Consider the following 230,686-nt stretch of genomic DNA (forward strand, 5'->3'; position numbering starts at 1 on the left):
TTTTCCGAAACGATTGTATACCCAAAAAGAACAGCAGTTTGACCTTTTGTATCAGCAATTCCAAGCACAGCTCACAGAGCTTACGGAGCGGAAAGAAAGGCAGCTGGAGCGGAATACGTACAGATTAACGGCGCTTCACCCTGAAACCCAGCTGAAACAGGCGAAAAAACGGTACGAAGAGCGATCAAATCAGCTGACGCGGAGCATGAATGTCCAGCTGAAGCAGCTTCATTCGCAGTTTCAGACGGTTCTTGGTAAACTGAATGCATTAAGTCCCCTTCAAGTTATGGAGAGAGGATACAGTCTGGCCTATAAAGACAAAGAGCTGATCAAAAGCGTTGATCAAGTGGAACAACATGATACGCTTGAAGTAAAGATGACAGACGGCGTTTTGACGTGTGAAGTATTGCAAAAGAGAGGCGAACGATAATGACAGAAACCAAAAAAAGTGAAGAGCTGACATTTGAAGAGGCGATGAAAGGCCTTGAAGGCATTGTCGCAAAGCTTGAAGAAGGCGACGTGCCGCTGGAGCAGGCGATTAATTATTTTCAGGAAGGAATGGCCCTTTCAAAAATGTGCCATGAAAAGCTTCAGCATGTCGAAAAACAAATGGACTTTATTTTAAAAGATAACGGAGAACTTGCGCCTTTCAGCGTTCAGGAGGAAGACGAAGGTGACAAATAAACTGGACGCATTTTTAGCATCGCGCAAACAACTGATTGAGCGGCATCTTTCCTTGTATACAGAACGGCTCGCCATGCCGGAAACCCTCAAAAAATCTATGCTGTATTCTTTGGAAGCGGGCGGAAAGAGGCTGCGCCCCCTCGTTGTCTTAGCCGTTTTGAATGCTTACGGAAAAGATGAAAAAGACGGGATTCCGGTCGGATGCGCTGTTGAAATGATTCATACGTATTCCTTAATCCATGATGATCTGCCTTGCATGGACGATGATGATTTGCGCCGGGGAAAGCCGACAAACCATAAAGTCTTCGGAGAAGCGGCAGCTGTATTGGCCGGAGACGGACTTCTGACAGAAAGCTTTAAATTAATCACATCACACGTGTCTGACGCGGTTTCAGCGGAAAAACGGCTCCGCCTCGTCGAGGAGCTGATCAAAGCGGCAGGAACGGAAGGAATGGTCGGCGGGCAGGCTGCCGACATGGAAGCGGAACAAAAGCAGGTAACGCTTGAGGAGCTGGAATCCATCCATGAGCGGAAAACGGCCAAGCTCCTCGGCTTTTCCGTGACGGCAGGCGCTATTTTGGCAGATGCGCCGGAGGATGAAATCGAAAAGCTTCGTCTGTTCAGCAGCCATATCGGCATCGGATTTCAAATCAGAGACGACATCCTTGATATTGAAGGGCATGAGGAGAAGATCGGCAAACCGGTCGGTTCAGACACGACGAATGAAAAGTCAACGTATCCGTCGCTTTTAACGCTTGAAGGTGCGAAAGAGAAGCTTTCGTATCATATCAGCGAGGCGAAACGGATCATCAGCGGCCTAGCTCTTCAGAAAGAACTGCTGCATGACCTCTGCGATTTAATAGCGGCGAGAGATCATTAAAACGATCCTGATTTGAAGGGGCTGCCGCTCCTATGGTAAAATGTAAGCAGTTTCGATGAAAATAAAAAGAGAGTCTTTTTCTTTTTTCAAAAAGACACTGTTTAATTTGCAGAAATTCATGCTGAAAGTGAGTTGATCCGCTTTGGATCTTTTATCAATACAGGACCCGTCATTTCTTAAAAAGATGTCAATTGAACAGCTGGAAGAGCTGGGTGAGGAAATCCGCAATTTTCTCATCACATCGCTGTCTGCCTCAGGCGGCCATATCGGGCCGAACCTCGGGGTTGTCGAGCTGACGATTGCGCTTCACAAAGAATTTGACAGTCCGAAAGATAAATTTTTATGGGATGTCGGACATCAGTCCTATGTTCATAAACTGTTAACCGGACGCGGCAAGGAGTTTGAAACCTTGCGCCAATATAAAGGGCTTTGCGGTTTCCCGAAACGCAGCGAAAGCGAACATGACGTATGGGAAACAGGCCACAGCTCAACATCGCTCTCCGGCGCGATGGGAATGGCTGCCGCCCGCGATATTAAAGGGACGAAAGAATATATCATTCCGATTATCGGGGATGGGGCTTTAACCGGAGGAATGGCGCTTGAAGCACTGAACCATATCGGTGATGAGAAAAAAGATATGATTGTCATCCTGAATGATAATGAGATGAGCATTGCGCCGAATGTCGGGGCGATTCATTCTATGCTCGGCCGGCTTCGCACGGCCGGCAAGTATCAATGGGTAAAAGACGAGCTGGAATATTTATTTAAGCGCATCCCGGCCGTCGGCGGAAAATTGGCCGCCACGGCTGAGCGGATAAAAGACAGCTTAAAATATATGCTTGTGTCAGGCATGTTTTTTGAAGAGCTGGGCTTTACGTATTTAGGCCCGGTAGACGGTCATTCCTACCACGAGCTGTTTGAAAACCTGCAATACGCCAAAAAAACAAAAGGCCCTGTCCTTTTACATGTCATCACGAAAAAGGGCAAAGGCTATAAACCGGCAGAGACGGACACAATCGGGACATGGCACGGGACCGGCCCGTACAAAATCAATACGGGTGATTTCGTCAAGCCGAAAGCCGCGGCGCCTTCATGGAGCGGGCTCGTCAGCGGCACCGTCCAGGAGCTGGCGCGCGAGGATGACAGAATTGTCGCGATTACACCGGCCATGCCGGTCGGTTCTAAGCTGGAAGGGTTTGCGAAAGAATTTCCAGAGCGCATGTTTGATGTCGGAATCGCAGAACAGCATGCGGCGACGATGGCCGCGGGAATGGCGCTTCAAGGCATGAAGCCGTTTCTCGCGATCTATTCGACCTTTTTGCAGCGGGCGTATGATCAGATCGTCCATGACATCTGCCGTCAAAACGCGAATGTATTTATCGGCATTGACCGCGCGGGTTTAGTCGGCGCTGACGGGGAGACGCATCAAGGCGTCTTTGACATTGCCTTTTTGCGTCATATACCGAACCTCGTTTTAATGATGCCGAAGGATGAAAATGAAGGCCGCCATATGGTCAATACAGCTCTTGCTTATGAGGAGGGTCCGATCGCGATGCGCTTCCCGCGCGGAAACGGGCTCGGCGTAAAGATGGATAAAGAGCTGAAAACCATTCCGATCGGAACATGGGAAGTGCTCCGTCCCGGAAAAGACGCGGTCATTTTAACATTCGGTACGACCATTGAAATGGCGCTGGAAGCGGCTGAAGAACTGCAAAAAGAAGGCCTGTCCGTGCGTGTCGTGAATGCGCGGTTCATAAAACCGATTGATAAACAAATGATGAAGGCGATTCTTAATGAAGGTCTGCCGATTTTAACGATTGAAGAAGCCGTGCTTGAAGGCGGATTCGGAAGCACGATTCTTGAATTCGCTCATGACCTCGGCATGTATCATACGCCGATTGACAGAATGGGCATTCCTGACCGGTTCATTGAGCACGGAAGCGTAACCGCGCTGCTTGAAGAAATCGGTCTCACAAAGGCTGAGGTTATGAACCGGATTAAACTGCTGATGCCGCCGAAGACACATAAAGGAATTGGATCATGACAGCAAAAAAAGAACGATTAGATGTACTTCTTGTAGAAAAAGGCCTTGCGGAAACGCGGGAAAAAGCGAAACGCGCCATTATGGCGGGCATCGTATACTCAAATGAAAACCGATTGGACAAACCGGGTGAAAAAATCGCCCGGGATCTTCCGTTAACGGTAAAAGGAAACCCTCTTAAATACGTCAGCAGAGGCGGATTAAAGCTTGAGAAAGCTCTTGAGGTGTTTCCCGTCTCAGTAAAAGGCAAAACAATGATTGATATCGGCTCGTCTACTGGAGGATTTACAGATTGCGCCCTTCAAAACGGCGCCGAACGTTCCTATGCAGTAGATGTCGGCTATAATCAGCTCGCTTGGAAGCTGAGAAAGGACGAGAGGGTCGTCGTCATGGAACGGACGAATTTCCGCTATTCCGAGCCTTCCGATTTCACTGAGGGTCTGCCGGAATTCGCGACGATTGATGTTTCTTTCATCTCACTCCGTCTTATTCTGCCGGTTTTAAAAACGCTGCTTGTGCCGGGAAGCGATTGTATCGCCCTGGTGAAGCCGCAATTTGAAGCCGGGCGTGAATCAGTCGGAAAAAAAGGCATTGTCAGAGATCCCGGCGTTCATGCTGACGTTCTCCGCCGTATGAATCAGTTTGCCGCTTCTGAAGGATATACAGTGAAAGGACTGTCCTTCTCACCGATTACAGGGGGAGACGGCAATATCGAGTTTCTGCTTCATTTGAAGTGGGAGGGAGAAGACGGAAACGGCGCTGAACTGCCGGAAGAAGATATTCTCCGTACCGTCCGTGAAGCACATGAAACATTAAAAGCCAAAAAGACAGATGTACCGGAATAATAGGGGGCTATTATTCCTTTTTTCTGCCATCATGTACTTTTTATCAAGAAGCGGTTAACATAATGACAAGAACAGCTTGAAAACAGAGGTGCTTACATGACAAAAGGCCAAAGGCATATAAAAATCAGAGAGCTTATTACAAGCCATGAGATTGAAACGCAGGATGACTTAGTTGACATGCTGAGAGAAGAAGGGTATAAGGTAACCCAGGCGACTGTTTCCAGGGACATTAAAGAACTGCATCTCGTAAAGGTGCCGACCAATAACGGTTCCTACAAATACAGCCTGCCGGCGGATCAGCGGTTCAACCCGCTGTCAAAACTGAAGCGTTCATTAATGGATGCGTTCGTAAAAATTGACTCAGCAAGCCACATGATCGTATTAAAAACGATGCCGGGGAATGCGCAGGCAATCGGCGCTTTGATGGATAATCTCGAATGGGAAGAAATCATGGGCACGATCTGCGGAGATGACACAATTTTAATCATCTGCAGGACGCCTGAAGATACGGAGGGCGTTCAAAGCCGTCTTTTGGAGCTGCTGTAGCGTAATTATCAGATAAAAGGTGGAATGCTGTTTGTTAGCTGAACTATCAATAAAAAACTTTGCCATTATAGAGGAACTGACGATTTCGTTTGAACGGGGGCTCACCGTCCTGACGGGAGAAACAGGGGCCGGCAAGTCAATTATTATAGACGCCGTTTCCCTGTTAGTCGGCGGCCGCGGGTCGTCTGAATTTGTCCGTTACGGTGAAACAAAGGCCGAGCTTGAAGGACTGTTTCTTTTGGACAGCGGCCATCCCGTTTTTGAGGTGTGCCGTGAGCAGGGAATAGACGCATCTGACGACATGATTGTCATGAGAAGAGACATTAATGCCGGGGGAAAAAGCGTCTGCCGTGTCAACGGTAAATTAGTAACGATTGCGGCTTTGAGGGAGATCGGCAGACTTTTATTAGATATTCACGGGCAGCATGACAACCAGCTGTTAATGGAAGATGACAAGCATTTAGAGCTTTTGGATAAATTTGCAGGTGCTGAGGCCGAATCAGCGCTTCAGGCATACCAAGAAGGCTACGACCGTTATATGAAGCTGCTCAAAAAAGTGAAGAAGCTGTCGGAAAGCGAACAGGAAATGGCGCATCGGTTAGATCTGATCCAATTTCAGCTTGAAGAAATCGAATCAGCGAAGCTTGAATTGAATGAAGACGAGCTTCTTCAAGAAGAGCGGAAGCAGATATCCAACTTTGAAAAAATTTATGAATCATTGCAAAATGCCTATAATGCGCTCCGCAGCGAACAGGGGGGGCTTGACTGGGTCGGAATGGCCTCTGCCCAGCTTGAAGACATTTCGGATATCAATGAACCGCTGCAAAAGCTGTCAGAAAGTGTGTCAAGTTCCTATTATCTGCTGGAGGATGCAACCTTTCAAATGCGCAATCTGCTGGATGATCTGGAGTATGACCCGGAACGGCTGAATTTTATTGAAACCCGTTTAAACGAGATTAAACAGCTGAAGCGTAAATACGGAGCGACGGTCGAAGACATTCTGGAATACGGCTCCAAAATAGAAGAGGAAATTGATCAAATCGAAAACCGCGACAGCCACCTTGAAGCGCTGAAGAAGGAGCTGGAGTCCGTCGGCAAAGATGTGGCCGTAGAAGCCGCCAATTTATCAAAAATCAGAAAAGCCTGGGCTAAAAAACTGGCGGAAGCAATTCATCAGGAATTAAAAAGCCTGTATATGGGCAAATCAACGTTTGATGCGGAATTCCTCGTGAAAACCGATCCGTCTGCCAGTGAAGCGCCGGTTGTCAACGGCCAGCCCGTGCAGCTTACCCAAAAGGGGATTGACCTTGTGAAATTTTTAATTTCAACGAACACCGGTGAGCCCTTAAAACCGCTGTCAAAGGTCGCATCCGGCGGCGAACTTTCAAGGGTGATGCTGGCGCTGAAGAGTATTTTTTCTTCTCAGCAGGATGTCACCTCCATCATCTTTGATGAAGTGGACACCGGCGTAAGCGGGCGGGTTGCCCAAGCCATCGCGGAAAAAATCCATAAAGTATCGACCGGTTCACAGGTGCTCTGCATTACACACCTGCCGCAGGTTGCCGCTATGGCGGATACGCACCTTTTGATCGCAAAAGAATTCAAAGACGGACGGACGACAACGCATGTCACGCCGCTTTCCAAGCAGGATAAGGTAGCGGAAATCGGCCGCATGATTGCGGGGGTTGAAGTGACCGATCTGACAAAACGGCATGCGCAAGAGCTTTTAAAACAGGCCGGACAGGTAAAATCGACAGGATAAGCTGCTGATACAGGCAGCTTATTTTTTTGTTCCATTTCTCTAACAGTGTATCCAATGTTTTTCTTCGTATGCCGGTTATAAATCAAGCGCAGGAAGGCAAAAGTATAGAGGTAGCAGAAAAAGAAAGTGGTGTGGGATAGGAGCGAGGAGAGTGAAGGAATGAATGCACGATAACATGAGGAAAGCAATAGGTGTAATTCTCCTTGTTTCTTTACTAAGTGTAGGCTTTTTTAAACCATTTAAAGAATATTTACTGATACCGTCAGAAATGAGCGTCTTTGAAAACCAGACACAAGCCGTTCCGGTCAATGCATCAATAAGCGCTGAAAAGGGCGAATTATCAGAAGCCTTTACGCTGAAAGAAGAGCACGGTCATGCAAACATAACAGGGCAAAAACAAGGCCGGTCAGAAGTAGTATATGATCTTGCCGGGTTCCCCATTAAAAAAACGAAAGTGCATGTCCTTCCTGAATTGAAGGTCATTCCGGGCGGACAGTCCATCGGTGTAAAACTGCATTCAGTCGGTGTTTTGGTCGTCGGCTTTCACCAGGTGATGACAAAGGATGGGAAAAAGTCTCCGGGAGAACAAGCGGGAATTGAATCTGGCGACATCATTATTAAAATGAACGGACATAAAATTGAAAAAATGAGCGACATCGCCCCGTTTATTCAAAAAGCGGGTAAGACCGGGGAATCTTTGGATTTATTGGTGAAACGCGATAAGCAAAAAATCAAGACAAAGCTGATTCCGACAAAGGACGAAGCTGAGGGAAAATATCGAATCGGCCTTTATATCCGTGATTCGGCAGCCGGCATCGGCACGATGACATTTTTTGAACCGAAAACAAAAAAATACGGCGCATTGGGCCACGTCATTTCTGATATGGATACGAAAAAACCGATTGTTGTGGAAGACGGCGAAATCGTCCGTTCAACTGTAACATCAATTGAAAAAGGAAAAGGCGGCAATCCCGGCGAAAAACTGGCAAGGTTTTCGTCAGAACGGAAAACGATCGGCGATATTAACCGCAACAGTCCGTTCGGCATTTTCGGGAAACTGCATCAGCCGATTAAAAACAACATCTCAGACAAAGCGCTTCCGATTGCTTTGTCAAATGAAGTAAAAAAAGGACCGGCGCAAATGCTGACGGTTATTGAAAACGATAAAGTAGAGACATTTGATATTGAAATCGTCAGCACCACTCCGCAAAAATTCCCGGCGACTAAGGGAATGGTGTTAAAAGTGACCGATCCGAAACTGCTGAAAAAAACCGGCGGAATCGTTCAGGGAATGAGCGGAAGCCCGATCATCCAAAACGGGAAGGTCGTCGGAGCCGTAACCCACGTGTTTGTCAATGATCCGACAAGCGGCTACGGCGTTCATATCGAATGGATGCTATCTGAAGCGGGTGTTGATGTTTATGGAAAAGACAAAGCAAGCTGACTGCCGGATCATCCGGCAGTTTTTTTATGTGCGCGTTCTTCACTTCTTTCCAGGATTCATGTAAAATAAGACATGAAGATTTTTCGACAAATTCACGTTTCCTGATTTGTCAAACTTAATTTTTAGTCGAAAAACCTAGAAAATGCTAGAAAAACAAAGATATACCACTATTATTGGTAAATATGGATTTTTTAAAAGGGGAAGTAGTGGTTTTGTCGAATGTATCATGTAGCAGTCAAATAGGTTGTGTCCTGTTAATACATTGGGGGAGGAAGAAACGTGGAGAAAATTAAAGTTTGTGTTGCTGATGATAATCGAGAGCTTGTAAGCCTGTTGAGTGAATATATAGAGGGACAGGATGATATGGAAGTAATCGGCGTTGCTTATAACGGACAGGAATGTCTTTCTTTGTTTAAAGATAAAAATCCCGATGTGCTCGTTTTAGATATTATTATGCCGCATCTGGACGGACTTGCGGTTTTGGAGCGGCTCCGTGAATCAGAGCTTGAGAAACAGCCGAACGTTATCATGCTGACGGCATTCGGTCAGGAAGACGTTACGAAAAAAGCCGTCGATTTAGGCGCGTCCTATTTCATCCTGAAGCCGTTTGATATGGAAAACCTTGTCGGCCATATCCGCCAGGTAAGCGGAAATGTCAGCAGCGTCACACACCGTGCGCCGTCTGCACAAAGCAGCATCATCCGCAGCCAGCCGGAGCCGAAACGGAAAAATCTCGATGCCAGCATTACAAGCATTATCCATGAGATCGGTGTGCCTGCCCATATTAAAGGCTATCTTTATTTGCGGGAAGCCATTTCCATGGTGTACAACGATATTGAACTCCTCGGCAGCATCACAAAAGTCCTTTATCCCGACATCGCCAAAAAATTCAACACGACCGCAAGCCGTGTAGAACGGGCCATCCGCCACGCGATTGAAGTCGCTTGGAGCAGGGGAAATATTGATTCCATTTCTTCACTGTTCGGGTATACCGTAAGCATGACAAAAGCAAAACCAACCAACTCAGAATTCATTGCGATGGTTGCTGATAAGCTGAGATTGGAGCATAAAGCTTCGTAACGCAAGCTTTATGGCAAGATGACGTTTTACGCCTTCTTTTCCGTGCATGAATGCGGAAGAGAAGGCGTTTTGAGTTTTTGATGACGAAGATCCCTCCGGCCCGAGGAACCTTGATGCCGCATAAAAGCGGGATTTACGGCATCTACACATATAACACGGGAGCTGATACTTTGATGATTTCGCCGTCTCTGATATAAAAGCGGGGGACGCGGCGGCTTAACACAGATACGACTTCGTAGTTAATCGTACCGAGCATTTCGGCAATTTCATCAACGGAAATCTCGGCTCCTTTTTGTTTGCCGTAAATGACGACTTCTTCACCTTGTTTGCCCTCACTATCACCCAAACTGACCATAATCATATCCATCGTCACTCTCCCCGCCACCGGCACTCTTCTGCCGCGGTGAAGAATAAACCCGCGGTTGGAAAGGGCGCGCGAGTAGCCGTCAGCATAGCCGATCGGAATTGTCGCAATGATTTCACCCGGTTCAGCGATATATGTGGCGCCATAACTGACGGTCCGGGGCTCTGTCACCATGGCTTTCACATAAGCGATACGCGCCTTTAAGCTGAGTGCGGGCGTGAGATCTACGAGGTTCAGCTCCTTAATATAAGCGGACGGGTATAATCCATATAAACCGATGCCTAAACGGATCATATCGGCGCTGAATTCGGGAAAAGCGATAGCGGCGGCTGTGTTGCACATATGGACAGTAGGCAGCGGGATGTCTTGATTTTTTAAAAAGCGGAGAAAGCTGATGAACTTTTCATGCTGCAGCATTGTCAATTCAGTATCAGGTTCATCCGCTGTTGAAAAATGGGTAAAGATCCCGTCCCACGACAGGTATGTACTCGACTTGAGCGCTTTTACAACTGCTAAAAGGTCTTCTTCTGTGCGTACACCCAGCCGGCCCATTCCGGTATCCACATTGATATGAATGGACAGCCGTTTCGAATCAGCTTCTTTTTCCAATATCTGATTTGCTTTTTTGACCCAGCTGACTTGAAACGCTGATAATGTTATATTCCAAACGGCAGATTTTTTCACACAGCTGAGAGCTGTAAAGCCGAGCACAAGGATAGGTGCTTTAATTCCCGCTCTCCGTAACACAATTCCCTCTTCAACGCTGGCAACTGCGAGCTCGCTCGCGCCGCTTTCCAGTGCCTGCCGCGCTACTTCCACAGAGCCGTGGCCATAGGCATTTGCTTTTACGACGGCCATAATCTTCGACTTCTTCGGAATATGGCGGCGGATCGCCCGTACATTCTTTTTGATCGCATCAAGGTCAACTTCAATCCAAACTTCCCGGCAAAGTTTTTTCATCGCGATTCCTTCTTTCCGTGATGAGATTCAGTACTGACGTGTTTTCATGCTTTCAATCTGCATTTTATTCACACTGATCTGAAATCATTCAAAACATGAGAAGGTGACCGCTGATGTTTAAAATCGAGTTTTCGGGAAATCAGTGCGCCTGCTTTAATTATGCAGTAAGGGCTGCATGGCAGCCCTTAAATTGACTTCACAATATTCTGATCTGAAAATTGGTGTTCAAACATTTTGGACTGGCTTACAGCATTGTTTTGAATGACAATGCCGATATTTCCCCCTCCGGCACCGAAAACGGTTTTTGATGCAGTCAGCGGACTGATGGATATGGCGCCGCCAACATTGACAACTCCGTTTCCTGATACGTTGTTTATCGTAATCGGGCAACCGCTCATTCTATTTTTTCTCCTTTCTCTCACAATCTACTATCTATATGTACGCTGTAATGTGAAATAAGATTAAACAAAACGGCAAAAAAAAACCGGCTGCTGTGAGCCGGAAAGGGAGGGAAATACAGATATCATAGTGTTTTCGTTACATTTTGATCAGAGAATTGCGAGTTTAGAGATTGAGACGTGCTGGATTGGTTTAATTGCAGAACAATCCCTGTATTTCCTCCTCCTGAGCCGTAGACGGTTTTTGATACGGTTAAAGGGCTTATCGAAAACGCACCGCCGACATTGACAACCCCGTTTCCGGAAAGACTGTTAATCGTAATAGGAAAACCAGCCATCATATACGGTCTCCTTTCTATTAATCTATTTACTATATGTACGCTGCGTATCAGAAATAGGAGTAAACAAAGCGGCAAAAAGTTATGAAACAAAAAAACTGCCGGACATCCGGCAGTTTTTTGATTACTTTTCAAACGGCACCCAGCCGCCTGTATTCTGGATCATTTCCCATAACGGTTCAGGAAGTCGGTATTTCTCAATTTCAGATGCTTTAATGGCTTTTTCGATTTCCTGTTCGCGGCCTTCTTTGACCAGCACCGCCCATTCAGGGTTAATTAAAATGACACGTCCCAGAGCCACCAGCGGAATCCCGCTTTCTAATACGGCGAGCGCTTCGTCCGCGGTATAGATGGAACCGACCGCCATCAGCGGCACTTTGTGGCCGACGCGTTCGTTTAATAAATCCATCCGTGTCCGTGAAGTATCCGCGCCGCGGCGGGCTTTGGAATTGACATCCATCAGTGAAATATGCAGATAATCCAAGTTTTCTTCCGCAAGCGCATCAACGAGCATGAATGTTTCTTTCATTGTAAGCCCCGGCGTTTCCGGCTCTTCCGGTGACAGGCGGTAGCCGAGAACAAATGGATGTTCAGCGTGTGCATCAATCGCCTGTTTGACAGCGTCAACGACTGCAAGCGGGAACGCAAGGCGCTTTTCATCGCTTCCGCCCCAGCGGTCTGTGCGCTGATTTGTTTTCGGAGAATAAAATTGTTGAATCAAGTATCCGTTTGCCCCGTGAATTTCAACACCGTCAAAGCCGGCTTCAATTGCTCTGCGTGTCGCTTCGCCGAATGCTTTTACAATGTGCTCAATCTCTTGTTCAGTGAGAGCCCGGGAAGTTTGTCTGCCGTCTTCTTCTGAACCGCTTGGGCTGACGACGTCGTTATTCGGCACGAGTTCAGGAGGGCATTCCAATCCGCCATGGTGAATCTGCACAACGGCTTTCGCTCCTTGAGACTGGATCGCTTGAGCGAGTTTTTTCAAGCCCGGAATGTGAGAATCATCATAGATGCCGGGCTGGCCGGGAAACGCTTTGCCGTCAGGCGTTACGTTTGCACATGCCGTAATGACCATGCCCATTTCTTTTGAACGGGGAGTAATGTAGCTCAATTCACGTTCGGAAATCGTTCCGTCATCGTTCGATGAATAGTGTGTCATCGGTGCAACGGAAATACGGTTTGGTATGGTAACGCCGCTTTCGAACGTAAAAGGTTCAAACAGCGGTTTATATGTTTGCTTCATGATTTCGCCTTCTTCCTTAAAAGTTTAACTCGTCCGTATTCTAGCTTATGTTTTAATTGTGTGCAATTATTTTGCTTGTTCTTCTTCCTGAGGGTTATGACCGGCCGAACCATTTAAACGACTGGAACGGTTTTCTCCGTTCCTTTTCAGGGTCTTTATACCCGCCTGAAATTTGATGGCCGATCGAGCTGAATATGACAGCGGCGGCGAATAGGAGAATGATTTTTTTCATATGCATATCTTCTTTCTTATCTTTTACAAGGTTATTTATAAGCATACGCTTGTGTGAAAAAACCGTCAAATTTGTTTTTTATTCTTTTTTCCACTTTCCTGCGGCGAATATCGTTCCGATCTGAATCACAACACTTAACAGAGCGCACACTGCCACAACTGTGTTGCTGTCCATAGAAGACACCCTCCTTTTTGTTAGGTTAATGTATCATATGACAGCTGTCTCTGTTTTGACAAAACTGTAATGCGGTGTTTCATATTTTTCAACAAAAAAGGGCGCTTTTTAGGCGCCTTTACTTTTTTTTCAGCCGATGCAAAGCGATTTGAACGGCGATGGCGTCATCCAGATAGCCGATCGGAAACATGTAATCCGGAATCACGTCTGTCGCTAAAATATAATACAGGAGCGCACTCCCTAGAATCGGGCGGTCTTCAGCCGGTGTTGATTCATCCATATATTGATGATGCATGTTTTTCAAGTGATCAATAAAAGGGCCGACACTTTCTTCATTATTCATTTTCTTTTGAAACTCATCACAAATCAGGCGATGGCCCTGCTGGGTTTTGGCATATTGTTCATATCTGGTCAGCTCGCGTTCAATTTGTTCACGGGAAAAAGGCTGATCAAACATCTCCGCCATGTTCAGCATATCCTGAATCGCGTGCATCGGATCTTGCGGCGCAGTCTCTTTTTCATGGCCGATGTCTATTCCTGACGCTTCAAGCAATTCCTCCAGCGGGGTGCGGAGGTGCTTTGAGAATTCCTGAAGATGCTTTAAGTTGGCCTTCTGCTTGCCGTTTATAATCCGGGAGATGGTGGCCGTATCAATGTTGGCTAATGCGCCGAGTTTTCTCATGGAGAGAGAGTGCTTATCAAGCAGTGATTTTAAAAGGGGGCCCAATGTCTTATGTTCATTTTCTGCCAAGGGTGTCACCTCGTTTCCGCCGGAATGATGATAATCAGTCAATAATTTTTGCAGAAAAGGTACCTTTTCTGTGCTGATGAATAGGATAGTGTAGATTGGAACAGCACAACATGTTGAAAAGACATCAAAGAATGGGGAGAACATAACATGGCTTGGTTATTGATTTTAGGTTTGGCAGTGTCCTCGAGCATTGATAATTTAGGAGTGGGGATGTCATACGGCATCAGAAAGATCAAAATATCGCACGCATCAAATACAATGATCGCTTTTATCTGTTTTTTATTCAGTTATATCGGAATTTATTTCGGCAAATGGATTTCAGCCGTTTTACCGGGCTTTTTCCCCGTTTTGCTGGCGGCTTTTATTTTATCTGTGATCGGCATCCGCATCATCCTGCTGGCTGTGCCGAGAAAAAAAGAAAATACAGCGCCTGCTGACACGTCTGGAAAAAAAGGCCGTTTCGCCGGTCTGCTGCAAAATCCGGAGACAGCGGATGCTGACGGTTCGGGAGAAATCGGTATACTGGAATCCATGGTTCTCGGGGTGGCCGTATCCGCAAATGCGCTGACCAACGGATTAAGCGCGGGCCTGATCGGGCTTTCTCCCGCTGCCATTTCCATCACTGCGGCGATCGGAAGCTTTCTGACCATATGGATCGGCTGCCTGCTCGGGAAAAAAGCTGCGTCACTTCGCATCGGTTCTTTCCATGTCGGACAGTTCAGCACGGTGCTGAGCGGAGTGATTATTCTCATCATTGCCGTCAATACGCTGCTCTTTTAAGTTGTCCCGTTCATTTTATGAAAAGCTCAAAATAAATATGAATCATTCTATTCGGGAGAGCGCATGACGGGCTCTCTTTTTTTGCCGATCTGTCATTTTTTCAAAATGAATAGAAAGTCGTTCGTTTCCGTTAAATTTTGCATATCCGGCCATCAGACAGAACCTTTTTCATAGACGGATCAGCTCGCTTTCTTTCTAAGTTCAGGTAATCAGCGGGTCAGAAAGCCTTTATTCCAAATATGGAAAATCGCTGGAGGGACGAAGGCGCCCTTTACAAATCCGCCATTCTGTACAAAGATAAAGCCGAATGAGAAAACGTGAGGTGATCTGTGTGAAGTCTGTCATCCTTCTGATCTTCACTGCATGGCTGCTATCAGGCTGCGAGTATACCGCTGAGGCGGATTCGGCGCCGTCATTTACACAGGAAGGAACATTTATAAAAGCCGCCGGAAACGATACGATCGCACTGGAAATTGACGGAGAGCGGCACGAGGTGAAGGTGCCTTTTGCTAAGCGGTTTGAATGTCAGCTTCTGCCTGAACATACGGCGGTGCAAATCACCTATAAAAAAGAGAGCAACGGACAATTACGGCTTGAAAAACTGAAAAAAGAAACAGATATGTGAAAAATGGGGAGGAAAAAACGTGGGCTTACTGACAAAAAGCGCTGCTGCATTCGGTGCCGCCCTGCTTCTGCTTGCGCCGTCCGCTTATGCAGCCGAACCTTTGCAAGGGAAGACCATCTATATTGATGCCGGACATGGCGGAGAAGACAGCGGGGCCGGGGGGAATGGACTGTTGGAGAAAAACATTAATTTAGCGGTGTCAAACAAGGTAGCCGCCAAATTGGAAGCAGAAGGTGCAACACCTGTTGCGTCAAGGACTGACGATACTTTTTTGAGTTTGGACGAGCGGGTGGCGAAAGCAAGCGCCAGCCAATCCGATTTATTCGTCAGCCTTCATACGAACTCAGCCGTATCGACAGCATCAGGTACAGAAACGTATTTTAATTCAACATATGAAGGAGCAGACAGCGAAAGGCTTGCTTCTGATATCCAACAGCAGCTTGTTTCGTCTCTAGAGATGAGGGACAGAGGTGTAAAAGAAGCCCCTTTTTATGTCATTACATATTCAAAAATGCCTAGCGTGCTGGCTGAATTAGGCTTTATCACAAATCCTCAAGATGCGGACAAGCTGAAGAACGCTAACGGGCAAGAACACGCCGCCGACGCCATTGTAAATGGAATCGAAACCTATTACAGCGGCCGATAATCGTAAAATATGTGTAAATAGCGCCCGCCTTACGTGCATAACGATTATAATAGAGAAAACCGATGACAAACACCTGAGGTGACACATATGACGACTATTTTTGCCCACCGGGGGGCGTCGGGCGACTATCCCGAAAATACGATGCCCGCGTTCACAAAAGCGATTGAGGACGGGGCGGACGGAATCGAACTTGACGTACAGATGACCAAAGACGGCCGTATCGTGGTCATTCACGATGAAACCCTTGACCGAACGACGTCTTTACAAGGATTTGTGAAAGATACGGCGTATGACAAAATCAGAACCGCCGATGCCGCCGGAAAATGGAAAGATTCTTTTAAAGGAGTCAGAATTCCGCTTTTGTCAGACGTGCTGCGTTTTGCGGAGCGCGCCGATTTTCTGATCAATATTGAGCTGAAAAACAGTGTATTCCGCTACGAGGGAATGGAAAAAGAAGTGATCAAAAAAGTCAGGTATTACGGATTGGAAAAGCGCGTTATTTTTTCTTCATTTAATCATGAGAGCCTTGCGCTTTGCCACGCCTTGGCGCCTGAGATTGAACGGGCGGTGCTGACGATGGATGTGCTGTACCGGCCTGAACAGTATCTCGCTTCAATCCCTGCTTCAGGTTATCATCCGAAGCTTGGTACGCCGGCGGTCAGCGCTGAAGCGATCAAACATCTAATAAAACACCAAGTGAAGCTCCGTCCGTTCACCGTTAATCGCCCGGAAGATATGAAGCAGCTGATGAAAGCGGGAGCAGACGCATTTTTTACCGATTATCCAAAGCTGGCTGTTTCTATAAAAGAAGAATGCCGCCATTAAGAAGACTGTTCAGAACAGTCTTTTTTTTATGGGCAGAAACCGGAGGGGCGATCATAACGTGATCAGGAGGTTCATATAGTGTAACAGGGCCTTTTATGTAAGCGTTATCTTATTTTATTGAAAGTGAGGCAAAAGTGTGGGGAAAACGGTTATCGTCAGTGCGGCAAGAACACCGTTCGGAAAATTCGGCGGTGCATTAAAAGAGGTAAAAGCAGCCGAGCTTGGCGGCATTGCCATAAAAGAAGCAATCAAGCGCGCCGGCATCGGTGAAAGCGAAGCAGAAGGAGCGGTGATGGGAATGGTCGTCCAAGCGGGTGCGGGGCAGATTCCGGCACGGCAGGCTGCAAGGTATGCCGGGCTTCCATGGTCCGTTCCGGCTGAAACCATTAATAAGGTTTGTGCATCGGGGCTCAGAGCCGTTACCTTCTGTGATCAAATCATCCGGGCGAATGATGCCGACGTGCTGATTGCAGGCGGAATGGAAAGCATGAGCAACATCCCGTACGCCATTCCGGCCGGCCGTTGGGGAATAAGAATGGGAGACGGGGTTTTTCAGGATTTAATGGTTCATGACGGGCTGACCTGTGCGTTCGATCAGGTGCATATGGCTGTCCACGGAAGCGCTGCGGCCGAAAAGTACGGCATTTCCCGAGATGAACAGGATCATTACGCTCTTTCAAGCCAGAAACGCGCGGCTGAGGCGGCTGAGACGGGCAAATTGCAAGAAGAAATCGTTCCGGTTACTTGGACCGGCAAAAAGGGCAAACAGCATACTGTTACGCAGGATGAGGGGCTGCGTCCTGATACAAGCCTTGAGCAGCTCGCAAAGCTTAAGCCTATTTTTACAGCCGGCGGAACGGTTACAGCGGGAAACGCTCCCGGTGTAAATGACGGCGCCGGAGCATTTGTGCTGATGTCAGAGGAAAAGGCCGCGAAGCAGCATGTCAGACCGCTCGCTGCGATACTTGGTTTTGCGTCTGTCGGACTGGAAGCGTCTGAGCTTGCCAGCGCACCGGGAGAAGCGATCAACAGGCTTTTGAAAAAAACCGGACTGTCCGTTGACGATATTGATTTGTTTGAAGTAAATGAAGCATTTGCGTCCGTCGTGCTCGTCAGCGAAAAAATTGCCGGATACAGCCGGGAGAAAGTGAATGTAAACGGAGGGGCGATCGCGTTCGGCCATCCGATCGGCGCAAGCGGCGCCAGAATCATCATGAGTTTGATATACGAATTAAAGCGGCGCGGGGGAGGTTTAGGCATAGCGGCTATATGCAGCGGAGCGGCCCAAGGAGACGCCGTCCTGCTCGAGGTGTACTGATATAACGAGGGGAGCGTCAGATGAAGATGAAAACAATCATGGTCGCAGGTGCGGGTCAGATGGGAGCAGGCATCGCGCAGACGGCTGCAGAAGCTGGGTTTTCCGTCATGTTATACGATGTGGAGCCGGAATCGGTGACAAAAGGCCTTTACCGCATAAAGACAAATCTGGAGAAAGATCAGGCGAAAGGACGCAAGACACGGCATGAAACAGAATCCGTTTTCAGCCGCATCTCCCCGGCAGCGCTCACAGAAGCGGGAGATGCTGATTTTGTAATAGAAGCCATTGCCGAAAACAAAACAGCAAAGACTGAATTACTCGGCACACTTGATGAAATGTGTCCCCCTCATACCATATTGGCAAGCAATACGTCTTCTCTTCCTATTACGGAGCTTGCTGCTGTCACAAAAAGACCTGACAAAGTAATCGGCATGCATTTTATGAATCCGGTTCCTGTCATGGAGCTTGTCGAGGTCATCAGAGGGCTTGCTACGTCGGAAGAAACGGCGGAAACAGTAAAGAAGCTTGCTGTCCGGATGAAAAAAACGCCTGTCGAAGTCAATGATTTTCCCGGCTTTATATCTAACCGTATATTAATGCCGATGATTAACGAGGCCGTTTATTGCCTTTACGAAGGGGCGGCTTCAAAGGAAGCGATTGATGAAGTGATGAAGCTCGGCATGCGTCACCCGATGGGGCCTTTAACATTAGCCGACTTCATCGGATTGGATACATGCCTTTCCATCATGGAGGTTCTCTATGCGGGGTTCGGAGATTCGAAATACCGCCCATGCCCGCTGCTCAGAAAATACGTCAGCGCCGGCTGGCTCGGCAAAAAAAGCGGGCGCGGTTTTTATGAGTACAACAGATGACATAAAAATCATGGGGGAGGCCTGCAGCCGTGCATTTTACAGAAGAGCACATCATGATGAGAAAAATGGTGCGCGATTTTGCACGCAAGGAAATCGCACCGATGGTTGAGATCATGGAAACAACCGATGAATTTCCGGACCGGCTGATTAAAAAAATGGGAGAAGCGGGGTTAATGGGCATCCCCGTCCCGGAAGCATACGGCGGAGCGGGGGCTGATACAACATCTTACATTTTAGCGATTCATGAAATATCAAAAGTCAGCGCAGCTGTCGGCGTCATTTTATCCGTCCACACATCGGTAGGGACAAACCCGATTCTCCATTTCGGGACAGAAGCCCAAAAACAAAGGTATATTCCAAAGCTGGCAGCGGGCGAATACGTCGGGGCTTTTGCGCTTACTGAGCCTCAATCCGGATCTGATGCGGGAAGCCTGAAAACAACGGCAGTGCGAAAAGGCGGTTCATATATTCTGAACGGTTCAAAAATCTTTATTACAAACGGCGGAGCGGCAGATCTGTATCTGACATTTGCCTTAACGGACCCGGATAAAGGGAGAAAGGGGATTTCCGCTTTTATCGTTGAAAAAAACACACCCGGCTTTTCTGTCGGAAAGAAAGAAAAAAAGCTCGGATTGTTAGGTTCCAATACCGTCGAATTGCAATTTGACCAAGCGGAAATTCCAATTGAAAACCGGCTCGGCGAAGAGGGCGAGGGTTTTTCAATCGCCATGAAAAACCTAGATGTCGGACGGATCGGCATAGCGGCTCAGGCGCTCGGAATTATCGAAGCGGCGCTCGGCTGCTCGGCGGAATACGCCAAAACCCGCAGCCAGTTCGGCAGGCCCATTGCCTCGAATCAGGCCGTTTCTTTTAAACTTTCTGACATGGCGACGAATGCGGAAGCTGCCAAACTATTAGTCTATCATGCCGCTGATCTGTATCAGCGCGGGCTTCCGTGCGGAAAAGAAGCATCGATGGCAAAGCAATTCGCGTCTGATGCGGCGATGAAAGCGGCAGTGGAGGCTGTGCAGATTCACGGCGGCTACGGCTATATGAAAGAGTATCCCGCGGAGCGTTTATTTCGGGATGCGAAGGTCACGCAAATCTATGAGGGCACCAATGAGATTCAAAGGCTGATTATTTCTAAGTATCTTCTTCAATAAAAAGCGCGGAAAAGGAGCGAAACCATGGAATCTTATTCTCCCGGTTTAGATGGCGTCATTGCGGTGGAAACGGGAATTTCTTTTTTGGATACACAGCAGGGCAGGATTTTAATCAAAGGCCATGATCTGATCGAGCTTTCTGAAACGGCCGGCTATATGGACATTGTCCACCTCTTATTGGAAGACAGACTTCCTGATGCGAAAGAGAAGGCGGCGCTTGAATATGACATCCGGCGCGGCGGAGACCTTCCCGAGGAAATCTTGCATATATGCCGTCTGCTGCCTGAACATACTCATCCGATGGACGGTCTGAGGACAGGCTTGTCCGCGCTTGGCGGCTTTGATAAGGATATTGATGACCGCACCTCTTCTGTAAATCGGCACCGTGTCCGCGGGCTGATAGGCAAAATGCCCAATCTGACCGTCAACAGCTATCGTGTCATAAACGGTCAGGAACCTTTAGCGCCTGTCGGAACCTTATCGTACAGCGCAAACTTTTTATATATGATTACCGGAAAAACGCCGTCCTCCTTGGAAGAAGAAATATTCGACAGGTCGCTTCTTTTATACAGTGAGCATGAATTGCCGAACTCAACATTTACGGCCCGTGTCATCGCTTCGACGCAATCGGATATTTACGGCGCTCTCACCGGAGCCGTCGCCTCGCTTAAGGGAAACCTTCACGGCGGAGCGAACGAAGCGGTTATGTACATGCTTGAAGAAGCGAAGGATACAGACGGGTTTATTCACTTGTTAACTCAGAAACTCGCAAACAAAGAAAAAATCATGGGCTTCGGCCACCGTGTCTACATGAAAAAAATGGACCCGAGGGCGCTCATGATGAAAGAAGCGCTGAAAAAGCTGTCTGATCTGTCAGGTGATTTCCGTCTTTATCACATGTGTGAAGCCGGCGAAACCGTCATGCGGGAGAAAAAAGGCCTTTATCCGAATTTAGATTACTACGCAGCGCCGGTCTATTACATGCTCGGCATTCCGATACCGCTGTACACGCCTATATTTTTCAGCGCACGAACCGTCGGCCTGTGCGCGCACGTCATTGAACAGCACAGCAGAAACCGGCTTTTCCGCCCGCGTGTCCGCTATACCGGAGCGCGCCTGTAAACAGACAAGAAAGGAAGATGAAAACATGACAGAAACCCGCCGAATGGACGCCGTGATCGAAGAGATTTCTGATTACGTGCTCCATCAGGAGATTGACAGTTCAGAAGCTTTCACTACGGCAGGACATGTGCTTCTTGATACGATAGGCTGCGGCATTTTGGCGCTCAGCTATCCCGAATGTACAAAGCTGCTCGGCCCGATTGTCCCGGGAACCACTGTGCCGAACGGCAGCAGGGTTCCGGGCACGCCTTTTGTATTAGACCCCGTCACGGCCGCCTTTAATATCGGATGCATCAACAGGTGGCTCGATTATAATGATACGTGGCTTGCGGCGGAATGGGGTCATCCGTCTGACAATCTCGGAGGCATATTGGCTTGTGCGGACTATATTTCCAGAGTGAGAATGTCTGAAGGGAAAGAACCGCTTACCGTACGCGATGTGCTTCGCGCAATGATCAAAGCGCACGAAATTCAAGGAATTCTCGCTTTAGAAAACAGTTTAAACAGAGTCGGACTTGACCATGTGCTCTTTGTGAAAGTGGCGACTGCGGCTGTTTGCGCCCACATGATGGGAGGCTCAAAAGCGGAAATCAATAACGCCGTATCTCACGCCTGGATTGATAATTCAAGCCTCAGAACGTACCGGCATGCGCCGAACACCGGATCGCGCAAATCATGGGCAGCCGGTGACGCGACGAGCAGAGGCGTGTATTTGGCCCTGGTGGCGCAAAAAGGTGAAATGGGGTACCCGACGGCGCTGACCGCACCGGTGTGGGGATTTCAAGACGTATTATTTAACCGGCAGGAAATAAAGCTTGCCCGCCCGCTTGGGTCCTATGTGATGGAGAATGTATTGTTTAAAGTATCCTATCCGGCTGAATTCCACGCCCAGACAGCGGCGGAATGCGCGGTCCGGCTCCATCCGCAGGTGAAAGACCGCATCGGGGAAATCGACAGGATCACGATTATGACGCATGAATCAGCAATCCGGATTATCGATAAAAAAGGGCCGCTTCACAATCCGGCAGACCGGGATCATTGCCTGCAGTACATTACGGCAATCGGGCTTCTTTTCGGAGATATAAAGGCAGATCATTATGAAGAGGAAACGGCGTCTGACCCGCGAATTGATACATTGCGGGGCAAAATGGAGGTGACGGAACACAAAGCGTACTCAAAGGATTACTTAGACCCGCATAAGCGATCCATCTCAAATGCCATACAGGTGCATTTCACAGACGGCACAGCTACGGAACGGATCGAATGTGAATACCCGCTCGGGCACCGGTTTCGCAGAAACGAAGCCGTACCGAATATTCTTGCCAAGTTTTCAGCAAACATCAGCACTCATTTTTCATTGAAGCAGCAGCGTAAAATAGAAGAAGCCTGCAGACATAGCGGACGGATGCAGCAGCTCAGCGTTATTGAATTTATGGACTTATTTCTCATATAAAATAGGAGGGTGGCAAACATGACGTGGATCGTCAGCAGGCAGTCGTCTCAAGAGGAGCTTGCAGAGCGGTTCCGTACGCTGATGACAGCGCCGGATATATTGCAGATCCCCGGCGCTCATGATGCGATGGCTGCTCTTATCGCCAAGAAAACGGGGTTTTCGGCTCTTTATTTATCAGGTGCGGCTTACACGGCGAGCAGGGGGCTGCCCGATTTAGGCATCATCACGTTGGCAGAAATGGCTGAACGGGTTAAAGATTTGGTACGCTCGTCTGATCTGCCCGTCCTAGTGGACATTGATACGGGTTTCGGAGGTATCCTGAATGCTGCCCGGACGGCGAAAGAAATGTATGAAGCGCGCGCAGCCGCCGTGCAGATGGAGGATCAGCGCCTGCCGAAAAAATGCGGGCATCTGAATGGGAAGCAGCTCGTGCCGATTGAAGAAATGGCGCAGAAAATCAAAGCGGTCAAGCAGGCCGCGCCGACTCTTCTCGTTGTTGCAAGGACAGACGCCAGACAGCAGGAAGGGCTGGAGGGCGCCATAAAAAGAGCGGACGCTTATATAAAAGCGGGGGCTGACGCTATTTTTCCGGAAGCGCTCCAATCAGAAAGCGAATTCAGAGCGTTTTCCAAACAAACCAGTGTGCCGGTTCTCGCAAATATGACCGAGTTCGGGAAAACGCCGTATTACAGTGCGGAAGAATTTTCCGATATGGGCTGTCACATGGTCATTTACCCGGTCACATCACTCAGAACGGCGGCAAAGGCTTTTGAGCGTATTTTCCGCCTTATAAAAGAAGAAGGCTCGCAAAAAGCGGGGCTTTCCGATATGCAGACGAGAAAAGAATTATATGAAACGATCGCTTATGATGACTATGAAGAACTGGATCAATCCATTGCCAAAACGATACTGCCGGACGACTGAAAAAGCCCTTTTTTACAAGGGCTTTTTTTACAGCTTTTTTTTCCTGAACCGCGGGCTGACTTGGTTGCGTTTCCGATCTCTGTACAGAATAAACCCGGCCAGAATATAAAGGCCGAATAAAAAAAACGCCAGTCCGGCAGCTCCCTGAAGAAAAAGGGACGGAAACGGGGCAAACACATGCCCGAATAATGCATCTCTCATCAGCTTAATGCCGAGCGCCGCGACAGCGCCGGGGAGGACGAGAATCAAAAGCGCAACAAGCCGGCTCATATTCAGAAAACCCCTTTACGATGTGATTTCCTTTATTGTCCAATCGAAAAAATATTTTGTCAAGAGATGAAAACATGGTAACATAGGGGTTGTGCAAATTATTGCAACGGAAAATACAGGTGTGCAAATTTTTTCATATAAAGGGGTATCGGGATGCAGAAGGTGCTGATTATAGGTGCTGGTAAAGGAGGCACGGCGCTCTTACAGATTTTGATGAAAACAAAGCTGATCCAAATTATTGCGGTGGTTGATCAAGATCCGGAGGCGCAAGGGCTGCAAGAAGCCCGGAAATATGGAATTGCAACCTCATCAGATTGGAAATCTTACATAACCGAAGATATAGATATCATCATCCATACAACGGGCGACAAAGCGGTCATGGATGAGCTGCTCCAACAGAAAAAAGAACAAACCATCGTCATGCCGGGAAAATTGGCGTACATGATGTTTCAGCTGATGGAGGAAAAACAGGAGCTTATTCAAATGCTGAAGTCCCAGACCTATAAGCATGACCGGATTTTTAATTCAACGCACGACGGCATGATTTTTATAGACGTCAATGAAACGATCATTTTATTTAATCAGATGGCTGAAAAAATGGTCGGTCAAAAACGGGAAGATGTCATCGGCCGCCAAATTAAAGACGTAGTGCCGAACACAAAACTGCCGCGGATTTTGGAAACGAGAGAGCCGGAGTATAACCAGAAGCAGCTCCTCGGAAAGCACCTTCAGATTGTCACGACAAGACTGCCGATCATTGATGAAGGCGGGAAGCTTCTCGGGGCGTTATGCGTGTTTAAAGACATCACGGACGCGGTTGAGCTGGCAGAAGAGGTCACGAACTTAAAACAAATCCGCACTATGCTTGAAGCGATTATTCAATCGTCAGACGAAGCCATTTCCGTCGTTGATGAAAACGGCATCGGAATGTTAATCAACAAAGCGTATACAAAAATGACCGGGCTGGCAGAAAGCGAAGTCATCGGAAAACCCGCCTCCACCGATATTTCGGAAGGGGAAAGCATGCATCTGAAAGTATTGGGGACAAGGCGGCCCGTACGGGGGGTAAGGATGAAAGTCGGCCCCAATAAAAAGGATGTCATTGTGAATGTTGCCCCCGTTATTGTCGACGGTATTTTAAAAGGCAGCGTCGGCGTCATTCACGATGTGTCAGAAATTAAAACGCTGACGGCTGAATTGAACCGGGCGCGCCAGATCATCCGCACGCTTGAAGCGAAATACACGTTTGATGACATTATCGGCACGAGTGAACAAATGCTGGTCGCCCTTGAACAGGCGAAGCTCGGGGCGAAAACGCCGGCGACGATTCTGCTGCGGGGAGAATCCGGCACCGGAAAAGAACTTTTCGCCCACGCCATCCATAATGAAAGCGACCGAAAATACAATAAATTCATCAGGGTCAATTGTGCGGCCCTGTCTGAATCACTGCTTGAATCCGAGCTTTTCGGCTATGAGGAAGGCGCGTTTACGGGCGCGAGGCGCGGGGGCAAAAAAGGGCTTTTTGAAGAAGCGAATAACGGCAGCATTTTCTTAGATGAAATCGGGGAGCTGACCCAAAGCACCCAGGCAAAGCTGCTCAGGGTTCTGCAGGAAAAAGAAATTATCAGAGTCGGCGGCGCTAAAGCGATTTCTGTCAATGTCAGAATTATCGCAGCGACAAATGTCAATATCGAAAAAGCCATGGCGGAAGGGACGTTCCGGGAAGACCTGTATTACCGGATTAACCGCTATCCGATCTCCATCCCGCCGCTTCGGCAGCGTAAAGAAGATATAGAAGCGCTGAGCATTAGGCTCATTGAAAAAATCAATCAGGATTACGGACGCAACGTAAAGGGACTCTCGCCCAACGCGCTGCGTGCTTTATCAGCCTACAGCTGGCCTGGAAACGTACGAGAGCTTGAAAATGTGCTCGGCCGGGCGATGATCTTTTTAGAGCCGAACATGGAGCGGATCGAACAGCAGCATCTGCCTGTTTTTGAAACAGAGCTGAATGAAAAAAACGGCGCCCAGAGTGATTTTCCGGATGTGGAAGGAGAAAAACTCTCTCAAGCCGTTGAAAAATTTGAAGCACATGTCATTCAAAAAACACTTGAAAAGCACAAATTCAACCGAACCAAAACGGCAAAAGCGCTTGGTGTCAGCATTCGGAATCTGTACTACAAAATGGACAAGTACGGCCTTGCAAATGACGGCATGCAATAAATTGCAGAAAAAGCGCAACCAGCTGCATGTTTTCTTAAAAAAAGGCCGTAATAACCCTCCTGCATATTTGGCACGGAACTTGCATTGATAAAAGCGGATTCGCACAAGGAAGGTGGTACAAAATGAAGCTGAGAGACCTAGTTGAAAAAGCCGCGGCAAAAAACGCAAAAACCATTGCAGTGGCCCACGCAGCAGATAAAGAAGTGATCCAAGCTGTCAAAATGGCGGCAGAACATTTATCGGCACGATTTTTACTGACGGGTGACAGTGAAAAGCTGAAAGAACTCCTGGCAAACGAGCCGAAGTTTAATGCTGAAATCGTCCACGCCGATTCACCCGAAGAATCTGCTGCAAAAGCAGTGCGAGCAGTGCGTGAACAAGAGGCTGATATTTTAATGAAAGGGAATCTGCCGAGCTCAACTCTTCTGAAATCAGTGTTAAACCGACAGGAAGGGCTGCGTTCAAAGAAGGTGTTATCACATGTAGCCGTTTTTGAGGTGCCGGACTATGACCGGCTGATGTATGTAACGGATTCGGCGCTGAACATTGCCCCGTCTCTTGAAGAGCTTCGGCATATTCTGCAAAATGCGGTTCATGTCGCGCATTCAGTAGGGAACCCTATGCCGAAAGCTGCAGTCCTTGCCGCAATTGAAACGGTTAACCCGAAAATGGAGGCGACGCTGAATGCCGCTGCAATCGTCCAAATGTGCAATAGAGGACAGATTACGGGCTGCATTGCGGACGGACCGCTCGCTTTGGATAATGCCGTATCCCAAGCGGCCGCGCTCCAAAAAGGAATTTCCGGAAGCGTTGCGGGCCAGGCGGATATTCTCTTGGTTCCTTCAATTGAGGCCGGAAATATGCTTTATAAGTCAATGATTTATTTTGCGAAAGCAAATGTTGCTGCCGTCATCGCCGGTGCGAAGGCGCCGATTGCATTAACGAGCAGAGCGGATACCGCAGAAAATAAACTGTATTCAATTGCGCTTGCGATTTGCGCATCACAAGAACAGTAGGAGGAACGAACCTATGGAAATTTTTAAATATATGGAGACTTATGATTACGAACAATTGGTATTCTGCCAAGATGAACAATCTGGATTAAAAGCGATCATCGCGATTCATGATACGACGCTCGGTCCTGCACTCGGCGGAACAAGAATGTGGACATATGACAGTGAAGAAGCTGCGATTGAAGATGCATTAAGACTCGCAAAAGGCATGACTTATAAAAATGCGGCTGCCGGGCTAAACCTGGGCGGCGGGAAAACCGTTATTATCGGGGACCCGCGCAAGGATAAGAATGAAGAAATGTTCCGCGCATTCGGCCGGTACATCCAAGGCTTAAACGGAAGATATATTACGGCGGAAGACGTCGGCACCACCGTTGAAGATATGGATATTATTCATGATGAAACAGACTATGTAACAGGGATTTCTCCTGCATTCGGTTCCTCAGGAAATCCGTCTCCGGTTACGGCGTACGGCGTATACAAAGGGATGAAAGCTGCCGCTAAAGCGGCGTTCGGCACTGATTCACTGGAAGGAAAAACAATTGCCGTGCAAGGCGTGGGAAATGTGGCTTACAATCTTTGCCGCCACCTTCACGAAGAAGGTGCTTCTCTAATCGTGACGGATATCAATAAAGAATCTGTTAAACGTGCCGTTGAGGACTTTGGCGCCCGTGCAGTCGATCCGGACGACATTTACTCACAGGCGTGCGATATTTATGCTCCGTGTGCTCTCGGTGCCGTCATTAACGATGACACGATTACACAGCTGAAGGCGAAAGTCATTGCGGGAGCGGCCAATAACCAGCTGAAAGAAACACGTCACGGCGATACCATTCATGAGATGGGAATCGTATACGCACCGGATTATGTCATCAATGCCGGCGGCGTCATCAATGTAGCAGATGAGCTTTACGGCTACAATGCAGAGCGGGCTTTGAAAAAGGTTGAAGGCATCTATGCAAACATTGAACGGGTGCTCGATATTTCCGCGCGTGACGGCATTCCGACATATTTAGCGGCTGACCGTCTTGCTGAGGAACGAATTGAGCGCATGCGCCGTTCAAGAAGCCAGTTTTTGCAAAACGGCCAAAGCATATTAAGCAGACGGTAGGAATTTGATCTGGAGGTATGAAAATGTTCGAACAGGAAAAACGCATTCTCATTCTGAATCCAGGCTCAACATCAACGAAAATCGGCGTCTTTCACAATGAACGCTGTATATTTGAAAAGACGCTGCGGCACCCCGAAGAAGAGCTGAAAACATTTAACAGCATTATCGACCAATACGAATTTCGAAAAATAAGCATACTTGAGTCTCTTCACGAACAGGGCATCAACATTTCAAAGTTTGATGCCGTTTGCGCCAGAGGCGGCCTGCTCAGACCGATTGAGGGCGGCACATATGAAGTGAATGACGCCATGATCACTGATTTGAAAAACGGCTACAACGGCCAGCATGCTTCCAATCTGGGCGGAATTATTGCCAGGGAAATTGCTGACGGACTAAATATCCCGGCATATATCGTCGATCCGGTCGTAGTGGATGAGATGACTCCGCTCGCTAAAGTATCAGGAATGCCTGAAATCAAGCGGAAAAGCATTTTTCATGCTTTAAACCAAAAAGCCGTTGCCCGTCAGGCGGCGGCGTCCCTCGGCAAGCGGTATGAACAGATGAAGATGATCGTCACCCACATGGGCGGCGGCATCACAGTCGGCGTTCATGACTGCGGAAGGGTGACGGATGTCAACAACGGGCTTCACGGTGAAGGACCTTTAAGTCCGGAACGTGCGGGAACCGTTCCGGCCGGAGATCTGGTGGAAATGTGTTTTTCCGGCAAATATTCAAAAGCCGATATGATGAAAAAACTTGTCGGCACCGGCGGACTGTCCGGCTACCTGGGAACAACGGACGCGTTGAAAGTGGAAAAACGAATTCAGGACGGAGATGAGCATGCAAGGCTCATTTATGATGCCATGGCTTATCAAGTAGCAAAAGAAATCGGGGCGGCAAGCGCCGTTTTAAAAGGAAAAGTAGACATTATCGTCCTGACGGGCGGTTTAGCGTACGGGAAACGTTTCGTATCCGCCATCAGATCGTACATAGATTGGATTTCGGATGTACTGGTGTACCCGGGAGAAAATGAACTGCAATCTCTCGCGCAAGGCGCGCTTCGGGTTTTAGCCGGTGAGGAGCAGGCAAAACAATATCAGATCGGCGAAGGAGTGAAAACAGATGGCGACTGAGTATGATGTGGTCATTCTGGGCGGCGGAACAGGCGGTTATGTCGCCGCCATCAGAGCGGCCCAGCTCGGCTTAAAAACGGCCGTTGTAGAAAAAGAAAAACTCGGCGGAACATGCCTGCATAAAGGATGTATTCCGAGTAAAGCGCTGTTAAGAAGCGCGGAAGTGTATCGGACCGCAAAGGAAGCGGCATCGTTCGGCATTGAAACGGAAGGTGTCTCCCTCCGTTTTGACAGTGTGCAAAAACGAAAGCAGGGAATCGTTGACCGGCTGGCCGGCGGTGTCGCCCACCTGATGAAAAAGGGGAAGATTGATGTATTCAACGGGTACGGACGTATGCTCGGCCCTTCCATCTTCTCACCTCTTCCAGGTACAGTTTCCGTTGAATACGCAAATGGCGAAGAAAACGACATGCTGATACCGAAACAATTGATTATCGCAACCGGTTCGAGACCGAAAATGCTGCCGGGTTTAGAAGCTGACGGTACATATATTCTGACGTCAGATGAAGCGCTTGAGCTTGAACGTCTGCCCCAATCTATGATGATCGTCGGCGGCGGTGTCATCGGTATTGAATGGGCATCCATGCTGAACGATTTCGGCGTCGATATCACTGTGATCGAATATGCGGACCGCATTTTGCCGACTGAGGACCGTGATATTTCAAGCGAAATGGAAAAACTGTTAACGAAAAAAGGGATTAAGATCGTGACGGGTGCGAAAGTGCTTCCGGATACATTGAAAAAAGCGGACGGTGTTTCAATTGACGCTGAAAAGAATGGAAAAAGCGAAACGTATTATGCAGAAAAAATGCTTGTTTCCATCGGCCGCCAGCCGAACATTGAAGGAATCGGCCTTGAAAACACGGACATTGTAACGGAAAACGGTTCTGTCGTCGTAAATGAAGCCGGACAGACGAAGGAATCGCATATTTATGCGATCGGTGATGTTGTCGGCGGACTGCAGCTTGCACATGTGGCATCCCGTGAAGGCATCATTGCCGTTGAACATATGGCGGGTCTTAATCCGGCGCCTCTTGATGCCGCTCTTGTGCCAAAATGCATTTATTCAAATCCGGAAGCGGCGAGTGTCGGTTTGACAGAAGAAGAAGCCGAACGCAAAGGACACGAACTTAAGATCGGAAAGTTTCCGTTCATGGCGATCGGAAAAGCGCTTGTTTACGGGGAAAGCGACGGCTTTGTCAAAATCGTCGCCGACCGGAACACAGATGATATTCTCGGCGTTCATATGATCGGTCCGCACGTCACCGATATGATCTCTGAAGCGGGGCTTGCCAAGGTGCTCGATGCGACGCCGTGGGAAATCGGCCAGTCCATACACCCGCACCCGTCGCTTTCAGAGGCGATTGGAGAAGCTGCACTAGCCGCAGACGGAAACGCGATTCATTTTTAAAAGGAAAGAAGGAGGGGTTTGAATGACTACAAACCGCCATCAAGCATTAGGGCTTTCTGACGCGGAAGCCGTTGAAATGTATAGAACCATGCTGTTAGCCAGAAAAATCGACGAAAGAATGTGGCTGTTAAACCGCTCGGGCAAAATTCCGTTCGTTATTTCATGTCAAGGGCAGGAAGCGGCACAAGTAGGCGCGGCCTATGCTTTAAACCGCGATACCGACTATGTGCTTCCTTACTACAGAGATATGGGGGTAGTGCTTGCATTCGGTATGACTGCAAAGGATTTGATGATGTCCGGTTTTGCGAAAGCGGCTGACCCGAACTCAGGCGGAAGGCAGATGCCGGGACACTTCGGTCAAAAGAAAAACAGAATCGTAACGGGCTCCTCTCCTGTTACGACGCAGGTCCCTCACGCAGTCGGGATCGCGCTTGCGGGACGCATGGATAAAAAGGATATCGTTTCTTTCGTGACCTTTGGAGAAGGCTCTTCCAATCAGGGAGATTTTCACGAAGGGGCGAACTTCGCCGCCGTGCATAAATTGCCGGTCATTTTCATGTGTGAAAACAATAAGTATGCCATTTCTGTCCCGTATGACAAACAGGTGGCCTGCGAGAATATCTCCGACCGGGCGGTAGGCTACGGTATGCCGGGCGTCACTGTTGACGGAAACGATCTGCTGGAAGTTTATCGAGTCGTGAAAGAAGCGCGCGAACGTGCGTCTAAAGGCGAAGGCCCTACATTAATCGAAACGGTTTCCTACCGTTTGACGCCGCATTCGAGTGACGACGACGACAGCAGCTACAGAGAACGCAAAGAAGTAGAAGAAGCAAAGAAACAAGATCCGCTTCTTATATACAAAACATACCTTCAAGAAGCCGGGCTTCTTAGTGAAGAAGAAGAAAAGACCATGCTGGATGACATCATGGCTATCGTAAACGAAGCGACAGACGAAGCGGAGAAAGCGCCATATGCATCTCCTGAATCAACGCTTGATCACGTTTATGCGAAGTAGGGAGGAATACTTATGTCTGTAATGTCTTATATTGACAGTATTAATGCAGCAATGAAAGAAGAAATGGAAAGAGATCCGCGTGTTTTTGTTCTCGGGGAAGACGTCGGGAGAAAAGGCGGCGTGTTTAAAGCCACGGCAGGTCTCTATGAGCAGTTCGGAGAAGAGCGGGTGATGGATACGCCGCTTGCGGAATCAGCGATTGCCGGCGTCGGTATCGGCGCCGCCATGTACGGCATGCGTCCGATCGCGGAGATGCAGTTTGCCGATTTCATTCTTCCTGCGGTCAACCAAATCATTTCAGAAGCGGCAAAAATCCGCTACCGTTCAAACAATGATTGGAGCTGTCCGATGGTCATCAGAGCGCCTTATGGCGGCGGCGTGCACGGGGCGTTGTATCATTCCCAATCTGTGGAGGCTATCTTTGCCAACCAGCCGGGCCTTAAAATTGTCATGCCTTCAACTCCTTATGATGCAAAAGGGCTGTTAAAAGCTGCTGTCCGTGACGAAGACCCCGTACTGTTTTTCGAGCATAAGCGGGCGTACCGCCTGATTAAAGGCGAAGTCCCTGCTGACGATTACGTCCTTCCGATCGGAAAGGCGGATATAAAACGCGAAGGCAGCGACATTACTGTCATTACGTACGGTTTATGCGTCCATTTCGCTCTGCAGGCTGCCGAGCGTCTTGAAAAAGACGGAATTTCCGCGCACATATTAGATTTGCGTACGGTCTATCCGTTAGATAAAGAAGCCATCATTGAAGCCGCATCTAAAACGGGTAAAGTATTGCTGATCACAGAAGATACGAAAGAAGGCGGCATTATGAGTGAAGTCGCCGCCATTATTTCTGAGAACTGCTTATTTGATTTAGACGCACCGATCAAGCGGCTTGCGGGTCCTGACGTTCCGGCGATGCCTTATGCGCCGGCAATGGAAAAATACTTCATGATGAATCCTGACAAAGCAGAAGCCGCGATGAGAGAATTAGCGGAGTTTTAAAGACGTAAGGAGGTTTTTGACATGGCGATTGAACAAATGGCTATGCCTCAGCTCGGAGAGAGCGTGACGGAAGGGACGATCAGCAAATGGCTGGTATCCCCGGGTGATCAAGTGAATAAATATGACCCCATCGCGGAGGTCATGACAGATAAAGTGAATGCGGAGGTGCCGTCTTCTTTTACCGGTACGATTACAGAACTAGTAGGGGAAGAAGGGCAGACTCTTGCAGTAGGCGAGATCATCTGCAAAATTGAAACAGAAGAAACGGCAGCCGAAGAGGCGCCGAAGCGGGAAGAAGTGCAAAATACCCCTGCAGACACCGATTCAAACCGTGCAGGTAAAGATCAGTCAAATAAAGCGCGATATTCGCCGGCTGTGCTCAGATTAGCGGGAGAACACGGCATTCAGCTTGAAGAAGTTGAAGGAACGGGTGCAGGCGGAAGAATTACGCGAAAAGACATTCAAAAGATCATTGATTCGGGAATGCAGCAGAAGACGGAAGCATCGGCACCGGCTGCCGTCCAAACAACACAACAAGCACCCAAACAGCAGCAAAAACAAGCGCCGGCACCAGCTCTGTCAGCCGGTGATATTGAAATTCCGGTTACAGGCGTCAGAAAAGCCATCGCAGCCAATATGCATAAAAGCAAAACAGAAATTCCGCATGCCTGGACGATGATGGAAGTCGACGTCACGAACATGACGGCGTACAGAAACAGCATGAAAGACTCGTTTAAACAAAAAGAAGGCTTCAATTTAACATTCTTCGCTTTCTTTGTTAAAGCGGCGGCGCAGGCTCTTAAAGAGTTCCCGCAAATGAACAGCATGTGGGCGGGGGACAAAATCGTCCAAAAGAAAGACATCAACATCTCCATTGCCGTTGCCACAGAAGATTCGCTGTTTGTTCCGGTTATTAAGCATGCTGATGAAAAAACGATTAAAGGCATAGCCAGAGAAATAACGGATCTTGCGAAAAAAGTGAGAGACGGAAGACTTGCCGCTGATGATATGCAGGGCGGCACCTTTACCGTCAATAACACGGGATCTTTCGGCTCGGTTCAGTCTATGGGCATTATCAATCATCCGCAGGCAGCCATTCTTCAGGTAGAATCAATCGTCAAACGTCCGGTTGTCATGAATAACGGGATGATTGCCGTGCGTGATATGGTTAATCTTTGCCTGTCTTTAGATCACAGAGTGCTTGACGGGCTCGTATGCGGCCGTTTCCTCGGACGCGTCAAAGAGATCTTAGAAAACATTGACGAAAATACTTCAGTCTATTAAAAAAAACTCCTTTTGCCCTGGCGGCAAAGGGAGTTTTTTCAGTTTCATTCTGAATCTTCGGGAACGAGCATAGTGAGATGATGTTTTTTCACTTCGATCGTGCAAGGCGCCTTTCCATATACCTCGCCGTCCGTATCCGCGTCCATCTCACGTCCGGTTTCGATTTCAATCCTGGAAGCCTGAATATACGAAAGCTCTCCTTTAAAATCATCAAATGAACCCTGCTCCATCGTCATCAGCTCCCGCAAAGCAGCAAGGCTTGTGCTGCGGCAGATTAACACATCGGCTAACCCGTCCTGAAGGCTGGCATCAGGCAGGGGTACTCTGTTTGTCCCGATAAAATGCCCGTTCATGACAAGCACCATAACGGCTTCGTCTTCTTTCACCTCACCGTCGATCGTCAATCTGACGGGAAAAGGGTTCGCGCTTGTCATCGTCCTTAAGGCGCTCGTGAAATAGCTGATTTTCCCGAGCAATGCTTTTTCTTTTTCATTAATATGGCTCGATGCTTCAGTGATCAGCCCGATCCCCCAGAAGTTCAAAAAATAGCCGTCATCCGATTTACAGACGTCTATCATTCGTTTATGCCCGGCTGCGAGCGCTTCAGCGGCTTTTTGAAGATTTTGCGGGATGCCGAGCGCCCGTGAAAAATCGTTGCACGTTCCCCCCGGCAAAATGCCGACAGCGGGTCTGTGATCAAGCTTGCTGATGCTGTTGATGCATTGATGCACCGTGCCGTCTCCGCCTAAAATGTATAAATGGTCAACCGAGCTGTCGAGATTTTCACAAAACTGACTGGCATCATCCTGATGTTTGGTCGGTTTAATCAAAAGCTCGTCAGCTGACTGGGCCAAAATGGGGACGACCGTGCCGAGGGTTTTATCAATCTGTTTTTGACCGGCGTTTCCGTTATAAATTAATACTGCTTTCCGTTGGCTCATACGACTGCTCCTTTATTTCAGACAATCTCTTTAACAAGTTTCCCGTTTTTAAAAGGTCATAAACTTACATCGAAAACATAAAAGGGACAAAAATCAATCGGAGATGAGCGGTGTCATTTGCCGATAGGGCAGGTTCCTTGCTATCATAAGAGAAGATGATCAAAAAGGAGAGGTCCCAGTTGAATATGGATTTTAATTTATTTATGAATGATGTCGTGCGTCAAGCCCGTCAGGAAATTACAGCCGCCGGGTATACGGAGCTGAAAACCGCTGAGGAAGTGGACGAAGCGCTTTCGAAAAAAGGAACGACACTTGTTATGGTCAATTCTGTCTGCGGATGCGCAGGCGGAATTGCAAGACCTGCGGCGTACCATTCCGTACATTATGATAAACGCCCGGATCAGCTTGTGACGGTTTTTGCCGGACAGGACAAAGAAGCGACAGCAAAAGCGAGAGAGTACTTTGAAGGCTACCCGCCGTCCTCTCCGTCCTTTGCGATTTTAAAAGACGGGAAAATCATGAAAATGGTGGAACGCCATGAAATTGAAGGGCATGAGCCTATGGCCGTCGTCACAAAACTGCAGGAAGCCTTTGAAGAATATTGTGAAGAAGTATAAGTAAAAAGGAAAACCCCGGAGCCGAGCGCTTGCGGGGTTTTTTTATATGGTGTTTGTATAAATATAAATATTTATGCACCGGCAATCAGCTGTCACTCATTCGAAAAACAATGACTATAATAAATAAAGAAAGGGAATTATATTTTTTGAAAATAGTATTGCATAACTAGTAAAAAGTGTTTAAAATACAGATTAACGAATAAATATTCAAGTTTAAGAGATAAGCAGATATGGGGGAAAATAATCATGAAGAAATGGCTGTTGGTATTGACTGCCGCATGTATCACCTTTGCGCTGTCCGCCTGCGGGTCAGGCAATTCAGGCTCAGAAGGCGGAAAGAACAAACTGATTATGGGTACATCGGCTGATTATAAACCGTTTGAATATAAAGACGGCGATCAGATCGTCGGATTTGACGTTGATCTGGCAAAAGCTCTGGGCAAAAAGACCGGCTATGACGTTGAGGTGCAGGACATGGACTTCAACAGTCTGATTACATCGCTGAAGTCTAAGCAGGTTGATATGATTTTATCAGGAATGACACCTACGCCGGAACGGAAAAAGCAAGTAGATTTCTCAGATATTTATTATACTGCTAACAATATGATCGTTACGAAAAAGGGCAGCAGCATTAAATCTCTGAATGATCTGAAAGGCAAAACCGTCGGTGTTCAGCTCGGCTCCATTCAAGAAGAAAAAGGCAAGAAGCTTGCTTCAAAATACGGTTTTCAGCTCGAAGACCGCAACCGCATTTCAGACTTAACGGAAGAGATTAAATCCGGACGTTTTGATGCCGCAATTATCGAAGACATCGTGGCACAGGGCTATTTCAGTTCAAATCATGATCTGCAGGGCTTTGTCTCAGCAGATGCGAAATCAGACGAATCGGGCTCCGCGATTGCGTTCCGCAAAGACAGTGATCTGACAGCGAAGTTTAATAAAGCGCTGAAAGAAATGGAGAAAAACGGAGAAATCGAAAAACTGAAGAAAAAATGGTTCACCAACGAGAAATAAAAGAAAGCTCAACTTTTCGTTGAGCTTTTTATCTTGAATATAGGTAAAGGAGATCACACGTATGAATTTGGATTTCTCAGCGACAATACCCCAAATTCCTTTTATATTGGAAGGCCTTGCCGTCACATTAAAAATTGTGCTCGTTTCAGCGGTCATCGGCCTTGTATTAGGCGTCATTCTCAGTCTGTTTAAAATCAGCACAATCAGTCCGCTGAAATGGATTGCGGATTTTTATACTTCAATTTTCCGCGGCACGCCGCTCGTGCTGCAGCTGATGATCATTTATTTCGGTATGCCGCAGCTTCTCGGGTTTCAGATCGACCAATTTTGGGCGGCGGTCACCGCCTTATCGCTCAATTCTGCCGCTTACGTCTCTGAAATTATCAGAGCGGGAATCAACGCGATTGACAAAGGACAAAAAGAGGCGGCCGTCGCTCTCGGCGTGCCGTACGGAAAAATGATGAAAGATCTGCTGCTGCCGCAGGCGTTCAAAAACATTTCTCCGGCCATTATTAACGAATTAATCACTTTGACGAAAGAATCAGCGATCGTCACGGTTATCGGTCTCGGCGATATTATGAGACGGGCCTACCAGTCCGGCGCCGCAACATACAACTATTTAGAGCCTCTTATTGTGGCGGGCTTAATCTATTACGTGCTCGTTTTGATCTTAGCATTCATCGGAAAAGGCGTAGAAAGGAAGCTGAAAGCCAATGATTAAGGTCGACAACCTTTCAAAATCATTCGGGAAACATGAAGTATTGAAAAACATTTCAACACAGATCCAAGAAGGTGAAGTCGTCGCCGTCATCGGGCCTTCCGGCTCGGGCAAATCAACGTTTCTGCGCTGCTTAAATCTGCTGGAAACCCCGAGCGGCGGAACGATTGCTATTAAAGAAAAAGAAATCACCGCCGCTAAAACGAATAAACTGAAAGTGCGGGAAAATATCGGTATGGTATTTCAGCATTTTCATCTGTTTCCTCATAAAACGGTGCTTGATAATATCACATACGCGCCGGTCAGTGTGAAGAAAGAGTCCAAAAAGGCGGCGGAAGAAAAGGCGTGCGCGCTCCTCGAAAAAGTCGGGCTGCTTGAAAAACGGAACGACTATCCGAACCGCTTGTCAGGCGGGCAGAAGCAGCGTGTCGCCATCGCGCGGGCGCTTGCTATGAATCCTGACATCATGCTGTTTGATGAACCGACCTCAGCCCTTGACCCGGAAATGGTCAAAGAAGTCCTTGAGGTAATGAAAGAGCTCGCGCAGACGGGCATGACGATGGTGATCGTCACGCACGAAATGGGGTTTGCCAAGGAAGTCGCAGACCGCGTATTATTCATGGATGAAGGCACAATAGTGGAAGACGGGCCGCCGGAAGAATTTTTTCTTTCTCCGAAGTCAAAAAGAGCACAGGACTTTTTAGAAAAAATATTATAAAATATAACTGTAAGAAAAGAAGAAGAATGCTCTTCTTCTTTTTTTTGAGAACGAAACAAACAGAATGGAGCAAGCAATGTTTAAAATCGGTTACCGCACACTAAAGACCGCACTTGGAACGGCGCTGGCCATTTATTTAGCCCAGCTGTTGCATCTGCAAAACTTCGCATCCGCAGGAATCATCACCATATTGTGCATCCAAATTACGCAAAAGCGGTCGCTTCAGGCCTCGTGGGCCCGATTTGCCGCCTGTTTATTGGCGATCGTCTTTTCATATGTCTTTTTCGGACTGATCGGCTATTATCCGTTTGTGATCGGAATATTGCTCGTGCTGTTCATTCCGACTACAGTCGTTTTAAAAATAAACGAGGGGATCGTCACCAGCTCAGTTATCATTCTTCATTTATATATGTCCGGCGGCATTACGCCGGCGTTTATCTGGAATGAGTTCCAGCTGATCACCGTAGGTATCGGCGTCGCGCTGTTAATGAATCTGTATATGCCGAGCCTCGACAGAAAACTTGCGGCGTACCGGAAAAAAATCGAGGACAACTTTGCCGTCATCTTCGCCGAAATCGAACGGTATTTGTTAACAGGTGAGCAAGATTGGACGGGGAAAGAAATACCGGAGACGCATCAGATGATTCAAGAGGCGAAAAACCTCGCGTACCGTGACGTGCAGAATCATATTTTGCGCCATGAAAATCTCTACTATCATTATTTTAAAATGAGACAGAAACAATTTGAAATTATCGAAAGGCTGCTGCCGAAGATTACCTCTGTTTCAATAACGGTGGAGCAGGGAAAAATGATTGCCCATTTTATCCATGAATTAAGGGAAGCCATTCATCCCGGCAATACCGCCCATAAATTTTTAAAAAGACTGGCGGAAATGAGAACGGAATTTGAAGAAATGCCGCTCCCGGCAACACGCGAGGAATTTGAAGCGCGGGCGGCTTTATTCCACCTGCTCGGTGAGATGGAACAATATCTCGTGATTAAAAGTTATTTCAAAGGCATCAAGCTGTAAAAAACATATGAATCATCGCATGAGTCCTCCTTTCATTGGTCATTCTAATGAAAAAAGGAGGGGAGCCCATGCGATTTTTTTTATTGTCAGCAATCCTGCTGCTGTCTCCGCTTTGGCCGCTTGGCGCGAATCCTTTGCCGGGTGACCCTTACATTATCGTCAATAAAACCACAAATGCGCTTGCGGTTGTGAAGGATAATCGAATAGAAGGCATTTATCAGGTGGCGACGGGAAAAACAGATGATCTGACGCCTGAAGGAGAATTTACGGTAACGGTCAAGGCTGTAAATCCGTATTACCGGAAGAAAAATGTAGAGGGAGGCGCGCCGGAAAATCCGCTCGGCGTCCGCTGGATCGGTTTTGATGCGAAAGGAACCGACGGCAGGATATACGGCATTCACGGGACAAACAGAGAAGAGCTGATCGGAGGGTTTGTATCAAATGGCTGCATCCGCATGAAAAACCGGGATGTCATCCATATTTTTCGGATTATCCCTCCCGGAACGAAAGTATTGATTACAAAAGAAAACCGCTCATTTGAGGACATTGCAAAAGAGCGGAAAGCCCTCATAAAAAAGCAGGAAACCCCCGTGCAATGAGGCGCCCGCTTTTTTACCGCAAATACATCATAATGCCTGAGAGGACTGTTGACAGTATAAATACGCCTAAAATGACGATGACAGCGCTTTTCATGAATTTCTGAGACATCGTTTCACTCCTTAAGATTACTGTCTATCATTTTAACGTGTTTTGCTTGTATGAACAAGCCATATCCTATGACAGAAAGCAGGTGGCCGCGCAATGAAAAAACTTGATCATATTGGTATTGCCGTCAGCTCTATTGATGCCGCAAGAGGATTTTATGAACGGATGCTGGGGCTTACGTATATAGGAGACGAGCTGGTAAACGGCCAAAATGTGAAAGTTGCTTTTTTAGAAGCGGGAAGCACAAAACTTGAGCTGATTGAGCCGCTGTCCGAAGCATCTCCCGTCAGCTCCTTTTTACAGAAAAGAGGCGAAGGGCTGCATCATTTGGCGTTCCGGTGCGCCGATCTTAAGGAAACGATCAAGGAGCTTGAATCAAGCCGCATGACTTTGACCAATCATGAACCGCAAAGCGGAGCGGGCGGGAAGAAGATCGCATTTCTCTCCCCGAAAGAGGCGAACGGGGTTTTGATTGAGCTTTGTGAAACAATTGAAAAAGGAGAAACTGGAAGATGAGCATGAGTGACCATATCAGACACTTAAACGAAAGACGTTCCTTTTTTACAAACGGCGGCGGTGCGGAAAGAAATGAAAAACAGCACAAAAAAGGCAAGCTGACGGCAAGAGAAAGAATTGCCTATTTATTGGATGAAGACAGTTTTTCAGAGCTTCAGCCGTTTGCCAAAAGCCGCATGCCCGAATGCCAACATGCTCCGGGAGACGGCGTCGTTACCGGATACGGCACAATTGACGGACGGCCCGTGTATTTATTTGCTCATGACTTTACCGTTCTCGGCGGGACGCTCGGTGAGACACATGCCGAAAAAATCGCTGCAGTGATGGATCTGGCGGCTAAAAATAAAACCCCGATCATCGGACTGAACGACTCAGGTGGTGCGAGAATTCAAGAGGGTGTGGTATCATTAAATGGCTACGGTCATATTTTTAGGCGGAACGTCCTTTACTCGGGAGTGATTCCGCAAATTTCTGTTATCCTCGGGCCATGTGCCGGCGGTGCTGTTTATTCACCCGCTCTGACGGATTTTGTGATTATGGCGGAACAGACGTCGCACATGTTTATTACAGGTCCTAAAGTCATTGAACAGGTGACGGGTGAACAGATTGACGCGGAAAGTTTAGGCGGTGCGGGAATACATAATGTGATAAGCGGAAATGCCCACTATTCCGCACGAACGGAAAAAGAGGCTCTTTCCGCGGTGAAAACCTTGCTTTCTTATCTCCCGCACGGCAGTCAGACGGCATTGCCCGTTAAAAAGGAAGACGCCAGACCGTTATTAAACACCCTCGTTCCCGCGGACAGTTCGAAACCTTACGATGTGTTACAGGTGATAAAAGAACTGGCGGATGACGGAACGTTTTTTGACATTCAGCCGTATTTTGCCAAAAACATTGCTGTCGGTTTTCTGAAGCTCGGACGTCGCACGGTCGGTTTTGTCGCAAACCAGCCGAAACATTTGGCGGGGAGCCTCACGATTGATGCCGCTGACAAAGCGTCGAGATTCATCCGTTTTTGCGACGCATTTCATATTCCGCTGTTAACGATCGCTGATGTTCCCGGATTTCTGCCGGGCCTTCAGCAGGAGCATGCGGGAATCATCCGTCACGGAGCAAAATTGCTGTATGCTTTTGCCGAAGCGGCGGTGCCGAAAGTGACGCTCATCATCAGAAAAGCTTACGGAGGCGCTTATGTCGCCATGAATTCGAAAGGGCTCGGAGCTGATCTTGTATTTGCCTGGCCCAATGCGGAAATTGCCGTGATGGGAGCAGAAGGCGCGGCATCGATTTTATACCGCAGAGACATACAGGCTTCTGACGATCCGGAAAAAACGAAGCGCGAAAAAAAAGCCATATATGAAAAGGAAAACGCCGGTCCGTATAAAGCGGCTGCCTGCGGTATGGTGGATGACATCATCCGGCCGGAAGACTCGAGGAAAAAATTGATACAGGCATTTGACATGCTTGCGCATAAGGAAGAGGAAAGACCGAAAAAAAAGCACGGTAATATACCGCTTTAAACGGAGGAACTGAAAATGGTAAACGAAAAACGCCTGCTTGAAGAATTTCTGGAACTTGTTCAAATTGATTCAGAAACAAAACACGAAGCGGAAATCAGCAAGGTGCTCAAACAAAAATTCACTGATTTAGGATTGAGCGTAAAAGAAGACGATACAAAAGAAGTGACGGGGCATGGAGCCGGCAACTTAATCTGTACGTTAAAGGGCACAAAAGATGCGGATACGATTTATTTCACATCGCATATGGACACTGTTGTTCCGGGAAAAGGCGTTAAGCCGATTGTGGAAGACGGCTATGTCAAAACCGACGGCACGACGATTCTAGGCGCTGATGATAAGACGGGCCTTGCCGCAATGTTTGAAGCCATTAAAGTGCTGAAAGAACAAAACATCGAGCACGGAACGATTGAGTTCATCATCACGGCCGGAGAAGAATCAGGATTAGTCGGAGCAAAAGCAATGGATCGTTCCGATATTACCGCGAAATACGGTTTTGCGCTTGATTCAGACGGAAAAGTCGGCAACATTATTGTAGCCGCACCGACACAAGCGAAAGTGAGAGCAACCATTTTCGGAGAAACGGCTCATGCGGGAGTAGAACCGGAAAAAGGCATCTCCGCGATTACAATCGCATCAAAAGCAATCTCAAAAATGCCGCTCGGCCGTATTGATGAAGAAACAACGGCTAATATCGGACGTTTTGAAGGAGGCACGCAAACCAATATCGTCTGCGATCAAGTTGATATTCTGGCAGAAGCGCGTTCGTTAGTGCCTGAAAAAATGGAAGCGCAAGTGCAGAAAATGAAGGAAGCTTTCGAATCTGCGGCAGCTGAGATGGGAGGCCGCGCAGAAGTGGACATCGCAGTCATGTATCCGGGTTTCAAATACCAGGACGGCGATCAGGTTGTGGAAGTCGCGAAAAAAGCGGCGGCAAAAATCGGCCGGCCGAGCGAACTTCAGACGAGCGGCGGCGGAAGTGACGCGAACATCATTGCCGGCCACGGCATTCCGACAGTCAACCTGTCAGTAGGTTATGAACAAATCCATACGAAAAATGAAAAAATGCCGATTGAAGAGCTCGTCAAAACGGCGGAAATGGTCGTTGCCATTATCGAAACAGCAGCCAACTAAAAACGAAGCACCCAATTCATTGGGTGCTTTTTTTCGTAAGATCCACATGAAAAAACCTGCCGGAATTCACACGGCAGGTTCAATATTATGATTTTGCGGGCTCCGCCTGAGCCGCAGCTTGTTTCTTTTTATGATGCGTCTGCTGTAAAAGCACGTTCTGCACTGTTAAAAACAGTCCGCTTGTAAACCAGTAAAGCGGAAGCGCAGCCGGTACGTTAAGTGAAAAAATGGTCATCATGACAGGGAAAATAAAGACCATGATTTTTGCTGACTGCATCGCGGCCGGATTTTGAGCGGCCGGTGAATATTTCTCGTTTAATTTTTGGGAAATATAAGCCTGTAAGAAATACATGGCGCCCGCGCACAGTGATACAAGAATATCAGAATGCCCTAAGCTGAACCACAGAAATGAGTGTGAAGCGATTTCCGGCGTTGAGCGGATGGCGTAATAAAAACCGATCAAAATCGGGAATTGCACCAGCATCGGAAGGCATCCCATTGCCATCGGATTCAGATTGTGCTCACGGTAAAGCTTCATCATTTCCATTTGCAGTTCTTTTTGTTTCTCCGCATCTTTCGTTTGTTTCATTTTAGCCTGAATGCTGTCGATCTGCGGTTTGATCACAGCCATTTTTTCCTGGAACACCCGCTGTTTCTTAAATTGGTTCACAAACAAAGGCAATACAACAATCCGGACGATAATCGTCACCAGAATAATCGACAGTCCGTACTCACCGTGGAACAGGCCCGCCACACCTTTTAAAAGTGCCGAAAACGGCTCAATCAGGTAATCGTGGAAAAACCCGATATTCCCGAGGCCTCCCGTCTGAGTCTGAGATGTCGCTGCAAAAGCCGAGCGGCCTGTACATAGTACGATAAAAAATAATCCGAATGCTATCCATTTTTGATATGTTTTAGACAATTATGTCTCCTCCTTTTTATCTTCACTTGCCGTTATAAAAGGAGGAAGGTGACATCTTCATCATCATTCGCCGGTGAATTCATGCGGATGACTTTACGTATCCAAGTTGTAATGCGATGATATATAATAATAAGAAAGTCTGTTCGGTTCAGCTGAACGACTGCTTGATGTTCATCTATTCGTTTCGTTCTCCAATGCTCGCCTGCGCGGCGCTCACGCAAAAGAAAAGCGATGCCGATCGCGGTCAGAGCGGGAAGAATAATTGTGAAAAAATCGACTAAAAATAAAAAGTCATTCATTGACTCAAGAATCATTTTATCACATCCATTCAGCTCTTATTTTACTACATATATATAAGGTTGTCTATGAAAGGAAAGGAGGCGCCGGGAGTGGCCGGAAAAGGGAGAATTATATTTCATATCGATATGAACAGTTTTTATGCTTCTGTGGAAATGGCGTATGATCCGTCTTTAAAGGGAAAACCTCTCGCCGTTGCCGGAAACGTGAAGGAACGGAGAGGAATCATCGTCACCTGCAGCTATGAAGCGAGAGCGCGGGGCGTAAAGACCACCATGCCGGTGTGGCAGGCGAAGCGCCTCTGTCCGGAACTTATCGTCGTTCCTCCGAATTTTGACCGCTACCGGAATTCGTCAAAAGAAATGTTCAGCATTCTGAGGGAGTATACGGATTTAGTCGAACCGGTTTCTATTGATGAAGGATACATGGATATTACGGACACGCCCCACGGACACAGGGCGTATGAGACAGCCGCAGACATTCAGGCAAGGCTGCAAAAAGAGCTTTTGCTTCCGTCAAGCATCGGCATCGCTCCGAATAAATTTCTCGCCAAGATGGCGTCTGATATGAAAAAACCGCTCGGCATCACCATTTTAAGAAAAAGAGAGCTGCCGTACATATTGTGGCCTCTCCCGATCGAAGAGATGCACGGTATAGGAACGAAAACTGCGGAAAAAATAAAAACGCTCGGCATCAAAACGATCGGTGATTTGGCAAAAGGAGATGAACGGGCGCTGAAAATGCTGCTCGGCATAAACGGGCCGAGGCTGAAGGATAAGGCGAACGGCATCCACCACGCAGAAGTCGATCCCGAACGGATTTATGAATTTAAAAGCGTCGGCAACTCATCCACCCTTTCGCATGATTCGGCTGACTGGGATGAATTAACCGGCGTGTTTGACCGGCTCGCGCTGTCTGTAAGCGAACGGCTTCAGCGTAAGGAGGTCATGGCCTGCCGGCTGTTCATCATGATCCGCTATGCGGATTGGAAAACGGTCACAAGAAGCATGACCCTCAGCAATCCGGCTGATCAGAAAAAAGACATCATGAATGCGGCGATGGAACTGTTTGACAAGCACTGGAACCAAAAACCGGTGAGGCTTCTCGGCATCACCGGAACGGAACTGGTCGAAAAACAGCAGGCGTATAAACAGCTTGACCTGTTTTCATTCAAGGAGGATGCAAAGGACGAGCCGATTGTTCAGATGATGAACGAGCTGAATGAAAAATACGGCCGACACATGATCCGAAAAGGCGCCGTCATGAAAAAAGAAGAAAGCAAAACAAGGGGAACGAGCTTTAACAGAGACTTTTTTCAGGATGAAAAGAAAAGGTGAATAACTTGAAAAAAGGGGTTATGTATGATAATTTCTTTAGTATAAATATCATTTTATTTTAATTTAAATTTTAAAATGGTTAAACGTTTGAAGAAGGGACGTTAGAATATGTCAAAACAACAAATCGGAGTTATCGGTCTTGCGGTAATGGGTAAAAATCTGGCTCTTAACATTGAAAGCCGGGGATTTTCTGTGTCTGTATACAACAGATCAAGCAGCAAAACGGAAGAGTTTTTAGAAGAGGCAAAAGGCAAAAATGTTGTCGGTACATACAGCATTGAGGAGTTTGTCCAGTCTCTTGAAACACCCCGCAAAATTTTATTAATGGTTAAAGCGGGAACTGCAACGGATGCGACGATTCAATCTCTTCTTCCTCATCTGGAAAAAGACGATATTTTGATTGACGGCGGAAATACATACTATAAAGATACACAGCGCCGGAACAAAGAGCTTGCCGAAAGCGGCATTCACTTTATCGGAACGGGTGTATCAGGCGGTGAAGAGGGAGCGCTTAAGGGGCCTTCTATTATGCCGGGCGGCCAAAAGGAAGCGCACGAACTCGTGAAGCCGATTTTGGAAGCCATTTCTGCTAAAGTGGACGGAGAAGCTTGTACGACATACATCGGCCCGGACGGAGCGGGGCACTATGTAAAAATGGTGCACAACGGTATCGAATACGGTGACATGCAGCTGATCTCTGAGTCATACTTCATTCTGAAACAGGTGCTCGGACTGTCTGCCGAAGAGCTTCATGAAGTATTCGCTGAGTGGAACAAAGGAGAGCTTGACAGCTATCTGATCGAAATCACGGCTGACATTTTCACTAAAAAAGATGAAGAAACGGGCAAACCGCTTGTTGATGTCATCCTTGATAAAGCAGGCCAAAAAGGAACGGGTAAATGGACAAGCCAAAGCGCTCTTGACTTAGGCGTGCCGCTTCCGATTATCACTGAATCTGTTTTTGCGCGTTTCATTTCCGCAATGAAAGAAGAGCGTGTGAAAGCAAGCAGCCTGTTGTCCGGACCTGACGTTAAGCCGGTCACTGAAAACAAAGAAGAGCTGATTGAAGCGGTCAGAAAAGCGCTCTTCATGAGTAAAATCTGTTCTTACGCACAAGGTTTCGCCCAAATGAAAGCTGCATCTGAAGAATATAACTGGGATCTGAAATACGGTGAAATCGCGATGATCTTCCGCGGCGGCTGTATCATCCGCGCGGCGTTCCTGCAAAAGATCAAAGATGCGTATGACCGTGAACCGGAGCTTGACAACCTGCTGTTAGACAGCTATTTCAAAAACATTGCAGAAAGCTACCAAGGCGCCCTTCGCCAAGTGATTTCACTTGCCGTAGCCCAAGGCGTGCCGGTACCTTCGTTCTCAAGCGCACTTGCATATTACGATAGCTACCGTACGGCAGTGCTTCCTGCAAACTTGATTCAAGCGCAGCGTGACTACTTCGGCGCGCATACGTACGAACGCACGGATAAAGAAGGCATTTTCCATACTGAATGGATGAAGTAATGAAGAAGCCCCCGCAATAACTGCGGGGGCTTTTCTGATATGTAAAAACCGCGGGCCTTATGAACAGCGCCGCGGTTTTTTAATTTCTTCTTATATATTCCACCAGTGAAGGCCGTCTTTTTCTAAGAGGTCGTCTGAAGCCTTAGGTCCCATTGATCCGGCTTCATAATTCGGGGAAAGGGTTTTGTCGGCTGCCCATGTTTCGGAAATCGCGTCGACGAAATTCCAAGAAAGCGCCACTTCGTCCCAATGGGCAAAGTTCGTTGCATCACCGAGCAGACAGTCGTGAATCAACTTTTCGTAAGCTTCCGGTGTGTTCATTTCGTCACTGCAGTTGCTGCAGTAGTCCAGCTTAATCGGCTGAGCATGTGCGGCTCCGCCTAATTTTTTAGCATTCAGATATAAAGTGATGCCTTCATCCGGCTGGATGTGGATGACAAGCAGGTTCGGATTTACATTCGTTTCATTGCCGTAATATAGGTTCATCGGAATGTCTTTAAATTGAACGACGATTTTCGTTGATTTTTCTTTCATCCGTTTCCCTGTTCGGATGTAAAACGGAACGCCGGCCCAGCGGAAGTTGTCGATTAACAGCTTTCCGGACACGAATGTTTCCGTATTGGAATCCGGTGCTACGTTTTGCTCATCTGTATAGCTCGGTACAGAGTTTCCGTTGATCGTTCCCGCTTGGTATTGTCCGCGGACGAAGTAATCGCCCACTTCATTTGGAGCGACAGGGCGGAGAGCTCTCAGCACCTTCACTTTTTCGCTGCGGATTTCTTCTGTGTTCAGTTTAATAGGCGGTTCCATTGCTAAGAGAGCGACCATTTGTAAAATGTGATTTTGAACCATATCGCGGAGTGCGCCTGATTTTTCATAATATCTCGCACGATCCTCAACGCCGAGATCTTCACTTGACGTAATCTGGATGTTTGAGATGTAGCGGTTATTCCAAAGCGGTTCAAACAACGCATTCGCAAAACGGATGACTTCGATGTTTTGAACCATTTGCTTGCCTAAGTAATGGTCGATCCGATAAATTTGATCTTCTGTGAAAGCTTCCCGTATTTCTTTGTTAAGCTCTTTCGCACTCGGCAGGTCATGGCCGAACGGTTTTTCAATTACGAGACGGGACCAGCCTTTTGTCGCTGTGACACCTTCATTTTTAAGCGATTTTGCGATTGTGCCGAAAAACTCAGGGGCCATTGCCAAGTAAAACATTCGGTTATTCGGGATTTCATATGTATGTTCAAGCTGATCAAGCAGGACATTCAGCTCCTGATAGGAACCCGGATTCGTTACATCAAACGGATGGTAATAAAAATGAGATGTGAAATCATCTATGTCTTTTTGCCCAGCCGAAGAAACAGACGTTTTAACGGTTTCACGGAGGTCCTCGTTTGACCAAGGTCTTCTTCCAACACCTACAACTGCAAACTCTTCACCAATCTGACCATTTTTATATAAACGGTGAATGGATGGGTAAAGTTTTCGTTTTGCCAAATCCCCTGTGGCACCAAATATTACAATTACTGCTTTTGGTTTGTCGTTTGTTTTCACTTAGAGTACCTCACTTTATCTGAAGCATGGTTTAAAACCCCGCATATTTCCTTCATTTTAAATCTAAAATTCGTTGAAAGCAAATGTTTCAGCCTGTTTTTTGAGGTTTACAGAAAAAAATTAATCAGGCCGGAGAAGCCCCGGGTGAATTCACATTTTCAGCCTGATCCTGTATCCTTAGTAGTACAAAGATCTAGGAGGAAGCATTGTGGAATTATTATTTTTAGGGACGGGGGCCGGCATGCCGGCAAAGGCGAGAAACGTAACGTCCGTCGCGCTGAAGCTTCTTGAAGAAAGGCGTTCCGTATGGCTGTTTGATTGCGGAGAAGCCACTCAGCATCAGATATTACATACAACAATCAAACCGAGGAAAATCGAAAAGATTTTCATCACCCATCTTCACGGTGACCATGTTTACGGTCTTCCGGGTCTGTTGGGAAGCCGGTCATTTCAGGGCGGTGAAGAAGAGCTGACGATTTACGGGCCAAAAGGCATAAAAGCATTTATTGAAACAAGCCTGAATGTGACGGCGACTCATTTGACGTATCCTCTTACCGTACATGAAATTGAAGAGGGAACGGTTTTTGAAGATGAGCAATTCATCGTTACCGCAACATCCGTCATTCACGGTGTAGAAGCGTTCGGCTACCGTGTACAGGAGAAAGATATTCCCGGTGCATTGCAGGCCGGCAGACTGAAGGAAATGAATATTCCACCCGGCCCCGTCTATCAGAAGATCAAAAAAGGCGAAACAGTCACGCTTGATGATGGAAGAATAATTGATGGACAGGATTTTTTGGAGCCGCCGAAAAAGGGGAGGATCGTCGCTTTTTCAGGGGATACCCGGGCATCAGAGCGGGTAACGGAGCTTGCGCGCAATGCCGATGTACTTGTTCATGAAGCGACGTTTGCTAAAGAAGATGCAAAGCTTGCGCATAATTACTATCATGCGACGACAGAACAAGCTGCACAAACGGCAAAAAAAGCAGGCGCCAAACAGCTGATCTTAACTCATATCAGCGCAAGGTATCAAGGCGAATCACCGATAGAGCGTCTGGAACATGAGGCGAAAGCGGTATTTGAAAACAGCAGGATCGCATTTGACTTCATGGAAGTCACAGTGGAACGCTCTTAAAAAATGGACGCTTGACATTTTGATTTGAGGGTATATAATAAAACGTAATTATTACGATTTGATCGAGAGGTGAAAATGATGCGTGTGAATGTAACATTGGCCTGCACAGAGACAGGGGACAGAAACTATATCACGACGAAGAACAAACGGACGAATCCGGATCGATTAGAAATGAAGAAGTATTCACCCCGGTTGAAAAAGTATACTTTACATCGTGAGACGAAGTAGATCACGATAAAAAAGCCATTGTGCTCCGGCACAATGGCTTTTGTTTTATGAGTTTACCGCCTGATAGGCCGGAGCATTCATTTGCTGGCGCGCCGCACACCAAACATCATAAATGGCAAGGTGGACGATATGCGGTTCATCGTGATGAATGGCGTGAGAACTGTTTTTGGCCTGAATCCATCCGCTTTGATAAGAGACATCGAGCATGCTTCTGTGCAGTTTCATCCATTCTTCATGAGCGTGCTTTAAGCGCTCATCACGCTCTCCCGATGATAAAATCAACAGCGGCATATCGCCGAAATGAATCTGCTGGTGCTTGATCTGCCGAAGGCTCGTCAAAAATTCCGCGTGTGATCCTTCTAATCTGAACTGCTTCAGGTAGGCCGCTTTCATTTCCGCGGGAAGAAGCGGAAGCACTTTCGTCTCCTGATCTTCAGAAACCGGGTCAAGGAGCACCATTCCGAGAATATCCCGTCGGTTTCGGCTCGCCCAAAGTCTGCTGATAATCGTGCCGTATGAATGCGAGACGACAAGGTAAGGAGGCTTGACGCCCGCCTTCAGCAGAAGGGCGTTTAATTCCTGTACCATGTGATCTGCCGTTCGCTTGTTTCTGCTTTGGCCGCTTTTGCCGATTCCGGCTCTGTCATATGTGAAAACCCCAAATTCTTCATCTATGTCAGTGAGTAATGGTGTCCATGTTTCAGAAGAAGTGCCGCAGCCGGCTTCAAAGACGATCGTCACTTCGCCGGCACCTTTACGGTGTTTTGTATAAAACGGACAGCCGTCAATCAGGTATGTCCTTTCCATCCATGCTGCTTTCATTGGAGTCATCCCCTCTAATTGGTTCTATAAGGAAGACGGAGATGCTTCGGCGATCGTTTCTCAAAAAATAAAAAAAAGAGACAGCCGATGATAAAAATTTCCGGCTGTCTCTTCTGTCACCATGCTCTGTCGTATTGAACCGGCGACGGTATTTCTGTATTCAGCTGCTTCGCTGCACTTCTTGCAAAATGCGGATCGCGCAGAAGTTCTCTCGCGACAAAAATGAGGTCAGCGCGGTTGTTTTGCAGAATTTCTTCGGCCATTGTCCCTGTCGTTATCAAACCGACGGCGCCTGTTGCGATTTCGGCCTGCTCACGGATTTTCTCCGCAAAGCTCACTTGATAGCCGGGGAAGACGTTAATATCAGCTTGAACGAGTGCGCCTGAGCTGCAATCAATCAGGTCGACTCCCTGCTCCTTCATCCACTTCGCAAAGCCGATATGATCGGCAATGTCCAGCCCCTTATCAGTATAATCAGATGCGGAAACACGGACAAATAGCGGTCCGTCCCAGACTTCCTTGACGGCTTCAATGGTCTCGCCTAAGAAGCGGTAGCGGTTTTCATGTGAGCCGCCGTATTCATCTGTACGGTGATTGGACAGCGGTGACAAAAATTCGTGCATTAAGTAGCCGTGTGCCGCATGAAGCTCGATAATGTCAAAGCCGGCTTTTTTCGCACGCGCCGCGGCCTGTTTGAATTCCTGAATGGTTTCTTTAATTTGTTCTATCGTCATTTCAGCCGGTGTTTTGGACTGCTCATCGAAAGGAATGGCTGAAGGAGCGTAAATGTCTCCGTCAAGCTCTGCTTTACGTCCCGCGTGCGCGAGCTGAATGCCGATTTTAGACCCTTGTGCTTTCACTTGTTCTGTCAGTTTGGCAAAGCCTTCGATATGATCGTCGCTCCAAATGCCCAAATCCTGATCGGTAATACGTCCCTGCGGATTAACGGCTGTCGCTTCAACGATAATCAGACCGACCTGACCGATTGCACGCGATATGTAGTGCGCCATATGAAAAGGCTGCAGTTTTCCGTCCTTTTCATGTGAGGAATACATGCACATCGGTGCCATAACAATACGGTTTTTGATCGTTACATCTTTAACGGTCCATGGTGTAAATAATTTTCTGGCCATTTATTTCGCCTCCCGGAATGTTTTTAGACATTGATTATAACAACTCATGATCATTCAGTCATATAAACTGCTCACAGCTGAACACATCGTTCTTATTGTTCTGAACGGGCATTTTTCTTATACACATCGGGGCCGTATCTTCATAACAGGGATCATATAGCAAATATAGATGAGAAACGCACCGATGACTGCGTGGCCTCCTTTGAACCAGTTTGTCAGGATGAAAATACTGCCTTGAAAACAAAAAGTCTGACCGTGACGGTGGTGAGCGGGGTTATTTTGATGTCGGGCTTTCGTCTGTTTATATAAAAAGGGCATCAACGGCACATGCTGTTGATGCTTTTTTTGAAATGCTAGGGTTTGGAGAGCACTTCAATTCCGACGTTGACCATTTTGTCCAGTCCCATAAAAGACAGGCAGATTTTGGCGCGTCTTTTTCTTTTATCGATCTTTTTAATAATGCCTTCCATTCCTTTAAGAGGTCCTGAGGCAACGGTTACTTTTGAATTTTCAATATAGACTTTTGAATAATCTACAGTGTCTCCTTCTCCGATCAGCCTGATAATAGGGAGGATTTCTTCATCCTTAATTGTCGTGAAATAGGTTTTACGCTCTTTGGAATAATATGCGCCGTTATTCACGATTCTGCATGAAATGGGGAGTTCTTTGATTTTATGAAATGTCCGCTCTGTCATCTTTGTTTTAAACAGCACATATCCCGGAAACATTTTTTTGAGTGCCTCGTATTTGATTCCGGCTTTTCGTTCTGTGACTTTTTTCTTGGGTATGATTGAGTAGAGAGCCTGCTCATCAAACTGCAGACGCAGAAATTTTTGCACTGCTTCTTCTTTTCCCGACTCTACAAAAAGTGCGTACCATTTCATGACTGGATCCTCCTTAGAATAATAAGAAATTATTATACAAAGAAAGTATTTAATGGATAGTATTTAAAGTGATTAAAAATTTTTCTAATTCGTCTTTTTTTTACATAATATATGAAAATGAAAAATAAGTATAGACCCAATTGACAGAGAAGCGATGAATTTTCTTTGACATGAAAAGGGTTCAGGGAATTGTCTGACATTTTATCCGCCGAACATAAAACTGTGGAATAAATGTCAGAAAATAACGAAAAAAGGTCTTGACATTATTATCTATAAATTGATATTATTCTCTTTAAATAGCAACTATTTGTTAAATTTATTAAATTGATGTAAAGCACCTATTAAATTTCAATCGCTGTTTCGGCACGTTGAAGAGGAAATAGGGATTATAAAAATGATTGCAGTGTATATATCTACATATACATGATAAGGGAGAAGTGTGCCGTCATGGCTGTTTTCGGGCATATTGGCACTGCAGCTTGTCATGAGAAACATTCAGTAAACAAGTAATATGTTTTAATATAAATTATGTCAGAAAAGGAAAACACAATGCGTTTGCGATTTTTAAACCTGTGCTGAATCGCAAACGCGTTTGTGTTTTTATTTTTATGCCGGTGTTTACACCAGTCAATATATGAATATAAGAGACGTTTTTGTATGGAGAACCACATGTGATGTACAAAATTGGCGATGCGGAAAGGATGAGGATAAGATGCTTACGTTTGTTTTCCCGGGGCAGGGTTCTCAATTTAAAGGAATGGGAGCCGGACTGTTTGATGAATTTCAAGATCTGACACGTCAGGCTGATGACATATTAGGCTACTCTATAGAAGAATTGTGTCTGGAGGATCCGAATCACCAGCTGGGGAAAACGCAATTTACCCAGCCGGCGTTATATACGGTGAGTGCACTCAGTTATTTAAAGAAAATGAAAGAGTCCGGCAGAGAGCCTGATTACGCCGCAGGGCACAGTTTAGGAGAATATAATGCGTTATTTGCGGCCGGCTGCTTTGATTTTGAGACCGGTTTGCAGCTTGTAAAAAAAAGAGGGGAGCTCATGAGCAAGGCAGCTCCCGGAGGCATGGCGGCGGTTTTGGGGTTTACGGCTGAACAAGTAAAAGAGGTTCTATCCGATTATCATCTGACCGGCATTGATATCGCTAACCACAATTCACCTTCGCAAATTGTGATCGCCGGAACGAAACAAGACATTGAAAAAGCGGGCCCCGTCTTTGAAAAAGCCGGCGTGAGAATGTACCTTCCTTTAAATGTGAGCGGCGCCTTCCATTCCCGCTATATGAAAGATGCTGAAAAAGAGTTTGCAGATTATTTAGAAGAAACGGCGTTTTTGCCTCTTCGTTTTCCGGTGATCTCAAATCTTCATGCCGCACCTTATAAGAATGACGAAATCAAAACAAATCTGACTTTGCAAATGACCAATCAGGTAAAGTGGACGGACACGATACGCCGTCTGATGGGAATTGAAAATAATGAAATTGCAGAAGTCGGGCCCGGGGAAGTGCTGACAAAACTGACGCGGCAGATTAAAAAAGATGCCGTCCCATTACCTATGCCGAAAGAAGAGTCTGATACTGCTGATGTTAAAGCATCGGCAGCTGATTCACAAAAAACGGCGGGAATGAGATTAGGGAACGAAGATTTTAAAAAAGATTATAACATCCAATATGCTTACATGACGGGCTCCATGTACAGGGGAATTGCTTCGGAACAGATGGTCATTAAAGCGGCAAAAGCGGGAATGCTGGGCTTTTACGGAACGGGCGGATTGAGTATCGAACGGATCGGACAGGCCATCGGAACCATCAGATCTGCACTGCGGCAAGGGGAAACATTCGGAATGAACCTTCTTCATCATATGATGTCACCTGACAAGGAAGTCAGAATGATAGATTTATATTTGAAAAACGGCATTCATCTTATTGAAGCATCGGCATTTATGGGCATAACCCCCGCTCTCGTTATATACAGAGCAAAGGGATTAAGCAGGAATCATGACGGATCGGTGTCAGTTCAAAACAGAATCATCGCGAAAGTATCCCGGCCTGAAGTCGCTGAGGCCTTTCTGAATCCGGCTCCGGCTCATATGCTGGAAAGACTTGTGTCTGACAATCGGCTGACAGCCGGGGAAGCGGCGCTTGCAAAAGAAATTCCGATGGCTGATGACATTTGCGTTGAAGCGGATTCAGGAGGGCATACCGACCAAGGGATTCCGTATACATTAATGCCTGCCATGATCAGACTCAGAGACCGCATGATGGAGAAGCACGGGTATGCGAAAAAAGTAAGAATCGGCGCAGCCGGCGGAATCGGCACTCCGGAAGCGGCTGCTGCCGCGTTTCTGCTCGGCGCCGAATTTATCGGAACCGGTTCTATTAATCAATGCACGGTCGAAGCCGGGACAAGTGATTCAGTGAAAGATCTGCTTCAGGAAGCGAACGTGCAGGATACGTCATACGCTCCCGCGGGAGATATGTTTGAAGCGGGAGCAAGGGTGCAGGTGCTGAAAAAAGGCCTGTTTTTCCCGGCCAGAGCCAATAAACTCTTTGACTTGTACAGACAATACAATTCTTTAGATGAAATAGATGAAAAAACGAAAACATTAATTGAAGATAAGTATTTCCAGCGCAGTTTTGAAGAAGTGTATGAGCAGTTGAAACATGATAAATCTCCTGAACAGATCGCCAAAGCTGAACAGAATCCGAAACACAAAATGGCGATGGTATTTAAATGGTATTTTTCCCATACGACGAGGCTCGCTCTGGAAGGAAAAAGCGAAAGTAAAATAGATTACCAAATTCATTGCGGCCCTGCACTCGGCGCATTTAATCAATGGGTGAAAGGAACCCCGCTTGAAAATTGGAGAAACAGGCATGTCGATTTGATCGGCAAACAGCTCATGGAAGAAACAGCCGGCCTTCTTGCGCAAAGGCTGGTATCGATTACAGGCTGAGTATGACCGGACATTACATTTTTTCTGCGGAGGACAGACCATGCTGATTGAAAATCATGAATTAACGATGAGCCATGTCGGGTTAGGGAATTTGAATGAGTACGCGCTGCTGCTGTTATTCGGCAACGCACACAGTCACCATTTAACGGACGGAACGGGATTCCGGCCTGATCAGATGGCCGATCACCAAGGGCTGATTTTGTATCCGGCTTATTTTATGACACATCTCAAAGTTCCTTCAGATAAGCCTCTTGATCAGTACCGATTATGGGACGAGGTTTCCGTCGGGGTCGATATCTCCCGGTTTGGAGAAACCATATTAGAATCTGATTATTTGTTCGGGCCGAAAGGAGCGGTCAGCTCTGATAAAAGCGAGTGGGACCCCGGGCGGTTTCCTTCTATGAAAGCCAATAGTTTAATTGTCGTCGACGTCACACAAACAGAAGGTTCGACCCGCAAAGTCTCAGCGCCTAAGGCTGAATGCATTGCGGAACTTTCTAAGTTAGCCAAGCCGCCTTACGCGCTGATGCGGTCAAAGAAAATCAGAACGGACGCTTTCGGTATGAAGCCGGGCAACCTCAAAACAGCAGACCCCGTTTCATATCGGGTTCCTGTTGATCAGGATGCTGCGCCGGGGCATGCCATGGTGTTTGCGAAATTCAGCAAGATAATGGATGCGGCGGAATTTGAATGGATGACGCGCCGGTCGAAGCCGGGTTTTCCGGTTTCAATCGCGCGGCATTTATTTTTGCTTGAAAGAGAGACGTATTATTACGGAAATTGTTTTGCAGATGAAGAGCTTGATATTTATATGACGGGACACATTGAAGAATGCGATCCCGACTTTCACGGTGAGTCCCTCGGTATGATCTCAGTGGCGAAAATCAGCTATCAGATTGAAGTCTATATGAAAAGAAATCATACATTGCTGGCCATTTCCAAGGTGGATAAGCTGCTGGCGGTGCCGACCTCTTCACAAGATCATATTCCGGATTATAAACGGGTCATCAGAAGTTTATAAAATGAAGAATGGAGCTGAAAGCAAATGGAACAAACCAAGGAAATGAAGCAGATCATCGCTCAAATCATCCAGGATATTCAAGAACAGCAGTCATATCGGGCCGTTGAAGCGGGAGATAATGTGAGAGTCATAGAGGATCTGGGCTTCTCATCACTGGATATCGCTCAATTAGTCGCACAGATGGAGATGGAAACCGGAGTAGATCCTTTTTCACAAGGAGAAACAATTTCCAGCATTACAACCGTCGGCAGCATTTGTGATATTTATCAAAAATATATGGACAGTGCTCAATCATGAAAACAGAAAGCGGGAGAGATATCAGCTGGGTGACTGATAAGCTTAGGGAAACGCAAGACAGTGAGTTTCTCATTTTTAAAGGGCAGACTTTTACGTATGATGATTTGCTGACACGAATTAGCTTTTTTCAGAAAGAACTTGAACAAAACGGAATACGTGAAGGAGAATGTGTGGCGCTTATCGGGGATTATTCCCCGAACGCCATTTTTTTGCTGCTGGCGCTTCTGTTTAACCGAAATATCGTTGTCCCTCTCAGCAATGAATCAAGGGAAAAGCATCTCGATATGTTTGAAGACGCGAAAGTGAATCAAATCATTGAAATAAATGAAAATGACAGCTGGACGCTTCGTGAAGGTTCTAAAAGCGCCTCTCACCCTCTGCTTGATGACCTGCGAGAGAGAGGGGAGTCAGGCATTATTATTTTCACATCGGGAACCTCCGGCAAAAGCAAAGCATCCGTGTTAAGCGCCGGCCGGCTGCTTGAAAAATACAAAATGGCGAAGAGAAAACCGCTGCGTACGCTCATTTTTCTGAAATTGGATCATATAGGCGGCATTAATACGCTGTTTGCGATTCTGTTTAACGGGGGAACGATCGTCACATCAGACAGCAGAACGCCGGAGTCCGTTTATCAGGCGGTCGACAAACATGCTGTCCAAGTACTCCCCGCCACCCCGACCTTTTTAAACATGCTGCTGATGTCCAATGCGGATGCCGGCTATAACCTCTCTTCACTCCAGCTGATCACTTACGGCACAGAACCGATGCCCCTATCAACGCTGCGCGGCATTCATCGGCTGTTTCCGGGTGTACGGCTGAAACAAACATACGGATTAACTGAACTGGGTATATTCTCAACGAAATCAAAAGACAGCCAATCCACTTGGATGAAAGTAGGCGGTGCCGGAACAGAGACCAAAATTACCGGAGGCACGCTTTGGGTCCGTTCTGAGTCGGCGATGCTCGGCTATTTAAATGCACCGTCACCTTTCGATGAAGACGGCTGGTACGACACCGGTGACCAGGTGGAAACAGACGGCGAATATATAAGAATTCTCGGAAGAAAGAGTGAAATCATTAATGTGGGCGGAGAGAAAGTTTTTCCGGCAGAGGTGGAAAGCGTTTTTCTGGAGATACCGAATGTCCGGGACGTTCTCATAACGGGCAGAAAAAATCCGATTACGGGCGAGATTGTCGCGGCAGAGGCCGTACTTGAAAAAGAGGAAGATATCAAATCTTTCAGAAAGCGGGCCGTAGCTCATTGCAGACAGAAGCTGCAGCCATATCAGATACCGCAGATCATTTCTGTTACAGATCGGAAACTGTCTAATGACCGATTTAAAAAAATAAGAAACGTGTAAAACAGGAGGTACATATGAATAACGGAAAAGTAGCGGTAGTCAGCGGAGGAAGCCGGGGACTCGGAAAATCGATTGTACAGGCGCTTTTGGATGAGGATTACAAAGTAGCCGCTTTCAGCCGCAGTGAATCTGATTTTATTAACACATTGAGAGAGAGTGAAAAGTACCGCGGCCGCTTTTATTGGGAAGCGGCGGATGCGGCGGATGATGCCGCCATGAAACAGTTTGTTCTTCAAGTATACCGCAAGTTTTCCAGAATAGACGGCTTGGTCAATAACGCCGGTTTGAACCTTGATCAGCTGCTGCCCCTGACCAATGATGAAGACATTGACCGCATCCTTAATCTGAATATCGGTTCAGTCATCAAGCTGACCCGAAATGTTTCCCGGGTCATGCTGAAACAAAATTCCGGATCAATCGTTAACATAAGCTCCATTATCGGCTCAAGAGGATTTAAAGGCACTTCTGTCTACAGCGCATCCAAAGCGGCTCTTGACGGCTTGACGAGAAGCCTGGCCAGAGAGCTCGGGTCCAAAGGAATCCGTGTCAATTCACTTGCGCCCGGTTTTGTGGACACCGATATGACGAAAAATATGCCGGAAAAACAAAAATCGCAGATTATCAGAAGGACGCCGATGGGGCGTTTAGGCGAAACAGACGATATGACCGGACTCGTTCGTTTCCTGCTTTCTCCTGAATCGTCCTTTATGACCGGACAGACAATGGCAATAGACGGCGGATTAACTTGTTAAAGCACAGAAAAATTCTTTTGTACAAGGGATGGTATCCTCATGAAATGTATTAACGAATTTTTAAGAACGGTAATAGCGCAAAAGCTGGGTGCCGAGGTGACCGAAGCAGAAGATAAAACCGCTTTTTTTACTCTTGGCGTGACGTCTCTCATCAGTGAAGAAATCATGACCATATTGCATAAAGAATTTACCGGCCTTTCTGAAACGCTGCTGTTTGAATATCCGAACATTGAGAAATTGAGTGAGTTTTTAAGTGCGCAGAAACGAAACCCCGAAAGCGTTCTTGAATTCAAAGAAACGGAGCCTGATACGGGAAGCCGGCAGGAAGAAGAATTGCTTCCTGTACAGGCGGCTGAAAAGGTGCCTGAACCGGGAACGGACAGGAGCTCTGATATTGCGGTTATCGGAATGAGCGGGATGTTTCCGAAAGCGGAAAACCAGCATGATTTTTGGAACAATTTAATGGAAAATAAAGATTGTGTCTCCGAAATCCCTGAGGACAGATGGGACAGCTCTTATTACTCGGAAGAGAAAACAGCAGAATACGCGTCATACAGTAAATGGGGAGGTTTTATTGATCATCCGGATCAATTTGACCCGCTGTTTTTTTCTGTTTCCCCGTGGGAAGCTGATTTAATGGACCCTCAGCAAAAATTGTATGTCACGTGCTGCTGGGAAGCAATGGAGGATGCCGGTTACGGGAACCCGGCGGCGAGGCCGACGGATCAAATCGGTGTATTCGCCGGAGTGACTTGGAATGAATATTCATTAATTGCACACGAAGAAGGTTTCCTCAAAGGTCAGTATAAAGGCCCCGGCTCCTTATATTGGGGCATTCCGAACCGGGTTTCTTATTTCCTTGATCTCCATGGGCCGAGCATCGCTGTTGATACGGCGTGTTCTTCATCGCTTGTCGCCGTCCATCAGGCTTGTCAGGCCATTATGTCGGGCGACTGTGAAATGGCGCTTGCCGGAGGCGTCAACCTCAGCTTACATCCGCAAAAATACATGTTTTTAAGCCAATCGCATTTCCTGTCTTCTGAAGGAAAATGCCGCAGTTTCGGTGAAGGCGGGGACGGTTACGTGCCCGGCGAAGGCGCGGGAGCCGTTTTATTAAAACCATTGAAAAAAGCGATTGCGGACAACGACCACATCTACGGTGTCATTAAGGGGTCCGCCACTAATCACGGCGGTAAAACGACCGGGTATACGGTGCCGAATCCGGAAGCGCACCGGGACCTGATTTTATCCGCTATAAACAGAGCCGCGGTAAGTCCGGCGGATATCAGCTACATTGAAGCTCACGGAACCGGCACAGCACTCGGCGATCCGATTGAGATACGCGGTCTGTCTATGGCATTTGATAAACAGACCGATGAGAAAAATTACTGCGGAATCGGCTCGGTGAAATCCAATATCGGACATTTGGAAGCGGCTGCAGGGATCGCCGGTTTAATCAAGGTGCTTTTAAGCATGAAACATGAAACGCTTCCCGCCAGTCTGCACTCCGAGGAACTGAACCGCAAGATTTCTTTTTCTGATTCGCCATTTTATGTCGTCCGAAACAACCGGCCGTGGCCGGCTGAAGGAGATAAACCGAGAATCGCCGCAATCAGTTCATTCGGCGCAGGAGGCTCTAATGCTCATCTGATCGTAGGTGCTTATCAGCCAAAACGGCAAGCGGACGGGAATACTGAGCAAAAACCGCATGCGGTCGTACTAAGCGCACATTCCGAACAACAGCTGAAAGAATATGCCGGGAAATTATGCTCTTTTCTTGCCCGATTGGAAAACCCGCCTTCTGCCGGGGGATACAGCCTGGAAAATATCGCTGCCACCCTATTGTCAGGCAGAGAGCCTTTCTCCTTCCGGCTTGCTGTCATTGCATCATCCCTTTCTGAGCTGAAACAGCGATTGAACAGATTTGTAAGCGGTCACAAAGACGGAAGGTATATTTACTTCGGAAAAGCGTCATCTGGGCGGCCGGACGTTTCAGGCCAATCCGTTTCAGATCCTGAGAAATTTGCCGCGCTGTGGGTGAAAGGCTTTCAAGATTGCAAAAAGCCGGAAACGCCGTATCAGAAAGTTCCGCTTCCTACGTATCCGTTTTTAAAGGAAACGTCCTGGCTGACCGATCAAAAAAAGCGGTATACAAAAAAGCCCCAAAAGACCAAAAGGCGTGAAGCGCTGCATCCTCTGCTTGATGAGAATGTTTCATCCGCCCGGAAAGGGACGTTTCAAAAGATATTTTCCAAGGATGAATATTTCTTTAAAGATCATTTAGTGAACGAAAAATATGTGCTTCCCGGAGTCTGTCATCTGGAAATGGCGGTATACGGCGCGGGATTGTGGGGAGAACGCCCGGTCGTCTCTCTTCAAAGTGTGTGGTACATGGAGCCGATTGTGACAGGGACAGACCCAACATCCGTCATGGTAGAGTTTGAAGCAGAAAAAGAGCGTATAAGCTATGTCATTAAAGAAAAAGGAGCGGCCGGCATCCTCTTTTCGCAAGGAGAAGTGATTTGTAAAGAAAAAGGAGCGCCTTTTGAGGCCCCGGTCTTTCAGCTCCCGGCGCCATTTACGGAGAGAACGGAGCCGAAAGACATCTATCACTCGTTCTCTGAGGCGGGAATCGTGCAAAAGGACAGTTTTCAGGTCATCCGCGAATTCTCTTATACAGAAAGGAAAGCACTGGCCAAATTAACGCTCCCGTCACACTTGGAAGCCGATTTTAAACAGTACATCCTACACCCGTCCTTAATGGATGGCGCTGTTCAAACTGCAATGGCGCATGTGCTGCAATTTCAAAAAGAGCCTGCGCTTATCGTACCGTTTTCCTTCGGAGAAATACAGCTGCTTGAACCGTTAGCGAAAACCGTATTTGTGCATGCGGAAGTAAAAGCGGCCTCCGTTCACCAATTTGATCTGCATATTTGTGATGAGCGCGGCGTGCTGTTGGCGGCAGTGAAAGATTTTATCATAAAAGAGGTGCAGGAAAGCGCCGGGTTTAACCAAAAAGCCGGCGTCACGCCGAAGAAAAGCCGTGAAACGGAATTGCTTATGACACCGGTTTGGAACACCGTCACCATTCCGGAAACCGGCATGTCTTTCATGCGTGAAGAAAAAATAATCGTCATCGGGGCCGGGCCTGATTTTCAGCAGGCTTTGAAAGAGATGTATTCCGATGTCCGTTTTCCGGACATCACTTCTTTGGACAGCGCGGAACAAATGGCTGAAACACTGAAAGCGCAAGGCTCTTTTCAACACATGATATGGGCGGCACCGGATCATCCCATTCCATCCGTTTATGATGCGGATACGGCCGGCGGACAGGAGCACGGGGTCATGCAGCTTTTCCGGCTGGTAAAAGCGCTTCTGCTTCTGAATTTTGACACGGAACAACTATCATTGACAATCTGCACGTTTCAAGCACAGCCGATTCATGAACATGATGAGGTCAATCCGAGTCATGCAAGCATACACGGATTAGCGGGATCGCTCGCAAAAGAATACACCAATTGGAGCATCCGGCCTCTTGATTTGGAATCTCAAAGGGGAGACCGGCATCTTCCTGATGTCTTTTCTTTACCGGCGGACCCCGAGGGAAATCCGTGGGTCTTTCGTGCAGGTCAGTGGCACCGCCAGCAATTGGCCGTCTGCCAGCATCATGCAGATGAGCCTTCGTTATACCGGCACGGCGGGGTTTATGTGATTATCGGCGGAGCAGGCGGAATAGGAGAAGTATGGACTGAATATATGATTCAGACCTATCAGGCGAAAATTGTCTGGATCGGGAGACGGAAAAAAGATACACAGATTGAAAGAAAGCTGAAAAGACTTGCGGCAATAGGTCCCGCACCGCAATATTTCAGCGCGGATGCTGCGGATTATGATTCTCTCAAGCGGGCGTATGACACCATTGTGAAGGAAAATGGACAGGTCCTCGGAATCATTCATTCCGCCATCGTGTTATCAGACAGAAGCTTTGCCAATATGGAAGAGGATCAGTTCCGCGCTTCACTTTCTGCAAAAACTGATGTCAGCTTGCAGATTGCCCGGGTAGCTGAAGGGGAACCCCTGGATTTCTTGCTGTTTTTCTCTTCGATGATGTCGTTTCAAAAAGCGCCGGGACAGAGCAATTATGCCGCCGGGTGCACGTTTAAAGACGCTTTTGCTAAGCGGATCTCACAGAAAGCGCCGTATGCCGTAAAAGTTGTCAATTGGGGCTTTTGGGGAAGTGTCGGCATTGTCGCTTCAGAACAATACCGGAAACGGATGGAGCGGGACGGAATCGCTTCTATTGAGGCGCCCGAAGCGATGAAAACGCTGGAAACCCTGCTTTCCGGACCTCATGACCAGCTGGCGCTGATCAAAATGACAGATCCGGTTTTTATGAAAGACGATCTGAAAGAACAAGTAACGGTTTATCCGGAAAAGATTCCTCCCGCACTCGGACAATTAGCGGTTAACATCATGCAGAATAACGAAGCTGAGCGGTTAAAAGCATCAAGTGTAATGAGCTGCATGAGAGAGATGGAGTCCCTCATTGAAAAAATGCTTGTATCAACCCTTTATGAGATGGGCGCAAGGCTTGATGAGACTTTGCCGTTATTTCAATCAGCTGCCGGCATAACGGAACAATACAGCAGATGGCTGAAAGAGAGCTTTGTCTTCCTGACTGAATTAGCGCTTGTTCCGGAAAAAACGGATCTAGGGCAGATGTGGGAGGAATGGGAGCGGAAAAAAGAGACTTGGCTGCGCCAGAAAGACATGAGGGCGCATGTCAGATTGGCAGAAGAGACATTGCGTGTGCTTCCAGACATTTTAACCGGTAAGCTTCCGGCAACGGAAGTGATGTTCCCTGACTCCTCCTTCCGTCTTGTGGAAGGCATTTACCGCGATAATATCATTTCTGATTTTTTCAATGACAAGCTTGCTGACACATTGATTGCAGTTTTGCGGGAACGTCTGGAAAAAGACCCGCAGGCGAAAATCCGCATTTTAGAAATCGGGGCCGGAACGGGCGGGACGAGCGCCGCGGTCATGAGAAAATTGAAACCGTATGAAGCGCATATTGCCGAATATTGTTTCACGGATATTTCTAAAGCATTTCTTTTACATGCAGAAGACATATTCGGTCCGGAATATCCTTATGTCACTTATAAAATATTCAACGCTGAGCAGCCGGTATCAACAGAAGCGCCGGACATCGGCACGTATGACGCAGTGATCGCTACCAATGTGCTTCATGCGACAAAAAATATACGCTCTACGCTGCGCCATGCGAAAGCAATGCTGCAGAAAAACGGCCAGCTGTTTATAAATGAGATCAACAGCCGTACCATATTCAACCATGTGACGTTCGGCCTTCTTGAAGGCTGGTGGCTGTATGAAGATCATGATTTACGGATTCCGGGCTGTCCGGGGGTTGAGCCGGCCGGCTGGACGGAAGCGCTTTCGCTTGAAGGATTCGTCCATCCTCTGTTTCCGGCCGAAGCCGCACACGACTTAGGCCAGCAGATTATAGCGGCTGAAAGTGACGGAATGGTCAGGCTTGCCCTCCCGCAGGCGTCAGAAGAAAAACCGGAGCGCCGTCCGTATGACGCAGATGGTCTTTCGGATGATACCTTGCATTTCAGCTTGAGAGAAAAAAGCGTTGAACTGATGAAGAAGTTAATCGGTGAAGCGCTTAAAGTGCCGGCGCATCGTCTTTTATCCCATGAACCGTTAACCGCATACGGATTGGATTCCATACTGGTCGTCAGACTGACCAATGCGTTAAAAGACGTCTTCGGTTCTGTCAGCAGCACTTTGTTTTTTGAATATCAAACCATTGATGAGCTTGCTGATTACTTTCTGTCTTCCCGTAAAGAAGCGCTCGAGCGGCAATTAGGGAATGGACGGGCTCATTCCGATAACGCCGGACGGGTGGAGGTTCCCGCGGAAAGCGCCGCGCCGATTCCAAACGTAAGAGAACGGGGCATCACATATCTGACGGAATTAATAGGAAAAACGCTGAAGATTCCGAGCGGGAGAATGGATCCGTCGGTTTCCTTAACCGCATACGGTTTGGATTCTATTCTGGTCGTCACGCTCACAAATGCCTTTCGTAACGTGTTTGACCAAATGACCAGCACCCTCTTTTTTGAATATCAGACGATAGAAGAAATCGCGGATTACCTGCTTCTTTCTCAGCGGGGAGCATTTATGAAAGCGATGGGTGTGCGTGAGGAGCAGCTGTCTGATCACACAGATAACCTGAATGTAAAACAAAACAAGATTCCTCAAAACGAGGAAGGCAGCAGGACAAACGGAGATCCCTATATCCAGGATATCGCTGTCATCGGTCTGTCAGGCCGGTATCCGGGCGCCGATCACGTTGATGAGCTGTGGGAAAATGTAAAAGCCGGCAGGCATTCTATTACTGAAGTGCCGAAAGATCGCTGGGACTGGAAAACGTTTTATAACGAGGAACGCGGAAAATGGGGGTCCATTTATTCAAAATGGGGCGGTTTTCTCGATGACATTGATAAATTTGATCCGCTGTTTTTCCGTATATCTCCCGCGGAAGCTGAAAGGATGGATCCGCAGGAAAGGTTGTTTCTGCAGACTGCTTATTCAAGCATTGAAGATGCGGGGTACACCCCGGCCACGCTTTGTGACAGCCGGAAAATCGGAGTCTTTGTCGGTGTGATGAACAGCAATTACCCGACAGTTCCCAGCGACTGGTCTATCGCAAACAGAGTATCGTTTTTGTTCAATTTTCAAGGGCCGAGTATGGCTGTGGATACAGCATGCTCTTCTTCTTTAACAGCTGTCCATCTCGCCGCAGAAAGCCTGCGGAGCGGAATGAGTGAAACAGCGATTGCCGGCGGAGTCAATCTTATCGTTGATCCGGCCCACTATGAGCGGCTGTCCGCTTTTTCAATGCTGTCTCCCGGTGATAAATGCAAATCTTTCGGAGACAGTGCGGACGGTTTTGTTGACGGTGAAGGAGTAGGGGCGATTGTGTTAAAGCCGCTTGCTCAAGCGGAGAAAGACGGCGATCATATTTACGGTGTTATCAAAGGAAGCATGCTGAACGCAGCAGGCAGGACAAACGCTTATATGGTGCCGAATCCGAAAGCGCAGTTTGATCTGATCGCAGAGACGTTAAAACGGACAGACATTCACCCGAGAACGGTCAGTTACTTGGAAGCCCACGGAACGGGCACTGCGCTCGGTGATCCGATTGAAATCGACGGGTTAACGAAAGCTTTTCGCCTGACAACAGAAGACAGTCAGTTTTGTTCCATCGGTTCAATTAAATCAAATATCGGACATTTAGAAAGCGCTGCCGGGATTGCGGGGATCACCAAACTGCTTTTGCAATTGAAACATAAGAGGATTGCCCCTTCATTGCATGCGGCGGAATTGAATCCGAATATTGAGTTTGAGCACACTCCGTTTTTCGTACAGCAAAAAGAAACGGAATGGAAACGCCCTGTCTTGAATATCACGGGTGAAATGAAGGAATATCCGCGAATTGCCGGTATTTCCTCGTTTGGAGCAGGAGGTTCAAACGCACATGTCATCATTCAGGAATATGTGCCGTCTGACAGCCTGAAACCAATGGAAAACGCGTCTGTTTCTCCGCAAAAACCGGCTGTTATTATTTTATCAGCGCGAAATGAGCAGCAATTGACAGAGCGCGCCCGCCAGCTTCTGGATGATGTCATAAGAAAAAAACGTTCTGACGGGGATTTGACCAAGATCGCTTACACGCTTCAGGCGGGAAGAGAACCGATGGCTGAGCGGCTTGCATTTACGGCCGAGTCGATAGAAGAACTGAAAATGAAGCTTATGAGTTTCTCAAACGATCATAATATCGAACATGCTCATATCTGGCGGGGCAGGACAGCCAAACATCATTCATTGGCGGCTTCGCTCACTTCTGATGAAGATATGGCGCTTACCATAAATGCCTGGCTGAAAAAAGGGAAATACGCAAAGCTGCTTGACCTTTGGGTTAAAGGACTTGACGTCGATTGGTCAGCTCTTTATCAGCGTAACCCGGGCCGCATCAGTCTCCCGGCCTACCCTTTTGCCAAAGACCGATATTGGGTCACAAAAGCTGATGTGTCACTTGATAAAACAGGCTCTGCGGAAAGTGAGAAAGCAGCCAGACTTCACCCGCTGCTCCATGCGAATACATCGACCTTTACCGCCCAACGCTTTACTTCTGTTTTTTCAGGGCGTGAACCGTTTTTTGCCGATCATATCGTCAATGGAAAACCGGTGCTTCCGGGCGCGGCTGCTTTAGAAATGGCCCGGGCCGCCGTTACGCTTGCCGCTGAAGACTTGCCGGGCGGGAAAGCGGGTGTCCGGCTCAAACAGATCGTTTGGCTCCGTCCGGTGACGGCGCTTTCTGAAGGAGTGACGCTTCATGTAAAGCTTCAGCCGGAAGAAAACGGAGACATCGCTTTTGAAGCGTATGCCGAAGGAGAAGAGCCGCTTGTCTTTTTCCAGGGAAAGGCTGTGCTCGAAGAGACGGAGCGTGCTCCGGTACTCGATGTGGAAGCGGTTCAGGCGCGCTGCTGTGGCCGGCGCATGTCAAAGGCTGAGTGCTATGAAGCATTCGACAGCCTCGGCATCACCTACGGACCGTCTCATCAGGCGCTTGACGCCGTCTATGCCGGGAGCGGAGAAGTGCTCGCGAAGCTCACTCTTCCGCCGTCCGCCCGCGAAGAAAAGGAGCCGTTCATCCTGCATCCGAGCATGCTGGACGCCGCCCTTCAGGCTTCTATCGGTCTCGTGCTCTCAGACGGTTCCGCGTCCGGACGGCCGTTCCTGCCGTTTGCCCTGCAGGATATGCAGGTATTTTCTCCGTGCCGTGAGACGATGTGGGCGGTGCTTTCCTCAGCGGACGGCGCCTATCATATTGAGCTGTGTGATGAAAACGGCGCGGTATGTGTCCGATTGACGGGACTCACCGCCCGTTTTCTGGAAGAGGAAACGGAGGAAAAACAGCTCTTGCTTCAGCCAAAGTGGCAGGAATCACCGCCGGGTGAAGGCGGACAAGAAGAGTCTTTCAGATACGTGACGCTGTATGGCGGAATGAATGCGGAAGACATCAGGGGCGCCGTATGTGCGGCTGACGGCGAAGGTCCGCTTGAGGACCGTTATGACGCCTGCGCGGCGGAGCTGTCAGCGATCGTCACCCGTCTTATCAAAGAAAAACAGAAGAAAAAAACGCTGATCCAGCTTCTTGTCCCCGACAGGGGGGAAGACAATGTATTGGCGGGGCTGGCCGCTTTCCTGAAAACGGCTCACCTTGAACATCCGAAGCTGTACGGCCAAGTCATCCAAGCCGATCCGGCCGAGGCAGCATCATCGCTTCTTGCCAAACTGAAAGAAAACCGGGCGCATCCTGAACAAGCGGAAATCCGTTATGAAGACGGCAAACGTCTCGTCAGAAACTGGCGTCATCTGCCGGCCTCTCAAAGCGGCGCCGTTCCGTGGAAAGACGAAGGGGTTTACCTCCTCACCGGGGGAGCGGGCGGCATCGGACTGATTTTCGCTGAAGAAATAGCCTCCCGTGTCAAAAACGCCGTCCTCGTATTAACGGGAAGAGCGGAAGTGCTTGATGAAGACCGCTCCGCCCGCTTACGGCGCTTGGAAGCGTCGGGTGCCCGCGTATTGTATCAACCAGTTGACGTGACAGACAGGGCGGCGGTCATCGCCCTCGTCCGCGGCATACAGGAGGAGCACGGAACACTCGACGGGATCATTCACGGCGCCGGCGTGATCGCTGACAACTACATTCTGAACCAGACAGAAAATGAACGGAAGACCGTCATGGCGCCGAAAGTGAAAGGGCTTATCAATCTTGATGAAGCAGCGAAAGATGTGCGGCTGGACTTTTTCATTCTGTTTTCTTCCTTGGCGGGAGGCATGGGAAATCCGGGGCAGGCCGGTTATGCGGCCGCCAACGCATTTATGGATGTTTATGCAGCCCGCCGAAACCGTCTCGTGCGGGACAACAAGCGGAGCGGGCAGACCCTGTCCGTCAACTGGCCGCTTTGGGAAGAAGGCGGTATGCACGTGGACAAAGAGACAGAACGGCTGATGTATGAACAGACCGGAATGAAAGCCATGCGATCGGCCTCAGGCATCCAAGCGCTTTATGCCGCTTTTGCCTCCGGAGAACACCAGGTCATGGTGGCAGAGGGCGACGAAAAACGGATTCGAAAAAACCTGATGCCTGAAGCGCCGGAACCGTCCCGCAGCATTCATGTGTCAAGGAAGACGCACGTCCATCTGCCAAATAAAGTACAAGCAGAACTCAAACATATGATATCAGGCATTCTGAAGGTGAAAGAAGAAGAAATAGATGCTGAATCAGAGATGAGAGATTATGGCTTTGATTCGGTTTCATTCACGCAGTTTGCAAATGAACTAAATAAAATGTATGGGCTTGAACTGACACCGGCCGTGTTTTTTGAATACCCGACAGTCTTTCGTTTTGCCCAATACTTGCTGGCGGAACATCCGGATACATTCGGCTCACAGGCAGAAACAGAAACGGAGAAACCGGTTGTGCGTAAAAAAATGAAGACGGAGCCATTCTCGATTCCGTCCCGCCTTCCTAAAACAAAAACCGCAGCTGCACCTGAAGAGCCCGTGGCGATAATCGGAATCAGCTGTGCATTTCCAATGGCTGAAAATCCGGAAATGTTTTGGGAGAATTTAGCCGGAGAAAAGGACTGCATTTCTGAAATACCGCCGGAGCGCTGGGACTGGAGACAGTATTACGGAGATCCGCAGAAAGATAAAAATGCGAGCAATGTAAAGTGGGGCGGCTTCATTGATGAAACCGCTCAATTTGATCCTTTATTTTTCGGTATTTCTCCGCATGAAGCCGAAATGATGGATCCTCAGCAAAGACTTTTAATGATGCATGTATGGAAAGCGATTGAAGATGCCGGCTGCTCTGCCAAAAGCCTGTCAGGTACAAATACAGGCATTTTTGCAGGCACGACAAACAGCGGTTACGCTCAGGAAGCTTCAAAGTTCCATATAGAGATTGAGGGTTCTTCCGCCGCCGGAACGGTTCCGTCAATCGGCCCGAACCGCATGAGCTATTTTCTGAATATACATGGGCCGAGCGAACCGATTGAAACCGCCTGTTCAAGCTCATTGGTCGCTGTTCACCGTGCGGTCAGGGCAATTCAGGCCAGAGACTGCAGCATCGCGATTGCAGGAGGCGTCAATGCTATTGTGTCGCCGGATATGCATATCAGCTTTAATAAAGCGGGAATGCTCAGTGAAGACGGGCGCTGCAAAACATTTTCCGATCAAGCGGACGGGTATGTCAGAGCTGAAGGTGCCGGCATGATTGTTTTGAAAACATTATCCGATGCGGAACGTGACGGCGACCGTATTTATGCCGTTATTCGCGGAACGGCGGAAAATCATGGCGGAAGGGCGGCTTCTCTTACATCGCCGAATCCGAAAGCACAGACAGAAGTCATGATAAAAGCTTATCAGCAAGCGAACATCGACCCCCGTACAGTGAGTTATATTGAAGCCCACGGCACGGGAACGGCGCTCGGAGATCCGATAGAAATCAACGGACTCAAAGCGGCTTTTGCAGCGCTTTATCAGAAAGCCGGAGTAACGGCACCCGATCAGCCTCATTGCGGCCTCGGTTCCGTCAAAACGAATATCGGCCACACAGAGCTTGCCGCCGGCATGGCCGGTCTTTTAAAAATTATTTTGCAGATGCAGCACAAAACGCTCGTTAAAAGTCTGCATTGTGAAACCGTTAATCCGTATATCAGCCTCGACGGCAGCCCGTTTTATTTCGTCCGCGACACTCAGCCGTGGAAAGCGGCGACTGATGAGAGCGGAAATGAACTGCCGCGGAGAGCGGGTGTCAGCTCGTTCGGATTTGGCGGTGTCAACGCTCATGTCGTGCTCGAAGAATATGTTTCTCCTGTTGAAGAGAAACAATGGACGGCCGGTGAACTTCAGCCGTCCTTATTCATTCTCTCGGCAAAGACGGCGGAACAGCTGAAGGAACGTGCGGAACAGCTGCGCAGATATTTGGAAAAGTCACATTCAGCTGACGGAGCTCTTGCGGGTATCGCTTATACGCTTCAGCTTGGCCGGGATGAAATGGAAGAGCGCCTTGCCGTCATTGCTGAAACAAAAGAAGAGCTTACGAACGCGCTGAATGATTTCCTCAGCGGCAAGGAAACGGGGCAGAATTTCTTTACAGGCCGGAACAAAGCGATGAAACAGCTGTTTACAGAGATGACGGACAACGCAGAAATGAGCGGGACCGTAGATCAATGGATTGAAGCAGGAAAGTATGCAATGCTTGCAAAATTATGGGTGCAAGGTTTACATGTCGACTGGAATAAATTATATCCGGACGAAAGGCCAAAAAAAGTCAGCCTGCCCGTCTATCCTTTTGCGAAAACACATTGCTGGATACCGCACAGTGCGCAGCATATAAGGCACCGGGAGACTTACGAGACTGATACGTCCCCGCTTGAGACTTATGAGCGCCTGCTTGATGAATTGGAGAAAAACGAAATAAGCATAGAAGCCGCTGTAAAAAGAACGATCGGTTTTTACAGGGATTAGCGTAATGGAGGAAACCATATGAAAGAGTTTCTGCACCGGGTTTTTTCTGACGTCAAAAATAAAAAAATGACAAAACAGGATGCGATCGGCATTTTGCGCGATTATGATATGCGGATGGGACTTCGCCAAGCGGCTTCCCTTCATCCGCTTGCTCAGCAGCATATTTCCAATGAAACGGGACAGGGATTCTCGGCAGCTTTCAGCGGCCGGGAATTTTTTCTCGCTGATGTTTCTTTACAGCATAAAAAGCTTATGCCTGGAGAACTTCTTTTGGAAATGGCGAGAGCTGCGGCTGTTTTGACAGTAAAGGAGACTGCGGCTGTCCGGCTGAGGAATATTGTGTGGTCAAAGCCCATTCTGACTGAGGCTGAGCCGTTCCATATCGAAATCAGGCTGATACCCGCAGAGGGTGAAGCCAAAAGGTTTGAGATTTATAATCCATTTTCTGCCGATTCCAGTCATCATGATGTGTACAGCCAAGGGACGATTCAGCCAGTTGATGCTCCGCCTGGCATGCTGGATATCAGCCGCTTGAAGGAAAACAGCGGTTCCCTGATGGATCAGCAGCAAATTGAAGCCATCACTCAGAACGATACTGTTCAATACAGTGAGCACATGAAAGGAATTGAGCGTATTTACGCCTCAGCAGGACGGATGCTGGCAGACATATCAATTCCATTGACAAACCAAAAAGAATCCTCCCGATTCGGCCTCCCTCCCTGTGTGATACAAAGTGTGACAGAGGCATGCGCGCTGCTTGGCGGCAAAGAATATAAAACGCTCGCCCCGGTTTCATTGGACGAGCTTTTGTTTTATGAATCTTGTCCTGACAGGGTATGGGCCGAGATACAAGAGAAGGCGGGGAGCTTTTATATTGATTTATGTGACGAAGAAGGAAAAATATGGGCTTCCCTGTCGGGGTTGAAGCTGCAGCCTGTCATCAAGGCGGGCGCTCCCGAAAAAACCAATGCCGAACACCACAGTGAACGTTTGTATGAACAAACGCTTCTTCAGCTCAAAACGCTTTTTGCCCTGACTACAAAAATGGCTGTTTCCAACATAGACACTGAAGAGCCGCTGGAAACCTACGGAATCGACTCAGTTACTGTGACGAAATTGAACCGCGAATTGTCTCTGCTTTTCGGTGACCTTTCCAAAACGGTTTTTTACGAATATAAGACACTGGGCTCCCTGGCAGCTCACTTTGTCACGGATTATCCAAAAGAATGCCGAAAATGGACAAATGATGATGAGCACCGTTCAGGCATATCAGAACAGGTTTTGGCAAATGAAGATTTTCCGGTGCTTCCGTCGTTTATCAAGCGAAAGAAACGGCCTTCTTTTTCCAATGAGAACCAGACAAAAGAAGGGATTGCGATTATCGGAGTCAGCGGATGTTATCCGCAAGCTGAAACACTTGAAGAGTACTGGGATAACTTGGCAGCCGGAAAAGACTGTGTGACGGAAATTCCCGAAGAGCGGTGGGAAAAGGACAAATACTATAACCCTGATCCCGAAGCGGCCGTGAAAGCAGGGAAAAGTTACAGTAAGCGGGGCGGGTTTCTGAAAGATGCCGCTTTCTTTGATCCGCTGTTTTTTCAAATTTCACCCCGTGATGCTTTGAATATGGACCCGCAGGAGCGTCTCTTTATTGAAATGTGCTGGCAAGTACTGGAGGATGCCGGTTATACGAAGGAACAGCTTGAGAATCTGTATAACGGCCGGGTCGGCGTTTTTGCTGGCATTACGAAAAACGGGTACGGAATGTACTGGAAAAACGGCGGCACCCTGCAGCCGAAAACGTCGTTCAGTTCAGCGGCCAACAGAGTTTCCTATTTTCTTAATCTGAAAGGGCCGAGCATGCCGGTTGATACGATGTGCTCGTCTTCGCTGACTGCAATTCATGAAGCGTGTGAAAACATCCTTCGCGGCGAATGTGACATGGCGATTGCCGGCGGTGTGAATGTGTATACGCATCCTTCGGCTTATGCGGAGCTCAGCGCCTATCGAATGCTTTCAAAAGACGGAACGTGCAAAAGTTTCGGTGAAGGCGGAGACGGATTTGTTCCCGGTGAAGGCGTCGGGGCCGTGCTGTTAAAGCCGCTGTCAAAAGCGATGGCTGATAAGGACCATATTTACGGGGTGATTCGCGGCACTCATATCAATCACGGCGGCAGAACAAACGGGTATACAGTGCCGAGTCCGAGCGCCCAGGCTGACGTGATTTCCGGCGCGCTTGAAAAATCAGGAATACATCCGCGGATGATAAGCTGTATCGAAGCCCACGGCACGGGCACTGAACTCGGAGATCCGATCGAAATTGACGGTTTGACCCGCGCATTTCAAACGAAAACGTCAGATAAAGGCTTTTGCGCCATCAGTTCAGTTAAATCCAATATCGGGCATTTGGAAGCTGCGGCAGGCATTGCCGGTGTAACGAAACTGCTGCTCCAGTTTCAAAAACGCAAGCTGGCCCCCTCTTTACATTGCCGGAAATTGAATCCGAATATTGCATTCGACCGGACGCCGTTTGTGGTGCAGCGTGAATTGGCAGACTGGAAACGGCCGGTCATTGAGGAAAACGGAGCGCAGAAAGAGATTTCGAGAATCGCGGGAATCTCTTCTTTTGGCGCGGGCGGGGCAAATGCCCACATATTGATAGAAGAATATATTGAACCTGATAGGGAGATTTCTAAGCCATTCACAGATGAAGACCCCGCAGTCATTTTATTATCCGCCAAACAGGAGGCCAGCCTGAAGCGGCGGGCGCAGCAGCTTCTTCAAGCGATCAGAAAAAATGACGTCACAGACCGCAGCCTCCGGGATGCGGCTTACACCCTTCAAACCGGAAGAGAAGCGATGGAAGAACGTGCGGCGTTTATTGTGACGTCGACGGAGCAGTTAGCGGAAAAACTGCAGCGTTTTATTGACGGCGGGACAGACGGCTGCTTCAGGGGAAAAAGCAAACAGTATAAAGACATTCTAGCCGTTTTTAAGGATGAAGATATGCAGGAAGCCGTCCGTAAATGGATGAAAAGAAAAAAATTCGCGAAGCTTCTGGAACTTTGGGTAAAAGGGCTGAAGATTGATTGGTCAGAGCTTTATAACAGCAGCCTGCCGCACCGCATCAGCCTTCCCGGTTATCCATTTATAAAGGATCGTTATTGGCCGGACGATGCAGCGCCGGACAATGTTCGTGATGCCGAAACACATGCTGAAACATTTCGTGAAATCCGCTTTTTACAGAAAAGCTGGGCAGAAAGCAGCCGTGTTCCGGCTAAGGAAGTGCGGGGCGTCATCGGAATAGCTGCTGATCACCAGACAGGAAATTTGGCCGTTGAGCTGTCCCGTTATTTCCACGAGTCTGAAATCATTGACGCTGCATCATCGGAAATATCCGGGGACGCGGCCCGGTTTGGCGGTCTGATTGATGTGACCGGATGCGGGATGGAAATCAAGCATGATGACGGCTGGATTCATCGTCTGCAGTCTCTCATTGACAACAGAAACCGCGGCCGAAAGCTTCAGCTGCTTTGTGTAACAAAGGGGCTTGTACCTTTTGCAAATGAAACGATAAATCTCTCAGGTGCAAAAAAGGCCGGATTGTACCGGATGCTCCAAAGTGAGTATAAGGATATCCGCTCGCGGCATATGGATGCAGAACGGACTGCCGAAGATCCTGAGCTGGCAAACCAGATCGCAGAGGAGTTTTTTCGCGATTCTGAAGACATCGAAGTGTGTTACCGAAACGGTGTGCGCTATCATGCGCGGTTAAAGGAAACAAACAGCTTAGCTGAAAAAGAATTTTCATTTCCGAAAGACCATGTGCTCTGGATCACCGGAGGGACCCGGGGGCTCGGATATTTATTCGCCCGGCATTTTGCCGAACGTTACGGAGTCACGAAACTCGTGCTTACCGGAAAAGAAACAATGCCTCCGAAAGCGGAGTGGGATGACCATACCAAACGGAATTCCCCGTTTTCCGATAAAGTGAGGAGAATCAGAGAGCTCGAACAAAAAGGTGTCCGAACGGAAGTGCTGTCTGTATCTTCCGGCCCTGAATATGAGCAGGCCGTCAGCCGGGTGAAAGAGAAGATGGGGCCGATAGGAGGCGTGATACACGCAGCGGGAGCCGTAGATCTCGATCATCCCGCCTTTATCCGCAAAACAAAAGAGCAGATGATGCCCGTGCTTGAACCTAAAACAGACGGACTGGACCTTTTGTATCAAGCGCTGCACAAGGAGCCTCTCCGGTTTTTTGCGCTGTTTTCTTCAGTGTCCGGCGTGATGCCGGAATTAGGAGCGGGACAAAGCGATTATGCCATGGCTAACGCCTATATGGATTATTTTGCGGCCGCAAAAGGTTTTCCGGTGCTGAGCATCCAATGGCCGAGCTGGAAAGAAACGGGTATGGGCGAATCAAAAAGCCGGGTCTATCAGAAAAGCGGTTTAAAGAGCATCACTGACAGAGAAGGACTGAGCCTGTTTGATGCCATTATGGCAGGCGATTGCGGATCTGTTATTATGCCGGCCGTCATTCACCCGGAAAAATGGGAGCCTGACCGTCTGCTGCTTTCATCCGGGCTTACTGAAACAAAGCAGCAGGAACAGGCCGATACAGAAAGCGTTGAGGAATGGCTGACGGGCATTTGCTGCCGGGAATTAAGACTGGAGCCGTCAAGATTTGAATCTGATACACCTTTTCAAGATTACGGAGCCGATTCCATCATGCTTGCCCAAGTGTCCAGAGCGATCGGAAAGAGGATCAAAGCTGACCTTGACCCGGCGGTGCTGTATGAATACCCTACGGTTGCTGCGCTGGCGGGATGGCTTGAAACAGCATATCCGGAAATCAAAGCTGCCGTTTCAAAACCGGTGCAGCCTGTAATCCCGTACGTTCCCAAACAAACAGCAGCCGCTGTCATTCAGCCTTCTGGTGCTGCAGCGGCGCAAGACATCGCTGTTGTCGGAATGTCCTGCCGTTTTCCGGGAGCTGAATCAATTGAAGCTTATTGGAAGCTGTTGTCTGAAGGAACGTCGGCCATTCAAAGGGTGCCGAAAGAACGCTGGAAAACGGAGAAGGCGGATTATGCGGGCCTTTTAAAAAATGTAACGCATTTTGACCCGGAGTTTTTCCTTATTCCCGAAGAAGACATCAAGGCAATGGATATCCAGTCCTTTCTTATATTAGAAGAGGCGCTCCATCTGTTCAGAGACAGCGGTTACTCTTTACAAGAAATGAAAGGCAGGTCAGCCGGTGTCTATTTAGGAGGACGCGGCGGCAGTATGCCTGACGAAAACCGTCTGAAGCATGCAAAAAATCCGATAGTCGCCGCCGGCCCGAATTACTTAGCGGCTAATCTTTCTCAATTCTTTGATTTGAAGGGACCGAGTCTCGTTTTGGATACGGCCTGTTCTTCAGCGCTTGTCGGTATGAATATGGCGATACAGGCGCTTTCTTGCGGCGAAATCGACTCAGCGGTGGTCGGGGGAGTCAGTCTGCTGGAATCCGGTCAAACCCACCGGATGTTCGAACTTCGCAATCTGTTAAGCGAAGAGCCTGCGTTTCATATTTTTGACCGCCGCACCGGCGGCATCGTATTGGGAGAAGGCGTCGGAATGGTGTATTTAAAAACAGCGGCCCAGGCTGTAAAAGACGGGGACCGGATTCATGCGGTCATTAAAGGCATTTCCGTAAACAATGACGGCAGAACCGCGGGGCCTGCCACACCGAATATACAGGCGCAAAAAGAAGTGATGGCCAAGGCGCTTGCCAAAAGCGGCAGAAAAGCGGAGGATATCAGCTACATTGAAGCAAACGGTTCAGGCTCTGAAGTAACAGACCTTTTGGAACTGAGGGCGATTGAAGCGGTGTACCGTATGCAAAACAGCGCGCCTTGCGAGTTGGGGTCGATGAAGCCGAATATCGGACACCCGTTATGCGCTGAAGGGATTGCCGGATTCATTAAAACAGTGCTTATGCTCTCGCGCCGAATGCGTGTGCCTTTCCTTTCGGGCAAAGAGCCGATGACGCATTACGATTTGTCCGCCTCGCCGTTTTATTTTTCGCACGCTCTGCGTGAATGGACGGATTCACCGCGGATTGCCGCTGTCAGCAGCTTCGCTGACGGCGGGACGAATGCCCATGTCATAGTGGAAGCTTGGGAGCAAAAGGCGTATACCCCGGTTAGAAAGCCTTTGCCGAGACAGGAATTAAAACGCCGGCCCATTCGTCCGGACAAAGCCGAAAGCCTGCATGAAAGCGCACATAAGTCCCGCCCGAATACGTTTTGGAAACAAATGAAGACTTACTGATTGCGCTGAAAATTGAACGTCGATATGGAGGAAGTTCATATGCAAGAGCAGCTTCTTATTAACAATCAGCACCCCGTTCTGAAACATCATAAAGCCTATGGAAAGGAACTGCTGCCGGGTCTGGCTTATATTGACCTGATCTATCAGACTTTCAGAGAAAACGGTTTTTTTCATGCCGGCCTTGAACTCAGGCACTTATCGATTTTTCACCCTTTAGCTCCTGAACAGGGAGAATCAATCCTGCTTTCCGTTGATTGTACAGTGAGCGGCGAAGGGCAGTGGAAGGTGGAGGTGAAAGGGCAAAAACAAGGTGACGAAGCAGCAGGGACAAAGGTATATGCCGCGGCGCACATGCATTCCGTCAAGCCCGCCGGCTTCCAAGAGAGCGTCCGGATGGATGCCGTAAAACAAACGGCGGCAGAAATACCGCTTGAGGACATTTACGCGGAATGCAGGGATCAAGAACTGGTTCATTCAGGAATGATGAAAGGCTGCGGAAGCGTCTACCAAACTGAAAAAGAGATTTATATTGATCTGTCGGTGCAAAAGGATCAGCTGGAACATGCAGAAGAGGCGATGTTTCATCCCGCATTGATAGATGCGAGCAGCATCGGCTCCAATGTATATCTCGCTCCTTTGACGAGAGAGGAGGGGCAATTATTTCTGCCGCTGTTTTATGAATCGTTTTATTGCGCCGAATTGCTGCAGACGACATGTATCACCAAGATAAAAAAAGAATCCGTCACCCGTAAGAAAGATCTCGTTTACGTAACAATGGAGTTTTTCAATGAGGAAGGCAGAAAAGTCGGCGAACTGAAAAACTTCGCCAATAAACTGGTGAGGGACCCGGAACTGATCAATCAGAAACGGCAAAAGAAAGAACCTGACGGGCGGAATGCCGTCCCGGCTCCGCAAGCGGAACCCCGCTCTGCGGAGGCTTCCGCCGGCCTTACTGAACAGTGCATCGTTTATTTAAAAGAATTGCTTGCCGCCCGATTGAACAAACCTGTGAAAGAGATTGACCCGGATATCGGCTACTATGAAATGGGGCTGGATTCTCCGGGGCTGTTGGACATGGTAAAGGAAATTGAACGAAAAATCGGAACGCAGCTTCTGCCGACGCTGTTATTTGAATACACGACAATCACGGAATTGGCGGTGTATTTGTGCGAACATTACGGAGCCGGTTTCGGCCATGCTCAAAGCGGACATTCAAATGCTGAACCTTTGCACCGGGAAAAAAAGAGGACGACCCAAATCCGCGTGAAAAAATCGGCGTCAGCCGGAACGCAGAATGGAGATATTGCCATCGTCGGGATGGCGGGACGGTACCCCGGCGCCAAAAATCTTCGTGAATTCTGGGCAAATTTAAAAAATGGCGAAAACAGCGTAACGGAAGTGCCTCGTTCCCGCTGGGATACGAGGAAATATGAGCATTTGCGATCGCCGTCCGGCAAGCCGATTTCCAAATGGGGCGGTTTTATAGACGATCCGGATTGTTTTGATGCGAAATTTTTCCGGATTTCTCCGCGGGAGGCAGAAGCTAAAGATCCGCAAGAACGATTGTTTTTAGAAACATGCTGGGAAACGATTGAGGATGCGGGCTACACCCCGGAAACAATCGTTCAGCCGAAAGGGCCGAATAAGAGAATGAACGTCGGTGTGTTTGCCGGGGTGATGCATTTGGATTATTCTCTCGTCGGCGCTGAAGCTGCAGCCAAAGGGCTGGTCTTTCCTTATCCCTTGAACTATGCGCCGATCGCAAACCGGGTTTCATATTTTTGCAATTTTCACGGGCCGAGCATGGCGGTTGACACGGTGTGTTCGTCATCTCTGACGGCCGTCCATATGGCGGCGGAAAGTCTGAGACGCGGTGAATGTGAAGCAGCTCTTGCCGGGGGCGTCAATTTATCATTGCACCCGACAAAATATATCACATACGGCTTGATGGATATGCATTCGAGTGACGGGCTGTGCCGCACGTTCGGCGAAGGCGGCACAGGCTATGTCTCAGCTGACGGCATCGGGGCCGTGCTGCTGAAGCCGCTTCACAAAGCCGAAGAAGATAAGGATCATATTTATGCGGTGATAAAAGGCAGCGCCGTCAATCACGTGGGAACCGTCAGCGGGATTACCGTGCCGAGCCCCGTGGCGCAGGGGGATATGATAGCTGAATGCTTTGAAAAAACGGGGATCGATCCCCGGACGATTTCTTATGTGGAAGCGCATGGAACCGGAACTTCTTTAGGAGATCCGATTGAAATACAAGGTCTTGTTAAAGCTTACCGCACGTTTACGGAGGATCGGCAATTTTGTGCGATCGGTTCCGTTAAATCGAATATCGGACATGCGGAATCAGCCGCCGGGATCAGCGGGCTTCATAAAACGGTTTTGCAGCTGTTTCACAAAACGCTTGTCCCTTCTTTGCACTCAGAGACGATTAATCCGTATCTTCGTTTAGAGGACTCGCCATTTTACGTGCAGCAAAAAACCGAGTCATGGAAAAAGCCGGCGTATACAGAGAACGGCAGTAAACATTCCTGTCCGAGACGCGCAGGCATCAGTTCATTCGGGGCGACGGGTTCAAACGTTCATCTCATTTTAGAAGAGTACAGGCCTAAAAACGCCGGCATTACGGAGAATCAAGAGAGACCGTATATCGTGCCTCTATCAGCGAAAAATCCGGAGCGGCTGAAGGAATACGCTGCCCGCCTGCTGATATTTCTCAAAGATAAAGCGCTTGAAGGAAGCGGTCCGCTTCATAACAAAATAGATACAATGCAAAATCAGCTGGAAAATGCGTTGCGGGGTGTTCTGGCGGAAGTTCTGCATGTAGCGGCCGGCTCGGTAGATGGTGAACACGATTGGAAGGAATTCGGCTTGGATGTCATGCAGCTGACTCAGTTTTCTGAGCTGATGACGGATCAATACGGGCTGGAAATAAACATGACTGATCTCATACAGCATACTTCCGTCCGGACTTTAGCAGAATGTCTTACAAAAGATGAGAAACATAAGAATATTCTTTCCGGTCTTTTCGGTCAGTCCGGCTTAGATAAGCAGCCTGATGAACCTTTTTCCCTGCGGTCACTGGCGTATACGCTGCAAACGGGACGGCTGGAAATGGAAGAACGGCTTGTTTTTTTAGTGAACGATCAAGCGGACCTGATCAGGAAATTAACCGAATTTACAGAACGAAAACGGCAGATTGACGGCTGCTTTCAAGGGCGGTCTGGTAGCGGAACGGAAATCAGGGGTTTCCTGAATGATGATCAGGATACGGAGGAGCTGATCCGAAAATGGATGGACAGCGGCACTTACAAAAAACTTGCGGAGCTGTGGTCAAAAGGATTTGAGATAGACTGGACGCGGCTGTATCAGGAGGAGAAACCGCGCAGGATGAGTCTGCCGACGTATCCGTTTGCAAAGGAACAATATTGGATACCGGAGCCCGATCATCCCGTTACTTCCGTAAATACAGAAAGCAGGCTTCACCCGCTGCTTCACCGCAATACATCAGATTTGTTAGAACAAAAATTCAGCACGGTACTGAACGGAGATGAATTCTTCTTAGCCGATCATATCGTCCGAAACAAGCGTGTTCTTCCCGGGGCGGCTTATCTTGAAATGGCGAGAGCCGCGGCTGAACTGGCTGCCGCGCCGTTAGCCGCTGAATACACGGCTAAAACCGGCATTTCGCTGCGGTATATCAGCTGGATACGCCAGGCCGTTCATAAAAAAGAGCCGCTGCGAATGACGACAGGGCTTTCCTTGGAGAATAACGGCAATGTTTCATTTCAAGTGTACAGCAATGAAAACGATTCAGACATTTATTGTGAAGGCAGTGCTGTGATTGAGCCGCTGTCTGAGGCGCCGGTCTTGCATATTGAACAGCTGAAAGCGCGATGCCGCAAAAAAGTGCTGTCAAAAGAAGACTGCTATGCGGCGTTTGCAAAGGCGGAAATTGTATACGGACCTTCACATCAAGGAATTGATCACATTTATCGCGGGGAAAAAGCAGCCTTGGCTAAATTGGTGCTCCCTGCTTCCGTTTCTGATGAGGCCGAACAGTTTGTGCTCCATCCTAGTCTGATTGATTCCGCTTTTCAGGCGGCCATCGGCGTTATGAATGAAGATCAAGCGGGTTATCCGGAGCAGCCGTTAATGCCTTTTGAATTGCATGAACTGACCGTTTTTCATCCTTGCAGTCCAAACATGTGGGCGGCCGTGTTTGTGACGCATGAAACACCGGCCGTGCGAAGAATGGACATTGATATATGTGATGAACGCGGCAAGGTGTGTGTAAGGATAAAAGGGTTTTCTGCCCGGATGGCCGAAAGTGCGCCGCCCGTAACCGATAATAAGCAATACGATCTGCCGGGTGACCTTACTGGAGCCGTCAAACTGATGCAGGTATGGGACGCGGAACCGATAGACAACCAAACCGGCTTCCCCATTTCTGAAGCAAAAGCTCTCATTATAGGCGGTACAGACGGGCAGGCCGACGCGGTTTTACGATTGTTTCCTAAAGCTGTCCGATTTGACAGCAGCCAAAGTGCTTCCGTTGAAGTGATATCTGATCGGCTCCGCCGTCTCGGTGAGATTCAGCATATGATCTGGTTTGCCCCTCAGCCAGCTGATTCTTACATCCATGATCAAAAAAGCGGGGTGCTGCAAATTTTCAGAGCGGCCAAAGCTCTTATCGGTCTCGGGTATGGAAAAGAGCAGCTCGGGATTACGGTGATTACGCACCAAGCACAGCCTATCACCCAATATGATGAGGCGCGTCCCGCTCATTCCAGTGTGCACGGTTTTGTCGGGTCTCTCGCTAAAGAACATCCGAGCTGGCACATCCGTCTGGTCGATCTTGAGGACGGAGGGGATTTCCCCGCAGAAGACATATTCAGCCTGCCCCGCGACCGTACGGGTAAAGCATGGGTGCGCAGACATCAGGAATGGTACCGGCCTCAATTGCTTCCGGTCCAAAGCGAGCCGTCTGAAAGTGTTCCTTACCGCTATGGAGGCGTATATGTCATCATCGGCGGTGCGGGAGGCATCGGCGAGGTTTGGACAGATTATATGGTGACGACGTATAAAGCCCGAATCGTCTGGATCGGGAGGCGGCCGCTGGACAGCCGGATACGCCAAAAAATAGACCGGTACCGGCCATCAGGCCCGGCTCCCGAATATATATCCGCAGATGCTTCTGATCTTCCATCGCTTCAGCGCGCCTATGAACAGATTAAAAACACATACGGCACCATCAGCGGCGTCGTTCATTCAGCGATGGTATTTGCGAATGAAAGCGTAAAAGATATGGAAGAATCACAGTTTCACGCCGGCCTTAAGGCGAAAGTGGATATTTCCGTCAACATTGCCGAAGTATTTGCGAAAGAGTCTTTGGACTTTATTCTCTTTTTCTCTTCGGTTATTTCATATATTAAGAATCCGAATCAAAGTCATTATGCGGCGGGGTGCACATTTAAAGACGCATTTGCCCATGAGCTTTCCGGACGGCTGTCATGCCGGGTCAAAGTGATGAACTGGGGTTATTGGGAGCGGGCTGACAATCACATTTCTGAAGAGTTTGACAGACTGAGCCAAATCGGTCTAGGGCTGATCAGCCGGGCGGAAGGGATGCAGGCGCTGGAAACTTTGCTGACGCAGCCGATCTCCCGTATGGGACTGATGAAGCTGACCAAGCCGATTCCGATCGAGGGAATGAACCCTCATGAATTTGTGACTATCTGATTGCCTGTCAAAATGACGGAGCAAATTTAATTTTCTTAGGAGGATAAGGTTTTGGGTAAGGGAGACAAACAAAAAGACCGTACACAGTTATCCTTAAGAACAGAAATAAGCAATCAAATGAAAGAATTGAATCGGCTTTTGCTGCAAGTGCTGCGGGTGACGCTGCGTTCAATGGGTCTGACCGGCGAAGCGCGGGCGGCTTCCTGTCTGCCTTTATATGAGCGCTGGCTGGAAGAAAGCATCCGTCTTTTAGACAGCGATCTTAACAGCGGTGAAACGGCCGCGGTTTGGGAAGAGTGGCATAAGAAGAAAAACGAATGGCTGAAAGATCCGGATATGAAAGCGCAGGCTCTGCTGGCGGATACCGTCATTCAAGCTTTGCCTGACATTTTAACAGGCAAAATAAAAGCGACTGACGTGATGTTTCCCGATTCTTCAATGGAGCTTGTTGAAGGAATCTATAAGCATAACATTCTCGCTGATTATTACAACGATGTGCTGGCAAATGAAGCGTGTATGTATGTGGAAAATGTAATTAAAAACAATCCTGATGCAAACATCCGTCTGCTGGAGATCGGAGCGGGCACCGGCGGAACGAGCAGCACACTGTTTAAAAAGCTCCGCCCCTATCAAAATCATATTCAGGAATACTGTTATACTGACTTGTCAAAAGCTTTTTTAATGCATGCCGAAAAGGAATACGGCGCGGACAATCCGTATTTGACGTATCAGCTGTTTAATGTGGAGAAGCCTGCGGCGGGCCAGGGATTACATCTGAGAACCTACGATATCGCTATTGCCGCAAACGTGCTGCATGCCACCAAAAATATCCGGAAAACCTTACGGACGGCAAAAGCCGTATTGAAAAAGGACGGTTTGCTGCTCGTTAATGAACTGGGCGGGCATACGACGTTTACACATGTTACATTCGGCTTATTAGAGGGCTGGTGGCTGTACGAAGACGAGGCGCTGCGGATTCCGGGGTGCCCCGGTCTTTATCCGGAAACATGGAAATCCGTTTTAATGGCTGAAGGCTTTCATTCCATTCAATTTCCGGCTGAAAACGAACGTCTGCACACCCAGCAGATTATCACGGCGAAAAGCAACGGGGTCATCAGGCAGAGCAGGGAAGCTTACACCGCGCAAAAGCGCCAATCAAACGTACCGCAAACATCCTCTGATCGTCAGCTCCCCATCAAACAAGCGGGAGAGGGGCTTTCGGAAAAGACAGCGGCTTTTCTGATAAGGGCTGCGGCAAAAGTATTAAAAATGCCGGCAGAAGAGATAAATCCGCTGGCTCCTCTGGATGAATACGGCATTGACTCTATTCTGATCGTTCAGCTGACGAATGAGCTGCGGGATCTCGTCCCTGATATCAGCAGCACGCTGTTTTTTGAATACCGGACGATAGAAGAGCTTGCCGCATACTTGACTGAAACGAAGGAGCGCGAACTGCATGCGCAATTTTCTGAAGAAGTCCGTCATACTGAAGCGGTATCATCCGGCTCTTTGCTTGAAAAAAGCACAGAGTACCTGAAACAGATCGTCAGCACCATCTTAAAGATGCCGATTGAGGACGTTCAAGCCCATACGCCCCTTGAAGAATACGGAATCGATTCCATCTTAATCGTACAGCTGACCAACCGCTTGCGGGAAGACGTCCCTGATATCAGCAGCACATTATTCTTCGAGTATCCGACAATCGGCGGATTAGCGGAATATCTCGTCAGCTCAAGACAGGAAGATATGGCTGGGATTTTCAAGACAAATAAAGAAGCCGAAAAGACGCCGCACACTTTACAGAAAAAGCAAAGCCGCAAAAAAAGCGCCGGATTGACGAAGCGCCAAGCGGCATCTTTTTCTGAAAAAGCGCCGCCCGCTTCCGAGCCGCCGTCAAAACACCTTGAAGTGGCAATTGTCGGTCTTGCCGGGAGGTACCCCGGAGCTGAAAATGTTAATGAGTTCTGGGAACGGTTAAAGACCGGTGAACACGGAATCACCGAAATTCCGAAAGACCGCTGGGATTGGCGGGACTACTATGATGAGACAAAAGGGAAGGAAGGCCGGATGTATACAAAGTGGGGCGGCTTTTTAACAGATATTGATAAATTTGACCCGCTGTTTTTTAAAATCTCCCCGAAAGAAGCGGAGCGCATGGATCCGCAGGAGAGACTGTTTCTGGAAACCGCTTATGCGGCCCTTGAGGATGCCGGATATACCCCTGATTCACTATGCGCCGGTAAAAAGGTTGGCGTCTTTGCGGGTGTCATGAACGGCAACTATCCGACAGGGGCCCACTACCACTTTATCCCGAACCGCGTATCCTATGTGTTTGATTTTCACGGTCCGAGCATTGCGGTGGATACCGCATGCTCCTCATCCTTAACCGCCATTCATCTCGCCGCAGAAAGCATCAGAACAGGTGCATCTGAATGCGCGATTGCCGGCGGCGTAAATCTGATTACAGATCCGGTTCATTATATCGGACTTTCTTCTATGAGAATGCTGTCACCGTCAAACGCGTGCAAAGCGTTCGGTGATAAGGCTGACGGGTTTGTTGACGGAGAGGGCGTCGGCTGTATCGTGTTAAAGCCGTTGAAGAAGGCTGTTGCAGATCATGATCATATATACGGTGTCATTAAAGGAAGCGCTCTGAACGCCGGCGGCAAAACGAACGGGTTCACCGTTCCGAATCCGAATGCACAAGGGGAAGTGATCGCAGAGGCTATGGAGCGGGCAGGGATTGACCCGAGAGCAATCAGCTATCTGGAAGCCCACGGCACCGGCACTTCTTTAGGAGATCCGATTGAGATCGCAGGGTTAACCAAGGCTTTCCGCCGCTATACGGATGCAGCGCAATTTTGTTCCATCGGTTCTGTTAAATCCAATATCGGACACCTGGAAAGTGCGGCGGGTGTTGCTGCGGTCACTAAAATTCTTCTTCAGATGAAACACGGATATCTGGTGCCGTCGCTGCACTCAAAGCAGCTGAATCCGGAAATTGATTTTGAAACTTCTCCTTTTATCGTGCAGCAGGAAACGGCGGAATGGAGACGGCCGGTCATAGAATCTGAAGGAGTAACACAGGAATATCCGAGAATCGCGGGTACATCTTCTTTCGGAGCGGGCGGAGCGAATGCCCACCTGCTGATAGAAGAGTATGAACCGGCTGAAATGACTTCGGCAGACTCCGGCCGTCCGGCGCTTTTTGTTTTATCGGCAAAAGATAAAGACCGCTTGCGCGAGAGGGCTCTGTTGCTGTCGGATGCCGCCGGAAACGGAACAATTACAGATGCAAATCTGCTTGACGCGGCATTTACCCTTCAAGTCGGCAGAGTCCCGATGGAAGAACGGCTGGCGATGACAGCAGACTCTGTTTCTGAATTGGAACAGAAGCTGACTGCTTTTCTGAATAATGCTGGTTCCGTAAGCGGGGTGTTTACAGGCCAGGGTGATGATGCTGTCACAGAGACGGAAGGCACAGTCAGTGATTGGATGGAAAAACGTCAATTTGACAGTCTTTTGAATGCCTGGGTTCACGGAGCCCCCGTCGATTGGGCATCTTTATATAAAGGCGCGCTGCCGCATCGTATCAGTCTGCCGTCTTATCCATTTGCAAAAGAAAGCTACTGGATGAAGCGGGAAGAACCAAAAACAGGAACAACTGAATATGTGCATCCTCTTCTGCATGAAAATACGTCAACCTTGGCGGAGCAAAGCTATCATACATCTTTTACAGGCCGGGAACACGTTTTCCAGAATGTGAAAGGGGAGCGGGTTCTGTCGGCAGCCGTTTATTTAGAAATGGCGCTAGCAGCTTATCATCATGCGGCAGACAGCTCTGAAGAAAAAGAGATATGGATCCGAACGGCGGCATGGACTGACCCGATTACCGGAGGACATCAAGGTGCGGGCGTCAATCTCTCCCTTTTGTCTGAAGACGAGGAAGGCATCCATTATGAAATATACAGTGACGTAGAGAAGCTGCATCATTATGGAATCGTCGGACAAGGGAACATACAGCCATCCCGCGTGCTTGATATTGTCTCCTTACAAAAAGACTGCCGCCCGCTGTCATTCGATTATGAAACACCAGGCACATCAGGTGTAACCATCAGTAAGGAGTTCCGCACCGTTGAAAAGCTTTATGCGGGAGAAAATGCGGTTTGGGCGAAGCTTGCTCTTATAGATGAAAGCGGCGGCCGTAATCCGGGATATCATATACCGCCGGAATTTTTGGACGCAGCTTTTCATGTCCTGGCAAAAACGGAGCCGTCAGTCCATATCGTGCCTGAAGCAGTTGAAGAACTGCGCGTCATGCGTCCGTGTTCATCGGGCATGTGGATGTATATTAATAAAAAGAATCAAACCGGCTGTGACATTCAATTTTGTGATGAAACCGGCATTGTCTGCGCAGAAATCAAAGGGGTGAGAATGAGACAGCCGTCTCAGCAGGATCACGGGCAAGAGGAACAATCCGAGATGATGATATTTGAAGAAATGTGGACTCAGCAGCCTCTGATGAAATCCATTCATGAAGAGCTGAAAACGGTCATCTGTTTACTTACGGGAGAAGCTGCCAGAAAGCATGCTTATCGGTCTTTACAATCCCTTTATCCGGGAACCGGCGTGTTTTTTATTTCACAGGGTGAGGAAACTCAAAAGCTTTCAAACACGCATTATCAAATTAAAATCACTGATGGACAAGCATATCAAGAAACGTTTCGGCATATTGAAACGGCTGCTGGCAAAGCGGATGCCGTTTTATATGGATGGCCGCTTGAAGATGAAAAGGCCGTGAAAGACTATTCTATTCTCTATCATGTGATCCGCGCAGCTGCTTCTTTGCGTTCTAAACCGAGGCGAATCCTTCTTTCCGCTCAGTGCGGGACCGGTACCGATATCAGTTACGCCGAGTCATGGATCGGGCTGGAACGGTCGCTGAAACTGATCCTGCCGGAGACGGATACGGCCGCGGTTTATTTTGGACAAAAAGAACTGTTTGAAAAGCTGATCCATAACACATGTGAAGAGCTTCACAGCGAGTCGTTCCGCAGTGTCATGTACAGCGGGGAAATCCGTCACGTCATGGAAATGAAGCAGACGGATATTGCCCCTGTTGAGAAGCGTGTGATAAAAAGCGGAAAAACGTACTTGATTACCGGCGGATGCGGGGGATTAGGCTTGTTATTTGCCAGGTATTTTGCTGAAAAAGGATCGGTTACGCTCATTTTGACGGGGAGATCAGCGGCAGGCGGCCCGGTGCTGAACAAGATCAAGAGATTGGAAGAATCAGGCGCCAAGGTGTTTTACGTGCAGGCGGATGCCGCAGATCAGGCTCAGATGGAGAAAGGTTTGCAAGAAGCGAAAGAGAAAGGATGCGGGCCGATTCACGGTGTCATTCACGCTGCAGGTCTTCAAGGCACTGAAAGCATTCTGGAGAAAGATCTGCAAACCTTTCAGCAAGTCTTATCGCCAAAAGCGGACGGCACCGCAGTGTTAGATCAGGTTCTGTCACGGGAGCCGCTTGACTTCTTCTGTTGTTTCTCTTCTTCTTCAGCGATTTTAGGAGACTTCGGTTCTTGTGACTACGCAATGGGGAACCGCTTCCAAATGGCTTTTGTCCGTCATCGGGATAAACTTGTGAGCCTCGGACTCAGAAGCGGCAAGTCACTTGCCATCAATTGGCCGCTTTGGAAAGAAGGAGGGATGCATGTCGGCACGGCGGAAAGCACCGATATGTATTTAAAATCAAGCGGACAGCGTTATTTATACACAGAGGAAGGACTCGAAGCTTTTGAAACATTGTTAGTCCAGCCGTCCAGCCAGTATCTCGTCCTGGCCGGTTTTCCGTCGAGGGCCAAACGCTTCCTGCAGATAGATCAAGGCGAACGGCCGATTTCGGGTTCTGTAAACCGGAACGTCCCGTTTTCAGGAAGGCGGAGTGAAATGAAAGGCTTTACACTGGAAGAATGCGTAAGCTGGGATGTGAAGGAACTGGCGGCGGGGCTTTTGAAAATAGACAAGAACAGACTGACGGACGCTGACAATCTGGCTGATTTCGGCTTTGATTCTATCAGTTTGGCGGAATTCGCCTCTTCTTTGTCCGCTCATTACGGAATTGAAGTGACACCGGCCCTGTTTTTCGGACATTCCACACTGGAGAAGGTCGTCCGCTATTTTCTGACGGAACACAAGTCCGTCATGGAGCATGTCTATGAAGAAAAGAAACCTGAATCCGCAGATCAATCTGTCTTTGAAAAGGCAGGAACGGAAAAGCGAAAGAAGCAGAAGGGAAGAAATAAGCTGAACGCCGGAACCGAGGGCATTCAGGCAGGTGATTCCATTGCCATTATTGGCATGAGCGGCCGATTTCCTCAGGCGCGCACGGCGGACGAGCTCTGGGACATTCTGTTTCAGGAAAAGGACGTTGTCGCACCGGTCGCAAAAAAAGGCTTCACAAGTTCAAAATGGAAACTCGGCGCTGTACCGGGGGCGGACGAATTCGACCCTTTATTTTTTGAAATATCGCCGAGGGAAGCTGAAACGATGGATCCGAAGCAGCGGCTGCTTCTTCAGGAAGCATGGAGGGCCCTTGAGGACGCCGGCTACGGCGCCAGTCATATCAGGCAGCAGACGATCGGTATGTTTGTGGGGGCGGAAGAAGGAGATTATCACCTTTTAACACGGGACAAAGGCAATGTCACGTCTCATCATAACGGTATTTTGGCGGCGCGGCTGGCTTATCACTTGAATTTGTCAGGTCCTGTGATGGCGATAAATACTGCATGTTCTTCGGGGCTCGTTTCTGTCCATCAGGCGGTATTAAGCCTGCAGAATAAAGAGTGCACAACAGCTGTTGCGGCCGGGGTGAATATCATGAATACCCCGGACTTTTTTGAAACGATAGATAAAGCCGGAATGCTGTCGGAAAACGGGAAATGCTTCGCGTTTGATAAAAGGGCTGACGGCATGGTTCCGGGGGAAGCGGCCGCGGCGGTTGTTCTTAAGCCGCTGAGAGAGGCGGAAGCGGATGGTGATCCGATTTACGGGGTGATTCGGGCGAGCGGCATCAATTATGATGGGAAAACAAACGGAATTACCGCTCCGAGCGGCGTCGCGCAGACCCGGCTGCTTACTTCCGTATATGACCGGGGCCGTATCAACCCTGAAGATATCGAATATATCGTCACACACGGCACGGGGACAAAACTCGGTGATCCGGTGGAAATTAACGCGCTTTATGACGCGTTTTCTGCCTATACAAACAAAGAAGCATTTTGCGCGCTCACATCAATTAAAACCAATATCGGCCACACGTTTGCCGCGTCAGGCATTGTCAGTTTGATCAGTCTTTTACAGGCGTTCTCCCGTGAAATGATTCCCGCCAGTCTGCATTGCAGCGGGGAAAACCGCTATATCAGCTGGGAGAAGAGTCCTTTTTATGTGAATAAAACGGGTAAACCGTGGCCTTCTCTGCCGGATAAAAACCGAATGGGGGCAGTCAGCGCATTCGGGATGAGCGGAACAAACGCCCATGTCGTTATGGAAAGCTATAAGCGCAGCGTTTCACCTCATCGGGATGCCCCTGCATATTTACTGACTTTGTCTGCAAAAACAAAGGATGCCCTTCAGGAAAAAATCGAAGATATGATCACTTGGGCGGAAAATGGCGGACTGAAAGAAAATGATCTAGCCCAGCTCAGCTATACGTTGCTAAAAGGACGGCATCACTTTAACCATCGCGCCGCCATCGTGGTTCAAGATGCTGATGACGCAGTGTATGTATGGAAGGAGGCAAAGCTTAATGAACATCACCCTTATGCGTTTTCGGGAAAAGTACCGCAGCACTTTGCAGGCCGTCAGCACATTCAGGAGCACATAATAGAAGTGCTCGGCAAGTGCAGCGCCTCATATTCTGACCATAGAAAATATCAGGAGCTGTTATGCGTGCTGGCAGATTTTTATTGTCAAGGTTATGAAATCGAAGGGGACTTGCTTTATGGCGGACCTTTGCCGCGAATCGGCAATCTGCCGGGCTACCCGTTTGCCAGGCAGACGTATTGGGCGTCCGATCTTCAGAGAGAGCTAGAAAGCCGGACTTCAGCTGAACGTGAAAAGCTTCACCCGCTGCTCCATGCGAATACATCGACCTTTACCGCCCAGCGCTTTACTTCTGTTTTCTCAGGGCGTGAACCGTTTTTTGCCGATCATATCGTCAATGGAAAACCGGTGCTTCCGGGCGCGGCTGCTTTAGAAATGGCCCGGGCCGCCGTTACGCTTGCCGCTGAAGACTTGCCGGGCGGGAAAGCGGGTGTCCGGCTCAAACAGATCGTTTGGCTCCGTCCGGTGACGGCGCTTTCTGAAGGAGTGACGCTTCATGTAAAGCTTCAGCCGGAAGAAAACGGAGACATCGCTTTTGAAGCGTATGCCGAAGGAGAAGAGCCGCTTGTCTTTTTCCAGGGAAAGGCCGTGCTCGAAGAGACGGAGCGTGCTCCTGTACTCGATGTGGAAGCGGTTCAGACGCGCTGCTGTGGCCGGTGCATGTCAAAGGCTGAGTGCTATGAAGCATTCGACAGCCTCGGCATTACCTACGGACCGTCTCATCAGGCGCTTGACGCCGTCTATGCCGGGAGCGGAGAAGTGCTCGCAAAGCTCACTCTTCCGCCGTCCGTCCGCGAAGAAAAGGAGCCGTTCATCCTGCATCCGAGCATGCTGGACGCCGCCCTTCAGGCTTCTATCGGTCTCGTGCTCTCAGACGGTTCCGCGTCCGGACAGCCGTTTCTGCCGTTTGCCCTGCAGGATATGCAGGTGTTTTCTCCGTGCCGGGAGACGATGTGGGCGGTGCTTTCCTCAGCGGACGGCGCCTATCATATTGAGCTGTGTGATGAAAACGGCGCGGTATGTGTCCGATTGACGGGACTCACCGCCCGTTTTCTGGAAGAGGAAACGGGGGAAAAACCGCTCTTGCTTCAGCCAAAGTGGCAGGAATCACCGCCGGGTGAAGGCGGACAAGAAGAGTCTTTCAGATACGTGACGCTGTATGGCGGAATGAATGCGGAAGACATCAGGGGCGCCGTATGTGCGGCTGACGGCGAAGGTCCGCTTGAGGACCGTTATGACGCCTGCGCGGCGGAGCTGTCAGCGATCGTCACCCGTCTTATCAAAGAAAAACAGAAGAAAAAAACGCTGATCCAGCTTCTTGTCCCCGACAGGGGGGAAGACAATGTATTGGCGGGGCTGGCCGCTTTCCTGAAAACGGCTCACCTTGAACATCCGAAGCTGTACGGCCAAGTCATCCAAGCCGATCCGGCCGAGGCAGCATCATCGCTTCTTGCCAAACTGAAAGAAAACCGGGCGCATCCTGAACAAGCGGAAATCCGTTATGAAGATGGCAAACGTCTCGTCAGAAACTGGCGTCATCTGCCGGCCTCTCAAAGCGGCGCCGTTCCGTGGAAAGACGAAGGGGTTTACCTCCTCACCGGGGGAGCGGGCGGCATCGGACTGATTTTCGCTGAAGAAATAGCCTCCCGCGTCAAAAATGCCGTCCTCGTATTAACGGGAAGGGCGGAAGCGCTTGATGAAGACCGCTCCGCCCGCTTACGGCGCTTGGAAGCGTCGGGTGCCCGCGTATTGTATCAACCGGTTGACGTGACAGACAGGGCGGCGGTCATCGCCCTCGTCCGCGGCATACAGGAGGAGCACGGAACACTCGACGGGATCATTCACGGCGCCGGCGTGATCGCTGACAACTACATTCTGAACCAGACAGAAAACGAACGGAAGACCGTCATGGCGCCGAAAGTGAAAGGGCTTATCAATCTTGATGAAGCAGCGAAAGATGTGCGGCTGGACTTTTTCATTCTGTTTTCTTCCTTGGCGGGAGGCATGGGAAATCCGGGGCAGGCCGGTTATGCGGCCGCCAACGCATTTATGGATGTTTATGCAGCCCGCCGAAACCGTCTCGTGCGGGACAACAAGCGGAGCGGGCAGACCCTGTCCGTCAACTGGCCGCTTTGGGAAGAAGGCGGTATGCGCGTGGACAAAGAGACCGAACGGCTGATGTATGAACAGACCGGAATGAAAGCCATGCGATCGGCTTCAGGCATCCAAGCGCTTTATGCCGCTTTTGCCTCCGGAGAACACCAGGTCATGGTGGCGGAGGGCGACGAAAAACGGATTCGCAGCCATATTTTCGATCTGGGCGACGAACAAAGCGCCGCCGGACAAGCTGCGGCAGAGACAGATGCAAGAGATCTGAAAGATAGGGTTCAAGAGAAACTAAAGCGGCATGTATCAGATCTTTTAAAGGTAAGCATTAAAGATATTGAGGCTGACAGCGAACTGACGGAATACGGATTTGATTCGATCATCTTCACTGAATTTACAAATCTATTAAATCGGTCTTACCAGCTTGAGCTCAGCCCGACTATCTTCTTTGAATTTCCGACATTGCGCAAACTGAGCGGCCATTTGATATCAGAATGGAAAGAAGCATTCAGCGGCTTAGAAAGAGAGAGTTTAAAAACCTCCCCAAAAGCCGGAAAAAGAAAAGCTGAAGCTCGGGCGGCCGTTCATGTCAAGCGGGCAACGCCCGTATCCGTAAAAGGAAAATCAGAAGAAAAAACCGAACCGATAGCCATTATCGGAATCAGCGGTATTTTTCCGCAAGCGAAAGACATAGATGAATTCTGGACACGTTTATCAAAAGGAGAGCATTGCATCACAGAAATTCCCCGAGATCGCTGGGATTGGCGTGAATATTACGGCGATCCGGCAGCGGATGCAAATAAAACGTCAATTAAATGGGGCGGTTTTATAGATGGAATCGCCGGGTTTGACCCGCTGTTTTTCGGGATATCTCCGAAAGAAGCTGAAATGATGGATCCTCAGCAGCGTCTATTAATGATGTATGTGTGGAAAGCCATTGAAGACGCGGGGTACTCAGCAAAACGGATTGCCGCAACAAAAACCGGCATTTTCACCGGCACATTGGGAAGCGGATATCAAACCTTAATCAATAAGGCGGGTCTTCCTGTCGAGGGGTATACGATGACCGGAATCGTGCCGTCCGTCGGGCCGAACCGGATGAGTTATTTTCTTGATATTCACGGGCCGAGCGAGCCGGTAGAAACCGCTTGTTCAAGCTCTTTAGTCGCCATTCACCGAGCGGTAAAAGCCATTGAAACGGGAGATTGTGATATGGCGGTCGCAGGGGGCGTCAACACGATCGTCACACCTGAAGGGCATATCGGTTTTCAAAAAGCAGGCATGCTCAGTGAAGACGGGCGCTGCAAAACATTTTCTGACCAGGCTGACGGTTATGTCAGAAGGAGAGGGTGCCGGCATGATTGTCTTGAAAAAGCTTTCAGAGGCTGAGCATGACAGGGATCACATCTACGGTCTCATCCGCGGTACAGCGGAAAATCACGGCGGACGCTCAGCATCACTTACCGCGCCGAACCCGCAGGCTCAGACGGATGTGCTGAAAAGCGCTTATCGAAAAGCCGGTATTCACCCGTCAACGATCACTTATATAGAAGCGCACGGAACCGGAACGGCACTCGGAGATCCGATTGAAATCAATGCATTGAAAAAAGCTTTCCAAACAGACGGGGCTCCGGGCGGGTATTGCGGGATAGGCTCAGTGAAGACAAATATCGGACATTTGGAGCTCGCAGCAGGCATTGCGGGCGTTATCAAAGTATTGATGCAGCTGAAACATCGGACGCTCGCCAAAAGTCTGCATTGCGAGACCATCAATCCCCATATCAAATTGAAGGACAGTCCGTTTTACATTGTGACAGAAACAAAGGAGTGGGAAGCGCTGCGTGATGAAAACGGCCGGGTCCTGCCCCGCCGGGCGGGTGTAAGCTCATTCGGTTTCGGAGGAGTCAATGCGCATATTGTTATTGAAGAATACATGGGCAAAAGTGAGACGGAACAGCCGGAAACCCGTGAGAAAGCGTCATCTCTTTTTGTTTTGTCGGCTAAAAATGAAGAGCGGCTGAAAGAAAGAGCGCGTCTCCTTCGCGATTTTATCAAAAACGGATCATCCCGCCATATCGATCTTGCAGATGCCGCATACACACTGCAGACCGGACGGGACGCGATGGAAGCGAGGCTGGGAATCATTGCAGACTCCGCAGAGGAACTGACTGAAAAACTGAACGCGTTTCTGATGGGAAAAAACAGCGAAGATATCATCAGCGGCCGTAAAAAACGCGAGAATAACACGATCTCCATGTTCTCAGACGATGAAGACGCTGCTGACCTCGTCAGCGCCTGGATTGAGAAAAAGAAATACAAGAAAGTGCTGCGGCTCTGGGCAAACGGATTTGATACGGATTGGGAGCAGCTGTATACGGACAGTAAGCCGCGCCGCATCAGCCTGCCCTCCTATCCGTTCAGAGCAGACCGCTATTGGGTGCCGAAACAGGAGCGGCTGCCGCTTTCGAATCAAAAAACAGTATTATTGCAGAAAACATGGGAGCCTTGCGAGGCAGTGTCTTCATCCGAGCCATTCAGCAAATTAGCGCTCATCGTCTCCGAGGATACAAAAGACCTTGCCGCCGAGGTGAAAAAACAGCTGAATGATGCTGACATTGTGCAGGAAAATCAGCTCATCTCTTTCTTACAGGATCCGAATGCGGCCCTCTATTCCGGGTTTATTGACTTCACCGGCTGCGGCTCCCGGCAAAAGCGGAAGGACATCAGCTGGGCGGCATCGCTGCAGCAGCTGATTGAATACGGCCGCGGACAAGAAAACATGAAAATGCTTTATCTTACAAAAGGGCTTGAATCTTTCAAAAATAAGGCTGCCGCTATGCATGGTATTGAAAAAGCGGGGCTTTATCGCATGCTGCGGCATGAATACAGCCATATTCTCACCTGTCACGCCGATATTGATCCTGAAGAGCCGCTGGAGCAGACAGCCGCTTTTATTAAAAAAGAAATTGAATCAGACTTAACGGAGTCTGCTGTTTGCTACAGGGACGGCATGCGCTTCAGCTATGTTCTTCGGCAGACTGATCAGATTGAACCAGAAGCCGTGCAAACAGACCGGACTGTGTTTCCAAAAGACGCCGTCCTGATGATAACCGGAGGAACGCGCGGACTCGGCGCTTTATGCGCCAAGCATTTCGTTTCCGCATACGGTGTGAAGAAACTGCTTCTGACAGGCAGAAAGGAGCTGCCGCCGAAAACCGAGTGGGATCTTGAGCAAACAGACCCTGTTGTTTTGGAAAAAATACAGCTTATCCGGCAGCTGGAATCACAAGGCGTAAAAGTGTGCGTCTCAGCAGTTGATCTGACGGATAAGCAGGCCGTCGGACGGCTTATAAAAGAGGTAACCTCAACGCTCGGACCTGTCGGAGGCATTCTGCATTGCGCGGGAATTGCGGACCGTGAAAACCCTGCTTTTCTCCGCAAATCCAAAGACAGTATCGCTCGGGTGCTCGCCCCGAAAGCAGACGGCCTCCACGGTCTGTATGAGAGTGTAAAGGATGATGCGCCGGCATTTTTCGTCCTGTTTTCATCTGTCTCAGCAGCCGTCCCGATTCTTGCGGCGGGTCAGAGCGATTATGCGATGGCTAATTCTTATATGGACTATTTTGCAGAAAACAATGAGAGCGGCATCATTAGCATACAATGGCCGGCATGGGATGAGACGGGCATGAGCAGGGATACAAAAAGCGGAATGTATCAGCAAACGGGATTGCTGCGGCACTCTGACGCGGAAGGTCTCAAGATGCTTGATTACATTTTAAGAGAAAGACCCGGAGCTGTCGTGCTGCCGGCACAAGTGAAACATGATTGGGACATCAAATCGCTGGAAAACGCCAAGCCAGCCGCCCATAAAGGAATGAGAACAGCTGCCAAACCTCCTGAAACAAAAAAACGGGAACATAACCGGATTGATATTCAATCTTGGCTGAAGTCGCTTTTGGCAAAAGAGCTGAGTATCGATGAAACGCATATGGATATCGATGTGCCTTTTCAGGAATACGGAATGGATTCTATCTTTCTGGCGCAAGTGCTGACAAAGATTGATCAAAAACTGCCGTCTGTTTCAATTGATCCGACTGTCCTTCTGGAACACCCTACTATAGAACAGCTCGCGGATTATTTAGCCGCACATTGTCCGGAAGCTTTTTCGGCAGATGCAGCGGTTCCCGCGGAGAAGTTCCCTTTGCAGAAGACGCCGAAACGGAGCAAAAAAACGGCAGATAAGCCCGGGAAACGGGGAAAGGTGGCGATAATCGGCATGGCCTGTCATTTTCCGAAAGCGGGGGATATAAAAGAATTTTGGAAGAATCTCCGCAGCGGAACGGATGCCGTCACTGAAGTTCCGTCGGACAGATGGAATGCCGGGGAACACTATCAGCCGGGTGAATATCAAGAAGGAAAAAGCATCAGTAAATGGGGCGGTTTTATTCACGATATTGATCAATTTGACCCGGGGTATTTTAATATTTCAGAAACGCTGGCACCGATGATAGATCCGCTGCAAAGGCAGTGGCTCGAAGTGAGCGCGGAAGCTTTGGCCGATGCCGGTTATAAAAAAGAGGATCTCTGGGGCCGCCGTATCGGCGTTTTTGCCGGTGCAAGGGCAGGTGCGTTTCATCAGAAATTTCAATATTTGCAAAAAGACGCGATTATCGGCGCGGGGCAAAATTTTATTACCGCACATATGGCGCACATTTATAACTTTACAGGGCCCAACCTGGTCGTAGATACGGCCTGCTCCAGTTCGCTTACGGCAATTCATTTGGCCGTGCAGGCTATTCAAAATGGAGAAGCGGAGGCGGCTTTTGCGGGCGGGGTTGACATTTTGCTTGATGAAAAACCTTTTCTCACAATGAGCGCGGCGAGAATCTTATCGCCAAATGGCCGTTCAAAATCTTTCGATGCCGATGCGGACGGAACAGGAATCGGAGAGGGCTGCGGCGTGCTGATGCTGAAGCCGCTCGAAAAAGCGATAGAAGACGGAGATAAAATATACGGCGTTATTGACGGATCTGCGATAAATAATGACGGCAGCACAATGGGCGTGACGACGCCGAATCCCCGGGCGCAGCAGGACTTGATTGAGCAGGCGGTTCAATCGGCGGAAATCGATCCGGACACCATGACGTACGTAGAGACGCACGGAACCGGTACGTTGATCGGCGACCCGATTGAATTAAAAGGATTAACCAATGTCTTGTCTGCTTATTCCGATGAAAAACAATTTTGCGGTGTAGGAAGCGTCAAAAGCAATATCGGCCACTTGCTGAGTGCGGCGGGCGCGGCGGGAATCATCAAAGTTTTGCTGGCGATTGCCAATGAAGAACTGCCGCCGACTTTGCATTGCCATAAACCGAACCCCCGCTTTCAATTTAATGATTCGCCGCTTTATCCTGTGCTTGAGCTGAAGCGGTGGAACGGAAAAAAAGAGATACTCAGGGCCGGGGTCAGCGCGTTCGGCTTGGGCGGGAATAACGCTCATATTATTGTCAGCAACGAAGGAATTCCGAAAGAACGAAAAGCGGCCATGGAACCGAAAGGCGGCCAGACAGTATACCGAAAACAGCGGTATTGGCCTGAAAAAGCACAGTTATCCGAAGCGGAAGAAAATGAGGCGGGCACAGAAGCAATGTTTGAAATAAGCGAGGTGTGATAGATTGGCAGTTGCTACCGATCAGGTCAAAACGTTCCTGCAGAAAATCAGCCATACGAATTATATCGTCCGGGATCATCGCGTTCATCAAATCCGCGTCCTCCCGGGCGTGACTTTAATAGATATGCTGTATCGGCTCGCCGCCGGGTATCTCGGTGAACGGCCTATAGAATTAAGACAGATTATTTTTAAGCAGCCTGTTGTAACATCTGAAGAGTTTGATAAACACCTGTATGTCACCTTTACGCCGGCGCGTGACAGCTGGAAAGTTGAGATCACAAGCGAAAAAGCAAAAAACGGCACACCGCTTGGCGGAAAACGGGATGAGAATATGGAATGTCAGCTTTATTTGCAAAAAAACACACCCTGGGCAAAAGAGCTGAATATTGAAGCATTCATGAAAAACGCAAGCCGAAAATGGGACATGCATGACATTTACGGAATTGCAAGAAGAAGCCATATTGAGCATGGCGAGTTTATGAAAAATGAAGGGGCCGTTTATCAGCTTCAGGATAAAGAAGAATTAATGGAGCTCAGTCTGAGTGATTTGGCTGAAGGATTCCGGGAGAAATTTAAGGCGCATCCGGCTTTTTTAGATGCGTCCACCCTTGCCGGCTCTTCCTTTGCATTGTCGGCCCAAAAGCAGAATGACACACCTTATATTCCTTTTATGATCAATCGTTTTTGCATATATCAGCCGTTTCCGAAAACGATTTATACTTATTCTGCGAAAAACAGCCGCACTGAAAGCGGCGCATCAGATAGCGAACCTGATTTTTATTCCGCTGACTTCACGATTTACGACAGGGCAGGGAACGTATTGGCTGAATGTGAGAAACTGACAGTAAAAAGGGTCAGACAAGCGAATATGATTACCCATCTGATAGACAAAGAGAAGCCGCCTCAGCAGAACAGAAGCGGCCATGGAGAGCTCGAAAGTCCTGTTGTCGCAGAAGACGTGTCTGAACAACAAACGCCGGAACAAAACATGGTGACTTACATAAAGTCGGAAATCGCCAGGTTGATCAATCGTCCGGCACAGGATATTGATGTGCGGAAAGGCTTTTATGATATGGGGCTTGACTCGGCGCATTTGCTGAAGCTTGTAAAGATATTAGAGCAGACTTTTCAGCAGCAGTTTTATCCGACACTGCTTTTTGAATATTCATCTGTCCGCCGCCTTGCGGATTACCTTATCAATGAAGCGGGCTGTGTGCTGAAAGATTCGGCCGAAGAACGGCATACATCAGACGCTGACATTGCTGATGAGGTTCTGTTTTTTGAACCCGCCTGGAAAGATCAGCCGCTGGAAACGGCGGTGCGGAACGGGCAAAAACACACCCGTCATCTCATTATCGCTGCCGATGCAGGACCCCGTCTCACCGATGAACTCGGCACATATTGCCCGGAAGCGGAAGTGATAGAACTAAAAAGGGAGCATGAGGTTGCAGATGAGCAGTTTGAAGCAGATGCCGAGCGCATATTTCGTATGCTCAAACGGGAACTGACAAACCATCCGAAAGAACATACACTGATTCAGCTTGTATGCGCCGCTGAGAATGGAGCGGCATTGTCTTCCGCTCTCGGGGCTATGCTGAAAACGGCACATCTTGAAAATCCGGCTTTTCGCACTCAGGTGATCACCTTCTGTAACAAGAATGAGAGATTGCCAAGTGAGACGGCCGCAATCATTAGAACAGAAGCAGACTGCTCTTATACGGGCTGCACAGACATTCGGTATAAAGACAATATGCGGCAGATCAGATTGTTCGAACGTATTGAGAAACCGGGCGGGCAGACACAGTCTCCTTGGAAACAAAACGGCGTATATGTCATTACAGGAGGCCTCGGCGGTCTTGGATTTCTGCTTGCCCGTCACCTTGCAGAAAAAGAAAAGGTGAAGCTGGCACTCATCGGCCGTTCGCCGGAACAGTCTGAGAAGATCAGCAGACTGAAAGCATCGGGCGCAGAAGTTCTTTACGTTCAAGCGGACATCGGCAGCAAAGCCGAAACAGAGCGGGCATTTGCTCTGATTACAGAAACTTTCGGCCGGCTGACGGGCATTTTTCATTGCGCCGGTGTTTTAAAAGATCAATTTATCATCCAAAAAGACAGTTCTGACTTGAAGCGGGTGTTCCTGCCGAAAATCAGCGGCCTGATTCATACGGACGAAGCTTCACGGCATGAACCGCTTGAATTTTTCGCCGTATTTTCCTCATTCTCGGCGTTGACCGGAAATGCGGGCCAGACAGATTACGCCGCAGCGAACGCTTTTATGGATGAATATATGAAATATCGCGATTGCAAAGCGGAAAAAGGCGAACGGGCCGGGGCTTCTATGACGATCAACTGGCCGCTTTGGGAAGATGGCGGCATGCAGGTTGACAGCTTGATGAAAGAGATCATGAATGATGCAACTGGCACCAGCCCGATTCCGGCCTGGGAAGGGATGGCTTCACTTGAATATATGCTGCGTCTCGGCAAGCTGCAATCCGTTATTTTATACGGGAAGGAGCCGGCTGTAACTGAAAGCATGGCCCGATTGGTTCCGATGGCAGACAAGAACCGCTCTTCATTATCCCATGCAGCTGTCAAGAGAAGAAGCCGAAAACAAGAGAGACACACAGAAGAGCACGATATTGCGGTCATCGGATTGGCGGGAAGATACCCGCAGGCGGGAAGCATCGATGAATTTTACCAAAATCTGCGCTCAGGTAAAGACTGCATCACAACAATGCCGAAAGACAGATGGAAAGGTTATCCTTTCACATATGAAGCAGATCAGTTCTATCGTTACGGAGGATTTTTAGATCGCATAGACTGCTTTGATCCGCTGTTTTTCAATCTGACTCCGCGCCAGGCTGAAATGATGGACCCGCAGGCACGGCTTTTTTTAGAGACGTCTTGGGAAGCTTGTGAAGATGCCGGTTTTTATCAGGACAGAACGGCGCGCGGTCTATCTTCACAAAAGAGAAAACGCGTCGGGGTATTCGCAGGTGTGTTTTGGAGCCATTATGAGCTGTTCGGCGCTGAAATCACACAGCGGGGCACACCGCTGTCTATGGGCGTGACGCCTGCCTCTGTTCCGAATATCGTGTCTCACTGCCTGAACTTTACAGGACCGTCAATGGCTGTTGATACGATGTGCTCTTCTTCGCTCACATCCATACATTTGGCATGTGAAAGCATTAAAAGGGGAGAGTGCGAATTCGCCATTGCCGGCGGTGTTAATGCGGTCACACATCCGCATAAATATGCGTTTTTGGCGAATGCCGGATTTCTGTCTTCAGAAGGCGTCTGCAAAAGCTTCGCCGCCGGCGGTGACGGCTATGTGCCGGGAGAAGGCGTCGGCGCGGTGTTGCTGACAACCGTTCAAGAAGCGGAAAGAATGGGCTGTCCGATATATGGCGTCATAAAAGGATCCGCTTTAAACCATGTCGGAAAAACATCCGGTTTGACAGTGCCAGATCCGGCATCACAGGCGGAAGTCATTACAGATTCTTTTCAGAGTGCCGGCGTTGATCCGGAGACACTGAGCTATATTGAAGCCCACGGAACAGGCACGTCTCTGGGTGATCCGATTGAAATTGAAGGGCTGAGCCGCGCATTCCGCAAATGGACAAACAAGAAGCGGTTTTGCGCCATCGGCTCTGCCAAATCAAATATCGGCCATTTAGAAGGAGCCGCCGGAATCGCCGGATTAACAAAGGTGCTTTTGCAGTTGAAGCATGGAGAAATCTTTCCGTCATTGCACGCGGACACGCTGAATCCCCATATTCCATTTTCGGACACGCCGTTTTATGTGGCGGACCGGCTGGTAGAATGGGAACGGCCGTTACATCCTGACCAGCCGAGAAGAGCGGGTTTAAGTTCTTTTGGCGCCAGCGGGAGCAATGCCCATTTTGTCATAGAAGAATATCTGCCGCCGCAGGCTGAAAAGAAATCGGTGAGTATACGGGAAGACGAGCCGGTTCTGTTTCTGCTTTCGGCAAAAAATGAAGAACGCCTATTGGAATATGTAAAACGGTATGACCGCTTTTTACGGGAAAAAGAAGTCGACCTTAAAGACCTGGCCTACACGCTTCAAGCTGGCAGAGAAGCGATGCCTGAACGGCTGGCATTTATCGTTACATCCGTTTGCGGCCTGCAAGCGAAACTGAAGGATGTGCTTGAACGGAAAACAGAAATTGAAGGGTGTTTCCGCGGACGTGCTCAAGATGATATGTCATCAAGTGGAATGGCCGAGCTTTTGAAAAACAAGCAATATTCCGGATTGCTCACTGAGTGGACAAAAGGAGCCGCCGTTGATTGGAGCCAGTTATACGAAGAGAAGCCGAAACGGGTCAGCCTTCCTGTATATCCGTTCGCGAAGGAGCGGTATTGGGTGCCTGTGCCTGCGGATATCCGGAAACAGACAGACGAACCGGCGGAAAACCAAAAGATCATTCTTCAAAAAGACTGGAAGCAGCAAGATCCGGCGGAATCTAAAGCATTATCAGGAACAGTAATGATACTTGCAACTGATAAGACGAGCCAATTGGCCGATGCTCTTTTTAAAGGAAACGGCCATATTGAAACGATCCGCTTCATCCATCAGGCAAAAGACGGCGCCGATTATTACGCTGCTGCATCGGGGCGAAACCTTTACGGCAGAGTGCGGGAGTCTCTTAAAAACAAACAGATACTCGGGGTCATCGACATAACCGCATATGATGCGGAATATGAACGGCAGGAAGAGATAGAACACGGAAAGCTTGCCTTTTTACAGCAGGCTCTTGAATCATTCCGTCATAGAGGCGCTGTGTTCAGCCAAGTGACACACCGCCTCCAGCCTTTCAAGGAAAGTAAACCTCTGATGCAAGGGGCGAAAACGGCGGGGCTGTACCGGATGCTGGGCGCTGAGTATACCAACATCCATTCTTTTACGATAGATAGCGATTGTGAGATTGAGCATACAGAAGAATTAAGCAGACAGATTGAGACTGAATTTTTACAGCCGCGGGCCAAAAGCGGCAGTGAATGCTGCTACAGGCTGAATCGCCGTTATGTGCCGTTTCTGAAGCAGGGTATGAATGTTTCGGCGGCGCCTGAGCTTTCCTATTCGTCTGATGATGTGCTGTTAATAACGGGCGGATCGCGCGGGATCGGCGCAATTGCGGCGGAGCATGCCGTTTCACGCGGATGCAGGAAACTGGTCATCATGGGGCGGGAGCTGCTTCCCGATTCCTCAGAGTGGGCAGACATGAAAAAGGCCGGCATACTCCCGGAAAAAGCCGAGCGGATGCAGAGGTTAGCTGAGCGGGGCGCGGAGATCCGTTATTACAGCGTTTCTCTTACGGATCAAAAGGGCCTCCGGAAAATGACGGACAGCATCCGCGGCACGATGGGACCGATTACCGGCGTTTTTCATTGCGCGGGTGCAATGGGAGAACACCCCGCTTTTTATAACAAAACCGAAACGGAAATCGAAAGCGTTTGCGCGCCGAAAGTAACAGGGCTTCGCGGTCTCTATGAAGCCGTTCAGAATGAGCCGCTGTCGTTTTTTATTTTGTTCTCATCCGTTTCGGGGCAGATCCCTTCGCTTGCTGCGGGGCAAAGTGACTACGCGATGGCTAATTCATTTATGGACTCTTTTGCAAATCATCAAGCAGGTAAAGGGAACGTGTTTGTTAAAGCCGTTCAATGGCCCATCTGGAAAGAAACCGGCATGGCTGAAGGCCTGCCGGAAACACCTGCTTATCAAAAATCAGGACTTTCCAGGCTGTCTCCCGAAGACGGACTGAAGTTTTTAGATTACATCATATTAAACGGACAAAGCTGCGGAATTCCTTGTGTTCCCGAAGACAGTGAGGCTGATTTTGGTGATCTTTTGAAGGTGAAGAAATCTGAAGCTCCCGTGAAAAAAAGCATTTCCAGTGACCAAAAGGTGAAGGATACGATTCGCCAATGGGTGCGCACCGTTTTCAGCGAAGAACTGAAAATGACGGATGAGCAGATAAAAGATGATATGCCGTTTGATGAATACGGGATTGACTCAATACTCTTTGCGGAATTGGTTCAATCATTGCAAAAACGGATCAGCATAAAGTTAACACCGTCCTTAATGCTTCAATATCAAACGATTACAGAAATGGTTGACTATTTCGCAGTGCATCATGAAGCCGATTTTGTGACAAAAGAAAAAGGTTTCGTTCAAGACAGGGACCTCCAGCCTGATTTAACCGCCTCCGCTGAAGAGAGAACATCCATGAAGCCGAAAGCGGATACCGAAGACGTTATTGCCGTCGTCGGCATGTCCTGCCGTTTTCCGGGGGCGGGCGGAACGGATGCTTTTTGGGAGCTGCTGATGAAAGGGAACACCGCCATCCGGCCTGTCCCCGCATCGCGCTGGCATGCAACAGCACATACAAAGGATTATGCGGGGTGGATAGATGATATCGACATGTTTGATGCGGGCTTTTTCGGCATCTCTGAAAAAGACGCGGCAATTATGGACCCGCAGGCGCGGATCATATTAGAAGAAGCGGTTCATTCCGTTTATGATGCCGGGTACGGCCAAAAGGATTTGTCGGGCCGGAAAGTCGGCGTGTACATCGGCGGCAGGGCGCAGCCTTCAGCCGGTATGGAACATATCCTGCAGGCGCCTAACCCGATTTTGGGAGCGGGGCAAAACTATTTGGCGGCCAATATTTCACGATTTTTTAATGTCACAGGGCCGAGCCTTGTCGTGGATACAGCATGTTCCTCAGGTCTGATCGGGCTGTCCTTTGCAAAAGATGCCCTTTTGGCCGGAAGGATTGACGCGGCCTTAGTCGGTTCAGTGAGTCTGCTCTTATCTCCGTCCGCGCACCGGTTATTCGGAGCGCGCCATATTTTAAATGAGAACGGCGTGTTTCATATATTCGACCGTGAATCAGCGGGAGAAGTGCTCGGAGAAGGAGCGGGGGCGGTGTTTATCAAGCGATTGAGCGATGCGGTGCGGGACGGAGACCGCATTTACGGCGTCATAAAAGCCGTCTCGGTAAACAATGACGGCCGGACGCTCGGTCCCGGTTCACCGAATATAAGAGCGCAGAGAGACGTCATTCAAACTGCGCTTAATATGGCGGAAAAGTCGCCCGAAGACATTGGATATATAGAAGTGAACGGAGGCGGTTCCCCAATCGTTGATTCAGTGGAAATCAAGGCGCTCTCAGATGTCTATCAGCTGAACCGGAAAACGCTTCTGCCCTGCCGGATCGGATCGGTGAAACCGAATGTAGGGCATTTGCTTCTGTCTTCAGGTCTTGCGGGCTTCATCCGATGTGTGCTGAGCGTCTACCATAAGCGGATTCCGCCTTTCTTATCAGCGCGTGAGCCATTTGAACATTATGACTTTGAAGCGTCGCGTATTCATTTTAATCGTGAACCCGTTGATTGGCATTCAGAGAAGAAACCCCGCGTCGCAGCTCAGAGTTCATTTCCTGACGGCGGGACAAATGCTCATATCCTCGTTGAAGAATACAGAGGTGAAAGGCAGCGGGAACATCACCGAACGCCCCAGCCGCCGGAATTCAGAAAAAAACACTACCCGCTTTTGGGCGGCTGGAACAGCACGGAGAATGAAGCGGAAAAAACAAGTAATGAAAAAACGGATATTGCGGATCTTTTAAAGAGATATGAGAAAAAAGCAGAGACAAGCACTGCACCTGCAGACTCGTTTTGGCAGGTGACAACGTGACGTTTTTAAAAGGGGACTAACCATGAAAAAAACAGTGAATCTGCGCCTGACGGCAGAACATCCCATTATGAAAAACCATCTTGTTCACGGAGAATCTGTCATGCCCGGTCTGGCCTATATTGATATGCTGTATCAGCTGGCAAAGCAATGCCTTGATCTTTCATTCCGTTCCATCTGTCTGAAAAGGGTGACCATTTATCATCCTTTATCAGTGAAACGGTCAGAGCCGCTTGATGTGAGTGTCATATTCAGTAAAGAAAAGGAGTTCTGGACTGCCTCGATTTGCGGGGCGGATTCCGGGACGGTTTTCTTATCAGCGGAGGTGCATGAAGGAGTCTTCTCATCAGATAGGCGCCTTGACGCAGGGGAGAAAAAACAACAAGCCGCACTTCCGTCAGTCTCTTTGCATACAGTTTACGAAGCCGCGAGAAGCCGCGGACTGTCGCATGACGGGCTGATGAAATCGGAGGGAGAGATCTATGCAAATGAAGAGGAATGTTTCCTTGATATTCGGCAGTCTGATTCATGCCAGGAAAATCTCCCCGGCGCTCTCTTTCACCCCGCGCTGATGGACGGTGCCGCCATGGCCTCCGGCGTATTGCAGACAGCTGCAGGCGCCGGTTTGTTTTTACCGATTTATTATGAGTCGTTTATTGCCGCTGAGACCGTTACGGAGCGCTGTTACGCGGTGATTTCGAAAAAATCCGGCACACCTTCAGAAATGGTGAAAATGGATATTGATTTTTACAACCCCAGCGGTGTGCATATTGCTTCACTGCTCGGCCTGACAGCCAAAAAGGTGCGGACAGACCGGCAGCTGATACCAGGCGTTCAGCAGATGGAGGAAACCTTATACCGCATTTTCTCGACATACGCAGGCCGTCCTGTCACAAGAAATGATGCGCACACCGTGTTTTTTGAATTAGGGCTTGAATCGTCACAGCTTCTGGCCATTATTAAAGACATCGAAGGGGCGTTTGATCTGCGGCTGAATCCGACTCTGTTATTTGAGTGCAGCAGCATATCCGAACTGCTTGAAGACATAAAAACAAAAGGAACAGATGAATCTTCCGGCCTTGTCGCGGATGCAGCACCGGTTTCTGAAACGCAATCGGGCAGTCAGACATTTACCTTCTATGAACATGAAGCATTCCTTCAGGATCATCTGGTTTTCGGCAAACCGGCACTGATGGGTGCAGTGTATCCGTGTCTGGTGCTTGAAGCATCCGGAGCGTCTCATTCCGGCACGTATCCCGCCGAGCTGAAAGATATCCGTTTTACGGGAGGGCCCGTCACCCTGGAGCCGGGAGAGGCCGCACAGATTGACATTTCATTTACGGCAGAAAAGAGTGCCGAACGCTTTACCGCAAGCTGCACTGTCTCCGGTAAAGAAAGCCGGAAGACATGTGCCGAAGGAGAAATAAGCAGATATACAGAGGCACTCATAAAAAAATCATATGACGTTGAACAAATGAAGTCGCATGCACAAAAGGTGGCGCCGGATGTCATTTCCCGTCTGTACGATTCGGTTGCCGACTTCACGATAGGCTCGATGCTGAAAACGGTAACGGCGGGATACAAAATGAGTGAGAGCTCTTTTTTATTGCAGCTGGACTTATCAGGAAAAAAAGAAAAAGGCGATCTGCATCACTTTGCATTTGACCCGCTTATATTGAATTCTTGTTATATGTCGCTCGGTGAAGAAGAGTTGCAGCTGAAAAAGCGGATTCACGTCCCGCTCATGATTGAGAGGCTGACGCTTTACGGACCTGTCATGTCTGATACCGTCTATGTGGTGAATACAATCAAACATAAAAAAGACGGGTTTCTCTCATTTGATGCCGCAGTCCTCAGTCATACAGGGGAACAGCTGGCGGAATTGAAAAATGCGTCTGTGAAAGAAGTGCTTCAGCCAAATCGGCTTGAAAATGCGTCTTTTGCCCCGTCCGGGAATCAAAGCCGTCAGAAAACGAAAGGAAACCCGCTGGATATTGCCGTTGTCGGAATTTCCGGCAAGTATCCGCAGGCAGATGATATCGATGCGTTTTGGGATAATCTCAAACAAGGAAAGGATTGTATTGCCGAAATTCCGAAAGACCGCTGGAAATGGGAACATTACTTTTCCGAGGACCGGACGGCGCCGGGAGCGATCTACAGCAAATGGGGCGGATTCATTGACGGGATCGCCGATTTTGATCCTGAGTTCTTTAAGATTTCCCCACGTGAAGCGGAACACCTTGATCCTCAGGAACGGCTGTTTTTAATGCATGCGTGGATGGCCATGGAGGATGCGGGATATACGAGGACATCACCTGAACTGGGCCGTCAGGTAGGTGTGTATGCCGGTGTCATGTATCAGGAATACCCGCTATTCGCGGCTGAAGCGGGAGTGAAAGGACGGCATATCGGGCTCCCAGGCGGGATTTCATCCATTGCTAACCGTGTCTCCTATTTTTGTGATTTTCAAGGGCCGAGCATTTCGGTCGATACGATGTGTTCAGGTTCGCTGACTTCTTTGTACATGGCGTGCCGGGATCTGCGGGATCATCGGATTCGCGCGGCGCTTGCCGGCGGAGTGAATCTCACCGTTCATCCTAACAAGTACTTCATGCTGAGCCAGGGGCAGTTCATCTCATCTAAAGGACACTGCGGGAGTTTCGGCGCCGGGGGTGACGGCTATATTCCGGCAGAAGGGGTCGGAGTGCTGCTTCTTAAACGTTTAGAAGACGCCGTACAAGACGGAGACCGGATTTACGGCGTCATTAAAGGAGCTGCCATTAATCATGGCGGGAGAGCGAGCGGTTACACCGTACCGAATCCCAAGGCGCAAAGCGAAGTCATTTCTCAAGCTTTACAGGAAGCGGGGGTATCCCCGGGCCAGATCAGCTATGTGGAAGCGCACGGGACAGGGACGAAATTAGGCGATCCGATTGAAATCCGGGCTTTAACCGATACATTCGGTGATGTTCCTGAAACATGTCTCATCGGGTCTGTCAAATCAAATATCGGACATGGGGAATCTGCAGCAGGCATCGCTGCTGTCACAAAAGTGCTGCTGCAGATGAAGCACAAAAAAATCGTCCCATCTTTGCATGCAGATATTTTAAATCCGAATATCCAATTTGATGAAGGACCGTTTTCCGTCTGCCATGAATTAACAGATTGGAAACGGATTTCAGCAGGCGGAGAAGAACAGCCGCTCAGGGCGGGGATCAGCAGCTTTGGTGCGGGCGGTTCTAACGCGCATATCATTATTGAAGAATATGAGGCTCCTGTAAAACAAGCAATCAGCAGCCAAGGGCCGGCTGTCATTCTGCTGTCTGCAAAAAATGGGGAGCGTTTGACAGAATATGCGGAGCGCCTTCTTGCTTTTCTTCAAAAGAAGCATACGGATAAGCCGGACTTATTTGATGTCGCATATACTTTACAAGCGGGGCGGGAAGCGATGGATGAGCGGCTGGCTCTCATTGCGGACTCCCTTAAGGAGCTGGAGGACAAGCTCAGATCGTACTTGGAAAATGAAAACGCACCGCATCTTTACAGGGGGCGGGCGAAGCGAAATCATGAGACAGTGGCTGTGTTTGAATCTGATGAAGATTTGCAGGAAGCCATGGTCAAATGGCTGAAAAAGAGAAAGTACGGTCATTTGCTGAACATGTGGGTGCAGGGAGTCGATGTGGACTGGAACTTGTTATATTCGGGACAAAAACCCCGGAGAATCAGCCTTCCCGCCTATCCGTTTGCAAAGGTCAGATGCTGGATTCAAGATGAAGCCGAGGCGGTTCCAAAAAGGGATGACGGCAAAACGGTGATCCATCCGCTGCTTCATGAAAACACATCCGATCTTTGGGAGCTGAAATTCACCTCTGTTTTTACCGGACGGGAATTCTTTTTCACTGATCACACAGTCAATGGGCAGAAGGTGCTCCCGGGAGCCGCCGTGATCGAAATGGTCAGGGCGGCCGTTGAGCGTGCCGCATACGCTGTGCCGGACGGACGTAAAGGAATGTATTTGAAAGATCTCATATGGATGAGGCCTGTTGTTCATAAGGGGACAGATGTAGAAGTCCATATCAGCCTTATCCTTAAGGAAAATGAAGACATTGAATTTACGATTTACAGCCTATCGGAAAAACCTGGGGGAGAACGGATTTTATACAGTAAAGGCACCGCGGTATCAGGAGAGATAGCAGCGGTTCCGTCAGTTCACTTAGAGGGCTGGCTGTCCGGCTGCAGCCAATCGGTTATGACGTCTGATGAGGTTTATCAGGCTTTCCGGCATGCGGGTATGATATACGGGCCGAGCCATCAAGGAATTGATCAGCTGATGATCGGAGAGAGGGGTGCTGCAGCCCGGCTGTCGCTGCCGGAAACGGCAGACAGTACCGCCGATCAGTTTGTCATCCATCCGAGCCTTCTAGATGCCGCGTTTCAGGCGTCACTGGGTGCCGATTCAGATACTGCCGGAGACACTCCGATGCTGCCGTTTTCCCTGCGGCAGGCAGAAATATTTCAGCCGACTCAGAAAACGATGTGGGCGCTTGTCCGCAAACAGAGCGATCGGTCAGGTAACGGAGCGCTGACGCTGGATATTGATTTATGTGATGAAAACGGCGCTGTTTGTATGAGATTGACAGGCTTCTCCTGCCGGCCTGTCCGGCAGACAAACCAAACCGAAAGCAAACGGCAGGAAATTCAGACGGCGATGCTTGCCCCTGTTTGGGACAAAACTTTCTTTTCTCTGGAAGAAAATCGAGCGGTTGATCAGGAACAATTGCTGATCATCGGTAAGCCGGGAAATACCATAAAGGCTGCGGCAAAAATGTGGCCCCGCGCCCATCTGGAGGAGACGCCGGATCATTCAAGTGAGCAAACATTACGTGAATTGACAGCCGGGTATCAGGATATCCGCCATTTCTTATGGATTGCGCCCGATCGTTTCGCACCCGCATCCGTCAGTCAGGAAATGCTTGATGAGCAGGAGAATGGGGTGATTCAATGTTTCCGTTTCATCAAAGCGCTGCTGTCACTCGGGTATGGAAACCGAAACATCAGCTTTACGGCGGTCACCCGGCAGACACAGTCCGTGTATCTGGGTGATCTGCCGCAGCCTGAGCATGCAGGCGTACACGGTTTGATCGGTTCATTGGCAAAAGAATATCCGAACTGGGACATCAGGCTGATTGATGCAGAAGAAGGCAGTGATTCGTCTGAGATGAAAAACATCTGGAGCCTTCCTCCAGATCCGGACGGAAATGCTGCCGCGTACCGTAACGGAGCTTGGCACAAGCAAAAAACAGTCCGGGTGCTGACAAGTTCCGCTCCGCGTATGTCGTACAGAGAAGGCGGCGTTTATGCTGTCATCGGCGGAGCGGGCGGCATCGGAGAAGCATGGAGCAAATACATGATCACCCGTTACAAGGCACGGATGATATGGATCGGCAGGCGGCCGAAGGATCAGGAGATTCAGAGCAAAATAGACAGGCTGGCGCTATCAGGCCCCGCGCCGCATTATATACAGGCTGATGCTCAAGATGCGGCCGCGCTTAAAGCGGCCGTCCGTTCCGTAAGAGAGCAGTACGGCAATATAACGGGAGTCATCCATTCCGCGATAACGCTTGCCGACAAAAGTATGGCGAATATGGATGAAGCTTCTTTCAGAAACGCTTTTTCAGCTAAGGTGAATACGAGCGTCCGAATGATCGAAGCTTTTAAGGGAGAACCGCTTGATTTTGTGCTGTTTTTCTCATCCGTTAATTCTTTCACAAAAAATGCCGGGCAAAGCAACTATGCGGCAGGGTGTACATTTCAAGACGCCTTTGCCCGCCATATCGCTTCCTTTGTTGATTGTGAAGTGAAAGTCATGAATTGGGGATATTGGGGCAGTCTGGGCGTTGTCTCAGACCCATCTTACAGAAAACGGATGGAGGCGTCAGGGATCGGTTCTATTGAACCCGATGAAGCAATGGAGGCGCTGGAAGTCTTACTATCAGAACCGTTCAGCCAAGCGGCATTCATCAAAGCTGCTCCGCATGGCTTAGCCGCACTGACGAATCAAGATGCAATAACGGTTGTATCCGGCCCGGAGCCTTCATTTATGGAAAGCGTTAAGCGGCAAAATCCGGATCGGAATGAACGGCTTGAGACTTTAAAACGAGAAATGGAGTTGCGCATATGAACAGCCTTCTTTGCAAACTGCTATTTTACCAATTACAATCACTCGGTTTTTTCAGCGAGCCTGTCACCACAGCTGCAGCATCCATGCGGAACGCCGGCGTGATCGGAACATACGGCAAATGGCTGGAAGAAAGCCTGAATCTATTAAAAGAAAACGGATATATCGCGTATGACGGATACACGATCACTCTTCTCACGGATCAGCGTCCGGACGGCCACACAGTCTGGAACGAGTGGAATGCCCATAAACGCCTGCTTCCAAATGGGGAGCTTGCGCAAGCTGAATTGGCCGAGGCGACGATAAAAGCGATGCCTTCAATTTTAAAAGGGGAACGTCCGGCTACGGATATCGTATTTCCCGATTCATCAATGCGGCTCGTTGAAGGTGTTTATAAGCATAATCCCGTTGCGGATTATTTTAATGAAGTGTTAGCAGATTCCGCGGCCGCTTACCTGAAAGCCTATCTTACAGAACACCCCGATGCCGGCATCAGGCTGATAGAAGTAGGGGCCGGGACGGGCGGAACGAGCGCCATGCTGTTTACAAAACTGCAACCATTTGCAAGACAAATTGCGGAATATTGTTATACGGACGTTTCTAAAGCTTTTTTAATGCATGCCGAACAGGAATACGGACCTGATGTGCCGTATTTGACAACAGCCTTGTTTAATGCGGAGGAGCCTTGCGAATCACAAAATATCAAAACGGGTGTTTACGATATTGTCATCGCCGCCAATGTGCTTCACGCCACAAAAAATATCGGTTTGACACTGCGCCGTCTGAAAGCGCTCCTGAAATACAACGGGATGATTCTGATAAACGAAATCAGCGATCGTTCTGTTTTTACCCATTTAACCTTCGGGCTGCTTGACGGCTGGTGGTCCTATGAGGATGCTGAGCTTCGGATTCCGGGAAGTCCCGGCTTATATCCAAAATCGTGGGAGCGTGTGCTGCATTCGGAAGGATACAGAGCGGTTTGTTTCCCTGCTGAAACGGCTCATGATTTAGGTCAGCAGATTATCGCAGCTGAGAGTGACGGACTCGTCCGGATGCAAGGGATCAGAGACGGCAGAAAGCCATACGCCGCCCCGGCCGAAGTTTTCCGAAAGCCCGCACAGCCTGTTTCCCGCAGCCGCGCGCCAGAGGAGCATCAAGCTGTTAAGGCTGATGGGGAATCGGTCGCTTCCCATGTCCGCTCTGTCATCAAAACAAGTATTGCCGATGTATTAAAAATGAAAGAAGAGGATATTCAGGAAGAACTGAATTTCTCAGAATACGGCATTGATTCCATTTTAGCCGTCAATGTGATTAACGAGATTAATAAGCGATTGAATCTTACACTGCAGACAACGATTTTATTTGATTACTATCATGTGAAACTGCTGACCGGTTATATCTCGGCAGAATATGAAACCACCATAGCCTCATCTTTGGAGACCGAAAGAGCGAAAATCCGTCCGGCGCTTCAGGAAGAACGGCCTGCTGAAAAACCTTTGCAGACGGAAAGAAAAGAAAACGGTTATCAGAAACCGAAACAAGAACGTATGCCGCCTTCTTTCGCAAAGTCCGATGACTCGGGAATGTTCCGGATTGTGATTGACCGTCCGGGCGGCATTGAAGATCTGACGATTGCCCGCAGTGAAGTGCCCAAGACAAAAGATGACGAAGTTCAAATAGCCGTCCGCGCCTTTTCTTTAAACTTCGGAGACTTGCTTTGTGTCAGAGGGCTGTACCCGACGATGCCGCCTTATCCATTCACTCCCGGATTTGAAGCAAGCGGCGTCGTGATCAAGACAGGGAGGCATGTAACATCCATCATTCCAGGTGATGAAGTGATTGTCGGCATGGGAGAGGAATTTGGATCTCAGGCGAATCTCATCACATGTAAAGAACATCAAGTCTATCATAAACCGGTCCGGCTGACCTTTGAAGAAGCATGCGCTCTTCCCACCGTGGCGGTGACAATGATAGACGCCTTCCGGAAAGCCGGACTTAAAAAAGGCGAAAAAATATTAATTCAGACCGCGACGGGAGGAACGGGGCTGATCGCGGTGCAAATGGCCCGGCATATCGGCGCGGAAATATATGCCACGGCCGGATCACAGAAAAAAATTGAGTATTTGCATTCGCTCGGGATCCGCAATACCATTTGCTATTTAGAAGAAGACTTTGAAACGGAAATCATGCGAATGACCGGCGGCCGCGGGGTGGACGTAGTCATTAATACCCTGGCCGGTGATGCCATGCAAAAAGGAATGAATTGCCTGGCGCCTGGCGGAAGATATATCGAAATTGCCATGACTGCGCTGAAATCCGCTAAATCAGTCGACTTGTCCGTCCTTCATAACAATCAATCGTTTCACAGCGTGGATTTGCGGAAGCTGTCCCTTCAAAATCCGGATCAGGTCAAGGACTATCAATTGGAACTGCAGCGGCTGGCGGAAGAGGGAGTCATTCAGCCTGTCATCTCAAAAATCTTTTCCTTTGAAGACATAAAAGAAGCGTATCACTGTCTGGATGACCGCGGAAATATCGGGAAAATCGTCATCAGTGTTTCTGAACCGTATCAAAGGACGTACCGCCCCAAACAAAAGGATCCGGCCGATACAGTAAAATCAGCAGCTGTGTTACCTGAAAAAGAACCGATCGCGATTATCGGGATGAGCGGGCGGTTTGCTGAATCGGAGAATGTCCATGAGCTTTGGGAAAACTTAGCCGCCGGACGGGATCTGATTAAAAAAGCAGACAGATGGGATGTCTCTGACAGCCAATGCCAGTATGGCAGTTTTATAGAGGGCATTGAATGTTTTGACCCCGTTTTCTTTAATATATCGGGACGTGAAGCGACCTATATGGACCCTCAGCAGAGGCTGTTTTTGGAAGAAACATGGAAAGCGCTTGAAGATGCGGGATATGCGGGAGACTCGGTAAAAGGCCGGGAATGCGGCGTGTATGCCGGCTCCTGCGGCGGAGATTACCAGGCCATTTTTAAACAGCAGGGGCCCGCGCAGGCTTTTTGGGGCAATCATAATTCTGTCACTCCGGCAAGGATCGCCTATCACCTTAATTTACAAGGTCCGGCGATCACTGTTGATACAGCATGTTCCAGTTCGCTGACAGCCATTCATTTGGCATGTCAGGGGCTCTGGACGAAAGAAACGGAAATGGCGGTGGCGGGCGGGGTTTTCATTCAATCCACTCCCGCTTTTTATCAGTCGTCAAATAAGGCGAATATGCTGTCACCGACCGGGCGCTGCCATACGTTTGATCAAAGCGCGGACGGCTTCGTGCCGGGTGAAGGCGTGGGAGCCGTGGTGCTGAAACGTCTTAGCGACGCCGTTAGTGACGGAGATCATGTGTACGGCGTCATAAAAGGCTCTGCAATGAATCAGGACGGCACTACAAACGGAATAACCGCTCCAAGCGCGCTTTCTCAAGAACGATTGGAGCGGCATGTCTATGATACTTTTCACATTGATCCGGAAACCATTCAAATGGTGGAAGCTCACGGAACAGGCACTGCACTGGGCGACCCGATCGAATTCGGCGCCTTAACGCGCGCTTTCCGCCGCTATACGGATAAAAAAGAATATTGCGCCATCGGCTCTGTGAAAACCAATCTCGGACATGCCGCTGCGGCCGCGGGGATGGCCGGACTGTTTAAAATCCTGCTGTCGCTGAAGCATCGGCAGATTCCGGCATCCCTGCATTTTCATCAAGCCAATCAGCATATTCAAATTGCGGACAGTCCGTTTTTTGTTAATGAAAAGCTGATACCGTGGGAACGGCATCCGGATGCACCGCGCAGAGCCGCCATCAGTTCATTCGGATTCAGCGGAACAAATGCCCATCTTGTTATTGAAGAGGCGCCGCAAACCGTGCGCCGGTCACCGGCAAAACCGGCCTGCCTCATTCCTTTATCTGCGCGGACAGAGCGTCAGCTGGAAATTCAGGCAGAACGTCTGCTGGATGTTCTCAGCAAGAACAAAGATAGCGATCTGGGAAATATAAGTTATACCCTCCTCCTCGGCAGAAAGCATCTGCATCACCGGTTTGCCTGTATCGTAAGCAGCGCGGACGAATTGAAGCGGGTATTATCGGAGTGGCTTGTAAAAAGAGAGCTTCCGAGTGTGTTTGTGTCCAATTTGAAGGATCAGAAGCCGGCAGAAGAAGCCGGAATGAAAACATTCGGAATGGAGTGCATTGAACAGTGCCGCTCGGCGGCTTCGCCCGCACAGTACAGAGAAAGCCTGGCACATATCGCTGACCTTTTTTGCAGAGGATATGACCTTCCTTTTACACGGCTTTTTGATGGAGGGCAATATTATAAAACGCCGCTGCCTGCCTACCCGTTTTTAAAAGAAAGGTATTGGGCGGCTGATATAAACAGTTCTTTATCAGGTCAAGCCATGAAAAAGTCTGAAACGCAAACCGTTCTCCCGTCTTCGCCACAGCCTGAACATGAAGGACTGATTTCTCTGAGTCCTTTAACTGAGATCGAAATGACAGCGTTTGAACCGGAGACATTGCAAAAACCGATCGTGTTACAGCCTTTGGATTGTACTGGTTCTGTCCAGCAGCCAGAAAAAGCCGTTTCCGAAGACAATAGAACATTGCTTGAAGAATTGAGGATAAGCCTGGCAGATATTTTATTTTTGTCACCGGAAGATATTGATGCTGAAGAGCCTTTCATCGATATGGGGCTTGACTCCATTATCGGGGTTGAATGGATACAAACAGTAAATAAAACGTACCACACTGAGATTACAGCCAATAAGGTGTATGAACACCCGACGCTTGGGGAGCTTGCGGAATATATAGCGGGGCAAATAAAGAAACCCGAGTATGCTGAAGCGGAGGAAACATCGGTACGTCCGCAAATCCCGGAAGCAGAAACTCCCCTTGCCGGCATCTCTGACGGCACTTTGCGCAAAGAGCTCAAAGAAAGCCTTGCGGACATCCTGTTTCTGAAGCCGGAAGATATTGATGAGCATGAGGCATTCATTGATATGGGGCTGGATTCTATTATCGGTGTGGAATGGGTTCAGTCCATTAATAAAACCTATCAAGCGTCTATTACGGCAAATCTGGTCTATGAATATCCGACAATCGCAAAATTAGCCGGGTATCTGACCGGTTCTGTCCAAAAAGACACTGAGGAAGCACATGGGGAACATACGAAACAAAACGATATATCAGAAGAGACAGATGATCAAGAACCGCCCGAGCTGATCTGTCTTAACCCGGAAGGAAAGGGAAGACCGATTTTCTGGTTTCATTCCGCGCTGGGGGCAGTGGAGCTGTACCAGCCTCTTGCCGAACGGACCGGGCGTCCTTTTTACGGAATTCAGGCAAGAGGGTGGATGACAGACCGGGAACCGATCCGCGGCATAAAACACATGGCGGAATATTACGTTAAGCTCATACGTACCGTGCAGTCCCGGGGTCCTTACGATGTAGGCGGCTATTCATTAGGGGGCATGCTTGCTTATGAAGTCACCCGGCAATTGCAGCTGGCGGGAGAGACCGTTGAATCAATCGTCATGCTCGACTCCTTTGACGCGGCGGGTGCGCGGGAAATAAACATTCCTGATGAATTATTTGATAAAAATATGATGCTGCAGACGGTGAACATGGCTTTATTTGCACCAATTTATCAACATCCGGAACGCATTTCTGAAACCTTGATTCACCGTGATGAACTAGATGCCGATCTTCATGAAGACATATTTTTAGAGCAATTAATTGCAAAAGCCAAACAGAAGGGGTTAACGAAGACGGACGCGTTGGTGAAAAATCTGATCAGGCAGAATATAAACGTTCAGGACGCTTACGAAATCACTGATTACGAACTCCTGCCGCTTCCGGATCCAAACGGGGTGACATGCTATTATTTCCGAAATAAAAACGGTATTTTCTTGGGCGAGCTTGATCCGTATTTTACGATCAGGGCCGATATTTTATCTGCTGATTTCGTCAACTACTGGAGCCAGTGGGAAGAGCATATGACAAATATCGCCATCATGGATGTGTCAGTATCCAACCATATGACGTTATTGGCTGAAGACAGCGCAGCTGAAACGATTTCTGAATTTTGCGTCGTTTTATATTCGGCAGACGGAATGACAGAACACAGCTTCCTGCAGCTGCAGGAAAAGATAATGAACGTGCATGGTGAGATGCAAAAGCAGCCCGCCAAAACAAGACCGTAAATTCACATATCCGCCCGCCGGGTTTACTGCCGTAAGCTTTGGCGGGTCTTTTCAAATCTTAATCACATCTTGGAGGAATGAAAATGACCAGTTTAACAAAAATCAGACAGCAGCAGCCGTACAAGTGGTACCAAACGATGAGAGAAACCTCTCCCGTTCATTACAATGAAAAGGAAGATTGCTGGGAAATCTTCACCTATGATGAAGTGAAGCGGGTGATTTCTGACTACAGTCATTTTTCTTCCGATCATAAATACTTAAGTGCGGACAAGCAGGAAAAAATGATCCGGCATATTAACAAAGACAGCCTTTTGAAAATGGACCCGCCTGAACACACCGTCTTCAGAAAATTGGTCAATCAGCCGTTCATGCCGAAATCGGTTGAGACTCTTACACCGCGTATAGCCGCTATCGCTGATGACCTGCTTCAGGCCGTCCGTTCAAAAGGCAGGATGGACATTATTGAAGATTACGCATTTCCGCTTCCGATTATCGTGATCGCAGAGCTTTTAGGATTTCCTCCGAAAGACAGGGATATCTTTAAAAGCTGGGTCGACCAAAGCCAGAATGTAAAAGATGAAAAGAAAATGAATGAAGTGCAAAAGCAGATGATCGGATACTTCATGCAGTTTATTTTACAGCGGAGAAAACAGCCGGAAAATGATTTAATCAGCCATTTAATTTCAGCTGATTTAGACGGAGAGCCGCTGTCAGACAAGCAATTAATCGGTTTTTGCGGCTTGTTGATCGTCGCGGGGCACGTAACGACGGAAAATGTGATCGGAAATTCATTTCTCAGTCTCAAGGAGTTTCCGCATATTCTGCCCCGGCTGCTTGAAAATAAGGCGTTCCTCCCTGACTTTATTGAGGAAGTCATCCGTCTCAGACCTTCCATTCAGCGGGTAACCCGCTATACTGCGATTGAGAGCGAGATTGGCGGAAAAACGATTCCGGCCGGAGAAAAAGTGTATGCGTGGATTGGATCGGCGAACAGAGATGAAAAGAAGTTTGAAAATGCCGATCAAATTGATTTGGGACGAAAGCCGAATCAGCATCTGTCATTCGGTCAGGGCAGCCATTATTGTTTAGGAGCGCCGCTGGCCCGGATTGAAGCGAACATTGCGCTTTCTCACTTTTTTGAACAGATGCCCGCATGGCGTTTTACTGAGGATCAAGAGCCGAATCTGGTTCCGAGCCCTGTATTTCACGGCGTTGACAGGCTGCTTGTTGAGTTTTGAGCGAAAAAATAAAAGAGGCTTCACGTGAAGCCTCTTTACTCTGGGGGCTTGGAGAAATGAATGTAGGAATCGAAGCAATGAACGTGTTTGGCGGAACCGCGTATGTAGACGTCATGGAGCTTGCGGAACATCGGAATCTGGATAAAAAAAGGTTTGAGAACCTGCTGATGAAAGAAAAAGTGGTGGCGCTTCCGTTTGAAGATCCGATTACGTTCGCCGTAAATGCCGCAAAACCGATTATCGACTCTCTGTCAGAAGAGGAACGGAATCAGATTGAAATGGTCATTACCTGTACGGAATCCGGGATTGATTTTGGCAAATCCATCAGTACATACGTCCATGATTATTTGCAGCTGAAGCGGAATTGCCGGTTATTTGAGGTGAAACAGGCTTGCTATTCTTTAACGGCCGGGTTTCAAATGGGCGTGAATTTCATCTTATCGCAAACATCACCGGGAGCGAAAGCGCTCATCATCGGAACGGATATTTCCCGTTTTTTAGTGGCTGAAGGCGGTGACGCGTTGACGGAGGAATGGTCCTATGCCGAACCGAGTGCGGGGGCGGGAGCTGTGGCGCTTTTAGTCAGCAGCACCCCTCATGTCTTTTTGCTTGATCAAGGCGCAAGCGGGTATTACGGGTATGAAGTCATGGATACCTGCCGCCCGATTCCGGATAGTGAAGCGGGGGATGCTGATCTGTCGCTCATGTCTTATTTGGACTGCTGTGAAAAATCATTTCAGGAATACCGAAAGCGTGTGAGCGGGGCGGATTATAAGAGTACATTTCAATACCTTTCTTTTCATACTCCGTTTGGCGGAATGGTAAAAGGAGCGCATCGGACGATGATGAGAAAATTGGCAAAGACTAAGCCGCAAGACATTGAAGCTGATTTTCAGCAACGCGTGCTGCCTGGGATTCAATACTGTCAGCGCGTAGGCAACATCATGGGAGCCACCGTATTTTTATCTCTTGCCAGCACGATTGATAACGGCTCTTTTGAAACGCCGAAACGCGTTGGCTGTTTTTCATACGGTTCGGGCTGCTGCTCTGAATTTTACAGCGGCGTCGTTATGCCGCAAAGCCGGACACGGCAGAATCAATTTCAGATCAGCCGGCATTTGGATGAACGCGTCCGTTTATCGATGGCTGATTATGATCGGCTGCTCCAAGACAGCGGCATCGTAAAATTCGGCACAAGAAATGCCGCGCCCGCAGCAGACATCCCGAATGCGCATCAAGGAAAAACGCGATTGGTGCTGACTGAAATAAAAGAGTTTCACAGAAAGTATGAATGGATGACCTAATATCAGAAACACTCAGAGCCGGAAAGGCTTGAATATTTTTTAAGAAGCGGAGAATAAACATGAATCCAATGATTGATGTACAGGAAACAGAACCGGGCATTGTGCAGGTCACAATGCAGGATACGGCCGGGAAAAACGGGCTGTCAGAAGAGTTTGTAAGAGAGCTGCACCGGGTATTCCAAGACATCAATGCCCATCCGTCCTATAAAACCGTCCTTCTGACGGGTTACGGAAATTATTTCTGCACGGGAGGAACGCAGGAGGGGCTTTTGACCATTCAGAGCGGAAAGCTCCAATTTACAGATTTAAAGCTTCACAGTCTTTTATTGGATTGCAGGATTCCCGTGATTTCCGTCATGCAGGGGCATGCGATCGGAGCCGGCTTCACGATCGGTCTGAGCTCGGATTTCGTGATTTTAAGCAGAGAGAGTTTTTATTCTTGTAATTATATGAAGTACGGATTTACACCGGGAATGGGCGCGACGTATATTGTGCCTGAAAAACTGGGAATTGTCCTCGGGGAAGAAATGCTGTTTACGGCCGCGAATTTCAGCGGCGCTGCTCTGGAAAAAAGGGGAGTTCCGTTTGAAGTGCTGCCGAAAAAAGACGTCCTTCAAAGAGGCCGCGAATTGGCCCGGCTGCTGGCGGATAAACCGAGAGCCTCACTGGTTGCGCTGAAAACCAATGTGACCGCACGGATCAAAAGAGAGCTGACAAAAGCGGTTGAGGAAGAGGTGAACATGCACGAAGCTACATTCCATCTTCCTGAAGTAAAAGAGAGAATCAGCCGCTTATACGGCAGTTAAACAGAATGAAAAAAGCATGGGAAGCCCCCATGCTTTATGATTGGTCCGTCTTTTGCAGCACGGAGCCTGCGAATTGTTCTTTAATTTCGGCGCTTCGGGCTGCGGTTTCTGTAATGCAGTGAATGATGGCTTCTTCAAAGCGGCGCTCGTTTAATGCGCGAAGGCCTGCCTCGGTTGTGCCGCCAGGGCTTGTGATTTCCTTGCGCAGGCGCTCAGGGCGTTTGCTGCTTTTTCTGAGCATTTCCGTCGCCCCGGCCATGGTTTGTAAAATCAGCTCTTTTGCCTTTTCTTCCGGCAGACCGACTTGAAGGGCGGCTTTTTCCATCGCTTCGACATACCGGTACACATAGGCGGGGCCGCTTCCGGCGATGGCTGTGACGGCATCAAGGTGTTTTTCTTCAAAGAGCGTCGCTTCTCCGATTGTTTCCAGCAGCTCTTTTGCCGTCCGGATTTCTGCCTCACTCGCCTCAGAGCTTGCGGAAAAACCGGTCGCCGATTGCTGAATGGCCGCTGATGTATTCGGCATCGCGCGGATGATGGTGAGCTTTCTGCCGAAATATTGCTGAATGGTGTGAATCGTCAGCCCTGCGATGACAGAAATCACAAGCTGATCTTTCACGTATTCGCGAATGTTTTCAATGCTTTCTGCCGCATCTTTCGGTTTAAAGGCGAGAACGATAATGTCGGTCTTGCTGAAAAACTCTTCTTTATCCCGGCACGGTTTCACTCCGTACGTTTTATGGAGCTCTTCAAGCCGGCTGTCATTTGACCGGTTTGTCATGTATATATGCCCGGGGGCCGTCAGTCCGCTTTGCAGCAGTCCGTTCACCATTGCTTCCGCCATTGATCCGGCTCCGATAAACCCGATTTTCTTCATATAAATCCTCCTTCTTTCCAAAACACAAAAAAACCTTCCCGTCAAAAAGGACGAAAAGGTTTCGCGGTACCACCTTACATTAGCACGAATCAGCCGTGCTCAGCTCAAATCCCGTAACGAGGGGATACGTTTAGGTTTTCCTAACCGCTCTGAGGGCAGGTTCTGTAAACAAGAGGGCCGCAATGTCTTTCAGCCGGGGACATTGCTCTCTGCTGCCGTTGTTTATATACTAGTTCCTCGTCATCGCGTTCCGTGTTTTCTAGTTTGTTGTTCATTATGCTATGCGGCAGAGCGGGATGTCAATCTTTTTTTCTGATATACGGCAATAATGACACAGGGAAGAGAAAAGGCTAAAATATGAGTATTCAGGAATGAAAAGAACGAAGGAGCGTAAATATGGCAGCGAGAAAGATCATTCCGATACGTGTACCGACTCCGTTTGCAGTCGGCGACGTTATCGTTTATTTAGTAAAAGATGAAGCCTTAACCCTCATTGATTGCGGCCCGAATACAAAGGAAGCGGCTGAATCGCTCTTCATGCAGCTTAAAGAACACGGTGTTTCTGCGGCGGATATAGATCAGGTGGTGCTCACTCATCATCACGCAGATCATTCGGGTTTGCTGCACCTTTTTTCCGATGATACGGAAGTAATCGGGCATCCGCTGAATGACAGGTATATTACTCAGAACCAGTCGTATATCGCCCGGCAGGAGGATTTTTTTCTGTCGCTTATGACAGAGATGGGCGTTCCTCTGACATATGAAGACATACATAAAACAGTTAAGCTGTCATACTTATTTTCTGCAAACCGTCCGTTAACAAAAACAGTGGGCGAAGGCGGAAAAATTGACGGGCTGGACGGCTGGACGGTGCTCGAAATCCCGGGGCATGCCGCTTCTCACATTGCGCTTTATCATGAAAAAAACGGTGAAATGTTCAGCGGCGATCTGCTTTTGTCCAACAGCTCCACAAATCCGATTTTAGAGGCTCCGGAAAAGGGGAGCGTGCGCACGTCTCCGATGCTGGACTATTTGAAATCAATGAAGCGGCTGTATGATATCAACCCGTCCCTTTTATATCCGGGACACGGAGAGCTGCTGAAAGACGTTAGGTCTGCTGCTGACAGGCGGCTCGAAAAACAGCGAAACCGGGCGGAATATGTGCTGCACCTGCTGTCAGAGGAAACGCTGACGGCTTTCCAAGTATGCCGGCGGCTGTTTCCGGCTGTGTACGAAAATGAATTGTTTTTAACGATGTCAGAAACGATCGGCCATCTTGACGTGCTGGCTGCAAAAGGGAAGGCCGAATCCTTTCAGTCGGGAAATACTCTGATGTTTAAAGCTGTGAAGGGGTGAAGGTAATGGGCAGATTAACGGATAAGCGGATTTGGATCACCGGGGCATCCGGCGGACTCGGAGAACGGCTTGCATATTCCTGCGCGGCAGAAGGGGCTCATGTTTTTTTATCCGCAAGGCGGGAGGACCGCTTGCAGGAAGTAAAAAAAACGATTACTTCGCGGGGCGGACAGTGTGATGTCATTCCGTTTGACGTCCGGCATGCAGAAGAGGCTGAAAACGTAAGGCGTTTGATCGGTCATGTTGACGTATTAATCAATAACGCCGGGTTCGGCATTTTTGAAACTGCCGCTGATGCATCTTTGAATGATATGAAGGCGATGTTTGAAGTCAATGTATTCGGATTAATTGCCTGTACGAAAGCCTGTCTTCCGGTGATGCTTCACGCCAAAAGCGGCCATATTATCAATATCGCTTCACAGGCCGGCAAACTGGCGACGCCGAAATCAAGCCTTTATTCCGCTACGAAACACGCCGTTTTAGGGTATTCCAATGCGCTGCGGCTCGAGCTGGCCGGTTCGGGTGTAGCTGTGACAACGGTTAATCCCGGCCCGATCAAAACAGACTTCTTTACAATTGCAGATAAAGAGGGCGGTTATGTGAAAAGCGTCGGCAGATGGATGCTTGATGCCGACCATGTGGCAGAGCGCATTACGTCCGTGATTTTGACGGATAAACGGGAAATGAATCTTCCGCGATGGATGAGTTTCGGGACGAAGCTGTATCAGCTTTTCCCATCGTTTACAGAAAAACTGGCCGGCCGCGCATTAAAGAAAAAGTAACAAGGGGGAGACAGCAAATGTCCGATCGGGATATACGCACGGCATTGATGGAAGAGCCTTTAGTCAGACAAATGGCGGAGGCGCGGGAAGTATTTTGGATCAACCCGCATAAAACCGATGATCCCGTAAAACATGGCGCTGAATGGGAAAAGGAGATTGCCGAAGCGGAAGAAAGGCTGCGCCGGTTTGCGCCTTATATCGCATCGGCTTTTCCGGAGACGGAAGAGGCGGGGGGTCTCATTGAATCTCCGCTTGTCTTGATTAATGAAATGAAGAAGCGTCTGGAACACAGCGCCGCTCAGGCTTTTCCCGGACGCCTGCTTTTGAAGTGCGACCATGAACTTCCGATTTCCGGTTCCATTAAAGCGCGCGGCGGGATTTACGAAGTGCTGAAGCATGCCGAAGATCTCGCGGTAAAAGCGGGAATGCTCTCAGCAGACGACGATTACAGCATATTGACTGAGGAACGGTTTACCGCTTTTTTCTCGAAATATTCTATAGCCGTGGGTTCTACGGGCAATTTAGGTTTGAGTATCGGCATAATCGGCGCGAAGCTCGGTTTTTGTGTGACCGTGCATATGTCGAGTGACGCCAAGCAGTGGAAAAAAGAGCTGCTCCGGGAAAAAGGGGTTCGGGTCATCGAATACGAAGCAGACTACAGTCTGGCTGTCAAAGAAGGGCGCATTCAGGCGGAGCAGGACCCTTATTGTTATTTTATTGATGATGAGCATTCCCGGGATCTGTTTTTAGGGTATGCAGTTGCGGGAAGCCGTGTAAAAAAGCAGCTGGATCAAATGAACATTAAGCCTGCTGCAGATGAGCCGCTTTTCGTCTATCTGCCCTGCGGGGTCGGAGGAGGACCGGGCGGCGTCGCGCTTGCCCTAAAGCTGATCTATGGCGAGCATGTCCATATTTTTTTCGGTGAGCCGACGCATTCACCGTGTATGCTGTTAGGCCTGTTTTCCGGCTTGCATGACGGAATCAGCGTGCAGGATATCGGTCTTGATAATCAAACGGCCGCCGACGGACTTGCGGTGGGAAGGCCGTCCGGACTGGCCGGCCCTCTGATGGAACCTATACTCAGCGGCTGTTATACCGCCGATGACGGCACGCTTTTTTCGCTGCTCTATCAATTAAGAGCCGCCGAGAATAAGAGCCTTGAGCCTTCTGCCCTCGCCGGCATGGCAGGAGCTGTCAAGTTCGTTCAGACTGAAGCGGGAAACCGTTACATAAAAGAGCGGGGGCTTGAGATGGAAAATGCCGTGCACCTTGTGTGGAGCACTGGCGGGAGCATGGTTCCGGAGAAGGAAATGGAAGAGTACAGCAAGCTCGGTTCCTCATTTGCGAAAAAAATGGGCAGACAGTGAAGCGGTTTTCCGTTACAATCTTTGTAAGCGTTTGTTTTTTTACCGGAAAGCCATACAGAGAGATTGGTGTGAATTGTGAAAAGTAAAGAATTGAACTTACATACATTGTACACGCAGCACAGCCGCGAGTCTTGGGCCGGATTCGGCGGTCATCTTTCCATTGCCGTTTCAGAAGAAGAAGCCAAGGCCGTAGAGGGGCTGAATGACTACCTATCGGTGGAAGAAGTAGAAACGATTTATATTCCGCTTGTGCGCCTGCTCCATCTTCATGTCACGTCTGCTGCAAGACGGAATCAGCATGTCAACGTGTTTTTGAAGCATCCGCATTCAGCGAAAATCCCGTTTATCATCGGAATCGCGGGCAGCGTCGCCGTCGGCAAAAGCACCACCGCAAGAATTTTGCAAAAGCTTCTTTCCCGTCTGCCTGACAGGCCGAATGTGAGCCTGGTGACAACGGACGGTTTCTTGTATCCGACGGCGGAATTAAAAAGGAAAAACCTTCTGTCCAGAAAGGGATTCCCGGAAAGTTACGACGTGAAGGCGCTGCTTGAGTTTCTGAATGATATAAAATCAGGGAAAGAGAGAGTGGAGGCGCCCGTATATTCCCATCTTACCTATGACAGGGAAGAGGGCGCCGTCGAAGTGGTCGAAGGTGCGGATATCGTTATTATCGAAGGAATCAACGTCTTGCAGTCGCCGACCTTAGAGGACGACAGGGAAGATCCGCGGATTTTTGTATCGGATTTCTTTGATTTTTCAATTTATGTGGATGCCGAAGAAAGCCGGATTTTTACGTGGTATTTGGAGCGTTTCCGTCTTTTGAGGGAAACCGCTTTTCAGGACCCGGCCTCTTATTTTCATAAATTTAAGGATTTATCTGATGCAGAAGCGGATACCATGGCCGCCTCCATTTGGGAGAGCGTCAACCGTCCGAATCTGTATGAAAATATTCTGCCGACAAAATTCAGGTCGGATTTGATTTTGAGAAAAGGTGACGGCCATAAAGTTGAAGAGGTGCTGGTAAGGCGTGTGTGATGTGAGGAGGAAGCGAATATGATGATGCATCATATTGAATTGTATGTATCTGACTTGAAAGCCTCCGCCCGGTTTTGGGGATGGTTTTTAGGTGAGCTCGGTTATACGGAATTTCAAAATTGGGACTCCGGCATCAGCTGGAAAAACGCAGGATTTTATGTTGTGCTTGTCCAGACAAAGGAGCGTTTTTTAACACCGGAGTACCACAGATGCCGGGTCGGGCTGAACCATCTGGCTTTTCATGCCGCATCAAGAGAGCAGGTTGACGAGATGACAGAAAAGCTGCTTGCCAGAGGATGCCCCGTGCTTTACAGAGACCGCCATCCATATGCAGGCGGAAGCACGCATTACGCCGTATTCACGGAAGACCCGGATCGGATAAAGGTAGAGCTGGCTGCTCCTGCCTCTGATTCTGAATGAACTATGCCTTTTCGTTTTTTTCTTCGCGCAGCGCGTCGAGTTTCTTTTCGATTCTGTCCAATTGTATGCGGCGCTTGTTCAAGCTTCTGAATACATATATCACGGCAAACAGGAAAACCGCGGCTGCGGCGAATGAAATCAATTGAAAAATGACATCACCGATGTTCATCTTTTTACCTCCGTGTGCGGCGGGCTTCCTCAGCCCGTCGTTTTTCATTTTAGTGTCTCTCTAGCCTTGTTTTTTTCTGAGTATGAACAGTTTCTGCATGTGGCTTATGATCACCTTTGCAACCGCATATCCCGGAATGGCCAGCAGCATGCCGGCAATACCTGAGAATTTGCCGGCGGCAAGCAGAAGAAAAATAATGGTCAGCGGGTGAATGTCCAGCTTCCGGCCCATAATTTGCGGGGAAATCAGCTGGCTTTCAAGCTGCTGGACAATGACGACAACCGTAATCACAAGCACTGCCTGCGTCGGTGAGTCGAACAATCCGACAATGACTCCGGGAAATGTGCCGATCCAAGGCCCGATAAACGGAATCAGGTTTGTCACCATGGCGAACGCGCCCAGAACGAGCGGATAATCGAGCCCGATTATGAAATAGCCGATCGTGACGAGAACGCCGACACAGAAACTGACGAGCAGCTGCCCTTGTATGTATGAACTGAGAGCCTCATCCATGTCCTGAAGGATTTGTTTTCCTTCCTTTTGATGTTTTTCCGGAAGAAGCCGGAGCAGCCGCCGGGGCGCTTTATTTCCTTCTTTTAACATATAATACAGCGCAAACGGAATAATGGCGGCGGTGATGGCGGCATTGGCAGCCGCACCGGCCAGGCTGCTGAGAGAATCAGCGATTGAACCGGAATAATTTGCGGCTTTGTCTGCTAATTTTTTGAAGGAATCCTCATGCTGAAGCCGGGAAAACCATTTACTGTCCTGGAGATGCCCGATCCAATTTTCAGCTTTTTCGGAAAGCTCGGGAATGTGATCTGTGAAGGCTGTAAACTGTTTTTGAACGGCAGGGCCCGCCGTGTAAAGGAAGAGGACAAAAAGGCCGGCTGTTCCCGCATAAATCGCTAAAATCGCGATTCCTTCGGGCAACTTTAATTTCGCATGCAGCACTTTGACGAGCGGGCGGCACAAATAGTAAAGGACGCCCGATAATACAATGGGCGGAAACAAGGTTTTAACCGTAATCACAACAGGCTGGAACAAAAAGTCTATTAATGTTCCGAGATAAATGATGAGAAATAACAGAAGAACGGCATAGCCGATCTTGAAATAAGGCCCGACAGGCATATTCTGCACCACGCAATCTTTAAGGGTTTACTCTCGATCGTTTCCCTTATCGCCCGGCGCATAAACGTCCCTGTCAGGAGAACTGCCCCTGATTGGTGACATAATCGTAGATAATATCTTCTACATGGGCATGGAGGTCCTCATCGGGTTCTTCGTTCCTTCTTTCTTCCAAAGCTTTTTTTAAACTCTGTTTTTCATAGGGGCTCAGCGGATCTGTCGACACATTCCGTCCATACTGGCGGAGGGCCTGTCCCAGCATTTTTTCTATAAATTGATCCATCGTATATTCTCCTATTCTTATCATTCATCTTTATTCTACTAAATATCATGTGATCCTCCCACTCTTCTATCATATTTTCTGTCAGGACGATTTAGGCTCTTTTATTCCAGTTCAGCTGAGAGAATAAGATGAAACGGCAGCGTTAACGCATCTTCATCGTTTATGATTTTTAAACGTTTTTCGTCATGCTTCACTTGTTTTACCCATCCCCAAAACCGGCGGGGGCCGTGTGCGGAAGCGTAGGTGACTGAGATGGCCCTGTCTTCTTCAATCGACGCCGCAATGATGCGGTTCATGTCGTTCATTTGCTCTTCGCTCAGTTCCGGCGGCCGGAATTCCCGTTCTTTTCGTTTCTTTGCAAGCAGCTGCTCCCGATGTTCGGGGAGCATCATCCGGCTTGATTCCCACATGACATTATACCCGGGTGTTAATTTGTTCGGATTCATGTATATCACCTCAATTATTTGTAATGCCCGCCGATTTTTTCAGCCCGGTGAAAGGCTTGGCCGGCCTCTGTCAGCGACGCGGCATGGAGGAGCGACGCCGGGCCGTACCGTTCATGGATATCATCCAATACTTTGCCGAGACTGATCTTTTTTTCCTGGGCATCGAACAGGCTCAGCTGAACATAATCACAGGGCTCCAGCTGGGAAAGGGAGACGCCGGCGCTGCGGACGGGCTCCCCGTTCCAATGCTCTTTAAAGAGCTTGACCGCCGTTTTAAAAATATCCATTCCGAAATTGGTCGGAGAGACGAGCTTTCTCTGTCTGTGAAAACCTGAAGGGAAATCAAAATCGGCGCCCCTGATGCTGACTGAAACCGTATGGCCGATGTATTGTTTAAAACGGGCGCGGCGGGCCACTTCTTCGCTTAACTCCAGCAATACGACTTTGATATCCTCAAAGCGGCTGTAGTCTCTCGGAAGGGTCATGTTATGGCCGATCGCTTTTTGCCGGCTGTGCGTGTTGACGGTGACCGGAGAGGGATCGATGCCGCGGGCTGTCCGCTGAAGCAATTCGCCGTTAATGCCCCAGCGCTTTTTCAGCAGTTCGGGAGGATGTGCGGCAAGCCCGCCGATTGTGCTGATGCCCATCCGCCTTAAATGATGCTCCATCCGTTTTCCGATGCCGAATAATTTTCCGACCGGCAGCGGCCACAGATCCTGCCTGATATTTGACATATCCAATCTGTGAATGCCGGATGCGTTTTTTTTGGCAAAATGGTCGCAAGCCATTTTCGCAAGCGCCTTATTCGGCCCGATGCCGACACGGGCATAAATACCGAATTCACGCATAATCGCTTGTTGAATGTTTTTGGCGATTGTAAAAGGATCACCGAACAGCCGCCTGCTCCCGGTCACGTCGAGAAACTGCTCATCGATGGAGTAGGGTTCTACAAGATCGGTATACCGCTCGAACAGCTCGGTAATCATAACGGAGACATCAATATACCGCTGCATCCGCGGACGGACGATAACGGCGTCTGGACATTTGGCCTGCGCTTCCCCCAGCCGTTCAGCGTTTTTTACGCCGTATCGTTTGGCGAGCGGACAAGCCGCAAGCACGACGCCGCTGCGTCTTTCGGGATCTCCCGAGACAATGACGGGCCGGTTTTTAAGATGAGGCGCTTCCGCTTTTTCCACAGACGCATAAAACGATTGCATATCAACAAGAAGAATATCAGCCATAAAAAAACCTCCGGGAACGTTTGTTCTGTTTTTCATTTTACCCGAACAATGACCGCGTTTATACTGGTAAATCATTCCCCGGTTGGAAGACGGGCTGATTCGTCCGCTTGAAAAGAAATCATTTACAATTGCAAACAACCCACATATAATTTTTTATATTCCAATGAAAGAAGCTGACATTCATTTTGCCGGACGAAAAGGAGAGTCAATCGATTATGGATATTCGAACAATTACCTCTGAAGACTATGAAATGGTTACGTCTGTTTTGAATGAATGGTGGGGCGGCAGGCAGATGAAAGACAAACTGCCGCGCTTGTTTTTTGAACATTTTCAGGACACAAGCTTTATTACGTTCGGGCCGGAGGGAATGACCGGTTTTTTAATCGGGTTTCAGTCACAATCAGACCCTGAGACGGCATATATTCATTTTTCCGGTGTGCATCCGGATTTCAGAAAAATGCAAATTGGAAAACAGCTCTATGACCGATTTATGGAGACGGTGAAAGAAAGGGGCTGCACAAAAGTCAATTGCGTGACGGCGCCTGTCAATAAAGTATCAATCGCCTATCATACAAAGTTAGGCTTTGAAGCTGAAAAAGGAACCAAAACCGTAAACGGAATCCCTGTTTTTGCGAATTATGACGGTCCGGGCCAGGATCGGATTCTGTTTGTGAAATACATATAGAGGAGGCTGAAAATGGGCTTTTTAGCTGACACGCCCAAACCGCCTTATGATGCGGTCATTTTTTCATCAATCAAGAGAGAATATGATGAGGAATATGAACAAACGGCAGAGCGCATCACGGTTTCCTGCTGGGACAGCATGGATGCGATTAAACGGTGGAAAGACCGGGCGGCAAAACAAAAAGGAAAAAGCGCCTGGAATGAAGCGTACGCGGTCCGCATGACGAGGACGGAGCCGCAGCGGATGTTTGTGTCAAAAGGAGCGGAAGATTGATTGCATTTTTACAGCATAAAGAAGAACAGACGGCGCGGGAAATTGCGGCGGTTCAGCGCTGCTCTTATCAAAAAGAAGCCGAGCTGATCGGCTTTTTCGGCATTCCCGGGCTGCATGAAACAGCCGAAGACATACAGCGGTCCCAGGAGACGTTTGCCGGTTTCAGAGTAAAAGATCGGCTCGCAGGCGTCATTTCGTATGAAAAAAAGGGATATGATCTCGTTATATGCCGGCTGACGGTGCACCCGTCCGGCTTTCGGAAAGGAATCGGACGGGCGCTCATTCAATTTGTGTTAGACGAGAACCGGGACGCCCAAAAAATAGAGACGGCTACCGCCAGCCAAAACGTTCCGGCAGTCTCTCTCTATTTAAAAGCAGGGTTCACGGAAGCCGGACAGACTGAGACGCCGGAAGGGCTGACTCTCTCATTTTTTCATCTTTATCCGAAGAGAAAAGCGGAAGTAATTCCGCACCAGCCGGAATGGAAAGAGATGTTTGAAAGAGAAAAGGCGAATTTGATCCGAATCTTCGGCCGCGCACTCCATTCGGTCAGCCACATCGGCAGCACCTCCATCCCCGGGATGGCCGCAAAACCCGTCATTGATATACTGGCGGAGGTTAATGATATTTCGGATGCTGACCGATTCAGTCCGCAGCTGGAAGCACTCGGCTATGAGGCGAAAGGGGAAAACGGGATAGAAGGCCGGCGTTTCTTTCAAAAAGGCGGCAACAGGCGCACACACCACGTTCACATATACGAAACAGGCCATCCGGACGCGGGGCGTCATCTGCTGTTCCGGGATTACCTCACCGCAAAGCCTGAAAAAGCGGCTCAATACATGAAGCTGAAAAAGCGGCTCGCTGAGACATACCCGTACGATATGGCAAAGTATACTGAAGGGAAAAAGGACTGGATCAAGGCGGCTGAACAAGAGGCAAAGGACTAAGGAGAGCGGGCTGCTGTAAAGAAAGCAGAAACAATGCATACAGCGGTCCGGTATGCTACAATGGCGAAAATGAAAAACGGAGGATCACCTATGCAAATACATGTGACGGATGCGGCGAAACACACGCTTTTGCAGGCAATGGACGCCAACCCGGAGAAAAAAGCGCAGCTCCGCTATGACGCAGAAGGCTGCGGGTGCGCGGTCAGCGGCGTGCCGGCCATCTGGCTGGCGGACGAATTAACGGGACAATGCGAACGCATTGAAACCAACGGACTTCCGCTTTACATCCAGACCTCTCAAAAAGTGTTTTTTGACGAGGAAATGACAATCGATTACAATGAAAAGGCAAAAACGCTCGTCTTAAAGAGCCCGGCAGAAATGCTGAGCCCGAGAATGAGCATATTAGTAAAGCAGGGAGAAACTGAAAGTGAATCAAAAGCTGAAAGCCATTAAACAGACGGCACAGCATAAAACGTGGGTATCCTTTTTGAACAACAATCATCCGTACAGTCTGCTGCACTGGTCCATCGGGGGCGCTGAATCCGTACAAAAGGATGTCTGGCTGCTTCAGGATGAGATGACCTTCAAAGCGCAGGAGTTTACGACAATCGACCTCGCCATTGACTGGATCGGAGAAAATATGGACGGGATTACCGACGTTTTATGACGGGAAAGCGAAAGAACCAGTATACGTTCTTTCGCTTTTTTACGTTTGCGTTACGGTATCTAAAAAGGTTTGCAAGGCTTGCCGGTAGCTCTCCGGATTTTTGGTGTACGACATGGCATGCCCGCCCGATTCGGCCAGATACAGCATCTTCGGGCCGCGTTTTCTGCGGTGCAGCATTTCGGAGGAAGCGGGAGGTATATAATCATCCTCCTTACTGTGGATAAACAGAATGGGCTGCCGGATGCGGCTGATAACCGATAAAGGCGAGACATCACGGATGCGGTATCCTTCTCTCACCAGCAAAAAGAAATCAGCCAAAGGCAGCAGCGGCCACCGAGGCAGCCGGAATTCCCGCTTCAGTCTGTAGGCTAACTGATCGTGAAAACTTGCGAACGGACAGTCCGCAATATAAAAATCAGCGCCGTCTCCATTCTGATGATCTCCCGCGTATAATAAGGCCGTCACCGCTCCCATTGATTCGCCGTGGACACCGATTTGACCGCCGTCCCCGGTTTTGTTTCTCACCCAATTCACGGCTTCTTCCAAATCATCTTTTTCAAAATAACCGTAGCTCGTTGTTCGGCCGCCGCTTTTTCCGTGCCGGCGGTGGTCATACACGAGCACATTCCAGCCTAAATCCAGAAACAAATCCATGTATTTCAATGAATTAAACAAATTGACGGTAACACCGTGACAAATAATCATCGTGTTTGCCGTATGATGCGGGGCGATGTAAAAGCCTTTGATCTCATACCCGTGGCGTGACAAGATGACAGCCTCTTCTTTTTCCATGGCCTGAAAGGAATCAAATACCCCACGCCAGTCTGCCGTTTCTCTTTTCATGATGTCTTCATCCGTCTTTTTCTTCATAAACATGATCAGATTCGTAAAAGCAAATCCGGCGGCCAAAAAGACAGCGCAAGCCGAACCGAACACCGCCAGCCATTTTTTCACGCAGGCACCCTCCTTTAATATGCCGGCCTCCGGCGCTCCATGGTACACTTGCTTCACCATTATTCAGATACGGGGGTATAATGATGAAAAAGCAGCTGCCTAAAGAAAAACACAGCTTAAAAGACAATCTGGAGGAAGATCTGAAGGCCAGGCTTTTGCAAATGAAAAGTGAGCTGAAGGAAGAAGACGAGAAAAAACAAGCGCAGCAAAAGGCGGAACAAATCAGAAAACGAAAAGAAAAAGAAAAAAATAAAAGCTTTGAAGAGCTGCTGAATGAAAGCAGTCTCGATTGGCACAAATATAAATAAACCGGCATCTGACAAGGTGCCGGTTTTATTGTTTAAGAACGATGGGCTTCGTATACGTCCTGTTTTGTATGGTATTGCAGGGCTTTGATTTCCTGACTGCTTAAACGCCGGGCCTCTAGAGCCGAACAGTTTTCTCTCAGCTGCTCCGGCGAGCTTGCTCCGGTGATGACAGAAGCGACGGCCGGCTGTGAAAGCAAGTATTGAAGAGAAAGCTCCGTCATGCTCAGATCAGGCACGGCAGCGTTAATCGCTTTTTTAGTTTCTGCCAGTTCTTCAAAAGAATATGTTAAATAGCCGTTCTCTTTTACGCTTGCGGCCGCTTGATCGAGCGGTTTTTCCGTAAGAAGCCCTTTAGCGACAGGCCCTCTGGCGACGACGCTGATTCCGTTCTCCTCTAAAAGGGGAAGCCACTCCTCGGGACGCCGGTCCAGCAGGCTGTATTGCATCATAATGCTTGTGATATTTGATTTTTTCACATATTCTTTAATGACATTCGGACGAATCGAGGAAATGCCGTAATACCGGATGACACCTTCCTGTTTTAAGTCCTCGAACGCTTCGATCGTTTCATCAATCTGATCCTCCATCGTGCCGCCATGCAGCTGATAAAGGTCGATATAGTCCGTTTTTAGCCGGCGCAGACTGTTTTTGACCGCTTCTTTTATGTATCCTTTGGAAGCGTCCCAATGCCAGCCATCTTTCTCATCATTCCAGCGGTTTCCGGCTTTCGTGGCTAAAATGATGTCGTGTCTGCGGTTTTTGACGGCCTCCCCGACGATTTCCTCATTTCTGCCGAAATCATAAAGATCAGCGGTATCTAAATAATTGATTCCAAGCTCGATCGCTTCATCCAAAATAGACAGCGCCTTAGCTTTATCCGTGCCGAGCGACATACAGCCGAGCCCGATTTCGCTTATTTCTAAATCAGAACGTCCCAATTTGCGTTTTCTCATCATTTTGCTCCTTTTTATGGTCTTTTATTGACCGTAATATAAAGGCGCGAAGTTTTCAACTGTTAAGGCCCGGTGATCCAATCTCCGACATAGCGGAATGTCCGTCCGTACTCTTTCAATTTAGCCCGCACTTCCCAAGCCTTTCCGACCAATACGATGCTCTTATCCTTCCGGTACACCTTCAATCGAAAAGCACCTCCCTCTTATGCATGTATGATAAAATATATGAGGCATAATAGAGAGACAGAACGGGAGATGACATGATGAAACATTTAGAAGAAAAAACACTTGCGAAGAAAAAGCTGTATGACGGGAAAGTCATAGATCTTTACTTAGAGGATGTAGAGCTCCCGAACGGAAAAACAAGCAAGCGGGAAATCGTCAAACATCCGGGAGCGGTGGCTGTGCTTGCGGTGACCGAAGAAGGAAAAATCATTTTGGTGAATCAGTTCAGAAAGCCGCTGGAACGGACAATCGTTGAAATTCCGGCCGGCAAGCTGGAAAAAGGAGAAGAGCCCGAACATACCGCATTAAGAGAGCTCGAAGAAGAAACGGGATATACGGCGGAAACCTTGACGAAAATCACCGCTTTTTATACATCACCGGGATTTGCTGATGAAATCGTGCACCTCTTTCTTGCTGAAGGGCTTTCGTTGCTTGAAGAAAAGCGAGAACTGGATGAGGATGAATTTGTCGAAGTGATGCAGGTCACGCTTAAAGAGGCCGTGAAGCTGGTTGAATCCCGCCAGGTGTATGACGCTAAAACGGCATACGCGATTCAGTATCTCCAGCTGAAAGAAGCGCTGAAGGAAAAATGATGAAAACCGTTTATGCGGATCTGCATATTCATATCGGGCGCACCTATACGGGGAGACCGGTCAAAATCACCGGGGCTAAAACATTGACGCTGCAGCGGATTTTGGAAGAAGCAAGCGAGGGGAAGGGAATTGAACTATTGGGCATCATCGACTGCCATTCCCCGGAAGTCATGGAAGAAATCGAGCACGGAATTGATGAAGGCAGATACCGTGAGCTGAAAGAAGGCGGCATCCGGTATCGGAATACGACGCTTCTGTTGGGCAGTGAGCTTGAAATTTATGATCACACATGCCGCGGGCCGATTCACGTTCTCGTCTTTATGCCGGCTCTTGCCGAAATGAAGATGTTTTCTGAGTGGCTCGCAAAAAGGCTTAAAAATATCCATCTCAGTTCCCAGCGCATTTACGAGACCGGTTTGAATCTTCAAAAGAAAACAAAGGAATTGGGCGGGCTGTTTATCCCCGCCCATATGTTCACCCCGCATAAAAGCCTGTACGGAAAAGGGGTCAGATCTTCTTTGACAGAAGTTTTCGACCCGGCGCTTATTGACGCGGCGGAACTCGGATTAAGCTGCGACACTGACATGGCTTCACGGGTAACGGAACTTGATCCGTATACATTTTTAACAAATTCTGATGCGCATTCCTTAGGAAAAATCGGCAGAGAATATAATGAAATGCTTCTGAAGGAAGCGAACTTTACGGAATTTTCGCTGGCTCTAAAAGGGAAGGGCGGAAGAAAAATCACGGCGAATTACGGACTGAACCCGAAGCTCGGGAAGTATTACAGGACGGCTTGCGACCGCTGCGGCAGCCCGGCTGAAAAAGGAGCTTTAAAATGTACGGAATGCGGCGGGAAAACAATGACAAAAGGGGTCAGTGAACGGCTGGAGGAACTGAGCGGACCGAAAAAAAGCCGCGTGCCGCGGCCTCCGTATATTCATCAAATCCCTCTGCAGTTCATTCCCGGAGTCGGACCGAAAACATTGGAAAAACTAAAGCGGACTTTCGGGACGGAAATGGCGATTCTTCATCAGGCAGAAGAAGAGGACTTGGCACGCGTCGTGCAGCCTAAAATAGCGGCTGTCATTCATAAAGCGCGCACCGGGCAGCTCGCCCTTGAGGCCGGAGGCGGAGGAACGTACGGCCGAATCAAGCCGTAAAGCCGGTTTTTAGCGGAGTTCCTCCTGTACCTTTTTTTTCGTACGGACAAACGCAATCAATTCGATGATTTCATCCTGATTAAGCGGCTCCCCGTCAACGGTCAGTGTGCCGCGACCTTGTGCGGCTTTTGTTAATTCGATGGTCTGGGCAAACGGCTCCGCCTTTTTTTCAGTGCGCCCCAGTAAATCGTCGCACGTCGTGTCAAACAGATCGGCAAGCGTGCCCAGCGCTTCGAATGACGGGCGCCGGTAGCCTGATTCATACCCGGCGTATGTGCTTTTTGCGATGCCGAGCCGGTCAGCCGTATATTGAAGAGACCAATTTTTCTTTTTTCTCAGTTCAGTTAAACGATCTAAATTCATATTCAAAACCGCTCCTTTTCACTTGAGCAAAATTATATCATATCGATGTGTAAAAGTGTACGCGAATTGAATAATAATCACTTGATTAATTTCATTCGTCTGTCTATAATTTGATTAAAAGTATGCGAAAAGCGAATGCTTAAACATCTTGAGAAATGATGAAGAGGTGCAGGGTATGAAAAAATTATTGCTGTTAACAACCGGAGGAACAATTGCCTCAGTCGAAGGAGAAAACGGGCTTGCACCCGGGGTAAAAGCAGACGAATTGTTAACCTACGTATCAAAACTTGATAACGATTACACGATGGAGACCCATTCGTTAATGAACATCGACAGCACCAATATGCAGCCTGAATACTGGGTCCAAATAGCTGATGCTGTCAAAGAAAAATATGACGCGTACGACGGGTTCGTCATCACGCACGGCACAGACACAATGGCTTATACATCAGCGGCGCTGTCTTATATGCTTCAGCATGCCGATAAACCGATCGTCATTACGGGTTCGCAAATCCCGATTACATTTCAAAAAACCGATGCCAAAAAAAATATTACGGACGCGATCCGCTTCGCATGTGAAGGGGTGGGCGGCGTATACGTCGTATTTGACGGCAGAGTCATTCAAGGCACCCGCGCCATTAAATTAAGAACGAAAAGCTATGACGCATTTGAGAGCATTAACTACCCGTATATCGCGTTTATTACCGAAAACGGAATTGAATACAACAAACACGTGCACATGCCAAAGGACGACGCCTTTACGGTGAACACTTCACTTTGCACGGACGTGTGCCTGCTCAAGCTTCATCCGGGGCTTAAACCGGAAATGTTTGACGCGTTAAAGGGTATGTACAAAGGAATCGTCATTGAAAGCTACGGCAGCGGCGGCGTGCCGTTTGAAGGAAGAGACATTCTCGCCAAAGTCAATGAAATGATTGAAAGCGGCATTGTCGTTGTCATTACGACACAATGTCTTGAAGAAGGAGAAGACATGAGTGTCTATGAAGTCGGACGGAGAGTCAATCAAGATCTCATCATCCGTTCAAGAAATATGAACACAGAAGCCATCGTTCCGAAATTAATGTGGGCGCTCGGCCAGTCTCACAATTTGGCTGAAGTCAAAAACATAATGGAGACACCGATCGCAGACGACGTTGTACTGTAAAAAAGACCACCATCAAAGAGAAAGTAGGGTTTTAGCATGACAAACGCGCAAAAAGAATATCGTCAGGAAAAAGATTTCCTCGGAGAAAAACAAATTGAAGCTGATGTGTATTACGGAATCCAAACGCTGCGCGCGAAAGAAAACTTTCCGATTACCGGCTACCGCATCCATGAAGAAATGATTAATGCGCTCGCAATCGTCAAAAAAGCGGCGGCGCTTGCCAATATGGATGTAAAGCGCCTCTATGAAGGAATCGGCAACGCGATTGTCCAGGCCGCAGACGAGATTCTTGAAGGTAAATGGCATGACCAATTCATCGTCGATCCGATCCAAGGGGGAGCCGGAACGTCCATGAACATGAATGCCAACGAAGTAATCGGCAACAGAGCGCTTGAAATCATGGGACATAAAAAAGGTGAATACATTCATCTCAGCCCGAACACACATGTCAATATGTCACAATCGACAAACGATGTGTTTCCGACGGCGATTCATATTTCTACCTTAAAACTTCTGGATAAGCTCCTTGATACAATGGCGCATATGCTGAGTGTCTTTAAAGATAAAGCGAAACAATTTGATTCTGTCATTAAAATGGGACGCACACACCTTCAGGACGCTGTGCCGATCCGTCTCGGACAGGAATTTGAAGCATACAGCCGCGTGCTTGAGCGTGATATAAAGCGAATTAAACAATCCCGCCAGCATCTGTATGAAGTAAACATGGGAGCAACGGCTGTAGGTACGGGACTTAACGCTGATCCGCGCTACATAGAACAGGTTGTAAAGCACCTGGCTGACATCAGCGGACTGCCTCTTGTCGGCGCCGGCCATTTGGTTGATGCCACACAAAACACTGATGCTTATACGGAAGTTTCAGCCGCGTTGAAGGTATGCATGATGAATATGTCTAAAATCGCCAACGATCTGCGCTTAATGGCCTCAGGTCCGCGCGCGGGACTTGCGGAAATTTCACTGCCCGCCCGTCAGCCGGGATCATCCATTATGCCGGGGAAAGTCAACCCTGTAATGGCAGAGCTGATTAACCAAATCGCCTTCCAGGTCATTGGGAATGACAATACAATCTGCCTCGCTTCAGAAGCGGGCCAGCTGGAGCTTAACGTAATGGAGCCGGTGCTCGTATTTAACCTGCTTCAATCTATCAGTATTATGAACAACGGTTTCCGATCATTTACCGATCATTGTCTGGCGGGGATTGAAGCCAACGAAAAACGCCTGAAGCAATACGTGGAAAAAAGCGTCGGCGTTATTACAGCGGTCAACCCGCACCTTGGATATGAGGCAGCTGCGCGAATTGCCCGTGAAGCAATCATGACGGGGCAATCTGTAAGAGATCTCTGTCTCCAAAACGATGTACTGACAGAAGAAGAATTGGATATCATTTTGAATCCGTATGAAATGACAAAACCGGGGATTGCCGGAAAAGATCTTTTAGAAAAATAAATTTTGAAGCAACAACAGCCGCCTTTTCACGTTTTTCAGTGAATAGGCGGTTGCCATACAAAGGGATGAGGAAGTATAGTATAATTTGTTATATCATTTGATGAAAGCGTTTTAGCTTTTTCTTCTAGGGGGATTTTTTTGTGAAAGAGGTCAGATTGCCAAATTTATTGGAAATTATTATCTTATTATTCGGGTTTTTAGCGCTTGTTTTGTCATTCACAGTGTTTTTAGACCTGCCGATCCAGCTTGCTCTCTTTATATCCTGGTTTATCGCTATTATTCTCGGAATCAGGCTGGGATATTCATATAAAGACTTGCAGTCCTCCATTGTCACCGGGATATCAAACGGTCTTGAAGCCGTTCTGATTCTAGTTTCGGTCGGTGCCCTTATCGGGACATGGATTGCCGGCGGCGTTGTGCCGACGTTAATTTATTATGGTTTAGAGTTTATTAATCCTCATGTGTTCCTGCTTGCTACATTGGTTATTTGTTCCGTTATGTCCGTTGCGACCGGGACGTCCTGGGGAACCGTGGGAACGGCGGGAATCGCCATGATTGCCATCGGAGAGGGAATGGGCATACCGCTTCCAATCGTAGCGGGGGCCGTTTTGTCCGGCGCTTACTTCGGGGACAAGCTTTCACCGCTGTCTGACAGTACGGTGCTTGCCTCCACGCTTTCTAAGGTGGATGTGCTGTCACACGTCAGAGCGATGATGTATCTGTCCATTCCGTCCTATATCATTACGGCCATTCTTTTTACCGTAACGGGATTTATATACGGCGGAAAAAATATTGATCTTGATAAAGTGGAATTTTTAAAGTCTGCATTGCAGAAAACGTTTGATATTCATATATGGATGCTTATCCCGGCGGTTGTCGTCGTCGTCCTTCTGATTTTGAAAAAGCCGTCTATGCCCGTCATCGTCATCGGTGCCTTGCTTGGCGCCATCTGGGCTTCTGTTTTTCAGGGAATGAATTTTGCCAGTGCCCTCGCGACTGCTTACAATGGTTTTTCCATTAAAACGGACGTCGAATTTTTAAATGGCCTGTTAAACCGCGGAGGCATCACCGGCATGCTGGATACGTTGGTCGTTATTCTTTTCGGTCTCGGTTTTGGAGGAATTCTCGAGAAGCTCGGCGTATTAAAAGTGATTGTCTCAACTTTTGAGAAAAAACTGACCACACCGGGAAATGTAACGCTTTCGACGCTGATCGTCGCCCTTTTAGCAAACATTTTCGGCTGTGCGATGTATGTGTCATTGATACTGACGCCGAAAATTATGGAGAACAGTTATGATAAACTGAAACTTGACAGAAGAATTTTATCCCGGAATGCCGAGGTGGGCGGCACGCTTACTTCAGGGATGGTGCCATGGTCTGACAACGGCATCTATATGGCCGGCATTCTCGGCGTCTCAACGTTTTCTTATCTGCCGTTCATGTGGCTCAGTTTTGTATCTATCGGACTGGCCATATTGTACGGATACACGGGTAAATTCATTTGGTACACGAAAGAAAAATCCTTGCAATCTCAAAAACTGGGTTAGGGGGTTATTTTATGATTACAAAGCATATGATTCGGACGTTAATGATAGAAACGCCGACTGTTCCCGGAAATCTGGGAAAAGTGGCAACGGCCATCGGAGTGATGGGCGGAGATATCGGAGAAGTTGAAACCGTTAAAGTCGGCCCGAACTACACCATGCGCAACATTACGGTGCAGGCCGAAAATGATGAGCAGCTGCAGGAAATCATTCAAGCCATTGAAGCTCTCGGTGAAGGCATCCGGCTTCATACCGTCTCAGATGAAGTGCTCTCTGCTCATGAAGGCGGAAAAATTCAGATGAAAAGCAAAATGCCGATCCGGACACTGGCTGAGCTTGGCCGTGTTTATACGCCGGGCGTGGCCGATGTGTGCAGACTGATCGAAAGCGAGCCTGAAAAAGCATCCATCTATACGACCATCAGCAATTCTGTCGCCATTGTCACCGACGGAACGGCGATTCTCGGTCTCGGCAACATCGGCTCTGTCGCCGGAATGCCCGTAATGGAAGGGAAGGCAGCGCTTTTTGACCAGCTGGCAGGCATCAGCGGTATTCCGATTTTGCTCGACACTTCTGATCCGGAAGAAATCATCCGCACGGTAAAACATATTTCTCCGGGATTCAGCGGAATTCTGCTTGAAGATATCGGTTCGCCTCACTGCTTTGACATTGAAGACCGCCTGAAGGAAGAATTGGACATTCCGGTTATGCACGACGACCAGCACGGCACGGCGGTCGTCACTCTCGCCGCCGCCATTTCCGCTTGTAAAAGCGCAGGTCTTGATTTAAAAGAAGCGAAAGTCGGCCAGATCGGTCTAGGCGCGGCGGGCGTCGCCATCTGCCGCATGTTTATGGCATACGGAGTCAAAGCGGTCTGCGGAACGGACAAGTCAGAAGAAGCAATGAACCGCCTCGCTCAATACGGAGGTCAGCCGCTTGAAAGCATTAAAGATTTAATGGACACGTGTGACATTGTGATCAGCACCACAGGAGTTCCGGGGCTCATTAAAAAAGAGGATGTCAGAAAAGGACAAGTTATTCTGGCCTTATCTAATCCGAAGCCGGAGATTGAACCGGAAGAGGCGCTGCAGGCCGGAGCCGCTTATGCAGCCGACGGCCGTTCAGTCAATAATGTTCTCGGCTTCCCGGGTATTTTCCGCGGCGCGCTGAACGCCAAAAGCAAGAAAATTGACCATGGAATGCTTGTGGCGGCCGCTGAAGCCATCGCTTCTTGTACGAAACACGGTGATCTTGTGCCTCAGCCTTTGGACGCGGACGTGCATCAGGCCGTATCGGCAGCTGTAGAGCGGGCCGCGGCGGGAAAATAAATAACGCTCACAGCACCGGATATGTATCCGGTGCTTTTTTTATCATGAATAGGAAGCGGAATTCTTTGGCAGGCTAACAAATAGCAAAAGACGGAATAAAGAGGTGTCAATGTGGATTATTTTCCGCTGATCCATACAAATATTTGGGATGCTGTGATCGGCGTGCCGGTCGTCTTATGCGTCACACAGCTGATCAAAGTGTTCTGCAGGGTTCCAGGCATATTCGTTCCCACGATTGCCCTTGTTGTCGGAAATATTGTGTCTATCGTTTTCGGTCACCACGAACACGTGTATGAGGGGAGTTTTATGGGATTCTTTTACGGATACGCCGCAATGGGGAGTTTTTCATCTGCCAAAACATCTCTGCGCGCCTACAGGAAGAAACATGAGCCGTATTCATGAACACACCTGGATTTTTTTGTTATGATAGAGAAAAGGCAAAAAAGGAGCGATCGGCACATGGCGAAAAGCAAAGCGAAAAAAATGCGGGAGCATCTCAGAAGAAACGGGATGCGTGACGCAGTCTTATCAAGGGGGGCGGCGCCGTCCTTCAGCACGCATGAAAGAGTGACAAAAACCAAAAAAGACAGGCTGGAGAGAATAAAGCATAAAAAAAGGAATCCCCATGATCACAAGAGTGATGGCGGGGATTCTTTTTTTTGCCGGAATCTCGGAGCCTTTCTATGATTTCTCTGTCATGTTTTCTCTTTTCTTTCATACAATCTACTAAATCAAGTCAATAGATTAGCGGGAGGAAAGCGGTATGAGGAAACAATCGTACAAAGAACTGTTTTTTCGCCATATGAAGGATCATCTGTCACTTTATATATTTGTGTTTGTCTTGTTTTTAATGGGTGTCATTTTCGGCGCGATCATTGTCAACAGCATGACAATCACGCAGAAAGAAGATTTGTATTACTATTTAAGCAAATTCTTCGGACAGCTGTCTGACGGAAAACATGCCGGCGCCTCAGACATGTTTTGGCAGGCCGTCTTTCATGATGTAAAATATTTGGGGCTGATGTGGATTCTGGGTATTTCCGTAATCGGTCTCCCGGTGATTTTCATCATGGTGTTTTTGAAAGGAATCGTCGTCGGTTTTACGGTCGGATTTTTAGTGAATCAAATGGGGATGAACGGATTTTTCCTGTCCTTCATCTCGGTGCTGCCGCAAAACATCGTTCTCATTCCGGCATACCTTATCATGGGGACATGCTCTATCGCTTTTTCGCTGAAACTGATCCGGCAGCTGTTTGTCAAACGAAGCCTCCACGATACGCCGATCCAATGGTTCGGACGCTACGCCTTCGTGCTGATTCTCATCATTTTCTTCTCGGTCATCGCTTCACTGCTGGAAGCGTATGTGTCTCCGCTGTTTATGGAAAAGCTTTCATCACGGATCTTTTAGAATGATTATCATAAAATAATACTTTTATTTATCAGTTTATAATAATTATAGTTGGAACTCTGCGCGTATTTTGTTATAATGAGTCATGGAATGCGGCGTAGGAGGGAAAGACATGGAAAACCGTATTGATCGAATTAAAAAGCAGCTGCACTCGTCAAGCTACAAGCTTACGCCACAGCGTGAAGCAACGGTAAGAGTGCTGCTTGAAAATGAAGAAGACCATTTAAGCGCAGAAGATGTATACCTCCTCGTAAAAGAGAAATCTCCTGAAATTGGTCTCGCTACAGTATATCGTACATTAGAATTATTAACAGAATTAAAAGTCGTTGATAAAATTAACTTCGGGGACGGCGTATCCCGCTACGACCTTCGCAAAGAGGGCGCGGCCCACTTCCATCATCATCTGGTGTGCATGGAGTGCGGAGCCGTCGATGAAATTGAAGAAGATCTGCTTGAAGACGTTGAAGAAGTGATTGAACGTGATTGGAAATTTAAAATTAAAGATCATAGATTGACTTTTCACGGAATCTGCCACCGCTGCGGCGGGAATGAAACAGAATAAAAGCCTATGAACCTTTTCTGCCAGGAAAGGGTTTTTTGCTGTTTTTATGTATAAAAGCCTTTGAAATTGGCATAAGGTGTACTAACAGCCGCCAAAGAAAGGATCGATCGAAAGATGGGCAGATTCCTAAAAACAGCCGCGGATACGATCAAAGTGTTTATTCTGTTCACAGGTTTTACCGCGCTGTTCTATTATGCTATGATATGGGTGAATTCAGAGTATGAAAACTATCATCGGTACGATAAACCGGAAGGCTCCGCCGTCAAAGTGGCCAAAACGGAACATGAGGAGAAGGACGGCTGGTTCGGCCGGTTGATCTTTTTTTACCAAAACGGGGAGTAGATCAAGAGTGAAGGATCAAATTAAGGATTTCATCCATTATGTGAGGGTTGAAAGAGGGCTGTCCCAAAATACGATGATGTCCTATGAGCGTGATCTGAAAAGTTATTCTCTCTTCTTAACTGAAACCCTTCAGATCACTTCTTGGAATGATGTGACCCGTCTTCATATTATTCAATATTTAAAGCATTTGAAGGATTCGGGGAAATCAGGGAAGACGTCTGCCAGGCATTTGGCGTCAATCCGGTCTTTTCATCAATTTCTGTTAAGGGAGAAAGCCGCGGATAAAGATCCTTCGGTACATATTGAAACACAAAAAACAGAGCGGGCCCTCCCAAAAGTGCTGGCGCTGAACGAAGTAGAGCGGTTATTGGACACGCCTAAGCTTGACAGCCCGTTCGGTCTCAGGGATAAAGCCATGCTCGAATTGCTGTATGCAACCGGCATCAGGGTCAGCGAGATGATTGAGCTGAAATTATCTGACGTTCATTTGACGATGGGATTTGTCCGCTGCTTCGGAAAAGGCCGGAAAGAGCGGATTGTGCCGATCGGTGAAGCCGCCTCCCATGCGATCGAAGCATACATCGAAAAAGCCAGAGGGAAATTATTAAAGAAAAATGTGACCGAAGCGCTTTTTCTGAATCATCACGGCAGGCAGATCAGCCGTCAGGGATTTTGGAAAAACCTGAAGAAAATCGTCCTTGAGGCAGGCATTAAAAAAGAACTGACACCGCACACGCTCCGGCACTCTTTTGCAACGCACCTGCTTGAAAACGGGGCGGACCTGCGCGCCGTACAAGAGATGCTCGGACATGCCGATATTTCCACGACGCAAATTTACACGCATGTGACGAAAACAAGGCTGAAGGACGTGTACAAGCAGTATCATCCGCGCGCCTAGGAGCCGCTGGCAAAGGTGCCGCGGCTTTTTTCTGTCGGATTGGCGGAATACAGAGAAGGTTCTTATTATTTGAATAGGCATTGTCAACAAGAATGTAAACGGTTTATACTTGAGTTGTCTGACCTCTGTAAGCTAAAATGGACAGATGGAAGAAAAGGAGGCTTTTATGATGTCTGAATACAAATATAAACGTGTGTTTTTGATCGTAATGGATTCGGTCGGAATCGGTGAAGCGCCGGACGCCGCCGATTTTAATGATATAGGCGCAAATACGCTCGGACATATCGCAGAGCACATGAACGGTTTACATATGCCCCATATGGCACAGCTCGGTCTCGGACTAATCGGAGACATTAAGGGTGTGGAAAAAACGGAGCAGCCTCTGGCGTACTACGGTAAAATGCAGGAGGCGTCAAACGGAAAAGATACGATGACGGGGCACTGGGAGATTATGGGCCTCTACATTGAAAAACCGTTTAAAGTATTCCCGGAAGGATTTCCGGATGAGCTTCTTCAGGAACTTGAAAAGCGTTCCGGACGCAAAATCATCGGGAATAAGCCGGCTTCAGGGACGGCGATTCTGGACGAGCTTGGAAAAGAACATATGGAAACGGGTGCGCTGATCGTTTATACATCAGCAGATTCCGTTTTGCAGATTGCGGCTCACGAAGATGTCGTTCCGCTTGACGAGCTGTACAGCATCTGTGAAACAGCCAGAGAACTGACGCTTGATCCGAAGTACATGGTCGGCCGGATTATCGCAAGACCGTTCATCGGAGAACCGGGCAGCTTCAAACGCACGCCGAACCGCCATGATTATGCGCTCAAACCGTTCGGCCGCACGGTAATGAACGGAATGAAACACAGCGGATTAGACGTCATTTCCATCGGTAAAATTTCTGATATTTACGACGGAGAAGGCATCACATCTTCCCGCCGCACGGTATCTAACATGGACGGCATGGACAAAGTGATTGAAACGCTCGGTGAAGATTTTACGGGCCTGAGCTTTGCCAACCTCGTTGATTTTGATGCGCTGTACGGACACCGCCGTGATCCGGAAGGGTACGGAAAAGCGCTTGAGGAATTCGACGCAAGGCTTCCGGAAGTGTTTGAAAAAATGAAAGAGGACGATCTGCTCATCATCACGGCGGATCACGGCAATGATCCTGTCCATCACGGGACGGATCACACGCGGGAGTATGTGCCGCTTCTTGTCTACAGCAAAAAGCATAAACACACTGAACAGCTGCCGCTTGCGGATACATTTGCCGATATCGGCGCCACCATTGCGGATAATTTCAAAACGGAAAAGCCGGAATACGGAAAAAGCTTTTTATCAAGATTACAGTAGGGGGACTTTTTTTGAAACAAAAGATCGAACGTGCTGCTGCATTTATTAAAGAACACGTGAAAGAAACACCGAAGATCGGTCTGATTTTAGGTTCAGGGCTCGGCGTATTGGCTGATGAAATTGAAGGAGCCGTCAAGCTTACATATGAAACGATCCCTGATTTTCCGGTCTCAACGGTAGAAGGCCATGCCGGCCAGCTTGTGATGGGAACGCTTGAAGGTGTGCAGGTCATCGCGATGCAGGGCCGCTTTCATTATTATGAAGGCTACTCAATGGATCAGGTAACGTTCCCGGTCCGCGTGATGAAGGCGCTCGGCATTGAATCTCTCATCGTGACGAACGCAGCGGGCGGTATCAACACTGACTTCCGCGCCGGTGATCTGATGATTATTACCGACCATATCAACTTTACGGGCACCAACCCGCTAATCGGTCCGAACGAAGCGGAATTCGGAGCCAGATTCCCGGACATGTCAGAAGCCTATGACAAAGAGCTTTCAGGCTTGGCTGAAAAAACGGCGGCTGAGCTTGGCATCGCTGTTCAAAAAGGTGTGTACACGGCTGTTACGGGGCCATCTTACGAAACGCCGGCTGAAGTCCGGTTTTTAAGAACGATGGGGTCTGACGCTGTCGGAATGTCGACCGTGCCGGAAGTCATCGTCGCCAACCACGCGGGAATGCGCGTGCTCGGCATCTCGTGCATTTCCAACGCGGCAGCCGGCATTCTTGACCAGCCGTTATCCCATGATGAAGTAATGGAAATGACGGAAAAAGTAAAAGGCGGCTTTTTGAAGCTTGTAAAAGCCGTAGTCGCACGATCTCAAAACTAAATCAGCATAGATCAGCTGTTTCTTCGGAAGCAGCTGTTTTTTTATGTCCTCAAAACGAAACATTTTCCATATGAGGCGTATAAAACCACCGGGCTTGGAAAAAATAAAAAGGATTATGAAATGGAGGGCTTTGGAGATGAAACGTCTTATATCCACTTTGTTGATTGGCATTTTAATAACCGCATCAGCACCGTCCGCTTTTGCAAAGCCGGACGGAAAACATACATCGGAGCTCGCTCATGAAGCCAAAAGCGCCGTGCTGATTGAACGCGATACGGGAAACATTCTTTACAACAAGAACAGCCGGGAGCGTCTGGCGCCGGCGAGCATGACAAAAATCATGACCATGCTTTTAATTATGGAAGCGCTTGACAAAGGAAACATTAAGATGAGCGATAAAGTCAGGACGAGTGAGCATGCCGCATCCATGGGCGGATCGCAGATTTTCCTCGAACCCGGTGAGGAAATGACGGTAAAAGAAATGCTCAAAGGAATTGCGATAGCTTCCGGAAATGACGCATCCGTCGCGATGGCAGAGTATATCGCCGGTTCGGAAGAGGATTTCGTCAATCAGATGAACAAAAAAGCAAAAGAATTGGGATTGAAAGATACCTCCTTCAAAAACCCGACGGGATTGCCTGAAAAAGGCCACTACAGCTCTGCTTATGACATGGCGAAAATGGCGAAGGAATTATTGAAGTATGATAAAATCACTCAATTTACGGGAACGTATGAAGATTATTTAAGAGAAAACACAGACAAAAAGTTCTGGCTCGTCAATACAAACCGGCTGATCAAATTTTATCCGGGTGTTGACGGCGTGAAAACGGGTTTTACAGGCGAAGCAAAGTATTGTTTAACCGCCACCGCTAAAAAAGGAAATATGAGGGTCATCGCAGTCGTTTTCGGAGCCAGCACTCCGAAAGAAAGAAATGCCCAAGTGACAAAAATGCTTGATTATGCCTTCAGCCAGTTCAAAACACACCCGCTGTATAAACGGAATCAAATCATCGGAACGGTAAAAGTGAAAAAAGGAAAACAGAAATTGATCAAGCTGACCACATCTGAACCGATTTCCCTCCTAGCCAAAAAGGGAGAGAACATGGACAAAGTAAAAAAAGAAGTGAAAATCAACAGCAATATAACGGCCCCGGTTAAAAAAGGGGAGGTGCTAGGCAGCCTCGTGCTGAAAAAAGACGGAAAAGTGCTCGTTGAAAGCCCGGTTACGGCAAAAGACGACATGGAAAAAGCGGGTTTTCTCACTTTTCTGAAGCGGACGATGGGAGATTGGACAAAATTTAAATAATCGTGGCGAACGGTCACTAGTTTTGTCATAGTGAAGGAATTGCTTTCCCGAAAATCGAAACACTCATTATCCGATCATATCAAGGAGGAATGAGCATGAGCCTTGGAATTGACTTGCATGTCAAAGAATCCGTGCTTTGTATTCGATTAACTGGTGAACTCGATCACCATACGGCAGAATCATTAAAACAAAAGGTTGCTGAATCGCTGGAGGCTGACGGCATCCGTCACATCGTGCTGAACCTTGAAGATCTTTCCTTCATGGACAGCTCCGGCCTCGGCGTGATTTTAGGACGTTATAAACAAATTAAACAGCTCGGCGGAGAAATGGTCGTGTGCGCGATTTCGCCTGCGGTGAGACGTCTGTTTGACATGTCGGGCCTGTTTAAAATCATCAGGTTCGAACAATCAGAACAAAAAGCGCTTTTAACGCTGGGGGTGGCATCATGAAAAACGAGATGCATCTTGAATTTTCAGCCCTCAGTCAGAATGAATCGTTTGCGCGTGTAGCGGTTGCTTCTTTTATCGCGCAGCTCGACCCGACGATGGACGAGCTGACAGAAATCAAAACCGTCGTATCAGAAGCGGTAACAAACGCAATCATCCACGGCTATGAAGAAAACTGCGACGGAAAGGTGTACATCTCCGTTACCCTAAAGGATCATGTCGTCTATCTGACCATACGTGACGAAGGCCTCGGGATCACGGATCTTGAGGAAGCGCGCCAGCCGCTCTTTACGACAAAACCCGAGCTTGAGCGCTCCGGAATGGGCTTTACCATTATGGAAAACTTCATGGATGATGTCTCGATTGATTCCTCGCCGGAGATGGGGACGACGATACGCTTAACAAAACACCTATCAAAAAGCAAAGCGCTTTGTAATTAAGGAGATTTGTTATGGATGTGGAGGTTAAGAAAAACAGCAAAAACGCGCAGCTCAAGGACCATGAAGTCAAAGAATTGATCAAAAAGAGCCAAGAGGGCGACCAGCAGGCAAGAGACCTCCTCATAGAAAAAAACATGCGTCTTGTATGGTCCGTCGTGCAAAGGTTCTTAAACAGGGGCTATGAGCCGGACGATCTGTTTCAGATCGGCTGTATCGGGTTGTTAAAATCCGTTGATAAATTCGATTTGTCCTATGATGTCCGTTTTTCAACTTATGCCGTGCCGATGATTATCGGAGAAATCCAGCGCTTCATCCGGGATGACGGAACCGTCAAAGTATCAAGATCTTTAAAAGAGCTCGGCAATAAAATCCGCCGGGCGAAAGATGAACTGTCAAAAACATACGGAAGAGTGCCGACCGTCCAGGAAATCGCTGACCACCTGGAGATTGACGCGGAGGACGTGGTGCTTGCGCAGGAAGCGGTGCGGGCGCCTTCGTCCATTCATGAAACAGTGTATGAAAATGACGGAGACCCGATCACCCTGCTCGATCAGATCGCCGATCATTCAGAAGAGAAATGGTTTGACAAAATCGCTCTCAAGGAAGCGATCAGTGATTTGGAAGAACGGGAAAAGCTCATTGTCTATCTGAGGTATTACAAGGATCAGACGCAGTCGGAAGTAGCCGAACGGCTCGGGATTTCACAAGTTCAGGTATCGAGGCTGGAGAAAAAAATATTGAAGCAGATTAAAGTGCAGATGGATCATACGGAAAGCTGACCTTTTACAGGCCGGCTTTTTTTATTTGCGCCTGAATGGTAATTTATGGTCTTTTGCCGCTGATGAATGAGAACAAAAGTGAACCACATACTACATATATAACCACCCGAAAGATGGTGATGCAAGATGGAAAGACGAATATTTCTCAGACTTCGCCACCGCGTGAAGGCTCATACCGGAGATATCATTACAGTCGGTGACGCCGCCCAGATCGCAGGACAGCAAAAGCTGAAAAAAAAACTGTCGGCACTGCCGCTGTATCAGATCACGAAAAAAGACAAAAATATCGTCGTGCTGGACATCATAAAAGTGCTGAAGGCCATTCATACCGCTTTTCCCGCTCTTGATGTGCAGACCGTCGGCGGCGCTGAAACGATAGTGGAAATCCATTACCAGAAAAAGCAGCTGTCAGCCGTTTTGTTCGTCGGTGTCTGGCTGCTGCTTTTTATCGGTTCATGTCTCGCCATTATGAATTTTCATGAAGATGTCAGCATGAGAGAAGTTCATATCGCCTTATATGAAATCATAACGGGCAGGCGCAATGAGTATCCGTACCTGCTTCAGATTCCGTACAGCATCGGCCTCGGTCTCGGGATGATCGTCTTTTTTAATCACATCTTTAAAAAACGCCTGAATGAAGAGCCAAGCCCGCTGGAGGTCGAGATGTTTAATTATCAGCTTGATCTCGATCATTATGTCGCAATACACGAAAACGAAGAGACGATGAAAGATCTGCATGATCGTTAGCATTCTTTTCGTTATGTTTGTCGGGCTTGGCGGCGGGCTGACCGTGGGAGCGGGCTTTGTGGCTTTTTTAACCGTTATGGGAATCATCCCCCGCCTTATGCAGCTGACAAAAACCATGCGCTTTGTACAGGCCTACGAAGGAGCTGTTATTTCCGGGGCGGTGTTCGGCGGCTGGGAAACCTTAAATATGAATCATTTTTTTTTATCTGAATGGCTTGCCGTTCCGGTCGGACTTCTGGCCGGCATGTTTGTCGGCATGCTGGCCGCGGCGCTTACAGAAGTGCTGAACGTGCTTCCCATTCTTGCCAAACGGATCGGTTTCGGGAGCAAAATCATCATTTTGCTGATGGCTATCGTGTTCGGCAAAATAGCCGGCTCATTATTTCATTGGCTGTATTTTATCCATCATTCATAAGGAGGAACAGACGTGACAAACTTAAAAGAAAATTACAAAACAAAAGTGAAAGACTATCAGCCGAAACCGCCATACGTCTGGAATTGTGTCAAAGCCTTTCTGATCGGCGGTTTGATTTGTCTGATCGGGCAGGCTCTTCAAGACTTTTACATCCATTTTTTTAATTTTAATGAAAAAACAGCGGGAAACCCGACGTCCGCCACTCTTATTTTAATTTCCGCCCTCTTGACCGGATTCGGCATTTATGACAGGCTCGGTCAGTTTGCCGGAGCGGGTTCAGCCGTGCCGGTGACGGGATTTGCAAACAGTATGACAAGCGCGGCTCTGGAACACAGAAGTGAAGGGCTTGTGCTCGGTGTAGCGACAAACATGTTTAAACTGGCGGGAAACGTCATTGTATTCGGCGTCGTGGCGGCCTATATCGTAGGGCTGATACGGTTTGCTTGTGAAAAACTGTTTTCATAGGAGGAGAAAAAATGAAATTGACCGGAAAGCAAACCTGGGTGTTTGAAAACCCGTTATTTATAAATGCGGCGGGAACGGCAGCCGGACCGAAAGAAAAAGACGGCCCGCTCGGCTCGCTGTTTGATAAAACATACGATGAAATGCATTGCAATCAGAAAAACTGGGAAATGGCGGAACGTCAATTAATGGAAGATGCCATCAACTCCGCTTTGCAAAAACAGAATTTGAAAAAGAGCGACATCGATTTGCTACTCGCAGGCGATCTTTTAAATCAAAATGTGACGGCCAATTACGTCGCAAGACATCTGAAAATTCCGTTCCTCTGCCTGTTCGGCGCCTGCTCGACGTCAATGGAAACGGTCGCCGTCGCATCCGCGCTTATTGACGGCGGTTTTGCGAACCGGGCGATTGCAGCGACGAGCAGCCATAATGCGACGGCTGAAAGACAATTCCGTAATCCGACGGAGTATGGCGGGCAAAAACCGGATACCGCCACTTCAACGGTCACGGGGGGCGGGGCGGTCATCATCAGCCAAAACCCTTCTGATATCCGGATTACAAGCGCGACAGTAGGAAAAGTAAGCGACCTCGGAATTACAGACCCGTTTGATATGGGATCAGCCATGGCGCCCGCTGCCGCCGATACAATCAAACAGCACCTGAAGGATTTGAACCGCACGGCGGATGATTACGATCTGATTTTAACGGGAGACCTTTCAGGCGTAGGCTCGCCGATCTTAAAAGATTTGCTTAAGGAAGAAGGCTATCCCGCGGGAACGAAACACGATGACTGCGGTCTTCTCATCTATACGCCGGATCAGCAGGTGTTTGCGGGCGGAAGCGGCTGCGCCTGCTCCGCGCTCGTTACGTACACACATATCTTTAATCAACTGAAATCGGGCTCTCTTAACAGGGTTCTCGTTGTCGCGACAGGAGCGCTTTTAAGTCCGACAATGATTCAGCAGAAGGAAACCATTCCGACCATCGCCCACGGTGTGGTATTTGAGCGAGCGGGAGGTGCATCATAAATGGAATATCTGATGGCTTTTGTTTGCGGAGGAATCATATGCATTATCGGTCAGCTGCTGCTGGACATTTTTAAGCTGACACCCGCCCATGTGATGACAACCTTTGTCGTCATCGGCACCTTATTAGACGGGTTCGGAATTTATGATAAATTTATCGAATTCGCAGGCGCGGGCGCGACGGTTCCCATCGTCAGCTTCGGGCACAGCTTATTGCACGGCGCCATGCATCAGGCTCACGAGCATGGATTTATCGGGATCGCCATGGGGATTTTTGAACTTACTTCCGCCGGTATATCTTCAGCGATTTTATTCGCATTTCTTGTAGCCGTTATTTTTAAACCGAAAGGATAATGCCTGATGACGAAACGGAAGGTCATTCTTGTGACAGACGGGGACGTATACGCCGCCAAAACAATTGAATATGCCGCGGAAAAAGCAGGCGGACGATGTATTTCCCAATCAAAAGGCAATCCGTCAACCAGAACCGGTCCGGAACTCGTTCAGCTGATTAAAGCCGCGCCGCATGACCCGGTGTTTGTCATGTTTGACGATTCCGGCCTGCAAGGGGAAGGGCCGGGCGAAACGGCGCTGAAATATGTCGCCTCACATCAAGACATTGAAGTGCTTGGGGTAATTGCGGTCGCTTCTAAAACCCATCAGGCTGAATGGACAAAAGTCGATGTCTCCATTGACCGTGATGGAGAAGTGACGGAGTTTGGCGTCGATAAAACCGGAATGAGAGAAATGGACGAGCACAGAATGAACGGAGATACGGTGTATTGTCTTGACAAACTGGACGTTCCCCTCATTGTGGGCATCGGCGATATAGGAAAAATGGGAAGAAAAGATGACATATCCAAAGGCTCGCCGATCACGATGAAGGCTGTCGAATTCATTTTAGAAAGGAGCGAATATCATGCCGGAAAAACCGGAAAACATGATAAAGGTATACCGGGATCCTAGAAAAAATGAACAATTTTTTAAAGACCGCGTCGGTATGGGGACGAGCTACGATATCGGAGTCCGCAAAGTTCAAGTATTAGACCGGGAAGTCCAGATTTACTTTGTCAATGGGTTAACCGATACATTGTTTATCATTCATTTAATAGAACAGCTCGTCGATGTCAATAATTATGACGAGAACGCGGATGAAGCGCTTGATGTTGTTGAAAACAGGCTTGTGAACCAGCAGGTCCAAAAAGTCAAAACGCTCGACGAAGCGACGGATCAAGTGCTTTCCGGACTTGTGGCCGTTATCGTAGAAGACGCCGGTTTCGCCTTCGTCGTTGACGTCAGAAATTACCCCGGACGCACACCCGAAGAACCGGATACAGAGAAGGTCGTTCGCGGGGCCAGAGACGGATTTATCGAAAGTATCGTCATTAACACAGCGTTAATCAGAAGAAGGATCAGAGACGAAAGGCTCCGCGTCAAAATTACGAAAGTCGGCGAGCGTTCTAAAACGGATCTTGCCATTGTGTATATAGAGGACATCGCGGATCCGGACCTTGTCAGCATCGTCGAAAACGAAGTGAATGCGATTGACATTGACGGACTGACGATGGCTGATAAAACAGTGGAAGAATTTATCGTCAAACAAGGCTACAACCCGTTTCCGATGGTCAGATACACGGAGCGTCCTGATGTGGCCGCCAATCATATTTTAGAAGGGCACGTCATTATCGTCGTCGATACGTCACCGAGCGTGATCATAACGCCCACAACGATTTTTCACCACGTTCAGCATGCGGAAGAATACAGACAGGCGCCTTCTGTCGGAACATTTTTAAGATGGATCAGGTTTTTCGGTATTATCGCTTCAACTGTTCTGCTTCCGATCTGGTTCCTCTTTGTTCTCGACCCGTCACTTCTGCCTGAAAGATTGGATTTTATCGGCTTAAATAAAAATACGCACATTCCGATCATTCTGCAGATCTTTCTGGCTGATTTGGGGATTGAGTTTCTCAGGATGGCCGCGATCCATACGCCGACCGCTTTATCGACTGCTATGGGCCTGATAGCGGCGGTGCTGATCGGACAAATTGCCATAGCGGTGGGGCTGTTTTCCGCCGAAGTGATTCTGTACGTATCGATCGCCGCCATCGGATCATTTACCACGCCGAGCTATGAACTCAGCCTCGCCAATAAAATGATACGTCTCATCTTAATGGTGCTCGTGGCCATTTTTAAAGTAAAAGGCTTTGTTATCGGCTTTACATTGCTGCTGATTTTAATGGCGGGTATCCGCTCGTTTCATACGCCGTATTTATGGCCGTTTTTACCGTTTAACGGAAAGGCGCTGTGGCAGGTGCTTGTCAGGACGACAGTGCCGGGAGCGAAAGTCAGACCGAGCATTGTTCACCCGAAAGACCGTCAAAGACAGCCAAGCGGTTCATAATCGCATTGAAACCGACAGAAGATTATGATATTGTATGTCTTAACTTATGCGGGACTTGTATAAGGACAGCTCAAAAAAAGCTGTCCTTTTCACCCATATGCGGATCAGAAAGAGGGAATGAGCATTGTTCTTACATGGCACAAGCAGACAAAACAAACTAGGTCATCTGGAAATCGGAGGTGTGGATGCCCTGTATTTAGCGGAGCATTACGGCACGCCTCTTTATGTTTATGACGTGGCTTTAATACGTGAGCGCGCTAAAAGCTTTAAACAGGCATTCATTGACGCGGATTTAAAAGCGCAGGTCGCATACGCGAGCAAGGCGTTTTCCTCTGTTGCAATGATACAGCTTGCTGAGCAGGAGGGGCTCTCACTGGACGTTGTATCCGGCGGAGAGCTGTTTACGGCGGTTTCGGCTGGTTTTCCGGCTGACCGGATTCATTTTCACGGCAATAACAAAAGCAGAGAAGAATTAAAAATGGCGCTCGATCATCAAATCGGCTGCATCGTCGTTGATAATTTTTATGAAATATCCTTACTCGCGGAACTGTGCAGCAAATCAGGGCGCACCATGGATGTGCTTCTGCGGATCACCCCGGGAGTAGAGGCGCATACGCATGATTATATTACGACCGGACAGGAAGATTCCAAATTCGGCTTTGATCTGCATAACGGGCAAATAGAAAAGGCGATAGAGCAAGTGCTGCAGTCAGAACATATCCATCTTCTCGGCGTTCACTGCCACATCGGATCACAAATTTTTGATACGGCGGGGTTTGTGCTGGCCGCAGAAAAAATCTTTGCAAAACTGAGTGAATGGAGAGAATCTTTCGGCTTCGTTTCTGAAGTGCTGAATTTAGGGGGCGGCTTCGGCATCCGCTACACGGAAGAGGATGAACCTCTTCATCCTGCCGTCTACGTTGAAAAAATAATCGAAGCGGTAAAAGAAAACGCAGCGCTGCATGCTTTTGACATTCCGGAAATATGGATTGAACCGGGGCGCTCGCTCGTCGGCGACGCCGGAACGACGCTTTATACCATCGGCTCGCAAAAAGAAGTCCCCGGCACCCGTAAATATGCAGCGGTTGACGGAGGAATGAGCGACAATATCCGTCCTGCGCTTTATCAGGCCAAATATGAAGCCGTTTCGGCAAACAGAATCGGAGAACACCACGACACGACGGTGTCCATCGCAGGTAAGTGCTGTGAAAGCGGAGATATGCTCATCTGGGATATAGATCTTCCGGAAGTGAAAGAAGGCGATCTTCTCGCCGTCTTCTGCACAGGAGCATACGGGTACAGCATGGCTAACAACTACAACCGCATTCCGCGGCCTGCCGTCGTATTTGTGGAAGACGGCGAAGCGCATCTTGTCATTAAAAGGGAAACCTATGAAGACATCGTAAAGCTGGATCTGCCGTTTAAGACGGGGGTCAAACAATAAATAAAAAAAGAGACCGGGACAATGGAGTCCGGTCTCTTTTTTGTCTCAGCTGTTTGAAGAAGCTGATCCGCTGTCTCCTGTAAATACAGACACGATCGCATTCCAAATTGAAGCGAAGAAATCAATGACTTTTTGAATAAAGCTTTTGCCTTCATCGGATTGAATGAACTTTGTGATTTTGTCTTTTGCCTTATCGAGCTGATTGCCGACTTGGCCCCAATCAATCTTGGCATTTTTCATTTTATTAAACAATGAAACTAACTGGTCTTTTTGAGCGTCAGTCAGTGTAATGTTAAGGTTTGATGCCGCATCATCGACTTTTTTCCCGATTCCTTCTTTTGTATCGGGCACACCGTTTTTCGCGAAATCGTCTTTAATGTTTGCGATAAGCGCGGAGGCGTTTTTATCTCCGATTTTTTCCCCGAGATTTGAAGTTGTGACAAGCTCTTGGTTGGCGACCTGTTTTACGTCTTCTGAAATCGCTTTGTCTGATGAAACTTCATACGCTTTAATGATTCCCGTCAATGCGGCGGTTCCTGATACCTCAAACGGCGCCGTCACGTATACTTTTGCATCTTTCACGCCTGCTGTCATCAGGGCGTTTAAGTACATCTCATCCGTAATGGAATCAATATTATGGGTTTGGACGTCAAGTCCGGACCCTTTCTTTTCCACCGTGATGGATGATGAAGAAATGGCTCTTGTGCCGATTTGGGCATTCGATATATATTTTCCCAGATATTCATGTTCTTCTTTATTAGTGACCGTCACCTTTGTCGCGTTATCAGGGACATTTAATTCGTCAAGCACTTTCTGACGGTCTGCGTTTGACAGATCTGCCCCCAGTGTGACGATAACATCTCCGACTGCGGCATCGGCCAGGCTGATTTTCGGTATTGTGCACAATACTGCGGCCGCCGCCAGCAATCCAATCCACATTTTTTTCAAAGCGGTTAACCTCCTTCTTTTCACAAATGCCGTTTTGAAGCGGTTTGTGAGGGACTGCGTGAAGCAGTTCCGTTACATAGACGGCTGTGAAGCTGTTCTGGTTTCATTTTCTTTCTTTGGAAGCGGGGAGATTCGTTTTCCGGCTGAAGGTGTGGTATAATAGCCGCGAAAAGAAGAGCAGACGCATCTTCCTTCAAAAGAATATCAAAAAGAAAGCCGGCTTACAATTGAAATTCATATTGAAGAAGGCTTTGACAAAAAACATATGGAAGTAGGAATGAGAATGAAAACTGGTTACATCGAAATGGAGAACGGCAGCAGAATCGAATTTGAACTTTACCCGAATGAAGCGCCTAATACAGTCGCTAACTTTGAAAACCTGGCGAATACAGGCTTCTACGACGGCGTTATTTTCCACCGCGTGATTCCGGGCTTTGTCAGCCAAGGCGGAGATCCGACTGGGACAGGCATGGGCGGAAGCGGAAAAACGATCAAATGTGAAACAGAAGGCAATCCGCATAAACACGAAGCCGGTTCTTTATCAATGGCGCATGCCGGTAAAGACACGGGTTCAAGCCAATTCTTCATCGTACATGAGCCGCAGCCGCATTTAAACGGCGTTCATACTGTATTCGGAAAAGTGACAAGCGGTTTAGAGCATGCGAAAAACATGTCTAACGGAGACAAAATGAAAGAAGTCCGTGTAGAAGGTTAATGACGGAAAAACCCGCCTTTTGGAGGCGGGTTTTTTTATGTATATGAAAATTCTCATGTGTAAATCATGAAAAAATACATATATGAACTTCCGCGGTCACTCTGGTATAGTGTAAAAGACCGATTACAACAATGAAAAGAGGTAAAAACGTTGGTTCAATTGGCAACCGTTTTATTTGTCATTATCATTATCGCACTTATCTTTTGGTTCAGATTAAAAAAGGGAAACAGGCCGATTAAAGGCGGCGGCTTCGGCATCATTCTCCCGCTTTTGATTATCGCCGTCATTTTTTCATTGAGCATCAGCCAGCTCATGAATATCCCGGGAAAGCCGTTTCATCTTCCCGCTGTTTGGGAGCTCGCCATCGCCGGGCTGTTAGGCGCGGTATTTGGCGCCATCATGCTGTCGCAAACCGCATATGAAATCCGGGAAGACGGCTTTGTGTACTCTAAGCGGAATAAAAACTTTAAATATGTCATTATCGCGATTATTGCGATCCGTATCGTGCTCAGTCAATATTTCAAAAACATTGACGCGACGGAATTTGCCGTTTTAACAATGGAGCTTGCTTTTGTGTATTTGTGCATTTGGCGGATCGGAAGCTTCGTAAAATACCGTAAAATCAGCAGATCCGGCTTATAAAATGAAAAAAATGGATGAGGTGCGGGGCTTATTTGCCCTCTGTGCAGGGATTCATGGTAAAATAAAAACGACCATGGCTAATGGGAGGAAATCACTTGAAATCAGAAAAAGAAAAAACTTCTAAAAAAAGCGCCGTACTTGATTGGGCGAAAGCCATTATCATCGCTGTCGTTCTCGCATTGCTCATCCGCAACTTTTTATTTGCTCCTTATCTCGTTGACGGAAGATCAATGGAACCGACGCTGCATGACCGCGAGAGAATCTTTGTTAATATGACGGTCAAATACATAAGCGACTTCAAACGCGGCCAGATCGTCGTTCTGAACGGAGAAAATGAACACTATGTCAAACGGATTATCGGACTTCCCGGCGACACGGTGCAAATGAAAAACGACCAGCTGTACATCAACGGCAAAAAAGTGTCCGAACCGTATTTAGCGGCAAACAAGAAAAAAGCGAAGCAAGACGGCTATGACCGGCTGACGGAAGACTTCGGCCCGGTGAAAGTGCCGGACGACAAATATTTCGTCATGGGTGATAACCGCAGAGAATCTATGGACAGCCGCAACGGCCTCGGTCTTTTTACGAAAAAACAAATCGCGGGCACATCAAAATTCGTCTTCTTCCCGTTTAACGAAATCCGCAAGACGAAATAAAACGTACGGCAGTTTTCTTTATAAGAAAACTGCTTTTTTTATATAAATTAATCTCCCTACCCACAAAAACAGAACATAAATTCGTATAACTATTTAATAGATAGAAAGTTTTACAGATACATGAAACATCTTCCCTTGACGAAACGTTATATGAATAACTCACGCAGGGAAGAACGGTTTTCTATTCATGAAAAAAAGGAATATGACATAGTAATGAATAGATTGATACGGGCTGGAGGTAGAAAAATGGGAAGTATTAAAACAAAAGCAGCCATTTTACTTGTACTGCTGCTGTTATTGGCGGGCGGTTTTATGGTCATAAACGATATTGAGCTGAAAGACGTGCCGACGGCTATCGGACAAACCCTGTCTCAGGAAAAAGAAGAATATACAGTGAAAACATATAAAATTACGAAAATAGAAGGAACCGAATACCACGGCACGGCAGCAAACGGCACAAAAATCATTTTTAACGGCGACAAGCTGAAGCAGGATCTCTCCGATGTGAAAAAAGGAGATAAGATTAAAGCGTATTTCAGCAAATCAAACCGGATTGACGGCTTATTGAAGGTTGTTAAAGTAAACGAATAAGTAAAGGCGCCTTTTTTGGAAAAAGGGCGCTTTTTATTTTTCTGAAAAATCAGGTGCAAATTCATTGCGCCTGCCGCAAAGGATGTTATAATAGCGGATAAGGACAAAAAAATATTGATTGTATCCTTCGGGGCTGGGTGAAAATCCCGACCGGCGGTAATAAGGCGTTTTGCGCTTTACAGCCCGTGACCCGTATGCATTTGTATACGGTGGATTCAGTGAAAAGCTGAAGCCGACAGTGAAAGTCTGGATGGGAGAAGGATGAGAGAAGCTATGCAAAAAATAATCTTACTGTATAGTCTTATTTCCTATGGATTAAAACTGGCAAAGCCCCGAACTGTGTAAACATTCGGGGCTTTTTTGACGCCAAATTGCGTGGAAGAAGGGAGGGATAACGATGGAAGAATATTATATGAATACGGCAATAGAGCTTGCCAGACGCGGTGAAGGGCAGACGCAGTCCAATCCCCTTGTCGGTGCTGTCGTCGTCAAAAACGGCCAGATCGTCGGAATGGGCGCCCATTTGCAATACGGAGAAGCCCATGCGGAAGTGCACGCGATCAATATGGCAGGCAGTCATGCAAAAGACGCAGATATGTATGTGACGCTGGAGCCTTGCAGCCATTACGGAAAAACACCGCCATGCGCCGAACTGATGATAAAGTCGGGGATAAAAAGGGTATTTGTCGCTATGACGGATCCAAATCCGCTAGTCGCCGGAAAAGGCATCAGAATGCTGGAAGCAGCGGGCATCGAAGTGAAAACCGGAATTCTCAGGCAGCAGGCAGAAGAGCTGAATAAAATGTTTCTTCACTTCATGAGGACCGGACTTCCGTATGTCACCTTGAAAGCGGCCGCAAGCCTTGACGGGAAAACAGCGACTGAAACCGGTGACAGCAAATGGATTACTTCAGAGGCGGCAAGGCTTGATGCCCAGCAATACAGGAAATCGCATCAAAGCATTCTTGTCGGAGCAGGCACAGTCAAAGCCGATAATCCGAGCCTGACCTGCAGGCTGCCCGGTGCGGTCAAGCAGCCGGTCAGAGTCATTCTCGATACAAAGCTGACCATTCCGGAAACGGCAAATGTGGTCACTGACGGCGCCGCGCCGACATGGATATTTACGGCCAAAGACGCTGACGTGCAAAAGAAAGAGCGGCTGACCGCACTCGGAATAAAAGTCTTTTCGCTTGAAACAGACCGCATTCACATTCCTGAGGTGCTCAGCATTCTCGCTGAAAACGGCATAATGTCCGTTTATGTGGAAGGCGGCGCATCCGTACACGGAAGTTTTGTCAAGGAAGGCTGTTTCGAGGAGCTTCATTTCTATTTCGCCCCTAAATTAATCGGAGGAACGCTTGCTCCCAGCTTGATCTCCGGTGAAGGTTTTCAATCAATGAAAGATGTCCCCCATTTACAATTCACACAAATCACCCAAATCGGGCCGGATATAAAACTAACGGCCATACCTAAAGAAGGAAAGGATGGTGACGATGTTTACAGGAATCGTTGAAGAAACAGGCACGATCCAAGCAATCAAAAAGACAGGCCTTTCCATGGCATTAACCATCGCCGCTTCAAAAGTGACAAGCGATGTGAAACTTGGCGACAGCATCGCGGTAAACGGCATCTGCCTGACCGTAACCGGATTTTCTGATAAACAATTTACGGTTGATGTCATGCCGGAAACCGTAAAAGCCACTTCGCTGAACGGTTTGTCAAAAGGCAGCAAAGTCAATCTGGAAAGAGCGATGTCCGCCAATGGACGCTTCGGCGGCCACTTTGTATCCGGGCATGTGGACGGAACGGCGGAAATTACCCGGATTGAGAAAAAAAGCAACGCGGTTTATTACGATCTAAAACTTTCGCCCGAATTGACGAAAACGCTCGTCTTGAAAGGTTCGATTACGGTAGATGGCGTGAGCCTGACAATTTTCGGTTTATCAGACGAAAGCGTGACGGTATCCGTTATTCCGCATACCATTTCAGAAACGATTTTTCAGACGAAAACAGTCGGCTCGACCGTAAATATTGAGTGTGACATGATCGGCAAATACTTATACCGCTTTTTGCACAAAACAGAACAAACGAAAAGCAATCAAACGATCACAGAAGCTTTTTTAAGCGAGAACGGCTTTTAGAAAGGAAGATCAATATGTTTCATCCAATAGAAGAGGCGTTAGATGCGCTGAAAAAAGGTGAAGTCATCATCGTTGTCGATGATGAAGACAGAGAAAACGAAGGAGATTTCGTAGCGCTCGCTGAGCATGCCACACCCGAAGTGGTCAATTTTATGGCGACCCATGGGAGGGGCCTGATCTGCACGCCGCTTTCTGAAGATATTGCCGGCCGGCTGGATCTTCACCCGATGGTCGATCATAATACGGACTCACATGAAACCGCGTTTACGGTCAGCATTGACCACAGACTGACAAAAACAGGCATCAGCGCTCAAGAACGTTCTTTTACGATTCAGGCGCTGTTGAATGAGGAATCTGTGTCTGACGATTTTCAGCGTCCGGGCCACATTTTTCCCTTAATCGCAAAAAAAGGAGGCGTCCTGAAGCGGGCGGGCCACACGGAAGCAGCCGTTGACCTTGCAAAAGCATGCGGCTCTCAAGGAGCGGGCGTCATTTGTGAAATTATGAATGAAGACGGCACAATGGCCAGAGTGCCTGAGTTATCAGAAATCGCCAAACGCCACCGGCTGAAAATGATTACGATAAAAGACTTAATAGAATACCGCTACAACATTACGACACTTGTGAACCGAGAAGTTGACATTACGCTGCCGACTGATTTCGGCACGTTCCGGGTTTACGGATATACAAACGAGGTTGACGGAAAAGAACACCTCGCCTTTGTTATGGGTGATGTCCCGTTTAGCAGCGAACCCGTTCTTGTCAGAGTGCACTCAGAATGCCTGACGGGCGATGTGTTTGCATCCCACCGCTGTGATTGCGGGCCTCAGCTTCATGCCGCGCTTGCGCAAATTGCCGAAGAAGGCCGAGGCGTCTTATTGTATTTGCGTCAGGAAGGAAGAGGAATCGGTTTAATCAATAAGCTGAAAGCGTACCGATTGCAGGAAGAGGGGTATGACACAGTTGAAGCGAACGAAGCGCTCGGCTTTCTGCCTGACCTGCGCAACTACGGGATCGGTGCCCAGATTCTCCGCGATTTGGGGGTTCAGCATATGAAACTTTTAACCAATAACCCCCGGAAAATCGCCGGCCTTGAAGGATACGGACTGAGCATTTCAGAACGGGTGCCGCTTCAAATGGAAGCGGGTGAGCATAACAGGAATTATTTACAAACCAAAATGAACAAACTCGGACACTTGCTTCATTTCTAAAAACAAATCTCACAAAAAAGGATGGATAACATATGAATATCATACAAGGAAACTTAGTAGGAACAGGACTTAAAATCGGAATCGTCGTCGGCAGATTTAATGAATTTATTACGAGCAAGCTGCTAAGCGGAGCGGAAGATACATTGCTTCGCCACGGTGTAGAATCAAATGACATTGACGTTGCTTGGGTGCCGGGAGCGTTTGAAATCCCGTTTGCGGCAAAAAAAATGGCGGAAACGAAAAAATACGATGCGGTTATTACACTCGGCACGGTGATCAGAGGAGCGACAACGCATTATGACTATGTCTGCAACGAAGCGGCAAAAGGCATCGCTCAAGCGGGCGCGGCGACGGGCGTCCCGGTTATCTTCGGTATCGTAACGACTGAAACCATTGAGCAGGCGATCGAACGCGCCGGAACAAAAGCCGGAAATAAGGGAGCGGATTGCGCAGTATCCGCCATTGAAATGGCGAATCTAAACCGTTCATTTGAATAATTTGTTGAAAAGCGTTTAAAACAGCGGCGAAAATGATATAATGTGAGGAAACGGATCGCCTTTATTCATCCGTTTGCTAGGACATGAATGGACATTTTGGATATAGAGGGGTTTTTATGTTAATTCGTTATAAAAAATCGTTTGAAAAGATTGCAATGGGTCTTCTGTCATTTATGCCGAATGAAAAAGATCTCAAGCAGCTTCAGCAGACAATAAAGGACTATGAAACGGATACTGGCCGCCAGCTCTTTCTTTGGAAAGAGGATGAAGATATCGTCGGAGCGATCGGAGTCGAAAAAAAAGACTCAGAGGTTGAAATCCGCCATATCAGCGTGAATCCTTCTCACCGCCATCAAGGAATCGGAAAGCAAATGATGGACGCCTTAAAACGTCTGTTCAAAACGGAGGCACTCGTTCCGAATGAATTAACGCAAAGCTTTTTTGAACGCTGTCAACATCAAAAAGATCAGGATATTTCATATAATAACTGACAAATGCTCCCGGAATCTTCACGGTTTCGGGAGCTGTTTTTATGAGAAAAAGCAGGGCTGTCCGTCAGCCTCTGCTTTTTTTTCTTCTCTCCATTTCCCGTTCGCGTTCCTTAATGACATCCGTCCTGTCCCGCAGGCGGTGTTTATGAATAAGAAAGGTATCTGATACGCCGGCCTGCCCCCATGTATAGCCTTTGCGGCGGCATTCGGCAAGACACGCTTCTTTCAGAGTGTCATCTGTAATCGGCAGCATAACACTTTTGTACGGCCGGCCGGCTTTTATATCGTCTGACAGCGATTCTATCAGCTCTATCAGCTTTGGATGGCTGAGGCCGAGAGAGCTGACAGCCTGTTTTTCAGCTCTCAGAATGCGTAAGCTGTTGGCGATCAGCCGTTTTGCCCCGGCTTCATTTCCCCTCCGCTGGTGATACAGAGCGACGGCTAGCTGAATCAGGCCGACCCAATGAATGCTCCGCTCCTCAGGCGGGCTTTCTTTCCAATATTCCTCTAACAGTTCATGACACTCAAAATAATCTCTTGATGCGTGAAATTCGGCCAAAAAGCCGATATAAGCTTTTGGATACAAGCCGCTTCCTCCTTTTGCTAAAACCAGTGTACCACAGCGTTATGAAAAGGAAAAAAAGAGCGGCTTGGTGTCTGAAACGTGAAGAACTAGCAGATATAAGATGCCCCTACGACAATAAGCAAAATAAACAGAACGACAATTAATGCAAAACCTCCGCCGAAACAAGCTCCGCCCATCTGAAATCAGCCTCCCTTTGTTTCATGTTTACACGGCTATCATATGTGCATCCGCCTTTAAAGGTATAGGCGTATACCTTCTTTTTCAGTATTTTCTAAATAACGAAGCACAATTAGAAAAGTATTGGACGAGAGCATTTCGGTGGATTATACTAAAGGATAGCCAGTTTTTCCGGCAATGAGAGTGATATTGAAAATGGTGAGATAATGGTAGAATATCAAGTGAAAATTGATACGTTTGAAGGCCCATTGGACCTGCTGCTTCATCTGATTAACCGTCTTGAAATCGACATATACGACATACCCGTGGCAACCATTACTGAACAATATTTATTATATGTACATACAATGCAAGTGCTTGAACTTGATGTCGCCAGTGAGTATCTGGTCATGGCGGCGACGCTTCTCAGCATTAAAAGCAGAATGCTGCTTCCGAAACAAGAGGAAGAGCTGTTTGAAGATGAAATGCTTGAAGAGGAAGACCCTCGGGACGAGCTGATTGAAAAGCTGATTGAGTATAGAAAATATAAAACCGCTGCGAATGATTTAAAAGAGCGGGAAGAAGAAAGACAAAAGTCATTTACAAAGCCGCCGAGTGATTTAAGTGAGTATGCAAAAGAAATCAAACAGACGGAGCAGAGGCTGTCGGTGACCGTTTATGACATGATCGGTGCGTTTCAAAAGGTGCTTCAGCGTAAAAAAATCTCGCGGCCGAAAGAAACGACCATTACAAGACAGGAAATACCGATTGAAGACAGAATGAACGAAATCGTAAAAAGCTTAAAGACGGCGGGAAGAAGAATCAACTTTACGGAACTTTTTCCTTCTCGGCAAAAAGACCATCTCGTCGTGACGTTTTTAGCCGTTCTGGAGCTGATGAAAAATCAGCAGATTATCATCGAACAGGAAGAAAACTTTTCAGATATATACATTACGGGGAGTGAATCCATTCATGGCGCTTGATATCGTGAATTGGAAAGCGATTGTGGAGGCCCTGCTGTACGCGGCGGGTGATGAAGGGCTGACCAAAAAGCAATTGGTGACGGTGCTTGAAATAGAAGAAGCGGAACTGGCCGGAATCATGGAAGAAGTGGCCGCCCAGTACAAGGAAGACGGCAGGGGCATTGAGCTGACCGAATATGCGGATACGTATATGCTTGCAACGAAAAAAGAATTCGTGCCTTATTTGAAAAAATTAATCGAGGTGCCGTCAAAGGGACTGTCACAGGCTTCTTTAGAAGTGCTGGCGATCGTTTCATACAAGCAGCCGATCACACGGGCGGAAATTGAAGATATTCGGGGCGTGAAGTCTGAGCGGATTCTGCACAGTCTCGTGTCAAAAGCGCTGCTGTGTGAGGTGGGACGCGCCGACGGTCCCGGCCGGGCGATTTTATACGGCACGACCCCGGTATTTCTTGAACAATTCGGCTTAAAAACACTGGACGAGCTTCCGCCTCTTCCTGAAAATGCGGAAGAAGACGTTCTCCAGGAGGAAGCTGACTTATTCTTTGAAAACTTCAACCAAACTTTTGAGGATATTAAATAATAACGGTTTTTCATCATACGATAATAGGGAAAGGCCATTGATGAATAACGCAAATTGACGAAGTACAAGAGAGGAAGGAAACGGACGGAAATGGGAAATTCGATTGTGAGGGCCCATACTGAAGAAACTGGTGAATTTTTAGCCGAGGTTGTCACGATGGTCAACAGTTATTTAAATCATACGACATTACCGGAAATGCAGGCTTCTGGAAAGGCGGATGAGGCATACTGCCGCGACGTGCTCAGTGTGCTGAGAAGGATGACCGTCTTTTGCGAAGGCGCCCAGGAAGCCTGCCGCCGGCTCTTAATGCAGGAGCCGTTTCATGAGACGAGAGCGGAAAAAACGCTGTATAAAGTGTATCATCAGTGCGTGGAAGAATTTTTCATGCCGAAAAAGGATACGTGGTACGAAAACAGCCGCGCCGCTTATACAGGCCAAAGTGCGATTGAATTTTATCAGCATGTGCCCGATTCGCTGCGGAGCCTTCTGCTTTCACTGAGCAGTGAGTTTCTGCGCATGCGTGAAGAATTGGCGCAATATGAAGCATCAGGCTCGAATATGGTATCATCCAGATAAAAAAACTCTCCCAAAGGGAGAGTTTTTTTACGTAAAAGAGATGCAATTGGTATTCATAAGTCATGGACATGCGCATAAACTTGTACAAACCCACAACAAGGACGTGAGCATTCATGCGCTTTCTCAAAAAAGCTGCCGTATTTCTTTTGATTTTTGTTATTTTGTTTTCCATTACAGACGGAAATACGGCACATGCCCAAATACATGTCAGCGCAAAAAGCGCGATTATAATCGACGGTGCATCAGGCAGGGTGTTGTTTGCTAAGGACGAACACCATAAGCGGCGGATCGCGAGCATTACGAAAATCATGACGGCGGTGCTGGCGATTGAATCAGGGAAGATGGAAGAGACTGTGACGGTTTCGCCGAATGCCGTAAAAACGGAAGGCTCGGCCATTTATCTTCAGCCTGGACAGAAAGTAAAACTGAAGGACCTCGTTTACGGGCTTATGCTGAGGTCAGGAAATGACGCCGCTGCGGCCATTGCTGAATATGTCGGCGGAAGTCTTGACGGCTTTGTATTTATGATGAACCACAAAGCCGAGCAAATCGGAATGGAAAATACAAAATTTCAAAACCCGCACGGGCTGGACGATCATGAAAATTTATATTCAACGGCGTATGATATGGCGCTTTTGACTAAATACGCGATGAAGATCAAGGAATACCGGACTGTTTCGGGCACCAAAGTGTATAAAGCGGAAACGATGGACCGGGTATGGAAAAATAAAAACAAGCTTCTGACAGGGCTTTATCGTTACAGTACAGGCGGAAAAACAGGGTACACAAAAATCGCGAAACGGACGCTCGTTTCGACGGCTTCAAAAGACGGCACGGATCTTATCGCAGTCACCATAAATGATCCGGATGACTGGGATGACCATATGAATATGTTTAATTATGTCTTTGAGCACTATAAAACCTATATCGTCGCCAAAAAAGGCGGCATCCCGAAGCTGAAAAAGACGTTTTACGGAAAACACGCTTTTATTTCCCGGGATGTCAAGTATTTGTTAAAAGAGGATGAGATCGATGATGTGAAAATCAGCACAACCTTAATAAAACCGAAAAAAGCCTGGAAAAAGGATGCTTCTCTCATTCCTGATGTCGTCGGCCGGATGACTGTTATGCATGATGGGAAAGTGATCGCCAAGGTCCCCGTCTATTATGAAAACGAGCACCTTAAAAAACCGAAAAAGCATTTCATTGAAACGTTTACGAGCCTGTTTATGAGCGCGGCGGGCGGTTCAGCATGGTCAATTTAATCTGGGTCTGTCTGACGGTAATCGGACTGGTCTTTGCGATGTTTAACGGAACCTTGCAGGATGTGAATGAAGCAGTTTTTAAAGGAGCGAAAGAAGCGGTTACGATCTCGTTCGGATTAATGAGCGTCCTCGTGTTCTGGCTCGGCCTGATGAAAATAGCTGAGCAGTCCGGCCTTTTGGATATATTCAGCAAAATGTGCCGTCCGTTTATTTCTAAGCTGTTTCCTGATATCCCCCCTGATCATCCGGCAATGGGGTATATCTTATCAAATCTCATGGCAAACTTTTTCGGATTGGGAAACGCGGCGACGCCCCTCGGCATTAAAGCCATGGAGCAGATGAAAAAGCTGAACGGAGGCAAGTCTGAGGCCAGCCGTTCCATGATTACCTTTTTGGCGGTAAATACTTCAAGCATTACCTTGATACCGACAACCGTCATTGCCGTCCGCATGGCTTATTCGGCGAAATCACCGACCGATATCGTCGGACCGACCATCTTAGCGACTTTAATTTCGGGTATCGGCGCGATTTTCATTGACCGCTACTTCTGGTACCGCCGCAAAAGAAAAGGGAGGTAAGCGAATGGAAATGGTGAATTGGCTGTCTTTAGCCATGATTCCGATTATTATCGCCGGTATATTAATATACGGCACGATCAAAAAAGTGCCGACTTATGAATCATTCGTTGAAGGCGGAAAAGAAGGAATTGAGATTGCGTTTTCCATCATTCCGTATTTGGTCGGGATGCTTGTGGCGATAACCGTATTCCGGGCCTCGGGCGCGCTTGATTTTGTCATGGGGCTGTGCAAGCCTTTCTTTACGGCGCTCGGCATTCCCGCAGAGGTCGTGCCGCTTGCTCTGATCCGTCCGATTTCGGGTACGGCGGCGCTCGGCATGACGACGGATTTGATCGCCGTGTACGGGCCTGATTCATTTATCGGCAGACTGGCCTCGGTCATGCAAGGATCGACTGACACGACGCTGTATGTCCTGACTGTGTATTTTGGGGCGGTCGGCATCAAAAAAATGGGGGATGCTTTAAAGGTTGGTCTTCTTGCTGATTTGATCGGGGTGGTTGCATCAATCATCATAGTTACGTTATTATTTGGAAGCGCCTGATTGAGGCGCTTTTTATATATCAGAATAATGCTCCTTGAAAAAGCTTGTTTGTTCAAGGGGAAAAAAGTAAGATTATACTTGAGGTGAACGACATGGAAAGACTGCAAAAAGTTATTGCTCATGCCGGCGTGGCATCACGCAGAAAGGCAGAAGAGCTGATAAAAGAAGGAAAAGTAAAGGTGAATGGAAAAGTAATAACAGAGCTCGGCGTAAAAGTGACCGGTTCTGATCAGATTGAAGTAAACGGATTAAAGGTGGAGCGGGAAGAACCCGTGTACTTTCTGCTTTATAAACCGAGAGGAGTGATCTCAGCTTCTGATGACGATAAAGGGCGGAAAGTGGTAACCGACTTTTTCAAAGAAGTGCCGCAGCGTATTTATCCGATCGGCAGACTTGATTATGATACGAGCGGTCTTTTATTACTGACAAATGACGGCGAGTTTGCCAACAAACTCATGCACCCGAAATACGAAATTGATAAGACGTACGTCGCCAAAGTAAAGGGGATTCCTTCCAAGGAACTTCTGCGGAAGCTTGAGCGCGGCATTCAGCTTGAAGAAGGCAAGACAGCGCCGGCCAGAGCGAAAATGCTTTCTCTGGACAAAAGAAAGCAGACGAGCATTATTCAGCTGACAATTCATGAAGGACGGAACAGACAGGTCCGCCGCATGTTTGAGGCGATCGGTCATGACGTGCTGAAGCTCAAACGTGAAGAATACGCCTTTTTAGATTTAAGAGGCCTTCACACAGGAGACGCAAGAGAATTGACGCCGCATGAGGTGAAAAGGCTGCGGGCTTTAGCTGAACACGGCAAAAACGCTTTCTAATTTTCACATAACCTTCAAAAATTACAAAACGCGAAGATGATATAATTGAATGGATTTGCAGGCAGGGGAGGGGAGCAGTGTACAATGAACAAAAAACGGCGGCGTTTATTCATTCGGACCGGCATCCTTCTCATCTTACTCTGCGCGCTCGGATATACGGTCTATAATGCTGTTTACTCAAACGGCGAGCGTATATCTGAGGGGTCCAAAGCCCCGAATTTCGCGCTGAAAGATACAGAGGGCAGACTCATAGAACTGAGTCAGTTAAAAGGAAAAGGTGTTTTTCTGAATTTCTGGGGAACGTGGTGCGAGCCGTGCAAGCAGGAATTTCCCTATATGGAGAATCAATACAAGCATTTTAAAGACCTCGGTGTCGAGGTGATTGCGGTAAATGTCGGCGAATCAAAAATTGCAGTACATAATTTTATGAAAACATACGGCGTCAATTTCCCTGTTGCGCTTGATACTGACCGGCAAGTGCTGGACGCGTACGGCGTATCGCCTATCCCGACGACATTTTTGATCAATCCCGACGGAAAAGTCGTGAAAGTGGTGACCGGCACGATGACAGAACGCATGGTTCATGACTATATGAATTTAATTAAGCCGGAGGCGTCTTCATGAAAAAGGTCAAATGTGAATGCGGACACGTGAATCCAGCCGGGACGGTATTGTGCGAGTCATGCGGAAAGCCGCTTGATGATCAAAAGTCGCCGCTTGCCGATATGCGGTACGACGGCAGCGCAAGACGTTCGCAAACATATAACAAAACAATTGTAGATAAGGTATGGAATTTCTTTTCTTCCGTTAAAGTCGGAATATGGCTGATCGTCATTACTCTGGCGGCGTCGGCATTCGGCACGGTTTTTCCGCAGGAAGCTTATCTGCCGCCGGGCGCTCAGCCGGATACATACTATGAACAGCAGTACGGCACAATCGGCCAATTGTATTATCTGCTGGGGTTTCATCACCTGTACGGCTCATGGTGGTATATGCTTTTGATCGCATCAATCGGCGTATCACTTGTCATCTGCAGCCTGGATCGGGTGATTCCGTTGTACAGGGCGCTGAAAAACCAAGGCGTTCAGCGGAATTCGGTCTTTTTAAGGCGGCAGCGTCTATACAGCCGGACAGAAACTGAGCTGAGCGGAGATACGGCTGATGGCATCAGAACACGATTGAAAAAAAAGCATTATAGAGTGCGGGAACAAGAGGGAAGTATTCTCGCAGAAAAGGGCCGTTTTTCAAGGTGGGGCCCCTACGTTAATCATATCGGCCTGATCATTTTTCTGATTGGGGCCATGCTGAGATTCGTTCCGGGGATGTACGTCGATGAAACGCTCTGGGTCCGTGAAGGCGAAACCGCCCAGATTCCCGGCACCGACGGCCAATATTACTTAAAAAACAACCGGTTCACCATGGAGACGTATAATAAAAACACTGAGAAAAAAGTATTCGCCGATGCCATTGACAGAGCCGGAAACGGCAAAGTCGCAAAATCCTTCACAACGGATGCGGTTTTGTACAAGAGGGAGGGCGACATCGTATTCGGTGAAAAGCCAAAGCTTAAAAGAGTCAAAGAAAACGATATCCGCGTCAATGAACCGCTGCGGTTTGACTCCTATTCTGTGTATCAGGTGGACTATAAAGAAAACCAGCTCGATCAGATGGTATTCCAGCTGATCGACCAAAAAACAAAACGGTCATTCGGCAAACTGAAGATCAATCTTCTTGATCCCGACACGGACTATGATCTTGGTAACGGTTACAAAGTGCAGATCGCCAGTTATCTTCCCGATTTTTATTTTAATAAGGACGGAGAACCGAGCACGAAAACAAAGGTCCCAAACAATCCGGCTTTCGTCTTTAAAGTCACGGCTCCTGACAAGCCGAAAGGGGAGAAAAGCTTTGTTGCGATTCAGCAGACTGTTGAAGGTTCCGCAAATAACAAGTACAAATTAAAATTCGACCATGTGGAAACGAAAAACATTACAGGCCTCACCGTCAGAAAAGATTTAACCTTATGGGTGCTTGCCGTCGGCGGCGCGATCTTTATGATCGGCGTCATTCAAGGGATGTACTGGCAGCATAGAAGGATCTGGATCAAAACCGGTGACAGCGAAGTGCTTGTGGCAGGACATACGAACAAAAACTGGTTCGGTTTAAAAAAGGATATCGGATATGTTCTTAGCGGGACGGAGATTAAAGAACCGGCCGATCAAAAAGAACTGGTCAAAAATCAGGCCTAATGAAAAAGGAGTGGTGTCATGGCGGAGCTGAGCGCAAATTTTCTTTATGCTGCCTTTTTGATTTATTTAATTGCCGTCCCGGTTTTCGGCGGCGCCATCCGGGGAACAAAAGGCGCAAAGGACGGGAAGGGCCGCTGGTCGGCTATCGGAATCACGTTAACCATTGTCGGATTTCTATGCCATCTCGCCTACTTCATTGCGAGATGGTCGGCAAGCGGGCATGCGCCTGTCAGCAATATGTTTGAATTTACAACGTCATTCGGCATGATGCTTGTTCTCGCTTTTATTATTATTTACTTTATTTACAGACTGCCGTCTTTAGGCATGTTCACATTGTCTGTCGCGCTTTTGCTGATCGCGTACGCAAGCATGTTTCCCGCTGATATTACGCCGCTTATTCCGTCATTGCAGAGCAATTGGCTGTACATTCACGTCACGACGGCGGCGCTCGGGCAGGCAATTCTTGCGATCAGCTTTGTAGCCGGTGTCATTTTCCTGTTAAAGCATGTCGACCAGTCCAGACCGGGCAAAAAAACGTTCTGGCTCGAGGTCATCATGTTTATTATTGTGACGACGGTGGCATTTATCGCTGCGACGTCGGCATTCCGGCTGGCGGACTATAAAGCCGAATTTAATTGGGTGGATAAAAAAGACGCCAAAAGCGTCATGATATATGATATGCCTGCGCTTGTCGGCCCGCATGAGGGAGAACTGCTTACAGAAGGCGCGATGAAGCCGTTTATTGAGCTGCCGGCTATTTTTTCAGGCAGAAAGGTCAATACGGTGATCTGGTCGTTTGGCGCGGGTCTCGTCTTATACGGCGCCCTCAGACTGATATTCAGAAAGAGAATCAGTGCTCTTTTAAGCCCGCTCGTCAAAAATGTGAATCTGGACTTGGTAGATGAAGTCGGCTACCGCGCGGTTTCTATCGGCTTTCCGGTATTTACGCTCGGCGCGCTTGTGTTTGCGATGATCTGGGCTCAGCTTGCATGGACGCGTTTTTGGGGCTGGGACCCGAAAGAAGTATGGGCGCTGATCACCTTTTTATTTTACGCAGCGTACTTGCACTTGCGGCTGTCGAGAGGCTGGCATGGCGAAAAGTCCGCGTGGCTTGCCGTCATCGGTTTCGCCATTATTATGTTTAACTTAATTTTTGTGAATCTCGTGCTTGCCGGACTTCATTCGTACGCATAGAGCCGAAAGCCGATACAGTTCTCAAGCAGCCGTGCAGTTTGTTAAAATGATAGTAACAGAAGGAAAGCAGGGGGAAAACGATGGATCAAACAAATGAAACTAAAATATTAGTAGTAGATGATGAAGCCAGAATTCGACGCCTTTTAAGAATGTACCTTGAACGGGAAAACTATGTGATTGAAGAAGCGGAAAACGGCGATGAGGCCATTAAAATGGGGCTGGCCTCAGATTATGATCTGGTGCTTTTGGATTTAATGATGCCGGGAACGGACGGAATAGAAGTATGCCGGCAGCTCAGAGAAAAAAAAGCAACGCCGATTATCATGCTGACGGCAAAAGGGGAAGAAGCCAACCGCGTCCAGGGGTTTGAAGCAGGCACGGACGATTATATCGTGAAGCCTTTCAGCCCGAGAGAAGTGGTGCTCCGGGTAAAGGCGCTCTTAAGAAGAGCTTCCCAAACATCCTATCTGACAGCCAATACGCCGACAAAAAATGTGCTCGTCTTTTCGCATCTTTCCATCGATCACGATGCTCACAGAGTGACCGCGGACGGCACAGAGGTGAGCCTGACGCCGAAGGAATATGAACTGCTGTACTTTCTGGCAAAAACGCCTGACAAAGTGTATGACAGAGAAAAACTTTTAAAAGAAGTGTGGCAGTATGAATTCTTCGGTGATCTCAGAACGGTTGACACCCATGTCAAACGGCTCCGTGAAAAATTAAATAAAGTATCCCCGGGAGCGGCGAAAAAAATCGTCACCGTATGGGGAGTCGGATACAAATTTGAGGTAGGCGCTGAATGAAGTTTTGGAAAAGCGTAGTAGGAAAGCTTTGGTTTACCATTCTTTCACTCGTATTAATTGTTTTATTTATTTTAACGGTGCTGCTTCTGGAGTTTATAGAAAATTACCACGTAGAAGAAGCAGAAAAAGATTTAACGCAGCTTGCCGATAAAATTGCGGTCATTATAGAAAATCATGAAGACCAGCCGCTTGCCAGATCCATCACGTGGGAGCTGGCGGACAATTTAACGAGTATCGCGATCATTCAGGACGATAAGCATGTCTGGTATTCGCCCAATGACGATAATCATTTATCCTCTATTACATTGGAACAGATCAAACACGACCGGGATCTGCACAAGGCGCTGACAGACCGAAAAAAAGTAAGCAAACGCGCGGTGCCCAACAATGCCGGTTCCGATAACGAACGGCTGATCGTCGGAGTGCCGTATGAAAAAGACGGCAAAAAAGGCATGGTCTTTTTATCTCAGTCGCTGCTTGCCGTCAAAGATACGACGAAACATACGACACGCTATATTTTTCTTGCGGCGGGCATCGCCATTGTCTTGACAACGTTTTTCGCCTTCTTCTTGTCCAGCAGGGTGACGTACCCGCTTCGGAAAATGCGGGAAGGCGCCCAGGATTTGGCGAAAGGAAAGTTTGATACAAAGATTCCGATTCTTACTCAAGATGAAATCGGGGAGCTTGCCATCGCCTTTAATCAGATGGGCCGGCAGCTCAATTTTCATATCAACGCGCTGAATCAGGAAAAAGAACAGCTGTCCAATATTTTAAGCAGTATGGCAGACGGAGTTATCACCATTAATATCGACGGCACCATTTTGGTGACAAACCCGCCGGCTGAACGCTTTCTGCAGGCCTGGTATTATGAGCAGAATATGAATATTAAAGAAGGAGACAATCTTCCGCCTGAGGCGAAAGAGCTTTTCCAAAATGCCGTGAGCACAGAAAAAGAGCAAATGATTGAGATGACGCTTCAAGGAAGGTCATGGGTTTTATTAATGTCGCCTCTTTATGCGGAATCACACGTCCGCGGCGCCGTAGCCGTGCTCCGTGATATGACCGAAGAGCGCAGGCTTGATAAGCTGCGTGAAGATTTCATTGCCAATGTCAGTCACGAACTCAGGACCCCGATTTCTATGCTGCAGGGATACAGCGAAGCAATAGTGGACGACATTGCAAGCACCGAAGAGGAGAAAAAAGAAATCGCACAGATCATTTATGATGAATCTCTTCGCATGGGCCGGCTCGTCAATGATTTGCTGGATTTGGCCAGAATGGAATCCGGACATACGGGCCTGCATTATGAGACGGTGAATCTGCATGAATTTCTGGAGAAGATCTCCCGGAAATTCTCCGGTGTAGCGAAAGAAAAAGAGGTTTCGCTCACAGAAGATATTGCCGTGTCTCAGCCGGAGTGTGTTTTTGACGAAGACAAAATGGAGCAGGTGTTTACCAACCTTATAGATAATGCGCTGCGTCACACAGAGTCAGGCGGAAACGTTCATATCGCGGTTCAGACCGTGAAAGACGGTTTGAAAATCGATATTAAAGATTCCGGCTCGGGAATACCTGAAGAGGACCTGCCTTTTATTTTTGAACGTTTTTATAAAGCGGACAAGGCGAGAACAAGGGGCAGGGCAGGAACCGGACTCGGACTTGCCATCGTAAAAAATATCGTGGAAGCCCACGGCGGCTCAATTGCGGTGCACAGCAGCATTGACAAAGGAACGACATTTACATTTTATATTCCGACAAAAGTGCAGGATGGCGTCTGAAATTGACGAACAATCTTGTTCCATACGAAACACCCGCAGAACATGCGGGTGTTTTTGTTTATTTCTCCTTTAAAAATTTAAGAATATGTTAATATAAATTCCCTTCCAAATTCCAGTTTCTCGTAATATAGTTGTAATGTAACTTTTCAACGCATTTTTACGACAAAAAAGTGAACGGAGGGGCTTCCCATGGAAGAAACCTTTCAGATATTATATGATTCATACCATCAAGATTTATACCAATTTTTATTTTATATGGTGAAAGATAAGACTCAGGCTGAGGATCTGGCGCAGGAAGTGTATATCCGCGTCTTGAATTCTTATCATACTTTTGAAGGAAGAAGCAGTGAAAAAACATGGCTGTTGTCCATCGCGCGCCATGTGGCGATTGACTGGTTCCGCAAGCAGCAGACGATCAGACAGCGTATTATGGGTACGTTTGATTGGGATACACAAGATGTCAGAGATCAGCATTTGCTTCCGGACGAACTCGCCGTACAGCATGAAAATGTCCGGGAAATTTATACTGCGCTTGATCACTGCACTATAGATCAAAGAGCTGTTATTATCCTGAGATTTATTCAGGGATATTCCATTCAGGAAACAGCCGCCGCTCTTGGCTTCTCGGAAAGCAAAGTCAAAACGACCCAACACAGAGGGCTCAAAATACTTCGGAAACAGATGGAGCTTTTGAGGGAGGAGCTAATGGATGATGAAGTCATATTGGAACGAAGAAAGGGTAGAGGAGTTGTTAAGACAACTTCCGGCGGTTAGAGATCATCGTTCACCAGAGGCCATTTACCGGAATGTTGAAACGGGTAGACAGGACAGAAAAAAACCGGTCCGAAGCTGGGTTGGCCCCGCCGCCGCCGGCATCTGCGCATTGTGCATCGCTCTGATTATATCTCCTCACCTGATGACAAAAAACGAATCTGCCGGTGATCTTACAGCTGACAGCGGTCAAGCTGAAAAAGCCAGTCAGTCAGCTGCTGTCAAGCCGGATCAGAAGACGTTTGTCGTTTCTAACGAAAACAAAAACAATTACATTACTTTGGCGTTTGCCGATTCAGATACATCCGCCGTCATTCCGGTCAGTTTTGAAAAAAAGAAGCCTGACGAATCGGTTTCAGAGGCATTCTCTGATGCAGAAAACTTAGAAGTGCCCGAATCTTTCCTCTCTGTTCCTCAGCTTTTGGACGGTGTGCAAGTAACCGCGGTTAAGAAAGATTTGCTTGTGCAGGTAAACGGACGGCTTTCAATCGAATCAGCTGCCGAAGCTGATTTATTGAAAAAGATGCTGGAAGAGACTTTGACCTGGAGTCCTTACGAGCGGATAAAATTGACAAAGATTCAAAACGGAGACGGTCAGGATTTTTTTAAAGCTTCCGGCCTTTCGGCTGAGATGTCCGTACATAAGCAGGCCAACCGGGCGTATTTTTCTTATCGCGACAGTCTGGGACAAGAGTATCTCATTCCGTCTGAACAAACCTATTATTCAGTTTATCAGGCCATTGACGGGATGAAAACAACAGACGGAGACTCACAGACCGCGAGCATTATAGAAGCAGATGCGATTGCATCGGTATCGGAAAGGGAAAGCGGCGAGCAGCTGCGGATCCAGTTGTCCGAAAAACATAAAGTTGAAGATTCGTTGGAAGGCATTTTAATGATTGAAGGGCTTCTGTTAACTGCGAAGGAATTCGGTTATTCTGAGGTGCTGTTCACACATGCGCATACAAAGAAAATCGGCAATTATGATGTGACAAAACCGATCGCTGTGCCCGCCGCGCCTAATCCGCTTCCGAACCATTAAATGTGAAAAACCCAAAACATATGAATGTTTTGGGTTTTTTGTTTGTTACGGAAGGTCAATCAATTTAACTGAGACAATATCCTGAATTGAAGTCAGCTCATTGACGACTTTGTCATCTAAATGTTTATCAAAAGAAAGCATCATAATGGCTTCTCCGCCTTTTTCTTTACGGCCTACCTGCATGGTAGCGATATTGATATCGTTATCGCCGAGGATGCGTCCGACGCGTCCGATTACACCGGTCGTATCCTGATGCTGGATATAAACGAGGTGGCCGGCAGGATTTAAGTCAATATTAAAGCCGTTCAGTTCAACGATTCGTTCACCGAAGTGAGGGATATACGTAGCTGTTAACGTAAAGGTGCTCCGGTCACCGGTCACTTTTACGCTGATGCAGTTATCATATCCTGTTTCATTGGAGGAAATCTTTTCGCTGAAGCTGATTCCGCGTTCTTTTGCTACACCGCCGGCGTTCACTTCATTGACAGTTGAGTCTACACGCGGTTTTAAGAAGCCGGACAGCAGACTTTTTGTAATAAATGATGTTTCAAGTTTCGCGATAGTGCCTTCATATTGAATGGCAACATCCTTGACGGGTTCTTTCATACATTGTGACACGAGACTTCCGATTTTATCGGCAATTTGGTGATAAGGCTGAATTTTTTTGAATTCATCCTTCGTCATCGCAGGCAGATTGATCGCCGACATGACAGGCAGACCTTTAGCAAACTGCAGCACTTCTTCAGAAACCTGCGCCGCGACATTCAGCTGTGCTTCTTTCGTTGATGCGCCTAAGTGAGGTGTGGCGATCACTAACGGATGATCTGGGAGTTTTGACTCAACAGGAGGCTCCACTTCAAACACATCAAGCGCAGCGCCTGCGACATGCCCGCTTTCCAGCGCTTCCAAAAGCGCAGCTTCATCAATAATCCCGCCTCTTGCACAGTTGACCAGGCGGACGCCTTTTTTTGTTTTGGCAATGGTTTCTCTGTTAAGCAGACCTTTTGTTTCCTTTGTTAAAGGCGTGTGAACGGTAATGATATCCGCGCTTTCAAGCACTTCTTCGAATGTCCGGCTGTTCACGCCGATTTTGCCGGCTCTCTCCTCGGTTAAGAACGGATCGAATACATGGACAGTCATACCGAATGCTCTGGCGCGCTGGGCGATTTCGCTTCCGATCCGGCCCAGACCGATAATACCTAAAGTCTTTCCGTAAAGTTCCGCTCCGACAAAAGCCGTCCGGTTCCATTCCCTTGATTTGACTGAAATATTGGCTTGCGGAATGTGTCTCATTAATGAAGAAATCATCGCGAATGTATGCTCTGCCGTTGAAATGGTGTTTCCGTTCGGCGCATTAATCACGATAACTCCATGTTTTGTGGCCTCATCAATGTCGATGTTGTCTACGCCGACACCGGCTCTGCCGACGATTTTTAAAGAAGTCATCTTTTTAAACAATTCTTCGGTTACTTTTGTGGCACTGCGGACTAACAGGGCATCAAAGGTATGTAATTCATCTTCTGCATCCGCGACGTTTTTTTGAACAATTTCTATAAAGTCTGATTCCATCAGCGGCTTTAAGCCGTCATTGCTCATCTTATCTGAGACCAAAACTCGAAACATTGTTAGATTTCCTCCTAGTTTAGCTGACTAAATATCTGATAATTTATCATATTCTTAATTGAGTGTCAATGTGTATTGACGCAGTAAAGGAGAAAAGGAAGCCGATAATTCAGTTAAAATGGGCTTTATCAATATTTTATATAAAATTGAGCAGTTCTCTATACAATTACAATTTGATCATATATAATGTGAATAAATTCATAAGATCAATCTTCGGGGCAGGGTGAAATTCCCTACCGGCGGTGATGAGCGTCATGCTCTAAGCCCGCGAGCTGCTTCGGCGGCAGGATCCGGTGAGATTCCGGAGCCGACAGTATAGTCTGGATGGGAGAAGATGGAGGTTCAGCAGACGTTTTGATGCTTATATCAAACGTTTCTTTGCCAAGCCTTAGTAAGCTCCCGCTTTTTAATAAAAGCGGTTTTTTTATTGAGGTGCAAAAGAACCTTTCCTCTTTTCGAGAGATTTGATCGAAAAGGAGAGAGCATTGTGAAAGTAAAAAAATTAGTTGTCATCAGTATGCTTAGCAGCATTGCGTTTGTGCTTATGCTGTTAAATTTCCCGTTTCCGGGTCTGCCGGATTACTTGAAAATTGATTTCAGTGACGTTCCTGCAATTATTGCCATTTTGGTTTACGGGCCTGCGGCGGGGATTGCGGTTGAAGCGATTAAAAATATTCTGCAGTATATCATTCAAGGAAGCATGGCCGGCGTGCCTGTCGGGCAGGCAGCCAATTTTATCGCGGGGACGCTGTTTATTCTGCCGACGGCGTTTATGTTTAAAAAGCTCAAATCTGCTAAAGGACTTGCAGTGAGCCTGCTGGCCGGAACCGCAGCAATGACCGTGCTGATGAGTATTTTGAACTACATTCTCATCCTGCCTGCGTATACTTGGTTTTTACATTCACCGGCATTGTCAAACAGCCAATTAAAAACGGCGGTTGTGGCAGGAATTCTGCCGTTTAACATTGTAAAAGGCGTTATCATCACCATCGTCTTTACATTCATCTTTACGAAGCTTAAACCTTGGATTGAACAAAAACGCAGCATCCAGACACAATAACCGCTCCAAAGCGTCCGCTCTGTAAAACACAGGCCGGGCGCTTTTTTGATTGTTTGATCACGCAAAAAAATAAGACTCCGGCCGATAACAGCCGGAGTCTTATTCAAGAACTAAAAGCTCCTCTCACGGGGAGGGCTTTTTTATTCGTATTTCAGCGGGTCGCCTTCGAACGGCTCATCCGCAACTTTGATTGAATCAGTAGGGCATCCTTCAAATGCGTCAATCATATCTTCTTCCAGCACTTCCGGAACTTCGACGACACCTTTATTTTCGTCAAGTGTAACGAATGCAATGCCTTCATCATCATAATCATAAATGTCTGGTGCTGCAGCTCCGCAGGCGCCGCATGCAATACACGTATCTTTATCTACGATTGTGTACTTTGCCATGAAAAAAAACCTCCCAGATTGTTCGTGTTGGAACAAATGGTTTACCTTATATATTTTTTAAATATAACACCTATTCCTCTTACTTATTGTAATGATGTTAGTGTCAAATTTCAACAGAAAAATGATTGAGAATGCTTATCACATAAGGGATTCTCTTTAGCACTTCCCCCCAAAAGATGACTTTAAACGTCAAATTTATATGAAAATCTGTTAAAATAAAAAGAACCAAAAAACGAAACTTGTCACAGAAGGAATGTAGGTGTGTTTAGATTGGCGATAAACTACTTTGATACCGTGGTTCTCGACTGTCTGGACAAAATAGACGGCGAACGGACTCCGAGTGCTGTGTTTCATTTATTAAAAGGAAAAAAGTCGTCTCAAACCATTCAGGATGCCGGCTTATTTCAGATTGCTAAATATTTCGGCATGGCTTCTCAGTGTGAACGCGGCGACATTGCGGATTCTATGCATAAACTCGCCGGGGACTCATACATTACAGCCGGAAAAGAAGAGGGAACGTGTAAAGTGACTGCACGCGGCGTTCAAAAGCTCGAACGGGCATTTGCCGAGCGGCCTTGGCCGAAGCATTGTCACGGCGCGAATTATCAAACGCCGGCCGTTACCTTGTGGAAGCGGCTTTCCCTGCTCATTCAAGTCCTGTCAAACAAAGAGCGCCAATGCAGTCAATATATCCCGGTTACAAACGATGTGCAGGCGCTGAGATGGGTCAAACGGTTCATGCGCAAAAACAGAGACGCCAAAGAGCTCTCCGTTCAAATGCATGACGCGCTGTTTCAGCTTCTGCAAGGCGTAAGTGAACGGCAAGCCCTTATTTTTGTCTATTCTTTAACATCTTTCGACAGAATCGGCAAAACGAATAAGCAGCTCGCTTCTCAGCTGAGCGAAGATGAATGGTATGTGTCCGTCCAGTTTTGGGGAGCGGTACATTATGTTATTCAATCGCTTCCGCAATGTGCACATCCGGCTCTAGGCGAGCTGTTGTCCGATTTGCGGGCGGAAAGCGCGCTGACACAGTCTGCCAGAAAAACCTTGGAGCTTTTGGAAAAAGGGTTTCCGATTGAAAGGATCGCCGCGGTCAGAAATTTAAAAACCGCCACCATCGAAGATCATATCGTAGAAATATCACTGCATCAGCCTGCATTTTTTATAGAACAGTACATTTCTGAAGAGGACCAGCGTATGATAACGGCATTTGCAAAACAGCATCAAACGAATAAAATTAAACGGATTCGCGAAGGAATGCAGATGCGCTTCAGCTATTTTCAGATCAGGCTCGCGCTGGCAAAGACGGTGAAACAGCATGACTGAGCTCCATAAAGCTTTATACCGGTATTTTGGTTTGCATTCGTTTAAAAAAGGGCAGGAAGAGATTATGACTAGCGTGCTCCAAAAAAAGGATACGATCGCCATGCTTCCGACCGGCGGGGGAAAATCATTATGCTATCAGCTTCCCGGTTACATAATGGACGGACTCGTGCTGATTATTTCGCCGCTCCTTTCATTAATGGAAGATCAGGTGCAGCAGCTGAAAGCGAAAGGAGAAAAACGGGTTGCGGCATTAAACAGCATGCTGAATGCTGCCGAGCGGCATTTTATTCTCAGCAACATCAGCAGGTACAAATTTCTTTATATGTCCCCTGAAGCCCTCTCGTCACCTTATGTGCTGAACCGTTTGAAAAACGTCCCGGTCAGTTTGTTTGTCATTGATGAGGCTCATTGCATATCAGAATGGGGGCATGATTTCAGGCCTGATTATTCAAAGCTCGGGCCCTTCAGGCAAGCACTCGGCAAGCCGCCTGTATTGGCGCTGACCGCAACAGCGACAAAAGAAACGCTCAGTGATGTGACGGAGGTTCTCGGACTTGAGCATGCAGTGCGCCATCTATATTCTGTCAACCGGCCGAATATTCTTTTGACGGTTGAACATTTGGCTGATAATGCCGAAAAAATTAGCAGGATTATTGAGCTTGCCGAAAAGCTTGAAGGCCCGGGCATCGTGTATTGTCCGACCAGAAAGTGGGCGGAAGAGCTTGCGGCTGAGCTGAACGAAAAAACGGGAAAGCGGACGGATTATTATCATGGAGGGATGGATACAGGCGACAGAATTTTAATCCAGCAGCAATTTATCCATAACCAGCTTGATTGCATTTGCTGCACCAATGCGTTCGGCATGGGTGTGGACAAGTCTGATATCCGCTTTGTCATTCACTTTTATCCTCCCCAAACGGCTGAGGCCTTTATGCAGGAAATCGGCAGAGCGGGACGCGACGGCAGCCCTAGTGTCAGTATTTTGCTGAGAGCGCCTGGCGATACAGAGCTTCAGCAGCAGATTATTCAGACAGAAAGCTTGTCTGATTATGATCTGGAAGGCATTCTGGCCATCATCCGGGACGCCGGTACGAGCGATGAGCGAAAGCTTCGGGACGTTCTTATAAGTAAGGGCGTTCAGGAAACGCAGGCGCGAACGGCCATCCACCTGTATCTGCAGGGAAAAACCACAAAAGAGCAGCTGCAGGAAGAACTGACATATCGCGTGGAAAAGAAGCTGCATAAAATGAACCGCTTTTCGGCGTTATTGGAGCGGAAAGAATGTATAAGAAAAGCGCTGTTGGCTTACTTTGATGAATCGTATGAGCCTGAAGATCAAACAGGACAATGCTGCAGCAGCTGCGGAGTTGATCTGGCCCCGTACGAGCAAAAAGGAGAACGGAAAAACATGGAGCGGTTTGAAGATTGGAAGATGGAATTAGGCCGGATTTTCGGTTTAGAGTCTGCGGGTGAGTTGAGCTGAGACGGCAAAGCGAATTGATCCATCAGCTCTCAGACCGTGAGATTGTCATACAGCTTTATGTTACCCAATTGCTCATATTGGCGGCTTCAGCGGTTATTGGCTTTTTCTTTTTCACTGATGTTCACGATTTTTTAAAGCTTTGGCATATACGTGACGATAAAATCATATGGTACGGTGTAACTCTTGCCGTCCTTGTCATTTTTGCCGATCTGGCGGTGATGAAATGGTGTCCTTCGCATTTATATGATGACGGCGGTATTAATACACTGCTTTTTAAGAACAGGCCGGTTTTGCACATTTTGTTTTTGACGCTTCTCATTTCGTTCAGCGAAGAGATTTTATTCAGAGGCGTCCTGCAGACACATATCGGTTTATGGGCCGCCAGCTTGATTTTCACCGTGCTTCATTTCAGATACTTGGCGAAGTGGCTTCTGTTTATTATGGTTGCGGGCATCAGTCTTTTGCTGGGACTTATTTATGAATGGACCGGCAATTTATTCGTTCCGGTTACAGCGCATTTTATTATTGATGCGGTATTTGCCTGTCAAATCCGTTTTCAATATGTGAGGAGGGGTTTGCATGACGGAAATGTCAAGAGTTGAAAGAAGAAAAGCTCAGCTGCGTGCCGAGCAGCAGGTTGCCGCGGCCGCGGATGAACAAATTGAATATCTTGAAGACAGCCTCCCGACAAGACAATCTGTAAAAGAGGAGCGTAAAAAAAAGGAAGAGCAGGTGAAGGAAAAAACCAAAACAAAAACACCGCTGTTCACTTTCCTGACCGTTCTGTTTATTATTGTGACAATCGGTGTCTTTTTCGGTCTTCTGTATATGACGAACAGCAGCAGATTTGACCCGAAGGATTATGAAGATGTCTTCATAGATCACAGTGAAAGCGCGCCTGCCGTTACTCCGAAAGCGGACGTTCAGAAAGAAACATCCGAAACGGCTCTTTTAAAAGAGCCGGAAAAAAAGTCTGAGGCCAAAGAAAAAAAAGAAACGGCCGCATCTGAAAAAACGAAAAAAAAACCGATTGAAAAAACACCGAAAAAAACGGAAACGGCTTCAGAATAACAGGTGGTGAAGCCGACAGAAACCGAATATGCGGAGGCCAAACAGCAGTCTCCGCCGGCTGTCCGTGAAAAAGCGGTTCCGGCTGCCGGCAGTGATCAAGCCGGAACCGCCCGGCAAAAAGTGCGGACCGTCCAGCATACTGTACAGCCGAAAGAAACGCTTTACCGCATTTCAATGAAATATTATAAAAGCCGGGCGGGCGAAGAAAAAATCCGCAGCTACAACGGGTTAAACGGAAACGACGTGTATACCGGCCAGGTTCTGAACATTCCGCTGTCCGAATAAATACATATTTTCACCGCGGCTTTCATATAGTGTACCAATGAAAACGGACAAGGTGTGAAGCGCATGGATTCTTTATGGAAGCAATTAGACCGATTTGCTGACGGACCGACGAAACAAATGCTTCAGGCACTGGTTAAAAGGAAATTAAAATACGAAAATTATGCCGCGCAATGCCGAAGATGGCAGTGGGCGTCCCTCGTTTGCTTTTCCCTGATGTGCGTACTGCTGATTTTTAAAAGCTTTAATGCCCCCCAAGCTTCTCCGCAGCTGATTCTGCAGGAAATATTAGGCCATACGGTTTATTTGTGCTGGATTATGGCTTCCGCTTTTGCGTATTGCACTTCTTATTATTTTAAAAAAAAGGAAGAAAAAGCTGAGGGAGAATTTCATAAACTGAGATGTGAAATTATCCAAAAAAGCACGGATTTATGGCCTCAGCCGGAAAAATGGCGGGCGAGAGAATCCGTTTTTCACTTGATGAAACATCGGTATGATATCAATCTTTATTTTGAAAGCAAATAAAAAGAGGCGTTTTCCGGAAAGGATAGAAACGTCTTTTTTTGTTTGTCCGTCTAATGTAAGACAATGACAGAATGGAGAGTGCATTTTATGAAGCTTACAGCGGGAATTCTCGGTTCATTGGCAGGAGCGGCTGCAGTTATGGCGGCCGTCATGTACAAAACGGCAAACGGCAGCCATCTGAAAACACATACATTTACGCTTGATAAAATGAAAGGGATGGAGCCGCTCACCATCTTCTTTATATCTGACGTGCACCGCCGTTTAATTGATGAAAAGCTTCTCTGGGAAGCATCGGTCTATAAGCCGGATGCGGTTTTACTCGGCGGTGATTTGGCGGAGGGCGGAGTTCCTTACGCCAGAATTGAAGAAAACATCAAGCGTCTGACGGCTCTTGCGCCTGTCATTTATGTGTGGGGAAATAATGATTACGAGGTCAGCCAGCAAAAATTGCTCTCTCTTTTACGGGCATATAAAGTGATCCCGCTGAGAAATGAATCGGTTCAGTTTGCTTATAAAGGGGAAACCGTTACGATCTGCGGCGTGGATGATATCCGGATGATGATGGATGATTACGAATCTGCGGTCAGACATACGGATGCAAACCAAGTAAATCTCCTGCTTTGCCATAACCCGGAAATCCATGAGCAGATGAATGAGTCTGACGGAATTGATGCCGTGTTCAGCGGCCATACGCACGGCGGCCAAATCCGTTTCGGCCGGTTCGGGCCGTATGAGTTGGGCGGGACGGGCACGGTAAAAAAAGCGCATTACCTGATCAGCAACGGCTACGGCACGACAAAAGTTCCGCTGAGGCTCGGAGCGAAACCGGAGACGCATATCATTACGCTGTGCGGCCCTGATGAGCCGTTTTCCTGAGACAAACCCGGCCGTTCCGATAAAAAACGGCATTCTGCTTGTCTTCCCGCTGTACACGGTGTAAACTGATAACAAATTAAGAACCTATGACTCATTTATTCATATACTGTGTTATATGATTTGTGTGCAAGAAGAGGCAGGAGGGAACATTATGCGGCTTGAGCGTCTGAACTATAATAAGATTAAAATCTTTTTAACCCTCGACGATCTCACTGATCGGGGATTGACAAAAGAAGACCTCTGGAAGGACTCGTTTAAAGTCCACCAGTTATTTAAAGATATGATGAATGAAGCAAATACAGAGCTCGGCTTTGAAGCGAATGGTCCGATCGCGGTGGAAGTATATTCTCTTCAGGCACAAGGCATGGTTGTGATTGTAACGAAAAATCATGACGCGGACGCAGAAGATGACGAATATGACGATGATTATATCGAGATGCAGGTCAAACTTGACGAAAGCCCGGATATTATTTATCAGTTCCATTCGTTTGAAGATATCATTCAGCTTGCCGGGAGCCTTCATCGCATCGGGATTACCGGCGGAACCGTCTACCACTATGAGAACCAATACTATGTAAGTCTTGAAGATCTCGGCTCCCGTTCTGCCGAAGGCGTTGTCTCGGTGCTGGCCGAATACGGGCATCCGGCGACAATCACGATCTACAGGCTCCATGAATACGGAAAACTCATCATGGACGGCAATGCTGTAGAGACCATCCAGAAACATTTTTCATAAAAAAGATGAAACGGCTGCTGTTTTCAGCGGCCGTTTTTTTTTGAGCGAAATTATGGAAAAAATCATTGTCTTTCTCCTATGCACGGAGATATTGAAGGTGTATACTAGTCACTGAAAGGGAGCATGAGAGAAACAGAAGATTTTAGGAGGTTAACTCAAATGGCAGCCGATCGATTCACCGGTCATAATGAAGAAGACAAACATGATGTATTAAAATCAACCCAAACCGTAATACATAAAGCTCTGGAAAAATTGGGGTATCCAGAAGAAGTGTATGAACTGCTGAAAGAGCCGCTCAGGTTATTAACGGTTAAAATTCCGGTTCGGATGGATGACGGGTCTGTGAAAATATTTACAGGCTATCGTGCGCAGCACAATGATTCCGTAGGTCCGACAAAAGGCGGTATTCGTTTTCACCCGAATGTAACTGAAAAAGAGGTGAAAGCACTTTCTATCTGGATGAGTTTAAAATGCGGCATTATTGATCTTCCTTATGGCGGTGGTAAAGGCGGAATTGTTTGTGATCCGAGAAATATGTCATTCAGAGAGCTTGAAAGACTGAGCAGAGGATACGTCAGAGCAATCAGCCAGATTGTCGGACCGACTAAAGACGTCCCGGCGCCTGACGTATTTACAAACTCGCAGATTATGGCTTGGATGATGGATGAATATTCACGAATTGATGAATTTAACTCACCCGGCTTTATTACGGGAAAACCGCTTGTACTCGGCGGATCCCACGGCAGGGAATCAGCTACGGCAAAAGGCGTCACCATCTGCATTAAAGAAGCGGCCAAGAAAAAAGGCCTCGATATTCAGAACGCGCGCGTCGTCGTACAAGGTTTCGGAAACGCGGGCAGCTATCTGGCAAAATTTATGCATGACGCCGGCGCGAAAGTTGTCGGAATTTCTGACGCGTACGGAGGTCTTTACGATCCGGACGGTCTTGATATTGATTATCTGCTTGACCGCAGAGACAGCTTCGGCACAGTGACGAAGCTCTTCAATGACACCATTACGAATCAGGAGCTGCTTGAGCTTGACTGTGATATACTGGTCCCGGCAGCGATCGAAAACCAAATTACAGAAGAAAACGCTGACCGCATCAAAGCGAAAATCGTAGTAGAAGCGGCAAACGGACCGACGACACTGGAAGGAACGAAAATCCTGACAGACAAAGGAACGCTGCTGGTTCCCGATGTTCTGGCGAGTGCCGGCGGTGTAACGGTTTCTTATTTCGAATGGGTTCAAAATAACCAGGGCTTCTACTGGAGTGAAGAAGAAGTCGAAGAAAAACTGGAAAATATGATGGTAAAATCGTTTAATAATATTTATGAAATGTCCCAAAACCGCCGGATTGACATGAGGCTTGCGGCTTATATGGTCGGCGTGCGGAAAATGGCGGAGGCTTCGCGTTTCAGAGGCTGGATATAAACCAATCGTTTGCATAAACAAAAAAAATCTCCTATGATAATATAGGAGATTTTTTATATGAGTGGAAACTTATGATGGAAATGCCAAATCGCAGGAGTTGAAGGACATGACAGAAGAAAAAGCAATTATAATAGGCGGAGGTCCTTGCGGATTATCGGCGGCTATACATCTGAAGCAAATTGGCGTAAACGCCCTTGTGATTGAAAAAGGAAATGTCGTAAACAGCATTTATCACTATCCGACACATCAAACTTTTTTCAGTTCAAGTGAAAAACTGGAGATCGGCGATGTCGCCTTTATAACGGAAAACAGAAAACCGGTCCGAATACAGGCTCTCTCGTATTACAGAGAGGTTGTCAGAAGAAAAGAGCTTCGTGTAAACGCCTTTGAAACGGTGGAGCGAGTGACCAAACAAGAAGACGGCCGTTTTCTTGTCGAAACGTCAAAAGACCGCTATCTCACTCCGTTTTGTATTATCGCGACAGGATATTATGATCATCCGAATTATATGAACATACCGGGTGAAGAGCTTCCTAAGGTATTTCATTACTTTAAAGAAGGCCATCCTTATTTTGATAAGGATGTCGCGGTGATCGGCGGGAAAAACTCAAGTGTAGATGCGGCTTTGGAATTGGTGAAGTCTGGCGCGCGCGTTACGGTGCTCTACAGAGGAAACGAGTACTCCCCGAGCATCAAGCCGTGGATTCTGCCTGAGTTTGAGGCCCTCGTCAGAAACGGAACAATCCGGATGGAATTCGGCGCTTGTCTTGAAGAGGTGACGGAAGATGAGATCATTTTCCGCTCCGGCAGGAATGAGACGGTCAGGCTGAAAAACGATTTCGTATTTGCCATGACAGGATATCATCCCGATCACGGATTTCTTGAAAAAATCGGTGTGCAGATTGATGCAGAATCAGGCCGGCCGTTTTTCCGGGAAGAAACGATGGAAACAAATGTTGATGGTGTTTTTATTGCCGGGGTTATTGCAGCGGGAAATAACGCCAATGAAATTTTTATCGAGAACGGCCGTTTTCACGGCGGCTTGATCGCAAACGAAATTTCAAAACGGCTGGGTGCAGAGAGCATATGATCATTCATATGCTCTTTTTTAGAAATTGGAAGATGTAAAAATATAAACAACATGGTACGATAGATATAGGAATATACAGGAAAGAGGTTGCCTGATGTTTGCAATCATCTCTGCAGGAATTGCTCCCGGCATTGCGCTGTTAAGTTATTTTTATTTAAAAGATCAATATGATAATGAACCCGTACATATGGTGCTGAGGTCTTTTTTTCTCGGAGTTGTACTTGTGTTTCCGACCATGTTCATCCAGTATGTTCTTGAAAAAGAGCATGTAGGGGGAGGAAGCTTTTTCGTTTCGTTTTTGTCTTCGGGCTTCTTGGAAGAGTCGGTGAAATGGTTTGTTCTGATGATCAGTGTGTACCCGCATGCTCATTTTGATGAGCATTATGACGGAATCGTTTACGGGGCAAGTGTGTCATTAGGCTTTGCGACGCTTGAAAATATCCTTTATTTATTCGGCCACGGTGTTGAGCATGCTTTCATAAGGGCGATTCTGCCGGTCTCCTGCCACGCGCTGATCGGGGTGATCATGGGGTTTTATCTTGGAAAAGCCCGCTTTTCGCAGAAAAAAGCCCGTGTGAAGTGGCTAGTGATTTCACTGGTTGTGCCTTCATGTCTGCATGGTTCTTACGATTTTATTCTTACCGCCCTCAATCATTGGGTATATTATATGCTGCCGTTTATGCTGTTTTTATGGTGGTTCGGGCTGAGGAAGGCAAAAAAAGCACGTTCCGTCAATATAATCCAAGTATGAAGAAACCGCGCGCCGCGTGCGGTTTCTTTTTTATGCCTTGACAGGGGATAAGAAGGAAACGTGCATAAAAATAACCTCGTGACAGACAATACGGGTACACTTTAAATTTTGCTGGAGGAGGCTTGAAAAGATGAAGTGTAAAGGAGCGCTTATGGCTTGTCTTATTCTATTTTCATTCGCCGCCGCTATCTTCGATCATGAAACGGCCCATGCGTTTTCAAATCAAGTGATTCAAAGAGGCGCAACGGGTGATGATGTTATAGAATTGCAGGCCCGTCTGCAATATAACGGATTTTATAACGGGAAAATCGATGGTGTTTACGGCTGGACGACATACTGGGCCGTACGGAATTTTCAGGAGAAATTCGGCATGAAGCCGGTTGACGGCCTCGTCGGCGCGAAAACCAAGCAGGTGCTGATTTCAAAATCAAAATACTACCGCGAATATGTAATGGAGCAGATTCAAAAAGGAAATACGTTCACCCATTATGGCAACGTTCCTTTAAAAAACCAAACGAAACCGTCTGCCGGCGCGCAGAAACCTGCTGGAACGAATAAGCCCGCTCAAAAACCGCAAAACAATACAGGCGGTCAGTCAAATCAAAAGCAAAATACGACAGCGGCCAATATGCCGGGCGGTTTCTCAAACAACGACATCAATCTTCTGGCGCAGGCTGTGTACGGGGAAGCGCGCGGTGAGCCGTTTGAAGGACAGGTTGCCATCGCCGCTGTTATTTTAAACCGTATTAAAAGCCCGTTATTTCCGAATACGGTGGCCGGCGTCATTTTCGAACCGCTCGCGTTTACCGCTGTTGCCGACGGCCAAATATATATGCAGCCGAATGAAAGAGCAAAAGAAGCGGTTCTTGATGCGATTAACGGCTGGGACCCTTCTGAAAACGCGCTTTATTATTTCAATCCTGATACGGCGACAAGCAAATGGATTTGGGGACGTCCGCAGATTAAACAGATCGGAAAACACATTTTCTGTGAGTAAAAGTACGAAAAATGAGGTGTTAACATGATTAGAGGAATCATTATCGCTGTTCTCGGTGTCGCGATCGCCGCAACCGGGTATTGGGGATATAAAGAGCATCAGGAAAAAGATGCGGTCCTTCTGCATGCGGAAAATAATTATCAGAGGGCATTTCATGAACTGACGTACCATGTAGATCAGCTTCACGACAAAATCGGGACGACGCTTGCTATGAACAGTAAAAAATCTCTGTCTCCGGCGCTCATTGATGTATGGAGAATAACATCTGAAGCTCATAACAATGTGAGCCAGCTGCCGCTGACTCTCATGCCTTTTAATAAGACGGAGGAGTTTTTATCCAATATAGGAGATTTCAGCTATAAAACATCCGTCCGGGATTTAGATCAAAAACCGCTTGATAAGAAAGAATATACAACACTGAACAGCCTGTACAAACAGGCGGAGAACATTCAAAACCAGCTGCGCAGCGTTCAGCATCTCGTCATGAGCAAAAATCTGCGGTGGATGGATGTTGAGATGGCGCTCGCCTCTGACAAAAAACAAAGCGATAATACGATCGTCGACAGCTTTAAAACAGTCGAAAAAAATGTAGGCGCTTTTTCTGAAGACAGCACCAGTCCTACGTTTACAAGCGCAAACACAGAACGAAAAGGTTTTACGCATCTGAAAGGAAAACAAATTACGGAAAAAGAAGCGGTTAAAATCGCGCAACGGTTTGCGCCTGATCATAATTATTCCATTAAAGTGGTCAAAAGCGGCCGGAAGACGAATCGGGACGTATACAGCATCCGCATGAAAGACGCCGACAGCAAGTCTTTTATCTATATGGATATTACCCAAAAAGGCGGACATCCGGTCTATTTAATTCAAAAGCGGGCCGTGAAGAAACAAAAGATCAGCCTAAATGAAGCATCTAACCGGGCCGTCGCGTTTTTAAAGAAAAACGGTTATGAAACAAAAAATCTCGAAATTGATGAAAGCGCGCAATATAACAACATCGGCGTCTTCTCTTTTATTCCCGTTGAGAAAAACGTCCGTATTTATCCGGAAGCCATCCGGATGAAGGTGGCGCTGGATGACGGTGAAGTTGTCGGCTTCTCCGCGCGTGATTATTTGGCGGCGCACCGCACGAGAACAATTCCGGCTCCGGCTTTATCGGCTGATGAAGCGAAAGCGAAGCTGAATAAAAATGTTGAAGTCCGGGAGACGCGGCAGGCACTGATCACGAATGAACTCGGCCAGGAAGTGCTTTGCTATGAAATGCTCGGGACGATCGGGAAAGACACATATCAAATGTTCATCAATGCGGACGACGGAAAAGAAGAAAAAATAGAAAAATTAAAAAGTGCAGAACCTATATACAAAGACCTATAAAAATAAAGGAGGAAAGGACTAAAAGTCTTTTCCTTTTTTTCATTACATGCTTTAATAAAAGCATAAATAATGAAAGAGTGAAGGCCCATGATAGCTGTCGGAGATTATATTTGGATTGAATACATAGAGAACAATGAGTTCAAAAAAGCGAGGAGCAAAGCAGTCAGTATTGAAAGCGGTGAACTGTACATCTCATATCCCGTCGATCTGGATACGGGACGGACGGTCTTTTTGCACAAAGGGTTGGAGATAACAGCTGAATGTATGGGGAACGGCCAAGTGCCTTATCAATTTAAAACCATAATCAAAGGAAAGAAAAAAGATCCCATCCCGATGATCGGACTGGATATTCCCCCTAAGGAAGAAATGAAGCGGATTCAAAGACGCCGGTACGTCCGTGCAGACGCTGTATTGGATGTAGCCGTCAAAATGGAAGCGGAAAAAAACGCCTTTCAAACAGTTTCTTCTAATATGAGCGCCGGCGGAATTGCAGTTGTGCTGCCTGAACATATTTCCGCGGAACCGGGTGAAAAGCTGTATGTTTCGTTCACTCTCTCCGAAAAGGAAAATCCAGCGGATATAACGGCCGAGGCCGTTACCCAGCGGGTTTTTTATGATGAAAAGGCGGCGAAACGAAAAATGACGCTTGAATTTACAGACATCGACCCCGCGTCTCAGCAGCATATACTCCGATACTGTATGCGCGTGCAGCTGCAGCAGAGAAGAAACCGTCTGCCGGAATAAACTGCAGCGCACTTTTCCATACTAATCCTAATGGAGGTGCGCGTGTATGAAAACATTTGAACGTCTGCTGGTCAAATTGGTCTGCATTCAGCTCGTTATTTTGGGCGCGGTACAGTTTTTGCTTCATTATCAGCCTATTGAACCTTATATTTCGAAAGCTGTGAAATATGAAGGAGTGGATAAAATGGAGAAAAAAGAATGGATTGAAACGGTAAAGCGGTAAATCGTCTCAATTTTTTCGCCCCTTTTCGGACAGTTCATGATACAATCCATAGAGGAGTAAAGAGCAAGGAGAGAGATTATGGACAAGAAATTATCAATTGCAATCGACGGTCCGGCGGCTGCCGGAAAAAGCACCGTTGCTAAAATAGTGGCTGAGAAAAAATCATATGTGTACATTGACACGGGAGCGATGTATCGTGCCATTACATATACGGCGCTCAAGCAAAATGCCGATTTAACGGATGAAGCCGCGCTCACAGAGCTTTTGAAGCGTACGGAAATTGAGCTTGTATCCGCTCCGGAAGGACAAATCGTTCTGGTAAACGGAGAAGATATGACAGAAGAAATCCGAAAAGACGAAGTCAGCAACCAAGTATCAATCGCCGCCAAGCATAAAGGCGTCAGAGAAGAAATGGTGAAAAGACAGCAGCAGCTCGGAGAAAAGGGCGGCGTCGTCATGGACGGACGTGATATCGGAACTCACGTGCTGCCTGATGCGGAAGTGAAGATTTTCCTTTTGGCGTCCGTAGAAGAAAGAGCGAAGCGCCGATATGAAGAGAATAAGAAAAAGGGCTATGACGTGAATTACGAGACGCTCATTGAAGAAATTGCAAGACGCGATAAACTCGATTCAGAGAGGGAAGTTTCCCCGCTGCGCAAAGCGGACGACGCGGTGGAAATCGATACGACGTCACTGAGCATTCCTGAGGTCGCAGGAAAAATTCTGGAGATCGTTGAACAGAAATCACGTTAACATCGGGCGGAGCTCATTTTAATTTTTTTCAAAAGACAAGATGTTATTGCTTGACAAACCAGTCCTTTTATTAGAAGTTAATACTAATAAAACTTTTTATTGATCATTCAAAATCTTTTTTTGGATGATTCTTTAATACATATTCGGCTGAAAAGCGGACATTCACATGTTCAGCTTTCAAACCGTTTTAATTAAGCTGTGTAGGTTTGGACCAAGGAGGTTATTCAAATGACAGAGGAAATGAATCAAATTGATGTTCAAGTGCCAGAGGTTGGAGATGTAGTAAAAGGGATTGTGACAAAGGTAGAGGACAAGCATGTAGATGTCGAAATTATCAATGTCAAACAATCCGGGATCATTCCAATCAGTGAATTATCAAGTCTTCATGTAGAGAAAGCATCGGATGTCGTAAAAGTTGACGACGAGCTTGACCTGAAAGTAACAAAAGTGGAAGACGATGCTTTGATTTTATCTAAACGTGCCGTTGATGCTGACCGCGCTTGGGAAGACCTTGAAAAAAAATTCGAAACAAAAGAAGTGTTTGAAGCTGAAGTGAAAGATGTGGTGAAAGGCGGTCTCGTCGTTGATATCGGCGTTCGCGGCTTTATTCCCGCATCACTTGTCGAAGCTCATTTCGTCGAGGATTTCACTGACTATAAAGGGAAAACTCTCTCTCTTATCGTCGTTGAACTTGACCGTGATAAAAACCGTGTGATTCTTTCACACCGGGCTGTAGTGGAAAAAGAACAGACAGCCAAAAAGCACGATTTTCTCCAAACGCTTGAAGTTGGAAGCGTGCTTGAAGGAAAAGTGCAGCGCCTGACTGATTTCGGCGCGTTTGTCGACATCGGCGGAATCGACGGGCTTGTTCATATTTCGCAGCTGTCTCATTCACACGTCGAAAAACCGTCTGACGTCGTAGAAGAGGGACAGGACGTAAAAGTGAAAGTATTGTCCGTAGACCGCGATAACGAGCGTATTTCTTTATCTATTAAAGAAACGCTGCCGGGACCTTGGAGCCAGATCGGCGAAAAGGTGAAGCAGGGAGATGTGCTTGAAGGAAAAGTGCAGCGCCTTGTAAGCTTCGGCGCCTTTGTGGAAATTCTTCCCGGCGTGGAAGGACTTGTGCACATTTCGCAAATTTCCAATAAACATATCGGAACGCCGCATGAAGTGCTTGAAGAAGGACAGACTGTTAAAGTGAAAGTCCTTGACGTTAACGAAAGCGAAGAACGCATCTCCTTAAGCATGCGTGAGCTTGAAGAAGCGCCGAAAGCCGATCAGGAAGACTTCCGTCAATACCAGGCGAAAGAAGAGCCGAGCACAGGCTTCCAGCTTGGCGATTTAATCGGGGACAAGCTTAATAAATTAAAATAAATTGGTGATAAAACGTGACACGAGCAGAACGCAAAAGAGAACATATAAATCATGCGCTGTCTACCGGTCAAAGCCGGGAAACGGGGTTTGATGATATTACGTTTGTTCATGTCAGCCTGCCAGACCTTGCATTGGAAAAAGTGGATATCTCAACGAAAATCGGCGGACTCACAAGCAGTTCGCCGATTTTTATCAATGCGATGACAGGCGGCGGCGGACAGCTTACATACGAAATTAACAGGTCACTGGCAAGAGCCGCGCACAAATCCGGCATGCCGCTGGCTGTCGGTTCGCAAATGTCGGCACTGAAAGATCCCGCTGAACGATATTCCTACGAAATCGTCAGAAAAGAGAATCCGGACGGGTTAATATTTGCGAATTTAGGCAGCGAGGCGGACGCCGAGCAGGCGAAAAGGGCAGTTGATATGATTGAAGCAGACGCCCTCCAGATTCATTTGAATGTGATTCAGGAGATCGTCATGCCCGAGGGAGACAGAAGCTTTACGGGCGCCCTCAGCCGCATTGAGCGGATTGCCGAAGGAGCGGGAGTGCCCGTTTTTGTCAAAGAAGTCGGCTTCGGCATGAGCAGGGAATCGGCTCGGCGGTTATTTGATGCCGGGGCGGCGGCTGTTGATGCCGGCGGATACGGCGGAACAAATTTCTCTAAAATTGAAAATCTGCGCAGAGAGAAGGCGCTTCAATTTTTTAACACGTGGGGAATTTCTACAGCCGCAAGTTTAGCGGAAATCCGTTCGCTTTCCGCTGATCAATCCGTTATCGCATCCGGAGGGCTGCAAAGTGCGCTGGATGTCGCCAAATCGATTGCTCTCGGCGCATGCTGCGCGGGAATGGCGGGCACTTTCCTGAAAGCTCTCACCTCAAAAGGAGAAGAGGGTCTTTTGAACGAGATGACGGCGCTTTTACAAGAGCTGAAAATGATTATGACCGTCCTTGGGTGTCAAACGGTCGCCCAATTGCAAAAGGCGCCTTTGGTCATAAAAGGTGACACACATCACTGGCTTTCTGAACGGGGAATTGACACATCCCGTTTCAGCAGACGTTAAAAGGCATGCGGACCCGCATGCCTTTTTTGCTTTACGATTTTCTTTTTCGGAATTCCCCGTTTTGCTCGAGGCTTGTCGCTCCTTTATGGTGAATCGAATCGTCGCGGTCCGATTCCACCCGGCGGGAGGCTTTCAGTTTTTTCTCCTGTCTGTCTTTTCCCATCATCATCCGCTCCTTTCAGGATAATTGGTTTAAAAAATGCGTTCCCGCTCCATACTGATCAAAGGAGGAGCGATTTATGGAACCGTTTTATTATTACTGGTCGATGTGGTTTTTATGGATACTTGCGACTTTTATTTTTGCCAAAACGAAAAGCCGTTTTTACGTATCAGTCTTTATTTTGACTAATATGATGGCAAGCATACATCAGATGACCGCTTATTTTACACTGAACGCGGCATATGTCATGTTTTTTGCTGCGGCATTTGTTTACGCGGGGAGCCTCGGCATGCATAAGCGGCTCCGTAATGTCCTGATTCATCTGACGGCTGCTGCAGCGTACGGCTTTATCTTTCTTTTTGCATTATATGATCCCGTTTGGTTTATCATAAAACCTGAGTGGGCGGCTGTCATACTGCTTACCGTTATCGCGGTTTCTGTTGAGGGGCGATTTCCTGAGAGGCTTTGTCTTTTTGTTCTCGGCATGTGCCAGGGAGAGTTATTGTATTCGGCGGTCATTCACAAAATTGCAGGCGCGGCAGCCGTCGGCGGCTATCAATGGCTTTCAGGCTGCTCGGCGGGAGTGATTCTGCTTATCGGGCTGACTACCTATGAACAGCTTGCCGCACGCATCAGCCAAAAAAGCAAAAAGCAGGGCAAAGGGGCCACCAAAATGTCTTGAAAACGGACGGAGACTGTTGTATGAATGCGAAACATTTCGAAGAATACATTGTGATCTCGGTGAAAACTGATATAATAAATGAGTTAAGCCCTTCTGTTTGAAGGGTTCTTTTCATAGCGAAGATGATTTTAATAACCGGTTGAACAATTTTTGTGAAAATGTAAGCGGCTGGATTGAAAGGAAGGGTACTATGGGTAAACCTGTCGTAGCCATTGTCGGAAGACCGAATGTGGGAAAATCCACAATCTTTAACCGGATTGCGGGTGAAAGAATTTCAATAGTAGAAGATACCCCGGGAGTGACGCGGGACCGGATATACAGTTCGGCGGAATGGCTGAATTATGATTTTAACCTGATTGACACGGGCGGAATTGACATCGGAGACGAACCGTTTCTGACACAGATCCGCCAGCAGGCCGAAATCGCCATGGACGAGGCTGATGTGATCATCTTTATGGTGAACGGCCGCGAAGGTGTGACGTCTGCAGATGAAGAAGTGGCAAAAATATTGTACCGGACGAAAAAACCGGTCGTATTAGCCGTTAATAAATTAGATAATACCGAAATGAGAGCGAACATCTATGACTTTTACGCGCTCGGTTTTGGAGAGCCTTATCCGATTTCCGGTACTCACGGTTTGGGATTGGGAGATTTGCTCGATGCTTGTGCCGAGCATTTTAAAAACATTCCCGAAACGAAGTATAATGATGATGTCGTTCAATTCTGCCTGATCGGCCGTCCGAATGTCGGAAAATCCTCTCTTGTCAATGCGATGCTCGGCGAAGAGCGGGTTATCGTGAGCAACGTGGCGGGAACGACGAGAGACGCTGTAGATACGGCATTCACTTATAACCAGCAGGAATTTGTGATTGTTGACACGGCGGGCATGAGAAAAAAGGGAAAAGTATATGAAACAACAGAAAAATACAGCGTGCTTCGGGCATTAAAAGCCATTGACCGCTCAGACGTCGTCGGCGTGGTACTGAACGCTGAAGAAGGCATCCTTGAGCAGGACAAGCGGATCGCCGGATATGCCCATGAAGCAGGAAAAGCCGTCGTCATCGTCGTAAACAAATGGGATGCCGTTGATAAGGACGAACGCACGATGAAAGAATTTGAACAGAATATACGAGAGCATTTCCAATTTCTCGACTATGCGCCGGTACTGTTCATGTCGGCACTGACGACAAAGCGGATTCATACACTCATGCCTGCGATTATTAAAGCGAGTGAAAACCACTCTCTCCGCGTGCAGACAAATGTCTTAAATGACGTCATCATGGATGCGGTCGCCATGAATCCGACTCCGACGCACAATGGCTCCCGTCTGAAAATTTATTATGCGACTCAAGTTGCTGTTAAACCGCCGAGCTTCGTTGTTTTTGTCAACGATCCGGAACTGATGCATTTTTCTTATGAACGCTTTTTAGAAAACCGAATCCGTGATGCTTTCGGATTTGAAGGTACGCCAATTAAAATATTTGCAAGAGCAAGAAAATAAAAAGGTGTGATACAGAGATGAAAAAAGTGGCAATGCTTGGAGCGGGAAGCTGGGGCACTGCACTTTCTTTAGTGCTGGCTGATAACGGACATCAGGTCATGATGTGGGGACACCGAGCCGAATTGATCGATCAAATCAACGGACTGCATGAAAACAAAGATTATCTGCCGGGGGTGGAGCTGTCAAGCTCTATCATCGGCACAGCTGATTTAAGCGAGGCTTTAAAAGGAGCTGACTTCATCATTGTGGCAGTTCCGACAAAAGCCATTCGGGAAGTGCTGAAAAAGGCTCTGCCTTACATCCCGAAACAGTCGATTTTTGTTCATGTCAGCAAAGGAATTGAGCCGGATTCGCTTCTCCGCATTTCTGAATTAATGGAAGAGGAGCTGCCTGAGGAGTACAGAAAAGACATCGTCGTGCTTTCAGGGCCTAGCCACGCTGAGGAAGTCGGATTGAGACACCCGACGACTGTTACATCATCTTCAAAAAATATCGAGGCTGCAGAAGCGGTTCAGGATCTATTTATGAACCAGCATTTCCGTGTCTATACCAATCCGGATATGATCGGTGTTGAAATAGGGGGAGCGTTAAAGAACATCATCGCTCTGGCAGCGGGAATTACAGACGGATTGGGATACGGAGATAACGCAAAAGCGGCCCTGATCACCCGCGGTCTTGCTGAAATCGCCAGACTCGGCACAAAGATGGGCGGAAATCCTCTCACCTTTTCCGGCCTGACTGGCGTAGGCGACTTAATCGTGACGTGTACGAGCGTCCATTCCCGCAATTGGCGCGCCGGCAACCTGCTCGGCAAAGGGTACAAGCTGGAGGCTGTCCTTGACAAGATGGGAATGGTTGTGGAAGGCGTGCGGACGACGAAAGCGGCATATCAGCTTTCTCAAAAATACCAAGTGAAAATGCCGATTACAGAGGCGCTTCACCAAGTGTTATTTAACGGGCAGAAGGTAGAAACAGCCGTAGAATCCTTAATGGCCAGAGTGAAAACCCATGAGATGGAAGACTTGGTCAACACATTCGAAAACCGGGTGAAGTGACAATAACTTGCCGTCTGCATATTCTGAAATGATGAAAGTCCAAAACGCAGAACTCTCCGGCTGAAATCGCTTAAAACATTTGCTGATTTAGGCAGAAGAGGATGCAGACGTACGCATCTACGCATACTATAGCATCGAAGTCCAAGAGAGTGTATCTCAGACGTATAGGTGAATATAGTCAACTTGACTGAAGCAAAGTCCCCCTCTTTGCTTCAGTTTTTTTGTTTTTTCAATAGATGGAAAACCTGTTGATCTTTTCAACATTTGTATATTAAAATGAAATATAACGCTTACAATGATTGGACGGGGGGCACGGACGTGAGTGTGGCATTGATGAAAATGTGGTTTGCGCTTGGTGCTATGGGATTAATGTTTGTTGCGGTGGCCTCTATTTATGTCAGCAGGTACAAAGTGAAAAACAAGCTGATCAAAGCAGCAGTTTCTTCGCTCGCTTATGCCTGCATGGTCATCTCGGGATTGATCGTGTTAATGGTCGTTTTCAGCGGGCCTGTCAATGAATAAGCAAAAAAGGGGGCGCGGCATGCATAAGATAAAAATGGCCGTCATAACGGCATTTGCGGTGCTTCTGCTGTCCGGCTGTCTGTATCCTGAAGCGGAAAAAACCGAAAATAAAGTATCTTACAAGCATCAGCTTCAGCAGGTTCAAGCGGCAGTGGATGAGTTTAAAAAGGCGAACGGCGGACTTCTGCCGATTCAGACAAAAGATATGAAAACACCGATCTATCAAAAATATCCGATAGATTTTAAGCGGCTCGCGCCCAGATATATAGAGGAGCCGCCGGCATCAGCTTTTGAAAGCGGAGGAATGTACCAATACGTGCTTGTCGATGTGGAAAATAAGCCGACCGTGAAGCTGATCGATCTCCAAATGGCGGAGGCAATCCGCGACATGAAGCTGCGTGTTAAAATGTATCAGGAAAAACATACATATCCGCCCTATGAGGACGCCGTTTCAAAAGGGCTGTTCACTTTAAATAAAAAAAAGCTCGGCATGAAAGACACTCCTTCAGTCAAAAGTCCGGTTTCAGGCACGTCTCTTCCGCTTTTAATCGGCGCTGACGGAGAAATCTATGCCGACTATCGCGTCGATCTCGCCCGCTGCCTGAAAGAAAACAAAAAGAAAATCAGACCGGGCGCGGAAATTCAGGATATTTTATGGAAAGAGACGCCTTTCGTCCCGGCCTTTTCAGTCACATACACCGTAAATGAAAAACAGGAACCCGTTTTTTTAGAAAGTAAAACGAAACAGGAATGAACCTTTCTCCCGCGCATACAAATAGGGAGAAAGGTTTTTTTGATTCCGATAGAAAAGATTGCCTGAAAATTTTCTAAAGATGTCATATTGAAATAGGACAACGTCATACACATATAGTGTCCTGTATTTGATTGAAGAATGGTGAATGAAAAATGATAAGGATAGGAAGTCCGGGAGGGGATCACTTGGAAAAGGTCGATATTTTCAAGGATATCGCTGAACGAACAGGAGGCGATATATACTTAGGAGTCGTCGGCGCTGTCCGTACAGGGAAATCTACATTTATTAAAAAATTTATGGAGCTTGTGGTGCTCCCGAATATCAGCAATGAAGCCGACCGAGCGCGGGCGCAGGATGAGCTTCCGCAAAGCGCAGCAGGAAAAACGATTATGACCACAGAACCCAAATTTGTTCCGAATCAAGCCATGTCCGTACATGTGGCGGAAGGGCTTGACGTCAATATCCGTCTTGTGGATTGTGTGGGATACACGGTTCCCGGTGCGAAGGGATATGAAGATGAAAACGGCCCAAGAATGATCAATACACCATGGTACGAAGAACCGATTCCCTTTCATGAAGCGGCGGAGATCGGTACGAGAAAAGTCATCCAGGAACATTCCACAATCGGGGTCGTCATTACGACGGACGGCTCAATCGGTGATATTGCGCGGGGCGATTATGTAGAAGCGGAAGAAAGAGTCATTGACGAGCTGAAGGAAGTCGGCAAACCGTTTATTATGGTCATCAACTCGGTGAAGCCGTACCACCCGGAAACAGAAGCGCTCAGAGCTGAATTAAGCGCGAAATATGATATCCCCGTTCTCGCCATGAGTGTTGAAAGCATGAGGGAAACAGATGTGTTAAGCGTTCTCAGAGAAGCGCTTTACGAGTTCCCTGTGCTGGAAGTGAATGTCAACCTTCCGAGCTGGGTCATGGTGCTGAAAGAAAATCACTGGCTCAGAGAGAGTTACCAGGAATCAGTGAAAGAAACCGTAAAAGATATCAAACGACTGCGCGACGTCGACCGGGTTGTCGGCCACTTCAGTGAATTTGAGTTTATTGAAAGCGCCGGATTGGCCGGAATTGAACTTGGCCAGGGTGTCGCAGAAATTGATTTATACGCGCCGGATCATTTATACGACCAGATTTTAAAAGAAGTAGTGGGCGTCGAAATCCGCGGGAAAGACCACCTGCTTGAATTAATGCAGGACTTCGCCCACGCGAAAAAGGAATATGATCAGGTTTCAGACGCGCTGAAAATGGTGAAACAGACCGGCTACGGCATTGCAGCCCCGGCCTTAACGGATATGAGCCTTGATGAGCCGGAAATCATCAGACAGGGATCAAGATTCGGAGTAAGGCTGAAAGCGGTCGCCCCGTCCATTCATATGATCAAAGTGGATGTGGAAAGTGAATTCGCGCCGATCATCGGGACGGAAAAGCAAAGCGAAGAGCTTGTCCGCTACTTAATGCAGGACTTTGAGGATGATCCGCTTTCGATCTGGAACTCCGATATTTTCGGAAGATCATTGAGCTCGATCGTAAGAGAGGGAATCTCGGCGAAACTGTCGCTTATGCCGGAAAATGCGAGATATAAACTGAAAGAAACGCTTGAGAGAATTATAAACGAAGGTTCAGGCGGCCTGATCGCCATTATTTTGTAAGCTGAAGGACCTCTTCCTGAAACGGGGGGTCTTTTTTTGTCTTTTTAGATACTGGAAATCAATCAAGGATTAGGAGGAAAAAAGCAAAAAAAGGAATATTTGTTCGGTAAAACACGCGAAAACCTTGACGAGCAAGGGATTGGGGCTTTAAAATGCTTGATATGGCTTTTTATATGTGTTACTCTACTTACAGAAAATCTTCACTTTGTTGGACAAACATTCCTCAAAGTGTCTGTTTTCTTTTGAAAAGCCGTTTACTTGTCTGTTCTTCCCTGCTTTGATTTTTTATTAAGACAGGTTTAGAATCAGGCTGAACTGTGAAGAAATGATAATAAACTGCTGAATTGATACCCTTTTGGGAGGAGGTGAAAGGCATGAACAAGACAGAACTAATCAATGCGGTTGCAGAAGCAAGCGAATTGTCTAAAAAAGACGCTACAAAAGCAGTTGATTCTGTTTTTGATACGATTTTAGATGCACTTAAAAATGGTGATAAAATCCAACTGATCGGTTTCGGTAACTTTGAGGTGCGCGAGCGTTCTGCACGTAAAGGACGTAACCCGCAAACAGGTGAAGAGATCGAAATCCCTGCAAGCAAGGTACCTGCTTTCAAACCAGGTAAAGCTCTTAAAGACGCTGTTGCAGGAAAATAATTGTGAATATAGATCGTGTATGCATCTGATACATACACTTTGTTTCTTCACAGAAAAGCCCCTTGATAAAGGGGCTTTTCATATTTAAGCAGCCTCGGTCTCCGGGCAGGACTTTCGTTTTGCTTTTGGCGCGCCAAATGTGCTAGAATCGAAATTAAATGTATTCAATGGTGGAGGACACAGACAATGAAAGAAGTTAATAAAGAACAGATTGAACAGGCAGTTCGCCAGATTTTAGAGGCGATAGGAGAAGACCCGGACCGGGAAGGTCTTTTAGATACACCGAAACGTGTGGCGAAAATGTACGCGGAAGTATTCTCGGGGTTAAATGAAGACCCGAAAGAGCATTTCAAAACCGTTTTCGGCGAGGACCACGAGGAGCTTGTTCTTGTAAAAGATATCGCGTTTCATTCTATGTGTGAACATCATCTTGTTCCTTTTTACGGAAAAGCGCATATTGCCTACATTCCGCGCGGCGGTAAAGTGACAGGCCTGAGTAAATTGGCGCGTGCAGTGGAAGCCGTTTCAAAACGCCCGCAGCTGCAGGAGCGCATTACTTCAACGATTGCAGAAAGCATCGTAGACACCTTAGATCCCCACGGCGTCATGGTTGTCGTTGAAGCTGAGCATATGTGCATGACGATGAGAGGCGTAAGAAAGCCGGGGGCAAAAACGGTAACTTCCGCTGTAAGAGGTATTTTTAAAGATGACGCTGCGGCGCGTTCCGAAGTGTTAGAACATATTAAACGTGCGGATTAATTATGATAGAGGGTGCAGATATGAATTCAAAGCATTCAAGTGATTTTGTCGTCATTAAAGCGGTCGAGGACGGTGTGAACGTCATCGGTTTAACAAGAGGAACGGATACGAAATTCCACCATTCTGAAAAGCTGGACAAAGGTGAAGTGATTATCGCTCAGTTTACAGAGCATACTTCAGCCATCAAAGTGAGAGGCAACGCCCTCATCCAGACCGCTTACGGAGAAATGAACAGCGAAAAAAAATAAGCCGGCTGTTTCCCGCTTTTGCCAAATGCCCGCAAACGGCGGGAGAATACAGCCAATTTCTTTTTTTTATGCTATAATGATACCTGCGTATAATAATGACGAGTAAATCTCATACATATTAGAATAAATGTGAATTTGGGGACAAGGGTGATATTTTTGCAAGACATCTACGGAACTTTAGCGAATTTAAATACGAAATTAAAACAAAAGCTGTCTCATCCTTATTTAGCGAAACATATTTCTGCGCCGAAAATCGATGAGGATAAGCTTCTTCTTTTTCACGCTTTGTTTGAAGAGGCGGACATTAAGAACAACGACAGAGAAAATTACATAGTAACTGCGATGCTTGTCCAAAGCGCCCTTGATACCCACGATGAAGTGACAACAGCCAGAGCGTTAAAGCGAGACGAAAATAAAAACCGGCAGCTCACCGTGCTTGCCGGCGACTATTTCAGCGGACTGTATTATTCGCTTTTATCTGAAATGAAGGATATCTATATGATCCGGACGCTCGCTACGGCAATTAAAGAAATCAATGAGCATAAAATCCGTCTGTACGATCGGTCTGTCAATGACTTGAACCAATTGATCGAAAGCATGGCGATTGTGGAAGCGGCCCTGTTTAACAGAGTGTCAGACCACTTTAATCTTCCGCGCTGGAAAGAGCTGGCGAGTGATTTTTTTGTGTATAAGCGGCTGATGAACGGCAATGCTATATTTCTCGATGTCATCGGCAATATTGTAAAGTCAGGGAAATCAAAGGCTGAAATACTGGAAGAAAGCTTCCGAAAGGCGAAACAAAGCATTGAAACGCTGCTGCCGCTCAATTCACCAATCCAAAATCTAATGCTGAACCGGCTTAAAGCGATCAGCCAAGACAAAACATATCATCAGAAAGTGGAAGAAGGGTAATCAACATGCAGGAGTCAAAAGAACAGCGCGTACACGGCGTGTTTGAAAAAATCTATAAAAATTATGACCAAATGAACTCTGTCATCAGTTTTCAGCAGCATAAAAAATGGCGCGACAAAACGATGCAGATCATGAATGTGCAAGAAGGCGCAAAAGCGCTTGACGTCTGCTGCGGGACGGCTGACTGGACGATTGCCCTCGCAGAAGCTGCCGGAAAAAGCGGCGAAATCAAAGGGCTGGATTTCAGCAAAAATATGCTGAGCATCGGCGAGAAAAAAGTAAAAGAGGGCGGTTACAGCCAAATTGAGCTTTTGCACGGAAACGCAATGGAGCTTCCTTTCGCTGATGATTCTTTTGATTTTGTCACCATCGGCTTCGGACTCCGGAACGTTCCCGACTATCTGACCGTGCTGAAAGAAATGCGGCGCGTCGTCAAACCGGGCGGACAGGTCGTATGCCTGGAAACATCCCAGCCGGAAATGATCGGTTTCAGACAGGCATATTTCCTTTATTTTAAATACATCATGCCTTTCTTCGGAAAAATGTTTGCGAAGAGCTATAAAGAATATTCTTGGCTTCAAGAATCAGCAAGAGAATTTCCCGGTATGAAAGAGCTTGCGCGTCTGTTTGAAGAAGCGGGCCTGACGAATGTCAAATACCATTCGTTTACCGGCGGAGTGGCCGCTACGCATATCGGCTGGAAATGATGAATATACAGATGTTTGGGTGAATGATATGAAATTTAAAATGGCCTATTCTTTTTTAAATGATGATATTGATGTGATCGAAAGGGAGCTTGAGCAGACGGTACGGTCTGACTATCCCTTGCTGAGTGAAGCCGGGCTCCATCTGCTTCAGGCAGGAGGCAAGCGGATCCGCCCTGTTTTCGTATTGCTTTCCGGCATGTTCGGCGACTATGACATTAATAAAATAAAATATGTTGCGGTGACGCTGGAAATGATTCATATGGCGTCCCTCGTGCATGACGACGTCATTGATGACGCCGAGCTGCGGAGAGGAAAACCGACCATTAAAGCCAAATGGGACAACCGCATCGCCATGTATACCGGTGATTATATGCTTGCGGGCTCGCTTGAGATGATGACGAGACTGGATGAGCCGAAAGCCCACCGGATCCTGTCCAAAACCATCGTAGAAGTATGCCTCGGAGAAATTGAACAGATCAAAGATAAATATAATATGGAACAAAACCTCAGAACCTATTTACGCCGCATCAAACGGAAAACGGCGCTTCTTATCGCCGTCAGCTGCCAGCTCGGCGCCATCGCTTCGGGAGCTGATGAAAAGATTCATAAAGCATTATATTGGTTTGGTTATTACGTGGGCATGTCCTACCAGATTATTGATGATATCCTTGATTTCACTTCAACGGAAGAGGAGCTGGGAAAACCGGTCGGAGGAGATCTGCTGCAAGGAAATGTCACTCTGCCCGTTTTGTACGCGCTGCGTCAGCCTGAATTGAAAAATCAGCTGAAATTAATTAACAGCGAAACAACACAGGAGCAGCTCGCACCCATTATTGAAAATATTAAACGCACAGATGCGATTGAAAAATCAATGGCCGTCAGTGATAGATACTTAAAAAAAGCGTTTGAAAAGCTGAATACGCTGCCGAGAGGACGTGCGCGTTCATCCTTGGCCGCCATTGCCAAATATATCGGCAAACGGAAATTTTAAATCCTTTTACGAACAAGATGTGAACATTCTCCGCCCTGGATTGATTAATTGTCAGAAAGATGTTACGATTTCGGTGTGCAACTTGAAAGCCTATACATAATGATGGGGTGGAGAATCTTATGGAAAAAACTTTTATCATGGTAAAACCGGACGGCGTACAGCGCCAGCTGATCGGAGAGATTTTATCGAGATTTGAGCGTAAGGGCTTACAATTGGCAGGAGCCAAGCTGATGCAAGTTTCAGAACAGATGGCTGAAAACCATTATGCTGAACATAAAGGGAAACCGTTTTTCGGTGAGCTTGTGGAATTCATTACATCAGGACCCGTATTTGCAATGGTATGGGAAGGGGAAAATGTAGTAGAGATCACAAGACAGCTGATCGGAAAAACAAACCCGAAAGACGCACTGCCAGGCACGATTCGCGGTGACTACGGCATGTTTGTCGGCAAAAATATCATTCACGGTTCAGACTCCTTAGAAAGCGCTGAACGGGAAATTGACATTTTCTTTAAACAGGAAGAGCTTGTACCGTATCAAAAATTAATGGCCGACTGGGTGTACTAAGCCGTCAGCCTTTCTTTTTCTCTTGTTATGAAAAGGTTTACATATTTTAAGAAAGACAGAGGCTGCGCTGCCCTGTCTTTTCATTTCTCACAAATCAGCCTGCGGGCTGATTTTTTTATTGAAATCGTACAAATTAGAAAGAAAACAGGCTATACTAGGACAAAAGACAGCGAGATTGGGAGAGAAGCAATGGAGCCTTACGACATTTTTATCACCAAGTGGAAGAAAATAACCGGTGTTGATTTATCTTTATACAAAGAAGCACAAATGAAAAGGCGGCTGACGTCCCTTTATGAAAAAAAGGGATTCAAAGATTTTCAGGAATTTGCCGCCGCTTTGGAGAAAGACAAGCTTTTATTAAATGAAACATTGGACAGGATGACAATCAATGTTTCTGAATTTTACCGAAATTATAAACGATGGGAAGTTCTTGAAACCTCAATTCTTCCGTTAATAAAGCATAACAAACCGTTAAAAATATGGAGTGCGGCCTGTTCAACGGGGGAGGAACCCTATACCTTGGCCATGATTCTCAATCAGCAGGCGGGTTTGGCCGGATTTGATATATTGGCGACAGATATTGATGAAAAGGCGCTCGGCAAAGCCAAGCGGGGCATCTATCAGGAGCGGTCCCTGCAAGAGGTGCCGGCTTCCATAAAAAGCCGCTATTTCACCAAGCAGGCTGACAACAGCTATCAAGTAAAACAAGAGATTCAGAAAAACATCCGGTTTAAGCGGCATAACCTGCTTGCCGACAGCTATGAACAGGATTTTGATCTGATCGTCTGCCGCAATGTTTTTATTTATTTTACTGAAAAAGCGAAAGAAGAGCTGTATGTGAAAATGGCGGGCAGCCTGAAAAAGAACGGAATTCTGTTTGTCGGAAGCACAGAACAAATTTTCAGCCCGGAAAAATTCGGCCTTGAAAGCACTGATACATTTTTTTATCAAAAAAGATAGAAGACATTTTATGAAAACTTGTGTTATAGTTTTACTTAAAAGCGTTAATGTGATGAAGGGAGAAGAACGAAATGAGATACTTAACAGCCGGAGAATCACACGGTCCGCAGCTGACGACCATTATAGAAGGTGTGCCTGCGGGGCTTTATATAACTGAGGAAGATATTAATTTTGAGCTTGCCAGACGCCAAAAAGGGCACGGGCGCGGACGGCGCATGCAGATTGAAACGGACAGAGCGAAGATTACGAGCGGCGTGCGGCATGCCCGGACACTCGGTTCACCCATTGCGCTCGTTGTAGAAAATAAAGACTGGACCCACTGGACAAAAATCATGGGTGCCGCACCGATTACAGAAGAAGAAGAAAGTGAAATGAAACGCCAGATTTCAAGACCGAGACCGGGGCACGCGGATTTAAACGGCGCCATTAAGTACAATCACCGCGATATGAGAAATGTGTTAGAACGATCTTCCGCGCGTGAGACAACGGTTCGCGTGGCTGCCGGAGCCGTCGCTAAAAAGATTTTAGCGGAGCTTGGCATTACAGTGGCCGGACATGTTTTGCAAATCGGCGGGGTAAAAGCCGAGAAGACCGACTACACATCCATTGATGATCTCAAGCGGGTAACGGAAGAATCACCGGTCAGATGCTACGATGAAGAAGCAGGCCGTCAAATGATGGCAGCCATTGATGAAGCGAAGGCAAACGGCGACTCAATCGGCGGAATCGTTGAAGTGATTGTCGAAGGCATGCCGGTCGGTGTCGGAAGCTATGTCCATTATGACCGTAAACTGGACAGCAAGCTCGCCGCTGCCGTTCTGTCGATCAATGCTTTTAAAGGTGTCGAGTTCGGCATCGGTTTTGAAGCGGCCGGCAAAAACGGCAGTGATGTTCATGATGAAATCGTGTGGGATGAAGAGAAAGGCTACACACGCGCTACAAATAGGCTCGGAGGATTAGAAGGCGGTATGACGACAGGTATGCCGATTGTCGTCCGCGGCGTTATGAAACCGATCCCGACTTTATATAAGCCGCTGAAAAGCGTTGATATTGAAACGAAAGAGCCGTTTTCAGCGAGCATTGAACGTTCAGACAGCTGCGCGGTTCCAGCGGCAAGCGTCGTGGCTGAAGCGGCAGTGGCCTGGGAAATCGCAAATGCCGTCGTAGAACAATTCGGCCTCGACCAGATCGACCGCATTAAAGAAAATGTTGAAAACATGAAGAAACTATCGAGGGAATTCTAATGAAGGAGCTTGAGGTTCGGACGGCTTCCTCCGCATATCCCGTGTATATCGGTGAAGGCATCAGGAAACAGGCCGCTGCCCTTCTGACTTCACTGAACAGGCCGCTGACAAAAATCCTGCTCGTCATCGACGCTGAAGTCGACCGGCTTTACGGTGATGAGATGTTCCGGCTTCTAAACGAAACATGGCCCGTGAAAAAAGTGATCGTCCCGAGCGGAGAAGAAGCGAAGTCTCTGAAAGAGTATGAACGGATTCAATCGGAAGCGATCGCTTTCCATATGGACCGCTCTTCATGTATGATCGCCTTCGGAGGCGGTGTGACGGGTGATTTGGCCGGCTTTTGCGCAGCGACTTTTATGCGCGGAATTGATTTCATCCAAATGCCGACGACACTGCTTGCCCATGACAGCGCGGTCGGCGGCAAGGTGGCCGTCAATCATAGACTCGGAAAGAATTTAATCGGAGCGTTCTATCAGCCGAAAGCGGTGATTTATGATACGGAGCTTCTGAAAACCCTGCCGGAACAAGAGCTGAGATCGGGTATGGCTGAGGTGATAAAACATGCGTTTATCGCCGACCACGCTTTTTTAGAAAAGCTCCTCACGCTTGATACGTTAAACGGACTGACAAGCGCAGAGCTGAATGAAATGATTTATAAAGGAATCTCAATCAAATCGGCCGTTGTGCGTGAGGACGAAAAGGAAGAGGGGATAAGAGCTTTTCTGAATTTCGGACATACGCTCGGCCACGCCGTTGAGGCGGAATACGGCTACGGCCGAATTACACATGGAGATGCAGTCGCCCTCGGCATGCAGTTTGCCCTTTACGTGAGTGAACAAGTTGCGGGATGCAAGATGAACAGAAAAGAACTCACGCAATGGCTGATTGGGCTCGGCTACCCGGGAAGCATCAGACAAGATATTGAAACACCGGTTCTCTCCGTCCGGATGATGAATGACAAAAAAACGCGCGGAGGCATGACTCAGTTCATCGTATTGAAGGAATTAGGCGAAGCGCAGGACTGTATGCTTTCAAAAGATGAGCTTGAAAATTTGCTGAACAAATGGCGAATGGAGGAAACAGCATGATGATACGCGGCATTCGCGGAGCAACAACGGTGGAACAAGACACCGAACAAGAAATTTTAGAAAAAACACAGCAGCTGCTTGAAAAAATCATTGAACAAAATGGATGCAAGCCGGAAGACGTCGTGCAGATCCTGTTATCCGCCACGCCTGACATCCATTCCGTATTTCCGGCAAAAGCGGTCCGCCGCCTTTCCGGGTGGCAGTACGTCCCGGTAACATGCATGCAGGAAATGGATGTTGCAGGCGCTCTGAAAAAATGTATCCGTGTCCTGATGACGGTTCAGACGGATACGCCTCAAGATGAAATCAAGCATGTCTATTTAGAAAAAGCCGTTGTGTTAAGACCGGATTTATCATTGACAAAAAATACTGACATGTAATACGATAAAAAAAGCTTAGAAATACACAAGAGTGTGTATAAAGCATAGAAGCCAGATGATGAAACAGTTGAGTTTAGAATAGGGTAGCAGAGAATGAGTTTAGCTGAGCTGAGATAAACACGTTTTTATTCTGCCCAAAAGAAGCCTTTCTTTTGGGTTTATTTCATATACGCAAGACCCCTCTCACTCCTCATCTCATTCTCCTTACCGTAAGGAGGAGAATCATGAATTTACAATCGGATATTTCTTTATTTTTAAAGGACAGTCTGACACACCGCACCATTCCAATCGCAGAGACTTTTACGGTCGATACGATCACACCCATTCAGATGGTTGAAAAACTGGACAGAAACATTACGTATTTGCTGGAAAGCAAGGATGAGTCGTCAAGCTGGTCAAGATACTCCTTTATCGGTCTCGATCCTTTTATCACGATTAAAGAGAGTCATCACACATTCACTGCCGCTGATCCGAAAGGGGTTACGCTGTTTGAAGCCGGAGATTTAAAAGCCGTGCTTGACTGGATGAATGAAAGCTTCCGTATTAAAACGCCCGATCTTGATATCCCGTTTTCGGGAGGGGCGGTCGGTTATCTGAGCTATGACATGATTCCTTTAATTGAGCCTTCCGTGCCAAGCCACGCAAAAGAAACAGATTTAGAAAAATGCATGCTGTTTGTCTGCCGGAAAATCATTGCGTACGACCATGAAACGAAACAAGTGCATTTCATTCAATATGCGGCGCTTAACGGCCGGGAGACGGAAGAAGAAAAACGGGCCGTTTTTAAAGAAAATTGCGCTGAGCTTCGCAAGCTTATCGGTATTTTGACAGAACCTAAGGATATGAAAGAGCCGTTTTTTTCCAAAGATACATTTGAAACACCGAGCTTTGTCAATGTGACATCCAATAATACGAAAGAAGAGTTTATGGCCGGCGTTAATAAACTGAAAGAATATATAAAAGCGGGAGATATTTTTCAAGGAGTGCTGTCGCAAAAATTTGAGATCCCGGTATCCAGACATTCCTTTGAGCTGTACAGGGTGCTCCGCATCGTCAACCCTTCACCTTATATGTACTATATTAAACTGCCGGACAGAGACATTGTCGGGAGTTCGCCTGAACGCCTGATCCGTGTGCATGACAGGCATCTGGAAATACATCCGATCGCCGGAACGAGAAAAAGGGGAGCCGGAAAAGAAGAGGACGAACGCCTGAAAAAAGAGCTGATGAATGACGAAAAAGAAAAAGCTGAACATTACATGCTCGTCGATCTGGCGCGCAATGATATCGGCAGAGTCGCGGAGTATGGTTCCGTAACCGTTCCGGAATTCACGAAGATCGTTTCTTTTTCACATGTGATGCACATCATCTCCGTTGTAACCGGCCGTTTAAAACAGGGCGTCCATCCGGTTGATGCGCTGATGTCGGCATTCCCGGCAGGAACACTCTCGGGCGCTCCGAAAATCCGCGCGATGCAGATTTTAAATGAATTAGAACCGACTTCCAGAGAAACTTACGGCGGATGTATCGCTTATATCGGATTTGACGGTTCGATTGATTCGTGTATTACCATCCGCACCATGAGTGTCAAAAACGGTACGGCGTCGGTGCAGGCGGGCGCGGGAATAGTCGCTGATTCCGTCCCGGAAGCCGAATATGAAGAGAGCTGCAACAAAGCAGGGGCGCTGTTAAAAACGATTCAAATCGCAGAAGACATCTTTTCTGGCGGGGAGGAGAAGACGGATGAACAAATTTCTGCAATCGTGCGTTAATGGCGGCACGCTGAAAACCGGAGAAGCCGAAAAGCTGATGGAAATGATGATGAACGGAGACATGTCGCAGTCTGAAATCGGCGGAATCTTATCGGTATTAGCCCACCGCGGCGAAACGGCGGAGGAGCTCGCCGGATTTGTAAAAGTGATGCGGGCCCGTGCGCAGACGGCAGATGGCCTGGAAGAGGTCGTTGATACGTGCGGAACAGGCGGAGACGGGATTTCTACGTTTAACATATCAACGGCAGCAGCGATTACAGCCTCTGCCGCCGGAGCCAAAGTTGCCAAGCACGGAAATCGTTCCGTGTCGTCTAAGAGCGGCAGCGCGGATGTGCTGGAAAAACTGGGTGTTTCCATTCAAGCCACTCCTGACAGTGTTAAGCACAGTATTGAGACGAAGCAAATGGGTTTTTTGTTTGCGCCGCTGTTTCATTCGTCAATGAAGCACGTCGCCGCTGTGAGAAAAGAGCTGGGCTTCCGAACCGTGTTTAACCTGCTTGGCCCGCTCAGCAACCCGCTGCAGGCGAAGCGGCAGGTGATCGGTGTCTATTCATCTGAAAAAGCGCGCCTGATGGCAAGCGCTTTGGAACAATTTGAAGTCAGGCATGTCATGCTTGTGTCGGCGCGTGACGGGTTAGATGAACTTTCCGTCACCGCACCGACCGATGTCATTGAGCTGAAAAACGGTGAACGTCTGGAATATGCGGTATCACCTGAACAATTCGGTTTTAAAGAAGGTTTGCTGAAAGATATTCAAGTGAGCTCAGCGGAAGAAAGCGCGCATCTCATTCAGAATATTTTTGCAAATAAAGCTCCGTCGTCCGCTCTGCACATTACGGCCTTAAATGCGGGAGCGGCCATTTATACGGCGGGTCTCGCAAACGATCTGAAAGAAGGAGCCGAAATCGCTTTAGAAACGATTCAAAACGGAGATGCCAAAAGGCAGCTCGAACGTCTGAAACAGAAAGAGGAAGAATTATATGCTTGATCAAATCATTCAGCAGAAAAAAGAAGAAATCAAATCCATTGTGCTGCCGGAAACCTGTCAAATTGAACGGAGATCTTTTAAGGAAGCGCTCCTGAATCCGAACCGTTTTATCGGGCTGATCGCTGAAGTGAAAAAAGCTTCGCCGTCTAAAGGGCTGATTAAAGAGCATTTTGTTCCGGAAGAGATTGCGGCAGATTATGAAGCAGCCAAAGCCGACGCCCTTTCTGTTCTGACGGATACCCGTTTTTTTCAGGGAAGAAATCACTTTTTGACAGATGTTAAAAAAAGCGTTTCTCTTCCCGTATTAAGAAAGGATTTTATTATTGACTCCCTGCAGGTGGAGGAATCGTACCGGCTCGGTGCTGATGCGATTTTGCTGATCGGTGAAGCGCTGGAACCTTCAAAGCTTCATGAGCTTTACCTGGAAGCACGTGAGAAGGGCATGGACGTTCTCGTGGAAGTCCATGATGAAACCGTGCTTGAACGGATTTTACAGGTGTTTCAGCCGGACATTCTCGGCATTAACAACCGGAACTTAAAAACGTTCCGTACTTCGGTTTCGCAAACGGAAAAAATAGCGCAGCTTGTGCCGGACGGCTGTCTGCTGGTCAGTGAAAGCGGGATCGGCTCTTTGGCTGACCTGCAATTCGTCAACAAGCACGGGGCGCAGGCTGTATTGATCGGAGAATCCTTAATGAGAGAGGATTCACAGCAAAAGGCGATCCGCGGGCTGTTCGGGGAGTGAGGGTATGAAAAAGCCTGAATTAAAGTACTGCGGAATACGATCGAAGCGTGATTATGAGCTTGCGGCAGCCTCAGAAGCGGATTACCTGGGATTTATTTTTGCCGCAAGCAAACGGAAGGTCACCCCGGATGACGTCCGGAAATGGAAACAAGAGATCCGGACAGACAAGAAACATGTCGGAGTTTTTGTGAATGAAACGATAGAAAACATCGCGCAAATCGCTTCTGATCTGTCCCTTAACGTTATCCAGCTTCACGGTGATGAATCGCCAGAGGATGCCTGCCGTCTCCGTCCTCTTGTGCGTTCTGAGATATGGAAAGCGCTCCATCACGGAGAAAGCACGCTCCGTCAGATGGCTCAATTTGCACCTGCAGTCGACGGCTATGTCATTGATTCTTCAGTCAAAGGCATGAGGGGCGGGACGGGAATCGCGTTTTCGTGGAAGCGTGTCCCTTTGTACCAGGAGCAGGCTCAAAAAGGAAACAAGCGGTGTTTTATTGCGGGCGGCGTTAATCCTGAAACGATTACCGGCTTACTGAGATCACGCCCGTGCGGTATAGATCTTGCCAGCGGAATTGAAAAAAACGGACAAAAGGATCAAACACTGATCCGGCTTTTAGAAGAAAGGATGAACCATTATGTATCCATATCCAAATGAAATCGGAAGATACGGCGAATTTGGCGGCAAGTTTGTCCCTGAAACATTAATGCGGCCCCTCGAAGAAATCGAAACGGCTTTCAAAGAATTAAAGAATGATCCCGTTTTTCATGCCGAATATCAAAAACTATTGTTTGATTACTCAGGCAGACCGACGGCATTAACGTTTGCAGACAGGGTGTCGGAGTATTTGGGCGGGGCAAAAATCTATCTGAAAAGGGAAGATTTAAACCATACCGGTTCCCATAAAATAAACAACGCGTTAGGCCAGATTCTGCTTGCCAAAAAGATGGGCAAAACGAAAATCATTGCCGAAACCGGTGCGGGACAGCACGGTGTTGCCGCCGCGACAGCCGCCGCAAAATTCGGTTTTGAGTGCACGGTTTTTATGGGGGAAGAGGACGTTGCGCGCCAGTCGCTGAACGTATTCCGCATGAAGCTGCTCGGCGCAAAAGTGGTGCCGGTCTCAAGCGGAAACGGCACGCTGAAAGATGCGACGAATGAGGCGATCAGATATTGGGTCCAGCATTGTGAAGATCATTTCTACCTAATCGGTTCTGTTGTAGGCCCGCATCCGTATCCTTACATCGTTCGCGAATTTCAGAAAATCATCGGCGAGGAAGCGAAAGAACAGCTCCGCAAAGCCGAAGGAACGCTCCCGGATAAGGTTGTTGCATGTGTCGGCGGCGGAAGCAATGCGATGGGCATTTTTCAGGCCTTTTTAGAAGATGATACTGAACTGATCGGCGTCGAGGCTGCCGGAAAAGGAATTGATACACCGCTGCATGCGGCAACGGTCGCAAAAGGGAGGCTCGGGGTGATTCACGGTTCGATGACTTATTTAATACAAGATGCATACGGGCAGATTATCGAACCGTATTCCATTTCAGCAGGCCTTGATTACCCGGGGATCGGGCCGGAGCATGCCTATCTGCATAAAAGCGGCCGTGTAACGTACGAAAGTGTGACAGATGATGAAGCGATCGCCGCGCTGCGTCTGCTTTCTGAAACAGAAGGCATTCTTCCGGCTATTGAATCTGCACACGCTTTGGCCAAAGCGTTTGAAATGGCAAAAGACATGGATAAAGATAAAATCATTCTCGTCAGTTTGTCGGGAAGGGGAGATAAAGACGTTCATACGCTGATGAATGTTTTGGAAAACGAGGTGGAGACACATGTTTAATCTGCATGATTCTGAAAAACTATTTATCCCTTTTATTACAGCTGGCGATCCGCTTCCTTACATTTCTGTTGAGCTGGCAAAGTCATTGCAGAATGCAGGCGCCTCAGCCCTTGAAATCGGCGTCCCATACACAGATCCGCTCGCCGACGGCCCGGTTATTCAGCGGGCTTCAAAACGGGCTCTGGAAAACGGAATGAATATCGTAAAAGCCATTGAACTTGGCGGCAAAATGAAAAAAAACGGCGTTCATATTCCAATTATCCTCTTTACGTATTATAATCCTGTGTTACAATTAGAGAAAGAATACTTTTTCGCTTTACTGCGGGAAAACGACATAGACGGTCTGCTTGTTCCGGATCTTCCGTTAGAGGAAAGCGCCCTTTTACAAACGGCATGCAAAAAGGAGAACATCGCTTATATCTCGCTGGTTGCGCCGACAAGTGAAAACCGACTAAAAATAATTACTGAACAGGCCGGCGGCTTTGTGTACTGCGTATCCTCTTTAGGAGTGACAGGCGTACGCAGAGAATTCGATCCGTCTGTATACTCTTTTATCCGAAAAGTGAAAGAATTCAGCTCCGTTCCGGTTGCGGTCGGTTTTGGCATTTCAAGCCGCAGACAGGTTGAGGAGATGAATGAAATATCAGACGGTGTCGTTGTCGGAAGCGCGCTCGTTAAAAAAGTAGAAGAGCTTGAAACAAAGCTTGTGAACCCCGTAACAAGAGCCGATGCGCTTCTTGAATTTGAAGAATATGCAAAGACGTTCGGACGACTGTACAGTGTAAAATGAGGTGACTGGATTTGCAGATTAAAGAACAGCTGCGGCAGCTGAAACCGTATCAGCCGGGCAAACCAATAGAAGAAGTGAAAATGGAATACGGGCTTGAGAAAGTAGTAAAGCTCGCTTCTAACGAAAATCCGTTCGGCTGTTCACAGGCCGCTAAAGATGCGCTGCATCAGGAGATTGAGCAGCTCGCGCTGTATCCAGACGGTTACAGTGCCGCATTGAGAACGCGGCTCAGTGAGCATCTGCAGGTCAGTGAATCTTCGATCATTTTCGGCAACGGCTCAGATGAGCTTGTGCAGATTATCTGCCGTTCTTTATTAAATGATCAGGCAAACACGATTACCGCCGCTCCGACTTTTCCGCAATACAGACACAATGCGGTGATTGAGGGCGCTGAAGTACGTGAGGTGCCGCTCCGCAGCGACGGTGCTCATGATTTGGATCGGATGCTGGAAGCAATTGACGGCAAGACGAAAGTCATATGGGTGTGCAATCCGAATAATCCGACGGGGACGTATACTTCCGAACGGGAATTAATTTCCTTTTTAGACAGAGTTCCCGAGGAAATCCTCGTTGTACTTGATGAAGCGTACTATGAGTATGTCACCGCGGAAGATTACCCTGAAAGCATTCCGCTTTTAAAGCAATATCCGAATGTCATGATCCTCCGCACATTTTCTAAAGCGTACGGACTTGCCGCGCTGCGCGTCGGATACGGCATTGCGGACGAAGCGCTGATCCGCCAGATTGAGCCGGCGAGAGAGCCGTTCAATACGAGCAGAATCGGCCAGGCTTCGGCACTGGCTGCGCTTGATGACCAGGCATTTATTAAGGAATGTGTCGAAAAAAATAAAGCCGGTCTTAAGCAGTATTATGATTTTGCCGAAACCCACGGTTTAACATGTTATCCTTCACAAACCAACTTTGTGCTCATTGATTTTAACCGCCCGGCGGATGAAATGTTTCAGGCCCTGCTGGAAAAAGGATATATCGTCCGCTCGGGACAGGCGCTCGGATTTCCGACAGCGTTAAGGATTACGGTCGGTACGAAAGAGCAGAATGAGGAAATTCTGACAATTTTAGCTGAAATATTATAAGAGGTGATCAAGCATCACCTCTTTGCTCTATTAAACTAGATGAAAAAGGAAATGAGTGAAATGAAGGATACTATATTGCTTGCGGGGATCGGGCTGATCGGCGGATCGATCGCATTGGCCATCAAAAAGGAGCATCCGCATAAACGGATTATCGGTGTGGATATTTCGGAAGAACAGCTCATTGCCGCGCTGAAGCTCGGGATTATTGACGAGCGGGCCGGCTCATTTACGGAAGGGGCGCAGCAAGCATCAGTTATCATTATCGCCACGCCCGTCGCCCAAACGCTGAAAATGCTTGATATGCTGGCCGCCTCGGGCATCACCCATGAACTCTTGATTACGGATGTGGGCAGCACAAAACAGAAAGTCGTCAGCTACGCCGACAAAGTGCTTCCGGCTCACTATCAATTTGTCGGCGGCCACCCGATGGCGGGGTCTCATAAATCAGGGGCAGCTGCCGCAAAAGAATTTTTATTCGAAAACGCGTTTTACATTTTAACACCGGGAAAATCAACTTCTAAACAGTCAGTAACGCATCTGAAGGAGCTTCTGAAAGCGGCAAACGCCCACTTTGTGGAGATGACGCCTGAGGAACATGACGGCGTGACGAGCGTCATCAGCCATTTCCCTCATATCGTTGCTGCCAGCCTCGTACATCAGGCTCACCGTTCTGAAGAAGATTACCCGCTTTTGAAGCGTTTCGCGGCCGGCGGTTTCCGGGACATTACAAGAATAGCCTCCAGCAGTCCGGCGATGTGGAGAGACATTCTCCTTCACAACAAAGATAAACTGCTTGACCGCTTCAAAGAGTGGAAACGGGAGATTGACACGATCGAATCTTACGTAGAAAATGAAGATGCGGACAACCTGTTCGGTTACTTTAAAAAAGCGAAGGATTACCGCGACGGCCTGCCGATCCGTCAAAAAGGGGCGATCCCGTCCTTTTATGACCTTTATGTCGATGTTCCCGATCATCCGGGGGTCATTTCAGAGGTTACGGCGATATTGGCTGATGAACAAATCAGCATCACCAACATCCGTATTATCGAAACGAGAGAAGATATTAACGGAATTCTGAGAATCAGTTTCCAGACGGATGAGGACCGCAAGCGGGCGGAAATCTGCATTCAATCCCGCGCCAAATATGACACATTTTACGCTGACTGAGGTGGAAAACATTGAAAAGAGAAAAAGTGACATCTTTAAACGGTGAAATTCATATTCCGGGGGATAAATCCATCTCCCACCGTTCTGTTATGTTCGGAGCGCTTGCAGAAGGAACGACAACGGTAAAAAACTTTTTGCCGGGAGCCGATTGCCTGAGCACGATTGCCTGCTTCAGAAAAATGGGTGTCTCCATTGAACAGAACGGAAGTGATGTAACGATACACGGGAACGGCATTGACGCACTTTATGAGCCTGACAGCCTTCTTGATGTCGGAAATTCCGGCACGACTATCCGCCTGATGCTCGGCATTTTAGCCGGACGCCCATTTCACAGTACGGTAGCGGGCGACGAAAGTATTGCAAAGCGCCCGATGAAGAGGGTGACGGAGCCTTTAAAACAGATGGGTGCCGTGATTGACGGAAGAGCGGACGGAGAATTTACGCCGTTATCTGTAAGAGGCGGACAATTAAAAGGCATCGATTATGTGTCTCCCGTCGCAAGCGCGCAGATCAAATCTGCCGTGCTGCTTGCCGGATTGCAGGCAGAAGGAACGACAACCGTTACCGAGCCTCATAAATCAAGAGATCATACAGAACGGATGCTGAACGCTTTTGGCGCTGAGCTTGCGGAGACAGAGACGAGCGCTTCCGTAACGGGCGGTCAGCGGCTTCGGGCAGCTGATATTTTCGTGCCTGGGGATATATCTTCAGCGGCCTTTTTCCTCGCGGCCGGGGCTGCCGTTCCCGGAAGCCGGATTGTGTTGAAAAATGTCGGCCTGAACCCGACGCGCACAGGGATTATTGATGTCTTAAAGCAGATGGGGGCTTCACTTGAAGTGATTCCGTCAGAAGCGGACAGCGCGGAGCCGTACGGAGATCTTGTTATCGAAGCGTCAGCTCTGAAAGCGGCAGAAATCGGCGGAGAAATCATTCCCCGTTTAATTGACGAGATTCCGATTATCGCCCTTTTGGCAACGCAGGCTGAAGGCACAACGGTCATTAAAGACGCGGCGGAGCTGAAAGTGAAGGAAACGAACCGGATCGACACCGTCGTATCAGAGCTCCGGAAAATCGGCGCAGACATTGAAGCGACTGAAGATGGCATGAAAATCTGCGGCAAAAAGACACTCGCGGGCGGCGTCAGTGTATCAAGCCACGGCGACCACCGCATCGGCATGATGCTCGGTATCGCCTCATGTCTGACGGAAGAGCCGATTGACATTCGTGATACAGATGCGATCCACGTCTCCTATCCGACATTCTTTGAGCATTTAGATCAATTAGCCAAAAAAGCCTGAAGACGATTCTTCGGGCTTTTTTCTTCATGTGTCATAAAGTCATGAGCTTTGACATAGCTTGTCTTAAACAGGAAAAATAACAGGAAGGGGGGATGCGTTTTCGTTACAGAAACAGCCGGATCAAACCGCGCTGTTTTTCGTATAAAGATGGCGGCCCCTTTTTTGCCGTTTTCCTCCTCGCCATTTTTTGATAAACTATAATGCCGGGTGAAGCATCTTATTTGCGGGCAGACCCTGTCTGAATTATGATAAGAATAACCCGAATAAACCCTTTTCATTGGTTGATGAGGTATAGGAAAAGAAAGGACCGGTCTGATTTGAATACATTGATTCAAGATGCCATAAAATTAGTTGAAGCAGGTGAAACCGAAAAGGGACTCAAAGCGCTTTCAAAAGCTGAATCGCAGCTTCATGACGAAGACAAAGCCATTGCAGCCCAGCTCTACTATGAATGGGGAAACGCAGAGAAAGCGTTAACGCTGATCAGTGATCTGCATGACCTTTATCCGGATGAGTCTGAGCTGACGAATTTTTACGCCGAATTGTTAATAGATATTGATGAAGAAGAAAAAGCTCTTGAGGTGCTGGAGACGATATCACCAGAAGACCCGTCTTACGCGGAAAGCCTTCTTTTGATGGCTGATCTGTATCAGATGCAGGGCTTATTTGAAGTAAGTGAGCAAAAGCTGTTACAGGCGAAAGCAATGTTAAAAGATGAACCTGTTATTGATTTCGCTCTGGGAGAATTGTACTTTACACAAGGATCATACGCAAAAGCCGTTCCCTATTACGAAGAGACGGCAAAAGAGCGGAATGAAATCGGCGGTGTAAATGTTCATCAAAGGCTGGCCGAGTCATTGAGCGCGGCGGGTGAATTTGAAGAAGCGATTTCATGGTATGAAAAAGCGGCAGCAGAACATACAGAACCGAATACGATTTTCGGGTACGGCTTCACAGCCTATCAGGCGGGGATGGTCAAAACCGCCATTAAGCAGCTTTCTGATTTAAAAGGGCTTGATCCTTCTTATTCATCGCTTTATATGCCGCTTGCAAAAAGCTACGAGGCAGAGGGCATGTATGAAGATGCATTAAAAACCGCTAAAGAAGGTATTACTTACGATGAATACAATAAAGAGCTTTTTCTCTATGCGGCGAAAATGGCGTTAAAGCTCGGCAACGAAGACGAAGGCAAAAAGCTTCTTCAGGAAGCGCTGGCGCTCGATCCGGGTTATGTGGAAGCGCTCCATACGCTTTTAGCCGTCTATCATAAAGAAGAAAGCTATGAAGAGATTATTGATCTGATTCAGGAAGTCCGCGGCTACGGTGAAGAAGATCCGAAATACAATTGGTATTTGGCGGGCGCCTATACGGGTCTGGAGCAATATGACGAAGCGAAAAAAAGCTTTGAAGCTGCGTACCTCCATTACCGGGAGGATCGGGATTTCTTATATGAATACGCTCATTTCTTATTGGAAGAGGGTCTCCAGAAAGAAGCGCTGCCGCTTTTAAAACAAGTGCTTTCAATGGATGGAACAAACGAAGAGCTTGAAGAAACAATCTTACGGATAGAGGACGAATTTTTGAGATAAGCAGGATTTTGGACCATGCTTGCTGAATGTATAAGTGATGTCAGATTATACGATCGATAGAGGAGGGAATTACATGCAGACCCCTGTTTCTGTCAATGAAAAAAAGGATTTTATCCGTTGGTTTTTAAATCATTATCAGCTTAAACGCCGGGAGTGCGTCTGGATTTTAAATTATTTAATGAGTCATGATACATTAATGGAGAAGGTCCATTTTGTAGAACAAGCTGAATTTTGCCCGAGAGGCATTATCATGTTTGCTCATTGCGTTGATGAGGTGCCGTTTAGGTTTTACAAAGAAAATGTCATGACCACGGACGCAGAAAAATCTTTTCACGACATCCGGCTGAATAAGCAGCAGGATTTATTTATCCAGCTGAATTTCCGTTCGGCCTACAGCTCGCCTGAATATGCTGCTGTTCTTGAATTAAATCCGCATCTGCCGAAAGACCTGTTTGAAAATAAACAGGATCAGGGGATGGCCGAAAAAATATTAGAACATGCCATATCCACTTTCCAGCGGGAAAAGCTGCTTAAAGATATCGACGAGGCGCTGGACCGCCACGACAAAGAAACATTTGAAAAGCTTTCCCGCCAATTGAATCAGCTCACATAAATGACAGCCTTGCAGAATATGCAAGGCTTGTTGCGTAAGGAGGAGGAACCAGACATGAGATGGAGGGCCGCTGATGCCGATGTCTATTTACAATCTGCGGATTACATTGATACCGCTGTCATTCCGTTAATTTCCATAACATCTGCAGGAGGCTTAAAAGAGGCCGTTGAACGGGGGGAGAGCACCCAATTGCTTTCTGAAGAGCTTGAGCGCCAGTTGAAGGGACGGGTATATTTATTCCCCTCTTATACATATGTTGATATAGATCAATCACAGATTGATCTGCTTCAAAAATTCAAAGAAGAGGTGATGACCAGCTTTCGGCATGCCTTGTTTCTGACGGCAGACGAAAAATGGAAGGACTCTGAAATAGGATCTGATGTCATATACATACCAGCAGTCCCGTTTGAACATATGACAGACTCTTTAAAGAGAAAAATAGCGGATGATAAGTGCGGGGAAATTTTGAACGTTTTGTTACAGAAGTGGAACAATTCTTAAAAACTCCAGACATCACGCAAAACAGCCATTTTGCCTCTGTTGACCTTGCTGAAAGATTCATATATTATGAGGGTGTCAAATCTCAGAATTATTTTCTATTTTAGTTAATTTTTGGTCAATCTTTTAGGGGGGGAAGAGATGGGCGGAAAACAAGATATATCAAGAAGGCAATTTTTAAACTATGCGCTCACCGGCGTGGGGGGATTTATGGCCGCCAGTGCGCTTATGCCTATGGTCCGTTTTGCGCTGGACCCGGTATTAAAACCGACCGGAGATCAAAAAATGGTGCAGGTTGTCAGCGTCGATGAACTGACGAAGGAGCCGAAACGGTTTGACTTTAAAATTCATCAGGTCGACGCCTGGTACGAATCGGAAGAATCCAGGTCAGCCTGGGTCTATAAGCATGGCGATGAAATTATAGCGCTTTCGCCGATCTGCAAGCATTTGGGCTGCACCGTAAACTGGAACAATGATCCTAAAAATCCGAACAAATTCTTTTGTCCCTGCCATTACGGGCTGTATGAAAAAGACGGCACGAACGTTCCGGGCACGCCGCCGCTCGCGCCTCTTGACCGTTATGAGCAAAAAGTAAAGGACGGCTTTTTGTATCTTGGAAAAGCAAAGCCTAGGGGGGAAGGGTGACATGCTGAACAAAATTTATGACTGGGTGGACGAACGTCTCGATATTACGCCGATGTGGCGGGATATCGCCGACCATGAAGTGCCGGAACATGTGAATCCAGCTCACCATTTCTCGGCTTTTGTCTATTGTTTCGGCGGATTGACGTTTTTTGTAACCGTTATCCAAGTGCTGTCCGGGATGTTTTTAACGATGTATTATGTGCCGGATATTAAAAACGCGTGGGAATCTGTGTATTATTTGCAGAATGAAGTCGCTTTCGGACAGATTGTAAGGGGTATGCATCATTGGGGGGCAAGTTTAGTCATTGTGATGATGTTTTTACATACGCTGCGGGTTTTCTTTCAGGGAGCTTATAAAAAGCCTCGGGAATTGAACTGGATCGTCGGTGTTCTGATCTTTTTTGTGATGCTTGGTCTCGGTTTTACAGGGTATCTGCTTCCGTGGGACATGAAGGCGCTGTTTGCGACAAAGGTAGGTCTTCAGATTGCGGAGGCGACGCCGTTGATCGGAGCGCAGGTGAAAACCCTTCTTGCCGGCCACCACGATATTGTCGGAGCCCAAACGCTGACGAGATTCTTTGCGATTCACGTGTTTTTTCTCCCTGCCGCTTTGTTTGCGCTCATGGGCGCCCACTTTGTCATGATCCGCAAGCAGGGAATTTCAGGACCGCTTTAATACAGATCTGATATAAAAGGGAGGGGATGACATGCACCGGGGGAAAGGAATGAAGTTTGTAGGAGATTCGAGGATTCCGGCTGAAAAAAAACCGAATATACCGAAAGACTATTCAGAGTATCCGGGAAAGACAGAGGCATTCTGGCCGAACTTCCTGCTGAAGGAATGGATGGTCGGAGCCGTTTTCCTCGTCGGATTTCTCGTTTTGACGATAGTGCACGAGCCGCCTTTGGAACGGGTTGCGGACCCGACGGATACGGGCTATATACCGCTGCCGGATTGGTATTTTCTATTTTTATACCAGCTTTTAAAATATGAATATGCCGCGGGGAGCTACACTGTTATCGGCGCGATGATTATACCGGGGCTTGCCTTCGGATCGCTGCTTTTGGCTCCGTTTCTCGACAGGGGCTCTGAAAGAAGGCCGTGGAAGCGTCCGGTTGCGGTCGGCATGATGCTTTTGGCGCTTTGCGCTACGGTTTTTTTAACGTGGCAGTCAGTCGCGACGCATGACTGGGCGAAGGCGGAGGAGCAAGGGAAAATCAAAAAAGAAGCCGCCATTGATACCGAATCAGACGGTTATAAAGTATTTAAAGAACAAGGCTGTATTTCCTGTCACGGGGATAATCTTCAAGGCGGAGGCGCCGGTCCCTCCCTGGTCGATAACGGGCTGAGCCCGGAAGAAATTAAAAAGATCGCCGTCAAAGGGAAAGGGCAAATGCCAGCCGGTATTTTTAAAGGGAATGATAAACAGCTTGATCAGCTGGCGAAGTTCATTTCTGAAACGACAGCGAAATAACGTATTGTGAAGCGGACAAAAGCAGGATATACTTTTATGAAAAGAGCTGACCGGATGTCAGCTTTTTTTGCATGATACATACTTTTTACGGACTGAGAGTTGATGGTATGAGGTGGATTTCTTATCTTTTAGGACGGCGCGGCATGCTTCTGCTTGCTCTTGCCGTTAATTTTATCGGTACCGTGTACGGCTATTATTGGTATTTGCCGCAGCTTGCGGACACGCCGTTCCGTTTTCTGATATTTGTGCCTGACAGCCCGACGGCGACGTTTTTCTTCCTGTTCGTGCTTTTGGCATTTCTCATGAGAAGAAACGCGCCGCTGTTTGAAGCGCTTGCGCTTGTAACCCTTGTAAAATACGGGCTGTGGGCGGTCGGAATGAATATCTTTGTGCTGATTAAAATGGGGCAGATGCCTTGGGAAGGGTACATGCTGATTGCTTCACATTTCGCCATGGCCGTTCAAGGCGTTTTATACAGCCCGTATTTTCGGTTCCGGTTATGGCATCTTGCCGTTGCCGCTGTTTGGACGCTTCATAATGACGTCATTGATTATCTTTTCGGCATGATGCCCCGCTATTCAATGCTCAGTGCTTATATGCAAGAGATCGGCTATGCCACATTCTGGCTGAGCCTGTTTTCACTCGGTCTTGCATACGTTTTGGTGATTTCCAAAAGGCGGATAAAGCTTGACTTACACTGATAGAATCTTGGTCTAACCTTGTCCCGCTCTTCATATTCTGTAAAGAGAAGGAGTGGGAGGGACCTCTATGAAACGAAAGCTGACAATCTGTCTTTTGCTTGCTCTTATGTGTTTCATCACAACTGCTA

195 protein-coding genes, 3 pseudogenes and 2 riboswitches (2 of these 200 cut by a window edge) are annotated in these 230,686 nt (G+C 47.8%); of the genes and pseudogenes, 167 read left to right on the forward strand and 31 right to left on the reverse strand.

Annotated elements, in window-relative coordinates; genetic code table 11:
- The 9 genes from xseA to spo0A form a co-directional block, all read left to right on the forward strand.
- Positions 1 to 430, forward strand: the 3' end of a protein-coding gene (xseA, locus tag ACXN9U_RS03280; protein ID WP_060964786.1) for an exodeoxyribonuclease VII large subunit. 914 nt of this gene lie to the left of the window's left edge; 430 of the gene's 1,344 nt are visible here — the last part of the coding sequence; its start codon lies off the left edge, out of view; it ends in the stop codon at positions 428 to 430.
- Positions 430 to 684: an exodeoxyribonuclease VII small subunit gene (locus tag ACXN9U_RS03285; protein ID WP_007408352.1), complete on the forward strand. Its 255-nt coding sequence runs from the start codon at positions 430 to 432 to the stop codon at positions 682 to 684. The genes xseA and ACXN9U_RS03285 overlap by 1 nt, the downstream gene beginning before the upstream one ends.
- Positions 674 to 1,564, forward strand: a complete 891-nt coding sequence (locus ACXN9U_RS03290) for a polyprenyl synthetase family protein (protein ID WP_489202163.1) — start codon at positions 674 to 676, stop codon at positions 1,562 to 1,564. The genes ACXN9U_RS03285 and ACXN9U_RS03290 overlap by 11 nt, the downstream gene beginning before the upstream one ends.
- Positions 1,565 to 1,706: 142 nt before the next feature.
- Complete coding sequence (gene dxs, locus ACXN9U_RS03295; RefSeq protein WP_489202164.1) at positions 1,707 to 3,608, forward strand: 1-deoxy-D-xylulose-5-phosphate synthase; 1,902 nt, start codon at positions 1,707 to 1,709, stop codon at positions 3,606 to 3,608.
- Positions 3,605 to 4,450 (forward strand): TlyA family RNA methyltransferase, encoded by an 846-nt coding sequence (locus tag ACXN9U_RS03300; RefSeq protein WP_060964789.1) that lies wholly within the window; start codon positions 3,605 to 3,607, stop codon positions 4,448 to 4,450. The genes dxs and ACXN9U_RS03300 overlap by 4 nt, the downstream gene beginning before the upstream one ends.
- A 96-nt stretch (positions 4,451 to 4,546) precedes the next feature.
- The gene (ahrC, locus tag ACXN9U_RS03305) at positions 4,547 to 4,996 is read left to right on the forward strand and encodes a transcriptional regulator AhrC/ArgR (RefSeq protein ID WP_003153173.1); all 450 of its coding nucleotides are present in this window, start codon (positions 4,547 to 4,549) and stop codon (positions 4,994 to 4,996) included.
- A 31-nt stretch (positions 4,997 to 5,027) separates the two neighbouring features.
- A complete protein-coding gene (gene recN / locus ACXN9U_RS03310) occupies positions 5,028 to 6,758 on the forward strand; it encodes a DNA repair protein RecN (RefSeq protein ID WP_489202165.1) in 1,731 nt (576 codons plus the stop codon).
- Positions 6,759 to 6,921: 163 nt separating this feature from the next.
- The gene (spoIVB, locus tag ACXN9U_RS03315) at positions 6,922 to 8,202 is read left to right on the forward strand and encodes a SpoIVB peptidase (protein ID WP_489202166.1); all 1,281 of its coding nucleotides are present in this window, start codon (positions 6,922 to 6,924) and stop codon (positions 8,200 to 8,202) included.
- Positions 8,203 to 8,481: 279 nt separating this feature from the next.
- Complete coding sequence (spo0A, locus tag ACXN9U_RS03320) at positions 8,482 to 9,282, forward strand: sporulation transcription factor Spo0A (protein ID WP_003153177.1); 801 nt, start codon at positions 8,482 to 8,484, stop codon at positions 9,280 to 9,282.
- A 142-nt stretch (positions 9,283 to 9,424) separates the two neighbouring features.
- Here the strand turns inward: spo0A and alr are convergent, their stop codons facing one another.
- The 6 genes from alr to ACXN9U_RS03350 form a co-directional block, all read right to left on the reverse strand.
- Positions 9,425 to 10,606 carry an alanine racemase gene (alr, locus tag ACXN9U_RS03325; RefSeq protein ID WP_489202167.1) on the reverse strand — a complete coding sequence of 394 codons (1,182 nt, stop codon included), beginning with the start codon at positions 10,604 to 10,606 and terminating at the stop codon, positions 9,425 to 9,427.
- A gap of 185 nt (positions 10,607 to 10,791) precedes the next feature.
- The gene (locus ACXN9U_RS03330) at positions 10,792 to 11,004 is read right to left on the reverse strand and encodes a spore germination protein (RefSeq protein WP_003153181.1); all 213 of its coding nucleotides are present in this window, start codon (positions 11,002 to 11,004) and stop codon (positions 10,792 to 10,794) included.
- 125 nt (positions 11,005 to 11,129) lie between these two features.
- Positions 11,130 to 11,342, reverse strand: a complete 213-nt coding sequence (locus ACXN9U_RS03335) for a spore germination protein (RefSeq protein WP_489202168.1) — start codon at positions 11,340 to 11,342, stop codon at positions 11,130 to 11,132.
- A 124-nt stretch (positions 11,343 to 11,466) separates the two neighbouring features.
- Positions 11,467 to 12,585 carry an NADH-dependent flavin oxidoreductase gene (locus ACXN9U_RS03340; protein ID WP_438420204.1) on the reverse strand — a complete coding sequence of 373 codons (1,119 nt, stop codon included), beginning with the start codon at positions 12,583 to 12,585 and terminating at the stop codon, positions 11,467 to 11,469.
- Positions 12,586 to 12,679: 94 nt separating this feature from the next.
- Positions 12,680 to 12,817, reverse strand: coding sequence for a hypothetical protein (locus tag ACXN9U_RS03345; RefSeq protein ID WP_162829239.1), 138 nt, complete (start codon positions 12,815 to 12,817; stop codon positions 12,680 to 12,682).
- A gap of 292 nt (positions 12,818 to 13,109) precedes the next feature.
- Positions 13,110 to 13,742, reverse strand: a complete 633-nt coding sequence (locus ACXN9U_RS03350) for a helix-turn-helix domain-containing protein (RefSeq protein WP_016939014.1) — start codon at positions 13,740 to 13,742, stop codon at positions 13,110 to 13,112.
- Between the two features lie 147 nt (positions 13,743 to 13,889).
- On the opposite strand from ACXN9U_RS03350, the gene ytaF reads away from it, so the two are divergent.
- From ytaF to prpB, 10 genes are all read left to right on the forward strand, one after another.
- Positions 13,890 to 14,522 carry a sporulation membrane protein YtaF gene (gene ytaF, locus ACXN9U_RS03355; protein ID WP_060964794.1) on the forward strand — a complete coding sequence of 211 codons (633 nt, stop codon included), beginning with the start codon at positions 13,890 to 13,892 and terminating at the stop codon, positions 14,520 to 14,522.
- 307 nt (positions 14,523 to 14,829) lie between these two features.
- The gene (locus ACXN9U_RS03360; protein ID WP_060964795.1) at positions 14,830 to 15,147 is read left to right on the forward strand and encodes a hypothetical protein; all 318 of its coding nucleotides are present in this window, start codon (positions 14,830 to 14,832) and stop codon (positions 15,145 to 15,147) included.
- A gap of 19 nt (positions 15,148 to 15,166) precedes the next feature.
- Positions 15,167 to 15,793 carry an N-acetylmuramoyl-L-alanine amidase family protein gene (locus tag ACXN9U_RS03365; RefSeq protein ID WP_060964796.1) on the forward strand — a complete coding sequence of 209 codons (627 nt, stop codon included), beginning with the start codon at positions 15,167 to 15,169 and terminating at the stop codon, positions 15,791 to 15,793.
- Positions 15,794 to 15,880: 87 nt separating this feature from the next.
- Positions 15,881 to 16,618 carry a glycerophosphodiester phosphodiesterase gene (locus ACXN9U_RS03370; RefSeq protein WP_489202169.1) on the forward strand — a complete coding sequence of 246 codons (738 nt, stop codon included), beginning with the start codon at positions 15,881 to 15,883 and terminating at the stop codon, positions 16,616 to 16,618.
- 136 nt (positions 16,619 to 16,754) lie between these two features.
- Positions 16,755 to 17,936, forward strand: a complete 1,182-nt coding sequence (locus ACXN9U_RS03375; RefSeq protein WP_489202170.1) for an acetyl-CoA C-acetyltransferase — start codon at positions 16,755 to 16,757, stop codon at positions 17,934 to 17,936.
- Positions 17,937 to 17,956: 20 nt separating this feature from the next.
- Positions 17,957 to 18,808, forward strand: a complete 852-nt coding sequence (locus ACXN9U_RS03380) for a 3-hydroxybutyryl-CoA dehydrogenase (RefSeq protein WP_060964799.1) — start codon at positions 17,957 to 17,959, stop codon at positions 18,806 to 18,808.
- 29 nt (positions 18,809 to 18,837) lie between these two features.
- The gene (locus ACXN9U_RS03385) at positions 18,838 to 19,971 is read left to right on the forward strand and encodes an acyl-CoA dehydrogenase (protein WP_060964800.1); all 1,134 of its coding nucleotides are present in this window, start codon (positions 18,838 to 18,840) and stop codon (positions 19,969 to 19,971) included.
- A 24-nt stretch (positions 19,972 to 19,995) separates the two neighbouring features.
- The gene (mmgD, locus tag ACXN9U_RS03390; protein ID WP_060964801.1) at positions 19,996 to 21,093 is read left to right on the forward strand and encodes a citrate synthase; all 1,098 of its coding nucleotides are present in this window, start codon (positions 19,996 to 19,998) and stop codon (positions 21,091 to 21,093) included.
- Positions 21,094 to 21,118: 25 nt separating this feature from the next.
- Entirely contained in the window at positions 21,119 to 22,546 is a 1,428-nt protein-coding gene (locus tag ACXN9U_RS03395) for a bifunctional 2-methylcitrate dehydratase/aconitate hydratase (RefSeq protein WP_060964802.1), read from the forward strand.
- 18 nt (positions 22,547 to 22,564) lie between these two features.
- Positions 22,565 to 23,470 carry a methylisocitrate lyase gene (gene prpB / locus ACXN9U_RS03400; RefSeq protein ID WP_489202171.1) on the forward strand — a complete coding sequence of 302 codons (906 nt, stop codon included), beginning with the start codon at positions 22,565 to 22,567 and terminating at the stop codon, positions 23,468 to 23,470.
- 27 nt (positions 23,471 to 23,497) lie between these two features.
- Here prpB and ACXN9U_RS03405 read toward each other — a convergent pair whose 3' ends face one another.
- The gene (locus ACXN9U_RS03405; RefSeq protein WP_016939026.1) at positions 23,498 to 23,740 is read right to left on the reverse strand and encodes a DUF2627 domain-containing protein; all 243 of its coding nucleotides are present in this window, start codon (positions 23,738 to 23,740) and stop codon (positions 23,498 to 23,500) included.
- A gap of 153 nt (positions 23,741 to 23,893) precedes the next feature.
- Between ACXN9U_RS03405 and ACXN9U_RS03410 the strand changes: the two genes are divergently transcribed.
- The 8 genes from ACXN9U_RS03410 (at position 23,894) to ACXN9U_RS03445 (ending at position 33,926) form a co-directional block, all read left to right on the forward strand.
- Complete coding sequence (locus tag ACXN9U_RS03410) at positions 23,894 to 25,963, forward strand: sigma-54 interaction domain-containing protein (protein WP_060964804.1); 2,070 nt, start codon at positions 23,894 to 23,896, stop codon at positions 25,961 to 25,963.
- A 122-nt stretch (positions 25,964 to 26,085) separates the two neighbouring features.
- Complete coding sequence (gene yqiS / locus ACXN9U_RS03415; protein ID WP_060964805.1) at positions 26,086 to 26,979, forward strand: phosphate butyryltransferase; 894 nt, start codon at positions 26,086 to 26,088, stop codon at positions 26,977 to 26,979.
- A gap of 13 nt (positions 26,980 to 26,992) precedes the next feature.
- Entirely contained in the window at positions 26,993 to 28,087 is a 1,095-nt protein-coding gene (gene bcd, locus ACXN9U_RS03420; RefSeq protein WP_060964806.1) for a branched-chain amino acid dehydrogenase, read from the forward strand.
- 17 nt (positions 28,088 to 28,104) lie between these two features.
- Positions 28,105 to 29,220, forward strand: a complete 1,116-nt coding sequence (buk, locus tag ACXN9U_RS03425) for a butyrate kinase (protein WP_101605447.1) — start codon at positions 28,105 to 28,107, stop codon at positions 29,218 to 29,220.
- Positions 29,210 to 30,631 carry a dihydrolipoyl dehydrogenase gene (lpdA, locus tag ACXN9U_RS03430; protein WP_060964808.1) on the forward strand — a complete coding sequence of 474 codons (1,422 nt, stop codon included), beginning with the start codon at positions 29,210 to 29,212 and terminating at the stop codon, positions 30,629 to 30,631. Before buk ends, lpdA begins: the two co-directional genes overlap by 11 nt.
- Positions 30,632 to 30,653: 22 nt before the next feature.
- A complete protein-coding gene (locus ACXN9U_RS03435; protein WP_060964809.1) occupies positions 30,654 to 31,646 on the forward strand; it encodes a thiamine pyrophosphate-dependent dehydrogenase E1 component subunit alpha in 993 nt (330 codons plus the stop codon).
- A gap of 12 nt (positions 31,647 to 31,658) precedes the next feature.
- Positions 31,659 to 32,642 carry a 3-methyl-2-oxobutanoate dehydrogenase subunit beta gene (gene bfmBAB, locus ACXN9U_RS03440; RefSeq protein WP_060964810.1) on the forward strand — a complete coding sequence of 328 codons (984 nt, stop codon included), beginning with the start codon at positions 31,659 to 31,661 and terminating at the stop codon, positions 32,640 to 32,642.
- Positions 32,643 to 32,663: 21 nt separating this feature from the next.
- Positions 32,664 to 33,926, forward strand: a complete 1,263-nt coding sequence (locus ACXN9U_RS03445; protein WP_060964811.1) for a dihydrolipoamide acetyltransferase family protein — start codon at positions 32,664 to 32,666, stop codon at positions 33,924 to 33,926.
- 44 nt (positions 33,927 to 33,970) lie between these two features.
- On the opposite strand, the gene ACXN9U_RS03450 is transcribed toward ACXN9U_RS03445, so the two are convergent.
- Entirely contained in the window at positions 33,971 to 34,867 is an 897-nt protein-coding gene (locus ACXN9U_RS03450; RefSeq protein ID WP_060964812.1) for a YegS/Rv2252/BmrU family lipid kinase, read from the reverse strand.
- Positions 34,868 to 35,046: 179 nt separating this feature from the next.
- On the opposite strand from ACXN9U_RS03450, the gene brxB reads away from it, so the two are divergent.
- From brxB to ACXN9U_RS03480, 6 genes are all read left to right on the forward strand, one after another.
- On the forward strand, positions 35,047 to 35,484 hold the full coding sequence (brxB, locus tag ACXN9U_RS03455; protein WP_003153223.1) for a bacilliredoxin BrxB: 438 nt from the start codon (positions 35,047 to 35,049) through the stop codon (positions 35,482 to 35,484).
- A gap of 246 nt (positions 35,485 to 35,730) precedes the next feature.
- Entirely contained in the window at positions 35,731 to 36,498 is a 768-nt protein-coding gene (gene artP, locus ACXN9U_RS03460; protein WP_016939035.1) for an arginine ABC transporter substrate-binding protein ArtP, read from the forward strand.
- A 61-nt stretch (positions 36,499 to 36,559) separates the two neighbouring features.
- Entirely contained in the window at positions 36,560 to 37,219 is a 660-nt protein-coding gene (gene artQ, locus ACXN9U_RS03465) for an arginine ABC transporter permease ArtQ (protein ID WP_438420190.1), read from the forward strand.
- Complete coding sequence (gene artM, locus ACXN9U_RS03470) at positions 37,212 to 37,934, forward strand: arginine ABC transporter ATP-binding protein ArtM (protein WP_047475665.1); 723 nt, start codon at positions 37,212 to 37,214, stop codon at positions 37,932 to 37,934. The genes artQ and artM overlap by 8 nt, the downstream gene beginning before the upstream one ends.
- 76 nt (positions 37,935 to 38,010) lie before the next feature.
- Positions 38,011 to 38,964 carry an aromatic acid exporter family protein gene (locus tag ACXN9U_RS03475; protein WP_016939038.1) on the forward strand — a complete coding sequence of 318 codons (954 nt, stop codon included), beginning with the start codon at positions 38,011 to 38,013 and terminating at the stop codon, positions 38,962 to 38,964.
- 68 nt (positions 38,965 to 39,032) lie between these two features.
- Complete coding sequence (locus ACXN9U_RS03480) at positions 39,033 to 39,563, forward strand: L,D-transpeptidase (RefSeq protein ID WP_047475667.1); 531 nt, start codon at positions 39,033 to 39,035, stop codon at positions 39,561 to 39,563.
- Positions 39,564 to 39,576: 13 nt separating this feature from the next.
- On the opposite strand, the gene prli42 is transcribed toward ACXN9U_RS03480, so the two are convergent.
- Entirely contained in the window at positions 39,577 to 39,672 is a 96-nt protein-coding gene (gene prli42 / locus ACXN9U_RS03485; RefSeq protein ID WP_016939040.1) for a stressosome-associated protein Prli42, read from the reverse strand.
- Positions 39,673 to 39,765: 93 nt separating this feature from the next.
- On the opposite strand from prli42, the pseudogene mce reads away from it, so the two are divergent.
- From mce to ACXN9U_RS03500, 3 genes and pseudogenes are all read left to right on the forward strand, one after another.
- Positions 39,766 to 40,195 (forward strand): annotated as a pseudogene (gene mce / locus ACXN9U_RS03490) (methylmalonyl-CoA epimerase).
- Complete coding sequence (locus ACXN9U_RS03495) at positions 40,188 to 41,705, forward strand: acyl-CoA carboxylase subunit beta (protein WP_101605604.1); 1,518 nt, start codon at positions 40,188 to 40,190, stop codon at positions 41,703 to 41,705. The pseudogene mce and the gene ACXN9U_RS03495 overlap by 8 nt, the downstream one beginning before the upstream one ends.
- Before the next feature lie 15 nt (positions 41,706 to 41,720).
- Positions 41,721 to 42,836 carry a M20/M25/M40 family metallo-hydrolase gene (locus ACXN9U_RS03500; protein WP_060964816.1) on the forward strand — a complete coding sequence of 372 codons (1,116 nt, stop codon included), beginning with the start codon at positions 41,721 to 41,723 and terminating at the stop codon, positions 42,834 to 42,836.
- Positions 42,837 to 42,921: 85 nt separating this feature from the next.
- On the opposite strand, the gene ACXN9U_RS03505 is transcribed toward ACXN9U_RS03500, so the two are convergent.
- Positions 42,922 to 43,758: a membrane protein insertase YidC gene (locus ACXN9U_RS03505; protein ID WP_049626980.1), complete on the reverse strand. Its 837-nt coding sequence runs from the start codon at positions 43,756 to 43,758 to the stop codon at positions 42,922 to 42,924.
- A gap of 32 nt (positions 43,759 to 43,790) precedes the next feature.
- A complete protein-coding gene (locus tag ACXN9U_RS03510; RefSeq protein ID WP_489202172.1) occupies positions 43,791 to 44,072 on the reverse strand; it encodes a hypothetical protein in 282 nt (93 codons plus the stop codon).
- 75 nt (positions 44,073 to 44,147) lie between these two features.
- On the opposite strand from ACXN9U_RS03510, the gene ACXN9U_RS03515 reads away from it, so the two are divergent.
- On the forward strand, positions 44,148 to 45,392 hold the full coding sequence (locus ACXN9U_RS03515) for a DNA polymerase IV (RefSeq protein WP_489202173.1): 1,245 nt from the start codon (positions 44,148 to 44,150) through the stop codon (positions 45,390 to 45,392).
- A 108-nt stretch (positions 45,393 to 45,500) separates the two neighbouring features.
- Entirely contained in the window at positions 45,501 to 46,910 is a 1,410-nt protein-coding gene (gndA, locus tag ACXN9U_RS03520; protein ID WP_007408395.1) for an NADP-dependent phosphogluconate dehydrogenase, read from the forward strand.
- Between the two features lie 90 nt (positions 46,911 to 47,000).
- Here the strand turns inward: gndA and zwf are convergent, their stop codons facing one another.
- The gene (gene zwf, locus ACXN9U_RS03525; RefSeq protein WP_060964818.1) at positions 47,001 to 48,470 is read right to left on the reverse strand and encodes a glucose-6-phosphate dehydrogenase; all 1,470 of its coding nucleotides are present in this window, start codon (positions 48,468 to 48,470) and stop codon (positions 47,001 to 47,003) included.
- 208 nt (positions 48,471 to 48,678) lie between these two features.
- Here zwf and rnz point away from each other — a divergent pair, with 208 nt between their 5' ends.
- The gene (gene rnz, locus ACXN9U_RS03530; RefSeq protein WP_060964819.1) at positions 48,679 to 49,605 is read left to right on the forward strand and encodes a ribonuclease Z; all 927 of its coding nucleotides are present in this window, start codon (positions 48,679 to 48,681) and stop codon (positions 49,603 to 49,605) included.
- A gap of 78 nt (positions 49,606 to 49,683) precedes the next feature.
- Complete coding sequence (gene rpmG / locus ACXN9U_RS03535; RefSeq protein WP_003153246.1) at positions 49,684 to 49,833, forward strand: 50S ribosomal protein L33; 150 nt, start codon at positions 49,684 to 49,686, stop codon at positions 49,831 to 49,833.
- Positions 49,834 to 49,878: 45 nt separating this feature from the next.
- Here the strand turns inward: rpmG and ACXN9U_RS03540 are convergent, their stop codons facing one another.
- The 3 genes from ACXN9U_RS03540 to loaP all read right to left on the reverse strand — a co-directional run bounded on the left by ACXN9U_RS03540 (position 49,879) and on the right by loaP (position 52,672).
- A complete protein-coding gene (locus tag ACXN9U_RS03540) occupies positions 49,879 to 50,655 on the reverse strand; it encodes an alpha/beta fold hydrolase (RefSeq protein WP_060964820.1) in 777 nt (258 codons plus the stop codon).
- 116 nt (positions 50,656 to 50,771) lie between these two features.
- Entirely contained in the window at positions 50,772 to 51,788 is a 1,017-nt protein-coding gene (gene namA / locus ACXN9U_RS03545; RefSeq protein WP_060964821.1) for an NADPH dehydrogenase NamA, read from the reverse strand.
- A 353-nt stretch (positions 51,789 to 52,141) separates the two neighbouring features.
- Positions 52,142 to 52,672, reverse strand: coding sequence for an antiterminator LoaP (gene loaP, locus ACXN9U_RS03550; RefSeq protein ID WP_003153257.1), 531 nt, complete (start codon positions 52,670 to 52,672; stop codon positions 52,142 to 52,144).
- 712 nt (positions 52,673 to 53,384) lie between these two features.
- On the opposite strand from loaP, the gene fabD reads away from it, so the two are divergent.
- The 15 genes and pseudogenes from fabD to ACXN9U_RS03625 all read left to right on the forward strand — a co-directional run bounded on the left by fabD (position 53,385) and on the right by ACXN9U_RS03625 (position 122,892).
- Complete coding sequence (gene fabD / locus ACXN9U_RS03555) at positions 53,385 to 55,643, forward strand: ACP S-malonyltransferase (protein WP_060964822.1); 2,259 nt, start codon at positions 53,385 to 53,387, stop codon at positions 55,641 to 55,643.
- Positions 55,644 to 55,683: 40 nt separating this feature from the next.
- A complete protein-coding gene (locus ACXN9U_RS03560) occupies positions 55,684 to 56,664 on the forward strand; it encodes an LnmK family bifunctional acyltransferase/decarboxylase (protein ID WP_060964823.1) in 981 nt (326 codons plus the stop codon).
- A gap of 24 nt (positions 56,665 to 56,688) precedes the next feature.
- Positions 56,689 to 56,961, forward strand: coding sequence for an acyl carrier protein (locus tag ACXN9U_RS03565; protein WP_060964824.1), 273 nt, complete (start codon positions 56,689 to 56,691; stop codon positions 56,959 to 56,961).
- On the forward strand, positions 56,958 to 58,322 hold the full coding sequence (locus tag ACXN9U_RS03570) for an ANL family adenylate-forming protein (RefSeq protein WP_489202174.1): 1,365 nt from the start codon (positions 56,958 to 56,960) through the stop codon (positions 58,320 to 58,322). Before ACXN9U_RS03565 ends, ACXN9U_RS03570 begins: the two co-directional genes overlap by 4 nt.
- Before the next feature lie 14 nt (positions 58,323 to 58,336).
- Positions 58,337 to 59,074 (forward strand): SDR family oxidoreductase, encoded by a 738-nt coding sequence (locus ACXN9U_RS03575; protein WP_060964826.1) that lies wholly within the window; start codon positions 58,337 to 58,339, stop codon positions 59,072 to 59,074.
- A gap of 39 nt (positions 59,075 to 59,113) precedes the next feature.
- The gene (locus ACXN9U_RS03580; RefSeq protein ID WP_489202175.1) at positions 59,114 to 71,707 is read left to right on the forward strand and encodes a type I polyketide synthase; all 12,594 of its coding nucleotides are present in this window, start codon (positions 59,114 to 59,116) and stop codon (positions 71,705 to 71,707) included.
- Positions 71,708 to 71,725: 18 nt separating this feature from the next.
- A complete protein-coding gene (locus ACXN9U_RS03585; RefSeq protein WP_489202176.1) occupies positions 71,726 to 78,022 on the forward strand; it encodes a type I polyketide synthase in 6,297 nt (2,098 codons plus the stop codon).
- 39 nt (positions 78,023 to 78,061) lie between these two features.
- Positions 78,062 to 83,773, forward strand: a complete 5,712-nt coding sequence (locus ACXN9U_RS03590) for a type I polyketide synthase (RefSeq protein WP_489202177.1) — start codon at positions 78,062 to 78,064, stop codon at positions 83,771 to 83,773.
- A 51-nt stretch (positions 83,774 to 83,824) separates the two neighbouring features.
- Positions 83,825 to 99,434, forward strand: a pseudogene (locus ACXN9U_RS03595) (SDR family NAD(P)-dependent oxidoreductase).
- 4 nt (positions 99,435 to 99,438) lie between these two features.
- Positions 99,439 to 107,154, forward strand: a complete 7,716-nt coding sequence (locus ACXN9U_RS03600; RefSeq protein WP_489202178.1) for a type I polyketide synthase — start codon at positions 99,439 to 99,441, stop codon at positions 107,152 to 107,154.
- Positions 107,155 to 107,176: 22 nt separating this feature from the next.
- Entirely contained in the window at positions 107,177 to 113,332 is a 6,156-nt protein-coding gene (locus ACXN9U_RS03605) for a type I polyketide synthase (protein ID WP_489202179.1), read from the forward strand.
- Positions 113,329 to 119,544 carry a beta-ketoacyl synthase N-terminal-like domain-containing protein gene (locus ACXN9U_RS03610; protein WP_489202180.1) on the forward strand — a complete coding sequence of 2,072 codons (6,216 nt, stop codon included), beginning with the start codon at positions 113,329 to 113,331 and terminating at the stop codon, positions 119,542 to 119,544. Before ACXN9U_RS03605 ends, ACXN9U_RS03610 begins: the two co-directional genes overlap by 4 nt.
- A gap of 83 nt (positions 119,545 to 119,627) precedes the next feature.
- Positions 119,628 to 120,782 carry a cytochrome P450 gene (locus tag ACXN9U_RS03615; RefSeq protein WP_489202181.1) on the forward strand — a complete coding sequence of 385 codons (1,155 nt, stop codon included), beginning with the start codon at positions 119,628 to 119,630 and terminating at the stop codon, positions 120,780 to 120,782.
- Between the two features lie 56 nt (positions 120,783 to 120,838).
- Positions 120,839 to 122,086: a hydroxymethylglutaryl-CoA synthase family protein gene (locus tag ACXN9U_RS03620; protein WP_489202182.1), complete on the forward strand. Its 1,248-nt coding sequence runs from the start codon at positions 120,839 to 120,841 to the stop codon at positions 122,084 to 122,086.
- Between the two features lie 59 nt (positions 122,087 to 122,145).
- Positions 122,146 to 122,892 carry a polyketide synthase gene (locus ACXN9U_RS03625; RefSeq protein WP_016939192.1) on the forward strand — a complete coding sequence of 249 codons (747 nt, stop codon included), beginning with the start codon at positions 122,146 to 122,148 and terminating at the stop codon, positions 122,890 to 122,892.
- A gap of 34 nt (positions 122,893 to 122,926) precedes the next feature.
- Here the strand turns inward: ACXN9U_RS03625 and proC are convergent, their stop codons facing one another.
- On the reverse strand, positions 122,927 to 123,769 hold the full coding sequence (gene proC, locus ACXN9U_RS03630) for a pyrroline-5-carboxylate reductase (RefSeq protein ID WP_049628734.1): 843 nt from the start codon (positions 123,767 to 123,769) through the stop codon (positions 122,927 to 122,929).
- Positions 123,770 to 124,165: 396 nt separating this feature from the next.
- On the opposite strand from proC, the gene ACXN9U_RS03635 reads away from it, so the two are divergent.
- The 5 genes from ACXN9U_RS03635 to ACXN9U_RS03655 all read left to right on the forward strand — a co-directional run bounded on the left by ACXN9U_RS03635 (position 124,166) and on the right by ACXN9U_RS03655 (position 128,729).
- A complete protein-coding gene (locus tag ACXN9U_RS03635) occupies positions 124,166 to 125,125 on the forward strand; it encodes an MBL fold metallo-hydrolase (protein WP_060964838.1) in 960 nt (319 codons plus the stop codon).
- Positions 125,126 to 125,130: 5 nt separating this feature from the next.
- Positions 125,131 to 125,907: an SDR family NAD(P)-dependent oxidoreductase gene (locus ACXN9U_RS03640; protein WP_060964839.1), complete on the forward strand. Its 777-nt coding sequence runs from the start codon at positions 125,131 to 125,133 to the stop codon at positions 125,905 to 125,907.
- A 17-nt stretch (positions 125,908 to 125,924) separates the two neighbouring features.
- Positions 125,925 to 127,274: a D-serine ammonia-lyase gene (dsdA, locus tag ACXN9U_RS03645; RefSeq protein WP_060964840.1), complete on the forward strand. Its 1,350-nt coding sequence runs from the start codon at positions 125,925 to 125,927 to the stop codon at positions 127,272 to 127,274.
- Positions 127,275 to 127,349: 75 nt separating this feature from the next.
- Positions 127,350 to 128,309, forward strand: a complete 960-nt coding sequence (gene coaA / locus ACXN9U_RS03650; RefSeq protein WP_060964841.1) for a type I pantothenate kinase — start codon at positions 127,350 to 127,352, stop codon at positions 128,307 to 128,309.
- A gap of 24 nt (positions 128,310 to 128,333) precedes the next feature.
- Positions 128,334 to 128,729 (forward strand): VOC family protein, encoded by a 396-nt coding sequence (locus ACXN9U_RS03655; RefSeq protein WP_101605605.1) that lies wholly within the window; start codon positions 128,334 to 128,336, stop codon positions 128,727 to 128,729.
- Position 128,730: 1 nt separating this feature from the next.
- Here the strand turns inward: ACXN9U_RS03655 and ACXN9U_RS03660 are convergent, their stop codons facing one another.
- From ACXN9U_RS03660 to ACXN9U_RS03680, 5 genes are all read right to left on the reverse strand, one after another.
- Positions 128,731 to 128,898, reverse strand: coding sequence for a DUF4083 family protein (locus ACXN9U_RS03660; RefSeq protein WP_101605606.1), 168 nt, complete (start codon positions 128,896 to 128,898; stop codon positions 128,731 to 128,733).
- Between the two features lie 60 nt (positions 128,899 to 128,958).
- Positions 128,959 to 130,029, reverse strand: a complete 1,071-nt coding sequence (locus tag ACXN9U_RS03665; protein WP_060964843.1) for an AI-2E family transporter — start codon at positions 130,027 to 130,029, stop codon at positions 128,959 to 128,961.
- Between the two features lie 73 nt (positions 130,030 to 130,102).
- Entirely contained in the window at positions 130,103 to 130,309 is a 207-nt protein-coding gene (locus tag ACXN9U_RS03670) for a YqzH family protein (RefSeq protein WP_003153294.1), read from the reverse strand.
- A gap of 101 nt (positions 130,310 to 130,410) precedes the next feature.
- Positions 130,411 to 130,755, reverse strand: a complete 345-nt coding sequence (locus tag ACXN9U_RS03675) for a YolD-like family protein (protein ID WP_060964844.1) — start codon at positions 130,753 to 130,755, stop codon at positions 130,411 to 130,413.
- A 14-nt stretch (positions 130,756 to 130,769) separates the two neighbouring features.
- Positions 130,770 to 131,996 (reverse strand): DNA polymerase IV, encoded by a 1,227-nt coding sequence (locus tag ACXN9U_RS03680; protein ID WP_060964845.1) that lies wholly within the window; start codon positions 131,994 to 131,996, stop codon positions 130,770 to 130,772.
- A gap of 215 nt (positions 131,997 to 132,211) precedes the next feature.
- Between ACXN9U_RS03680 and ACXN9U_RS03685 the strand changes: the two genes are divergently transcribed.
- The 5 genes from ACXN9U_RS03685 (at position 132,212) to ACXN9U_RS03705 (ending at position 134,569) form a co-directional block, all read left to right on the forward strand.
- Complete coding sequence (locus ACXN9U_RS03685; RefSeq protein ID WP_060964846.1) at positions 132,212 to 132,682, forward strand: GNAT family N-acetyltransferase; 471 nt, start codon at positions 132,212 to 132,214, stop codon at positions 132,680 to 132,682.
- A gap of 12 nt (positions 132,683 to 132,694) precedes the next feature.
- Positions 132,695 to 132,955: a hypothetical protein gene (locus tag ACXN9U_RS03690; RefSeq protein WP_060964847.1), complete on the forward strand. Its 261-nt coding sequence runs from the start codon at positions 132,695 to 132,697 to the stop codon at positions 132,953 to 132,955.
- The gene (locus ACXN9U_RS03695; protein ID WP_060964848.1) at positions 132,952 to 133,902 is read left to right on the forward strand and encodes a GNAT family N-acetyltransferase; all 951 of its coding nucleotides are present in this window, start codon (positions 132,952 to 132,954) and stop codon (positions 133,900 to 133,902) included. Before ACXN9U_RS03690 ends, ACXN9U_RS03695 begins: the two co-directional genes overlap by 4 nt.
- Before the next feature lie 90 nt (positions 133,903 to 133,992).
- A complete protein-coding gene (locus ACXN9U_RS03700) occupies positions 133,993 to 134,355 on the forward strand; it encodes an iron-sulfur cluster biosynthesis family protein (RefSeq protein ID WP_047475681.1) in 363 nt (120 codons plus the stop codon).
- Entirely contained in the window at positions 134,330 to 134,569 is a 240-nt protein-coding gene (locus ACXN9U_RS03705; RefSeq protein WP_003153307.1) for a DUF2552 family protein, read from the forward strand. The genes ACXN9U_RS03700 and ACXN9U_RS03705 overlap by 26 nt, the downstream gene beginning before the upstream one ends.
- Before the next feature lie 39 nt (positions 134,570 to 134,608).
- On the opposite strand, the gene ACXN9U_RS03710 is transcribed toward ACXN9U_RS03705, so the two are convergent.
- Positions 134,609 to 135,523: an alpha/beta hydrolase gene (locus ACXN9U_RS03710; protein WP_489202183.1), complete on the reverse strand. Its 915-nt coding sequence runs from the start codon at positions 135,521 to 135,523 to the stop codon at positions 134,609 to 134,611.
- Between the two features lie 83 nt (positions 135,524 to 135,606).
- Between ACXN9U_RS03710 and ACXN9U_RS03715 the strand changes: the two genes are divergently transcribed.
- Positions 135,607 to 135,831 (forward strand): YqkE family protein, encoded by a 225-nt coding sequence (locus tag ACXN9U_RS03715; protein ID WP_016939176.1) that lies wholly within the window; start codon positions 135,607 to 135,609, stop codon positions 135,829 to 135,831.
- Between the two features lie 32 nt (positions 135,832 to 135,863).
- On the opposite strand, the gene ACXN9U_RS03720 is transcribed toward ACXN9U_RS03715, so the two are convergent.
- Positions 135,864 to 136,784 (reverse strand): aldo/keto reductase, encoded by a 921-nt coding sequence (locus ACXN9U_RS03720; protein ID WP_438420164.1) that lies wholly within the window; start codon positions 136,782 to 136,784, stop codon positions 135,864 to 135,866.
- Positions 136,785 to 136,846: 62 nt separating this feature from the next.
- The gene (gene mciZ / locus ACXN9U_RS03725) at positions 136,847 to 136,969 is read right to left on the reverse strand and encodes a Z-ring formation inhibitor MciZ (protein ID WP_003153315.1); all 123 of its coding nucleotides are present in this window, start codon (positions 136,967 to 136,969) and stop codon (positions 136,847 to 136,849) included.
- Between the two features lie 78 nt (positions 136,970 to 137,047).
- On the opposite strand from mciZ, the gene ACXN9U_RS03730 reads away from it, so the two are divergent.
- Positions 137,048 to 137,602, forward strand: coding sequence for an NUDIX hydrolase (locus tag ACXN9U_RS03730; protein WP_489202184.1), 555 nt, complete (start codon positions 137,048 to 137,050; stop codon positions 137,600 to 137,602).
- Positions 137,602 to 138,765 (forward strand): TIGR00375 family protein, encoded by a 1,164-nt coding sequence (locus tag ACXN9U_RS03735; RefSeq protein ID WP_060964852.1) that lies wholly within the window; start codon positions 137,602 to 137,604, stop codon positions 138,763 to 138,765. The genes ACXN9U_RS03730 and ACXN9U_RS03735 overlap by 1 nt, the downstream gene beginning before the upstream one ends.
- A gap of 9 nt (positions 138,766 to 138,774) precedes the next feature.
- Here ACXN9U_RS03735 and ACXN9U_RS03740 read toward each other — a convergent pair whose 3' ends face one another.
- The gene (locus ACXN9U_RS03740) at positions 138,775 to 139,128 is read right to left on the reverse strand and encodes a helix-turn-helix domain-containing protein (RefSeq protein ID WP_016939172.1); all 354 of its coding nucleotides are present in this window, start codon (positions 139,126 to 139,128) and stop codon (positions 138,775 to 138,777) included.
- A 175-nt stretch (positions 139,129 to 139,303) separates the two neighbouring features.
- On the opposite strand from ACXN9U_RS03740, the gene ACXN9U_RS03745 reads away from it, so the two are divergent.
- From ACXN9U_RS03745 to lysA, 24 genes are all read left to right on the forward strand, one after another.
- The gene (locus tag ACXN9U_RS03745; protein ID WP_016939171.1) at positions 139,304 to 140,293 is read left to right on the forward strand and encodes a type I asparaginase; all 990 of its coding nucleotides are present in this window, start codon (positions 139,304 to 139,306) and stop codon (positions 140,291 to 140,293) included.
- Positions 140,294 to 140,329: 36 nt separating this feature from the next.
- Positions 140,330 to 141,757: an aspartate ammonia-lyase gene (gene aspA, locus ACXN9U_RS03750; protein ID WP_003153322.1), complete on the forward strand. Its 1,428-nt coding sequence runs from the start codon at positions 140,330 to 140,332 to the stop codon at positions 141,755 to 141,757.
- Positions 141,758 to 141,897: 140 nt separating this feature from the next.
- Positions 141,898 to 143,304, forward strand: coding sequence for a Na+/H+ antiporter NhaC (nhaC, locus tag ACXN9U_RS03755; protein ID WP_489202185.1), 1,407 nt, complete (start codon positions 141,898 to 141,900; stop codon positions 143,302 to 143,304).
- A gap of 11 nt (positions 143,305 to 143,315) precedes the next feature.
- Positions 143,316 to 144,629 carry an NAD-dependent malic enzyme gene (locus ACXN9U_RS03760; RefSeq protein WP_060964854.1) on the forward strand — a complete coding sequence of 438 codons (1,314 nt, stop codon included), beginning with the start codon at positions 143,316 to 143,318 and terminating at the stop codon, positions 144,627 to 144,629.
- A gap of 111 nt (positions 144,630 to 144,740) precedes the next feature.
- Positions 144,741 to 145,031 (forward strand): hypothetical protein, encoded by a 291-nt coding sequence (locus tag ACXN9U_RS03765; protein ID WP_016939168.1) that lies wholly within the window; start codon positions 144,741 to 144,743, stop codon positions 145,029 to 145,031.
- Positions 145,032 to 145,088: 57 nt separating this feature from the next.
- Positions 145,089 to 145,316 carry a hypothetical protein gene (locus tag ACXN9U_RS03770; protein ID WP_489202186.1) on the forward strand — a complete coding sequence of 76 codons (228 nt, stop codon included), beginning with the start codon at positions 145,089 to 145,091 and terminating at the stop codon, positions 145,314 to 145,316.
- 76 nt (positions 145,317 to 145,392) lie between these two features.
- A complete protein-coding gene (gene spoIIM, locus ACXN9U_RS03775) occupies positions 145,393 to 146,037 on the forward strand; it encodes a stage II sporulation protein M (protein WP_016939166.1) in 645 nt (214 codons plus the stop codon).
- A 112-nt stretch (positions 146,038 to 146,149) separates the two neighbouring features.
- Entirely contained in the window at positions 146,150 to 146,599 is a 450-nt protein-coding gene (gene fur / locus ACXN9U_RS03780; RefSeq protein WP_016939165.1) for a ferric iron uptake transcriptional regulator, read from the forward strand.
- A 114-nt stretch (positions 146,600 to 146,713) separates the two neighbouring features.
- Complete coding sequence (locus tag ACXN9U_RS03785; protein WP_003153331.1) at positions 146,714 to 146,941, forward strand: YqzK family protein; 228 nt, start codon at positions 146,714 to 146,716, stop codon at positions 146,939 to 146,941.
- Between the two features lie 7 nt (positions 146,942 to 146,948).
- On the forward strand, positions 146,949 to 147,839 hold the full coding sequence (gene xerD, locus ACXN9U_RS03790) for a site-specific tyrosine recombinase XerD (RefSeq protein ID WP_489202187.1): 891 nt from the start codon (positions 146,949 to 146,951) through the stop codon (positions 147,837 to 147,839).
- Between the two features lie 169 nt (positions 147,840 to 148,008).
- Complete coding sequence (deoB, locus tag ACXN9U_RS03795) at positions 148,009 to 149,193, forward strand: phosphopentomutase (RefSeq protein ID WP_489202188.1); 1,185 nt, start codon at positions 148,009 to 148,011, stop codon at positions 149,191 to 149,193.
- Between the two features lie 11 nt (positions 149,194 to 149,204).
- Positions 149,205 to 150,023, forward strand: coding sequence for a purine-nucleoside phosphorylase (locus ACXN9U_RS03800; RefSeq protein WP_060964857.1), 819 nt, complete (start codon positions 149,205 to 149,207; stop codon positions 150,021 to 150,023).
- 136 nt (positions 150,024 to 150,159) lie between these two features.
- The gene (locus ACXN9U_RS03805) at positions 150,160 to 151,329 is read left to right on the forward strand and encodes a D-alanyl-D-alanine carboxypeptidase family protein (protein ID WP_045925499.1); all 1,170 of its coding nucleotides are present in this window, start codon (positions 150,160 to 150,162) and stop codon (positions 151,327 to 151,329) included.
- Between the two features lie 95 nt (positions 151,330 to 151,424).
- The gene (gene spoIIAA / locus ACXN9U_RS03810) at positions 151,425 to 151,778 is read left to right on the forward strand and encodes an anti-sigma F factor antagonist (protein WP_016939160.1); all 354 of its coding nucleotides are present in this window, start codon (positions 151,425 to 151,427) and stop codon (positions 151,776 to 151,778) included.
- A complete protein-coding gene (gene spoIIAB / locus ACXN9U_RS03815; RefSeq protein ID WP_060964858.1) occupies positions 151,775 to 152,215 on the forward strand; it encodes an anti-sigma F factor in 441 nt (146 codons plus the stop codon). The genes spoIIAA and spoIIAB overlap by 4 nt, the downstream gene beginning before the upstream one ends.
- An 11-nt stretch (positions 152,216 to 152,226) precedes the next feature.
- Complete coding sequence (sigF, locus tag ACXN9U_RS03820; protein ID WP_003153348.1) at positions 152,227 to 152,994, forward strand: RNA polymerase sporulation sigma factor SigF; 768 nt, start codon at positions 152,227 to 152,229, stop codon at positions 152,992 to 152,994.
- Positions 152,995 to 153,120: 126 nt separating this feature from the next.
- The gene (gene spoVAA / locus ACXN9U_RS03825) at positions 153,121 to 153,741 is read left to right on the forward strand and encodes a stage V sporulation protein SpoVAA (protein ID WP_016939157.1); all 621 of its coding nucleotides are present in this window, start codon (positions 153,121 to 153,123) and stop codon (positions 153,739 to 153,741) included.
- A complete protein-coding gene (locus tag ACXN9U_RS03830) occupies positions 153,731 to 154,156 on the forward strand; it encodes a stage V sporulation protein AB (protein WP_007409413.1) in 426 nt (141 codons plus the stop codon). The genes spoVAA and ACXN9U_RS03830 overlap by 11 nt, the downstream gene beginning before the upstream one ends.
- Before the next feature lie 12 nt (positions 154,157 to 154,168).
- Positions 154,169 to 154,621 (forward strand): stage V sporulation protein AC, encoded by a 453-nt coding sequence (gene spoVAC, locus ACXN9U_RS03835; RefSeq protein WP_007612334.1) that lies wholly within the window; start codon positions 154,169 to 154,171, stop codon positions 154,619 to 154,621.
- Between the two features lie 11 nt (positions 154,622 to 154,632).
- Positions 154,633 to 155,649, forward strand: coding sequence for a stage V sporulation protein AD (gene spoVAD, locus ACXN9U_RS03840; protein ID WP_016939156.1), 1,017 nt, complete (start codon positions 154,633 to 154,635; stop codon positions 155,647 to 155,649).
- Positions 155,650 to 156,000 (forward strand): stage V sporulation protein AE, encoded by a 351-nt coding sequence (gene spoVAE, locus ACXN9U_RS03845; protein WP_414831107.1) that lies wholly within the window; start codon positions 155,650 to 155,652, stop codon positions 155,998 to 156,000.
- A gap of 3 nt (positions 156,001 to 156,003) precedes the next feature.
- Complete coding sequence (gene spoVAEA / locus ACXN9U_RS03850; RefSeq protein WP_101605449.1) at positions 156,004 to 156,612, forward strand: stage V sporulation protein SpoVABEA; 609 nt, start codon at positions 156,004 to 156,006, stop codon at positions 156,610 to 156,612.
- Positions 156,566 to 158,047, forward strand: coding sequence for a spore germination protein (locus tag ACXN9U_RS03855; protein WP_045925497.1), 1,482 nt, complete (start codon positions 156,566 to 156,568; stop codon positions 158,045 to 158,047). The genes spoVAEA and ACXN9U_RS03855 overlap by 47 nt, the downstream gene beginning before the upstream one ends.
- Before the next feature lie 124 nt (positions 158,048 to 158,171).
- Positions 158,172 to 159,491: a diaminopimelate decarboxylase gene (lysA, locus tag ACXN9U_RS03860; RefSeq protein WP_438420156.1), complete on the forward strand. Its 1,320-nt coding sequence runs from the start codon at positions 158,172 to 158,174 to the stop codon at positions 159,489 to 159,491.
- A 45-nt stretch (positions 159,492 to 159,536) separates the two neighbouring features.
- Here the strand turns inward: lysA and ACXN9U_RS03865 are convergent, their stop codons facing one another.
- A complete protein-coding gene (locus tag ACXN9U_RS03865) occupies positions 159,537 to 160,439 on the reverse strand; it encodes a DUF1002 domain-containing protein (protein WP_060964861.1) in 903 nt (300 codons plus the stop codon).
- 283 nt (positions 160,440 to 160,722) lie between these two features.
- Between ACXN9U_RS03865 and ACXN9U_RS03870 the strand changes: the two genes are divergently transcribed.
- The 9 genes from ACXN9U_RS03870 (at position 160,723) to ribT (ending at position 167,383) form a co-directional block, all read left to right on the forward strand.
- Positions 160,723 to 161,154, forward strand: coding sequence for a peptidylprolyl isomerase (locus ACXN9U_RS03870; RefSeq protein WP_038463262.1), 432 nt, complete (start codon positions 160,723 to 160,725; stop codon positions 161,152 to 161,154).
- Between the two features lie 150 nt (positions 161,155 to 161,304).
- The gene (locus ACXN9U_RS03875; RefSeq protein ID WP_060964862.1) at positions 161,305 to 161,796 is read left to right on the forward strand and encodes a CcdC protein domain-containing protein; all 492 of its coding nucleotides are present in this window, start codon (positions 161,305 to 161,307) and stop codon (positions 161,794 to 161,796) included.
- A gap of 80 nt (positions 161,797 to 161,876) precedes the next feature.
- Entirely contained in the window at positions 161,877 to 162,452 is a 576-nt protein-coding gene (gene lepB, locus ACXN9U_RS03880; RefSeq protein ID WP_045925495.1) for a signal peptidase I, read from the forward strand.
- A 246-nt stretch (positions 162,453 to 162,698) separates the two neighbouring features.
- A complete protein-coding gene (locus ACXN9U_RS03885) occupies positions 162,699 to 163,043 on the forward strand; it encodes a hypothetical protein (protein ID WP_060964863.1) in 345 nt (114 codons plus the stop codon).
- A gap of 119 nt (positions 163,044 to 163,162) precedes the next feature.
- A riboswitch (FMN riboswitch) is annotated at positions 163,163 to 163,309 on the forward strand.
- 131 nt (positions 163,310 to 163,440) lie between these two features.
- Entirely contained in the window at positions 163,441 to 164,556 is a 1,116-nt protein-coding gene (ribD, locus tag ACXN9U_RS03890; protein ID WP_060964864.1) for a bifunctional diaminohydroxyphosphoribosylaminopyrimidine deaminase/5-amino-6-(5-phosphoribosylamino)uracil reductase RibD, read from the forward strand.
- A complete protein-coding gene (gene ribE, locus ACXN9U_RS03895) occupies positions 164,537 to 165,184 on the forward strand; it encodes a riboflavin synthase (protein ID WP_047475699.1) in 648 nt (215 codons plus the stop codon). Before ribD ends, ribE begins: the two co-directional genes overlap by 20 nt.
- Before the next feature lie 14 nt (positions 165,185 to 165,198).
- Positions 165,199 to 166,395, forward strand: a complete 1,197-nt coding sequence (locus tag ACXN9U_RS03900; protein WP_060964865.1) for a bifunctional 3,4-dihydroxy-2-butanone-4-phosphate synthase/GTP cyclohydrolase II — start codon at positions 165,199 to 165,201, stop codon at positions 166,393 to 166,395.
- Positions 166,396 to 166,427: 32 nt separating this feature from the next.
- Positions 166,428 to 166,892, forward strand: coding sequence for a 6,7-dimethyl-8-ribityllumazine synthase (ribH, locus tag ACXN9U_RS03905; protein ID WP_060964866.1), 465 nt, complete (start codon positions 166,428 to 166,430; stop codon positions 166,890 to 166,892).
- 116 nt (positions 166,893 to 167,008) lie between these two features.
- The gene (gene ribT, locus ACXN9U_RS03910; protein WP_003153373.1) at positions 167,009 to 167,383 is read left to right on the forward strand and encodes a GNAT family N-acetyltransferase RibT; all 375 of its coding nucleotides are present in this window, start codon (positions 167,009 to 167,011) and stop codon (positions 167,381 to 167,383) included.
- Between the two features lie 64 nt (positions 167,384 to 167,447).
- Here ribT and ACXN9U_RS03915 read toward each other — a convergent pair whose 3' ends face one another.
- A complete protein-coding gene (locus ACXN9U_RS03915) occupies positions 167,448 to 167,969 on the reverse strand; it encodes a DUF309 domain-containing protein (protein ID WP_047475701.1) in 522 nt (173 codons plus the stop codon).
- Positions 167,970 to 168,055: 86 nt separating this feature from the next.
- A complete protein-coding gene (locus ACXN9U_RS03920; RefSeq protein WP_016939141.1) occupies positions 168,056 to 168,145 on the reverse strand; it encodes a YjcZ family sporulation protein in 90 nt (29 codons plus the stop codon).
- A 207-nt stretch (positions 168,146 to 168,352) separates the two neighbouring features.
- On the opposite strand from ACXN9U_RS03920, the gene ACXN9U_RS03925 reads away from it, so the two are divergent.
- The 14 genes from ACXN9U_RS03925 to ACXN9U_RS03990 all read left to right on the forward strand — a co-directional run bounded on the left by ACXN9U_RS03925 (position 168,353) and on the right by ACXN9U_RS03990 (position 181,315).
- Positions 168,353 to 169,108 (forward strand): segregation/condensation protein A, encoded by a 756-nt coding sequence (locus ACXN9U_RS03925; protein WP_060964867.1) that lies wholly within the window; start codon positions 168,353 to 168,355, stop codon positions 169,106 to 169,108.
- Positions 169,098 to 169,691 (forward strand): SMC-Scp complex subunit ScpB, encoded by a 594-nt coding sequence (gene scpB, locus ACXN9U_RS03930; protein ID WP_016939139.1) that lies wholly within the window; start codon positions 169,098 to 169,100, stop codon positions 169,689 to 169,691. Before ACXN9U_RS03925 ends, scpB begins: the two co-directional genes overlap by 11 nt.
- 90 nt (positions 169,692 to 169,781) lie before the next feature.
- The gene (locus ACXN9U_RS03935; protein WP_489202189.1) at positions 169,782 to 170,267 is read left to right on the forward strand and encodes a DUF3907 family protein; all 486 of its coding nucleotides are present in this window, start codon (positions 169,782 to 169,784) and stop codon (positions 170,265 to 170,267) included.
- Positions 170,268 to 170,380: 113 nt separating this feature from the next.
- Complete coding sequence (locus tag ACXN9U_RS03940; RefSeq protein WP_489202190.1) at positions 170,381 to 171,532, forward strand: D-alanyl-D-alanine carboxypeptidase family protein; 1,152 nt, start codon at positions 170,381 to 170,383, stop codon at positions 171,530 to 171,532.
- Positions 171,520 to 172,110 carry a nucleoside recognition domain-containing protein gene (locus ACXN9U_RS03945; RefSeq protein ID WP_224988080.1) on the forward strand — a complete coding sequence of 197 codons (591 nt, stop codon included), beginning with the start codon at positions 171,520 to 171,522 and terminating at the stop codon, positions 172,108 to 172,110. The genes ACXN9U_RS03940 and ACXN9U_RS03945 overlap by 13 nt, the downstream gene beginning before the upstream one ends.
- A gap of 4 nt (positions 172,111 to 172,114) precedes the next feature.
- A complete protein-coding gene (spmB, locus tag ACXN9U_RS03950) occupies positions 172,115 to 172,651 on the forward strand; it encodes a spore maturation protein SpmB (RefSeq protein ID WP_003153387.1) in 537 nt (178 codons plus the stop codon).
- 92 nt (positions 172,652 to 172,743) lie between these two features.
- The gene (rluB, locus tag ACXN9U_RS03955) at positions 172,744 to 173,478 is read left to right on the forward strand and encodes a 23S rRNA pseudouridine(2605) synthase RluB (RefSeq protein WP_016939136.1); all 735 of its coding nucleotides are present in this window, start codon (positions 172,744 to 172,746) and stop codon (positions 173,476 to 173,478) included.
- A gap of 84 nt (positions 173,479 to 173,562) precedes the next feature.
- The gene (gene resA / locus ACXN9U_RS03960) at positions 173,563 to 174,102 is read left to right on the forward strand and encodes a thiol-disulfide oxidoreductase ResA (protein WP_045925489.1); all 540 of its coding nucleotides are present in this window, start codon (positions 173,563 to 173,565) and stop codon (positions 174,100 to 174,102) included.
- Complete coding sequence (gene resB / locus ACXN9U_RS03965) at positions 174,099 to 175,727, forward strand: cytochrome c biogenesis protein ResB (RefSeq protein ID WP_060964869.1); 1,629 nt, start codon at positions 174,099 to 174,101, stop codon at positions 175,725 to 175,727. The genes resA and resB overlap by 4 nt, the downstream gene beginning before the upstream one ends.
- 18 nt (positions 175,728 to 175,745) lie before the next feature.
- Complete coding sequence (gene ccsB / locus ACXN9U_RS03970; protein ID WP_489202191.1) at positions 175,746 to 176,921, forward strand: c-type cytochrome biogenesis protein CcsB; 1,176 nt, start codon at positions 175,746 to 175,748, stop codon at positions 176,919 to 176,921.
- 80 nt (positions 176,922 to 177,001) lie between these two features.
- Positions 177,002 to 177,724 carry a DNA-binding response regulator ResD gene (gene resD, locus ACXN9U_RS03975; protein WP_003153397.1) on the forward strand — a complete coding sequence of 241 codons (723 nt, stop codon included), beginning with the start codon at positions 177,002 to 177,004 and terminating at the stop codon, positions 177,722 to 177,724.
- On the forward strand, positions 177,721 to 179,502 hold the full coding sequence (locus ACXN9U_RS03980; protein WP_016939132.1) for an ATP-binding protein: 1,782 nt from the start codon (positions 177,721 to 177,723) through the stop codon (positions 179,500 to 179,502). The genes resD and ACXN9U_RS03980 overlap by 4 nt, the downstream gene beginning before the upstream one ends.
- A 189-nt stretch (positions 179,503 to 179,691) precedes the next feature.
- Positions 179,692 to 180,276 (forward strand): RNA polymerase sigma factor SigX, encoded by a 585-nt coding sequence (sigX, locus tag ACXN9U_RS03985; RefSeq protein WP_016939131.1) that lies wholly within the window; start codon positions 179,692 to 179,694, stop codon positions 180,274 to 180,276.
- The gene (locus tag ACXN9U_RS03990) at positions 180,212 to 181,315 is read left to right on the forward strand and encodes a sugar dehydratase (protein WP_479370988.1); all 1,104 of its coding nucleotides are present in this window, start codon (positions 180,212 to 180,214) and stop codon (positions 181,313 to 181,315) included. Before sigX ends, ACXN9U_RS03990 begins: the two co-directional genes overlap by 65 nt.
- Before the next feature lie 45 nt (positions 181,316 to 181,360).
- On the opposite strand, the gene serA is transcribed toward ACXN9U_RS03990, so the two are convergent.
- Positions 181,361 to 182,938 carry a phosphoglycerate dehydrogenase gene (serA, locus tag ACXN9U_RS03995; protein WP_060964871.1) on the reverse strand — a complete coding sequence of 526 codons (1,578 nt, stop codon included), beginning with the start codon at positions 182,936 to 182,938 and terminating at the stop codon, positions 181,361 to 181,363.
- A 205-nt stretch (positions 182,939 to 183,143) separates the two neighbouring features.
- Positions 183,144 to 183,278, forward strand: a riboswitch (FMN riboswitch).
- Positions 183,279 to 183,425: 147 nt separating this feature from the next.
- Between serA and fmnP the strand changes: the two genes are divergently transcribed.
- A complete protein-coding gene (gene fmnP / locus ACXN9U_RS04000) occupies positions 183,426 to 183,998 on the forward strand; it encodes a riboflavin transporter FmnP (protein ID WP_015240114.1) in 573 nt (190 codons plus the stop codon).
- Between the two features lie 140 nt (positions 183,999 to 184,138).
- Here fmnP and ACXN9U_RS04005 read toward each other — a convergent pair whose 3' ends face one another.
- Positions 184,139 to 184,387, reverse strand: coding sequence for a ferredoxin (locus ACXN9U_RS04005; protein ID WP_003153403.1), 249 nt, complete (start codon positions 184,385 to 184,387; stop codon positions 184,139 to 184,141).
- Between the two features lie 270 nt (positions 184,388 to 184,657).
- On the opposite strand from ACXN9U_RS04005, the gene ACXN9U_RS04010 reads away from it, so the two are divergent.
- From ACXN9U_RS04010 to fni, 17 genes and pseudogenes are all read left to right on the forward strand, one after another.
- Positions 184,658 to 185,716, forward strand: coding sequence for a YpbB family protein (locus tag ACXN9U_RS04010; RefSeq protein WP_060964872.1), 1,059 nt, complete (start codon positions 184,658 to 184,660; stop codon positions 185,714 to 185,716).
- A complete protein-coding gene (locus ACXN9U_RS04015) occupies positions 185,709 to 187,199 on the forward strand; it encodes a RecQ family ATP-dependent DNA helicase (RefSeq protein WP_060964873.1) in 1,491 nt (496 codons plus the stop codon). The genes ACXN9U_RS04010 and ACXN9U_RS04015 overlap by 8 nt, the downstream gene beginning before the upstream one ends.
- A 14-nt stretch (positions 187,200 to 187,213) precedes the next feature.
- A complete protein-coding gene (locus ACXN9U_RS04020; RefSeq protein WP_047475711.1) occupies positions 187,214 to 187,801 on the forward strand; it encodes a CPBP family intramembrane glutamic endopeptidase in 588 nt (195 codons plus the stop codon).
- A pseudogene (locus tag ACXN9U_RS04025) lies at positions 187,779 to 188,555 on the forward strand (LysM peptidoglycan-binding domain-containing protein). Before ACXN9U_RS04020 ends, ACXN9U_RS04025 begins: the two are co-directional and overlap by 23 nt.
- Positions 188,556 to 188,618: 63 nt before the next feature.
- Complete coding sequence (locus tag ACXN9U_RS04030; protein ID WP_016939124.1) at positions 188,619 to 189,077, forward strand: YpbF family protein; 459 nt, start codon at positions 188,619 to 188,621, stop codon at positions 189,075 to 189,077.
- Between the two features lie 87 nt (positions 189,078 to 189,164).
- The gene (locus ACXN9U_RS04035) at positions 189,165 to 189,953 is read left to right on the forward strand and encodes a metallophosphoesterase (RefSeq protein ID WP_060964876.1); all 789 of its coding nucleotides are present in this window, start codon (positions 189,165 to 189,167) and stop codon (positions 189,951 to 189,953) included.
- Between the two features lie 151 nt (positions 189,954 to 190,104).
- Positions 190,105 to 190,689, forward strand: coding sequence for a genetic competence negative regulator (locus tag ACXN9U_RS04040; RefSeq protein ID WP_060964877.1), 585 nt, complete (start codon positions 190,105 to 190,107; stop codon positions 190,687 to 190,689).
- Between the two features lie 159 nt (positions 190,690 to 190,848).
- Positions 190,849 to 192,123 carry an NAD-specific glutamate dehydrogenase gene (gudB, locus tag ACXN9U_RS04045; protein ID WP_016939121.1) on the forward strand — a complete coding sequence of 425 codons (1,275 nt, stop codon included), beginning with the start codon at positions 190,849 to 190,851 and terminating at the stop codon, positions 192,121 to 192,123.
- 106 nt (positions 192,124 to 192,229) lie between these two features.
- The gene (locus tag ACXN9U_RS04050; RefSeq protein WP_016939120.1) at positions 192,230 to 193,213 is read left to right on the forward strand and encodes a YpdA family putative bacillithiol disulfide reductase; all 984 of its coding nucleotides are present in this window, start codon (positions 192,230 to 192,232) and stop codon (positions 193,211 to 193,213) included.
- Positions 193,214 to 193,307: 94 nt separating this feature from the next.
- Positions 193,308 to 193,964, forward strand: a complete 657-nt coding sequence (gene prsW, locus ACXN9U_RS04055; protein WP_045925478.1) for a glutamic-type intramembrane protease PrsW — start codon at positions 193,308 to 193,310, stop codon at positions 193,962 to 193,964.
- Between the two features lie 130 nt (positions 193,965 to 194,094).
- The gene (sleB, locus tag ACXN9U_RS04060) at positions 194,095 to 194,961 is read left to right on the forward strand and encodes a spore cortex-lytic enzyme (protein ID WP_060964878.1); all 867 of its coding nucleotides are present in this window, start codon (positions 194,095 to 194,097) and stop codon (positions 194,959 to 194,961) included.
- Positions 194,962 to 194,985: 24 nt separating this feature from the next.
- Positions 194,986 to 196,335: a germination protein YpeB gene (gene ypeB, locus ACXN9U_RS04065; protein WP_016939117.1), complete on the forward strand. Its 1,350-nt coding sequence runs from the start codon at positions 194,986 to 194,988 to the stop codon at positions 196,333 to 196,335.
- A gap of 87 nt (positions 196,336 to 196,422) precedes the next feature.
- Positions 196,423 to 197,079, forward strand: coding sequence for a flagellar brake protein (locus tag ACXN9U_RS04070; RefSeq protein ID WP_489202192.1), 657 nt, complete (start codon positions 196,423 to 196,425; stop codon positions 197,077 to 197,079).
- Between the two features lie 46 nt (positions 197,080 to 197,125).
- Positions 197,126 to 197,302, forward strand: a complete 177-nt coding sequence (locus tag ACXN9U_RS04075) for a YpfB family protein (RefSeq protein ID WP_016939115.1) — start codon at positions 197,126 to 197,128, stop codon at positions 197,300 to 197,302.
- A gap of 78 nt (positions 197,303 to 197,380) precedes the next feature.
- On the forward strand, positions 197,381 to 198,055 hold the full coding sequence (gene cmk, locus ACXN9U_RS04080) for a (d)CMP kinase (protein ID WP_489202193.1): 675 nt from the start codon (positions 197,381 to 197,383) through the stop codon (positions 198,053 to 198,055).
- Positions 198,056 to 198,283: 228 nt separating this feature from the next.
- Complete coding sequence (gene rpsA / locus ACXN9U_RS04085) at positions 198,284 to 199,432, forward strand: 30S ribosomal protein S1 (protein WP_045925476.1); 1,149 nt, start codon at positions 198,284 to 198,286, stop codon at positions 199,430 to 199,432.
- Positions 199,433 to 199,446: 14 nt separating this feature from the next.
- Positions 199,447 to 200,496 (forward strand): type 2 isopentenyl-diphosphate Delta-isomerase, encoded by a 1,050-nt coding sequence (fni, locus tag ACXN9U_RS04090; RefSeq protein WP_489202194.1) that lies wholly within the window; start codon positions 199,447 to 199,449, stop codon positions 200,494 to 200,496.
- A 31-nt stretch (positions 200,497 to 200,527) separates the two neighbouring features.
- Here the strand turns inward: fni and ACXN9U_RS04095 are convergent, their stop codons facing one another.
- A complete protein-coding gene (locus ACXN9U_RS04095) occupies positions 200,528 to 200,659 on the reverse strand; it encodes a YpzI family protein (RefSeq protein ID WP_003153429.1) in 132 nt (43 codons plus the stop codon).
- A gap of 76 nt (positions 200,660 to 200,735) precedes the next feature.
- On the opposite strand from ACXN9U_RS04095, the gene ACXN9U_RS04100 reads away from it, so the two are divergent.
- The 34 genes from ACXN9U_RS04100 to ypjB all read left to right on the forward strand — a co-directional run.
- Complete coding sequence (locus ACXN9U_RS04100; protein ID WP_060964883.1) at positions 200,736 to 201,338, forward strand: YphA family membrane protein; 603 nt, start codon at positions 200,736 to 200,738, stop codon at positions 201,336 to 201,338.
- Positions 201,339 to 201,528: 190 nt separating this feature from the next.
- The gene (gene der, locus ACXN9U_RS04105) at positions 201,529 to 202,839 is read left to right on the forward strand and encodes a ribosome biogenesis GTPase Der (RefSeq protein ID WP_016939109.1); all 1,311 of its coding nucleotides are present in this window, start codon (positions 201,529 to 201,531) and stop codon (positions 202,837 to 202,839) included.
- 17 nt (positions 202,840 to 202,856) lie between these two features.
- On the forward strand, positions 202,857 to 203,894 hold the full coding sequence (locus ACXN9U_RS04110) for an NAD(P)H-dependent glycerol-3-phosphate dehydrogenase (protein WP_049628700.1): 1,038 nt from the start codon (positions 202,857 to 202,859) through the stop codon (positions 203,892 to 203,894).
- Between the two features lie 318 nt (positions 203,895 to 204,212).
- Positions 204,213 to 204,416 carry a DUF2768 domain-containing protein gene (locus ACXN9U_RS04115; protein WP_003153435.1) on the forward strand — a complete coding sequence of 68 codons (204 nt, stop codon included), beginning with the start codon at positions 204,213 to 204,215 and terminating at the stop codon, positions 204,414 to 204,416.
- Positions 204,417 to 204,435: 19 nt separating this feature from the next.
- Positions 204,436 to 205,170, forward strand: a complete 735-nt coding sequence (locus ACXN9U_RS04120) for a hypothetical protein (RefSeq protein ID WP_489202195.1) — start codon at positions 204,436 to 204,438, stop codon at positions 205,168 to 205,170.
- Between the two features lie 185 nt (positions 205,171 to 205,355).
- On the forward strand, positions 205,356 to 206,834 hold the full coding sequence (spoIVA, locus tag ACXN9U_RS04125; protein WP_003153438.1) for a stage IV sporulation protein A: 1,479 nt from the start codon (positions 205,356 to 205,358) through the stop codon (positions 206,832 to 206,834).
- A gap of 374 nt (positions 206,835 to 207,208) precedes the next feature.
- Entirely contained in the window at positions 207,209 to 207,487 is a 279-nt protein-coding gene (gene hbs, locus ACXN9U_RS04130; protein WP_003153447.1) for a non-specific DNA-binding protein Hbs, read from the forward strand.
- Positions 207,488 to 207,673: 186 nt separating this feature from the next.
- Complete coding sequence (folE, locus tag ACXN9U_RS04135; protein ID WP_016939106.1) at positions 207,674 to 208,246, forward strand: GTP cyclohydrolase I FolE; 573 nt, start codon at positions 207,674 to 207,676, stop codon at positions 208,244 to 208,246.
- 20 nt (positions 208,247 to 208,266) lie between these two features.
- Positions 208,267 to 208,494: a trp RNA-binding attenuation protein MtrB gene (gene mtrB, locus ACXN9U_RS04140; protein WP_003153449.1), complete on the forward strand. Its 228-nt coding sequence runs from the start codon at positions 208,267 to 208,269 to the stop codon at positions 208,492 to 208,494.
- Between the two features lie 156 nt (positions 208,495 to 208,650).
- Entirely contained in the window at positions 208,651 to 209,406 is a 756-nt protein-coding gene (gene hepS / locus ACXN9U_RS04145) for a heptaprenyl diphosphate synthase component 1 (protein ID WP_060964887.1), read from the forward strand.
- 5 nt (positions 209,407 to 209,411) lie between these two features.
- Entirely contained in the window at positions 209,412 to 210,113 is a 702-nt protein-coding gene (gene menG, locus ACXN9U_RS04150; protein WP_045925472.1) for a demethylmenaquinone methyltransferase, read from the forward strand.
- Between the two features lie 28 nt (positions 210,114 to 210,141).
- Positions 210,142 to 211,104: a heptaprenyl diphosphate synthase component II gene (gene hepT, locus ACXN9U_RS04155; protein ID WP_016939103.1), complete on the forward strand. Its 963-nt coding sequence runs from the start codon at positions 210,142 to 210,144 to the stop codon at positions 211,102 to 211,104.
- A gap of 119 nt (positions 211,105 to 211,223) precedes the next feature.
- The gene (gene ndk, locus ACXN9U_RS04160) at positions 211,224 to 211,670 is read left to right on the forward strand and encodes a nucleoside-diphosphate kinase (RefSeq protein WP_003153455.1); all 447 of its coding nucleotides are present in this window, start codon (positions 211,224 to 211,226) and stop codon (positions 211,668 to 211,670) included.
- Between the two features lie 189 nt (positions 211,671 to 211,859).
- Positions 211,860 to 212,630: a protein-glutamate O-methyltransferase gene (locus ACXN9U_RS04165; protein ID WP_060964889.1), complete on the forward strand. Its 771-nt coding sequence runs from the start codon at positions 211,860 to 211,862 to the stop codon at positions 212,628 to 212,630.
- A gap of 71 nt (positions 212,631 to 212,701) precedes the next feature.
- Complete coding sequence (gene aroC, locus ACXN9U_RS04170; protein ID WP_489202196.1) at positions 212,702 to 213,874, forward strand: chorismate synthase; 1,173 nt, start codon at positions 212,702 to 212,704, stop codon at positions 213,872 to 213,874.
- Positions 213,874 to 214,962, forward strand: coding sequence for a 3-dehydroquinate synthase (gene aroB, locus ACXN9U_RS04175; protein ID WP_489202197.1), 1,089 nt, complete (start codon positions 213,874 to 213,876; stop codon positions 214,960 to 214,962). Before aroC ends, aroB begins: the two co-directional genes overlap by 1 nt.
- Positions 214,959 to 215,342 carry a chorismate mutase gene (gene aroH / locus ACXN9U_RS04180; protein ID WP_045510999.1) on the forward strand — a complete coding sequence of 128 codons (384 nt, stop codon included), beginning with the start codon at positions 214,959 to 214,961 and terminating at the stop codon, positions 215,340 to 215,342. The genes aroB and aroH overlap by 4 nt, the downstream gene beginning before the upstream one ends.
- 224 nt (positions 215,343 to 215,566) lie before the next feature.
- A complete protein-coding gene (trpE, locus tag ACXN9U_RS04185; protein WP_489202198.1) occupies positions 215,567 to 217,114 on the forward strand; it encodes an anthranilate synthase component I in 1,548 nt (515 codons plus the stop codon).
- Positions 217,086 to 218,102, forward strand: coding sequence for an anthranilate phosphoribosyltransferase (gene trpD, locus ACXN9U_RS04190; protein ID WP_489202199.1), 1,017 nt, complete (start codon positions 217,086 to 217,088; stop codon positions 218,100 to 218,102). Before trpE ends, trpD begins: the two co-directional genes overlap by 29 nt.
- The gene (gene trpC, locus ACXN9U_RS04195; protein ID WP_489202200.1) at positions 218,095 to 218,847 is read left to right on the forward strand and encodes an indole-3-glycerol phosphate synthase TrpC; all 753 of its coding nucleotides are present in this window, start codon (positions 218,095 to 218,097) and stop codon (positions 218,845 to 218,847) included. The genes trpD and trpC overlap by 8 nt, the downstream gene beginning before the upstream one ends.
- Before the next feature lie 4 nt (positions 218,848 to 218,851).
- A complete protein-coding gene (locus ACXN9U_RS04200) occupies positions 218,852 to 219,505 on the forward strand; it encodes a phosphoribosylanthranilate isomerase (protein ID WP_489202201.1) in 654 nt (217 codons plus the stop codon).
- Positions 219,486 to 220,688: a tryptophan synthase subunit beta gene (gene trpB, locus ACXN9U_RS04205; RefSeq protein WP_060964895.1), complete on the forward strand. Its 1,203-nt coding sequence runs from the start codon at positions 219,486 to 219,488 to the stop codon at positions 220,686 to 220,688. The genes ACXN9U_RS04200 and trpB overlap by 20 nt, the downstream gene beginning before the upstream one ends.
- A complete protein-coding gene (trpA, locus tag ACXN9U_RS04210; protein ID WP_489202202.1) occupies positions 220,681 to 221,478 on the forward strand; it encodes a tryptophan synthase subunit alpha in 798 nt (265 codons plus the stop codon). The genes trpB and trpA overlap by 8 nt, the downstream gene beginning before the upstream one ends.
- Positions 221,479 to 221,489: 11 nt before the next feature.
- Positions 221,490 to 222,572 carry a histidinol-phosphate transaminase gene (hisC, locus tag ACXN9U_RS04215; RefSeq protein ID WP_489202203.1) on the forward strand — a complete coding sequence of 361 codons (1,083 nt, stop codon included), beginning with the start codon at positions 221,490 to 221,492 and terminating at the stop codon, positions 222,570 to 222,572.
- A 51-nt stretch (positions 222,573 to 222,623) separates the two neighbouring features.
- The gene (locus ACXN9U_RS04220) at positions 222,624 to 223,739 is read left to right on the forward strand and encodes a prephenate dehydrogenase (RefSeq protein ID WP_489202204.1); all 1,116 of its coding nucleotides are present in this window, start codon (positions 222,624 to 222,626) and stop codon (positions 223,737 to 223,739) included.
- A gap of 11 nt (positions 223,740 to 223,750) precedes the next feature.
- Positions 223,751 to 225,037, forward strand: a complete 1,287-nt coding sequence (aroA, locus tag ACXN9U_RS04225) for a 3-phosphoshikimate 1-carboxyvinyltransferase (protein WP_489202205.1) — start codon at positions 223,751 to 223,753, stop codon at positions 225,035 to 225,037.
- Between the two features lie 317 nt (positions 225,038 to 225,354).
- Entirely contained in the window at positions 225,355 to 226,626 is a 1,272-nt protein-coding gene (locus ACXN9U_RS04230) for a tetratricopeptide repeat protein (RefSeq protein ID WP_060964899.1), read from the forward strand.
- A gap of 73 nt (positions 226,627 to 226,699) precedes the next feature.
- Entirely contained in the window at positions 226,700 to 227,239 is a 540-nt protein-coding gene (locus ACXN9U_RS04235; RefSeq protein ID WP_489202206.1) for a ReoY family proteolytic degradation factor, read from the forward strand.
- A gap of 54 nt (positions 227,240 to 227,293) precedes the next feature.
- Positions 227,294 to 227,740, forward strand: a complete 447-nt coding sequence (locus ACXN9U_RS04240; protein ID WP_489202207.1) for a YpiF family protein — start codon at positions 227,294 to 227,296, stop codon at positions 227,738 to 227,740.
- A gap of 138 nt (positions 227,741 to 227,878) precedes the next feature.
- A complete protein-coding gene (locus ACXN9U_RS04245; protein WP_003153484.1) occupies positions 227,879 to 228,382 on the forward strand; it encodes a Rieske (2Fe-2S) protein in 504 nt (167 codons plus the stop codon).
- 1 nt (position 228,383) lies between these two features.
- The gene (qcrB, locus tag ACXN9U_RS04250; protein ID WP_003153485.1) at positions 228,384 to 229,058 is read left to right on the forward strand and encodes a menaquinol-cytochrome c reductase cytochrome b subunit; all 675 of its coding nucleotides are present in this window, start codon (positions 228,384 to 228,386) and stop codon (positions 229,056 to 229,058) included.
- Positions 229,059 to 229,089: 31 nt separating this feature from the next.
- Positions 229,090 to 229,857 carry a menaquinol-cytochrome c reductase cytochrome b/c subunit gene (locus ACXN9U_RS04255; RefSeq protein WP_003153486.1) on the forward strand — a complete coding sequence of 256 codons (768 nt, stop codon included), beginning with the start codon at positions 229,090 to 229,092 and terminating at the stop codon, positions 229,855 to 229,857.
- A gap of 107 nt (positions 229,858 to 229,964) precedes the next feature.
- Positions 229,965 to 230,558, forward strand: a complete 594-nt coding sequence (gene lhaT, locus ACXN9U_RS04260) for a lipoprotein heptaprenylglyceryl N-acetyltransferase LhaT (RefSeq protein ID WP_198697810.1) — start codon at positions 229,965 to 229,967, stop codon at positions 230,556 to 230,558.
- 67 nt (positions 230,559 to 230,625) lie between these two features.
- Positions 230,626 to 230,686 carry the 5' portion of a sporulation protein YpjB gene (gene ypjB, locus ACXN9U_RS04265; RefSeq protein ID WP_016939084.1) on the forward strand. 722 nt of this gene lie beyond the right edge of the window, so only the first 61 of its 783 coding nucleotides appear in the window; its start codon is at positions 230,626 to 230,628; the stop codon falls past the right edge of the window.

Source organism: Bacillus sp. BACIII, assembly GCF_057836745.1.

Excerpts from the sequence above, each read along its gene's own strand:
- resB (WP_060964869.1), top strand. The coding sequence starts at position 174,099 with ATGAAAAAGGTCAAATGTGAATGCGGACACGTGAATCCAGCCGGGACG.
- ACXN9U_RS03655 (WP_101605605.1), top strand. The coding sequence starts at position 128,334 with ATGCATCATATTGAATTGTATGTATCTGACTTGAAAGCCTCCGCCCGG.
- rluB (WP_016939136.1), top strand. The coding sequence starts at position 172,744 with ATGGAAAGACTGCAAAAAGTTATTGCTCATGCCGGCGTGGCATCACGC.
- trpD (WP_489202199.1), top strand. The coding sequence starts at position 217,086 with ATGAACAAATTTCTGCAATCGTGCGTTAATGGCGGCACGCTGAAAACC.
- spoIIM (WP_016939166.1), top strand. The coding sequence starts at position 145,393 with ATGAGGAAACAATCGTACAAAGAACTGTTTTTTCGCCATATGAAGGAT.
- artM (WP_047475665.1), top strand. The coding sequence starts at position 37,212 with ATGATTAAGGTCGACAACCTTTCAAAATCATTCGGGAAACATGAAGTA.
- ACXN9U_RS03640 (WP_060964839.1), top strand. The coding sequence starts at position 125,131 with ATGGGCAGATTAACGGATAAGCGGATTTGGATCACCGGGGCATCCGGC.
- ribT (WP_003153373.1), top strand. The coding sequence starts at position 167,009 with ATGTTAATTCGTTATAAAAAATCGTTTGAAAAGATTGCAATGGGTCTT.
- ACXN9U_RS03380 (WP_060964799.1), top strand. The coding sequence starts at position 17,957 with ATGAAGATGAAAACAATCATGGTCGCAGGTGCGGGTCAGATGGGAGCA.
- lepB (WP_045925495.1), top strand. The coding sequence starts at position 161,877 with ATGGGAGGAAATCACTTGAAATCAGAAAAAGAAAAAACTTCTAAAAAA.
- ACXN9U_RS03480 (WP_047475667.1), top strand. The coding sequence starts at position 39,033 with ATGCGATTTTTTTTATTGTCAGCAATCCTGCTGCTGTCTCCGCTTTGG.
- ACXN9U_RS04030 (WP_016939124.1), top strand. The coding sequence starts at position 188,619 with ATGGATTCTTTATGGAAGCAATTAGACCGATTTGCTGACGGACCGACG.
- ACXN9U_RS03615 (WP_489202181.1), top strand. The coding sequence starts at position 119,628 with ATGACCAGTTTAACAAAAATCAGACAGCAGCAGCCGTACAAGTGGTAC.
- spoVAA (WP_016939157.1), top strand. The coding sequence starts at position 153,121 with ATGGAAAGACGAATATTTCTCAGACTTCGCCACCGCGTGAAGGCTCAT.
- ACXN9U_RS03690 (WP_060964847.1), top strand. The coding sequence starts at position 132,695 with ATGGGCTTTTTAGCTGACACGCCCAAACCGCCTTATGATGCGGTCATT.
- ACXN9U_RS04240 (WP_489202207.1), top strand. The coding sequence starts at position 227,294 with ATGAGATGGAGGGCCGCTGATGCCGATGTCTATTTACAATCTGCGGAT.
- ACXN9U_RS03770 (WP_489202186.1), top strand. The coding sequence starts at position 145,089 with ATGGCGAAAAGCAAAGCGAAAAAAATGCGGGAGCATCTCAGAAGAAAC.
- trpE (WP_489202198.1), top strand. The coding sequence starts at position 215,567 with ATGAATTTACAATCGGATATTTCTTTATTTTTAAAGGACAGTCTGACA.
- spoVAE (WP_414831107.1), top strand. The coding sequence starts at position 155,650 with ATGGAATATCTGATGGCTTTTGTTTGCGGAGGAATCATATGCATTATC.
- ACXN9U_RS03885 (WP_060964863.1), top strand. The coding sequence starts at position 162,699 with ATGGGAAGTATTAAAACAAAAGCAGCCATTTTACTTGTACTGCTGCTG.
- spoIIAA (WP_016939160.1), top strand. The coding sequence starts at position 151,425 with ATGAGCCTTGGAATTGACTTGCATGTCAAAGAATCCGTGCTTTGTATT.
- ACXN9U_RS03675 (WP_060964844.1), bottom strand. The coding sequence starts at position 130,755 with ATGAATCCGAACAAATTAACACCCGGGTATAATGTCATGTGGGAATCA.
- ACXN9U_RS03370 (WP_489202169.1), top strand. The coding sequence starts at position 15,881 with ATGACGACTATTTTTGCCCACCGGGGGGCGTCGGGCGACTATCCCGAA.
- ACXN9U_RS03450 (WP_060964812.1), bottom strand. The coding sequence starts at position 34,867 with ATGAGCCAACGGAAAGCAGTATTAATTTATAACGGAAACGCCGGTCAA.
- ACXN9U_RS03540 (WP_060964820.1), bottom strand. The coding sequence starts at position 50,655 with ATGAAAGCAGCATGGATGGAAAGGACATACCTGATTGACGGCTGTCCG.
- sigX (WP_016939131.1), top strand. The coding sequence starts at position 179,692 with ATGGAAGAAACCTTTCAGATATTATATGATTCATACCATCAAGATTTA.
- ACXN9U_RS03605 (WP_489202179.1), top strand. The coding sequence starts at position 107,177 with ATGAAAAAAACAGTGAATCTGCGCCTGACGGCAGAACATCCCATTATG.
- ribH (WP_060964866.1), top strand. The coding sequence starts at position 166,428 with ATGAATATCATACAAGGAAACTTAGTAGGAACAGGACTTAAAATCGGA.
- der (WP_016939109.1), top strand. The coding sequence starts at position 201,529 with ATGGGTAAACCTGTCGTAGCCATTGTCGGAAGACCGAATGTGGGAAAA.
- spoVAD (WP_016939156.1), top strand. The coding sequence starts at position 154,633 with ATGAAATTGACCGGAAAGCAAACCTGGGTGTTTGAAAACCCGTTATTT.
- ACXN9U_RS04110 (WP_049628700.1), top strand. The coding sequence starts at position 202,857 with ATGAAAAAAGTGGCAATGCTTGGAGCGGGAAGCTGGGGCACTGCACTT.
- ACXN9U_RS03745 (WP_016939171.1), top strand. The coding sequence starts at position 139,304 with ATGAAAAAATTATTGCTGTTAACAACCGGAGGAACAATTGCCTCAGTC.
- ribE (WP_047475699.1), top strand. The coding sequence starts at position 164,537 with ATGTTTACAGGAATCGTTGAAGAAACAGGCACGATCCAAGCAATCAAA.
- ACXN9U_RS03920 (WP_016939141.1), bottom strand. The coding sequence starts at position 168,145 with ATGGGCGGAGCTTGTTTCGGCGGAGGTTTTGCATTAATTGTCGTTCTG.
- hbs (WP_003153447.1), top strand. The coding sequence starts at position 207,209 with ATGAACAAGACAGAACTAATCAATGCGGTTGCAGAAGCAAGCGAATTG.
- ACXN9U_RS03590 (WP_489202177.1), top strand. The coding sequence starts at position 78,062 with ATGCAAGAGCAGCTTCTTATTAACAATCAGCACCCCGTTCTGAAACAT.
- fabD (WP_060964822.1), top strand. The coding sequence starts at position 53,385 with ATGCTTACGTTTGTTTTCCCGGGGCAGGGTTCTCAATTTAAAGGAATG.
- ypeB (WP_016939117.1), top strand. The coding sequence starts at position 194,986 with ATGATTAGAGGAATCATTATCGCTGTTCTCGGTGTCGCGATCGCCGCA.
- ACXN9U_RS03660 (WP_101605606.1), bottom strand. The coding sequence starts at position 128,898 with ATGAACATCGGTGATGTCATTTTTCAATTGATTTCATTCGCCGCAGCC.
- aroH (WP_045510999.1), top strand. The coding sequence starts at position 214,959 with ATGATGATACGCGGCATTCGCGGAGCAACAACGGTGGAACAAGACACC.
- proC (WP_049628734.1), bottom strand. The coding sequence starts at position 123,769 with ATGAAGAAAATCGGGTTTATCGGAGCCGGATCAATGGCGGAAGCAATG.
- ACXN9U_RS04255 (WP_003153486.1), top strand. The coding sequence starts at position 229,090 with ATGCACCGGGGGAAAGGAATGAAGTTTGTAGGAGATTCGAGGATTCCG.
- buk (WP_101605447.1), top strand. The coding sequence starts at position 28,105 with ATGAAAATGTTCGAACAGGAAAAACGCATTCTCATTCTGAATCCAGGC.
- ACXN9U_RS04095 (WP_003153429.1), bottom strand. The coding sequence starts at position 200,659 with ATGGGAAAAGACAGACAGGAGAAAAAACTGAAAGCCTCCCGCCGGGTG.
- ACXN9U_RS03855 (WP_045925497.1), top strand. The coding sequence starts at position 156,566 with ATGCCGGAAAAACCGGAAAACATGATAAAGGTATACCGGGATCCTAGA.
- ACXN9U_RS03740 (WP_016939172.1), bottom strand. The coding sequence starts at position 139,128 with ATGAATTTAGATCGTTTAACTGAACTGAGAAAAAAGAAAAATTGGTCT.
- serA (WP_060964871.1), bottom strand. The coding sequence starts at position 182,938 with ATGTTTCGAGTTTTGGTCTCAGATAAGATGAGCAATGACGGCTTAAAG.
- bfmBAB (WP_060964810.1), top strand. The coding sequence starts at position 31,659 with ATGTCTGTAATGTCTTATATTGACAGTATTAATGCAGCAATGAAAGAA.
- ACXN9U_RS03585 (WP_489202176.1), top strand. The coding sequence starts at position 71,726 with ATGAAAGAGTTTCTGCACCGGGTTTTTTCTGACGTCAAAAATAAAAAA.
- sleB (WP_060964878.1), top strand. The coding sequence starts at position 194,095 with ATGAAGTGTAAAGGAGCGCTTATGGCTTGTCTTATTCTATTTTCATTC.
- ACXN9U_RS03500 (WP_060964816.1), top strand. The coding sequence starts at position 41,721 with ATGGTAAACGAAAAACGCCTGCTTGAAGAATTTCTGGAACTTGTTCAA.
- prli42 (WP_016939040.1), bottom strand. The coding sequence starts at position 39,672 with ATGTCTCAGAAATTCATGAAAAGCGCTGTCATCGTCATTTTAGGCGTA.
- ACXN9U_RS04050 (WP_016939120.1), top strand. The coding sequence starts at position 192,230 with ATGACAGAAGAAAAAGCAATTATAATAGGCGGAGGTCCTTGCGGATTA.
- gndA (WP_007408395.1), top strand. The coding sequence starts at position 45,501 with ATGTCAAAACAACAAATCGGAGTTATCGGTCTTGCGGTAATGGGTAAA.
- ACXN9U_RS03720 (WP_438420164.1), bottom strand. The coding sequence starts at position 136,784 with ATGAGAAAACGCAAATTGGGACGTTCTGATTTAGAAATAAGCGAAATC.
- deoB (WP_489202188.1), top strand. The coding sequence starts at position 148,009 with ATGTCTGAATACAAATATAAACGTGTGTTTTTGATCGTAATGGATTCG.
- ACXN9U_RS03565 (WP_060964824.1), top strand. The coding sequence starts at position 56,689 with ATGGAACAAACCAAGGAAATGAAGCAGATCATCGCTCAAATCATCCAG.
- gudB (WP_016939121.1), top strand. The coding sequence starts at position 190,849 with ATGGCAGCCGATCGATTCACCGGTCATAATGAAGAAGACAAACATGAT.
- ACXN9U_RS03945 (WP_224988080.1), top strand. The coding sequence starts at position 171,520 with ATGGTCAATTTAATCTGGGTCTGTCTGACGGTAATCGGACTGGTCTTT.
- ACXN9U_RS04005 (WP_003153403.1), bottom strand. The coding sequence starts at position 184,387 with ATGGCAAAGTACACAATCGTAGATAAAGATACGTGTATTGCATGCGGC.
- ACXN9U_RS03870 (WP_038463262.1), top strand. The coding sequence starts at position 160,723 with ATGAAAACTGGTTACATCGAAATGGAGAACGGCAGCAGAATCGAATTT.
- spoIVB (WP_489202166.1), top strand. The coding sequence starts at position 6,922 with ATGCACGATAACATGAGGAAAGCAATAGGTGTAATTCTCCTTGTTTCT.
- namA (WP_060964821.1), bottom strand. The coding sequence starts at position 51,788 with ATGGCCAGAAAATTATTTACACCATGGACCGTTAAAGATGTAACGATC.
- ACXN9U_RS03715 (WP_016939176.1), top strand. The coding sequence starts at position 135,607 with ATGAAAAAGCAGCTGCCTAAAGAAAAACACAGCTTAAAAGACAATCTG.
- mtrB (WP_003153449.1), top strand. The coding sequence starts at position 208,267 with ATGAATTCAAAGCATTCAAGTGATTTTGTCGTCATTAAAGCGGTCGAG.
- ACXN9U_RS03625 (WP_016939192.1), top strand. The coding sequence starts at position 122,146 with ATGAATCCAATGATTGATGTACAGGAAACAGAACCGGGCATTGTGCAG.
- bcd (WP_060964806.1), top strand. The coding sequence starts at position 26,993 with ATGGAAATTTTTAAATATATGGAGACTTATGATTACGAACAATTGGTA.
- ACXN9U_RS04245 (WP_003153484.1), top strand. The coding sequence starts at position 227,879 with ATGGGCGGAAAACAAGATATATCAAGAAGGCAATTTTTAAACTATGCG.
- ACXN9U_RS03495 (WP_101605604.1), top strand. The coding sequence starts at position 40,188 with ATGAGTGACCATATCAGACACTTAAACGAAAGACGTTCCTTTTTTACA.
- resA (WP_045925489.1), top strand. The coding sequence starts at position 173,563 with ATGAACAAAAAACGGCGGCGTTTATTCATTCGGACCGGCATCCTTCTC.
- artQ (WP_438420190.1), top strand. The coding sequence starts at position 36,560 with ATGAATTTGGATTTCTCAGCGACAATACCCCAAATTCCTTTTATATTG.
- ACXN9U_RS03340 (WP_438420204.1), bottom strand. The coding sequence starts at position 12,585 with ATGAAGCAAACATATAAACCGCTGTTTGAACCTTTTACGTTCGAAAGC.
- dsdA (WP_060964840.1), top strand. The coding sequence starts at position 125,925 with ATGTCCGATCGGGATATACGCACGGCATTGATGGAAGAGCCTTTAGTC.
- ribD (WP_060964864.1), top strand. The coding sequence starts at position 163,441 with ATGGAAGAATATTATATGAATACGGCAATAGAGCTTGCCAGACGCGGT.
- ACXN9U_RS03300 (WP_060964789.1), top strand. The coding sequence starts at position 3,605 with ATGACAGCAAAAAAAGAACGATTAGATGTACTTCTTGTAGAAAAAGGC.
- menG (WP_045925472.1), top strand. The coding sequence starts at position 209,412 with ATGCAGGAGTCAAAAGAACAGCGCGTACACGGCGTGTTTGAAAAAATC.
- ACXN9U_RS03360 (WP_060964795.1), top strand. The coding sequence starts at position 14,830 with ATGAGAAAACGTGAGGTGATCTGTGTGAAGTCTGTCATCCTTCTGATC.
- folE (WP_016939106.1), top strand. The coding sequence starts at position 207,674 with ATGAAAGAAGTTAATAAAGAACAGATTGAACAGGCAGTTCGCCAGATT.
- loaP (WP_003153257.1), bottom strand. The coding sequence starts at position 52,672 with ATGAAATGGTACGCACTTTTTGTAGAGTCGGGAAAAGAAGAAGCAGTG.
- ACXN9U_RS03735 (WP_060964852.1), top strand. The coding sequence starts at position 137,602 with ATGAAAACCGTTTATGCGGATCTGCATATTCATATCGGGCGCACCTAT.
- rpsA (WP_045925476.1), top strand. The coding sequence starts at position 198,284 with ATGACAGAGGAAATGAATCAAATTGATGTTCAAGTGCCAGAGGTTGGA.
- aroC (WP_489202196.1), top strand. The coding sequence starts at position 212,702 with ATGAGATACTTAACAGCCGGAGAATCACACGGTCCGCAGCTGACGACC.
- scpB (WP_016939139.1), top strand. The coding sequence starts at position 169,098 with ATGGCGCTTGATATCGTGAATTGGAAAGCGATTGTGGAGGCCCTGCTG.
- sigF (WP_003153348.1), top strand. The coding sequence starts at position 152,227 with ATGGATGTGGAGGTTAAGAAAAACAGCAAAAACGCGCAGCTCAAGGAC.
- ACXN9U_RS04220 (WP_489202204.1), top strand. The coding sequence starts at position 222,624 with ATGAGTGAAATGAAGGATACTATATTGCTTGCGGGGATCGGGCTGATC.
- hepT (WP_016939103.1), top strand. The coding sequence starts at position 210,142 with ATGAAATTTAAAATGGCCTATTCTTTTTTAAATGATGATATTGATGTG.
- qcrB (WP_003153485.1), top strand. The coding sequence starts at position 228,384 with ATGCTGAACAAAATTTATGACTGGGTGGACGAACGTCTCGATATTACG.
- ndk (WP_003153455.1), top strand. The coding sequence starts at position 211,224 with ATGGAAAAAACTTTTATCATGGTAAAACCGGACGGCGTACAGCGCCAG.
- ACXN9U_RS03445 (WP_060964811.1), top strand. The coding sequence starts at position 32,664 with ATGGCGATTGAACAAATGGCTATGCCTCAGCTCGGAGAGAGCGTGACG.
- ACXN9U_RS03730 (WP_489202184.1), top strand. The coding sequence starts at position 137,048 with ATGAAACATTTAGAAGAAAAAACACTTGCGAAGAAAAAGCTGTATGAC.
- ACXN9U_RS04235 (WP_489202206.1), top strand. The coding sequence starts at position 226,700 with ATGCAGACCCCTGTTTCTGTCAATGAAAAAAAGGATTTTATCCGTTGG.
- ACXN9U_RS04165 (WP_060964889.1), top strand. The coding sequence starts at position 211,860 with ATGGAGCCTTACGACATTTTTATCACCAAGTGGAAGAAAATAACCGGT.
- ACXN9U_RS03635 (WP_060964838.1), top strand. The coding sequence starts at position 124,166 with ATGGCAGCGAGAAAGATCATTCCGATACGTGTACCGACTCCGTTTGCA.
- ACXN9U_RS03620 (WP_489202182.1), top strand. The coding sequence starts at position 120,839 with ATGAATGTAGGAATCGAAGCAATGAACGTGTTTGGCGGAACCGCGTAT.
- ACXN9U_RS03670 (WP_003153294.1), bottom strand. The coding sequence starts at position 130,309 with ATGGATCAATTTATAGAAAAAATGCTGGGACAGGCCCTCCGCCAGTAT.
- aroB (WP_489202197.1), top strand. The coding sequence starts at position 213,874 with ATGAAGGAGCTTGAGGTTCGGACGGCTTCCTCCGCATATCCCGTGTAT.
- lhaT (WP_198697810.1), top strand. The coding sequence starts at position 229,965 with ATGAGGTGGATTTCTTATCTTTTAGGACGGCGCGGCATGCTTCTGCTT.
- ACXN9U_RS04070 (WP_489202192.1), top strand. The coding sequence starts at position 196,423 with ATGATAGCTGTCGGAGATTATATTTGGATTGAATACATAGAGAACAAT.
- spmB (WP_003153387.1), top strand. The coding sequence starts at position 172,115 with ATGGAAATGGTGAATTGGCTGTCTTTAGCCATGATTCCGATTATTATC.
- ACXN9U_RS03700 (WP_047475681.1), top strand. The coding sequence starts at position 133,993 with ATGCAAATACATGTGACGGATGCGGCGAAACACACGCTTTTGCAGGCA.
- ACXN9U_RS03830 (WP_007409413.1), top strand. The coding sequence starts at position 153,731 with ATGATCGTTAGCATTCTTTTCGTTATGTTTGTCGGGCTTGGCGGCGGG.
- ACXN9U_RS03435 (WP_060964809.1), top strand. The coding sequence starts at position 30,654 with ATGACTACAAACCGCCATCAAGCATTAGGGCTTTCTGACGCGGAAGCC.
- trpC (WP_489202200.1), top strand. The coding sequence starts at position 218,095 with ATGCTTGATCAAATCATTCAGCAGAAAAAAGAAGAAATCAAATCCATT.
- alr (WP_489202167.1), bottom strand. The coding sequence starts at position 10,606 with ATGAAAAAACTTTGCCGGGAAGTTTGGATTGAAGTTGACCTTGATGCG.
- lpdA (WP_060964808.1), top strand. The coding sequence starts at position 29,210 with ATGGCGACTGAGTATGATGTGGTCATTCTGGGCGGCGGAACAGGCGGT.
- ACXN9U_RS03900 (WP_060964865.1), top strand. The coding sequence starts at position 165,199 with ATGTTTCATCCAATAGAAGAGGCGTTAGATGCGCTGAAAAAAGGTGAA.
- ACXN9U_RS03925 (WP_060964867.1), top strand. The coding sequence starts at position 168,353 with ATGGTAGAATATCAAGTGAAAATTGATACGTTTGAAGGCCCATTGGAC.
- ACXN9U_RS03345 (WP_162829239.1), bottom strand. The coding sequence starts at position 12,817 with ATGAAAAAAATCATTCTCCTATTCGCCGCCGCTGTCATATTCAGCTCG.
- cmk (WP_489202193.1), top strand. The coding sequence starts at position 197,381 with ATGGACAAGAAATTATCAATTGCAATCGACGGTCCGGCGGCTGCCGGA.
- ccsB (WP_489202191.1), top strand. The coding sequence starts at position 175,746 with ATGGCGGAGCTGAGCGCAAATTTTCTTTATGCTGCCTTTTTGATTTAT.
- ACXN9U_RS03570 (WP_489202174.1), top strand. The coding sequence starts at position 56,958 with ATGAAAACAGAAAGCGGGAGAGATATCAGCTGGGTGACTGATAAGCTT.
- ACXN9U_RS03560 (WP_060964823.1), top strand. The coding sequence starts at position 55,684 with ATGCTGATTGAAAATCATGAATTAACGATGAGCCATGTCGGGTTAGGG.
- ACXN9U_RS03285 (WP_007408352.1), top strand. The coding sequence starts at position 430 with ATGACAGAAACCAAAAAAAGTGAAGAGCTGACATTTGAAGAGGCGATG.
- artP (WP_016939035.1), top strand. The coding sequence starts at position 35,731 with ATGAAGAAATGGCTGTTGGTATTGACTGCCGCATGTATCACCTTTGCG.
- ACXN9U_RS04040 (WP_060964877.1), top strand. The coding sequence starts at position 190,105 with ATGCGGCTTGAGCGTCTGAACTATAATAAGATTAAAATCTTTTTAACC.
- ACXN9U_RS03805 (WP_045925499.1), top strand. The coding sequence starts at position 150,160 with ATGAAACGTCTTATATCCACTTTGTTGATTGGCATTTTAATAACCGCA.
- ACXN9U_RS03410 (WP_060964804.1), top strand. The coding sequence starts at position 23,894 with ATGCAGAAGGTGCTGATTATAGGTGCTGGTAAAGGAGGCACGGCGCTC.
- ACXN9U_RS03785 (WP_003153331.1), top strand. The coding sequence starts at position 146,714 with ATGGGCAGATTCCTAAAAACAGCCGCGGATACGATCAAAGTGTTTATT.
- ACXN9U_RS03610 (WP_489202180.1), top strand. The coding sequence starts at position 113,329 with ATGAACAGCCTTCTTTGCAAACTGCTATTTTACCAATTACAATCACTC.
- ACXN9U_RS03980 (WP_016939132.1), top strand. The coding sequence starts at position 177,721 with ATGAAGTTTTGGAAAAGCGTAGTAGGAAAGCTTTGGTTTACCATTCTT.
- ACXN9U_RS04075 (WP_016939115.1), top strand. The coding sequence starts at position 197,126 with ATGAAAACATTTGAACGTCTGCTGGTCAAATTGGTCTGCATTCAGCTC.
- ytaF (WP_060964794.1), top strand. The coding sequence starts at position 13,890 with ATGGCTTGGTTATTGATTTTAGGTTTGGCAGTGTCCTCGAGCATTGAT.
- yqiS (WP_060964805.1), top strand. The coding sequence starts at position 26,086 with ATGAAGCTGAGAGACCTAGTTGAAAAAGCCGCGGCAAAAAACGCAAAA.
- ACXN9U_RS03990 (WP_479370988.1), top strand. The coding sequence starts at position 180,212 with ATGATGAAGTCATATTGGAACGAAGAAAGGGTAGAGGAGTTGTTAAGA.
- rpmG (WP_003153246.1), top strand. The coding sequence starts at position 49,684 with ATGCGTGTGAATGTAACATTGGCCTGCACAGAGACAGGGGACAGAAAC.
- ACXN9U_RS03685 (WP_060964846.1), top strand. The coding sequence starts at position 132,212 with ATGGATATTCGAACAATTACCTCTGAAGACTATGAAATGGTTACGTCT.
- ACXN9U_RS03935 (WP_489202189.1), top strand. The coding sequence starts at position 169,782 with ATGGGAAATTCGATTGTGAGGGCCCATACTGAAGAAACTGGTGAATTT.
- prsW (WP_045925478.1), top strand. The coding sequence starts at position 193,308 with ATGTTTGCAATCATCTCTGCAGGAATTGCTCCCGGCATTGCGCTGTTA.
- ACXN9U_RS04015 (WP_060964873.1), top strand. The coding sequence starts at position 185,709 with ATGACTGAGCTCCATAAAGCTTTATACCGGTATTTTGGTTTGCATTCG.
- mmgD (WP_060964801.1), top strand. The coding sequence starts at position 19,996 with ATGGAATCTTATTCTCCCGGTTTAGATGGCGTCATTGCGGTGGAAACG.
- ACXN9U_RS04100 (WP_060964883.1), top strand. The coding sequence starts at position 200,736 with ATGGAACCGTTTTATTATTACTGGTCGATGTGGTTTTTATGGATACTT.
- ACXN9U_RS03760 (WP_060964854.1), top strand. The coding sequence starts at position 143,316 with ATGATTACAAAGCATATGATTCGGACGTTAATGATAGAAACGCCGACT.
- prpB (WP_489202171.1), top strand. The coding sequence starts at position 22,565 with ATGACGTGGATCGTCAGCAGGCAGTCGTCTCAAGAGGAGCTTGCAGAG.
- resD (WP_003153397.1), top strand. The coding sequence starts at position 177,002 with ATGGATCAAACAAATGAAACTAAAATATTAGTAGTAGATGATGAAGCC.
- trpA (WP_489202202.1), top strand. The coding sequence starts at position 220,681 with ATGTTTAATCTGCATGATTCTGAAAAACTATTTATCCCTTTTATTACA.
- ACXN9U_RS04120 (WP_489202195.1), top strand. The coding sequence starts at position 204,436 with ATGCATAAGATAAAAATGGCCGTCATAACGGCATTTGCGGTGCTTCTG.
- ACXN9U_RS03940 (WP_489202190.1), top strand. The coding sequence starts at position 170,381 with ATGCGCTTTCTCAAAAAAGCTGCCGTATTTCTTTTGATTTTTGTTATT.
- spoIIAB (WP_060964858.1), top strand. The coding sequence starts at position 151,775 with ATGAAAAACGAGATGCATCTTGAATTTTCAGCCCTCAGTCAGAATGAA.
- ACXN9U_RS03405 (WP_016939026.1), bottom strand. The coding sequence starts at position 23,740 with ATGAGCCGGCTTGTTGCGCTTTTGATTCTCGTCCTCCCCGGCGCTGTC.
- ACXN9U_RS03330 (WP_003153181.1), bottom strand. The coding sequence starts at position 11,004 with ATGAGCGGTTGCCCGATTACGATAAACAACGTATCAGGAAACGGAGTT.
- ACXN9U_RS04200 (WP_489202201.1), top strand. The coding sequence starts at position 218,852 with ATGAAAAAGCCTGAATTAAAGTACTGCGGAATACGATCGAAGCGTGAT.
- ACXN9U_RS03510 (WP_489202172.1), bottom strand. The coding sequence starts at position 44,072 with ATGATTCTTGAGTCAATGAATGACTTTTTATTTTTAGTCGATTTTTTC.
- ahrC (WP_003153173.1), top strand. The coding sequence starts at position 4,547 with ATGACAAAAGGCCAAAGGCATATAAAAATCAGAGAGCTTATTACAAGC.
- ACXN9U_RS03575 (WP_060964826.1), top strand. The coding sequence starts at position 58,337 with ATGAATAACGGAAAAGTAGCGGTAGTCAGCGGAGGAAGCCGGGGACTC.
- ACXN9U_RS03665 (WP_060964843.1), bottom strand. The coding sequence starts at position 130,029 with ATGCCTGTCGGGCCTTATTTCAAGATCGGCTATGCCGTTCTTCTGTTA.
- ACXN9U_RS03680 (WP_060964845.1), bottom strand. The coding sequence starts at position 131,996 with ATGGCTGATATTCTTCTTGTTGATATGCAATCGTTTTATGCGTCTGTG.
- ACXN9U_RS03475 (WP_016939038.1), top strand. The coding sequence starts at position 38,011 with ATGTTTAAAATCGGTTACCGCACACTAAAGACCGCACTTGGAACGGCG.
- ACXN9U_RS03335 (WP_489202168.1), bottom strand. The coding sequence starts at position 11,342 with ATGGCTGGTTTTCCTATTACGATTAACAGTCTTTCCGGAAACGGGGTT.
- aspA (WP_003153322.1), top strand. The coding sequence starts at position 140,330 with ATGACAAACGCGCAAAAAGAATATCGTCAGGAAAAAGATTTCCTCGGA.
- ACXN9U_RS03395 (WP_060964802.1), top strand. The coding sequence starts at position 21,119 with ATGACAGAAACCCGCCGAATGGACGCCGTGATCGAAGAGATTTCTGAT.
- ACXN9U_RS04035 (WP_060964876.1), top strand. The coding sequence starts at position 189,165 with ATGAAGCTTACAGCGGGAATTCTCGGTTCATTGGCAGGAGCGGCTGCA.
- ACXN9U_RS03580 (WP_489202175.1), top strand. The coding sequence starts at position 59,114 with ATGAAATGTATTAACGAATTTTTAAGAACGGTAATAGCGCAAAAGCTG.
- fur (WP_016939165.1), top strand. The coding sequence starts at position 146,150 with ATGGAAAACCGTATTGATCGAATTAAAAAGCAGCTGCACTCGTCAAGC.
- trpB (WP_060964895.1), top strand. The coding sequence starts at position 219,486 with ATGTATCCATATCCAAATGAAATCGGAAGATACGGCGAATTTGGCGGC.